Source organism: Nonomuraea sp. NPDC050310, from assembly GCF_040655795.1.
Classification (GTDB): domain Bacteria; phylum Actinomycetota; class Actinomycetes; order Streptosporangiales; family Streptosporangiaceae; genus Nonomuraea.
Genome location: NZ_JBFAKP010000004.1, coordinates 224,177 through 428,344 on the forward strand (window position 1 = coordinate 224,177; position 204,168 = coordinate 428,344).

At 70.8% G+C, this 204,168-nt stretch carries 218 protein-coding genes and 2 tRNA genes (1 of these 220 running past the window's edge); 142 read left to right on the plus strand and 78 right to left on the minus strand.

Annotated features, from left to right (window positions below; translation table 11 throughout):
* From AB0I67_RS14040 to AB0I67_RS14075, 8 genes are all read left to right on the plus strand, one after another.
* Positions 1–1,134, plus strand: the 3' portion of a protein-coding gene (locus AB0I67_RS14040; RefSeq protein WP_357922799.1) for an AAA family ATPase. 114 nt of this gene lie to the left of the window's left edge; 1,134 of the gene's 1,248 nt are visible here — the last part of the coding sequence; its start codon lies off the left edge, out of view; the stop codon is at positions 1,132–1,134.
* On the plus strand, positions 1,131–1,493 hold the full coding sequence (locus AB0I67_RS14045) for a hypothetical protein (protein ID WP_357922802.1): 363 nt from the start codon (positions 1,131–1,133) through the stop codon (positions 1,491–1,493). The genes AB0I67_RS14040 and AB0I67_RS14045 overlap by 4 nt, the downstream gene beginning before the upstream one ends.
* On the plus strand, positions 1,486–1,914 hold the full coding sequence (locus AB0I67_RS14050) for a hypothetical protein (RefSeq protein WP_357922805.1): 429 nt from the start codon (positions 1,486–1,488) through the stop codon (positions 1,912–1,914). The genes AB0I67_RS14045 and AB0I67_RS14050 overlap by 8 nt, the downstream gene beginning before the upstream one ends.
* A 128-nt stretch (positions 1,915–2,042) precedes the next feature.
* Positions 2,043–2,441 carry a hypothetical protein gene (locus tag AB0I67_RS14055; protein WP_357922808.1) on the plus strand — a complete coding sequence of 133 codons (399 nt, stop codon included), beginning with the start codon at positions 2,043–2,045 and terminating at the stop codon, positions 2,439–2,441.
* Complete coding sequence (locus tag AB0I67_RS14060; RefSeq protein WP_357922811.1) at positions 2,434–2,889, plus strand: hypothetical protein; 456 nt, start codon at positions 2,434–2,436, stop codon at positions 2,887–2,889. Before AB0I67_RS14055 ends, AB0I67_RS14060 begins: the two co-directional genes overlap by 8 nt.
* Before the next feature lie 120 nt (positions 2,890–3,009).
* Positions 3,010–3,285, plus strand: coding sequence for a hypothetical protein (locus tag AB0I67_RS14065; protein ID WP_357922813.1), 276 nt, complete (start codon positions 3,010–3,012; stop codon positions 3,283–3,285).
* Between the two features lie 83 nt (positions 3,286–3,368).
* Positions 3,369–4,154: a phosphoadenosine phosphosulfate reductase gene (locus AB0I67_RS14070; protein WP_357922816.1), complete on the plus strand. Its 786-nt coding sequence runs from the start codon at positions 3,369–3,371 to the stop codon at positions 4,152–4,154.
* A gap of 43 nt (positions 4,155–4,197) precedes the next feature.
* Positions 4,198–5,550, plus strand: a complete 1,353-nt coding sequence (locus tag AB0I67_RS14075; protein ID WP_357922819.1) for a DNA methyltransferase — start codon at positions 4,198–4,200, stop codon at positions 5,548–5,550.
* Between the two features lie 28 nt (positions 5,551–5,578).
* Here the strand turns inward: AB0I67_RS14075 and AB0I67_RS14080 are convergent, their stop codons facing one another.
* Positions 5,579–5,812 (minus strand): hypothetical protein, encoded by a 234-nt coding sequence (locus AB0I67_RS14080; protein WP_357922822.1) that lies wholly within the window; start codon positions 5,810–5,812, stop codon positions 5,579–5,581.
* Positions 5,813–5,951: 139 nt separating this feature from the next.
* On the opposite strand from AB0I67_RS14080, the gene AB0I67_RS14085 reads away from it, so the two are divergent.
* The 24 genes from AB0I67_RS14085 (at position 5,952) to AB0I67_RS14200 (ending at position 14,876) form a co-directional block, all read left to right on the plus strand.
* Positions 5,952–6,101, plus strand: a complete 150-nt coding sequence (locus AB0I67_RS14085) for a hypothetical protein (protein WP_357922825.1) — start codon at positions 5,952–5,954, stop codon at positions 6,099–6,101.
* 58 nt (positions 6,102–6,159) lie between these two features.
* Complete coding sequence (locus AB0I67_RS14090) at positions 6,160–6,396, plus strand: hypothetical protein (protein ID WP_357922828.1); 237 nt, start codon at positions 6,160–6,162, stop codon at positions 6,394–6,396.
* A 380-nt stretch (positions 6,397–6,776) separates the two neighbouring features.
* A complete protein-coding gene (locus tag AB0I67_RS14095) occupies positions 6,777–7,076 on the plus strand; it encodes a hypothetical protein (RefSeq protein WP_357922831.1) in 300 nt (99 codons plus the stop codon).
* Positions 7,076–7,375, plus strand: coding sequence for a hypothetical protein (locus AB0I67_RS14100; RefSeq protein WP_357922833.1), 300 nt, complete (start codon positions 7,076–7,078; stop codon positions 7,373–7,375). The genes AB0I67_RS14095 and AB0I67_RS14100 overlap by 1 nt, the downstream gene beginning before the upstream one ends.
* A 43-nt stretch (positions 7,376–7,418) precedes the next feature.
* Complete coding sequence (locus AB0I67_RS14105; protein ID WP_357922836.1) at positions 7,419–7,715, plus strand: hypothetical protein; 297 nt, start codon at positions 7,419–7,421, stop codon at positions 7,713–7,715.
* A gap of 47 nt (positions 7,716–7,762) precedes the next feature.
* The gene (locus tag AB0I67_RS14110; RefSeq protein ID WP_357922839.1) at positions 7,763–8,014 is read left to right on the plus strand and encodes a hypothetical protein; all 252 of its coding nucleotides are present in this window, start codon (positions 7,763–7,765) and stop codon (positions 8,012–8,014) included.
* 34 nt (positions 8,015–8,048) lie between these two features.
* Positions 8,049–8,246, plus strand: coding sequence for a hypothetical protein (locus AB0I67_RS14115; protein ID WP_357922842.1), 198 nt, complete (start codon positions 8,049–8,051; stop codon positions 8,244–8,246).
* Between the two features lie 3 nt (positions 8,247–8,249).
* A complete protein-coding gene (locus AB0I67_RS14120) occupies positions 8,250–8,501 on the plus strand; it encodes a hypothetical protein (RefSeq protein WP_357922845.1) in 252 nt (83 codons plus the stop codon).
* Positions 8,502–8,505: 4 nt separating this feature from the next.
* The gene (locus AB0I67_RS14125) at positions 8,506–8,727 is read left to right on the plus strand and encodes a hypothetical protein (protein ID WP_357922847.1); all 222 of its coding nucleotides are present in this window, start codon (positions 8,506–8,508) and stop codon (positions 8,725–8,727) included.
* A 188-nt stretch (positions 8,728–8,915) separates the two neighbouring features.
* Positions 8,916–9,365, plus strand: a complete 450-nt coding sequence (locus AB0I67_RS14130; protein ID WP_357922850.1) for an SLOG family protein — start codon at positions 8,916–8,918, stop codon at positions 9,363–9,365.
* Positions 9,358–9,567, plus strand: a complete 210-nt coding sequence (locus AB0I67_RS14135; protein ID WP_357922853.1) for a hypothetical protein — start codon at positions 9,358–9,360, stop codon at positions 9,565–9,567. Before AB0I67_RS14130 ends, AB0I67_RS14135 begins: the two co-directional genes overlap by 8 nt.
* A complete protein-coding gene (locus AB0I67_RS14140) occupies positions 9,560–9,949 on the plus strand; it encodes a hypothetical protein (RefSeq protein WP_357922856.1) in 390 nt (129 codons plus the stop codon). The genes AB0I67_RS14135 and AB0I67_RS14140 overlap by 8 nt, the downstream gene beginning before the upstream one ends.
* A 300-nt stretch (positions 9,950–10,249) precedes the next feature.
* On the plus strand, positions 10,250–10,702 hold the full coding sequence (locus tag AB0I67_RS14145) for a hypothetical protein (RefSeq protein WP_357922859.1): 453 nt from the start codon (positions 10,250–10,252) through the stop codon (positions 10,700–10,702).
* Positions 10,695–10,994, plus strand: coding sequence for a hypothetical protein (locus AB0I67_RS14150; protein ID WP_357922862.1), 300 nt, complete (start codon positions 10,695–10,697; stop codon positions 10,992–10,994). Before AB0I67_RS14145 ends, AB0I67_RS14150 begins: the two co-directional genes overlap by 8 nt.
* Positions 10,995–11,074: 80 nt before the next feature.
* On the plus strand, positions 11,075–11,398 hold the full coding sequence (locus AB0I67_RS14155; RefSeq protein ID WP_357922865.1) for a hypothetical protein: 324 nt from the start codon (positions 11,075–11,077) through the stop codon (positions 11,396–11,398).
* A gap of 85 nt (positions 11,399–11,483) precedes the next feature.
* Positions 11,484–12,098 (plus strand): hypothetical protein, encoded by a 615-nt coding sequence (locus AB0I67_RS14160; protein WP_357922868.1) that lies wholly within the window; start codon positions 11,484–11,486, stop codon positions 12,096–12,098.
* Positions 12,095–12,298 (plus strand): hypothetical protein, encoded by a 204-nt coding sequence (locus tag AB0I67_RS14165; RefSeq protein ID WP_357922871.1) that lies wholly within the window; start codon positions 12,095–12,097, stop codon positions 12,296–12,298. Before AB0I67_RS14160 ends, AB0I67_RS14165 begins: the two co-directional genes overlap by 4 nt.
* Complete coding sequence (locus AB0I67_RS14170) at positions 12,295–12,570, plus strand: hypothetical protein (protein ID WP_357922874.1); 276 nt, start codon at positions 12,295–12,297, stop codon at positions 12,568–12,570. Before AB0I67_RS14165 ends, AB0I67_RS14170 begins: the two co-directional genes overlap by 4 nt.
* Positions 12,567–12,830: a hypothetical protein gene (locus AB0I67_RS14175; RefSeq protein ID WP_357922877.1), complete on the plus strand. Its 264-nt coding sequence runs from the start codon at positions 12,567–12,569 to the stop codon at positions 12,828–12,830. Before AB0I67_RS14170 ends, AB0I67_RS14175 begins: the two co-directional genes overlap by 4 nt.
* A 2-nt stretch (positions 12,831–12,832) precedes the next feature.
* Positions 12,833–13,555, plus strand: a complete 723-nt coding sequence (locus AB0I67_RS14180) for a hypothetical protein (RefSeq protein ID WP_357922880.1) — start codon at positions 12,833–12,835, stop codon at positions 13,553–13,555.
* A complete protein-coding gene (locus tag AB0I67_RS14185; RefSeq protein WP_357922883.1) occupies positions 13,552–13,881 on the plus strand; it encodes a hypothetical protein in 330 nt (109 codons plus the stop codon). The genes AB0I67_RS14180 and AB0I67_RS14185 overlap by 4 nt, the downstream gene beginning before the upstream one ends.
* Before the next feature lie 193 nt (positions 13,882–14,074).
* Entirely contained in the window at positions 14,075–14,245 is a 171-nt protein-coding gene (locus tag AB0I67_RS14190) for a hypothetical protein (protein ID WP_357922886.1), read from the plus strand.
* Complete coding sequence (locus AB0I67_RS14195) at positions 14,245–14,637, plus strand: helix-turn-helix transcriptional regulator (RefSeq protein ID WP_357922889.1); 393 nt, start codon at positions 14,245–14,247, stop codon at positions 14,635–14,637. Before AB0I67_RS14190 ends, AB0I67_RS14195 begins: the two co-directional genes overlap by 1 nt.
* Positions 14,634–14,876, plus strand: a complete 243-nt coding sequence (locus tag AB0I67_RS14200; protein WP_357922892.1) for a hypothetical protein — start codon at positions 14,634–14,636, stop codon at positions 14,874–14,876. The genes AB0I67_RS14195 and AB0I67_RS14200 overlap by 4 nt, the downstream gene beginning before the upstream one ends.
* Here the strand turns inward: AB0I67_RS14200 and AB0I67_RS14205 are convergent.
* Positions 14,854–15,456, minus strand: coding sequence for a hypothetical protein (locus tag AB0I67_RS14205; RefSeq protein WP_357922895.1), 603 nt, complete (start codon positions 15,454–15,456; stop codon positions 14,854–14,856). The two genes, AB0I67_RS14200 and AB0I67_RS14205, sit on opposite strands and share 23 nt — an antisense overlap.
* Positions 15,457–15,617: 161 nt before the next feature.
* Here AB0I67_RS14205 and AB0I67_RS14210 point away from each other — a divergent pair, with 161 nt between their 5' ends.
* From AB0I67_RS14210 to AB0I67_RS14340, 27 genes are all read left to right on the plus strand, one after another.
* Positions 15,618–15,857 carry a hypothetical protein gene (locus tag AB0I67_RS14210; RefSeq protein ID WP_357922898.1) on the plus strand — a complete coding sequence of 80 codons (240 nt, stop codon included), beginning with the start codon at positions 15,618–15,620 and terminating at the stop codon, positions 15,855–15,857.
* A gap of 14 nt (positions 15,858–15,871) precedes the next feature.
* A complete protein-coding gene (locus AB0I67_RS14215) occupies positions 15,872–17,035 on the plus strand; it encodes a LamG-like jellyroll fold domain-containing protein (protein ID WP_357922900.1) in 1,164 nt (387 codons plus the stop codon).
* A gap of 10 nt (positions 17,036–17,045) precedes the next feature.
* Positions 17,046–17,327 carry a hypothetical protein gene (locus AB0I67_RS14220; protein ID WP_357922902.1) on the plus strand — a complete coding sequence of 94 codons (282 nt, stop codon included), beginning with the start codon at positions 17,046–17,048 and terminating at the stop codon, positions 17,325–17,327.
* Between the two features lie 9 nt (positions 17,328–17,336).
* Entirely contained in the window at positions 17,337–17,747 is a 411-nt protein-coding gene (locus AB0I67_RS14225; RefSeq protein WP_357922905.1) for a hypothetical protein, read from the plus strand.
* 44 nt (positions 17,748–17,791) lie between these two features.
* Positions 17,792–18,010: a hypothetical protein gene (locus AB0I67_RS14230; protein WP_357922908.1), complete on the plus strand. Its 219-nt coding sequence runs from the start codon at positions 17,792–17,794 to the stop codon at positions 18,008–18,010.
* Positions 18,010–18,519 (plus strand): hypothetical protein, encoded by a 510-nt coding sequence (locus tag AB0I67_RS14235; protein WP_357922911.1) that lies wholly within the window; start codon positions 18,010–18,012, stop codon positions 18,517–18,519. The genes AB0I67_RS14230 and AB0I67_RS14235 overlap by 1 nt, the downstream gene beginning before the upstream one ends.
* An 8-nt stretch (positions 18,520–18,527) precedes the next feature.
* Positions 18,528–20,435, plus strand: a complete 1,908-nt coding sequence (locus AB0I67_RS14240) for a LamG-like jellyroll fold domain-containing protein (protein ID WP_357922915.1) — start codon at positions 18,528–18,530, stop codon at positions 20,433–20,435.
* Entirely contained in the window at positions 20,435–20,722 is a 288-nt protein-coding gene (locus AB0I67_RS14245; protein ID WP_357922918.1) for a hypothetical protein, read from the plus strand. Before AB0I67_RS14240 ends, AB0I67_RS14245 begins: the two co-directional genes overlap by 1 nt.
* Positions 20,719–20,919 carry a hypothetical protein gene (locus tag AB0I67_RS14250; protein WP_357922921.1) on the plus strand — a complete coding sequence of 67 codons (201 nt, stop codon included), beginning with the start codon at positions 20,719–20,721 and terminating at the stop codon, positions 20,917–20,919. Before AB0I67_RS14245 ends, AB0I67_RS14250 begins: the two co-directional genes overlap by 4 nt.
* Positions 20,916–22,460, plus strand: a complete 1,545-nt coding sequence (gene terL, locus AB0I67_RS14255) for a phage terminase large subunit (RefSeq protein WP_357922924.1) — start codon at positions 20,916–20,918, stop codon at positions 22,458–22,460. Before AB0I67_RS14250 ends, terL begins: the two co-directional genes overlap by 4 nt.
* 10 nt (positions 22,461–22,470) lie before the next feature.
* Positions 22,471–24,516, plus strand: a complete 2,046-nt coding sequence (locus tag AB0I67_RS14260; protein ID WP_357922926.1) for a DUF935 family protein — start codon at positions 22,471–22,473, stop codon at positions 24,514–24,516.
* On the plus strand, positions 24,513–25,739 hold the full coding sequence (locus AB0I67_RS14265; protein WP_357922930.1) for a head maturation protease, ClpP-related: 1,227 nt from the start codon (positions 24,513–24,515) through the stop codon (positions 25,737–25,739). The genes AB0I67_RS14260 and AB0I67_RS14265 overlap by 4 nt, the downstream gene beginning before the upstream one ends.
* Before the next feature lies 1 nt (position 25,740).
* The gene (locus AB0I67_RS14270; protein ID WP_357922933.1) at positions 25,741–26,121 is read left to right on the plus strand and encodes a capsid cement protein; all 381 of its coding nucleotides are present in this window, start codon (positions 25,741–25,743) and stop codon (positions 26,119–26,121) included.
* Positions 26,122–26,142: 21 nt separating this feature from the next.
* Positions 26,143–27,069, plus strand: coding sequence for a hypothetical protein (locus tag AB0I67_RS14275; protein ID WP_357922936.1), 927 nt, complete (start codon positions 26,143–26,145; stop codon positions 27,067–27,069).
* A gap of 8 nt (positions 27,070–27,077) precedes the next feature.
* The gene (locus AB0I67_RS14280) at positions 27,078–27,302 is read left to right on the plus strand and encodes a hypothetical protein (RefSeq protein ID WP_357922939.1); all 225 of its coding nucleotides are present in this window, start codon (positions 27,078–27,080) and stop codon (positions 27,300–27,302) included.
* Positions 27,303–27,365: 63 nt separating this feature from the next.
* The gene (locus AB0I67_RS14285) at positions 27,366–27,815 is read left to right on the plus strand and encodes a hypothetical protein (RefSeq protein WP_357922942.1); all 450 of its coding nucleotides are present in this window, start codon (positions 27,366–27,368) and stop codon (positions 27,813–27,815) included.
* 9 nt (positions 27,816–27,824) lie between these two features.
* Positions 27,825–28,283: a hypothetical protein gene (locus AB0I67_RS14290; protein ID WP_357922945.1), complete on the plus strand. Its 459-nt coding sequence runs from the start codon at positions 27,825–27,827 to the stop codon at positions 28,281–28,283.
* 10 nt (positions 28,284–28,293) lie between these two features.
* Complete coding sequence (locus AB0I67_RS14295; RefSeq protein WP_357922948.1) at positions 28,294–28,704, plus strand: hypothetical protein; 411 nt, start codon at positions 28,294–28,296, stop codon at positions 28,702–28,704.
* Between the two features lie 12 nt (positions 28,705–28,716).
* Positions 28,717–29,037 (plus strand): hypothetical protein, encoded by a 321-nt coding sequence (locus AB0I67_RS14300; RefSeq protein WP_357922951.1) that lies wholly within the window; start codon positions 28,717–28,719, stop codon positions 29,035–29,037.
* Positions 29,037–29,300, plus strand: a complete 264-nt coding sequence (locus AB0I67_RS14305) for a hypothetical protein (RefSeq protein ID WP_357922954.1) — start codon at positions 29,037–29,039, stop codon at positions 29,298–29,300. The genes AB0I67_RS14300 and AB0I67_RS14305 overlap by 1 nt, the downstream gene beginning before the upstream one ends.
* Positions 29,300–29,854: a hypothetical protein gene (locus AB0I67_RS14310; protein WP_357922957.1), complete on the plus strand. Its 555-nt coding sequence runs from the start codon at positions 29,300–29,302 to the stop codon at positions 29,852–29,854. The genes AB0I67_RS14305 and AB0I67_RS14310 overlap by 1 nt, the downstream gene beginning before the upstream one ends.
* Positions 29,851–30,297 (plus strand): hypothetical protein, encoded by a 447-nt coding sequence (locus tag AB0I67_RS14315; protein WP_357922959.1) that lies wholly within the window; start codon positions 29,851–29,853, stop codon positions 30,295–30,297. The genes AB0I67_RS14310 and AB0I67_RS14315 overlap by 4 nt, the downstream gene beginning before the upstream one ends.
* A 95-nt stretch (positions 30,298–30,392) precedes the next feature.
* Positions 30,393–30,521, plus strand: coding sequence for a hypothetical protein (locus tag AB0I67_RS14320; protein ID WP_357922962.1), 129 nt, complete (start codon positions 30,393–30,395; stop codon positions 30,519–30,521).
* Between the two features lie 20 nt (positions 30,522–30,541).
* Entirely contained in the window at positions 30,542–33,583 is a 3,042-nt protein-coding gene (locus AB0I67_RS14325) for a hypothetical protein (protein ID WP_357922964.1), read from the plus strand.
* Complete coding sequence (locus AB0I67_RS14330) at positions 33,580–34,755, plus strand: hypothetical protein (RefSeq protein ID WP_357922967.1); 1,176 nt, start codon at positions 33,580–33,582, stop codon at positions 34,753–34,755. Before AB0I67_RS14325 ends, AB0I67_RS14330 begins: the two co-directional genes overlap by 4 nt.
* A gap of 3 nt (positions 34,756–34,758) precedes the next feature.
* Positions 34,759–37,809 (plus strand): fibronectin type III domain-containing protein, encoded by a 3,051-nt coding sequence (locus tag AB0I67_RS14335; RefSeq protein WP_357922970.1) that lies wholly within the window; start codon positions 34,759–34,761, stop codon positions 37,807–37,809.
* Complete coding sequence (locus tag AB0I67_RS14340; RefSeq protein ID WP_357922973.1) at positions 37,802–37,966, plus strand: hypothetical protein; 165 nt, start codon at positions 37,802–37,804, stop codon at positions 37,964–37,966. The genes AB0I67_RS14335 and AB0I67_RS14340 overlap by 8 nt, the downstream gene beginning before the upstream one ends.
* Here the strand turns inward: AB0I67_RS14340 and AB0I67_RS14345 are convergent.
* Complete coding sequence (locus tag AB0I67_RS14345; RefSeq protein WP_357922976.1) at positions 37,963–38,583, minus strand: hypothetical protein; 621 nt, start codon at positions 38,581–38,583, stop codon at positions 37,963–37,965. The two genes, AB0I67_RS14340 and AB0I67_RS14345, sit on opposite strands and share 4 nt — an antisense overlap.
* Before the next feature lie 211 nt (positions 38,584–38,794).
* Between AB0I67_RS14345 and AB0I67_RS14350 the strand changes: the two genes are divergently transcribed.
* From AB0I67_RS14350 to AB0I67_RS14395, 10 genes are all read left to right on the plus strand, one after another.
* Positions 38,795–39,073 (plus strand): hypothetical protein, encoded by a 279-nt coding sequence (locus AB0I67_RS14350; protein ID WP_357922979.1) that lies wholly within the window; start codon positions 38,795–38,797, stop codon positions 39,071–39,073.
* Positions 39,073–39,255, plus strand: a complete 183-nt coding sequence (locus tag AB0I67_RS14355) for a hypothetical protein (RefSeq protein WP_357922982.1) — start codon at positions 39,073–39,075, stop codon at positions 39,253–39,255. The genes AB0I67_RS14350 and AB0I67_RS14355 overlap by 1 nt, the downstream gene beginning before the upstream one ends.
* Positions 39,245–39,583, plus strand: a complete 339-nt coding sequence (locus AB0I67_RS14360) for a hypothetical protein (RefSeq protein WP_357922985.1) — start codon at positions 39,245–39,247, stop codon at positions 39,581–39,583. The genes AB0I67_RS14355 and AB0I67_RS14360 overlap by 11 nt, the downstream gene beginning before the upstream one ends.
* The gene (locus tag AB0I67_RS14365) at positions 39,576–39,716 is read left to right on the plus strand and encodes a hypothetical protein (RefSeq protein ID WP_357922988.1); all 141 of its coding nucleotides are present in this window, start codon (positions 39,576–39,578) and stop codon (positions 39,714–39,716) included. Before AB0I67_RS14360 ends, AB0I67_RS14365 begins: the two co-directional genes overlap by 8 nt.
* Entirely contained in the window at positions 39,713–40,486 is a 774-nt protein-coding gene (locus AB0I67_RS14370; RefSeq protein ID WP_357922991.1) for a CHAP domain-containing protein, read from the plus strand. The genes AB0I67_RS14365 and AB0I67_RS14370 overlap by 4 nt, the downstream gene beginning before the upstream one ends.
* Positions 40,483–41,040 (plus strand): hypothetical protein, encoded by a 558-nt coding sequence (locus AB0I67_RS14375; protein ID WP_357922994.1) that lies wholly within the window; start codon positions 40,483–40,485, stop codon positions 41,038–41,040. Before AB0I67_RS14370 ends, AB0I67_RS14375 begins: the two co-directional genes overlap by 4 nt.
* Positions 41,041–41,141: 101 nt before the next feature.
* Positions 41,142–41,330, plus strand: coding sequence for a hypothetical protein (locus tag AB0I67_RS14380; protein ID WP_357922997.1), 189 nt, complete (start codon positions 41,142–41,144; stop codon positions 41,328–41,330).
* Positions 41,331–41,585: 255 nt separating this feature from the next.
* Entirely contained in the window at positions 41,586–41,795 is a 210-nt protein-coding gene (locus tag AB0I67_RS14385) for a hypothetical protein (protein ID WP_357922999.1), read from the plus strand.
* A gap of 398 nt (positions 41,796–42,193) precedes the next feature.
* On the plus strand, positions 42,194–42,505 hold the full coding sequence (locus AB0I67_RS14390; RefSeq protein WP_357923002.1) for a hypothetical protein: 312 nt from the start codon (positions 42,194–42,196) through the stop codon (positions 42,503–42,505).
* 345 nt (positions 42,506–42,850) lie between these two features.
* Positions 42,851–43,639 (plus strand): phage antirepressor KilAC domain-containing protein, encoded by a 789-nt coding sequence (locus AB0I67_RS14395; RefSeq protein WP_357923004.1) that lies wholly within the window; start codon positions 42,851–42,853, stop codon positions 43,637–43,639.
* A 52-nt stretch (positions 43,640–43,691) separates the two neighbouring features.
* Here the strand turns inward: AB0I67_RS14395 and AB0I67_RS14400 are convergent, their stop codons facing one another.
* Positions 43,692–43,877 (minus strand): hypothetical protein, encoded by a 186-nt coding sequence (locus AB0I67_RS14400; RefSeq protein WP_357923007.1) that lies wholly within the window; start codon positions 43,875–43,877, stop codon positions 43,692–43,694.
* A 111-nt stretch (positions 43,878–43,988) separates the two neighbouring features.
* Between AB0I67_RS14400 and AB0I67_RS14405 the strand changes: the two genes are divergently transcribed.
* Positions 43,989–44,246 carry a hypothetical protein gene (locus tag AB0I67_RS14405; RefSeq protein ID WP_357923010.1) on the plus strand — a complete coding sequence of 86 codons (258 nt, stop codon included), beginning with the start codon at positions 43,989–43,991 and terminating at the stop codon, positions 44,244–44,246.
* A gap of 57 nt (positions 44,247–44,303) precedes the next feature.
* On the opposite strand, the gene AB0I67_RS14410 is transcribed toward AB0I67_RS14405, so the two are convergent.
* The 13 genes from AB0I67_RS14410 to AB0I67_RS14470 all read right to left on the minus strand — a co-directional run bounded on the left by AB0I67_RS14410 (position 44,304) and on the right by AB0I67_RS14470 (position 51,827).
* On the minus strand, positions 44,304–44,486 hold the full coding sequence (locus tag AB0I67_RS14410) for a transposase (RefSeq protein WP_357923014.1): 183 nt from the start codon (positions 44,484–44,486) through the stop codon (positions 44,304–44,306).
* A 576-nt stretch (positions 44,487–45,062) separates the two neighbouring features.
* Positions 45,063–45,212 carry a hypothetical protein gene (locus tag AB0I67_RS14415; protein WP_357923016.1) on the minus strand — a complete coding sequence of 50 codons (150 nt, stop codon included), beginning with the start codon at positions 45,210–45,212 and terminating at the stop codon, positions 45,063–45,065.
* A gap of 80 nt (positions 45,213–45,292) precedes the next feature.
* Positions 45,293–45,502 (minus strand): hypothetical protein, encoded by a 210-nt coding sequence (locus AB0I67_RS14420; protein WP_357923019.1) that lies wholly within the window; start codon positions 45,500–45,502, stop codon positions 45,293–45,295.
* A gap of 99 nt (positions 45,503–45,601) precedes the next feature.
* The gene (locus tag AB0I67_RS14425) at positions 45,602–45,850 is read right to left on the minus strand and encodes a hypothetical protein (protein WP_357923022.1); all 249 of its coding nucleotides are present in this window, start codon (positions 45,848–45,850) and stop codon (positions 45,602–45,604) included.
* Between the two features lie 19 nt (positions 45,851–45,869).
* Positions 45,870–46,046: a hypothetical protein gene (locus AB0I67_RS14430; RefSeq protein WP_357923025.1), complete on the minus strand. Its 177-nt coding sequence runs from the start codon at positions 46,044–46,046 to the stop codon at positions 45,870–45,872.
* A 10-nt stretch (positions 46,047–46,056) separates the two neighbouring features.
* Positions 46,057–46,320, minus strand: coding sequence for a hypothetical protein (locus tag AB0I67_RS14435; RefSeq protein ID WP_357923028.1), 264 nt, complete (start codon positions 46,318–46,320; stop codon positions 46,057–46,059).
* Between the two features lie 216 nt (positions 46,321–46,536).
* Positions 46,537–48,564, minus strand: a complete 2,028-nt coding sequence (locus AB0I67_RS14440; RefSeq protein ID WP_357923030.1) for an FtsK/SpoIIIE domain-containing protein — start codon at positions 48,562–48,564, stop codon at positions 46,537–46,539.
* Positions 48,561–48,869, minus strand: a complete 309-nt coding sequence (locus tag AB0I67_RS14445) for a hypothetical protein (RefSeq protein ID WP_357923034.1) — start codon at positions 48,867–48,869, stop codon at positions 48,561–48,563. The genes AB0I67_RS14440 and AB0I67_RS14445 overlap by 4 nt, the downstream gene beginning before the upstream one ends.
* Positions 48,866–50,218: a hypothetical protein gene (locus AB0I67_RS14450; protein ID WP_357923037.1), complete on the minus strand. Its 1,353-nt coding sequence runs from the start codon at positions 50,216–50,218 to the stop codon at positions 48,866–48,868. The genes AB0I67_RS14445 and AB0I67_RS14450 overlap by 4 nt, the downstream gene beginning before the upstream one ends.
* On the minus strand, positions 50,215–50,526 hold the full coding sequence (locus tag AB0I67_RS14455; RefSeq protein ID WP_357923039.1) for a hypothetical protein: 312 nt from the start codon (positions 50,524–50,526) through the stop codon (positions 50,215–50,217). The genes AB0I67_RS14450 and AB0I67_RS14455 overlap by 4 nt, the downstream gene beginning before the upstream one ends.
* A gap of 326 nt (positions 50,527–50,852) precedes the next feature.
* Positions 50,853–51,068: a hypothetical protein gene (locus AB0I67_RS14460; protein WP_357923042.1), complete on the minus strand. Its 216-nt coding sequence runs from the start codon at positions 51,066–51,068 to the stop codon at positions 50,853–50,855.
* Positions 51,046–51,609, minus strand: a complete 564-nt coding sequence (locus tag AB0I67_RS14465) for a BRO family protein (protein ID WP_357923044.1) — start codon at positions 51,607–51,609, stop codon at positions 51,046–51,048. The genes AB0I67_RS14460 and AB0I67_RS14465 overlap by 23 nt, the downstream gene beginning before the upstream one ends.
* An 8-nt stretch (positions 51,610–51,617) precedes the next feature.
* A complete protein-coding gene (locus AB0I67_RS14470) occupies positions 51,618–51,827 on the minus strand; it encodes a helix-turn-helix domain-containing protein (protein WP_357923045.1) in 210 nt (69 codons plus the stop codon).
* A gap of 188 nt (positions 51,828–52,015) precedes the next feature.
* Between AB0I67_RS14470 and AB0I67_RS14475 the strand changes: the two genes are divergently transcribed.
* From AB0I67_RS14475 to AB0I67_RS14485, 3 genes are all read left to right on the plus strand, one after another.
* Complete coding sequence (locus AB0I67_RS14475) at positions 52,016–52,720, plus strand: GntR family transcriptional regulator (RefSeq protein WP_357923048.1); 705 nt, start codon at positions 52,016–52,018, stop codon at positions 52,718–52,720.
* A gap of 73 nt (positions 52,721–52,793) precedes the next feature.
* On the plus strand, positions 52,794–52,994 hold the full coding sequence (locus AB0I67_RS14480) for a DUF397 domain-containing protein (RefSeq protein ID WP_357923051.1): 201 nt from the start codon (positions 52,794–52,796) through the stop codon (positions 52,992–52,994).
* Between the two features lie 456 nt (positions 52,995–53,450).
* A complete protein-coding gene (locus tag AB0I67_RS14485; RefSeq protein ID WP_357923053.1) occupies positions 53,451–53,861 on the plus strand; it encodes a GntR family transcriptional regulator in 411 nt (136 codons plus the stop codon).
* A gap of 470 nt (positions 53,862–54,331) precedes the next feature.
* On the opposite strand, the gene AB0I67_RS14490 is transcribed toward AB0I67_RS14485, so the two are convergent.
* The 8 genes from AB0I67_RS14490 to AB0I67_RS14525 all read right to left on the minus strand — a co-directional run bounded on the left by AB0I67_RS14490 (position 54,332) and on the right by AB0I67_RS14525 (position 62,490).
* Entirely contained in the window at positions 54,332–54,934 is a 603-nt protein-coding gene (locus AB0I67_RS14490; protein WP_357923056.1) for a ribonuclease E inhibitor RraB, read from the minus strand.
* 430 nt (positions 54,935–55,364) lie between these two features.
* Complete coding sequence (locus AB0I67_RS14495; protein ID WP_357923059.1) at positions 55,365–56,234, minus strand: serine hydrolase; 870 nt, start codon at positions 56,232–56,234, stop codon at positions 55,365–55,367.
* A 70-nt stretch (positions 56,235–56,304) separates the two neighbouring features.
* A complete protein-coding gene (locus AB0I67_RS14500) occupies positions 56,305–57,504 on the minus strand; it encodes a HAMP domain-containing sensor histidine kinase (protein WP_357923062.1) in 1,200 nt (399 codons plus the stop codon).
* The gene (gene cseB / locus AB0I67_RS14505) at positions 57,501–58,190 is read right to left on the minus strand and encodes a two-component system response regulator CseB (RefSeq protein WP_357923065.1); all 690 of its coding nucleotides are present in this window, start codon (positions 58,188–58,190) and stop codon (positions 57,501–57,503) included. Before cseB ends, AB0I67_RS14500 begins: the two co-directional genes overlap by 4 nt.
* Positions 58,191–58,204: 14 nt before the next feature.
* Entirely contained in the window at positions 58,205–59,380 is a 1,176-nt protein-coding gene (locus tag AB0I67_RS14510; protein ID WP_357923067.1) for an ABC transporter permease, read from the minus strand.
* Positions 59,381–59,382: 2 nt separating this feature from the next.
* On the minus strand, positions 59,383–60,057 hold the full coding sequence (locus AB0I67_RS14515) for an ABC transporter ATP-binding protein (RefSeq protein ID WP_357923070.1): 675 nt from the start codon (positions 60,055–60,057) through the stop codon (positions 59,383–59,385).
* Positions 60,050–61,711, minus strand: coding sequence for a peptidoglycan-binding domain-containing protein (locus tag AB0I67_RS14520; protein WP_357923073.1), 1,662 nt, complete (start codon positions 61,709–61,711; stop codon positions 60,050–60,052). The genes AB0I67_RS14515 and AB0I67_RS14520 overlap by 8 nt, the downstream gene beginning before the upstream one ends.
* A complete protein-coding gene (locus AB0I67_RS14525; RefSeq protein ID WP_357923076.1) occupies positions 61,708–62,490 on the minus strand; it encodes a hypothetical protein in 783 nt (260 codons plus the stop codon). The genes AB0I67_RS14520 and AB0I67_RS14525 overlap by 4 nt, the downstream gene beginning before the upstream one ends.
* A 184-nt stretch (positions 62,491–62,674) precedes the next feature.
* Between AB0I67_RS14525 and AB0I67_RS14530 the strand changes: the two genes are divergently transcribed.
* The 4 genes from AB0I67_RS14530 to AB0I67_RS14545 all read left to right on the plus strand — a co-directional run bounded on the left by AB0I67_RS14530 (position 62,675) and on the right by AB0I67_RS14545 (position 65,170).
* On the plus strand, positions 62,675–63,004 hold the full coding sequence (locus tag AB0I67_RS14530) for a hypothetical protein (RefSeq protein WP_357923079.1): 330 nt from the start codon (positions 62,675–62,677) through the stop codon (positions 63,002–63,004).
* Between the two features lie 116 nt (positions 63,005–63,120).
* Positions 63,121–63,885 carry a GyrI-like domain-containing protein gene (locus AB0I67_RS14535; protein ID WP_357923082.1) on the plus strand — a complete coding sequence of 255 codons (765 nt, stop codon included), beginning with the start codon at positions 63,121–63,123 and terminating at the stop codon, positions 63,883–63,885.
* A 112-nt stretch (positions 63,886–63,997) separates the two neighbouring features.
* Positions 63,998–64,636 carry a DUF6461 domain-containing protein gene (locus AB0I67_RS14540; RefSeq protein ID WP_357923084.1) on the plus strand — a complete coding sequence of 213 codons (639 nt, stop codon included), beginning with the start codon at positions 63,998–64,000 and terminating at the stop codon, positions 64,634–64,636.
* A gap of 27 nt (positions 64,637–64,663) precedes the next feature.
* Positions 64,664–65,170 (plus strand): NUDIX hydrolase, encoded by a 507-nt coding sequence (locus tag AB0I67_RS14545; RefSeq protein WP_357923087.1) that lies wholly within the window; start codon positions 64,664–64,666, stop codon positions 65,168–65,170.
* Positions 65,171–65,222: 52 nt separating this feature from the next.
* Here the strand turns inward: AB0I67_RS14545 and AB0I67_RS14550 are convergent, their stop codons facing one another.
* From AB0I67_RS14550 to AB0I67_RS14560, 3 genes are all read right to left on the minus strand, one after another.
* Positions 65,223–65,924 carry a hypothetical protein gene (locus AB0I67_RS14550; RefSeq protein WP_357923088.1) on the minus strand — a complete coding sequence of 234 codons (702 nt, stop codon included), beginning with the start codon at positions 65,922–65,924 and terminating at the stop codon, positions 65,223–65,225.
* A 95-nt stretch (positions 65,925–66,019) separates the two neighbouring features.
* Complete coding sequence (locus AB0I67_RS14555) at positions 66,020–69,124, minus strand: hypothetical protein (RefSeq protein WP_357923091.1); 3,105 nt, start codon at positions 69,122–69,124, stop codon at positions 66,020–66,022.
* Positions 69,125–69,285: 161 nt separating this feature from the next.
* Entirely contained in the window at positions 69,286–72,384 is a 3,099-nt protein-coding gene (locus AB0I67_RS14560) for a BTAD domain-containing putative transcriptional regulator (protein WP_357923093.1), read from the minus strand.
* A gap of 130 nt (positions 72,385–72,514) precedes the next feature.
* On the opposite strand from AB0I67_RS14560, the gene AB0I67_RS14565 reads away from it, so the two are divergent.
* Complete coding sequence (locus tag AB0I67_RS14565; protein ID WP_357923096.1) at positions 72,515–73,660, plus strand: serine hydrolase domain-containing protein; 1,146 nt, start codon at positions 72,515–72,517, stop codon at positions 73,658–73,660.
* 50 nt (positions 73,661–73,710) lie between these two features.
* Here the strand turns inward: AB0I67_RS14565 and AB0I67_RS14570 are convergent, their stop codons facing one another.
* Positions 73,711–74,544 carry an NAD(P)H-binding protein gene (locus AB0I67_RS14570; RefSeq protein ID WP_357923099.1) on the minus strand — a complete coding sequence of 278 codons (834 nt, stop codon included), beginning with the start codon at positions 74,542–74,544 and terminating at the stop codon, positions 73,711–73,713.
* 79 nt (positions 74,545–74,623) lie between these two features.
* Here AB0I67_RS14570 and AB0I67_RS14575 point away from each other — a divergent pair, with 79 nt between their 5' ends.
* Both AB0I67_RS14575 and AB0I67_RS14580 read left to right on the plus strand, forming a co-directional pair.
* Complete coding sequence (locus AB0I67_RS14575; RefSeq protein ID WP_357923101.1) at positions 74,624–75,211, plus strand: TetR/AcrR family transcriptional regulator; 588 nt, start codon at positions 74,624–74,626, stop codon at positions 75,209–75,211.
* A 12-nt stretch (positions 75,212–75,223) separates the two neighbouring features.
* Positions 75,224–75,709 carry an NUDIX domain-containing protein gene (locus tag AB0I67_RS14580; RefSeq protein ID WP_357923104.1) on the plus strand — a complete coding sequence of 162 codons (486 nt, stop codon included), beginning with the start codon at positions 75,224–75,226 and terminating at the stop codon, positions 75,707–75,709.
* A gap of 24 nt (positions 75,710–75,733) precedes the next feature.
* Here AB0I67_RS14580 and AB0I67_RS14585 read toward each other — a convergent pair whose 3' ends face one another.
* Together AB0I67_RS14585 and AB0I67_RS14590 are read right to left on the minus strand one after the other, a co-directional pair.
* Positions 75,734–76,435 (minus strand): DUF6198 family protein, encoded by a 702-nt coding sequence (locus AB0I67_RS14585; protein WP_357923107.1) that lies wholly within the window; start codon positions 76,433–76,435, stop codon positions 75,734–75,736.
* A 40-nt stretch (positions 76,436–76,475) separates the two neighbouring features.
* Positions 76,476–78,206, minus strand: a complete 1,731-nt coding sequence (locus tag AB0I67_RS14590; RefSeq protein WP_357923110.1) for an amidohydrolase family protein — start codon at positions 78,204–78,206, stop codon at positions 76,476–76,478.
* Between the two features lie 173 nt (positions 78,207–78,379).
* Here AB0I67_RS14590 and AB0I67_RS14595 point away from each other — a divergent pair, with 173 nt between their 5' ends.
* The 3 genes from AB0I67_RS14595 (at position 78,380) to AB0I67_RS14605 (ending at position 82,492) form a co-directional block, all read left to right on the plus strand.
* Positions 78,380–79,282 (plus strand): LysR substrate-binding domain-containing protein, encoded by a 903-nt coding sequence (locus tag AB0I67_RS14595; protein ID WP_357923112.1) that lies wholly within the window; start codon positions 78,380–78,382, stop codon positions 79,280–79,282.
* Between the two features lie 326 nt (positions 79,283–79,608).
* Positions 79,609–80,856 (plus strand): MFS transporter, encoded by a 1,248-nt coding sequence (locus AB0I67_RS14600; protein ID WP_357923115.1) that lies wholly within the window; start codon positions 79,609–79,611, stop codon positions 80,854–80,856.
* Positions 80,857–80,917: 61 nt separating this feature from the next.
* Complete coding sequence (locus AB0I67_RS14605; protein WP_357923118.1) at positions 80,918–82,492, plus strand: methyltransferase; 1,575 nt, start codon at positions 80,918–80,920, stop codon at positions 82,490–82,492.
* Here the strand turns inward: AB0I67_RS14605 and AB0I67_RS14610 are convergent.
* From AB0I67_RS14610 to AB0I67_RS14630, 5 genes are read right to left on the minus strand one after another with little or no spacing between them, the layout of a single operon-like run.
* The gene (locus AB0I67_RS14610) at positions 82,465–83,316 is read right to left on the minus strand and encodes a MerR family transcriptional regulator (RefSeq protein ID WP_357923121.1); all 852 of its coding nucleotides are present in this window, start codon (positions 83,314–83,316) and stop codon (positions 82,465–82,467) included. The two genes, AB0I67_RS14605 and AB0I67_RS14610, sit on opposite strands and share 28 nt — an antisense overlap.
* 5 nt (positions 83,317–83,321) lie before the next feature.
* Positions 83,322–83,681, minus strand: coding sequence for a cupin domain-containing protein (locus AB0I67_RS14615; RefSeq protein WP_357923124.1), 360 nt, complete (start codon positions 83,679–83,681; stop codon positions 83,322–83,324).
* A 45-nt stretch (positions 83,682–83,726) separates the two neighbouring features.
* On the minus strand, positions 83,727–84,371 hold the full coding sequence (locus AB0I67_RS14620; RefSeq protein ID WP_357923126.1) for a response regulator transcription factor: 645 nt from the start codon (positions 84,369–84,371) through the stop codon (positions 83,727–83,729).
* Entirely contained in the window at positions 84,362–85,447 is a 1,086-nt protein-coding gene (locus tag AB0I67_RS14625) for a histidine kinase (protein WP_357923128.1), read from the minus strand. Before AB0I67_RS14625 ends, AB0I67_RS14620 begins: the two co-directional genes overlap by 10 nt.
* Positions 85,428–86,039: a DedA family protein gene (locus AB0I67_RS14630; protein ID WP_357923130.1), complete on the minus strand. Its 612-nt coding sequence runs from the start codon at positions 86,037–86,039 to the stop codon at positions 85,428–85,430. The genes AB0I67_RS14625 and AB0I67_RS14630 overlap by 20 nt, the downstream gene beginning before the upstream one ends.
* 114 nt (positions 86,040–86,153) lie before the next feature.
* Between AB0I67_RS14630 and AB0I67_RS14635 the strand changes: the two genes are divergently transcribed.
* A complete protein-coding gene (locus AB0I67_RS14635; RefSeq protein WP_357923132.1) occupies positions 86,154–87,041 on the plus strand; it encodes a hypothetical protein in 888 nt (295 codons plus the stop codon).
* Here the strand turns inward: AB0I67_RS14635 and AB0I67_RS14640 are convergent.
* Both AB0I67_RS14640 and AB0I67_RS14645 read right to left on the minus strand, forming a co-directional pair.
* Positions 87,038–87,958: a hypothetical protein gene (locus AB0I67_RS14640; protein ID WP_357923134.1), complete on the minus strand. Its 921-nt coding sequence runs from the start codon at positions 87,956–87,958 to the stop codon at positions 87,038–87,040. The two genes, AB0I67_RS14635 and AB0I67_RS14640, sit on opposite strands and share 4 nt — an antisense overlap.
* Positions 87,959–88,071: 113 nt before the next feature.
* Positions 88,072–89,658, minus strand: coding sequence for a phospholipid carrier-dependent glycosyltransferase (locus tag AB0I67_RS14645; RefSeq protein WP_357923137.1), 1,587 nt, complete (start codon positions 89,656–89,658; stop codon positions 88,072–88,074).
* A gap of 59 nt (positions 89,659–89,717) precedes the next feature.
* Between AB0I67_RS14645 and rsmI the strand changes: the two genes are divergently transcribed.
* Both rsmI and AB0I67_RS14655 read left to right on the plus strand, forming a co-directional pair.
* On the plus strand, positions 89,718–90,560 hold the full coding sequence (rsmI, locus tag AB0I67_RS14650) for a 16S rRNA (cytidine(1402)-2'-O)-methyltransferase (RefSeq protein ID WP_357923139.1): 843 nt from the start codon (positions 89,718–89,720) through the stop codon (positions 90,558–90,560).
* Between the two features lie 9 nt (positions 90,561–90,569).
* Positions 90,570–92,120: a phospholipid carrier-dependent glycosyltransferase gene (locus AB0I67_RS14655; RefSeq protein ID WP_357923141.1), complete on the plus strand. Its 1,551-nt coding sequence runs from the start codon at positions 90,570–90,572 to the stop codon at positions 92,118–92,120.
* Here AB0I67_RS14655 and AB0I67_RS14660 read toward each other — a convergent pair.
* Entirely contained in the window at positions 92,056–93,567 is a 1,512-nt protein-coding gene (locus AB0I67_RS14660; protein ID WP_357923143.1) for a hypothetical protein, read from the minus strand. The two genes, AB0I67_RS14655 and AB0I67_RS14660, sit on opposite strands and share 65 nt — an antisense overlap.
* 102 nt (positions 93,568–93,669) lie before the next feature.
* On the opposite strand from AB0I67_RS14660, the gene AB0I67_RS14665 reads away from it, so the two are divergent.
* Entirely contained in the window at positions 93,670–94,893 is a 1,224-nt protein-coding gene (locus AB0I67_RS14665; RefSeq protein WP_357923145.1) for a glycosyltransferase, read from the plus strand.
* A gap of 4 nt (positions 94,894–94,897) precedes the next feature.
* Here AB0I67_RS14665 and AB0I67_RS14670 read toward each other — a convergent pair whose 3' ends face one another.
* Positions 94,898–98,476, minus strand: a complete 3,579-nt coding sequence (locus AB0I67_RS14670; RefSeq protein ID WP_357923147.1) for a WD40 repeat domain-containing serine/threonine-protein kinase — start codon at positions 98,474–98,476, stop codon at positions 94,898–94,900.
* A 209-nt stretch (positions 98,477–98,685) separates the two neighbouring features.
* Here AB0I67_RS14670 and AB0I67_RS14675 point away from each other — a divergent pair, with 209 nt between their 5' ends.
* The 4 genes from AB0I67_RS14675 to AB0I67_RS14690 all read left to right on the plus strand — a co-directional run bounded on the left by AB0I67_RS14675 (position 98,686) and on the right by AB0I67_RS14690 (position 103,852).
* Positions 98,686–100,449 (plus strand): hypothetical protein, encoded by a 1,764-nt coding sequence (locus AB0I67_RS14675; RefSeq protein WP_357923149.1) that lies wholly within the window; start codon positions 98,686–98,688, stop codon positions 100,447–100,449.
* A gap of 94 nt (positions 100,450–100,543) precedes the next feature.
* On the plus strand, positions 100,544–102,088 hold the full coding sequence (gene metG, locus AB0I67_RS14680) for a methionine--tRNA ligase (RefSeq protein WP_357923151.1): 1,545 nt from the start codon (positions 100,544–100,546) through the stop codon (positions 102,086–102,088).
* A gap of 2 nt (positions 102,089–102,090) precedes the next feature.
* Positions 102,091–102,903, plus strand: a complete 813-nt coding sequence (locus tag AB0I67_RS14685; RefSeq protein ID WP_357923153.1) for a TatD family hydrolase — start codon at positions 102,091–102,093, stop codon at positions 102,901–102,903.
* Positions 102,904–102,961: 58 nt separating this feature from the next.
* Positions 102,962–103,852, plus strand: coding sequence for a ubiquitin-like domain-containing protein (locus AB0I67_RS14690; protein WP_357923155.1), 891 nt, complete (start codon positions 102,962–102,964; stop codon positions 103,850–103,852).
* A 79-nt stretch (positions 103,853–103,931) separates the two neighbouring features.
* On the opposite strand, the gene AB0I67_RS14695 is transcribed toward AB0I67_RS14690, so the two are convergent.
* Entirely contained in the window at positions 103,932–105,125 is a 1,194-nt protein-coding gene (locus AB0I67_RS14695; RefSeq protein ID WP_357923156.1) for a hypothetical protein, read from the minus strand.
* Positions 105,122–107,149 (minus strand): protein kinase, encoded by a 2,028-nt coding sequence (locus tag AB0I67_RS14700; RefSeq protein WP_357923322.1) that lies wholly within the window; start codon positions 107,147–107,149, stop codon positions 105,122–105,124. The genes AB0I67_RS14695 and AB0I67_RS14700 overlap by 4 nt, the downstream gene beginning before the upstream one ends.
* 90 nt (positions 107,150–107,239) lie before the next feature.
* Between AB0I67_RS14700 and rsmA the strand changes: the two genes are divergently transcribed.
* The 4 genes from rsmA (at position 107,240) to AB0I67_RS14720 (ending at position 114,288) form a co-directional block, all read left to right on the plus strand.
* Positions 107,240–108,082: a 16S rRNA (adenine(1518)-N(6)/adenine(1519)-N(6))-dimethyltransferase RsmA gene (gene rsmA / locus AB0I67_RS14705; RefSeq protein WP_357923157.1), complete on the plus strand. Its 843-nt coding sequence runs from the start codon at positions 107,240–107,242 to the stop codon at positions 108,080–108,082.
* Positions 108,083–109,035: 953 nt separating this feature from the next.
* Positions 109,036–110,565 (plus strand): NlpC/P60 family protein, encoded by a 1,530-nt coding sequence (locus tag AB0I67_RS14710; RefSeq protein WP_357923323.1) that lies wholly within the window; start codon positions 109,036–109,038, stop codon positions 110,563–110,565.
* Positions 110,566–110,989: 424 nt separating this feature from the next.
* The gene (locus AB0I67_RS14715; protein WP_357923159.1) at positions 110,990–111,898 is read left to right on the plus strand and encodes a 4-(cytidine 5'-diphospho)-2-C-methyl-D-erythritol kinase; all 909 of its coding nucleotides are present in this window, start codon (positions 110,990–110,992) and stop codon (positions 111,896–111,898) included.
* A gap of 575 nt (positions 111,899–112,473) precedes the next feature.
* Positions 112,474–114,288: an ABC-F family ATP-binding cassette domain-containing protein gene (locus tag AB0I67_RS14720; protein WP_357923161.1), complete on the plus strand. Its 1,815-nt coding sequence runs from the start codon at positions 112,474–112,476 to the stop codon at positions 114,286–114,288.
* 177 nt (positions 114,289–114,465) lie between these two features.
* Here AB0I67_RS14720 and AB0I67_RS14725 read toward each other — a convergent pair whose 3' ends face one another.
* A complete protein-coding gene (locus AB0I67_RS14725; RefSeq protein WP_357923163.1) occupies positions 114,466–114,957 on the minus strand; it encodes a MarR family transcriptional regulator in 492 nt (163 codons plus the stop codon).
* A 57-nt stretch (positions 114,958–115,014) separates the two neighbouring features.
* Between AB0I67_RS14725 and AB0I67_RS14730 the strand changes: the two genes are divergently transcribed.
* From AB0I67_RS14730 to AB0I67_RS14740, 3 genes are read left to right on the plus strand one after another with little or no spacing between them, the layout of a single operon-like run.
* Positions 115,015–115,782, plus strand: coding sequence for a trans-aconitate 2-methyltransferase (locus AB0I67_RS14730; RefSeq protein ID WP_357923165.1), 768 nt, complete (start codon positions 115,015–115,017; stop codon positions 115,780–115,782).
* Positions 115,779–116,126 (plus strand): VOC family protein, encoded by a 348-nt coding sequence (locus tag AB0I67_RS14735; RefSeq protein WP_357923167.1) that lies wholly within the window; start codon positions 115,779–115,781, stop codon positions 116,124–116,126. Before AB0I67_RS14730 ends, AB0I67_RS14735 begins: the two co-directional genes overlap by 4 nt.
* Positions 116,127–116,178: 52 nt before the next feature.
* A complete protein-coding gene (locus tag AB0I67_RS14740; RefSeq protein WP_357923169.1) occupies positions 116,179–117,633 on the plus strand; it encodes a CYTH and CHAD domain-containing protein in 1,455 nt (484 codons plus the stop codon).
* Between the two features lie 49 nt (positions 117,634–117,682).
* Here AB0I67_RS14740 and AB0I67_RS14745 read toward each other — a convergent pair whose 3' ends face one another.
* From AB0I67_RS14745 to AB0I67_RS14760, 4 genes are read right to left on the minus strand one after another with little or no spacing between them, the layout of a single operon-like run.
* Positions 117,683–118,495 (minus strand): NUDIX hydrolase, encoded by an 813-nt coding sequence (locus AB0I67_RS14745; RefSeq protein ID WP_357923171.1) that lies wholly within the window; start codon positions 118,493–118,495, stop codon positions 117,683–117,685.
* Positions 118,485–120,545, minus strand: a complete 2,061-nt coding sequence (locus AB0I67_RS14750; protein WP_357923173.1) for an RNA degradosome polyphosphate kinase — start codon at positions 120,543–120,545, stop codon at positions 118,485–118,487. The genes AB0I67_RS14745 and AB0I67_RS14750 overlap by 11 nt, the downstream gene beginning before the upstream one ends.
* 54 nt (positions 120,546–120,599) lie before the next feature.
* The gene (locus tag AB0I67_RS14755; protein ID WP_357923175.1) at positions 120,600–121,541 is read right to left on the minus strand and encodes a TetR/AcrR family transcriptional regulator; all 942 of its coding nucleotides are present in this window, start codon (positions 121,539–121,541) and stop codon (positions 120,600–120,602) included.
* Positions 121,542–121,578: 37 nt separating this feature from the next.
* A complete protein-coding gene (locus tag AB0I67_RS14760) occupies positions 121,579–122,517 on the minus strand; it encodes a fatty acid desaturase (RefSeq protein WP_357923177.1) in 939 nt (312 codons plus the stop codon).
* Between the two features lie 258 nt (positions 122,518–122,775).
* Between AB0I67_RS14760 and AB0I67_RS14765 the strand changes: the two genes are divergently transcribed.
* From AB0I67_RS14765 to cysN, 9 genes are all read left to right on the plus strand, one after another.
* A tRNA-Gln gene (locus AB0I67_RS14765) sits at positions 122,776–122,850 on the plus strand.
* Positions 122,851–122,982: 132 nt separating this feature from the next.
* Positions 122,983–124,449, plus strand: coding sequence for a bifunctional UDP-N-acetylglucosamine diphosphorylase/glucosamine-1-phosphate N-acetyltransferase GlmU (gene glmU, locus AB0I67_RS14770; protein WP_357923179.1), 1,467 nt, complete (start codon positions 122,983–122,985; stop codon positions 124,447–124,449).
* Between the two features lie 34 nt (positions 124,450–124,483).
* Positions 124,484–125,461, plus strand: coding sequence for a ribose-phosphate diphosphokinase (locus tag AB0I67_RS14775; protein WP_357923180.1), 978 nt, complete (start codon positions 124,484–124,486; stop codon positions 125,459–125,461).
* Between the two features lie 168 nt (positions 125,462–125,629).
* Positions 125,630–126,265, plus strand: a complete 636-nt coding sequence (locus AB0I67_RS14780) for a 50S ribosomal protein L25/general stress protein Ctc (RefSeq protein ID WP_357923182.1) — start codon at positions 125,630–125,632, stop codon at positions 126,263–126,265.
* A gap of 99 nt (positions 126,266–126,364) precedes the next feature.
* Complete coding sequence (gene pth, locus AB0I67_RS14785) at positions 126,365–126,949, plus strand: aminoacyl-tRNA hydrolase (protein WP_357923184.1); 585 nt, start codon at positions 126,365–126,367, stop codon at positions 126,947–126,949.
* 111 nt (positions 126,950–127,060) lie between these two features.
* Positions 127,061–128,500 (plus strand): sugar transferase, encoded by a 1,440-nt coding sequence (locus tag AB0I67_RS14790; protein WP_357923325.1) that lies wholly within the window; start codon positions 127,061–127,063, stop codon positions 128,498–128,500.
* Positions 128,500–129,264, plus strand: coding sequence for a 3'(2'),5'-bisphosphate nucleotidase CysQ (locus AB0I67_RS14795; protein WP_357923186.1), 765 nt, complete (start codon positions 128,500–128,502; stop codon positions 129,262–129,264). Before AB0I67_RS14790 ends, AB0I67_RS14795 begins: the two co-directional genes overlap by 1 nt.
* 10 nt (positions 129,265–129,274) lie before the next feature.
* Positions 129,275–130,189, plus strand: a complete 915-nt coding sequence (gene cysD / locus AB0I67_RS14800) for a sulfate adenylyltransferase subunit CysD (protein WP_357923188.1) — start codon at positions 129,275–129,277, stop codon at positions 130,187–130,189.
* Between the two features lies 1 nt (position 130,190).
* Positions 130,191–131,456, plus strand: coding sequence for a sulfate adenylyltransferase subunit CysN (gene cysN, locus AB0I67_RS14805; protein WP_357923190.1), 1,266 nt, complete (start codon positions 130,191–130,193; stop codon positions 131,454–131,456).
* Here the strand turns inward: cysN and AB0I67_RS14810 are convergent.
* Entirely contained in the window at positions 131,453–133,018 is a 1,566-nt protein-coding gene (locus AB0I67_RS14810) for a penicillin-binding transpeptidase domain-containing protein (RefSeq protein WP_357923192.1), read from the minus strand. The genes cysN and AB0I67_RS14810 overlap by 4 nt on opposite strands.
* Positions 133,019–133,105: 87 nt before the next feature.
* Here AB0I67_RS14810 and AB0I67_RS14815 point away from each other — a divergent pair, with 87 nt between their 5' ends.
* Complete coding sequence (locus AB0I67_RS14815; protein ID WP_357923194.1) at positions 133,106–134,077, plus strand: LysR family transcriptional regulator; 972 nt, start codon at positions 133,106–133,108, stop codon at positions 134,075–134,077.
* Positions 134,074–134,943, plus strand: coding sequence for a serine hydrolase (locus AB0I67_RS14820; protein WP_357923196.1), 870 nt, complete (start codon positions 134,074–134,076; stop codon positions 134,941–134,943). The genes AB0I67_RS14815 and AB0I67_RS14820 overlap by 4 nt, the downstream gene beginning before the upstream one ends.
* Here the strand turns inward: AB0I67_RS14820 and AB0I67_RS14825 are convergent.
* Positions 134,940–135,734, minus strand: a complete 795-nt coding sequence (locus AB0I67_RS14825; protein WP_357923198.1) for a thioesterase family protein — start codon at positions 135,732–135,734, stop codon at positions 134,940–134,942. The two genes, AB0I67_RS14820 and AB0I67_RS14825, sit on opposite strands and share 4 nt — an antisense overlap.
* Positions 135,735–135,799: 65 nt before the next feature.
* Between AB0I67_RS14825 and AB0I67_RS14830 the strand changes: the two genes are divergently transcribed.
* The 5 genes from AB0I67_RS14830 (at position 135,800) to AB0I67_RS14850 (ending at position 140,433) form a co-directional block, all read left to right on the plus strand.
* Positions 135,800–136,468: a TetR/AcrR family transcriptional regulator gene (locus AB0I67_RS14830; RefSeq protein ID WP_357923200.1), complete on the plus strand. Its 669-nt coding sequence runs from the start codon at positions 135,800–135,802 to the stop codon at positions 136,466–136,468.
* Between the two features lie 101 nt (positions 136,469–136,569).
* Positions 136,570–137,469: a sulfotransferase gene (locus AB0I67_RS14835; protein ID WP_357923202.1), complete on the plus strand. Its 900-nt coding sequence runs from the start codon at positions 136,570–136,572 to the stop codon at positions 137,467–137,469.
* A complete protein-coding gene (locus AB0I67_RS14840) occupies positions 137,466–138,467 on the plus strand; it encodes a glycosyltransferase (protein WP_357923204.1) in 1,002 nt (333 codons plus the stop codon). Before AB0I67_RS14835 ends, AB0I67_RS14840 begins: the two co-directional genes overlap by 4 nt.
* A complete protein-coding gene (locus AB0I67_RS14845) occupies positions 138,464–139,252 on the plus strand; it encodes a WecB/TagA/CpsF family glycosyltransferase (protein ID WP_357923206.1) in 789 nt (262 codons plus the stop codon). Before AB0I67_RS14840 ends, AB0I67_RS14845 begins: the two co-directional genes overlap by 4 nt.
* A 65-nt stretch (positions 139,253–139,317) precedes the next feature.
* Positions 139,318–140,433 carry an aminotransferase class V-fold PLP-dependent enzyme gene (locus tag AB0I67_RS14850; protein ID WP_357923208.1) on the plus strand — a complete coding sequence of 372 codons (1,116 nt, stop codon included), beginning with the start codon at positions 139,318–139,320 and terminating at the stop codon, positions 140,431–140,433.
* Positions 140,434–140,475: 42 nt separating this feature from the next.
* Here the strand turns inward: AB0I67_RS14850 and AB0I67_RS14855 are convergent, their stop codons facing one another.
* Genes AB0I67_RS14855 through AB0I67_RS14880 form a run of 6 tightly spaced genes read right to left on the minus strand, consistent with a single transcriptional unit; the run spans position 140,476 to position 146,859 of the window.
* The gene (locus tag AB0I67_RS14855) at positions 140,476–141,375 is read right to left on the minus strand and encodes a sulfotransferase (protein ID WP_357923210.1); all 900 of its coding nucleotides are present in this window, start codon (positions 141,373–141,375) and stop codon (positions 140,476–140,478) included.
* On the minus strand, positions 141,372–142,610 hold the full coding sequence (locus tag AB0I67_RS14860; RefSeq protein WP_357923212.1) for a lipopolysaccharide biosynthesis protein: 1,239 nt from the start codon (positions 142,608–142,610) through the stop codon (positions 141,372–141,374). Before AB0I67_RS14860 ends, AB0I67_RS14855 begins: the two co-directional genes overlap by 4 nt.
* Positions 142,601–143,443, minus strand: coding sequence for a sulfotransferase domain-containing protein (locus AB0I67_RS14865; protein ID WP_357923327.1), 843 nt, complete (start codon positions 143,441–143,443; stop codon positions 142,601–142,603). The genes AB0I67_RS14860 and AB0I67_RS14865 overlap by 10 nt, the downstream gene beginning before the upstream one ends.
* 43 nt (positions 143,444–143,486) lie before the next feature.
* Entirely contained in the window at positions 143,487–144,386 is a 900-nt protein-coding gene (locus AB0I67_RS14870) for a hypothetical protein (protein ID WP_357923214.1), read from the minus strand.
* A complete protein-coding gene (locus tag AB0I67_RS14875; protein WP_357923216.1) occupies positions 144,380–145,651 on the minus strand; it encodes a hypothetical protein in 1,272 nt (423 codons plus the stop codon). The genes AB0I67_RS14870 and AB0I67_RS14875 overlap by 7 nt, the downstream gene beginning before the upstream one ends.
* Positions 145,648–146,859, minus strand: coding sequence for a Wzz/FepE/Etk N-terminal domain-containing protein (locus tag AB0I67_RS14880; RefSeq protein WP_357923218.1), 1,212 nt, complete (start codon positions 146,857–146,859; stop codon positions 145,648–145,650). The genes AB0I67_RS14875 and AB0I67_RS14880 overlap by 4 nt, the downstream gene beginning before the upstream one ends.
* Before the next feature lie 224 nt (positions 146,860–147,083).
* On the opposite strand from AB0I67_RS14880, the gene AB0I67_RS14885 reads away from it, so the two are divergent.
* The gene (locus AB0I67_RS14885) at positions 147,084–148,097 is read left to right on the plus strand and encodes a hypothetical protein (RefSeq protein WP_357923220.1); all 1,014 of its coding nucleotides are present in this window, start codon (positions 147,084–147,086) and stop codon (positions 148,095–148,097) included.
* Here AB0I67_RS14885 and AB0I67_RS14890 read toward each other — a convergent pair.
* On the minus strand, positions 148,018–148,929 hold the full coding sequence (locus AB0I67_RS14890; RefSeq protein WP_357923222.1) for a sulfite exporter TauE/SafE family protein: 912 nt from the start codon (positions 148,927–148,929) through the stop codon (positions 148,018–148,020). The two genes, AB0I67_RS14885 and AB0I67_RS14890, sit on opposite strands and share 80 nt — an antisense overlap.
* Positions 148,926–150,128, minus strand: a complete 1,203-nt coding sequence (gene cysC, locus AB0I67_RS14895; protein WP_357923224.1) for an adenylyl-sulfate kinase — start codon at positions 150,126–150,128, stop codon at positions 148,926–148,928. Before cysC ends, AB0I67_RS14890 begins: the two co-directional genes overlap by 4 nt.
* A gap of 128 nt (positions 150,129–150,256) precedes the next feature.
* Here cysC and AB0I67_RS14900 point away from each other — a divergent pair, with 128 nt between their 5' ends.
* Positions 150,257–150,766, plus strand: coding sequence for a SigE family RNA polymerase sigma factor (locus tag AB0I67_RS14900; RefSeq protein ID WP_357923226.1), 510 nt, complete (start codon positions 150,257–150,259; stop codon positions 150,764–150,766).
* Positions 150,763–151,968 carry a hypothetical protein gene (locus AB0I67_RS14905; protein ID WP_357923228.1) on the plus strand — a complete coding sequence of 402 codons (1,206 nt, stop codon included), beginning with the start codon at positions 150,763–150,765 and terminating at the stop codon, positions 151,966–151,968. Before AB0I67_RS14900 ends, AB0I67_RS14905 begins: the two co-directional genes overlap by 4 nt.
* Here AB0I67_RS14905 and AB0I67_RS14910 read toward each other — a convergent pair.
* Complete coding sequence (locus AB0I67_RS14910) at positions 151,965–152,672, minus strand: class I SAM-dependent methyltransferase (protein WP_357923230.1); 708 nt, start codon at positions 152,670–152,672, stop codon at positions 151,965–151,967. The genes AB0I67_RS14905 and AB0I67_RS14910 overlap by 4 nt on opposite strands.
* Before the next feature lie 138 nt (positions 152,673–152,810).
* On the opposite strand from AB0I67_RS14910, the gene mfd reads away from it, so the two are divergent.
* The 3 genes from mfd to AB0I67_RS14925 are packed head-to-tail and all read left to right on the plus strand — an operon-like array spanning position 152,811 to position 157,864.
* Positions 152,811–156,299, plus strand: a complete 3,489-nt coding sequence (gene mfd, locus AB0I67_RS14915; protein WP_357923232.1) for a transcription-repair coupling factor — start codon at positions 152,811–152,813, stop codon at positions 156,297–156,299.
* 31 nt (positions 156,300–156,330) lie between these two features.
* Positions 156,331–156,948 carry a SurA N-terminal domain-containing protein gene (locus tag AB0I67_RS14920; protein WP_357923234.1) on the plus strand — a complete coding sequence of 206 codons (618 nt, stop codon included), beginning with the start codon at positions 156,331–156,333 and terminating at the stop codon, positions 156,946–156,948.
* Position 156,949: 1 nt separating this feature from the next.
* Positions 156,950–157,864 carry a MazG family protein gene (locus AB0I67_RS14925; RefSeq protein ID WP_357923236.1) on the plus strand — a complete coding sequence of 305 codons (915 nt, stop codon included), beginning with the start codon at positions 156,950–156,952 and terminating at the stop codon, positions 157,862–157,864.
* A 3-nt stretch (positions 157,865–157,867) separates the two neighbouring features.
* On the opposite strand, the gene AB0I67_RS14930 is transcribed toward AB0I67_RS14925, so the two are convergent.
* Complete coding sequence (locus AB0I67_RS14930) at positions 157,868–158,689, minus strand: alpha/beta hydrolase (RefSeq protein WP_357923238.1); 822 nt, start codon at positions 158,687–158,689, stop codon at positions 157,868–157,870.
* 141 nt (positions 158,690–158,830) lie between these two features.
* Between AB0I67_RS14930 and AB0I67_RS14935 the strand changes: the two genes are divergently transcribed.
* The 12 genes from AB0I67_RS14935 to AB0I67_RS14990 all read left to right on the plus strand — a co-directional run bounded on the left by AB0I67_RS14935 (position 158,831) and on the right by AB0I67_RS14990 (position 171,395).
* Positions 158,831–160,798 carry a serine/threonine-protein kinase gene (locus AB0I67_RS14935; protein WP_357923240.1) on the plus strand — a complete coding sequence of 656 codons (1,968 nt, stop codon included), beginning with the start codon at positions 158,831–158,833 and terminating at the stop codon, positions 160,796–160,798.
* A gap of 68 nt (positions 160,799–160,866) precedes the next feature.
* Positions 160,867–162,144 (plus strand): phosphopyruvate hydratase, encoded by a 1,278-nt coding sequence (eno, locus tag AB0I67_RS14940; protein ID WP_357923241.1) that lies wholly within the window; start codon positions 160,867–160,869, stop codon positions 162,142–162,144.
* Positions 162,145–163,309: 1,165 nt separating this feature from the next.
* Entirely contained in the window at positions 163,310–163,654 is a 345-nt protein-coding gene (locus AB0I67_RS14945; protein ID WP_357923243.1) for a septum formation initiator family protein, read from the plus strand.
* Positions 163,641–164,195: a DUF501 domain-containing protein gene (locus AB0I67_RS14950; RefSeq protein ID WP_357923245.1), complete on the plus strand. Its 555-nt coding sequence runs from the start codon at positions 163,641–163,643 to the stop codon at positions 164,193–164,195. Before AB0I67_RS14945 ends, AB0I67_RS14950 begins: the two co-directional genes overlap by 14 nt.
* On the plus strand, positions 164,192–165,115 hold the full coding sequence (locus tag AB0I67_RS14955) for a Ppx/GppA phosphatase family protein (RefSeq protein WP_357923247.1): 924 nt from the start codon (positions 164,192–164,194) through the stop codon (positions 165,113–165,115). Before AB0I67_RS14950 ends, AB0I67_RS14955 begins: the two co-directional genes overlap by 4 nt.
* A 288-nt stretch (positions 165,116–165,403) precedes the next feature.
* Positions 165,404–166,849, plus strand: coding sequence for a hypothetical protein (locus AB0I67_RS14960; RefSeq protein ID WP_357923249.1), 1,446 nt, complete (start codon positions 165,404–165,406; stop codon positions 166,847–166,849).
* 200 nt (positions 166,850–167,049) lie between these two features.
* Positions 167,050–167,838, plus strand: coding sequence for a uracil-DNA glycosylase (locus tag AB0I67_RS14965; RefSeq protein WP_357923251.1), 789 nt, complete (start codon positions 167,050–167,052; stop codon positions 167,836–167,838).
* A gap of 94 nt (positions 167,839–167,932) precedes the next feature.
* The gene (locus tag AB0I67_RS14970; protein ID WP_357923253.1) at positions 167,933–169,237 is read left to right on the plus strand and encodes an NAD(P)/FAD-dependent oxidoreductase; all 1,305 of its coding nucleotides are present in this window, start codon (positions 167,933–167,935) and stop codon (positions 169,235–169,237) included.
* A 228-nt stretch (positions 169,238–169,465) separates the two neighbouring features.
* Positions 169,466–169,538: transfer RNA gene (locus AB0I67_RS14975), tRNA-Leu, on the plus strand.
* A gap of 172 nt (positions 169,539–169,710) precedes the next feature.
* Positions 169,711–170,508: a Bax inhibitor-1/YccA family protein gene (locus tag AB0I67_RS14980; RefSeq protein ID WP_357923255.1), complete on the plus strand. Its 798-nt coding sequence runs from the start codon at positions 169,711–169,713 to the stop codon at positions 170,506–170,508.
* A 177-nt stretch (positions 170,509–170,685) separates the two neighbouring features.
* On the plus strand, positions 170,686–170,919 hold the full coding sequence (locus AB0I67_RS14985; RefSeq protein ID WP_357923329.1) for a DUF4287 domain-containing protein: 234 nt from the start codon (positions 170,686–170,688) through the stop codon (positions 170,917–170,919).
* 65 nt (positions 170,920–170,984) lie between these two features.
* Complete coding sequence (locus tag AB0I67_RS14990) at positions 170,985–171,395, plus strand: PPOX class F420-dependent oxidoreductase (protein ID WP_357923256.1); 411 nt, start codon at positions 170,985–170,987, stop codon at positions 171,393–171,395.
* 57 nt (positions 171,396–171,452) lie between these two features.
* Here the strand turns inward: AB0I67_RS14990 and AB0I67_RS14995 are convergent, their stop codons facing one another.
* The 3 genes from AB0I67_RS14995 to AB0I67_RS15005 form a co-directional block, all read right to left on the minus strand.
* Positions 171,453–172,670, minus strand: a complete 1,218-nt coding sequence (locus AB0I67_RS14995; protein ID WP_357923258.1) for an acetyl-CoA C-acetyltransferase — start codon at positions 172,668–172,670, stop codon at positions 171,453–171,455.
* A 156-nt stretch (positions 172,671–172,826) separates the two neighbouring features.
* Entirely contained in the window at positions 172,827–174,179 is a 1,353-nt protein-coding gene (locus tag AB0I67_RS15000; protein ID WP_357923259.1) for a PQQ-binding-like beta-propeller repeat protein, read from the minus strand.
* Positions 174,180–174,223: 44 nt separating this feature from the next.
* Positions 174,224–175,186 carry an SGNH/GDSL hydrolase family protein gene (locus tag AB0I67_RS15005; RefSeq protein ID WP_357923261.1) on the minus strand — a complete coding sequence of 321 codons (963 nt, stop codon included), beginning with the start codon at positions 175,184–175,186 and terminating at the stop codon, positions 174,224–174,226.
* A gap of 142 nt (positions 175,187–175,328) precedes the next feature.
* On the opposite strand from AB0I67_RS15005, the gene AB0I67_RS15010 reads away from it, so the two are divergent.
* A complete protein-coding gene (locus AB0I67_RS15010; RefSeq protein ID WP_357923263.1) occupies positions 175,329–176,699 on the plus strand; it encodes a cystathionine beta-synthase in 1,371 nt (456 codons plus the stop codon).
* A 663-nt stretch (positions 176,700–177,362) separates the two neighbouring features.
* Here the strand turns inward: AB0I67_RS15010 and AB0I67_RS15015 are convergent.
* Entirely contained in the window at positions 177,363–178,550 is a 1,188-nt protein-coding gene (locus AB0I67_RS15015) for a histidine kinase (RefSeq protein WP_357923265.1), read from the minus strand.
* A 140-nt stretch (positions 178,551–178,690) separates the two neighbouring features.
* Between AB0I67_RS15015 and AB0I67_RS15020 the strand changes: the two genes are divergently transcribed.
* Together AB0I67_RS15020 and AB0I67_RS15025 are read left to right on the plus strand one after the other, a co-directional pair.
* Positions 178,691–178,894 (plus strand): hypothetical protein, encoded by a 204-nt coding sequence (locus AB0I67_RS15020; RefSeq protein WP_357923267.1) that lies wholly within the window; start codon positions 178,691–178,693, stop codon positions 178,892–178,894.
* 170 nt (positions 178,895–179,064) lie between these two features.
* Positions 179,065–180,204: a cystathionine gamma-synthase gene (locus AB0I67_RS15025; protein ID WP_357923269.1), complete on the plus strand. Its 1,140-nt coding sequence runs from the start codon at positions 179,065–179,067 to the stop codon at positions 180,202–180,204.
* Between the two features lie 25 nt (positions 180,205–180,229).
* Here the strand turns inward: AB0I67_RS15025 and AB0I67_RS15030 are convergent, their stop codons facing one another.
* The gene (locus AB0I67_RS15030) at positions 180,230–180,676 is read right to left on the minus strand and encodes a hypothetical protein (protein WP_357923271.1); all 447 of its coding nucleotides are present in this window, start codon (positions 180,674–180,676) and stop codon (positions 180,230–180,232) included.
* Between the two features lie 302 nt (positions 180,677–180,978).
* Between AB0I67_RS15030 and AB0I67_RS15035 the strand changes: the two genes are divergently transcribed.
* Entirely contained in the window at positions 180,979–181,398 is a 420-nt protein-coding gene (locus AB0I67_RS15035) for a DUF6292 family protein (protein WP_357923273.1), read from the plus strand.
* Positions 181,399–181,414: 16 nt separating this feature from the next.
* Here AB0I67_RS15035 and AB0I67_RS15040 read toward each other — a convergent pair whose 3' ends face one another.
* The 3 genes from AB0I67_RS15040 to AB0I67_RS15050 all read right to left on the minus strand — a co-directional run bounded on the left by AB0I67_RS15040 (position 181,415) and on the right by AB0I67_RS15050 (position 185,655).
* Positions 181,415–183,370, minus strand: a complete 1,956-nt coding sequence (locus AB0I67_RS15040; RefSeq protein ID WP_357923275.1) for a hypothetical protein — start codon at positions 183,368–183,370, stop codon at positions 181,415–181,417.
* Between the two features lie 74 nt (positions 183,371–183,444).
* Positions 183,445–184,167: a hypothetical protein gene (locus tag AB0I67_RS15045; RefSeq protein WP_357923277.1), complete on the minus strand. Its 723-nt coding sequence runs from the start codon at positions 184,165–184,167 to the stop codon at positions 183,445–183,447.
* Positions 184,168–184,233: 66 nt separating this feature from the next.
* Positions 184,234–185,655, minus strand: coding sequence for a sigma 54-interacting transcriptional regulator (locus tag AB0I67_RS15050; RefSeq protein ID WP_357923279.1), 1,422 nt, complete (start codon positions 185,653–185,655; stop codon positions 184,234–184,236).
* 95 nt (positions 185,656–185,750) lie between these two features.
* Between AB0I67_RS15050 and AB0I67_RS15055 the strand changes: the two genes are divergently transcribed.
* Positions 185,751–186,920: an FIST N-terminal domain-containing protein gene (locus tag AB0I67_RS15055; protein WP_357923281.1), complete on the plus strand. Its 1,170-nt coding sequence runs from the start codon at positions 185,751–185,753 to the stop codon at positions 186,918–186,920.
* Complete coding sequence (locus AB0I67_RS15060) at positions 186,917–187,909, plus strand: ROK family protein (protein WP_357923282.1); 993 nt, start codon at positions 186,917–186,919, stop codon at positions 187,907–187,909. The genes AB0I67_RS15055 and AB0I67_RS15060 overlap by 4 nt, the downstream gene beginning before the upstream one ends.
* A gap of 16 nt (positions 187,910–187,925) precedes the next feature.
* Here AB0I67_RS15060 and AB0I67_RS15065 read toward each other — a convergent pair whose 3' ends face one another.
* The 11 genes from AB0I67_RS15065 to hppD form a co-directional block, all read right to left on the minus strand.
* A complete protein-coding gene (locus AB0I67_RS15065) occupies positions 187,926–188,813 on the minus strand; it encodes a hypothetical protein (RefSeq protein ID WP_357923284.1) in 888 nt (295 codons plus the stop codon).
* Between the two features lie 8 nt (positions 188,814–188,821).
* Entirely contained in the window at positions 188,822–190,000 is a 1,179-nt protein-coding gene (locus AB0I67_RS15070) for an ABC transporter permease (protein ID WP_357923286.1), read from the minus strand.
* Between the two features lie 6 nt (positions 190,001–190,006).
* On the minus strand, positions 190,007–190,687 hold the full coding sequence (locus AB0I67_RS15075) for an ABC transporter ATP-binding protein (protein WP_357923288.1): 681 nt from the start codon (positions 190,685–190,687) through the stop codon (positions 190,007–190,009).
* Positions 190,680–192,419, minus strand: a complete 1,740-nt coding sequence (locus AB0I67_RS15080; protein WP_357923290.1) for a peptidoglycan-binding protein — start codon at positions 192,417–192,419, stop codon at positions 190,680–190,682. The genes AB0I67_RS15075 and AB0I67_RS15080 overlap by 8 nt, the downstream gene beginning before the upstream one ends.
* A gap of 1 nt (position 192,420) precedes the next feature.
* Entirely contained in the window at positions 192,421–193,296 is an 876-nt protein-coding gene (locus AB0I67_RS15085; protein WP_357923292.1) for a hypothetical protein, read from the minus strand.
* 82 nt (positions 193,297–193,378) lie between these two features.
* Entirely contained in the window at positions 193,379–193,717 is a 339-nt protein-coding gene (locus AB0I67_RS15090) for a PadR family transcriptional regulator (protein ID WP_357923294.1), read from the minus strand.
* Between the two features lie 45 nt (positions 193,718–193,762).
* Positions 193,763–194,644, minus strand: a complete 882-nt coding sequence (locus AB0I67_RS15095; protein WP_357923296.1) for a hypothetical protein — start codon at positions 194,642–194,644, stop codon at positions 193,763–193,765.
* Entirely contained in the window at positions 194,641–194,964 is a 324-nt protein-coding gene (locus AB0I67_RS15100) for a PadR family transcriptional regulator (protein WP_357923298.1), read from the minus strand. The genes AB0I67_RS15095 and AB0I67_RS15100 overlap by 4 nt, the downstream gene beginning before the upstream one ends.
* A gap of 42 nt (positions 194,965–195,006) precedes the next feature.
* Positions 195,007–196,407 (minus strand): M1 family metallopeptidase, encoded by a 1,401-nt coding sequence (locus AB0I67_RS15105; RefSeq protein WP_357923300.1) that lies wholly within the window; start codon positions 196,405–196,407, stop codon positions 195,007–195,009.
* 34 nt (positions 196,408–196,441) lie between these two features.
* Positions 196,442–196,873 carry an RDD family protein gene (locus tag AB0I67_RS15110; protein WP_357923301.1) on the minus strand — a complete coding sequence of 144 codons (432 nt, stop codon included), beginning with the start codon at positions 196,871–196,873 and terminating at the stop codon, positions 196,442–196,444.
* Positions 196,874–196,918: 45 nt separating this feature from the next.
* Positions 196,919–198,028, minus strand: a complete 1,110-nt coding sequence (hppD, locus tag AB0I67_RS15115; protein ID WP_357923302.1) for a 4-hydroxyphenylpyruvate dioxygenase — start codon at positions 198,026–198,028, stop codon at positions 196,919–196,921.
* A gap of 67 nt (positions 198,029–198,095) precedes the next feature.
* Here hppD and AB0I67_RS15120 point away from each other — a divergent pair, with 67 nt between their 5' ends.
* The 4 genes from AB0I67_RS15120 to AB0I67_RS15135 form a co-directional block, all read left to right on the plus strand.
* Positions 198,096–198,575 (plus strand): Lrp/AsnC family transcriptional regulator, encoded by a 480-nt coding sequence (locus AB0I67_RS15120; protein WP_357923304.1) that lies wholly within the window; start codon positions 198,096–198,098, stop codon positions 198,573–198,575.
* A 103-nt stretch (positions 198,576–198,678) separates the two neighbouring features.
* Entirely contained in the window at positions 198,679–200,781 is a 2,103-nt protein-coding gene (locus AB0I67_RS15125; RefSeq protein ID WP_357923306.1) for a transglycosylase domain-containing protein, read from the plus strand.
* 45 nt (positions 200,782–200,826) lie between these two features.
* On the plus strand, positions 200,827–201,213 hold the full coding sequence (locus AB0I67_RS15130; protein ID WP_357923308.1) for a toll/interleukin-1 receptor domain-containing protein: 387 nt from the start codon (positions 200,827–200,829) through the stop codon (positions 201,211–201,213).
* Between the two features lie 3 nt (positions 201,214–201,216).
* A partial coding sequence (locus AB0I67_RS15135) for an ATP-binding protein (RefSeq protein ID WP_357923310.1) occupies positions 201,217–204,168 on the plus strand: 2,952 nt, incomplete at its 3' end.

Here is a 204,168-nt window from a genome sequence, read left to right on the forward strand (position 1 = left end):
TTCTACCGCCCCGCCCACCAGCTCGTGTACGAGGCGATCCTCGCCGCAGTCCGAGCCAACAAGCCCGCCGACCCAACCGTGGTCCTCGCCGAACTGAGGGAGCTCGACACCCTCGCGAGGGCCGGCGGCGGCGAGTACCTGCACACCCTCATGGCCGCCTGCCTCACCCCGGCGAACGTCGGCCACTACGCCGCCATCGTCCGCGGGCACGGCGTCCGCCGGCGCCTCATCGCCGCCGGCATCCGGATCGCACAGCGCGCCCAGGACCTCGGCGCCGACGCGCACGGCCTCACCGAGCAGGCCGTGCGCGAGCTGGAAGACGTCCGAGACTTCGAGCTCGGCGACGACGTCGACACCCTCACGGTCGGCCAGTTCCTCGCCGTCGAGGACGAGGAGTACGACTGGATCGTGCCCGGCCTGCTGGAACGCGGCGACCGCATGATCCTTACCGGTACGGAAGGGCTCGGAAAGTCGACGATCTTTCGCCAGCTCGCCGTCACCATCGCCGCCGGCCTGCACCCGTTCCAGCACACGCCGATCCAGCCGCGCCGGGTGCTGGTCCTCGACTGCGAGAACACCGCGACCCAGGTCAGGCGCAAGCTTCGGCCCATGGTCGCCCAGGCCCGCCTGCAGGAACGGCCGATCGAGGAGACGAACCTCTGGCTGGAGATCCGCCCCCAGGGCCTCGACCTGGCGTCCGACCGGGACCTGTCGTGGCTGATGCGCCGCATCGCCGTTATCCAGCCGGACGTGGTGTTCCTCGGCCCGCTCTACCGGCTCGCCCCTCGCGCGCTGAACTCCGACGACGAGGTCGCGCCGATCCTGGCCGCGCTCAACATGATCCGGGCGCGCGGCGCGTGCGTCCTGCTGGAGGCTCACGCCGGCCACGCGCTCGGCGCTGGAGGGCGCAGGGACCTGAGGCCGCGCGGCTCCTCGGCGCTGCTGGGCTGGCCGGAGTTCGGCTACGGCATCCGCCGGGCCGACACCCCGGAGGCGAAGCACAAGCGCATCGTCGACATGGAGTCGTGGCGCGGCGACCGCGACGAACGCTCCTGGCCGGAGCGGCTGGAGGCCGGCGGGGTGTGGCCGTGGACCGAAGTGATGATCGGCTACGGGGAGGCGTGGGCGTCATGACTTACCCACCCGAGACGGTCGCCGGCCTGCTCAAGGTTCGCGAGGACTGGCTGCGCGTCATGGCGATCCCGTCAAAACACGGCGGCATCGACGTGGTCCTCGTCATCGACGGCTCCTACAGCCTGGACCGCTACGACCCGTCCGAGCTGGAACGGGAGTGGGACGCCCGCATCCGCGCGGCCTTCGCCACGGATGGCCTGCCTCTGGGCGTACCGCTGAAGGACTGCCCTGGCCGGGCGACCGTGCTGGGCGGCGAGCCCGACCCGACCGAGCCGGAGCGTCCGCTCACGAGCGTGGCGGACGCGGTGAACGAGCTGCTGGCCGACCTCCGGAACCGGCGCGGAGGCGACCATGGCTGAGTCTCGCTACTGGCATGGGGGAGCGCCCGGCCTCCAGGTCGGCGACCTGATCTTGCCCGGCCGCCCCAACTTCGTTGACGGCTGCGCAGTGTGTGACGCCCATCGCGCCGGCCAGAGCCACGCTTTCGACCCGCTCACTCAGCACACCGACCGGGTCTACATCACGACCGACCGCGAATACGCCCGCTTCTACGCCTCCAAGTACCCGAAGGGTGACCTGTACACGGTCGTCCCTGTCGGTGAACTGACGCTGTCGAGCGAGGACCATTTCCCGTCCTGGCACGTTGCCCAGGCCCGCGTGGTGTCGGTCTACGACCGGTACGTGACGCTCACGGCGAAGCAGCGCCGGACGCTCCTGAACCGGTGGAAGCGGGCCGACGACCAGGTCTGGTTGTCCTCGGTGGCCGGGGGTGCGTCGTGATCCACCTCTGGCACTCCTGGGCGGTGGTCGAACGGATCGGTCGCGTGACCACAGAGCGGTGCGTGGTGTGCCGCAAGACGCGGACGAGGGTCCGCTAACCCCCTACAAGATCCACGAGGAGAAGTGAGATGACCTTCCCGACCTACGAAGAAGCCGAACCCCGAGCTGTCGAGGGTTCGCCGTTCTCCAACTGCGCCGACGGCGAGGCGTGGATGGACAACAACTGCCGCCGCTGCGTCCACGACGCCCCCACTCGCCGCGGCGAGTGGGACAAGGGCTGCCCCCTCGTCCTGATCGCCCTCCTCGGGCAGACGCCGGCGGAGTGGCTCCGCAAGGACGGCTACCGGCTGGGCGACCAGTACACGTGCCTGTACTACCGCAACGAGGACGACGGCCCCGGCCCGCAGGAGCCGGCCCCGATCCCGGACCCGCCCGGCCAGCTCACGCTGTGCCCGCGAGAGCCGTTCGAGCGCCCGGCCCGCATGTTCGCCGACACGCTCCCGCAGGAGGTGGCCGTCCATGCCTGACACCACCGCGCTGACCGTGGCGGACGAGCTCCGCACCGCCGCCGTCCTCCTGCGTGAGACCGCCTCGGCCGCCCCTGCCGGCCCTTGGAGCCTGGACGGCCCCCGCTGGTGGCCGGGAGAGCCGCCCGAGTGCACGTCCGTGATCACCACCCACGCCGACCGGCTCTCGGTGGTCGTCGTGGACAAGCCAGGACCGGTCCGCCACCCGAAGGCGGACAAGGCCGGGGACTGGATCGCTCTTATGGACCCGGACGTGGCGAAGCATCTCGCTGCCGGGTTCGAGCAGGTGGCCGACGAGGCGGAGACGCACGAGGCCGCCGGCTGGGGCAACTCGGCTGACGAGATCGCCGAGGGCTGGCTGCTGGATCTGGCTCGCTCTCTGAACCGGCGCGCACGGTCTGGCCCTGGTGCCTCCTGCGCGGCCCCCAGTTCGCCCGTGGCGAGCTAACCCCGCCTCCCAGCCCCTACGCCCATCCGGATCGCTCCTGAGGGCTCTACGGCCCTCAGGAGCGAACTGGTGAGCGTAATCCCAGCAAGATCTCAAACTCATGATCGATTAGGAGTGACAATGAAAGTCTTCGTCAACGACCCCACCACCGGCCAGCCCGTCGAACGCGAACTCCGCGACGACGAGTTCCCCTGCCAGATCGGCGTGTTCTGCGACGGCTGCGGCACCGCCACCGAGCGGGACTATGTCGTCTCCGAGGCCATGACCAAGCCCGAGCGCTTCGAGGTCGCCCGGATCACGCTCCGCCGCGACGGCTGGCAGTGCGACGCCTCAGGCGACTGGTGCACGGCGTGCAAGGTGGGCCGGGAGCAGGGCGGCGAGGTGTTCGCGCGATGAGCGCGGCATGCAGTGAGGTCCCAAAGCGGCGCGGCCTGCGAGTGTTCAGCTTCGGCGCAGGTCGCCAGTCAGTCGCTGCCCTCGTGCTCCAGGCGCAGGGCAAGTTGCCCGACGGCGGCTTCGACCACTGGCTGTTCTCCAACGTGGGTGACGACTCCGAGCACCCGGACACCATCGCCTACTTCCATGACGTGGCGCTTCCGTTCGCCGAGAAGCACGGCATCGACCTACAGATGCTGCGCAAGGTGGGTCGCGACGGCGAGGTAAAGACTCTCTACGGTGACCTCACCCGGCCGGAGTCCCGCTCAATCGGGATCCCGGTCCGCATGGGTGGCAAGGCGGACGCTGCGCCAGGCAACCGATCCTGTACCGGCACCTTCAAGATCGCGGTCATTGCCAAGTGGCTGAAGCAGCACGGCGCCTCCGCCGACCGCCCGGGCACGATCGGCGTCGGCATCTCGCTCGACGAGATGGAGCGGATGAACAGCCGCAAAGCCGCTCCTTACGAGCGGCTCGTGTACCCGCTCATCGACCTCAGGCTGAGAGTGAGCGACTGCGTCAGCATCATTCGCAAGGCCGGCCTGGCTATCCCGCCGAAGTCCAGCTGCTGGTTCTGCCCTCTGCGGAAGACCGACAGCTGGGCCGACATGCGCCGCACCGACCCTGATCTGTTCGAGAAGGCCGCCGACCTGGAGGACCTTCTCAACGAACGCCGCCACAGGCTCGGCAAGGACAACGTCTATCTGACCCGGTACGGCGCAGCCCACGGCCAGGGCTTACGCCGGGTGGTTCCCGAAGGTCGCGACCCGTTGCCGTTCTTCATGGAGGAGCAGGACGCTCCCTGCGACAACGGCTGGTGCATGACGTGAGCGGGTCCTTCCAGTCGACTCTCTCGGGCGGGGAGGACCCCCGATGAGCGCCTCGTCCCTCGCCCAGCCGTACTACGCCGACGACATGGTGACCGTGCACCTCGGGGACTGCCTCGACGTGCTGCGCGGGATGCCGGACGCGAGCGTCGACGCCGTCGTCACGGACCCGCCGGCGGGCATTTCGTTTATGGGCAAGACGTGGGACGCCGACAAGGGCGGGCGGGCCGTCTGGGTGGCGTGGCTGACCGAGGTCATGACCGAAGTTCGGCGGGTGCTCAAGCCGGGCGGTCACGCCCTGGTGTGGGCACTGCCCCGCACCTCGCACTGGACCGCGACCGCCCTCGAAGATGCCGGACTGGAGATCCGCGACTGCATCGTCCACATCTTCGGCAGCGGATTCCCGAAGAGCCTGGACGTGTCGAAGGCCATACATGCACATCAGACAGTCGGAGGGTCCTCGCGAACGCTGAACCGGCGTGCGGCTTTGGGGGACCAGTATGTCGCCTCGCCCACTTGTGGCACGTCTGGCGTGATGGCGAGCACAACAACAGCTACTACGGCAGGCGGTACGGCTGTCTCAGCAGATGAGCCGACCGACGATGCCGCCCGCTGGGAAGGCTGGGGCACGGCCCTTAAGCCCGGCCAGGAGCATTGGTGGCTAATCCGTAAGCCGCTGGCCGGAACCGTCGCTCAGACTGTCCTGGAGTACGGCACAGGCGCGCTCCACATCGCGGCATGTCGTGTCGAGCCGACCGGCGAATCCCGTCCCCGCATGGCTGAGGCGTCCCAGGACCGCCGCTACACCGAGCGCGGAGGTACGGACTTCGCCCCACTGCCGGGGGTGCGTGGTGGGGCTCCTGAGGGGCGCTGGCCGACAAACCTGGTGTTCTCGCACTCGGCGTCCTGCGTGGAGAACGGGCCATGCGATCAGGAGACGTGCCCGGTCGCCGAACTCGACCGGCAGAGCGGCTGGATGCCAAGCAACAACAGCCGCAACAAGGGGCGCGGCATGGGCTACCACGGCGCCGAGGGCGAGCGCGGAGCTTGGGCCGGTGACGCTGGCGGGGGCGCCTCCCGCTTCTTCCCGGTCTTCCGCTACGAGGCCAAGGCCGGCAGCGCCGAACGTCCCAAGCTGGCCGACGGCACCGCGCACGCCACGGTCAAGCCACTCGCGCTGATGCGCTGGCTGGTCAAGCTGGTCACCCCACCCGGAGGCACCGTCCTCGACCCGTTCGCCGGGAGTGGCACGACGGCCGAGGCGTGTGTGCTGGAGGGCTTCCGCTCGGTGCTGATCGAGCAGGATCCGGCGCACTGCGAGCTGATCAAGACGCGCCTGTCGAAGCCGTTACAGCCGTCCCTGGAGGGGCTGTTCGGTCTGGCGGGGGAGGAGCGATGACCGTCCAGGGCGCGCCCGCGGCGGATGGCTACTCGCCGGCGGGCTTCTTGCGACCTGTCTTCTCGGCCCACTCCAGGACGTCGAGCAGCCACCACCAGTCTCGTCCGGAGATCTTGCCGGCTGGGTCGGGGAACTTCTCGACGCTGACCCACTCCTTGGCGGAGCGCCGGCGCCAGGCGATGACGGTGTTCTCGGAGACGCCGAGTTCGGCGGCGATGCCGTCGACGCCGACGGGGATCCAGGGATGGTCAGGGCGGTCCATGGGGCCAGTGTACGGGCGGGGTGTGCGCATGGCCAAGAGATGCAGCGCACATGTCAGCCATGCGCATGGTGTTGACATGCGCATGGCTTGGACATACGGTTGTGTCATCAGCAAGGGACGAGCCGCCAGGGAGAACGAGATGACCGCCAACGTGATCCACCAGCTCGACCAGGCCATCACCGAAGCCCGCGCCGCCGGCGACCACGCCAAGGCCCGCGAGCTGGAGTACGCCTACGACGCCGAGATGGCCCGCATCGAGGCCCTCCTCAACCGGCTCGCCGCCCTGTGACCCCTGGGCCCCCAGGAGGGGCCCACCCCCCGTTGAGAATCGCCCTCTTGGAGATTCCATGAACCTCAACAGCATCGCCCTCACTGCCGAGGACGTCGCTACTGTCCTGCGCCCCCGATATGAGTTCTTTCAGGGCGACGACGCTGGCCAGCAGCTCGTGCTGAAGATCGGCTTCACCTTCGCCGACCAGCTCGCCGAGCGCCACGGCTGGACGCAGGAGGAGCGCAAGACCTTCCTCCACGAGGTCTTCACGCCCGCGGGAGCCAGCGCTCACCTGCCCGTGCGACGACCTTGAGGAGCCGTGATGCCGGACTCCCGCCTCATCGTCCGATGCGCCTGCTGCGGCGCTCAAGGCCGACACGTAGCCCGGGGGCTCATCAAGGCCTGCTATGCACGGCGGCGGCGTGACGGCACGCTCGCGCAGTTCGCCCGCAACACCCAGCACGCCACTCCATGGACGCCAGACGGTCCACACGGCCGCCGCATGGTCGAGAGGTACCTCGCCCTCGCAGCCATCCGGCCGCGACTCACGCCAGCACGGATTGCGTTTGAGCTGGGGGTGAGTGTGCGGATGGTCGAGCGCTATGCCGCAGCGGTACGTGAAGGGGCGACCGCCCACCTTTGACCCCTGGGCCCCGCCACGCGGGGCCACCCCCAACCCGAACGGACACAGCCATGAGCGAACCCGCCGAGCACGCCGCCACCCCAGCCTGGGATGACCACTTCTCACACTCGATCTTGCGGCGTTGCCGCTGGGCCCTCCGCCACAACCAGGGCCGCCCCAGCCCGGCCTGGTCTACCGGAGAGCAGCTGGCAGTCGCTCTCGTCCTCGACGACAAGGTCACGCTGGATGAACTCGACTACACCGCAGAGCAGGCGGCAGGACGTATCCGCTACGACCTGCCCAACCCCTCCCAGGTGGACATGCAGGCGTGGGTCAGCGACCTGCGCGCCCAGATCGCCGAGACCGGCTGATGCACGCCGCGACACGCACCATCAAGACGCTCATCGCCGAGCTGGGTATCCCTCACCGGGCCATCACCGCCCGCAGCGACCTGGGGCTCACGTCGGCAGCGGTTCACGACCGCGCCCATGTCGCTCTCGTAGCGGCGAACGCCGCCGACCTGGTGCGGTCGTGGCTCGGCGTCGTGCTGTGGAAGCTTCCCTGCGGTTGCCCCACTCGTGTGCTGGTGACCACCGACCCTCGCCACGCGGGGCGTGTAGACGAACTGGCGGTTGACGCGAGAACCGAGCACGTGTGCCCCGACGCCTGACCCCTGCCCGGAGACACGCCCCCAACCCGAACGGAGACCACCGATGAGCGCCACCGCCAAGCAACTCCCCACCTGGGAGCAGATGCCCGACCTCGACAAGGGCGCCGCCCTTCTCCACCTGCACAAGATCGGCTGGGAGGGGCGTTCGTACGCCCGCGAGCACTACCCGGCCCGCTACATCGACCACCCCGCGCTGACCTCGCTCGACCACAAGGCTGCCTGCGACCACGCCGAAGGGCTGTTCAAAGGCGGGGTCGAAGAGGCGGACGAAACGCTCGGCTTGGCCGAGTTCGATCGCCTCTACGACCTGGCCCTGGACCACGAGCGCGCGACGCCCTGACCGCTCCTGCCCGGAGACACGCCACCAACCCCGAACGGAGAACCGCGATGAGCGACACCACCGAGACCGTCGCCGAGTACGTCGGAGAAGACGGCCGCACCTACCAGATCGACCACCTCGGCATCGGCTACCCGAGCCAACGCGGCGAGTACGCCGTCTACTGCGACGGCCAGATGGTCGCGGACTTCCTGGCCTTCGGCACGCTACTGAAGCCGGAGTTCCAGCCGCCGCTGCCCGACACCTCCGAGCTCATCGAGATGGCCAAGCGGGCGCTCGCTGACGCTTTCGCTCCCGAGTAGCCCTCGACCCCCGACACCCCCAAGGAGCCACACCATGCCCACGACCGATCCCGACCTGCAGTCGGTGCAGTTGATCGGCCGCCGCTACCCGATGCCGGTCGAACAGGCAGCCGAGCTGTTCGGATGGCCCGTCGAGGAACTCCGCGCACTGCACGGCGACCACGTGACCGTCGTACAGGACCTGTTCAACGTCAGCATCGTCCCGCCCGCCTCCTCTCCAGAGGAGATCTGACCGATGGCGAAGAGCACCCGCCTGTCAGGACACGCGCTGCGCTCCGAAGGTAAGCCGTTCTCCTGGAGCAGCAACGACCAGCAGTACGTCCGCACGAACGCCCTGTACGGCCACGAGACGGGGGAGGGGTACGCGCTCTGCTCGTGCGGCGAGGCGTCCCCCTGGTGCCGCTCCAACGCTGAGCGGAAGCGCTGGCACGCCATCCATAAGCGGCGGATCCAGGAGCGTGCCGCCTCCCAGGAAGAGGAGAGTTAACCCGATGGCTCCGCGAATCATCTACGGCGACGAAGATCTGAGGACCGCCCTGATCGCCGCAATCATCAAGGGCGGTGGAGAGCTGGACGTCTCCTTTGAGGCGCTCGGCGAAGCTGCCCTCACAGCGAAGATCGGCGAAGTCCGGCCTGCGATGGAGCGGGTCGCGAACGGCGTGCGGTGCACCATCGCGGCGAGCAAGGCGGGCGGCCCCGATGCCCGCTCCTGACCCCTCTGGTGTGGCGGTACCGGCCATCTCCGGTACCGCCACGGCTCCGTCAGAGCCAATCGTGCTCGGGCGCGTTCCACTCGTGATCGCGGGTCATGGTGGCCTCCCTCCGTCATCCGGCAGAAGCCCAGGCTCGCCGAAGCCGCTTTGGGCCCGCTTTGGAACCGCTATCGACAAGGAGGCCCGCAATGCCCAAGCCGTACCGCATCCTCGTCACCGGCAGCCGCACCTGGAGCGACGAGAAGACGATCGACCAGGCGCTCCGTGAAGCCATCCCCGAGCCCACGTCGCCCCTCGCCGAGGTGGTCGTGGTCCACGGCGACTGCCCAACGGGCGCGGACGCTCTCGCCAACGAGTGGTGCGTGGAGAACGCGTGGTGGATGGAGCACGTCGGCATGACGCTGATCGTCGAGTCGCACCCCGCGGAGTGGAACCGGTACGGCAAAGCTGCTGGCTTCCGCCGCAACGCTGAGATGGTCGCCCTCGGAGCCGATATCTGCCTGGCGTTCATCTCGCGCTGCAACGGCCGGTTCTGCCAGCGGACGCCCCACGGCTCCCACGGAGCCACCCATACCGCTGACCTCGCAGAGAAGGCCGGCATCCGCGTCATCCGCTACCCGAGGAGGGGCCATGTCTGAGCCGTTGGGCTGGGTCGTCATCGAGCACGTCGCACGGACTGGGAAGGGCGGTGAGCACCGGCTGGTGAAATCCACGCTCTACACCGACAAGGGCGAGGCGGTCGAGGCGCGGGACGACTTCAACCGTGCCGTGCAGCACTACGGCGGCGGCCCGGTCAGGTACAGCGTGGCCGCACTCCACGGGGAGGTGCCTCGTGGCTGAGATCCCCGCTGACACCTTGCGCGCCATGATCTCCGACCTGGACGGCTACATCGAGCGGAGAGCCGCCGAACTCGCAGCCCCGATCGTCGCTAAGGCGCAGGAGGAGGCCGCCGCTGAGGTTCAGGGCGCGCGAGGACTGCAACAGCGCGCCGAGGACCTGAACGTTGAGCTCCGTCGGATGCTCAAAGTCCGCGACCGCCAGGTGGAGCGGGCCCGCGAGCGAGCCGAGCACGCCGAAGCTGCCGTTGCCCGCTTCCGAGCCTTCCTCAACGACGACTTCCGCCAGTGGTGCTCACCGCACGGCGTCGCTGCAACGTACGCCGAGCGCCTGATCGAGGTCTTGGACCGGGAGGTGAAGGCAGGTGGCGGAGATCCCCGCTGAAGCGGTTGAAGCCCTCGCTGAGGTGTTGAAGGCGAACCTGCCCAACACTCCGCTGCCGTCGTGCCGGCGCATCGCCCGAGCAGGACTGGAGGCTGCTGCCCCCGCCTCGGCCGCCCAGGTACGGCGAGAGACCGCCCAGCAGATCGCGGAAGCCATTCAGGCAAGACACTCCAGCGTCGTCCCGTCCGAGCACTCGTTCCGCTTCTGCCACTCGGATGAGCTGTTCGAGTGCCACCACGTGAGGGCGCAAGAGACCGCGTTTGAGGACGCCGCGATTGCCCGCCAGATAGGAGAAGTCCGATGGCCCCCGCTGAGGTGATCGCCAACGTCCTGCACCACGAAGAGGACACCGGCCTGAACGACGAGGACGCGCTGTCCTTCGCGGGCGACATCCTGCACGCGCTGGACCGGGCAGGCATGGTCGTCGTCTCCGCCGAAGACCTCCGGGACACGCTCCGCGAAGCCGACAAGGCGTACGCCATGACTTTCAAGTCCAACTCCGCGATGAGGCCCGCTTGGACCGTCTTCGTTCCGCCCTCCCAGAACTGGGAGCACCGACCACCGAGCAGAGCGCTCGTGACTGAGTGCACGGTCACCTTCGTCCGCCACGGTCGCCCCGACCAGCTCACGTTCTGCTGCCGCGCTGACGCCGAAAGGTTCGCCTGGTGGCTGGACAACTCCAGCGCCGGCATCGACGCGGAGATCGCCGAGATGCCCGCCCCGTCTCCCGGAAGGAACCCCGCCGATGCCTGAGGCCGTTGACGAGAAGCTCCTGCACGGCATCCTTCGGGAGGGCTACCTCCAGGTGATCAAGGCGTGGAAGGAAGCCACCGTGCGCGCCGAGCAGGCCGAGACGCAGGTCGAGAACCTGCACTGGCTCATCGGCGCCGGCGTCCAGGTCACCATCGGTATGGCCGACCACCAAGGGATGGCCCAGATCGGAGTGTCTCTCGACATCACCGACAAGGTCTCCTGGCACGGGGATCTCGACGGCTGCCTCGCTGAGGCTCGGGCGTACTGCGAGTTCGTGGGGGTCACGCCGTGAGCGACCTCCGCCAGCGGTACGCCGAAGCCCTCGCAGCCACATGCAGGCTCCACCAGACCCTGGGCGAGTGCTCCGCCTGCATGAAGCGCCTGGAAGCGGTCCTGGCCGTACGAGACGAGGAACTGGCCACGGTAAGGAAGGCCTACACCATCGTCCTGGGCCAGCTCAAGGCCACCCGCGCCGAGTACGGCACCCGAACCCGGGAGATGGTGGAGGAGCTGCACCGGGCGGACGCGGCAGAAGCCACACTGGCCCGCGTCCGCGACCTCCACCACGTCCACCGCTGCGCCACAGACGGGCACACGCTGGCCCGCACCCCGGTTCCGTGCGTGAACGACGGCATCTGCCGGTGCGGGGCGGCCGACTGCCCCACCCTTGCCGCTCTCGACTCGGAGGGCCCGTGATCCACCGCAGGAGCTGACATCATGAGAGCACCACGCATACTCCGCCCGCCCCGGTATACGCGATCGTCTGATCGGAGGTGACCCCATGCGTTCCGACGACCTGATGCGTCAAGCAGGTGCGGTGTGGTGTGACCGGCATGAACGCTGGGAGTGCTCCAAGGTCTCCAAGCGGTCGAGCCTCCGCTGCCACGCCTTCGCCGTCCGAGGCACGCCGGTCTGCTACAACCACGCCGGCAAGAAGACCGACACGCTGAAAGCGCAGGGCGCCGCGCTGGAGGAGGCGCTGTCCGCGTGGCAGGCAGAGCCGGGCCGGGTGGTCGTATCCCCGGCGGACGCGGTGATGGCGATGCTGCAGATGGCGTGGGCCCGGCTGCACGTGTACGCCGATCTCCTCCGCCGCCAGGTCGAGTCCGCCGGCGACTCCCCCGCGGGCCTGGTGATGGTGCTGGAGTCGGGGGAGACGGTCCGCGGCCTGGCCCGTCTGGATGCCGAGGAGAGGGACCGGGCGGTCCGGTACGCGAAAGCCGCCCACGACATGGGCATCGCCGACCGCGAGATCCGCCTGGCCGAGCGGCAGGGCGCTCTCCTCGCTGAGGCGATCAACCGGATCCTGGACCAACTGGAGCTGACCTCGGCGCAGCGAGCGTTGGTACCCACGGTGGTGCCCACCGTGCTACGCGGCATAGCGGAGGCGTCGTGACCCCCACCTGCCGCCATTGCGGCAAGACGTTCCCGCCCGACCGGCAGCAGCCGGGGGAGACGTGGACGCAGTACATGCGTCGCCGCCTGCCCGCCAAGGTGATCCGCGCGGCTGAGGAGCGCAGGGCTCGCGAGGTGCTGCTGTGGCGCTGGCCACGCGTAGCCGTCATGAAGACCGAGTACCGCAGGAGGCGCAGATGACCTGGCTCGACTGGATAAAGCTCGCCGCTGTCGGCGTCGCTGCTGTCTTCATCGTGTTGACGATCAAAGAACTTCGAAGGGCAGCCCGCCTGTCGAAACAGGCAGCAGCGAATTGGGCCAGAGCCGAAGCCGACTGGGCCAGGGCGGCAGCGAACTGGGAGCGAGCCGCTGAGGTCACCCAACGGGTGGCGGCCAACCTGCGTCGAGCGGAAGCCGAGTGGGCACAAGTGGCCGAACTCCGGGAGCGCCGCAGAAGGGGCTCGCAGTCGTGAAGAGGGTCCTGGCCCGATCCTGGCGGGTCTTCGCCGCTCCGCCGTCCAGCAGGGGAGCGGAAGACCTTCGCCTCGGGATCCTGTTCACCATGGTCGCCGGCCCGCCCTCAGGCCTGATGTGGGGTCGGCTGTCGGCGTTCCTGGGCTGCGTGCAGGTCGCGGTCGTGTTGTACGCCCTGCTCTGGGTCGTCCGGGAACGGGACACCGCCCGCCAAGAACTACGCGCCTTGCGCGCGAGCACCAAGCACGAAGGGGAGTAGCCATGCCCATCAGCCAGTACGCCTGCCACGGACCCTGCAACCGCGTCGCCCGCCAAGCATGGGACGCCTACGACCAGGCACTCGCCTCGTGGCTCGAAGACCCCGGCCGCACGCAGGAGAACAAGCCCGCCCCGCCGGAGACCCCTGTCGCTGTCGGGGACCCGGTATGGGATGGCCGCTGCGCCCGCATGATCCGGGCCGCGTTCACCGAGCTCGACGACCTCGCCTCCCATCTGGCCGCCGGTATCGACGGCTACCGCCCCCTCGCCCCCCTCGGACCCAACGGGCGTGCCGTCACCACCCCCGAGGGAGCCGTGGAGGCCCTTGATGAGCTGTTCGGCAAGCTCACCGAAGTGGAGGACGACTGGCGAGAAGCCCGCCACCTCCCGCCCCGCCCGCACCGCGCGAGAGGAGGGCACGCCCGCCGCCTGTCGATCGCGTTCCTCCTCGACGAGCTGGACGACATCCTCAAGCACCCCGGCTCGATCCAGTTCGGCCTCGCCACCTTGTCGTGGCAGCGCCGACTCAGGACGATGACCAAGTCGGACCCGACGACGAAGGCCAGCCCGATCCGCTGCCCTCGCTGCTCGGAACGGCAGGTCCGGCAGGAGGACGACGGCTACTTCAAATGCCACTCCTGCCAGCGGTTGATGACTCAGGATGAGCACGAGAGCGTGAAGCAGGAGCAGGCGGACGAACACGTCCGAGCGGAGGCGAACGCGTGAGCAAGGACATCCTCGACGAGATCGATGACGTCATCGAGTGGCATGGCAGCAGCGACGCGATGGTGTGGACGGCGGGACGCCGCCTCGCCCCCGCTCTGCCCACGATCAGCGACGCCGACCGTGAGGCCTTCGCCCGTGGGCTCGCGAGTCTCGGAGAGGCGATACAGGAGATGACGGACGCTTTCAGGAGGGCGACTGCGTCGCTCTCGTCCTTCCCCGTCGTCATCTATGTGGAGGACGAGACCACCGCCCCCGAGGTTGACGCCGCGCTGCGCGCGGTGCTCGCCGAAGCGGGAATGGCCGTCGTGGACGAGGAGGGGCTGTGAGTCGCCCACTCGCGACCTGCCGATGCCACCGCTACGGCACCGGCTGCAAGGCGACTGCCAGCCAGGAAGACCTGCTGTGCGACGTGTGCAGGGAGGGCTGCTCCTTGCTCTCCATAGGCCCGGCGGGTGGCTCGCCCGAGGAGTGCGAACCGTACGGTCACATCGCCCCACCCAGGCTCACCTGGAGCCTTACGTGATAACCCGCACGGTGAAGGCCGACGCCTCCGACCCCAAACAGGGCATGACCCTCGACGAGCTCGCCGCCTTCGTCCAAGAAGCCCACCGCGCTGGCGTGCCTGGTGACGCCCGTATCCAGGTGCGGGTCAACTTCTCGGGCGGCATCAAGAAGCTGGAGACGCGGTAATGCGCCAGCACGCCAAGGTCCGCTTCGGGAAGATCGTGAAGCACCGGCGCGAGGAGCTCGGACTCAGCCAAACCCAGGCCAGCAGGGCGGGCGGCCCGTCCGTGGGCGTCCTCAGCCGGATCGAGAACGGCAAGCTCGACACGGTGACGACCCGCATCGCTGCGGCCCTGGACCGCGCTCTCCAATGGGAGCCGGGCAGCGCACAAGGAGTGCTTGCGGCAGGTTGCCTTCCTAAGGCGCGCTCGACCGCCGACCCGGGCCAGGCGCCCGCGCTGGCTGGGCTGGCCTGCTACCGGTGCCTCGTTGCCGGGAAGTCCGTGAACGCTGCGACGCTGGTCGCGGGCACTGCCGTGTGTGCCCACCACGCACAAGAGGAGTTGGTGAAGCTGTGAGCGGGGACTGGAAGACCGACCTCCGCTTTCGTGTCCAAGTGCTCGGCAAGCCTGTCGCGGTCCACTGCAACTACGACGTGGAAGAGCGCGTCCGTGCCGCCGTTGTCGAGGCCGGCATCTCGGATCTCGTCGATATCATCGCTACGTACCTCGTGCCGCCCAAGCTCGCCTTCGTACCTGACGCCTGCGATCTGGACCAAGGGTTCTACGAAGCGCTCACTCTGGAGCGCTGGGTCTGAGCGCCGCCTCGATGGCGTCCAGCGCACGCCCGCAGCGGATGATCCGGTCTCGCTCCTGCCGATAAACCTCATCGACCTCGCGGACCGCATGCGGAGGCAGTTGAGACTTCAGTTGAACCGCTGAAGTCCGGTAGCCCTGCACCGTGGCCGTGTACGCGTGCCGTAGGTGGAGCCGTGCCATCCACACCAGCGCCAGCGGATGCTCGGACAGCACCGCATGAGCGCGGAAGTCAGGAGGCAGCAGGTCGAACAACCACGCCATGACCGCCTTCTCCCAACCCTCCGTCCCCGGAGCGGCCACACCGTCAGGCCAGCCGGCCGGCACATCCCCCGGAGGAGCCACAACCTGCGGCGCGGACACCGGGACGCGCGGCACCCGCGAGTAGTCCTGGCCTTGCATGGGGGCGATCTGGTCGAGCTGGAGGACTCCTTCGCGGGGCTCCATCCCGCCGTGCCACCCCGCGGTGATCTCGTTCCATGAGACACGCGCCGCGATCGGCTGCCCGTCGTCCCCGACGATCAGCTCATGCAGTTCGCCCACGTGATCAGGCAAAACGCGGACGGCGGGCAGGTCAGGCATGAGCCTCATCGTAGCCGTGGCTCGCACGTGCGTTCGATACGAACCGTATGCCGTGTGACGGTATTTGTCCTGGCAGCCGATTTTGTGTCACACTTCCCGCAGGTAGCACACGAATGCCCTCACGCCCCACGCGGAGGGCATTTCGCATGTCGGGGGGTGCCATGGACCCGGAACCCGTCACCGCAGCTCAAGCCGGCAGCCGCCTCGGCCGCACCCCAGCAACCATCCGAAAGTGGCAGGAGCGCTACGCCGCCCGAACCCTCGGCAAAGCTGAGAGGCGCGTCTACTACGACTACGCCGACCTCGCCACCATCGACGCGTGCATCCACCGCGGCGATCACGTCCCCGAAACGCCTGAACTGCGGGACCGGTTGCGGGACTCCTACAGCCGCGCCGCCTGACGGGGAGGTAGCCCGTGGCGGTCCGCTTCGACGCCAGCGGCGAGTCCTTCACCCGGACCCTGTCCCTCGGCTCCCAGACCGCGTTCACCGTCACAATGTGGGCCCGCCTCGCCCTAGACCGCGGCTCACAGACCGTCTTCTGGCAGATCGACAACTCCGGCGTCGCCCCCTACCTCACCGTCCAGGCACTCACCGGGACCAGCCTGAGCCTGGAGTCCGACACCTGGTCGGCCTTCTCCCTCTCCCACACCATGACGGTCGGGACCTGGGCTTTCATCGGTGTCGCTGCCCACACGGATGGTTTCATCAACACCGTCATCGGCGACCACAACGGCTCCCTGGTCGCCGCCACGTGGGGGGCAGGCGCGGGCACGCTCAACGCCAACCGCCTGGTCCTCGGCACCGGCGGTCTCGCCTCGCAGTACCTGAACGGTTCCATCGCCGCCGTCAAGGTGTGGTCGGGCGCCAGGCTGTCGCAGGAAGAGCTTCTGACAGAGGCTCGCTCGTACCTGCCGCGCCGCACCGCTAACCTCCGCGCTTGGTATCCGTTCCTGCGGACCGAGACGGTCGACTACTCCGGCCTGGCCCAGACCCTCTCAGGTGGGGCCGGCACCACGACCGAGGACGGACCTCCCATCGCATGGGGTCCGGGTCGTCGCCGCGTCGCCCGGTTCAACCCCGTCGTGTCGGGCACCCTCGCCGGAACCCTGTCCGCCCTCACCGCCTCCTCGCAGGCAGCGGTAGAGGCGAGCGGCACGCTGGCCGGGACCCTGCCCGCCCTGACCGGCACCGCCACCGGCTCGACCAAGGTCTCGGCGCAGTTCGGCGCCACGCTCCCGCCGCTCACCGCCAGCCTCGCGGGCGACGTCGAAGGCGACATCCTCGCCGCCGTCCTCCCGGCCCTCACCGCCTCCATGGCCGGCAAGGCGACCGCCACCGGCACCGCTTCCGCGCTCCTGCCCGCCCTCGTCGGCGAGTTCGCCGGCGAGGTGGAGATCCCCACCAACGACATCTCCCCGACCGCCGGGGTGGTCGTGAGGGAGTGGGCCGGCAGCCAGCCCGCACCAGCCTGGACTGCCACGGTCAGCCCTGCCGCCTTCTCCGCTGCCACTCCAGCCCGTTCCTGGGCCGCGGCCGACGCGTCGGCCGAGTGGACGGCAGGCCAGCCCACCACCTGACGGGAGGCACATGCTCAAGATCCCTTCCGTCAGCACGGAGTACGTGAAGGTGCCCGTCACCGGGCCCGGCGACTTCACCGCGCTCGACGTCGACATGGCGATCCTCCCCGACGGCGAGGAGCCCAGCTCAGGTAGTTGGGTGAGCGCCGCCTGGATCGGCACCAGCGCCGCCGTGCTGATCGGACCCTCCACTTCCTTCGCGCTCAGCAACGGCCTGTACGGCATCTGGGTGCGCATCACCAGTACGCCAGAGGAGCCGGTCCTGGGGCCGTTCCCGCTGTTCATCACCTAGGAGACCCCTGTGACTCTTCGCATCTCGAACGCGGTGCGGTCCGCCCTGGCCAACCAGGTCACGACCGCGATCGACGCCGGCGCCGGTGCCGGGAAGCTCCGCATCTACACCACGGCCCAGCCGGCCGGGCCGGACACGGCGGTGGGTGCGCAGACGTTGTTGGCTGAGTTCACACTGGCTGACCCGTCCTTCGGCGCGGCGAGCAACGGCGTGATCACCCTCGCTGGTACCCCCCGATCGACGACCGGCCTGGCTGCGGGCACAGCGGCCTGGTTCCGGGTGCTGGACTCCAACAACGTGGCTGTCGCCGACGGTGCGGTCGGCACGTCCGGCGCGGAACTGAATCTCAACACGCTGACGATCTCTGTCGGCGTGAACGTGGAGATCACGTCCGGCACGATCACGATGCCGGGTTCCTGATGCCTCTCGACGCGACAGGCCGCGCGCGAGTCGCAGCCCAGTGGATGCGTGAAAACAAGATCAACGTGGCGGGGTTCTCCAAGAACGACCTCGCAGACGCGGTGGCAGCCGTAGACGACTGGATCGACGCCAACCAGGCATCCTTCAACCAGTCCCTGCCGACACCGTTCCGGACCGGAGCCACGACCGTGCAGAAGGCCGCCTTGTTCGGCTACGTGCTGTGGCGGCGCATCGGACGCCTCTGGGCTGAGGAGGACGGCTGATGGCGACAGTCCGCCAGTACCTCGCCCCCGAAGAAGCCCAGTACCTGGCCAGCGCGTTCCCGCAGTTCGTGAAGACGAACGGCACCAACTTCCCCGTATCGGGGCTCGCCTACGACGCGACGACCGCCGAGAACGCCTTCTGGAAGTGGGAGCCGACCGCGTACGGCAGCGGCAACATCACCTGCGAAGTCGTCTGGTACGCCGACACCTCCACCACCTCCACGCACGGCGTGACCTGGCAGGCCGCAATTGCCGCCATCACCCCTGGCACGGACACCACCAACGTGGAGACCAAGGCGTTCGTAACCGCGCAGCAGGCGTCCACCGACCTCGGCAGCGCCGACGCGCAGAAGCTGCTGAAGACGACGATCACCATCAGCAACCTCGACAGCATCGCCGCAGGTGATGAGGTGTGGCTGCGCATCACCCGCGTCGTTGCCGACGCCAACGACGACCTGACCGGTGACGCCATCCTCACCAGCGTGAGGCTCTCCTACTCCGACACGTAGGAGGCGCCGTGGCGGTCCGGTTCAACGTCGACGGGGAGGACTACACCCGCGTCACCGGACTCGGTACCGTGTCCGCCGTCACCGTCGCAGGCTGGGTGAAGCTCTCCGCCGACCGAGACTCGTACTCGACCTTCTGGTGCCTGGACGACGGCACCGCCAGCGACGGCCTTCTCGTCCAGACCGGCCCCGACGGCACCAGCATGGAGCTGTACGCCATGGTCGGCGGCGGCACCATCACCGCCGGCCCCAACATGACGGTCGGCACCTGGTACTTCCTGGCCGCCGTCTACCAGGGTGGCGGCACCAGCCGGCTCATCTGGCGGGCGGCAGGGGATAGCACCTTTTCCACCTCGTCGTCCACGTCCGGCCCGGCGAGCCTGTCTGCCGCGAACCTGCGCATTGGCGAGTCGGTCTTCACCGGCGAGTGGCTGAACGGCTGCGTCGCAGCGCTCAAGGTCTGGACCGCCGCTCTCACTCCGGCTGAGGTGGAGCAGGAGTACGCCACCTACCGGCCTAGGCGGACTGCGGACCTCCGCGCGTGGTACCCGCTCCTCGTCCCGGAGACGACAGACTACTCCGGCAACGGGCAGACCCTGTCCGGCGGCGCCGGAACCGGGGTCGAGGACGGGCCGCCGATCGCATGGGGCGGCAGGCGCCACGTCGTACGACTGCCGCCCGCCGCCGCCTCGTCCGTCACCGGCACCCTCGCCGGGTCGCTGCCGGCCCTCACCGCTTCAGCTTCAGGACAGGCCCGCGTCGTCGGCACAGCGGCTGGAGTCCTCCCGCCTCTCACGGCCTCCACCGCAGGCGCGGTGGTCGACCGCGGAACCCTCACGGGTGCGCTCCCCGCCCTCTCAGCGGGGATGACCGGGTCGGCGAAGGCGTCAGGGACCGTCGCCGCCCAGCTTCCGCCACTGACCGCCGCCACAGACGCGGACGCGACCACAGCAGCAACGCTCACAGGTTCGCTGCCGCCGCTCACAGGATCCGCTACAGGGCTCGTAGGCGACCCGGCCACGGGAAGCGTCTCGGCCACACTCCCGAGCCTCTCAGCGGCGCTCACAGGCGCGGCGAAGGTCACGGGAACCGCAGCCGCAGGCCTGCCCGCGCTGACCGCCTCCGCTCAAGGGCAGATCACCGCCGCCGGCGCTCTCGCCTCCACGTTGCCTGCTCTCACCGCCACCGCGGACGGCCTCACCAAGGTCACCGGCACGGCTGCAGCTACGCTGCCCGCGCTGACTGCGGGACTTGCCGGAACCGCAGCGGTCGACGGGGACCTGACCGCCTCCCTCCCCGCGCTCACGGCCAGCCTTTCAGGGACCGCTCTCGTCACCGGAACCGCGGACGGGCTGCTGCCGCCGCTCTCCGCCTCCCTGACCGGTGTGTCGGAAGCTGACGACGGCACGCTGGCCGCGGTGCTTCCAGCCCTGACGGCCTCGGTCACCGCGGACGTGGACGTCGCCGGCGCTCTCACGGCAAGCCTCCCAGCTCTGACCGCTTCCCTCGACGGGCAGGCCGAAGGGCAGATAGGCACACTCGCCGCTACCCTCCCGGCCCTCGCCGGTGAACTGCACGCCACCGTCATAGCCGCCGGAACGCTGGCGGGAGAACTTCCCGCACTCGTCGCTGCAGCCGACGCCACCGCCACCGCAGACGGGCTCCTGGCTGGCCTGCTCCCGCCGCTGACCGCAAGCCTGGGCGGGCAGGTCACCGACTCCACCGGGACTCTTACCGCCACGCTCCCCGCCCTCACGGCATCCCTTATCGGGATCAGCGGGTCCGTGGACGAACCGCTCATGGTCGTCGGCCCGCCGGTCCTCGCGGGAACGGCAGGGCCGCCCACGCTGGACTACGCAGTCGGCCCGCCCATCCTCGGCACCTGGCCCGTCGGGACACCACGAGTGGGAGACGACTGATGGCCTACATGCCCGCCTCCTCCAGAGAAGAGCTGCGCGTCCCGTACGAAGACGCGGGCGCCACAGCATTCTCAGTCGAGATCGCCATCCTCCCTGAGGCCGACGGCGAGCCCACAGACGGCGACTACAAGACTGCCGCCTGGGACGGACAACAGGCGGTCCTCACGATCGGCGAAGGGTCCGACGTCGTGCTGACGCCGGGCGTGTATGTGGTGTGGACCCGCATCACCACCCCAGCTCACCGTCCGGTCCGCAGGTCCGGCCTGCTGACGGTCGGCAAGACGTGACGTCGAAGCTGTGGGCCCGCGCCCAACTCGGGTTCGCGCTCATGTGGGCGGTGCTGATCGTCCCCACGCTGTTGTGGTGGCGCGACAGCGTCCTATGGGTCGCGCTGATGAGTGCGTGGGCGAACATCGCCGCGCATCTCGCTGCCTGGCAGGCGGCTCGCGCCGAGAAGAAGATCGACAACGGCGGGTCGTCATGAGCGTCCTGACGGCGTGGGAAGTGGCAGCCAAGCGCTTCGAGACCAAGCCCCGACCGTGGCCCACGCCTGGGGCGATGGCCGCCGCGCTCGACCCGACGCACCGTCAGACGGCGATGCTGGACCTCATCGACCGCGAGCTGGTGGACCTGTTTGACGGCGGCACCCACGACCGGCTGGCGATCTCCTGCCCTCCCCAGGAGGGGAAGAGTCAGAAGGTCAGCCGCCGCACACCAGCGTGGCTGTTGGCGCATGAACCGACGCTGCGGATCGCCATCGTCTCCTACGCCGCGAACAAGGCTGAGCGATGGGGCAAGCAGATCCTCCGCGACATCCTCGCTCACCCTGAGCTCGACATCACGCTTCGCCCGGACTCTCGTGCCGCCCGCCGGTGGGAGACCGAACAGGGCGGGCAGTTGGTATGTGTCGGCATTGCGGGTGGCATCACCGGCGAGCCGGTCGACGTGCTCATCATCGACGACCCGATCGAGGGCCGCGCTGAAGCCGAGTCGATCACCTATCGGGAAGCCGCCTGGGACTGGTGGGAGTCCAACGGCTCTACCCGTCTGAGCTCACGCGGCAAGGCCCTGCTGATGATGACACGCTGGCACGAAGACGACCTGGCCGCCCGCCTGTTCGCCAACGAGCCGGGTGAGTGGCGCGAGCTGAAGATCCCGGCCATCGCCGAAGAGAACGACCCACTCGGTCGTGCTCCTGGCGACGAACTTGTCAGCGTCCAAAGACGTAAGCCCGGCTACTTTCGCGAGTTGAAGGCCAAGCGGTCCGCGTACGTCTTCAACTCGATCTACCAGCAGACTCCGACCGCTGCCGACGGCAACCTGTTCAAGCGGGTCGACTTCCGCTACTGGCAGCAGTTGCCCGCCGACCCTTCGCGGCACGGCGTCATGTCCGGCCAACGGACGGACCTCGGCGGCAGAGTCGTCTACCTGGATGACTGCTGGCGGTTCATCACGGTCGACCTCGCCGCCTCGAAGCGCACCAGCGCCGACTACACCGTCGCCTCCGCCTGGGCGATCAGCCCAGACGGGGACCTCATCCTGCTGGGCAGGAACCGGGGGCGGCTGCAGGAGGCGGAGCACTGGGAGCATGTCCGGCCGCTTCAGCAGCGCTGGAACGCGGACACGGTGTTCATCGAGCAGTCGTTCATCTCGACGACGCTCGCGGTGGACGCGACAGCGGCGGGGATACCGGTCCAGCCGTTGCACGCCGACACCGACAAGATCACCCGCGCGATCCCGGCCACCAACCGGGTCCGCCAGGGGCGCGTCTGGTTCCCGGCGCACGTCGACTGGCTGGACGAGTGGTGCGACGAACTCGCCTCATTCCCGTCTGCAGCCCACGACGACCAGGTCGACACCCTCGCGTACGCGGCCCGCGTGGTGTCGGCGCACTGGCTGCCCCAGGAGTCCGCCGCGCTGGTAGACGCCCGACGCGCCTCCCGCGATGACGGGGCGATCGGCCACGCCTACGCCGCAGCCACAGGCCACACCGCAGACCTCGACCTGATGAACGTCGCCTACTGAAGGAGGACTCGTGATCGGCAGTCCTCCGACCAACGACATCGGGCACCTCGACACCTTGTACGGGCCATGGGTCAGCGACTGGCAGGAACTCATCCCTGACCTGATCTTCCCGACGAGCGTCCAGACGTACGCGCGGATGCGCCACGACCCGCAACTCACGGCGGTCCTGTCGGCGTACACGCTGCCGATCCGCAGGGCGACGTGGGTTATCGACCCGGCGGGCTGCCGTGACGAGGTCGTCCGTCTCGTCTCCGAGGACCTCGGTCTGCCTGTGCTCGGCGCGACGACCGGGCCGACCCCTGCGCGGCGTTCAGGCGTCCGCTGGGACGACCACCTGCGTCTGGCGCTGCTGTCACTGGTCTACGGGTTCATGCCGTTCGAGCAGCGCTACGAGATCCGCAACGGCCAGGCCCGGCTCGTGGCTCTCGGTGAGCGGATGCCGCACACCATCGGCGACATCAAGCTCAAGCAGGGCGGGGTTGTCGAGTCCATCTCGCAAGACCTGATCGGTACCCGCCCGATCCCGGCCAGCAGGCTCGTCTGGTACGTCCACGACCGCGAGGGCGCCAACTGGGCGGGCAGGTCGATGCTGCGTCCGGCGTTCGGGCCGTGGCTGCTCAAGCACGAGATGTGGCGCGTACACGCCACGTCGATCCGCCGGTTCGGCATGGGCATCCCGTCCGTCGAGGCCCCCGCGGGCGGGACCCCGGCTCAGGTCGCGGAAGCTCAGCGGCTCGCCTCCGCGATGCGCGCCGGCGACACCGCGGGCGTCGGGCTCCCCGCAGGCTTCAAGCTCGCCGTCACCGGCATGACCGGCTCGGTCCCGGACGCGATGGCGTTCATCTCCTATCTCGACCAGCAGATGAGCCGCTCTGCCCTCGCTGGCATCCTTGATCTGGGGGAGACCCGCAACGGCAGTCGCGCGCTGGGTCAGACGATGCTGGAGATGTTCCTGCTCAGTTTGCAGGCCATCGCCGACGAGATCGCCGACACCGCCACCTCTGGCCAGCCCGGCATGCCCGGCATCGTCACCAGCCTTGTGGACTTCAACTGGGGCGAGAACGAGCCCGCGCCACGGATCGTGTGCACGGACGTCGGGGACCGGCATGAGGTCACTGCAGAGGCGCTCGACCAGCTCCTCACCTCCGGCGCCATCTCTCCGGACCCGGAGCTGGAGGCGTACGTCAGGACTGCGTGGGGGCTGCCCGCGCGTGCCGCCCGACCGTCCCCACCGGTCGAGCAGCCGCAGGCGAGACGTGTGCGGCATCTCGCCCGAGCACGCCCCCACGCTGCCGCCTCCGAAGGCCAGAGGCGGCCCCTCACCGCCGCCGAGCAGGCTGCGGGGACCGACTTCACCGCCGTCCAGGAAGCCTGGCAGGCCGCCCTGGACGCGCTCCTGGAGGCGTGGGAACAGATCTCGGCCGAATGGCGCGAAACGCTCGGCGACCAGATCGCCGCCGCGATCGAAGCGGGCGACCTGCAAGCCCTCGCCGCGATGAGCCTCGACAGCCAGGACGCCACCGACGTCCTCACCGTGGGCATGCTCGAACTCGCCGAACAGTCCGCGGCGCAGGTGGCAGACGAGGCCGCCGTGCAGGGCGTCGAGGTCGAGCCGCCGCCCGTGGATGAAGGGCTCCTGGGCGCTGTGGCTGCGACCGTGGCCGCGCTGCTGGCCGTGTGGCTGGCAGGGGCAGCCGCACGAGAGGCGCTCAGGCTCGCCGTACCGGGCTCAACCGGGCGACAGGTGGCCGACGGTGTTACCGCCCACCTGGAGGGGCTGTCGGACGCGTTCCTGCGCGAACAGTTCGGCGCCGTCCTGTCCACCGCCCAGGCCAGCGGCCGGTTCGCCGTCCTCGACGCCGCCCCCAAGGCCGAGTACGCCGCCAGCGAGGTCCTCGACCAGGCCACCTGCAAGGCGTGCAAGGACATCGACGGCACCGTCTTCGACGACCTCGACCACGCCAAAGCCACCTACGCCAACGGCGGATACATCGACTGCGAAGGACGCCTGCGCTGCCGCGGCATCGTGATCGCGCTCTGGAATGGAGAAGCATGAGCAGGCTGAGATCTGCGCGTCCGCAGGCCCGCTCGGGAGTCTCGGACTGGTACCGCATCCGCAACCTGGCCGACGACACCGCCGAGGTCGTCATCTACGACGAGATCTCCTGGTGGGGTGTGTCCGCGCAGCAGTTCCTCAAGGAGCTGCGCGACATCAGCGCCAGCCAGATCACCCTCCGACTGAACTCGCCGGGCGGGGACGTATTCGACGGCATCGCCATCTACAACCTGCTGCGCTCGCACCCGGCGCAGGTCACCACCTACGTGGACTCGCTCGCCGCGTCCATCGCCTCGGTGATCGCTCTTGCGGGCGACAAGGTGGTGATGCAGCCCCACAGCCAGTTCATGATCCATGACGCGTGGGGGATGTGCATCGGCAACGCCGCCGACATGACCGAGATGGCCACCCAGCTCGGACGCCACTCCGACAACATCGCCGCCATCTACGCCGACAAGGCGGGCGGCACCGTCGCCGAGTGGCGCGAGCGCATGACCGCGGAGACGTGGTTCACCGCCGACGAGGCTGTCGCAGCAGGTCTCGCCGATGAAGTACGCGAGCACCAGCGGGCCGCCGACGCCGCCCCCGTGCCGCAAGCCTCGTGGGACCTGACCATGTTCCGCTACGCCGGACGCGAGCACGCCCCGGCACCCGCCGCACGAGCGGCACTCCAGACTCCCCCGGCCGAGCCGGCCGCGGGGCCCACCGATCAGGAGGAGGACATCGTGTCCACTCTCAACGAGGGGCTGCGTGAGCGGCTCGGCATCGCCTCAGACGCCGAGCTCGATGACGACGCCCTGCTCGCCGCCCTCAATGAGGCGCTTGCCGAGCGGGCAGAACCGCCCGCGCCCGAGCCCGTCCCTGCCCCGGTGCAGGAGTCAGTCGCTGCCCGCTTGCCCGAGGGGACGGTCCTCATCGAGCAGGCGGTCCTCGACGACCTGCGCGGCAAGGCCGCTCTGGGCGCGCTCGCTCACGAGCGGCAGGTGAACGAGGACCGGGACCGGGCACTCGACGAGGCCATCAAGGCGGGCAAGTTCCCGCCGGCCCGACGCGAGCACTACGCCCGCATGTGGGATGTCGACCCGGAGGGAGCGCGGCAGGTGCTCGCGTCGCTCGCCGAGGGCACTGTCCCGCTCGCCGATCTGGGCGAGCCCGGCGGCGAGCCGGACCAGTCCGGTGACAACGCCTTCTACGACCGCATCTTCACCACTCCGGGGGCCTGACATGGCTGACTACCTGCCCGTGTTCCCGAACGGCATGGAGCCGTTCACCATGACCGCCTCCGCCGCCGTCACTGGTGGCCAGGTCGTATTCGCCTCCGGCGTCGGCACCGTCGCCCCCACCGCAGGCGCGAACGGAGCCTCCATCGGCGTCGCTGCCGGTGACGCCGGGGTCGGCGCCCGGGTTGCGATCTGGCCGCTGTCCGGTGTCGTCCATGAGACGACCACCCCCGCGGGTGTCACCGCCGGGGCTGCGGTCACCTCGTCCACGGCCGGCGGTGTCGACTCCAGCACCCTGGCCACCGTCGCCGCTGCGGGCACGCACCTCGGGACGGCGCTGACCACGGCCACGGCCACCAACAAGGTCCGCTGGATCGGCCGCTAACTCCCGAAAGGAACGAGCACCATGCCCGTGAACCCCCCGCAGGCTCCCACCCTTTCGGGTGACCTGCTGACCATTCATCGTTTGCTCCAGTCACCGACCCAGATTCAGCGGCGGCTGCAGACGATCCAGGATCTGCGGTTCGTCGCCGACAAGATCCTGACCGCCCGCTACCGGTCGTCTGGCGGCGCCGTTTTGTACGACGTCAGCGAGCCGATCTTCAACACGCGCGAGGTTGAGTCCGTCGCCCCGGGCGCCGAGTACCCAAAGGACGTCACCCCCGAGGGCGCCGCTGCGCTCGCTGCAGTCTCCAAGTGGGGCCAGGCGACTCAGCTCACCGACGAGCGGATCAAGCGCAACGCCCGCCCCGGCGACGAGCTGGACCGGGTGCTCCGCAAGGTCGTGAACACGATCATCCGGAAGGTGGACTCGATCACCATCTCGGCCGTCGCGTCCGCCGTCACTGCCACCAGCCCGGCCGTGGACAACTGGGACGTGTCGACCGCGAACATCCTGCGCGACATCGAGACCGCGGAGGCCGCCATCGAGGACCTCGACATGGGCTACAACCCGGACTCGATCCTCATGTCGTCCACCAAGTACGCGTTCATGGCGTCCGACGACAAGATCGCCACGCTGCGCCGCCGGGAGACGACCGACAACCCCATCTACGGCGGGGACATCGAGATGCTCGGCAACCTCAAGGTCATCGTCGCCCCCGCATCGCGGCTCCCGTCCAACGACGTGTGGGTGTTCGACTCCACCCAGCTCGGTGGCATGGCCGACGAAGCCGAGGTCGACCCCGGCTACACCGTCGGCGAGATGGCCGTTCAGATCCAGTCCGAGCGGATCGCCCGCCGTGACGCCTGGGAGGTGTGGGGCCGCCGGATCACCGTGCCGGTCATCCAGGAGCCCGGCGCCGCTGTCAAGATCACCGGCACAAACCCGTAGGAGGAGACATGGCCACCGAATACGAAGTTGTCGGCGAATACATCGTCCACATCCCCGTCTCCACCTCGAACGGGACCATGCTCGTCGACCTTGCCAAGGGCGCCATTCTGCCCGAAGGCGTCCCCCAGGAGCGGATCCAGCACCTGCTCGACTCCAACCTCATTGCAGAGGTTGGCAAGAGCCAGGACGCCAAGGCCACGGCCAAGCCCGCCCCTCGCAAGAGCGAGCAGTAGCCGCCTCAGGCCGGGCGACTCCCCGCGCCCGGCCTGAGCACAACCACATAGCGAGGAGGGGCCGTGGCTCTGCCGTCCTGGGCGCCAACACTGGAGCACGTCGCCGACCACATCCCCACCCGCACAAGAGACAGGAACGCGCCCGGTTCGGACGTGCTGTTGATGACGTTCACCGCGTCCACCACACCCACCGACGAACAGGCATGGCGCTACATCGCCGGCGCCGTGGCGTGGACGTTGGCGGGGATCGGCGGCGTCCTCTCGGCAACCCCGCTCCACCTGGCCGATCTGGCGACGCGCACCGCTGCACTTCGGGCCGCGGCAGACATCGAGCTCGCCTACCCGGACCGCAACGCCGACGTCAGCGTCTACGAGCAGCTCAACCAGCGGGCCAAGGACGCGCTCAAGGTACTGGTCGACGGCTGCAACGACGCCGGCGGCGGCACCGAGGGCAACCTCGTCCCGATCTACTCCTTCCCGGACCCGGCCCTGTACGGCGACTACCCCCTGTAGGAGGCGGCCATGGTGGGTGCGGGTGGGCGCGGGTTCGACTTCCGCTTCAACGAGCGGGAGCTGCAGGAGCTGCTGCACGGCCAGGACGGGCCCGTCGCCCGACACCTGGCCCGCTGCGGCGAGGTGGTCACCCAGGGCGCGAAGCGGCGTGCGCCGGTCTCGCCCCGCGGGTCAGGCGGACGCGGGTCCGGCTACCTCCGGTCGAAGATCGGCTGGCAGCTCGGCCGGGACGAGATCGGCTTGTACGTCGACATCGCCTCCGCCGCCCGAACGCCGCAAGGCGAGCCGTACGGCCTGTTCGTCGAGGTCGGCACACGACCTCACGTGATCCGCCCCCGGACGCCGGGCGGCTGGCTGAGGTGGGTCGGGAGCGACGGCAAGGTCCACTTCGCCCGCCAGGTCCACCACCCCGGCACCGCGGCCCAGCCGCACCTTCGCCCTGCGCTCGACGACCTGCGGGGGGCGTGACATGCCTCGCGTGGCCGCAGTCACGGCTGTGCGGGAGTGGGTCAACGCCCAGCGCGGCACCCTGACCGGGCCGGGCACGCCGATCCCCCAGGGGGCGTTCAGGCAGCAGGTCCGCTCCACCGCCGACGGCGCGTACGTGGTGCTGTCTCGCGTTGGCGGAACCGGGGACCTGTTCGCCGAGCGCCCCGCAGACCGCGCCCGGATCAGCGCCTCCATCTACGCCGGAACCGACGGCGCCGCCGAGCTCGCCGCGGTGGCTTACGCGAACGCGGTCGAAGCGCTCTCCGGCACACGAACACCGATGGGGGACGCGACGTGCCTGGTCGCGGACAACGTCACCGGCCCGCTGCTGGTGGACAACCACGACACCGACCGCGAGCAGTTCCACTACGTGGTCGACGCCGACTTCTATCTGATCTAGCTGGAGGAACCCATGGCGGCTCTCGCCTTGCAGGTGCTGGTGCCGGGCGGCTCAGCATCGACCCTGACCGCCGCCGCGGGCGGCGGCGACACCGCGCCGTGTGGGGACGGCAACTTCCTGGAGGTGCTGAATGGCGATGCGTCCTCAAAGACGGTCACGCTCGCCACTCCGGCCACCTTCCACGGTCTGGCCATCTCCGACCGTCAGGTGACGATCCCCGCGGGAGAGCGGTGGAAGATCCCCCTCCCGGTCAGCGTGTACGGGCAGGACGTCGCCATCACCTACTCCGCGGTCACGAGCGTGACCGTCGGCGTCTTCAAGATTTCCTCCTGATGGCCGGCAGGAACACGCCGAAGCGGGAACAGCAGAGCCCGCCCGCCTACTACGTCGCCACGGAGCCGCTGTTCATCGGCGGTCAGTTCGGGCGCGCGTTCAACGTGGGCGACCGGGTGCCCGTCGAGCACGTCGACCGGTACGGCTGGGCCGACAAGGTCCGCCGATCCGACGAAGCCCCCAGCGAGCAGGACCAGCCTCCAGCCGCCCCCCAGAACGAGCCTGAAACCGATCAGGCCACCAGCAAGGAAGGTGAAGCCTGATGGCTCGTGGAAACCCGGACGCTGTCGCGCTCGGCCCCGGCATTCTGTACGTCGCCGTGCTCGGCACCACCGAGCCCACCGACCTGACCACGCCATGGGCGTCGGTCAGCGCGAACTGGATCCCGCTCGGCTATACCGACGAGGGCTCTACCTTCACGTACTCGGTCGAGTCGGAGAACGTGGAGGTCGCCGAAGAGCTCGACCCGATCGCCATCGCGCTGACGTCCCGCGAAGGGATGATCGCGTTCGCGCTCGCTGAGATCACCGCGAGCAACCTGAAGCGGGCCTTGAACGGCGGCACTATCACCGCAGGGACCGGTATCGTCACCTTCGAGCCCCCCGACTTGGGCGAAGAGGTCCGCACCATGCTCGGCTGGGAGTCCGAGGACGGCACCGAACGGTGGGTGTTCCGCAAGGCGCTCCAGCAGGGCAACATGGAGATCAACCGCCGCAAGGGAGCCGAGAAGGCCACCATCGCGTGCGAGTTCAAGCTGGAGAAGCCCGCCGGGGCCAAGCTGTTCAAGGCCATCCTCGCCGCCCCGACGAGGGCATGATGACCAGACGCTCCTACACCTCGACCGGCCACAAACGGACCGAGGAGCCGCTCGGCTTCGAGCTGGACGGCGTCGCCTGGGAGTGCGAGGCCCAGATGAGCCTGCTCGACTTCTCCGAGTTCGCCCGTCTCGCCGTCCAGGGCGTCGACTCCGAAAGCGCGGAGGGGCTGGCGATCCTCGCTGAGCTCTACCAAGGGCTCCTGGGGTCGAGCTACCAGCGGTTCCGCGCACACTGCCGTAAGCACGGCACCAGCGGTGAGCAGCTCATGCTCATCGTGCAGGACCTCGCGGGGGATGCCGCTGCCCGCCCTACCGAGAGGCCCTCGGACTCTACCGATGGGCCGCTGCCCGAGGCGGGTACTGCGAGGGTCGTTTCCTTCTCGCGGGGCACCGTCGAGGAGAAGCCGCAGGAGGAGACGCCTCAGGTGGTCTCCTACGGCTGAGTGACCTGCCGCTGGCCGACTGGTGCGACGTCGTCCACGCCCTGTGGATCGAGTGGCGGCAAACCACCACGCAGACGGTGGCGCTACTCGCCGCGGTGAACGCACTCAAGGAGATTGAGCCAGACCCGCACGAGGTGTTCCTCGACGTCTTCACCCCCGCAGCGCCGGTCAAGCAGGACCCGGAAGAGCGCCGCTTGCTGATCGCCCGACTGGCCGCCATGTAGACCCGCGCGAGGGGGTGCCCATGGCCGCCCTCGCCGAGGCGTTCGTCCGCGTCCGAGCCGACACCCGGGGCGTCAGGGAAGACGTCCGAGACGACTTTCGGGACGCCGGCCGCGGCGCCGGAGACGAGTTCGGCAAAGGCTTCACCCGCGATGCCCAGGGCCGGCTGCGGGACGAGCGCGGCAAGTTCGTGTCCGAAGGCCGCAAGCTCGGCGAAGGCGCCGGGCAGGGGTTCAACGACGGGTTCGGCGGCTCCCTCAAGAGCAACCTGGGGCGCGTCGCCGGCAGCGTCTTCGACCTTCTCACCCCGCGCCTGGCCGGCTTGGCAGGCGGGTTCGGGAGTGCCGCGGGGGCTGCTGGTGGGCTGACCGCCAGCATCGGCAAGCTCGCTCTCACCGCAGGCGCGTTGTCGACGCTGGCCGCAGGGGCGGCTTCGGCCGCCTCCAGCATGGTCGCGCTCGGCGCTGCTCTCGCGCCCGCCGCAGGCGCTATCACGGCGCTGCCGGGCGCGATGCTTCTTGGCGCCGCGGCGATGAGCACGCTGCGGGTGGCGCTCGTCGGCGTGTCCGACGCGTTCAGCACGGCGCTGACCGGGTCGGCAGCCGACTTCGAGAAGAGCCTGGAGAAGCTGTCGCCCGCTGCGCAGGGCGTCGCTCGGGAGTTGCGGGCGCTCAAGCCTGCGTTCGAGGGCCTGCAGAAGGCCGTCCAGGGGGAGTTCTTCGCTCCGCTCGTCGGTCAGCTCACCAGCCTTGCTTCTGCACTGCTCGGCCCTGTCAAGCAGGGCATGAGCGGGGTAGCAGCCGAACTCGGCACCGCCGCCCGCCGGATCGCCGAGTTCGGCCGCTCCGCCGACACCGTGGCTGCGGTCCGTGCGGTGTTCGGCGACATGCGGCGCATCATCTCCGGCCTGTCGCCGTCCCTGCAGCCGCTCCTGTCCGGCTTCCGGGATCTGGGCGTGGTGGGGTCTAAGTTCCTGGCGGGGCTCGCCCCGGAGGTGGCCTCACTCGCCACGCGGTTCGGCGAGTTTCTGTCGAAGGCGGCGGAATCTGGCCGGGCGCTGCAGTGGATGGAGTCCGCTCTCACCGTCATCAAGGCGCTCGGGTCGATAGCCGCCGACGTCGGAGGGATCCTCAAGGGCGTCTTCGGCGCCGCGCGGGAGTCCGGGTCCGGTCTGCTCGGGGTCGTCGGCCAGCTTGCCGACAGCTTCAACAAGTGGACGAACTCGGCGCAGGGGCAGCGGGTTCTCGTCACGATCTTTCGTTCGCTGAATGACATCGGCAAGGCGATCGCCCCGGTCATCACGGCGATCGTCGGCGCGATCGCCAAGATCGCCCCGGAGGCGGCGAAGGTCGCGACGGTTTTTTCCGGCGTGCTCGTCACCGCGATCCGTGCCTTGGGTCCGGCGGTCGCGGCTGTCGGGCCGGGCCTGGTGGAACTGATTCGCGGGATCGGGGCGGGCGTCACCGCGCTTGCGCCCGCCCTGGCCCCGCTGGGCCGGACGATAGGAACGGCGTTCGCGCAGCTCAGCCCCTTGTTTGCGGCGATCGGGCAGGGGATTGCAGCGCTGTTGCCCGGGGTGCAGATGTTCATCCAGGCGTTCGCCGAGGGGCTCGCGGCGCTCGCGCCGGCGATGGCGCCGCTCGGCGCGGCCATCGGTGGGATCTTTACCGCGCTCTCTCCTCTGCTGCCGGTGTTCGGCCAGCTCGCCGTGGTGATAGCTACGTCCTTGGCCGAGGGCATTCAGACGCTGCTGCCTGGCCTGACGCTGCTCGTGCAGGGTTTCGCGGCGGCCGTTCCGATCATCGCGCCGCTCATCCCCAAGGTCATCGCCCTGGCGGCGGTGCTGCTCAACGACCTGATGACCGCAGTCGGCCCGCTGCTGCCGGTGCTTGCGCAGATCGCCTCGGTGCTGGGCCAGTTCCTGGTGGAGGCCCTCGCCCTGCTGATCGCGGCGATCCGGCCGCTGCTTCCGGCCTTGTCGCAGATGTGGCAGACGATCGGCCCGCAGCTCGCCACGGCACTCCAGGAGCTGCTGCCGGAGATTCTGCTGGTGGTGCAGGCGTGGCTGTCGCTGCTGCCCGCGCTGCTGCCGTTGATCCCGCCGCTGACGGAGCTCGCGGTGCAGGCGCTGCCGATCATCCTGGAGCTGATCAAGGAGCTGGCTCCGTGGGTGCAGGAGTGGTCGCGCGCCTACACGGAGCTGATCAAGCAGGTCATTCCGCTGGTCCCGAAACTGCTGGAGCTGGCGGTGGCGATGGCGCCGATGGTGGCGCAGGGCCTGCGAATCGTCATCATGATCAACGACAAGCTGCTACCCGCCTTCACCAAGATCATCGACACGGTGATCCCCGTCGTGAAGAAGGTCGTCGAATGGTTCACCTGGCTCTTCGACAAGCTCGTCGGCAACTCGATCATCCCCGACATGGTCAACAAGATCGGCGACTGGATCGCCAAACTTCCCGAGATGTTCAGCCGCTGGATCGGCCAGGCGAAGGACTGGGCCATCAGCAAGTTCAACGAGCTCGTCTCCTGGGTCTCAGGCCTGCCCGGACGCATCCTCTCCGCGCTCGGCAACATGGGCTCACTGCTCTACAACACAGGCCGTGACCTCGTCCTGGGCTTCTGGAACGGCATCGTCAGCCTGTGGAACTGGCTGGTCTCCGAAGTCCAAAACCTCTTCGGCGGACTCGCCGGCTGGGCCAAGAGCATCCTCGGCATCGCCTCTCCGTCGAAGGTGTTCGCCGCCATCGGCAAGGAGCTGCCGCGCGGCATGGTCGTCGGCATCAAGGCGGAAGAGCCGCTCGTGAAGGCCGCAGCCCAGCACATGGCGGGTGTCGCCACTGACGTGGCCATCCCGGCTCAGGCCGGTGCGGTCGACCGCGGCGTGTTCGCGAGCGCAGCCATTCAGGCCGGCGCAGGCGGGGAGGGCAGGGTGTTCCACATCGACAACCTGACCATCCCCGTGCAGGGGATCATCGACCCGAACGACCCTCTGTCGTGGCGTCGGTTCGCCGTGCAGTTGAAGGAGACGCTGATCGGGCTGGAGAAGGAGGCGTACGCGTGAGCGATGTGCGCCTCGGCCGGCTGCTGCTGCGGGAGACGTTCGGCCTGTCGGAGCAGCCGGGCCAGTTGGAGCTGTCCGGCAAGGAGGTCGTCCCGCTGATCACGCGGGATGACCTGCTGGACCGGCACGACCACGTCATCGGCTCGCCTGGTGGTCTCGTCGCCGCGGTCTGGGATGAGAAGTCGGAGCGGAACGGCTACTACACGATCCGGTCGGCGAGCTCGGACTACCTGGACCGTAAGGCGCAGGGCATCGCCTGGATCAACTGGAAGCTGTCCCTGGTCCGGCATGGGTCCGACACGGACGTCGACCTGGAGAGCAGGCTGTCCGGCGCCGTGCGCGCCAACGACTTCGCCCTGGCGGGGGAGCGCTGGTCGGCCCCGCCGATCGGGCACTACGCCTACTACACCGGATCGACCTCGCCGACGATCCTCACCCGGGCCTCCGCCGATGGGACGATCACCGTGTACCGGGGTGTCCCGTCCGGGGTGTCCCCACGCTGGGGATGCGCTGTGGACGACTGGCTGCGAGGGCGCGTCCGCATCCTCACCCTCGGCACCGAGCGGGTCGGCGTGTCTCACAACCTGGCCACGGACCACTGGGAGTTGTCGAACGCGCTCGTCCGGGTCCGTCCGCTTTCATCTGGCGGAAGCTTGGAGATCGCGTCGTTCACGAGCGGATTGTGGCGCCCGAAGGCATGGTGGGTGGACATCGGCGGCGTGCAGGTCACCTCGTGGGAGTCCGCGAGCATCCTCCGCAACGACCTGGAGCAGGGCATCGTCCGGCTCACAGCTTCACGCTCGCCGGTCGGCAGGGTTGTCCTGGACCTCACCCTCCGGCGCGGCTCTCGCTTCGTCGAGGGGCACCTGCAACGCGGCGACTCCGGCGCCCTCAGCTTCTACCTGGCCAACGCCGAGACCATGACCGATGCCACCTCGTACGTGGTGAAGACGACGAACGACGCCGACGGCAACCGCGCCATCGCAGGCTCGCCCCGGAACTTCGACCCCCACGCGTCCGGCGGGCTCACCCGCACCGCGTCCACGTCGCTGACCTTCTTCGCCGGCGTCGTCGCCGGTGGGGGATCAGCAGTCGCAGGCGACCAAGCCACCCACCTCCGGGACCAGTTCATCGGCGCCCTCCCCGAGATCACCGCAGCCGTCAGGAGGTAGCCCGTGCCGGTCACTGAGGTGCTGATGGGGCTCGGCTCGTGGGGCGTCTCCCTGACGGAAGAGACGCCGCGCGAGGTCCTCGACCGCTTGCAGTACTTCGGCCACGTCGCGTTCATTGCTGGGCGACTCTCGCCTGCCGAGTACGGCGACAACCTGCTGTCCACAGCCCGCTACGTGGGTGTGGTGACGAAACGGGAGACGGAGCAGGCCGCCAAGGTCGGCGGTCAGGGCATGGCCGTCTGGCTGGGCGACGCCGACGACAAGGGCGAGGTCCTAGAATCCGCTGTCGTCATCACGGGGCAGACGTTCGCGAACGCGGTCAGGCAGATCTTGGGGGCGTCCACGGCGGTCGTCGAGGGCACCTTCCACTCCGGTGTGGCCGGCACGTACACGGGCCGCCATCAGTGGCAGTCCAAGAGGAAAGCGATCGACCGCATCGCCCAGTTGATGGGCGGGGAGTGGCGGGTAAACGGTAACGCGACCTTGGACGTCGGTCCGGCTTCGGCGCTGTTCTCGGCTACACCGTCTTGCGTGATTCTGCGGCAGGGCGCGGTCGGGCGGGACCTGGATCTGACGGGCCTGCCCGGCGACATGGCTCTTACTCGGGACGTCGAGGACTGGACCACGCGCGTGGTTGTCCTGGCCGAGGGGGAAGGGGAGTCGACGGCTACGGGGAGCGCGAATATCGCGTCGAATCCGTATCTGGATCTGCGTGGCCAGCCGGTGTTGAGGACTCGGCTGGTGTCCGAGTCGACCACGAGCGCGGGGAACGCCGACGCGAGCGCGCAACTGCAGCTCAACCGCTTCTCAGGGACCCGCAACGCGCTCCGTTTGTCGACGACGGACTACGAGCTGCGGTCGGTGTCCGATGACGTGCGGGGGTCGGTGGAGCCGGGCGACTGGGTGTGGGTGTGGGACCCCGACTCCGGACTGTTCGACATCAGCGCCGAGGTGACGTTCCGGGGCGAGCGGCTGAACCCGATCAAGCTGCGGGTGGTGGAGACAAGCTGGCCTGTCGGTGAGGGGATGACGGTCGCCTACCGCCACCAGGACGGCACGTGGGTGGACCTGACGCCGTACGTGCGGTGGGAGTCTGGGGCGACCACGGTCACGGTGGGGGAGCTGTCTCGGAGTCTCACGAACGCGGGCACGGAGCCGGTGGGGCCGCGCCCCATCCCGGATTCGACGATCCCCGGGGTTGTGAGCTGGGATCTGCCGTTCACGACCGGTGTCTACCTGGACGTGGCGGGGAACTCGCGCGCCCGGATGATCGTCGCCTGGGATCTGCCGCTCAACTCTGACGGGTCCACGATCCTCGACGGCGACCACTACGAGGTGCAGTACGGGCTGAGCCCGGCCACCAACTGGCAGACGACGTACGCGCCGTGGGGGACGCTCCAGGCTGAGGTTCTCGATCTGTCGCCGGGCGTGGATTACGACTTCCGGATCCGCGCGGTGGACACCTCGGGCAACCAGGGTGCGTGGTCTGCGGTGGAGACGGCGACGGCGAACCCGGACACGATCCCGCCTTCGACGCCTGCTCCGCCTACGGTGGCGGGGTCGCGGCTGGCGATCCAGATCACGCACACGCTCGGCAAGGCGTCCGGCGGGACGTTCAACCTGGAGCTGGATCTGGACCATCTGGAGGTCCACGTCGGCGCTTCGTCCGGGTTCACGCCGGACTCGACCACCCTGAAGGGGAAGGTCGCCGCCAACTCCGGCATGATCAACGGGTTGATTCCGGCGGTGGGCACGGTCGAGGTGGAGGAGACCACCGTTCGACACGTGAAGGTCATCGCGGTGGACCTTGCGGGCAACCGCTCCGCTGCCTCAGCTTCGGCGACGGCGACTGCGCTGCTGATCGACTCGGCGCACATCTCCGACCTGATCGCCTCGAAAATCACGGCAGGCACGCTCAGCGCCAACATCATCCTCGGCGCGGCCATCCACACCGCCGCCTCTGGCCAGCGGGTGGAGCTGAACCAGACCGGACTGCATGGCTTCAACGGCTCTGGATCCGAGCTGGTGTCGCTGCTGAATACGGGTGCTTTCAGCCTCCGAAGCGCCATCTCGGGAGCGCGGGTCGAGCTTGACGGCACGAACGGGTTCAGGGCGTTCAACAGCGGCGGCACCCAGACGGTTGCCCTCTCGACGACCGGAGCGTTCACCCTGCAGACGGGAACCTCGGGAGCGCGGCTCCAGCTCGACGCCAACGGGTTGCGCGCCTACAACTCCAGCAACCAGCAGACGGTGGACATCGCGAGCGCGAGCGGGAACGTCACGCTCGTCGGTCAGCTTTCGACAGGCTTCTCGGGCAAGCGGATCGTGTTCAACCCGGCAGGGTCGGCGAGCCCGGAGATCCGGTTCTACGCAACGAGCGGCAGCGAGGTCGCCACGATCACCTCGACCAGCAACACCACCGACTACGTCGGCATCTTTCAGCGGACCAGCACCTACTCAGACATGTTCAGCGTGTTCGAACTCTATCCGGATGTGATTCGCCTGAATCACACCGGAGATGTCGGCGGCTTCGCTGGCGCCCTGATCGAGATGAGTCCCGTTGAGGTGCTGCTGCAGTGCATGAACAGCGGCGGTACCGCCACCCAGTTCCGGGTCACGCCGACGGGCGTCACCATCAACGGAGTCAGTCATAAAAGCTTCATCATCCCTCACACCGACGACCCGGACCGCTACCTGATCCACGGCTGTACCGAGTCACCCCACAACGGGGTCGAGTACTGGGGCGAAGCCGACCTCGACGGCCAGGGCGCGGCGGTGGTGGAGCTGCCGGGCTACTTCGAGCCCCTCACCACCATCGAGGGACGCTCGGTGCTCGTCACCCCGGTTGGGACGGCAGCCCGAGCCGTGTCCGCCACCACGCCCCGAAGCGGGCGGTTCACCATCCACGGCACGCCGGGGCAGCGCGTCTCCTGGCTCGTCAAGGCCATCCGCCGCGACGTACCCCCGTTGCTGGTCGAGCCCCGCCGTGACCAGGTCAACGTGTACGGGGATGGCCCGTACCGCTACTACACCCTCAAGGAGCCCCGTGGCTGACACCAGCATGAGCGTCCCCCTGGAAGGCGTCATCGACGCCGTCGCCGCCCAGCGCAACGCAGCGCTGGATGAGGTCGCCCAACTCCGCGCCGTCCTGCGAGGGGTTGTGGAGGAGCGGGACAAGTACGCCGCAGAATTGCAGGCGCTGAAGGACTAGCGGGTCGGGGTCGGGACCATGAACGAGGGCGTGCTTCCCGCACACGTGCCCTTCGCCTTCCTGGCCTCGACGACCTGCTCCACAGTGCCGGACTGGTACTCCTGCTGCTGATCCGCCGCAGGCACGTACCGCCACCGTCCGCCCTCGTACACGAAGTCGAACGTGAACGCGCCGATCAACCGGTTCGCCTGCACCTTCGCCGAAACTCCGGTGATGGCGACGCTCTGGATCGTGAACCTGATGTTCTCCGCGATCGGCTTGCACAGCTCAAACAGCCGCACGTAGCCGTCCCGCGAGATCGACGCCTGAGCCTGGGACGACCACACATCCCAGAACTGCCCGTACTGGCCGGACGAGTACAGGTCGAACGCCGCCTGTGCCACCTGCTTCACGGTCGCCTCATCCCGGCCCTGCTCCTCCTGCGGAGGTTCCTGCGCTTCGGGCTGCTCGGGCGAGTCAAGCTGCTCAGCGACCGCAGCGGTCCCGCCGCCGGTGTTGCGTGACTGATCGAGCACCACGAGCGTCGCCATGACCGCCAACCCCATCAAGACGATGGTGCCGGCGAGGATCCAGACCGGCGTGTAGTCGCGCCTGTGCGGCTGCTGGGGGTGGCCCATGGGTGGTCTCCTCGTCGCGGGTGGGACTCCTGAGACGCCTGTCGCGAGCGCCCGGTTTACCTGAGAACCATGTCCGATCCCGGACACCTGATCGTGCCGTCCGCGACACAGGGGTGTGCGCGGGACTCGCGGGCGGCACCCAAACCACACCACAAGGGGGCAATGCGTGGAATGGGCACAGCTCCCTATCGTCCAGCTAGGAGCGCTCGGCGTGCTCCTCGGAGTCGTCTGGATGATTTTCAGCGGGCGGCTCGTACCCCGCTCCCACCTGGAGGACGTGCGCGCCGACCGGGACGCCCGCATAGCCGAGGCACAGAAGGACGCCGAAGAGTGGCACGCCCTGTACGTCAGCGAGTGCGAGTCCCACGGGGTCACCAGACGCGCCTACGCCGAGGAGCAGCGGGCCGCTCTGCTCGCGAGCACTGAAGGCGCTCAGATCGCCGGCGCGCTCCTTACCGAGATCCGCAATCGGCAGATCGAGGCGAGCTGATGGACGACCTGAACGAGGCCAGGCGGGACGCCGAGGAGTCCGCCGAGCGTGCACGCAAAGAAGCGCGCGAGGCCCTAGCCAGGGCGCGCAAGGCTCGCTCGCTGGCGCAGTGGCTGCGCCGGCTGCGTGAAGAGAACGGCTTCGACCGGCTGTTCGAGGAGGCGTACGGGCGTGGACGTTGAGCTTGTGCGCCACCTCGGCACGGTGGAGATCGTGGTGACGATGGCGATGGCCTGGCTGGTCGTGATCACCCACCACCTGCTGTCCAGGTGGAGCAGCACGCCGGGCGGCCGGCACGCCTTCACCTTTGAACTGGTGCTCGCCGCCTGCCTCTCCTTGTGGGCCGTCCGGCTGATTGTCCCTGACGGTGACTGGTTCCTGGTGGTGCGGCTGGTCGTGTTCGGCGGCGTTCCACTGGTGCTGTTCTGGCGCTGGCTGATCATCGTGCGCGTGTGGCGGACCGCCCGCCGGCAGCGCACCAAGACCCACGAGGAGGACCCCCATGAGTGACGAAGAGGCGGCACTGACCCGGCAGTTCGTCGACCGGCACGAGTGGGGGCCGAGCGAGGCAGACGAGGAAGAAGTGCTGCAGCGCCTCTACGGGGACCCTGACGAGCACGGCATCTACCGGGGGCAGCCGTGAGCGGAGACAAGGAGATGCTCGCCGCGGCGGTCGCTGACCTCGGCATGGCGGGCCGGCCGAACCCGGTCACGCGCGAGTACGCGGCCCGGCACGGCAACGAGTACCTGGAAGCGCCGTGGTGCCAGATGGGCGTTACCCGCTGGGCGCACAAGTCGGGGAACGCCGCCGCGGTCCTGCCTGCCGGGGACCGCGCATACACGGTGTGGCACGCAGAGGACGGTGCCCGGCTCGGGCTGTGGCATCCCGGCACCGCGGAGGCGCTGCGCGAGCATGCCCGCCCTGGCGCGGTCATCTACTTCGACTGGGCCGGCACCGACCGGCGGGCCGCTATCGACCACGTGGGGATCGTCGAACGCAACCTCGGCGATGGCCGCGTGCAGACGATCGAGGCGAACACGGGCGACGCGTGCAAGCGCAGGGTGCGCGGCCCGTCGGTGATTGCCGGCTTCTGGAATCCGCCGTACGAGAAGGAGGACGACGTGGGCGCCAAGGAGATGTGGCAGCACGAACTGAAGGTGCCGTTCGGCTCGGCGGAGAACCCGTCCTGGCAGGCGGGGAACCTGCTGGTGAACGCGGTCAAGCTTGTCCTGGAGCAGCGTAAGACGCTCGCCGAGCTGGGCGCGAAGGTGGACGCCCAGACGGCGGCGATCCAGGCGATGGCCGAGGCCATGGCCCGCCAGGACAGCGAGATCGACGTGGAAGCGCTGGTGGCCCGGATCCAGCAGGAGATCGGCCGCATCCAGGTGCGCCTCGATGTGAGCGACGCGTGAGGCCGCTCATCCGGGCCTGGCCTGACGTCCCGTCTCTGCGCGCCGCGGCGTTGGCGGCGGCGGTGGAGATGCACGTCGCGCTCGGCACTCACCATCTGCAGCTCGGCGTCGACCGCGAAGAGACCACCACCGAAGCGGAGAACGCGATCCGGGTCACGGCCAGCAAGTTCGCCGCCTGGCTGGCCGGCACCGCGCGCATGCACCTCATCCCTGGCCCCGTCGTAGACGAGGCCACAGGCGAAACCATCCATGAAGGAGTAGATCCCATGCAGATGAACACTGGTCAGAAGTTCACCGTCGAGTGCGACACCGAGGACGCTGCCGGCTTCGACACCGTCGAGTCCATCGAGTGGTCCATCGACAACGCGGACGTGGCCACGCTGCAGGTGTCGGAGGACACCCGCTCGTGCACGGTCGTGTCGGGCGCGCCCGGGTCCGCGGTGCTGACCGCGTCCATCGCGGCCCTGGGCCTGTCCGCGACCCTGGCTGTGGACGTCGTCCCCGCTGGTACCGCGACGATCGAGCTCGTCGCCGGTGACGTCGTCGACGAGTGATTGACGGCGCGCTCCTGCAGTACGTGCTGCGGGTCTCCGCCCAACACGGGCGTTCCTCTCATCCCGCTCCCGAAGGGGAGCCACCCCCTGAGGAGGGGATCATGAAGGTAGGCAAGTACGCGAAGACGGTGATAGCCGCTCTCTTCGCCGCTGTTGTGGTGGCCAAGTCCGCCGTCACCGACCAGGTGATTACGCCGCAGGAGTGGATCGATATCGTCCTGGCGGTGCTCACAACGCTGGGTGTGTGGGCGGTCCCGAACGCGACGCGGTCGGACAGCCTGGCTCCATAGCCCGTCATTCTGTCGGTGCCGGCCGCTACCGTGCGGTCAGGGTTCCGTCCGGTCAGTCGGAACTTGGGGCGCGGGTTCCACGGACCACCCGCGCCCCAACCATCAAGCCGGACTTGATCGTTCGTCCTGCGGCCAGGGCAGTTCAACAGAGTCGGGCCAGGTCAGAGCCTCGCGCAAGATCGTAATTGATCGTATTTGTCGAAAATACACACCCCAGCGTTCGAAACCGAACCACCATGGAGGAGGTTCGAACTCGTGCCCTCCGACTTCTTCGACGACCTCCGTCGCTCCCTGGACGAGCCTCCCCAGAAGAACCAGGCGCTCGCGGACCTTGCGGCCCTGAACCGCAAGGTGAAGGACGAGGTCTGGACGTACCAGCCGCCAGTGATCTCTCGAAACGTTGCCGAGCTCCTTGGCATCCCTCTCAGCGACCCGGACGTAGAACAGGAAGTGCGGGATGAGTAGAGGCTCCGGAGCCCATCGCTTGTGGCTGTGGTGGGGAGAGGCGCACCTGACGCTGGCAGGCCGCGACCTCGTTCTCCCCGGCTGGCCCTGGCGCGTCTACTGCGCAGCGCGCGGGCACTCGGTGACCGATGACCAGTGCAGGGAACCCGGCCACCGCTACTGCTGGGTGTGCAACACGTCCACCCCGTACGCGGCGGTGAGCTGATGGACGACCTCAGGGACCGCTACAGCCGGGCGATCGCCCGCCACCGAGCCCTCCGCGACTCGCTCGCGCCACGGGAAGAGCCGGTGCGCACACCGGAGGAGCAGGCGGCGCTACAAGCCGAACTGATGGCCGAGTACGAGCACTGGAAACCCTTTCGGCAGAGGGCGAACGCTGGAGGACTGGGGGGTCCGTGATGGCCCGCATGCTCGGCCGGAAGGTCTGGGACCGGGTCGCCTGTACGTGCTGCAACGGCCCGAGAACCGCGAAGGTGGAACGGGCCCGCGAAAAGCGCGAGCTCGCCCGCGAACTGCGCCCTGAAAGGCTGCTGCCAACGGCAGAGCCGGGCGGCGGCCACTGCCTGCACGGCTGCTACGGCGAATGCCTCGACTCCCTCTGGGGCGACGACCGGTGCTCGTTCTCCTGCCACCCTGACGGGCCGGTGAACGAGGAGCAGTACCGCGCGCTGCGAGCTGCTAATTCGGCTGTAATTAGCAGCTCGCGTTGATAAGCCCGTGCGACACCTAAAGGATCTAATCAACATCCCCTCGTCCGCTTCGGGTGGGCGAGTGCCACCCTCCCCGGGTGATGCGAAGCCCCGCTCGTCCTTCGGGACGGGCGGGGCTTTTTCGTGCCTACATTCCCCAGCGAGCGAGAAGGTTAAAGGGGGATATGTGGTCCACGAGCCTGGGTTTTGTTCCCGGGAGGCGTGTGACTCTTGTCCCAGTCGAAACGTCCCGGATGTGCGCTTTGGCTCACTGTGAGCCCTGGGAGAATCGTTCCAACATCGGTTGAAGCCCGGCACCTGCGCGAACAGGCCCGGGAATGGCCAACCCTTCCAAGGAGAGTTGACGTGTCCGAAAATACCAGCGTCCTGTCGGCGTCCGTAGACCGGGGGTCCCAGGTTGGCGACTCGCCGTTTGACCGGATCCGGCGCGAGGATGAGCAGGGCGAGTACTGGATGGCCCGCGAGCTCCAGGAGGTCATGGGCTATGACCAGTGGCGCCGCTTCGAGGACTCGATCGAACGCGCCGTCCGATCGGCGGAGAACACCGCCACCTATTCTGACCAGGCTTTTTGCCGGGTCCGGCAAGAAGGTACGGGCGGAGCTCCTCGTAGCGACTACCGGCTGAACCGGTACGCCGCCTACCTGGTCGCGATGAACGGCGACCCGAACAAGCCGCAGGTCGCCGCCGCCCAGTCGTACTTCGCCGTCCGCACGCGCGAAGCGGAGATCGCCACCAACCGGCCGATGAGCGAACTCGAGATGGCGCGCAAGTACGTCGCGGTCCTCGAGCGAGAACAGCAGCTTGCCAAGGAGCTCGAGGTCGCCAAGCCCAAGGCCGGCAAGTGGGACGCCTACTGCAACTCCGAGGGGCTCATCGGGATGACGGAGGTGGCCGACATCTTCGGCACCAACGTCAAGACTCTGACCAACTGGCTGGTGGAGATCAACCTGTTCAGGCGTCAGGTGTCCAAGGCGGGCGGTTCCAGGAACCTGCCGAGGACGACGAGCCAGAACTCGGGTCACTTCGTCGTGAAGACCGAGACGAACAACGGGGTCATTTTCCCGGTCGCGTACGCCACTCCTCAGGGCGTGGACCTCATGGCGGACCTGTGGGGTCGCCAGACCAAGGAGTAACCACTGAAGGCCCCGTCCTGCCGAGGGAGGACGGGGCCTGTTGTCGTTTCGGCTACCGGTAGGGGTGCCGCCTGGAAGCCTCGCTCGCCGGCCCACTCAGCCCGGGCGGCGGGGTCTCCTCGTCCAGCGCCTCCTGCACCCGCAGCATCAACCTCAGCCGCTGCTCGGCGGACAGCGCGGCCCACTCCTCGTCGCTGAGGCCGCCCCGGGTAACCGCCTCTTCTGTGTCGTCGTCCACGTCTCCACCATGCCCGCGAGCGACGGTGGCCCGCAGGCGTGTCCCGGAGATCCCCCCTGTCCGCGTCTGCGTAGACTCGCGGCCAGCACCACGCACCACCAGGGGGAACACATGGCCGACGGATACCCGACGCACGAGCAGACCGAGCGCTTCAAAGCAGCCAACGCCCGCGTCCAGGAGATCATCGCGAAGATGCCGTCCGCCCTCGACATCATCGAGGGGCGGGCCGAGCGCGATGAGGCCCTCATCGCCGAGCTCGCCGCAGCTCGGGCTGAGCGCCTGGAAGCGATGCGGGAGATGCACAACCTGCGGGGCGGCTCGTGGGGCGATATGGAGCGCCCAGCGAAAGCGCCGGATCCTGGTCGGTAGGTCCTCGTACAGCAAAACGCCCCTGTCCCGTGGTGGGCAGGGGCGTTTCTCGTTGCGTTACGCCGGCTCTTCCACGAGGGCGCCGAGGTCTACGCCCAGCCCCGCCAGTTCGGCGACGTCCCGGCAGTAGCCGCGCACCACCCTGCGGTCGCCGTAGATGCGGGACACCCGAAGGACCTGGCGACCGTCCAGGATGATCGCCTCTACCTCGTAGCCGTCAGGGGAGCGCCAGATGCCCATGACGCACAAGGTAGACGCTGTGGGGCGATGCACAAGCCGCACACAAAGCGAAGCGCCCCTGCCCTGGTACGACAGGGCAGGGGCGCTCTTGCGCCTCCTACTGGACGCAGGCGTCGCAGGTAACCATCAACATCGTCCCCGTGGACCTGTCCACGCTGGACACCTTCTTGGCCCCGAGACAGCGGCTACAGACGCCTGCTGCCGCCCACACGGTGGAGCCCCATCTGCGGTCCTCCCACACCGGCGGGGGGCCGTCGGGGGGAGTGGGCTCCTGTGCGGGTTCGTGCTCCCCGCCGACCCAGCCCCGGCCCTGGCAGAAGCGGCACGCCAGGAACAAGGGGCCGAGCTGGTCGCCCTTGTCGCCGTGGCATTCGGGGCAGGTGATCGGGTCTGTCATTTGCGTCCTGATCCGTTGCAGGTAGTGCACTTCACCCAGACTGACTGCTTCTTGCTGTCGCCGTTGCGGTCCATCCACTCGCCGCCTGCGCCGTTGCATCCGCCGCAGATGGGCGGGGGAGGGGGTTTCTCCTCGTCCTTCTTTCCCACGTTACGCCTCCGTCTCGTCTAGGTGGAGCGTTACCCGAGACGCCTGAGCGCGTCCAGGGCGTCGGCCTCGCGGCTGAGCGGGTCGACCTTGTTCAGGTCCTTGTCGAGCGGGCCGTCATAGCCCGAGTCCCGGATTTCCTTCAACCGTTGATGCTTGGGGTCTTTGTCGAACAGCCCCATCTCTCCTCCTCTCGTTGGAGCGCTCTGCTCCGGACGTCCCTCCCAGCCCCAGGTGAGAGGGACATCCGCAACCTCAGCGCTCAGGCGCAATCACGGCACACGTCGTCGCCCTGACGATTCGTGGTGGTGGCCTCGTAGTCGCCGCAGTTGTCGCACCACTTCTTGCCGCTCCGCTCGCCCGTCAGGGCGTACTGGGCCCGGTCGTGGTCGCCTGGCGTCCGGGAGGCGGGGGACTTCGTGAGTGCCCTCTCGCCGGCCATCCGGGAGAGGTCGTTCCTGTCGCTGCTCATGGGTGTTCTCCTCGTAGCGGTGCTGCTTGATTGGGGAGCGCTCTGCTCCGGGCACCCGCCCGGCCGGGGAAGCGCCGGGCGGGCACCCGCAACGGACGCTCAGCCGCCGTTCAGTAGCCGGCGCCGGAGCCCGGCCTTGCCGCCGGCTCGGGCCAGCGCCTCGTCCAAGAGCTGCTGCGCGCGGTCCTCGCCGACCTCCCGGACGAGCTGGGCCTGCGCCTGGCGGCGCTCGGCCGACTTGCCGGTGGTCGCCTGGTCGGCGAGAGCGCGGTGACGGGCGTCCTTCGCTGCCGCGGCCTGCAAGATGACGGCCTGCGTCTGGGTCAGGCGACCCTTGAAAAGTGCCATCGTGATCTCCTCGGTGTGTTCAGCCTTTCCGCAGTTCAGCCGCGCCGGCCCGCCGGCTGGCGGCGCCCTGGATGAGCTGGCGGGCGACCCGCTTGTCAGGCTCTTTCTCCGCGACGGCCTCCAGCAGCCGCGCCTCCTGCTCCAGGCGCTTGGCGGCTGCCTCTCCGGCGCGCTGGGCGGCTCGGTTCCATCTCATGGCGGCCTCCTCAGCGGTCCCGCAGCAGGCCACGGAGCCGCTCCGAGGCCTTGGCTCGGGCGCCGGCGGTTCGTAGCGCCTTCTCCATCTCCTGCTTGGCGCCGCGCTTTCCGAGATCTGCCTCAAGCGCTTCCCGGGCTCTGCGCTGGTCGGCGCGGGTACCGTTACCGCCGACCGCGGTCCTCGCCAGATTCCGGCGCTCCTGGTCTGCCTTGTAGCCGCCGTGAAGTTGGGCGAGCTTGTCCTCGTCCAGTCGGCTTCTGAAAAAGCTCATCGTTGATCTCCTCGGATCCCTCGGGGAGCGGGTGCTCCGGGCGGCCCCAGACGCGTACTGGGGACGCCCGCAACACCGGCCGCGAGGGGTCTAGCCGGGGTCTAGCGCTAGACCAGGAAGGTCTAGGACCTAGACCTGTGGCCTAGGGATCTAGAGCCTTCTGACCACCGGAAACGCCGTCCTAGACCCACTAGAGCCTCCAGCGGGAGGCCCCGATCAGCGGCGCATAAGCCGGTTCAGCGCATCCTCGAAATCGGAGCGCCGATAGCCGTTGCGGTTGACGCCGTCGATGTCCTGTCCGCGGGGCGCGACACCGTACGGCTTGAGCAGTCGGGCCAACTCGCGGGCGGCGTCAGCGGCCTCGTCGAACATGGCGGCAGGACGCTCCCACGCCGCCTGCCCGGCCAGCCCGGCGAGCAGATCCGCGGTCCAGATCTTGTCCCGTTCACCGCACACCCGCAGGCACGCCTCCAGCAGCAGACGACCCGGGTGAGTCTCCGTCGCCGGCAGAGTCCCCGCGGCCTCACGCAGCCGGTAGGCGGTGCGGCTGATCGCCTTGATGTCGTTGTCGGACAGGAAGCACGAGCGCAGCCACGTCGGGACGCTCCCTTCGGCCAGGAGCAGGCCGGCGCCGCGCTGAGTGACGTCGATCCGGGCGGCATTGAAACCCTGGGAGGCCCAGCCCTGGCCGAGGATGGTGTCGCTGGCCTGCGGGGTTGTGCAGCGCAGCGCCCACCGGATGGACAGGATGTCGCGCAGCTTCGACGGGACCACCTCTGCGGCGGGCCGCTGGGTCGCCGCAGAGGTGATGAAGCCGGCGGCCCGGCCGCGGGAGACGATGTCCCACAGCGCGTCCACGATCAGGTCGCCGACCTTCGCTTTCCCGCCTTCGTCGTCGCCTGGGACGCCGGTCTTGCCGCGGGCGGCGGCGAAGAACTGGATCTCGTCGATGTGCAGCAGAGTCAGCCGCATGCCGGTCTCGACGGCGATCTCGCGGGTCAGCTTGCGCTCACCCAGGCTCTTGAGCGTCCGGTAGCGGTCGCTCATCTCGTCCTGGATCTGCGTGCACAGGTCGAGCATCGCCAGCGGGTCAGGCTCAGCGAGGAACTGGGTGCTCAGCGGCTCGTAGTCGATGAGGTCGGCGCCGCCTTTGCCGTCGACCATCCGCAGGTCAACGAAGGGGTCGAGCGCGGCGAAGCACAGCACGTTGTTGCAGGAGACGCTCTTGCCGCCGCCGGGTTCGCCGCCGGTCAGCAGGGACCGCTCCGGCAGCGCGAACGACACCCACCGGCCGCGCCGATCCTTGCCGACGGACGCCTTCTCCGTCCAGGCGTCAACCGGGGTGGCGCGGCCCTTGAGCGGGCTGACGATCGTGTCGCCGGTGAGCGGGTCGAAGTCGGCCACCCAGAACTTGACCCGCCCGTTGTGGCCCTTCACGGGGTCGACATCGAGCTGGGTCATGTCCACCCCGAACGCGGAGGCCAGCTCCTGCTGCCGCTTGACGGCCTTGGCCGCGGGGATGCCGGGCTTGAGGTCGGCTATCGCGGTCCAGGCGGGGACGGAAGACTGGTCGTCACGGATCACGCCGGGCGGCAGGACGCGCACTTCGTCGGCCTTGCCGAGGCCGCCGGCGTTGGCGATGGCGTGCCGGACGGCCTTGCTGCCCGGGTGGGTGCCGAGCGTCCGCACCTCCTGGCCCTCCTGCGTGTTCTGCACGGCCAGACGCCGGCGCACCGCCTCGACAACGCCGCCGACGGTGGCGACCGCGGCGAGGCCGAGGCTGGGCGCGGTCCACCACGTCCAGTCCGCGAACAGGACGAGAGCGCCGTCACCTGCGGCGAGCGTGCCGAGCCCCCACAGGGACACCTTGCGGCGGCGGGCGCGGACCTGCTCCACGAACTGCGGCTGGGTGGCCAGCACGGCGTCATGCTCGGCGGCGGTCACCCACCGGTAGTAGGAGGCGACGGTGCGGGCCACGCCGAGCCCGCCGTAGCCGATGCCGCGGCCACTGACGCGCAGGCTGGCCAGCGCGAGTGAGCCGTGCTGCTGGCGGACGTGCTCGACCCGCTGGCCGACGACGGTGCCGACGGCGTCGATGATGCGCCGGGACGGGACCGGTAGCCGGTCTTCGGTGTTGGGGTCGTCGATGATGACGGCCTCGATGATGGTGTCTTCCTCGGTGCTGGTCACGGGCGGCTCATCGGCTGGGGGGACCGGGTAGAGGTGCCGCTGCGGCGTGCTCATACCGGCTCCACGGAGGCGAGCGGGAGGGGCTTGGGCTGGTGGCCGATCGCGCAGACGGCGACGCCGATGACGGTGACGACGCCGGCGAGTTCGGCCAGGAGGAACGCGCCGATGCGGACGAGGTCGCCCAGGCACAGGACGGTCGTGGCGAGCAGCACCCAGACGGTGGCCGTGGTGGCGCGCAGGACACCGGCGGACTGGGCGTGGTTGCGCATCTGGCGCCACGTTCGGTCGTCAGGGCTGGCGGGCCGGACGGAGAAGACGGCGATGAGGCCGACCAACGCGAGGATTGCGGGGATGTTCATGACGCCTTCTCCCGTCTGGGCCCCGCGGCGAGACCGCGGCGGACTCGGCCGTCCACCTGGGCCTCCCATTCGGCCCGCTTCTTCCGCCCGTATGTCTCGGAACACGCGCCGATGCGGGCGAGTTCGGCGCCACTCGGGATTCGCTTCTCGACCTGCACGATCTTCAGGAAGTACTCGTACATGGCGGCGGTTGCGCTCGGGGTTGCGTCTCCGGTTGCGGTGCTGGTTGCGTCCGCGGCGGTGTCGTCGTCCGGCTCGATCTCCGCGTGCAGTCGTACGGGAGCCTCGCCCAGGGGGTGGCCCGTAACCTCAGACGCAACCAGGTCCGCAATGTGGTTCGTTGTTGCGGGGGAGGTTGCGCCGGGCCGGCCGGTCAGCCACGGCTCGCGCGCCAGGATGCTGGTGGCGGTCAGGTCGAGCGCTCGCTGCACGGCGCCGTTCGCCTCCCATGCACGCCCGGCCTCCATCGCCAGCCGAGCCTCTTCCGGAACGGCACCGGCGCCCGCAGGGGGCGGGGACGACACCCATCCGGCGGTGGCCTTGCGGTCGGCGAGGACTTCCGCGCTCTGCATGGCGTCGATCTGGGCGAGCAGCATCTGCTGCCGCTCCTCGTTGACGGCGAGCTGGGAGTGTTCGACTGCGGCGGCGAGAGCTCGCCGGAACTTCCGCATGCCGGCCCGCTGCCGACGGGGGGAGGCGTTCACGGCGCGCAGGTCGTCGAGCTTGGCCTTCGCCATCGAGGCGCGGTTGATGCGGCGCTGCGCGTCAACCTCACCCGCGGTGCGCTCGGACGGCTCGGCCAGGCGCAGCCGGACCAGGATGCGCTCCGGGGTGAGTCGCCAGTTGATGGTGGAGGTGCCGCGCAGGCGGCGACGTTCGATGGCCATGCCGCGCTCCCACAGCCACGCGGCCACGAGGGGGGCGACCAGCCGGAACACGCCTTCACCGAAGGACTTGGCGTCCAGGGTGGACAGGACGGCGGTGAGAGCGGCCAGGACCCAGACGGCGATGCCGTCGATGCCGGCGGAGTAGTTGTCCCGCATGTTGCGGCGGGCGCGGATGGCGGAGACGACGATCGCGAGTTCGATGAACGCGAACAGCATGACGCGGAGGGGGCCGTCGAGTTCGAGGACGTCGCCGGAGAAGCGCCACATGCCTTCGGCGGAGACGGCGGTGGCGATGCCGGCTACGACGCGGGTGAGGCGGTCTTCGGTGCTGGTGGCGGGTTTGTCGGTGGCGGGTCGGCGGCGTGCCCATCGCACGGCGGTGAGGACGGCGGCGAGTACGAGGATGCCGGCGGCGGCCCATGCTGCCCACGGGGGCGGCATGTAGGGGGTGAGGTCGGTCATGACGTCACCTCCAGATACGCGCAGCTCGTGCACGGCTCCTCCGGCGAGGAGATCCCGGCGAAGATGCAAAGTTCGCGCAGGTAGTAGAGGGGCCACCTGGTGGCTGCGGCGAAGCGCCACAGAGCCATGCGCCAGCCGGTCAGGCGGGGGGTGGCGGCGATGGTGGTGGCGAGGTCGGCCGTGCACTGGTGGCAGATCTTGCGCCGGTCGGCGTTGACGCGGGCGAGGTGTTGGTGGTGGTCGTGGACGGCCTGGATGGCGGTCTGCACGATAAAGGCGAAGGGGATGGAGTAGGCGATCCAGATCATGACGGTCGCCTCGCTGCCGAACTGGTGTTCTCTGGCGCGCTGTGGTGCGCGTGGTGTACCTGTGTCATCAGCTCGATCTCCTGTTTCAGCAGGTGATTCGGGTCAGGCCCCCGGCCGGCGGTGAGGTCGCTCGGCCGGGGGCCGGCTCAAGGGGTTAGGTGTCGGCCCGGTCAGGGCTGGTCTCAGCGTGGGAACGGGCCTGGCCGATGCCTCCAGCTCTGCTCCGCATGGCTTCTCCTCTGGGTTGTGGGTCCCGCCCGCCCTGGAGAGGTGGACGGGACCGTCCTGGCGTTCACCGCGCCGTGTCACGCCAGGAGTGCGGGGGATCATGAGTAGCTCCGGCGGATCTTCTGCTGCTTGTCGAGAAGGTCGTCGAGCTCGTCGAGACTGTCGGCGCCGACTTGGGCCAGTGCGCCGGCCTGCTGCTGCGTGAGACTCGGACGGTCGCTCGTGGACGCCCAGTAGCGTCCGATCCCGGACCGGTAGATGCTCCACTCCGGGTACCGCTCGCGGACGCGGTTAAGGATGGCGTCGGCGTCCACGACGCGCTCCGGAGAGATGGGGACGGTGTTGGGTCCCATGGGCGGCGATCAACTCCGAGAGAGACACCCACGCGGTCCACGCGAAGTACTGGAGCTCGTGCAGGGCGGCGACCGGTATGAGTGCAGCCCCTGAGGTGTCGTGCTCGGCGCCCCAGCCGAGTTCGGCTTCACGAGTTCGGAGGGCGAAGTATGCCTGCGCCCGAGCCACCTCCGGCTTGCGAGGGTCGCCGTTCATCGCAACGAGGTAGGCGGCAAACCGGGCCAGGCGAAAGTCTTCACGGGGACGCCCGGCAGTCTTTTCAGGGGTGACCCTGAAAAGGTCGTCGGTGCTGGCGGCGTGGGCTGTGGCGGAAGCCATCGCGCGGTCCAAGACAGGGCGGTAGTCGCTCCAACGGCTGTAGCCCATCGGCTCCATGAGGTCGCGTGCCGACCAGTACTCGCCCTCCTTGTCGAATCGACGGATGGTGTCGAAAGGGGAGCCGTTAACGATCGCTAGTGGAGCAGTCACGAGCTGCCTCCTGGGGCGCTGTCTGTTGTTCACGTCGGACCTCAGTCGCAGGCGAGGTCTGGGGAGCTGAGTAGCTCTTCGAGATCACTGGCGCGGAAGCGGTACTCGTGACCGCCGGGGTTCTTACGCGCCTGGATCTTTCCTGTTCGAGCCCACACCCTGACCGTCTCGGGATCGACCTTGAACAGCTCGGCGACCTCTTCGGTCTTCAGCAGGGGTTCGAACTGGCGGCTCGCAGCATCAGCACTCACTTGACACCTCCAATTCGGACACGCGACCCCTAGATCCATGCGTGGGCCTCGTTGTGCTGGACTACACTCGACCGTACTGCCTCATGCGTGAGCTAGCAAGCTTTTTGTGGCACGAATGAGATCGCAGCTTTGCTGCCTAACGGATAAGGTGATCAGGGCATGACGCAATGAAAGGTGTAGTGAGTCGCGTGAGACCAGATAACAGGCACCCATCGCACAAGCTCGCCGCTGAACTGCGGGCGAAGATCATGGCAGGTCTTCTGGAGCCCGGCGCGAAGCTGCCCTCAACGGCGGAACTCGGCGAGCGATACGGGGTTGTGGGCGCGACAGTCCAGAACGCTGTGAGGATGTTGAAGGCCGAGGGCTTCGTGACCAGCCGGGCAGGCTCGGGCGTGTTTGTGCGTACTGGCCACGCCTTTGAGGTCCGAGCGGCTGCCTACTTTGAGCCGGCGTCCCGTGGCATCAACTACCGAATCTTGGATGCGTCTGAAGTCGATCCCCCCGACGACGTGGCTCAAGTGCTCGGCGACGGCCGGGCCATTTGTCGGACGCGCCTGATGTTGCGCGACGAGACGCCTGTAGAGCTCTCACGCTCGTACTATCCCTCGAGCCTTGCCGCTGGAACGCCGCTTGCGGGCCGCGGTCGCATTAGAGGTGGTGCACCTGCGGTCCTGGCCGAGTTGGGTCATCCAGAACGGGAGTGGATCGACCGGATCTCGACGCGTCCGCCTACGACCGAGGAGGCGGAGATGCTTGAGATCCCCGAGGGGATTCCCGTGTTCCGGCAGTTCCGCATCGTGTATTCCGATCATGAGCAGCCAGTCGAGGTCTCTGTGCTCATCAAGCCTGGACACCTCTATGAACTGAGCTACCGGCAGCCGGTGGCTGATTAGCGACGAAGTGATTGAACGTCGCTGCGTCTGGGCGGACACTGAGTGCGGCTGTCCCGCTCACAGGAGGAGACGCATGGACGCGACGGTAGGCGAGCTTGTGTGGCGGAAGAGCACCTTCTCTGGCCAGCATGACAACTGCGTGGAGGTTGCTGCATTGCCGGACGGCGGCGTAGCAGTCCGCGACAGCAAGGACCTCGACGGCCCGATGCTGACGTTCACTCCAGGCGAGTGGGACGCCTTTCGGGCCGGCATGAAGGCTGGCGAGTTCGACTGATGGAGGGCCGCGATCCGGCCAGGTGGCTTGATGCTGCCGAACTTGCTCAGCTCCTGGGTCTTTTCGATGAGGACGGGAGCCCCCGCGCGAAGGGTGTGTCCAGAAAGGCGTACTCGGGAGAGTGGCCTTGCCATAAGCCGCTGGGACGGATTCGGTTCAGCCCCGAAGATGTCGCCGCCATCCAGGAGTTGGTGGCCCGGCCAGCAATCAAGGCGAGAGCCGAGGCGCGGCAGGAGAAAGTGCTCCCCGACCGGTCGACGGCCACCTCTCATCGGGTGTTACCGGGGGCCAGCAAGAAGGACTCGCCGGTTCGCGATCTGACCCCGCTTCCGATCAGGCACCGCCGCCAACGGCATACCGATCCCGAGGGTTACGGCACCTCGGAATAGGGCTCATGCTCATGATGCGTACGTAGGCACGTTCGGATGGTGCGTACGTGCTCACTACCGTTGATTCATGATCGACTCGGAGAGTGGCGTACCGGTGTATCGGCAGCTTGCCGACATCGTCCGCCGCCAGATCGAGTGCGGGGAGCTCGCGCCTGGTCAGAGGTTGCGGACCGAGCCCGAATACGAGTTCGAGTACGGGATCAGCCGCGCCTCGGTGCGGCGGGCGATCGCGATCCTTCGCCAGGAAGGTCTGATCACGACCAGCCGCAGCGGTTCACGAGTGCGTACCGTGCGAGCCATGGCAGAGGTACCGATAGGGGACGAGACTCGGGTCACCACTCGCATGCCGACGGAGATGGAGCGGCGCCAGCTTGGCGTACCGGAGGGCGTTCCGGTCTTCGTCGTGGAGCAGGACGGAGATCAGCAGATTCTGGCCGGAGATCGGACAGCGCTGATCGTAAAAGCGGGGCGGGACTGAGTGGGGAGAGCTGACTTGATCCCGGCCTGGACGGGTGACCCCGGGCACTAACACTGTCCGGGGCCACCCGTCTTATGGACCGCACCGCCGGGGCTTCGCCTCGCCGTGGGGGGAGGAGTCGACAGTGCGGGGACTGGGCCCTCGCCTGAGGCCTGACGCCCCTCTCGGATCGTATGCGATTAGCTGCGGGCTGTCACGGCGTGGTTGCAGATGGAGGGTGGGAGAAAAGTGGGAGAAGAGATCTTGATCGAGGCTGGTCGCCGGTCATCGAAATTCGCCGAGATTCACTGACCATAAGCGTTCTACCTGCGTACTCGCGGATACGGCTGATCGCACCGTTGGGCTGACAGCGTTCGCATCGAAGGGGTCAGGGGTTCAAATCCCCTCATCTCCACCCAAGCCAGAGGCCGCTTCCGAGAGATCGGAAGCGGCCTTCTGCGTTGCTGGGTGACCAACCGAGTGACTACGCCTCACGGGGTGGCAGCGGCTCCCCAGCCGTCGTACTCGGCGTGATACCGAGCCGCCAGGTCATCGAACAGGTTGCCCGTCTCCCGCACGAAGTCGGGCGAGATCACCGCGGTCGTTTCACAGGTCACCGGCCAGCTGTCCGGATGCTCCGGGGAGGGCTTCCCGATCTCGGGACGCAAGCCATAGCCGGCGCCGTGGGCCTCCTTCGCGATGCTCTGAGCGGCATCGAGGGTCGGAGCGTGCAAATAGAAGTCCACATGACGAGGCTGCTCAAGATCAGCTCCTGCTTTGGTGAGCTGATGCATCACCATCAGGTCCTTGTACTTGATTCCAAGCTCTGGTGACCGCTCTTCCGGATCGACTTGCTCACGCTTCTTTCTCCGGAACGGCCACATGCGACATCCTTCGTATTTTTGTTCGGATTGGCGATCATAATCAGTCCGGAAAAGCTGGTCCAGAGCCTCAGCTCCTTCCAAGAGCATCGGGCGGAGCTGCTTCCGGCAGACGGTCTCGGCAACCGAGGTGCTGCGGTGGCCGGCCAGGCGGGAGATGCTCTCCAGCGGGACGCCGAAATTCGACAGCAGCGAGACGAAGCTGTGCCGCATCTCCTGGGGCGTCCACTCCATGGCGTTCTGTCAGGCTTAGGCCGGTTCCCCGCACCGCTTCGGCATGGCCAGCGTGCGCCGGGACTTACGGGTCTTGGTCACGGCCTTCCCGGACCGAGCGCCAGCGGCTTCTGCCTGGGCGAGAGTGAGCGACTTGGACGGGGCGCCCCTTCTTCCCCTAGGGAGATCTCGCAGAGCAGCGCCATGTTCCGCATCACCTTCGTCACGAGCCTGGGCGCGGGAGACGGCCCGGCCGACGGGTCCCGAGTCTGCCCGGGAAGCCGATCTGGTCGGCCAAACGGGTCAGGCGAGCGGTGTCAGGAGCGGCACCCGGACCGCCTGCCGTTGTCGCCGCATCATCCCCGGAGCCTCCCGATCACGTCCGCTGGACGCTGCCGTCGGGCGGCATGCCGTGGCTGACCGCACGTCTCTACGGGAGGGGTGCGGCGGAGACGGTGAGCCACCGTTCCACGGCGGCGCTCATCTTCGCGCCCGCCTCCAGCGCCGCGGCCTTGGCGGCGGTCGGGTTGGTGTTCGCGACCTGTCCGAGGATCACCCCGAGCACCAGGTGGCCGCGTACGCGGGAGGCCCACATGAGGTTGCCGCCCGCGGCGGTGCCCGAGCCGGTCTTGATGCCGATGACGCCGTGCTTGTGCAGCAGGGTGTTGGTGTTGGGCAGCCGTCGCCCGGAGCCGGGCACGGCCGTGTCGGCCTGGGACACGACCTCGCGGAAGACCGGGTCGCGCATGGCCTCCTTGGCCAGCTTGAGCTGATCGGCCGCGGTGCTGACGGTGCTGTCCTCGTTGCCGCTGGCACCGGTGTACGTGGTGGCGGCCATGCCCAGGCGGCGGGCGGCGGCGTTCATCCGCTCGACGAAGCGCTCCTCCGAACCGGAGTCCCAGCGGGCCAGGAGGCGGGCCACGTTGTTGCCCGAGGGCACCATCATCAGCTCAAGCAGCCGGCGAAGCCGTACGCGCTCCCCTGCTCTGACCGGGGCGGTGGACTCCTGCGGCACGTAGGACTCGTCCTCGGCCGTACGGTCCACGGTGATGAGCGGGCCGCCGTCGCCGGGCCGGAGCGGATGGCGGCGCAGGATCACGTAGGCGGTCATGACCTTGGTCACGCTGGCGATGGGCAGCGGGTCGTTGCCGCCACTGGCGCCCAGGCTGCCCACACCTTCCACTTCGACGGCGGCCTGGCCCTCGGCCGGCCACGGCAAGGGGACGGCGCCGGAGACGGGCGGCACGGTTCCACAGCTCGTCAGCAGCAGGAGCAGAAGGGACACGAAGGAACGTCGCATGCCGACCACGGTGGGCCACCCGCGTGTCCGTACGGCCGTGGGCGGATCTCCGCAGGGGCTTGGCCGTGTATCAGTCGGGCATCAGGCTGACGGTGACGCGCGCGCCGCCGTCGGCGGGGTTGTCGAACCGCAGGTTCGCCCCGATGACGCGGGCGTGGCCGAGCACGATGGTCAGGCCGAGCCCGTGCCCGCGGCCCCGCTCGCTGCGTCCGGTGTGGAAGCGCTGCGCCTGCCCCTTGTTCAGGGTGGTGAGCAGGTCGGGCGGGAAACCCGGGCCGTGATCGCGGATGACGATCTGGCGGGATCGCACGGCGACCGTCACCGGGGCCGCGCCGTGTGCGCGAGCGTTGAGGAGCAGGTTGGCGACGATGCGCTCCAGGCGGCGCGGGTCGGTGACGGCTGTGGTGTCGCGCTGGTCGCCGACGAGGTCCAGGTCAGCGGGTACGTCGACCCGGCGCAGCGACTCGCGCACCAGGTCGGCCAGCGGCACCGGCTGCCGGTCCGGTTGTTCGCCGGTGGCGTCCAGGCGGGAGATCTCGAGCAGATCGTCGACCAGGCCGCGCAGCACGCCGATCCGCTCGCGGACCATGTCGGTGGCCTGCCCGTCGGGCAGCAGCTGGCCGGCGGTCAGCAGCCCCATCAGCGGAGTGCGCAGATCGTGCGCGACGTCGGCCGTGAAGCGCTGCTCGGCCAGCAGCCGCTGCTGGAGGCTGGCGGCCATGGAGTTGAGCCCGGCGCCGATCTCGGCGATCTCGTCCCTGCCGCCCGCGTCGGTGCGCGCGGACAGGTCGCCGTCGGCGATCTCCCGGGCGGTACGGGCCATGCGCCGGAGCCGCCGGTTGGGGAGCTCGGCCGCCAGCACCGACAGCGGGATCACTCCCGCCAGGGCGAGCAGGCCGGCTTTGACCATGTTGCGGTCGAGTGCGTACAGGCCGCGCAGCTCCCCTCCCATCGAGATCTGGGCGATCACCGCCTGGCGTCCGTCGCTCCCGTACGGCTGAGCCGCCCACATCCACGGCTCGTCCCGGTAGTCGACCCCGTACCAGGTCACCGGACGGCCGGGATGCAGCCGGGCAGCCAGTTCGTCGGGAAGCTGCTCGACGGCGACCGGGTCAGCGAGAGTCAGCGCCTCCAGAGCCCGGGCTTCGCCGATGCCCAGCTCACGCTCCCAGGTCGCCCGGTGGACCAGGAGCCCCACCACGGCCGCGACGACGGTGGCGGCGAGCGTGACGAGGGCGGCGATCTTCCAGCGTAGAGAGGCCGGATTCATGTGGTGTTCAGCCGGTAGCCGAAGCCGCGGACCGTCTCGATGCGCTCGGCTCCGACCTTCTTGCGCAGTCGCTGCACGCACAGGTCGACCACGCGGCTGTCGCCGTCCCATCCGTAGTCCCACACCGTGCGCAGCAGCGTCGCCCGTTCCAGGACGATGCCCGGGTGGGCGGCGAACTCCAGCAGCAGCCGCAACTCGGTCGGGCTCAGGTCAAGGCGCTGCCCGGCTCGGCGTACCTCCAGCGAACCGGTGTCGACGCTCAGCTCGCCGAAGGTGAGCGTGGCGTCGGCCTGCCCGGTCGCGGGCGAAGGTTGCGGCTGGGCGATGGTGGCCCGGCGCAGCAGCGAGCGGATCCTGGCCACCAGCACCGGTAGGTCGACCGGTTTGACCACGTAGTCGTCGGCGCCGCCCTCCAGCCCGGCGACGATGTCCAGGCCGTCGCCTCGGGCGGACATCATGAGGATCGGCACCTGGCTGGTTTCCCTGATCTTGCGGCACAGGCTGATGCCGTCCAGGCTGGGCAGCATCACATCCAGCAGCAGGAGGTCGTGGCCGCCTGCCTGGGCGGCTTCCAGGCCGCTCAGCCCGTCGTCGGCGGTGGTCACGCGGTAGCCGTAGCGCTCCAGGGCCATGCTGACCGACGTGCGGATCACCGCGTCGTCCTCGACGAGCAGGAGTGATGTCATGAAATGCACGATATCTACCTCAATGCCGTGACTGGTTCCATACGAGCGGCACGCAGGGCCGGGTACAGCCCCGCGAGCAGCCCGACGAGGGCGCCGGCGACAGGGGCCATGGCGGCCAGCTGTACGTCCAGGACCGGAGTCCACTGCTTGGCGGCGCACACCGCGACGATCACGAGGATGCCTCCTGAAGCCCCGATGACGCCGCCGGTCATTCCGGTGAGGGTGGACTCCAGCAGGAACTGCGCCGCGATATGACGGCGGGCCGCGCCGAGGGCGCGGCGCAGGCCGATCTCGGCGATACGCTCCATGACGGTCACCAGCGTGACGTTGGCGATGCCCACCGCGCCGACGACCAGGGAGACCAGCCCGAGAATGAGGAAGAGCGCGTTGACGTCGCCTTCCACCGCGTCACGTGCCCGCGTGGGGCTGGGCGGCGAGATGACCTGGAGCAGGGCCTCGTTGCCCGGGCTGAGCGCGACCGGCGCCTGCTCGGCGATCAGTCCCGCGGCGCCGAGGCCGGTGTTGACCAGAACCCGGGTCACGGTGCTCAGGCCGTAGCGCTTGCCGACGGCCGGCGGCAGCAGCACCGCGCCCGCGAGGCTCTTCTCACGTTTCAGGTCGCCGAGCACCCCGATGACGGTGTACGCCTGGGTGCCGATGAAGACGGCCGGGGCCCGGTCCAGCCGGGTGATGCCCAGCAGCCTGGCCGCGTGCTGGCCCAGCACGACGACCTTGTCCCCTCGGGCGACGTGCCCGGCGTCGAAGTAGCGACCCTCGATCATCCGGCCTTTGACCGCGGCGGGCAGGCCGGGGTCGCTGGCCAGTACGGTCAGCGTCTGGTCGACGACCCTGGTCGGGTCCACGATGTCGTTGGAGCGGACGCTGAGATTGGCGCTCTGTTCCGCCTCGGCGAGCGCGGCGGCGGAGGCCACCCCGCGCAGCCGGGTCACCCTGCCGACGTCGGCCCAGTCGACCAGAGGGAATGCGTGCTTCGGGACTTCGATCGTGACGGAGGTGGCAACCAGTTCGTCGAAGCGGCCGACGATCTGGTTGCCCGCCGTCGCGGCGACGCCGAGCGTGACCACGAGCGTGGTGATGCCCAGCACGGTGCCCAGAGTGGTCAACGCCGAGCGCACCGGGCGGGCGAGCAGGCCCGCCACGGCCTCGTTCAGCAGATCGCGAGGGTGCACCTCTACTCCTCCGTCAGGACGCCGTCGGTGATGCGCACCCGGCGCATGGCCCGGTCGCTCACCTCGTTCTCGTGAGTGATGACCACGATGGTCATCCCCTGGGCACGCAGCTCGTCGAACAGGTCGAGCACGGCGTCGGTGTTCTTGCTGTCGAGGTTGCCGGTGGGCTCGTCGCACAGCAGCAGGGACGGCTCGCCCATGAGGGCGCGGGCGATGGCGGCGCGTTGCCGCTCACCGCCCGACAGCCGGCCGGGCAGGAAGTCCACCCGATGCGACAGCCGTACCCGCTCCAGAGCACGCATCGCGCGCTCCCGCCGCCCCCCGCGCCGGGCCGCGCCGTAGACCTCGGCGAGCATGACGTTCTCCAGGACGCTGCGGTGCGGCAGCAGATGGAAGGACTGGAAGACGAAGCCGATACGGCTGCCGCGGATCGTGGTCCGCGCGTTGTCCTTCATGGAGACGGTCTCGAGGCCGTCGAGCCGGTAGCTGCCGCTGGTCGGCCGGTCGAGCAGGCCGAGGGTGTTGAGCAGGGTGGATTTCCCGGATCCGGAAGGACCGACGATGGCCATGTAGTCGGCTTTCTCCACGCGCAGGTTGACCGCCGAGAGCGCCTGAACGGGAGGATCGGCGGGAAACTCCTTGGTCAGGTCGTGGAGCAGGATGACCGGCTCAGACACTGTTGATCACCACCTTGTCGCCCGGCTCGAGGTCGCCGGTCACCTCCACGGCTCCGTCGGCGGACAGACCGGTGCGGATCTCGACCTCCCTGGTCTGATCGGGCGCGATCTCCACCAGCACCCTGGCCTTGCCGTCCGCGGCGGTGACGACCGCCGCGGCGGGAACCACGAGCACCTCCTGGCCGGTGGCTCCGATGGTGACCCGGACCGTGACCGGCGCGCCGGCGAGCTTCTTGAGGCCCTTCATCGAAGCAGGAGTGATCATCACCGGCGTGGCGCCCTGCTTGTCGCGTCCGCCGAAGGAGGTCACCGTGCCGGGGATGGTCGTGCCCGCCTCCGTCTCGATGCTCGCCTTCAGGCCGGTCTTCAGCCGCTCGGCCTCGGCCACGTCCACCGAACCGGCGACCACGAAGGTGGAGGCGGTCACCGTGGCGACCGACCGGTCCACCACTTCGCCCGCCTTGACGGTCGGCTTGTGCAGGCGGGCGGGCAACTTGGGCAGGAAGACGATCTCTCCCGCCGGGACGGTGGTGCCATAGGTCCTGGAGAACTCGGCCAGCAGCGCTCGGGCCGCGGCCAGATCACTCTGGGCGTTGGCCACCTTCAGCTTGGCAGGAGAAAGCTGCAGCGCCTGCTTGAGCGCCTGCTCGGCGGTGACGACGGCCTCGCGTGCCACCCGTACGTTCTTGGACAGCTCGGCCAGCCGCGTGGCCCGCGCGGTCGCCGCTTCCTCCCGCACGCGCTCCAGCGCCGACCTGGCGGCGGCCAGATCCGCTTCCGCGTTGGCGACCCGGAGTTCGAGCAGGCGGGTGTCGGGAGACGGGCCGGCGGACGGACTAGCGCTGGGAGTCGGCGTGGCGATGGCCTTGTCGAGGTCTTGCTGGGCCGACAGCAGCTTCTCCTCGGCTGCCCGGATGGCGGCTTCCGCCGCCTCGACCTTGGCTTCCTCGTCGATGGTGTGCGCGTTGCTCAGCGCTCGCTCGGCCTCCCGCAGATCCTGCCTGGCGTTGGCGAGCCTGACCTTCAGCGGGAGCACGTCCCGGCCATGCTCCAGGAGCTTGCTCTCGGTCGCGAGCACTTCCTGCGCGGTCCGAACGGCCCGGCGCAGGTCATCACGCTTCTGCCGCAGTTCCAGGGTGGGCTGCTGCGCCTCGTAGCCCCGCTTGGCGTAGAAGCGCGACACCGCCGCGATGGTCGCCTGGTCGAACACGCCGGTGGCGGGCGCGCGCAGCGCCTTCTGCAACTGCTTGACATCGTCCCCCTTGACGCCGGGGACCAGACTGCGGTGCATCGGCACCGTGCCGGAGAAGACGAACACCGGACGCCCGTTCACCTCCATCAGCAAGGAGCCCTCCGTGAGGGTGCCCTGCCGGGGAGCGCGCGTGGCGCGCTGAGCAGTCTCGCTGCCGCCGACCACGCCGGCCAGCGACACCGGGTACGGCGAGCCGTACTCCAGAGCGCCGCTGACCACCACGGTGGCCACCAGCTTGCGCCGCTCGACCGCGGCGGTGACCAGCGACGGCTTGGGCGGCTTGCGGGCGGCCGCCTCGTCGGCGGGGGAACGCAGCATCGTGCCCACTCCCCAGCCGGTCCCCGCGATCACCAGGACCGCGGCCAGGACGAGCAGCAGCTTGCCGCGAGGGGTGCGGATCACTGTGCTTCGAACCCGTACTTCACCCTGGCCGCGTTGTTGAGCCGCTTCGCCAGGGGAACGAAGGCGGCGTAGAAGTCCTTGCCGCACTCCAGGTCGACCAGCGCCGACTTGATCTCCTTGACGAGGTACGGCCTGGCCGCCTCCGCCGTGACCTCGCCCGCCTCCCGTAGCTTCTCGAGCTGCTTGCTCCACACCTCCACGCCGCGACCGCCCAGCGCCAGCGGCCTCGCGGACGCCACCCGCTCGCCCTTGGACTTCAGGCACTCGGCGAAGGGCGCGGCGAGCTCCAGGAGCTTGGGATCGCCGTCGAGCGCCTTGTCGATGTTCTCGATCTCCTTGCTCATCTGGTCCTGGTAGTCGGCCAGCGAGGTGACCTTCAGGCCGTTCACCTGACGGAGGGCGTCGACCCTGCACTCGTTCATGGTCTTGAGATAGGCGTCCCGCTTGGCGCCCTGGAGAGCGTCGATCGTCGCCTTGTTCGGGTCCTGCGCCCCCTTCTCCGGCGGCTTGGGATAGACGATGGCGGAGAAGACGCCGAAGCCCTCCTTGCCGCGGATGGCCTTCATTGCCTCGTAGTCAGCGGGGTCGGCATCGGACTGCTTGGGGCGGCTGACCGAGGGGGTGTAGAGGAAGCCCTTCTGCTTCATGCAGGTGGCGATGACGGCCTCCCGCTCGCGTACCTTGTCCACCGTGGCGTCGCCGTCCGCCGTGGGGGCCGGCGATGCCCCGCAGCCGGTCAGCACCGCCAGGCCGAGCAGACCGCACGTCAACACACGCATGAAGGATTCCTTTCCGTGGGGATCACGCCGTGGCTACTTTGGAGCCCCATTCCGTCCGGCCCACGTCGAGCGGGTATCCGCGCGTGCTCGGCCGTGCATCCGCCGTGCATCAACGCCTCGCTCAGGGCTGGCGCTCGCCATCGCCTGGTCCTGGATGTCGGGTCGGCGGGGGTGGGCGCCGTGGATGTTCGTCCCGCTCGTCCTGGTGCTGGGCATCCTGCTGCTCGTCAAGGCCGATGCGCCCCTTCGCGTGCTCTTCGCCCTGTCGGAGCCGAGCCTGGAACGCCACGCCCGGTCGGTGCGCGATGACTATGACGCGAGCAATGGTGGGGTCTGCCCTTCGTGGACGAGGTGGAGAAGATTTCGGGCGGAGCAAGGGTTCGTGGTCACGGACGTCACGGTGGAGTGGAAGAGCTACGGCTTCGCCTATCTGCCGGATCGGGCACCCGACCCGGCAGAGGAAAGGTATGAGCACTTCACGGGCCCCTGGTACATCTGGTGTGACGGCCCCTGAACCTCACGGCACCTGACGGTGCCGAGCAATCAGTTGAGGAAGCGATCCCCAGCAGGCGGGATACGCCTTGCGCCCCTGGACTCCCCCCCACGGGAGCAGGGTCCATCCTTGGATTCGTGCACCACAACGACCTGCTGACGATCGGCGCGTTCGCCCGGCTCTCGCGCCTGAGTGTCAAGCAACTGCGCCATTACGCCGACCTGGGGCTGCTGGAGCCCGCCCATGTCGATGCCGGCACCGGCTATCGCTACTACCTCCCCGGACAGGCCCGGGACGCGCTCACCATCGGGTTGCTGCGTTCGCTGGATGTGCCGTTGGCGGCCATTGGGCGGGTGCTGGCCGGTGCGGAGGGTGTGTTGGACGAGGTGGAGCGGGAACTGCAGGCCGAGCTTGAACGGCGGAGCCGTACTCTGGCGACCTTGCGCCGGGTGATGGCGGATGGGCTTCCGTATACGCAGGTTCGGTTGGTGCGGGAGAAGCCGTTGCGCGTACGGCTGGCGCGTGAGGTGGCCGCCGGGCCGGACGACATCGGGCGGGCCACCAGCCTCGCCATCGCGCGGTTGATGCCGGTAGGGCCGGCGGCGCAGTTGATCGGACTGTTTCCGCTGGATCTGTCGGAAGCCTTCGAGGTCACTGCGGCCGTCGTCATCGATGGCGGGGCCGGTGACGAGGTGTTGCCTGGGGGGACTTTGGCTGCCGCCACGCATGTCGGGCCCTATGACCAGATCAATCTGACCGCCCACACGCTGCTGACCTGGTGTGCCGACCATGGGCACCAGCCTGCGGGGCCGATCCGCGAGGTGTATGTGTCCGATCCGGCCACCACCGCGCCCGACCAGCTTGTCACTCACCTGATGATCCTTCTGGAGGAGGGATCGTGACCGTCACCGCAGCCCTCCGCAGCGTCGCGGGCACCATGGCGTGCGTGCAGGACGATCCTGCGTCAGCCGGTACAGCCGGCAGCAGGTGACGTGTGAAAGGAGGGAGTGCGCGGTGAGCACAGGGCAGCCATCGACCGCCGACCTGCGCGAGCACTACCGCGGACTCATCAACACCCGCGGGCTGAACGTGGCGATGTGCTGGACCGTGATCGTCCCCGAGGCCGGAACGGAACTCAGCCTCGACCAGGTCGCAGCCCGCCTAAGCGGTGGCACCGCTCATCGCGTCCACAACGCCATGCGTTTCGGTGAGCTGTGGGATCTGCTGTACGCGGGGGAGTACCCCGTGCTGATCGACTGGTTCGATTCGGCCGCGGTCGTCATCGAGTACGACTACCTCGGCTCCAGTTCCGCTGTCCTAAAGCGTCTCAGCCACCGGGCTCGCGTCTACAGCGCCTGGTGGAACGTCAACCGCCACAACCGGCTGAGCTTCGCCGTCGACGGGGAGTGCCTCCTGATGATCGACGCCCTGTTTCCCGGCCGTCCGCAGCACTACCCGGGCATCGGTCAATGGCCGGAGCTCGAGACGATGACCGACTTCTTCGTCGAGTTCGAGGAACGCGGCGACGACTATGACTGGAGAGCCGCCTGGCTCGCGCTCATCGAGCAGACCACGGGAGTCCGGTTGAGCGCCGAGTGGCTCGACCAGGCGCACCCGTGCGTGACAGTGAACCCGACCGACGCCACCCGCTGACCCGGCACCCCACAACGGGACACCCACATGACATCCATCGCCCCCGCCCGTGACGGAGAGCGGATGGTGACGCATTCCAACGGTCAGGACTGGGTGGTGTCCTGGCATCCCGTCGATGACCCGCCCGAAGGGGAACCGCATGGAGCCGCGGGCGTCTGCGTGACAGCCGGCGGGGAGATGGTGCTGATCAGTCATGACGGCGAGCACTGGGGGTTCCCGGCCGGACGGCCTGAAGGGGCGGAGAGCGTCGAGGAGACCCTGCGGCGGGAGATGCTGGAAGAAGCGTGCGTCACCGTCGTCGGGAGCCGACTGCTGGGGTATTCGCGCAGCGAGTGCGTGCGCGGGCATGAGCTGGGTCTGGTGCTCGTCCGGTCGTACTGGCGGGCGGAGGTCCGGGTGCTGGAGTGGAGGCCGGAGTTCGAGGTCCAGCACAGGCGGCTGGTTCCGGAGGGCGAGGCGGAGGAACACGTCCGCGATCCTGACCAGGCCGCGACGCGGGTCTCTTTTCGTGCTCTGGAAGAAGCGGCGGCGTGAGGGGGATGGCCACGGTCAGAGGCCGGGAGGACGGCCTCTGACCGTGGTGGGGCTAGGCGACCTTGGGGTCGGGGGCCTTCCAGGTGTTGCAGGAGCCCGGCTTCCCGCTCCTGTACCCCTGCTCAAGCCAGTAAAGGCGGTTGGTGCTCGTGCCGCTGTACTTGTTCTTCAGGAAGCTCTCCCAGAACAGCTTGCCCTTGGCGGTGGGCCGCCAGTCCTTCACCACCCGGCGCAGCGCCTTCGCCGAGACGCCCATGAAGCAGTCGAGCTGCAGGTAGTAGCGCCGGTTCTGCTGGTTCATCTCGGCTTCGTCAGCGCTGTTCTGCAGCGCCCACCAGGCCTGGCCGATGCCGGTCTGGCCGGCCACGACGCCGCTCCAGGTCCTGGTGATGGAGGTGAACACCGCCACGTCGCTCTTCGCCTTGATCCAGTCGCCGGCCAGGCGGACGTGGAGCTCGGTCTGGCAGATCTCGGAGAAGGAGGCGTCGATGTCGAGGCCGGTGGAGCAGGACTGCTTGTCGTCGGCCTCCTTGAAGGTCACCTGGACCTGCCTGAAGTCCTTGATCGCGGGCTTCCAGGCCTTGTTCAGGCAGCCGACCAGGTCGGTGATGTACTTCTTGGTCGAGGAGGCGCTCGTGCCCTTGGTCAGCGCGCAGCGGACGCTGGCCGGTTTGGCCTTGTAGAGGTCGTTGTGGGTGAGTTCGGGGGCGCCGGTGATCGGCTCGGCGTGGGCGGCTCCGGGAAAAAGCATCATTCCGGAACAAAGCGCCATTTCGGTCAGAGCGCCAGCTAGGGGGCGAAGAATCACCTTGTGGATCATAGGGGGTTGCCGTCCATCGCCAACAGCCGTCACGACGCGCCCCCGGTGAGCTGGGCGTGCAGCCGCCGGCACTCGTGGGCGAAGCGGGTGGTACGGCGGCTGCCCGCGTGCTGCGCGATCACCGGGAGCTCCCCGCGCGCATCGGTCCACAGCGCGACGTCGGCCGCGAGGGCGACGAGCTCGCTGTGGGTGACGGTGGCGCGCTGCCCGGGGCCGGGCAGAAGGGCGGGCAGCAGGGTGCCCAGGATGCGCCACACCGCGTGATGCCCGCCCGCCTCGGCGAGCTGGGTCAGGGCGGTGATGGCGGGACGAACCTCCAGCCAGGTACGGCGGAGCATCAGCGCGATCTGGCGCCCCATCGCCTCGGCGGGCAGGTCGTCCGCGGCGGCCAGGGTCAGGATCAGCGGGATGGCGCCCGGCAGGCCGGCGACGAGCTGGAAGGCGAGGATGGCCGCCGTCGCCTCGCCCAACGGCCCCCGCGTGAGCGGCAGGGAGGCGATCTCGGCCGGCCCCACCGAATGGCCCCAGCCGCCCCGCAGCAGGTACGGCAGGCAGTTGACGGACAGGACCTCGCGATGCGAGGGCAGCGTGCCGGACCACCTGCTGAACGAGTCCCCGTAGTCGTCGACCGGCCAGTCGTACGGCTCGCGCAGCAGTACCTCGTCGATCAGCGGGTGCCCGGTCGGCGTCGTCACCCGCAGGACCGGCTTCAGCCGTACCGAGGTGAAGTGCTCCGGCTCCCCGTCACCGAACTCGACCATGGTCGCGCCTTCCATGTGCCGCCAGACGAGGCCGCACTCGGGGTCGGCCAGGCCGTCCCCGGCGAGCCAGCGGGCGGCCGAGCGGGCCCCCGCCGAGTCGATCTTGGCGGCGCGGTCCGCGGCGGCCGGGTGGCTGCCTCGGGGCAGCCGCAGCAGGGCCTGCGCCAGGTCGGCGGGCAGCGGTTCGACGCCGGCGGCGGCGCAGGTCTCCAGCCGGTCGACCAGCACGTCGGGTTCGAGATGGCCGCTCAGCCAGCTCGGCGTGGCCAGCAGGACGGGCGGCAGGGCGTCGTTCCTGAGCGCGTCGAGGAGTTCGGCATAGCGGTGCAACTGGAAGTCGTGCAGCGGGGTGACGCTGTTGGGACGGGGGAGCTGGTTGCGCCGCCGCCACTCCTCGTGCTCGGGCAGCGGCTCGTGCATGAAGGATCGCAGCCGGGCCGGGACGAAGATGACGGTCACCTCCACCAGCGGCTCGTCGGGCTCCGGCGGCGGGAGCGGCTTCCCGGCGCGCATCGCGGCGATCCGGAGGGGATCCACGCCGAGCTCGGCCATGCGGTCGAAGGCCCGGTCGAGGATGAAGTCCGGCATGGCCTCGTCGGAGTCGTCGTACAAGGCGTCGGGCGGCATGCCCTGCGGGCCGTACAGGTGGATCCTGCCGTCGGCGAACGGGATCTGCCGGTCGCCTTCGGTCGCCACCGCCGCGCCGGGGCCGTCGTCGCTGGTCCAGGTGAGGAAAATGGCGCGCATCGGGGCGTCGTCGTCGAGGTAGCGGCCGGGCCGGTAGGAGCTGCTGATCATGAACCTCATCCCCGTTTCCGGGTCCGGCTCCTGACCACGGGTGAGCCTCCTGACCCGCAGGGTGTGGTTGGGGCGGTCCCAGAACTTCTCCGGCTCGAACGGCGGGAGTTCGCGGACGCTCCCGGGAGTCACCAGCTCGGCGGCGAGCGCCGCGCGCCACTGGGCGGGCTCGGTGCGTGCTTGGTTCGACGCCCAGTGTGCCGGTCCGCCCTCGATCTGCGGGGAGAAGGCGGCCCGGCCGGCGGCGCCTCCGGCGACGAAGGCGGCCAGCCAGCCCTCTTCCCTGACCCACGTCGTCTCGTGGTTGGCGGCCAGCGACGGTTCCGGGAAGGGCCGCAGCTCCGGCAGGGCGGGGAGCGGCGGCAGCTCCTTGCGTGCCGGCAGGTCCTCGACGGGAACCTCGCCGCCGAACCGGGCGGCCAGCTTGGCGGCGAGGTCGGCGGGCAGGTGGCCGGCGCCGTCGAGGATGGTGCTGGCGTGCCCGGCGAACAAGCCGGCGTGCTTCGAGGTCAGCTCGACCGCGCGGGTGCGCACGTCGAAGGACTTGTGGGTGTACGCGGTGACCAGGGCGGTCACGAAGTCGCCGGCGGTCTCGGGCGTGGCGCGGAGCGCCTGGCCGAGCCAGCGCAGGCCGAGCGCGGCGAGCTTTGCCTCCTCGCGGAAGGTCAGCGCGTCCACCGCCTCGACCAGGTCGGCGTGGTCGAGCGGAAGCGCCTTGCGCACCTGCTCGGCGGCCAGCTCGGCGACCGTGCCGGGGGCGGACGGCAGCAGCCGCAGGTAGTCGCGCAGGCGGGGAGCCGACTCGGCGGGGGACGGGTCGAGGAGGGTGTGGAGCCGGACGAAGAACCGGAGGTCCTGGGCGTCGCCGCCACGCAGGAAGCGGCTCACGCAGCCGTCGAGCGCCTGCTGCCTGGGCAGGTCGCGGGCCGCGGTGGCGAGCCAGCGGCTGGGCAGCGGGTCGAGCCGCTCCTCACGCAGGGCGCGGCCGGCGCCCTCGGCCTCGAAGACGCGCGGCAGCAGGACAGGAGCCAGCGGGTCCTTGACCACGATCGGCTCGCTGAGCCAGGCGGCCACCAGCGGGTCGTGCTCGGGCGGCGTCGCGCCGGAGGTCCGCAGCAACGCGAGGGCGATCGGCGCGATGCGGTCGGCGGGACGCCGGATCCGCTGGGCCAGCCGTACCGCGACATCGTGCCGCCAGGCCGCAGGCCGGGCGGCGGCCACCCGGCAGACGCGGGCGAGGTTGGGGGTGTCGGCCCAGCGGCGGTTGACGTCGCGGCTGGTCATCCAGGCCACCGCGGCCGCAGGCCCGGTGATGAGGCCGACCCCGGCCAGCAGCAGCGCGGGGGCCAGCTTGTCGAGCATCTCGCCGACCTCCCACGAGGCCAGGAACTCGGCCTCGTCGGGATCTTCGGCGCGAACCTGCTCGGCGCGGAGCCGGCGTAAGTCCTTGACCAGGCCGGGCAGCAGGCCACTCAGGTCGGCGCGCTCCTCCTCGGTGAGGGCGACCAGCAGGGTGGTCAGGCGGGCGGTCTCACCGGCGGCGATCAGCTCGCAGATCTCGGTCCAGCGGGTCATCGGGAGCCCTCCACGGCGGGCCGGGCCGCGAGCGGGAGGGCTGCCTGGGTCGCCGGGCCGAGAGGGCCGGCGACGTGGGGGGAAGGCGCGTGGGACCGGTGCGCCTGCGTCGCTGAAGTCATGGCCCGGGACACTAGATCACCGCACCGACAAACCGAGGGCTACGGCAGGCGCAGCTCGGCCAGGTGCTCGGCGGCCGCCTGCGGGCTCAGGGCGGCGCCGCGCCGGTAGGCGGTGTCGTAGCCGGGACGGCCGAGCCGGTCGGCGAGCGTCGCCGCGAGGGCGCGCAGCTCGGTGTCGCCGTGGTCGAAGGAGCCGCGGAGGGCCTGGCTGAGGCCGAGCGCGGTGGCCGCGCCGGCCGCATCGCCTTCGAGGAACAGCAGCCTGGCCAGCAGTTGCGCGGCCAAGGGGGCGTCCATGATCGATTGGGCGGCCTGGACGACGCGGGGCAGGAGGGCGCGGGCGCGCGCGGCGTCCCCGGCGGTGAGCAGGTTGGCCACCCGCGCGGCCGGCAGCCGGGGGTCGAGGGCCTCAGCGGACGGGGTCAGCTTGCGCAGGAGCGCCTCCATCCGGTCGAGCTCGTGGTCGGCGCGTGCGACCTCCCCGGAGCGGCGGTGCAGTTCGGCCAGGACGCCGAGCACCTCGATCTCCAGCGCAGGCTGGCCGCGCCGCCAGGCCGCGCGCTCGGCGGTGTCGAGGTCGCGTCCGGCGCCGGTCAGGTCGCCGGCGCGCATGCGCTCGACCGCGAGCCCGAGCCGGGTGGAGACCTCGTCCTGCGAGCCGAGGCCGGTGGCGAGGGCGAGGCTCCGCTCGTAGGCGGTGATCGCCTCGGCGTGGTCACCGGCGACGGCGTGCCGCTGGGCCAGGCCGTACAGCGCCTTGGCGGTCCACCACCGATCGCCGACCTCCTCGAACAGGCGCAGCGCCGTGGTCATCGCGCCTTCCCGCTCGCGGTACCGCATGGCCTCGATCATGTGGGTGCAGGCGATCGCCCAGCGGTCCGAGCCGCCGCGGACGCGGGCGATCTCCTGGTCGAGCACATCGTCGAGCCCGATCATCGCGGCCATCACCACGACGGTCGTCAGCAGCATCGGATAGCGGCGCAGCGCACCGGTGCGAACGCAGTCGTCGACGACCGCGCGCAGCCGTCCGGGATCGGTGAGCGGCCGGCCCTCGGCGCCCAGCAGGTGCAGGGCGGTGAACGCGGCCCGGGCCTCCGGGGGCAGCGCGTCGCCGAACGCGGCGACCTTGGCCAGGTAGTCCTCGGCGCGGGCGTCGTAACGGAGCATGACCCAGTACCAGTACAGCGGGCCCAGGAGCCGGGCGGAGGTGGCGGCGTCGCCGCTGTCGACGGCCGTCTGCAGGGCGAACATCAGGTTGTCGTACTCGGCCTGGAACAGCCGCAGCGACTCCGCCTGCCGGTCCGAGCGCAGCAGCGGCTCGTGCTCCTCGGCCAGGTCGGCGAAGTAACGCATGAGCTCGCGCCGGACCGCGTCGGTCTCGCCCGCGAGCCGGAGCTTGTCGGCCGCGTGCGCGCGAATGCTCTCCAGCATCCGGTAGGCGTCGCCCGTCCGCTCCACGATGGACTTGTCGACCAGGGAGTCCAGGAGGTAGATGTCGCCGCAGACGGCCTCGATCGCGTCGAGACCGGTCTGCGCGGGAAAGACCGACATCCGAGCGGCCAGCGTGCGCTCCTGGTCGGTGAGCAGGTCCCAGCTCCATTCGATCACCGCGTGGAGGGTCTGCTGGCGGGGCTGGGCGGTCCTGTTGCCGGTGCTGAGCAGCCGGAAGCGGTCGTCCAGCCGCCGGGCGATCCGCTCGGCGCTCATGGTCCGCAGCCGGGCCGCGGCCAGCTCCAGGGCCAGCGGCAGGCCGTCCAGCCGGCGCACGATGTCCACGACCGGGGTCACGGTCGTCGCGTCCAGGACGAAACCGGGCTGTACGGCTGCCGCCCGATCGAGGAACAGCCGCACCGCCGAGGCCCGATCCGCCTCCGCGGGCGTCGCGGGCAGGTCGAGGGGGCCCAGGCGGCACAACGTCTCGCCCATGACCTCGAGCGGCTCGCGGCTGGTGGCGAGGATCTTCAGGTACGGCAGGCGTTCCAGCAACCGGCCGGCGAGCTCCGCGACCGCGCCCGAGATCTGCTCGCAGTTGTCCAGCACCAGCACGCCCTCGCCCCCGGCGAGCAGGGCGACCATCCGCTCCAGCGGCGGTCCGGCCGGCTGGGCGTCGGTCATGCTGAGCGTGCCCAGCACCGCCGCCACCAGCTCGTCCGCGGTGTGCGCGGCGGCCAGGGAGACGAGCCAGACGCGGCCCCGCTGGTGGGCCCGGTGCCGGCTCGCCGCCTGCACCGCCAGGCGGGTCTTGCCCACCCCGCCGGGGCCCACGACGGTGAGCAGCCGGGAGCTCTCCAGCGCTCCGGCGAGCAGCCGCAGCTCGTCCTGCCGGCCGACGAAGCTGGTCAGCGGGGCCGGCAGCCGCCCTTGGGCCGCCTCCGGCCGGGCCTGCTCGGGTTCGGGGGCGTCCAGTTCGCCCCGGAGCACGGCGAGGTGCGTCTTGCGCAGGTCCTCGGAGGGGTCGACGCCCAGCTCCTCGGCGAGCGTCGCGCGGACCTGCTCGAACACGGCCAGCGCGTCCGACTGTCGCCCGGCCGCGTGCAGGGCCCGCATGCGCAGCCCGGCCAGCCGTTCCCGCAGCGGGTGGTCGGAGGCCGCCGCCTCCACGTCGGCGAGGATCTCGCCGTGGCGGCCCAGCCGGAGCTCGGCCTCGAAGCGGTCTTCGAGGGCGCCGAGGCGGAGCTCGTCCAGGCGGGCGCCTGCCGTACCGGCGAAGGGCAGGTCGCGGACGTCGGCCAGCGCCTCGCCCTTCCAGAGCGCTAGCGCCTCCTCCAGCACGGCGGCGGCGCGCGGCAGCTCGCCCGCGCCCAGCTCGTGCCGGCCCCGCTTCGCCAGCTCCTCGAAGCGGAGCGCGTTGACCTGCTCGGCGCGGACGTCGAGGCGGTAGCCGCCGGGCATCCGCTCCACCACGCCCGCCTCGCTCAGGGCCTTGCGCAGCCGGTGCACCAGCGCGTGCAACGCGTTGACGCTGTCGCCGGACGCGCGCTCGCCCCACAGGGCCTCCATCAGCGCGTCGACGGACACCCCTTCGCCACCGGCCAGCGCGAGCCTGGCCAGCAGCGCGCGAACCCTGGCGCCGCCGAGCTCGATCGGCGCGCCGTCGTCGGCATGCGCCCGCACCGGTCCCAGCAGCTCGATCCGCATGCCTGCCAGGCTACCGATCAAGCCCTCGCTTACAGCCGGACGGTGTCCCGGGAAGCGGGATATAAGCCGCCTGTCAGAGCTGCCGGACATCGTTGAGGACATCAGCAGAAACGCCCAGAAAGGCAGCGAGATGGCAGCGAACGAGAACGTGCAGCAGGTGCTCGACCAGACCGTGGCGCAGCTCGGCATCCCGGGCATCGTCGCCGAGGTCCGGGACGGCGACCGCACCTGGTTCGGCACCGCCGGCGTGGCCGACCTCGAGACCCGGGCGCCGCGCCGGCCGGGCGAGTACTTCCACGCCGGCAGCAGCGGCAAGGCCTTCACCGCCGCCGTGATGTTGTCCCTGGAGGCCGAGGGCCTGGTGAGCCTCGACGACACGGTGAACGCCCACCTGCCCGGCGTGCTGGACGTCAACGGCTACGCCGGCGACAAGATCAATATCAGGCACCTGCTCAGCAACACCAGCGGCCTGTTCGCCACCGGCATCGCGCCGGAGGTCAGCCACCGCTACGCCACCCGCGCCGGGTTCGCCGAGCACCGCTTCGACCGATTCACCCTGGACGAGCTGCTGCGGGTGGCGGTGTCCCAGCCGCCGGTCGGCGCGCCCGGCGAACGGTTCGAGTACTCCAACGGCGGCTTCTACATCGCCGGGGCGATCATCGAGAAGGTCACCGGCAACAGCTACGCCGAGGAGGTCGACCGCCGGGTCGTCCGGCCGCTCGGCCTCACGCACACCCGCGTGCGCCCCGACGAGGAGACCGGCCTGCCCGAGCCGCACGCCCGCGGCTACTCCACGCTGTTCTTCAAGGACGGGGCCGACCCCTCGACGATCACCCCGGCGAACTGGGAGTCGCTGATGGAGGAGCCCGGTCTGCCGCCGCTGGACGTCACCGAGTACAACTCCTCCCTGGGCTACTCGGCCGGCAACGTCGTCTCCACCACCGGCGACATGATCCGCTTCTTCCAGGCCATGACCACCGGCAGCCTGCTGCCGCCCGCGCAGCACCGGGAGCTGTGGACCACCGTCTCGACCGAGGGCGGCTACTGGATGCCGCACTCCCGCTACGGCCTGGGGATGTTCGAGCTCGACCAGCGGGCGACCGGCGGCGTGACGCTGCGCGGCGTCGGCGGCAGCGTCTGGGGCTCCTACTGCTTCGTGGTCGGCACCCCGGACGGCCGGCACGCCGTGGCGGTCCACACCAACACCGAATGGAAGTCCTGGGACCCGATGTTCCAGATCATCGAAGCGGAGTTCGGCGTCACCGTCAGCGGGTGATGACCGCTCCAGCGCCCGGCCGCACCCGCGCGGCCGGGCGAGCCGCCCGTTCAGGCGAAGACGGCGGCGTTGCGCCGGGCCCACGCGGCGAAGGGGGCGGGGGCGCGGCCGAGGATGCGCTCGACGTCGGGGCTGACGGTCTGCTCGCGCAGGGTCGGGGTGCCCAGGATGTCGAGGGTCGTGTCGGCGACGGGGGCCGGCATGAAGGCGAGCATCTGGGCGCGGGCCTCCTCGCGGGTCTGGCCGGTGAAGGTGATCGGCGCGCCGATGGCGTCCGCGATGGCTTCGGCCCGCTGGCGCGGGGTGATCGGGGCGGGGCCGGTCAGCTCGTAGACGGCCTTGCTGTGGCCGTCCCGGGTGAGGACGGCGGCCGCCACGGCCGCGATGTCGTCGGGGTCGATCACCGGCAAGCTGACCTCGCCGAAGGGCGCGGCCACGGTACGGCCCGCCTTGATCGAGGCCACCCAGGCGTAGGCGTTGGAGGCGAAGCCGCCCGGGCGCAGCACGGTCCAGTCGGCTCCGGAGTCCATGACGGCCTGCTCGTAGGCGGCGAAGGCCCGGCCGTGCGAGAGCGAGTCGGGCCGGGTGGCCACGCCCTGCGAGGACAGCAGGACGATCTTGCCGTAGCCCGCGAACGGGGCGATGACCTCGGCGGGGTCGCCGGCCATCATCAGGTCGCCGCCGACCAGCAGGAAGACCGCGTCCGCGGTGGCAGGCAGGTCGGCGGACGGCTGGGCGAGGTCGGCGGCGACGGCGCGGACGCCGGGCGGGACGTCGGCCTGGGAGATGCGGCGCGACACGGCCGTCACCTCGTGGCCCTGCTCGGCCAGCAGGCGGACCAGCGTGCGGCCGACGTTTCCGGTGGCACCGGTGACAACGATCATGGAAAGCTCCTGCCAGTTGTTAGTTAGTTGGCTGACTGAGAAGAACCGTAGCACGGATCCGAGCCGTATAGTTAGTCAGGTGACTGACTTGAAGAAGCCGGGCCGCGGAGGAGCGGCCGGGGCGAAGCGCAGGCGGCTCATGGAAGCCGCGGCCGACGTCGTCCACCGGCAGGGCGTCGAGCGCACCACCATCGCCGACATCGCGCGCGCGGCCGAGGTCCCGGTGGGCAACGTGTACTACTACTTCAAGACCAAGGACGAGCTCGTCGCCGCCGCGCTGGCCGAGCACGAGCGGCAACTGGACCTGCTCGTCGAGCGGCTGGACCAGCTCGCCGATCCCCGGGAGCGGCTGAGGAGGCTGATCGAGGGCTGGGTGGGCCAGGCCGGCCTCGCCGCCCGGTACGGGTGCCCCACCGGCACCCTCGCCGTCGAGCTGGACAAGCGGGACGAGGGCGGCTTGGACCAGGAGGCCGGACGGGTCATCCGGCGCCTGCTCACCTGGGTGGAGACGCAGTTCCGTGAGCTCGGCCAGGCTGATCCCGAAGGGCTGGCGCTGACCCTGGTGGGCGCCTACCAGGGCATGTCCCTGCTGGCCAGCGCCCTGCGCGACCCGGCGGTCATGGAACGGGAGGGCGCGCGGCTGCTCGCCTGGATCGACGGTCTCTGAAGGAGCATCGGGATGCGCATCAGGCGGGGAGCGCGGGCGGTCGTCCTGGATCCCGAGGGCCGGCTGCTCATGCTGCGGGTCCGGAACGACGGCGTGATCGAGGTCCCCGGCGCGCCCACGCCGGCGGCGTTCTGGATCCTGCCCGGCGGCGGGGTCGAGGCCGGGGAGAGCTTCATCGAGGCGGCGCGCCGGGAGGTGCTGGAGGAGACCGGGCTGACCGGGCTCGACTGGGGATCGTGCCTGTGGGTCCGGGAACTGGAGGCGCGCTGGGCCGGGGAGGTCTACCGGGCGCAGGAGCGGTTCTTCCTCGCCAGGACGGGCGCCGGGAGGGGGCCCTTGCGGCTGGAAGCGGAGGCGAGCGGATATCGGTGGTGGTCGGTGGCTGAGCTGGGGGCGGCGGAGGGGGTGGAGACCTTCTATCCGCCGGGGCTGGCCGGCCTGCTGGGTGAGGTGGTGGACGGGCGACTGCCGCGCGAACCTGTGGTGTTGACCAGGTAGGTCGCGCGGCAGAAGCCGGGGGAGCTAGGTGAGGCTGGGGCCGAGGTCGTCGGCGGGCTTGCGGGAGCCGTACTTCTTGAACAGGAAGAAGTAGAGCTTGACGTACTGGCCGACGAGGATGCCGTTGATGATGGTCCCCTCGCGGATGAAGTGCGGGGCGCCGAGGAACAGCAGCCCGATCGCCGCCGAGATCACCAGCAGGGTGCAGTCGAAGCCGGTCTTGATGTTCCCCCACTTCCACCCGGTCCGCTTGAAGATCGTGTTGACGAACATGTCCACCGGCATGAGGACCAGGTTCGCGCGGATCATCAGGAACAGGCCGAACGCCAGGGTCGCGTCCGCGAAGACCAGGAGCGCGAACTTCGCCGCGTAGGCGTCGAGCGCGATCCAGCTCGTCAGCATCAGGTTCAGGTCGAGGAAGGCGGCCAGGGCGAAGGCGGGCACCAGGGACAGGAAGTTCCTGAGCTTGAAGTCCTTCGGCATGGCCAGGTAGGTCAGCGCCAGCATGATCAGTTCGAGGATGAAGTTGAACGTCCCCTGGCTGATCCCCGGCAGCACCAGGGTCATGGTCCGGGTGAGGCTGCTCTGCGGGGAGATGCCGATGCCGGCGCTGATGGCCAGGCTGACGCCGAGCGTCAGCACGTAGATGCCGGCGACGTAGGTGATCCAGCGCCGGACCAGACTTCCGGTGTCGACGACGCCGGCGTCCTGTTCATGCTTGAGCACGGTGATTCCCTTGCGGTGTGGGGGTGGGGGGTGAACCGGCTCAGCGCATGAAGCCGAAGCGGTCCAGGGAGATGAACAGCGTCAGGAGCTTGTTGACGACGGGTTCTCCCTCGTTGTGGTGGCCCAGCTCGGCGAGCGCGGCGTCGATCGTCCGGGTGGCGTCGACCAGCTCGGACAGTGGCATGTCAGCCATGACACCGTAGATGTCCAGCGGGAGTTCCGCCTTCACCTGCCGGTCCTCGGTGACGATGCAGCCGCCGACGAAGGTGTCGAGCTGCTTGAGGTTGCCGCACATCTCGGCGCTGTCGGCGCCGACGACCACGAAGTACGCCGAAGGAGCCGGCCAGAACGTGGAGACCGCGCCGCGCTCGATCGACACGCCCTTGAACAGGCCGTTGACGACGTGCCGCTCGGCCGAGCCGTCCCGGTAGCGCTGCACGACCGAGATGCGGTTCAGGGTGACCCCGTCCAGGACGGGGACGACCACGCCGTTCTCGAACGGTACCCAGACCTCCTGGGCGAACTTCAGGTGACCGCGCCCGTAGACGTCGAACAGCAGGACCTTCGCCCGGCTGCCGTCGGCCGAGACCTCCAGCGGGGTCAGGTCGAGCTCGCCCGGGGTGAGGTCGGCGAGGCCGGGCCGGGGCTCCTTGACCATGCCGGAGTAGTCGAGGTCGACCGGCTTGAGCAGCGTGCGGTCCTTGGCGACCAGCTCGCCGCCCTTGAAGACGTAACGCGGGTTGATCTTCGACAGGCTGTCGGTCAGCACGATGTCGGCGTAGCGGCCCGGGGCCAGCGAGCCGAAGTCGTGGTCCATGCCGAAGGAGCGGGCGGCGTAGAGCGTGCCCATCTTGATGGCCTGGATCGGGTTGAGCCCCATCTCGACGGCCAGCGAGATGACCCAGTCGATGTGCCCCCGCTTCAGGACCCGGTCGACGGAGATGTTGTCCGCGCAGAGCTGGAAGTTCTCCGCCGGCCAGCGGCGCTTCACCAGGGCGCGCAGCATGGTCTTGATCACCTCGGGGCTGCCCACCCCGAACTTGATCTGCGTGTGGAAGCCGTGCCGCAGGCTCTTCTCGATGTCCGCCTCGTTCCAGACATCGTGGTTGTTGTGCGCGCCGATGGCCGGCATGTAGTTCAGGAGCATGTCGGGCAGCGCCGTCACGCCCCAGTGGCTGTTGACGTAGCCGCCGTTGGCGCGGCCCAGGGCCGACTTGCGGAAGTCGTCGTCGTTGCCGGTCATGTAGGACAGGTGGGCCAGCTCGCCGAGGCCGATCACCGGCTCCATCTGCAGCATGGCCTCGGTGACCTCGACCGAGGTCTTCTTGCCGGGGGCGAAGGCGTAGACGCGGTAGGGCAGCTTGTCGTAGTCCTTGAACAAGGCCTTGGCCGCCTCGACGGCCTCGTCTCCGGCCGCGCTGGCGAAGTCGAGGGTCTCGGCGAAGATGGTGGTCGTCCCGCTCGGCACGATCGCCTCGCCGAAGGCCGCCGGGTGGGCGAGCTGGGCGTCGAAGTGCAGGTGGGCGTCGATCAGGCCGGGGATGGCGTACAGGCCCTCGCCGTCGAAGACCTCGCGCACCCGCACCACCGACTCGTCCGGGTCCAGGGCGATGATGCGCTCGTCGTAGACGAGGATCGAGCCTTGGAAGACCGTCTCGCTGTGCACGTCCAAGATGCTGAGATTCCGGAGCAGCAGATCGGCCTCGCGCTCGCCCTGGAGAATGTCGAAGACCGTCCGGACATGCTGGTAATGACCCGAAAAATCAGCCATGGGAATTCCTCACTGCTCTTTGGCATAAAAAATCGTGACGCCGAACGAGATGATCTAGAAGTCGGCCCTCGTTCACTCTGGTGATATGAAATGGCATGCCACCGTTGCTGACAAGCAGCGGTTTTCGCACGGACTGTACTCTTTTTGTGCACACGTCCGGACAGGGAGGCCCCATGCTCCACTCACGCCTGCTGCACTACCTCGACGAGGTGGCACGCTCGGGGTCCATCCGGGCGGCGGGGGCGAGGCTGCACGTCGCGCCGTCGGCGATCAACCGGCAGATCCTGCTGCTGGAGGAGGAACTGGGCGAGGCCCTGTTCGAGCGGCTGCCGCGCGGGATGCGGCCCACGCCGGCCGGTGAGGTGCTGCTCGCGCACGTGCGCCGGACCATGCAGGAGTACCGCGAGGCCGTGGCCGACATCCGCGACCTGCAGTCGCTGCCCAGCGGCGAGGTGGTGATCGCCACGATGACCGGCCTGGCCAGCGGCGTCGTCTCCGCCGCGACGGCGAACTTCCACGCCAGGCATCCGGAGGTGCGCATCTCCATCCGGGTGATGTCCACGCACGACATCCTGCGGGCGGTGGCCGACAGCGAGGCCGACGTCGGGCTCGGCTTCAACATCCCGGCCTCGCCGCAACTGGAGGTCTGCTGGCGGCTGGACACCCGGCTCGGCGCGGTCATCTCGCCGAAGCACCCGCTGGCCCGGATGGAATCCATTCCGCTCGCGCACTGCGCGGATTATCCGCTGATTTTCGCCGACCGCTCGATGGTCATTCATGGCATAATCGCCGACACCTTCGCCGAGGCCGGTATCGCGGTCGAACCCGCCTTCCACACCAATTCCATCGAGACGATGAAACGGCTCGCCGCCGCGGGGGAGGCCATCGCCTTTCTCAGCCGGTTCGACATCGCCGAGGAGCACCACCACGGCAGCCTCGCCTTCCGCCCGGTGCGCGACCGAGGCTTCAGCCGGAACGTGCTCTCCCTGGTGCGCCGGGAGAAGCACGGGCACGGCCTGGCCGGGCTGCTGTTCGCCGAGGAGATCGTGGCGACCCTGGAGACGGTGGCGGCCTGACCGGCCCTCCGGCCAGCCCGACATCGACGTCCCCGACGGCCTCACCAGCCGAAAGGCGGGAATCCGAGCCCTTCGACGGGGTCCCTAGACTTTCGTCCCATGCTTTCTGTCACACCCGTCTGGCAGGCTGACAGAGTCCGGTCGGCGTTCTGACCGGTCGCCGGCCGGTCGCCGGCGTCCGGTGCCAGGTCCGCTGCTTCCGGACGGCGAGGTCTCCCTCGTCCGCGCCGCCCTTCCGAGCTCGTCCACCGGCGGCCGCAGGACCTCCGCGAAGGCCCGGGATCCGCTCGACCGCGTGCTGAAAGACGTGCAGAAAGATGGGAATGATGACCGAGACGACCGCCTGGCGGCGCAATGTCGCCCTGTTCCTGACCGGCCAGACCGTGTCCCTGTTCGGCTCCATGATCGTGCAGTACGCGGTCATGTGGTGGATCACCTTGGAGACCAAGTCCGGCGTGGCGGTGGCGCTCTACGCGGTCGCCGCGTTCCTCCCGCAGGGGCTGGTGTCGCTGTTCGGCGGGGTGCTGGCCGACCGGATGAACCGGCGCGTGCTGGTGATGATCGCCGACGGCGGTATCGCCGCCGCCACGCTGGTGCTCGCGGTGCTGATGGCCAACGGGATCACCGATCTGTGGATCATCCTGCTCGCGGTGGCGGTGCGGTCGGTCGGCGCCGGGGTGCAGACGCCTGCCGTACAGGCGATGATCCCGCAGATCGTGCCCGGCGACCAGTTGATGCGGGTGAACGGGATCTTCCAGACGATCCAGTCGGCCATGGCGTTGCTCGCGCCCGCGGCGGCCGGGGCGATCTTCGCCGCCTTCGGCATCGTGCCGGTGTTCTTCCTCGACGTGGTGACCGCGGTCCTCGGGATCGGGCTGCTGGCGCTGGTGGCCGTGCCGACGCTGGAGAGCATCGCGCAGTCCACCGCGACCTACCGGGAGGACCTGGTCGAGGGCATGCGCTACATCCGCAGCCACGCGGTCGTGCGCTGGCTGCTGGTGGTGTACGCGGTGATCTTCCTGCTCACCGTGGCGCCCTCGTTCGTCACGCCGCTGATGATCACGCGGACCTTCGGCTCGGACAAGTGGATGCTGGCGGTCCTGGAGATCGCCTTCAGCCTGGGCATGATGCTCGGCGGGTTCCTGATGTCCACGCTGCTGGCCAAGCGGGGCAAGGTCGGGCTGATCCTGTTCTCCGTCTACGGGTTCGGGGTGGTGACCGTCGCGCTCGGGCTGAGCGGGAACCTGTGGGTCTTCTACGGGTTCATGTTCGTGCTCGGCCTGCTGGTGCCGCCGTTCGCGACGCCGTTCATGACGCTGATCCAGGAGACCGTCGAGCCCGGGATGCAGGGCCGCGTGTTCAGCTACGTCGGCATCGTGATGGCTCTGGCCACCCCGGTCGGCATGATGGTCTTCGGGCCGCTGGCCGACGTGGTCAGCGTGCAGACCCTGCTGATCGCGGCGGGGCTGGCGGCCATCGCGGTGATCGCGATCGCCACCCGGCTGCCGTCCGGCCGCGCCACGCTGGAGGTCGCCCGCACCCCCGCCCCGGACCCCGAGGCGTCGGTGCACTGAGGGCGCGGATAGCCACTTAGCGGATTCAATCAACTACGCCGAGTGCTGTTAGCCTGACCGCGTGGATCAGGGGAATGTGCTGTCGGCGGAGATCAAGGTCGGCGCGCTGGGGGAGTCCGACACGCTGCGGGTCAGCAGGATGGCGCGGATCGCCCGCGAAGGCCGCCAAGGACCGTACGGCCTGCGGTTCGACCACGCGGGCCTGCTCGTCTTCCCGGACTCGGTCGAGGCGGCGCTCGACGACCTGCCGGTGCTCAGAACGGTGCCCAGCGTCGTCGTCAGGGAGCGGCTGACCACGCGCTACGGGCTCGACGGCCTCGACGTGACGATCGCGCACGTCGAGGTCGGGCACGGGCGCACGCTGGAGCTGTTCCTCGCCGCCGGCTGCTCCGAGCGGATCGCCGACGACGAGCGCTTCCACGAGCGCGAGACGCACCTGGCCTTCGAGACGCCGCCCGCGACGCTCGGCGTCCTGGAGGCCCTGCGCGCCGACGGTCACCGGCCCGACGGCGGCGGCTACAACCCGGCCGAGGGCCGCAGCGTCTTCTACTTCCGCCCCGAGCCGGGGGCCGACCGGCTGGAGATCGTGACCGCCGGTCACGCCGGCGCCCACCTGGCCCGCCACCTCACCGGCGAGCAGCACGACGAGCGGCGGCGGATGCTCGACCTGCTCACCGGGGCCTGGGCCACCCAGGCCCTGCGCACCGCCGCCGAGCTCGGCCTCGCCGACGAACTGCTCGGCCGCCGCCGCACCACCGGCGAGCTCGCCGCCGCCCTCGGCTGCCCCGCCGACCGGCTGGCCAGGCTGCTGCGCTACCTCGAACAGCTCGGCGTCGTCACCCGGACCGGCGAACTGGTCTCGCTCACCCCGCTCGGCGCGACGCTGGCCCGCGACTCCGACTCCTCGCTGCACGGGGTCGCGCTGCTGTACGGCGGGCTGTTCTACTGGAGCTTCGGCGAGCTGCCCGACACGGTCAGGACCGCCAGGAGCGGGTTCGAGCTGGCCTACGGCAACGCGCCTTTCGCCCACCTGGAGCACAACGCCTCCGACGCCGCCGTCTTCCAGCGCGCGATGGCCGACCAGTGCCGCGACGTCTTCGACGCGCTCGCCGAGCGCCTCGACCTGGCCGGCGTCGAGACGGTCACCGACCTCGGCGGCGGCTCGGGCGCGCTCCTCGGCCGCCTGCTCGACGCCGCCCCGCACACCACCGGCGTGCTGTTCGACACCCCCGCCACCGTCGCCGCCGCGCGCGAGGAGCTCACCAGCCGGTACGGCAAGCGGATCACCACCGTCGGCGGCGACCTGTTCACCCACGTCCCCGGCGGCGACCTGCTCGTCCTGTCCCGCATCCTGCACGACTGGGACGACGCCGCGTGCGCCACCGTCCTGGCACGCTGCCGCGAGGCCGTCCGGCCGGGCGCCCGGCTCGCGGTCGTCGAGCGCCTCCTGCCCGACCACCCCGCCCAGCCGTCGCTCGCCCCGGCCTGGGACGTGCACATGATGGTCAACAACCTCGGCGGCCGGGAGCGCACCCTGGCCGAGTACCGCGACCTGCTCGGCTCGGCCGGTTTCACCCTGACGGCGACCACCGGCCTGCCGCTGGACGTCTACCTGCTGGAAGCCGTCGCCGAGTAGCGGGCGAGCGCCCAGGCCAACGCCGGGGCCAGGGGCTCGGGGGCCGGCCAGCCGTTGATGATCGCCAGCAGTTCGAGGTAGCGGTCCCGGTCCGGATCGAGCACGGTCTCCAGCCGGTCGAGGTCGACCTCCGGCAACGGCACGGCGGCCGCCTCGGGAGATCTCGGGTCGAGCCCCGCCGCGAGCGCCGGAGCGACGGCCCGGCGCACGAGCGCGGCCGGGTCGGGCCGCGGCGGCGAGGTCGGCGGGACCGCGTAGGGCGCGACGGCCGACCGGAGCCGGTCGCGGAAGCCGGGGTCGGTGGCGAGCAGGGCCAGTTCGATCCACGCCTCCACCTGCTCGGGCGACGGGTCGTCCGGCAGCACCGGGGTCATCGTGGTCCGGACGCCTTCCGGCACGCCGTCGAGGGCGTGGTCGAGGAAGGCGGCGATCAGGGCCCGGCGTTCGTCGCCGGCCATGGTGGCGAGCCGATGGGTCATGTCCATCTCCTCCGGAGCGGTTCCGTGCCGGGCCACGCGGGTCAGGATCGCCTGCCGTACGCGGAGGGCCTGGATCTGGACGGCCAGCGCTTCGGCGTGGAGCGCGGCGACCTCGGTGAGGGAGACCTGGCGGGTGACGATCCGGTGGATCGTCGCCAGGTCGAGTCCGAGGTCGCGCAGCGTGCGGACCAGTTCCAGGCGGTCGAGGGCGACGGCGTCGTAGAGCCGGTGGCCGGCGGCGGTGCGGGTGGTGGGCGGGACCAGGCCGCGGTCGGCGTAGAACCGGACGGTCTTGACGCTGAGCCCGGCGCGCCGGGCCAGCTCGCCGATCGGCAGGAGGTCCATGCCGGTCAGCCTGGCAGCTCCCCCTGCTGGAGCTGCAAGTCGGCGGGGATGCCGCTGTAGGCGGGGCCGAAGAAGACCAGCACGACCAGGTCCTCGGTGACGTCGTGGAAGCGGTGGGCCTCGCGGGCCGGGACGAACAGGGCGGTGCCCGGCTCGACCGCGACGGTCTGGTCGCCGGAGGTGAACGAGCCGCGGCCACGGGTGACGATGTAGATCTCGTCCTCGTTGTGCGGCGACTGCGGGTCGGCGGCCCCGGCCGGGATCGAGTAGGTGCCGAAGCTGAGCGCGGGCACCTGGAGGTGCTCCACGAAGTTGGCGGACCCGTCCGCCGCCGGCTCGAAACGGCCGCTGTCGATGATCTCCATGAGCGGTGATTGTCGCAGGTGGCCGGGGACGAGGATGAGCCGGGCTCAGGAGCCGAGGTAGCGGAGCACCGCCAGCACGCGCCGGCTGTAGCCCGAGGTGTGCGAGAGCTCCAGCTTGTCGAAGAGCGCGTTGACGTGCTTCTCCACCGCGCTCTGCGAGACGTGCAGCGACTGCGCGATGGAGGCGTTGGTCAGCCCCTGCGCCATCCGCTCCAGCACCTCCCGCTCGCGGGCGGTGAGCAGGGCGAGCGGGTCGGCGTGGCTGGTGCGGGCCAGGAGCTGGCGGACCACCTCGGGGTCGAAGGCCGCGCCGCCGGCGCCCACGCGCTCCAGGGCGTCGAGGAAGTCGCCGACCTGGGCCACCCGGTCCTTGAGCAGATAGCCGACGCCTTCGACGTCGGAGCTCATCAGCTCGGTGGCGTACTTCTTCTCCACGTACTGCGAGAGCACCAGGACCTTCACCCGGGGCCAGCGCTTCCTGATCTCCAGCGCCGCGCGCAGGCCCTCGTCGGTGTGCGTGGGCGGCATCCGCACGTCCACCACCACCACGTCGGGCTGTTCGCCGGCGACCGCCTCCAGCAACGCGTCGCCGTCGCCCACGGCGGCGAGCACGTCGTGACCCTCCTCGGCGAGCAGCCGCACGAGACCTTCCCGGAGCAGCGTCGAGTCCTCGGCCAGCATCACGCGCACGGGAGCTCCGCCAGGATCGTCGTCGGCCCGCCGGGCGGGCTGGTCACGGTGAAGCGGCCGTCCAGGGCCGCGACGCGGCGGGCGAGGCCGGACAGGCCGCCGCTGGTGGCGTCGGCGCCGCCGATGCCGTCGTCCTCGATGCGCACGACGACCATTGTGGCGTCCTGGTGGATCTCGACGGTCACCTGGGAGGCCCGCGAGTGCTTGTCGGCGTTGGTGACCGCCTCGCTGACCACGAAGTAGGCCACGGTCTCGACCGCCGCGGGCGGACGGGCGGGCAGCTCGCAGCGCACCTTGACCGGCAGGCCGGCCCGCTCGGCCACCCCGGCCAGCGCGTCGGCCAGGCCGAGGGAGTCGAGCCCGGACGGGTAGACCCGCCAGGCCACCTCGCGCAGCTCGACGAGGGCCTGCTGGGCCTGCTCGTGGACCTGCTCCAGCAGCTCGGTGCGCCCGCGCCGGGCCCGGCCGGCCAGCATCGACAGGGCGACCAGCCGCTGCTGGAGGCCGTCGTGCAGGTCGCGCTCGATGCGGCGGCGTTCGGAGTCGACGGCGGCCAGGACGCCGGCCCGGCTCTCGGTCAGCTCGGTGATCCGCCGCCGCAACGCCGCCACCGGGTCGGGGGCCAGCAGGTGCGCGGCCAGCCGCCGGTCCAGCACGTCCACGCCGACCAGACCGGACAAAGCGAGGAAGAGCAGCACCAGCCCGAACACCGCGAGGTAGAGCACCAGGGGCACGCTCGGCAGCATCCCGTCTACCGCCTGGCCCCGGGGCCAGGACCAGGCGAAGACCGCGGCGGCTCCCGTGCCGTAGGCCAGCAGGAAGAGCACCACCCCGCCCAGCAGCCCGACGGGGATGCGGGCGGCCAGGTAGCGCAGCTCGTTGCCGTCGATCGGGTCGAGGGCCAGGCCCAGCCGGCGCAGCTCCAGCAGGGTCAGCCGCCGGGCCGCCGCGCGTACGGCCGGCCGCCCGGCGAAGGGCAGGGCGGCCGGCACGAAGAGCAGCCCGGCCAGCGCGCTGCCCGCACCGAGCAACACCGTGCCGGGCAGCCGCAGCGCCCTACGCCGCGTGCCGGCCACGTCGCCGCTCGCTCAGCCGGACGCCGAGGAAGACCAGCACGGCCAGGGCCACGACGGCGATCACCACGTTCGTTCCGAATCCGACATAGGTCTCCACGATGGCCCAATTCTCCCCCAGCAGGTATCCGGCCATGACGAAGAGGGTGTTCCAGATCAGGCTCCCGGCCGTGGTCAGCAGCGTGAAACTGGCCAGCGGCATCCGCTCGACACCGGCCGGCACGGAGATCAGGCTGCGGAAGATCGGGATCATCCGCCCGAAGAACACCGTCTTGCGGCCGTGCCGGCCGAACCACGCCTCGGTCCGCTCGATGTCGGAGAGCTTGAGCAAGGGCAGCCGGGCGGCGAGGGCCAGGGTGCGCTCGCGACCCAGCAACGCGCCCACCCAGTAGAGCGCCAGCGCGCCGATGACCGAGCCCGCCGTGGTCCACGCCAGCACGCTCGGCAGGTCCATCTCACCGCGGGCGGCGGTGAAGCCGGCCAGGGGGAGGATGACCTCGCTCGGCAGCGGGGGAAAGAGGTTCTCCAGCGCGATCGCGAGCCCGGCTCCCGGGGCGCCGAGGGATTCCATCAGGGAGATCAGCCATTCCGTCATGACCGCAAACCTAGGAAAAAGCGGGTTGCGTCCACCATGAGGCAGGCGGCCGTCTTCAGGGTGTGGAAAACCACAGGGTGCGAACCGGCCGGGCGCCGCCCACGTCTACGAGGTATGCGGAGATTACCGGTCGTCCTGCTCCTGCTGGTGGCCGCGTGCGGCACGTCCCCCGCGCCGACGACCGCCGACGACTTCCACGCCCGTGCCCGGGAGATCGCCGAACGCTGGCAGGCCGCACCGGAACGCGAGGCCTGGACGGACGGCTTCGTGCCCCTGGCGAAACTGACCATCGACCCGCCCTCGCGCGGGATGCCGAAGTGGACCGGGGTCAGCGAGCTGAACGCCGTCTGGGAGCTGGCCACCGAGCTGCCCGCCGCGCGGCCGGAACCGGGAGTCCTGACCTGGCCGGACGGCTCGGAGCTGAGCCTGCCGCTGGTCACGGCCGAGACCGCCTACCGGGCGATGAGCCGCCCGCGCGACTTCGCCGACGAGGAGTGCCCGGCCAAGGGCTGCCGGCCGTTGCGGGTCACCGCCGCGAGCCTGGGGTGGGCGCCCTTCCCGACCAGCCGGGGCGAGGCCCGGGTGCCGGTCTGGGAGTTCACCGTGGCGGGCCTGCCGCAGCCGTTCCGGCGCGTCGCCGTGGACCCGGCCGCGATGGGCGGCCCGCCCCAGCAACGCAAGGGCGAGTGGCAGGAGGTCTTCACCTACCGGGCGGACGGCACCAGCCTGAGGCTGACCTTCGGGTACGGCTCCTGTGACACCACGCACGGCGGCCGGGCCTACGAGACGCCGCAGGTGGTGGTCGTGGACGCCGACGTGCGGCCCAAGCCCGACGTGCGGGTCTGCAACGCGATGCTGCACCACGCCGAGACCGACGTCCGCCTGCGCGAGCCGCTGGGCACGCGGGTGGTGCTCGACGCCGCCAGCGGCCTGCCGCTCCTGCCGGAGGCGGAGATGCACCTCGCCACCGGCTTCAAGCACTGGGACCCGCGCGGGAGCTAGCCGGGCGTGACGTACTTGCGGGGCCGCAGCGCGTGCGTCCGCAGGGCGGCGAGCGCGACGAGCTGCCCGGTCGGCGTCAGCCGTACGCCGTCGTGCTCGGTGGCGGCCAGCGCCAGCGAGAGCAGCCGGTCGGGCACGTCGGAGCCGGTCCCGCTGATCAGGACGACCCGCTCGTGCAGGGCGGCGGCCGGCCAGGCCGAGCCGTCGGCCAGCAGCAGCAGCGCGATCTCGTCCGCCTCGCTGGTGATCAGCCGCCGGGCCACCGGCTCCAGCGACGGGTCGAGCGGCACCGGCGCGTGCAGCCGCACCTCGAAGGGCTGGGCCAGCTCGCGGCGCGCTTCGCCGCGGCCCAGCACCCAGCGGTTGAGCCGCTCGCCGTGCACCCGGTTGAGCCAGCTGTCGCCGCCCAGGTCGGCGCGCGGCCGGGTGAGCCACTCGCGGGTCAGCTCGACGCGATCCACCCGCGAGCCGGACTGCAGCGCCAGCTCCAGGGCCGCAGAGCAGGCCACGTGCGCGCCCATCTCCTCGGGCCCCATGATCGTGCTCCAGCGCAGCTCCGGCACGTCCGGCGGCAGCACCCCGGTCGCCTCCAGGGCCTCCTGGTAGGCGGCGGTGCCGGCGTCCTCCCCGTCGCGGGCGTAGACGCGCAGCACCCGCTGGGTGACCGACGAGGCGCACAGCTCCGCGTAGCGCTCCATGCCGCCGAGCTCCAGCAGCCGGCCGAGGGCACGGGCCAGCCGGGCCCGGTCGCCGTCGACCTTGAGCGGCAGCGTGAACCAGAGGAACTCGCAGACGTCGAGCTGGGTCACCGACTCCAGAGGCTCACCGCCGGTGAGCCACTCCACGGCGGTCCTGGCCTCGTCGGCCATGGCGGGATCCATCCGCATGAGGAGCGCGGCCACGTCCGGTGCAGGCATGCCTCGAAGTCTGCCGTATCGACCCCGGCTCTGACGATGACCGAAACCGGTGCGTATCTGCTCTTGCACAGCGACTACCCTACGAAATCACGAATTAGCGACCGGTAACGGGGTCAGATCCACCGCTTCTCGAAGAGCATCCGGGACTTCCACTCGACGTACGGCAGGACCTCGGCGGACAGGATCGGGTAGAGCCACCAGAAGTTGATCAGTGCCAGCAGCGCGAACGACCCCACTGCCGCAGCTCCCACTGTACGGCGTGTCTGCGTCGCCCACGAGGGACCGATCAGCAGACCCGCGCACAACGTGATCGCCAGCACCATGAAGGGCACCATCGGGATCGCGTAGAACAGGAACATCGTCCTGTTGTCCTTGAAGGCGAAGTAGAACCACGGCAGCCACGCCACCGCGTAGCCGAGCAGCACCGCGCCCGCCCGCCAGTCGCGCGAGGAGACGTACCAGGCGATCAGCGCCACGAGGGCGGCCAGCGCGCCGTACCAGATGACCGGGGTGCCGACCCCGAGCACCGCCTCCGAGCAGTCCTTGACCCCGCAGGCGTTCTGCTTGCCCTCGTAGTAGAAGGCCACCGGCCGCAGCAGCAGCGGCCACGACCACGGCTCCGACTGGTAGGGGTGGCTGCTGGTGAGCTGCGCGTGGAAGCCGAGGACCTCGAAGTGGTACTTGACCAGCGAGCGGAAGGAGTCGAAGACGAAGAAGAGCGGCCCGGACGAGGTGGCCTGCTCCCAGTTGCGGCCCCAGCCACGGGGCGAGGCGAACCAGCCGGTCCAGCTCGCCAGGTAGACCAGCGAGGGCGCGACCACCCCGGCCAGCAGCCCGGTCGGCAGGTCCAGCCGGAAGGCCCCGGCGTAGGGCCGGCGCAACCCGATCGCCCGGCGGGCGCCCGCGTCCCACATCCACGACATCAGGAACAGGACGAAGAAGAAGATGCCCGACCACTTCACCGCGCACGCCGCGCCCAGGCAGAGCCCCGCGGCCAGCCGCCATGGACGCAGGCCGAGGTAGGGGCCCTCGTCGCTGAGCGGCGAGGACTCGTACCAGTCGACCAGCCGCTCGCGCGCCTTGTCCCGGTCGACCACCAGGCAGGCGAACCCGGCCAGCACGAAGAGCATCAGGAAGATGTCCAGCAGCGCGGTGCGGGAGAGCACGAAGTGCAGGCCGTCCAGGGCGAGCAGGAGGCCGGCGAAGCAGCCCAGCAGCGTCGAGCGGGTCATCCGGCGGGCCAGCCGCGCGATGATCAGGATCGACAGCGTGCCGACGACCGCGGCCGAGACGCGCCAGCCGAAGGTGTTCATGCCGAACAGCCACTCGCCCAGGCCGATCATCCACTTGCCGAGCGGCGGGTGCACCACGTACGAGGCGCACTTGTCGATCGCCTCGCACTTCTCGAAGATGTCGGTGTTGCCGGCCAGCAGGGCCTTGTCGGCGTCCTTGATGAAGGTCCGCTCGACCAGCCAGGTGACCAGCGAGAAGGCGTCCTTGGCGTAGTAGGTCTCGTCGAAGACGACGGTCTTGGGGTGCGCCAGGTTCACGAAGCGCAGCACGCCGCCGAAGATCATGACGAGGATCGGGCCCAGCCAGCCCCAGAGCCGGTCGCCTGGCATGGCGGGGACCAGGCGCTCGCGCACCGACCTGGTGCGGGCGCCGGGTTCTTTAAGCGCTGGGAAATCGGTCACCGCCATTCGGCCATCGTAAGGGCTCAAGCGGGTGCTTCCTTAAGAAACACGGCCACAATGGTCAAGTGACTGAACACGGCAGGCTGGTGCTGGCGGGGGCTCCGATCGGGCAGGCGGGCGACGCCTCGCCCCGGTTGAGGGAGGTCCTGGCCGGCGCGGACGTGGTGGCGGCGGAGGACACCAGGCGGTTGCGCCGCCTGGCCGCCGACCTGGAGGTGGAGATCTCCGGGCGGGTCGTCTCCTACTACGACCAGAACGAGGCCGCCCGGGCCGTCGAACTGCTCGACGCGCTCAAGAACGGCCGGACCGTGGTGATCATCACCGACGCCGGCATGCCCGGCGTGTCGGACCCCGGCTACCGCCTGACCAGCCTCGCCGTCGAGGCGGGCATCCCGGTCACCGCGCTGCCCGGCCCCTCCGCGGTCACGACCGCCCTGGCGATCTCGGGCCTGCCCTCCGACCGCTTCTGCTTCGAGGGCTTCCCGCCGCGCAAGAGCGGCGAGCGCGCCCGCCGGCTGGCCGAGCTGGCCACCGAACAGCGCACCATGGTCTTCTTCGAGGCCCCGCACCGGCTGGCCGACGCGCTGGAGGCCATGGCCGAGGCCTTCGGCCCCGACCGCCGCGCCGCCGTCTGCCGCGAGCTGACCAAGACCTACGAGGAGGTACGGCGCGGCGGCCTCGCCGAGCTGGCCGCGTGGGCGGCCGAGGGCGTCAAGGGCGAGATCACCGTCGTCGTCGCCGGTCACGTGAAGGTCCAGGGCTCGATCGAGGAGGCCGTCGCCGAGGTGGACCGGCGCGTGGCCGCCGGCGAGCAGAGCAAGCACGCCGTGGCCGAGGTCGCCAAGGAAGCGGGACTTCCCAAACGCGAGCTGTACGACGCGGTTCACAGGAGACTTCGCGCCACGTAGGGTCCCCTCATGTCCACGTATCACCGGTTAGTGCCCCGGATGCAGGAGAGCGGGCTGTGGGGGTGGCTGGGACCGGCGTTCGTGGCACTGCTGGGCGGGGTGCTGCGCTTCCTCAACCTCGGGCACCCCCGGGCGGTGGTCTTCGACGAGACCTACTACGCCAAGGACGCCTACGCGCTGCTGCGGTTCGGCGCGGAGCGGGAGACGCTGGGCGATGACAAGAACCCGATCGCCGACCGGATGCTGATCGCCGGCGACCTAAACATCTGGGAGCGCTGCCCGCCCGCTCCCGACTGCGCCTCCTACGTCGCCCACCCGCCGCTCGGCAAGTGGATGATCGCCGTGGGCGAGTGGATCTTCGGCATGAACCCCTACGGCTGGCGCGTCGCCGCGGCGCTCGCCGGCACGCTCATGATCTTCATCCTGGCGCGGCTGGCCCGCCGGATGACCCGCTCGACGCTGCTGGGCTGCTTCGCCGGCCTCCTGCTCGCCCTCGACGGGCTGCACTTCGTCATGTCGCGGATCGCGCTGCTCGACATCTTCCTGGCCTTCTGGGTGCTGGCCGGGTTCGCCTGCCTGGTGGTCGACCGGGACAAGGCGCGGGGCCGGCTGGCGGAGTGGCACGAACGTTCGGCGGCCACCCTGGAGGGGCCGTGGCTGGGCCTGCGGCCCTGGCGGCTGGCGGCCGGGGCGTGCCTGGGCGCGGCGTGCGCGGTGAAGTGGTCGGGGATCTTCTTCCTGCTGGCCTTCGCGCTGCTGTCGTTCCTGTGGGACATGGGCGCCCGGCGGGCGGTCGGGCTGCGCAAGCCGTACGTCGGGGCGATCAACCGGGACCTGCCCACCGCCCTGGGGGCGATGGCGCTCGCGCCGGCGCTGGTCTTCATGGCCACCTGGACCGGCTGGTTCGTGACCGACAAGGGCTGGGGACGCAACTGGGACCAGGCCACCTCCTCCGGGCCGCTCTTCTTCGTGTTCGACTCCTTCCGCTCCTGGCTCGGCTACCAGACGCAGTTGCTGAGCTGGCACTCCACCCTCGCCCAGCCGCACACCTACATGTCGGAGCCGTGGCAGTGGCCGCTGCTGCAGCGGCCCATCTCCTTCTACTGGCAGGGCAAGCTCGACTGCGGCGGCCAGGAGTGCGTGCAGCACGTGCTGGCGGTCGGAACCCCGGCGCTGTGGTTCGCCGCCGCGCTGGCCATGCTCGGGATGGTGGCCTGGTATGTCGCCGGGCGCGACTGGCGGGCCGGCTCGGTGGTGCTGGCCTACGCGGCCGGGTGGGCGCCGTGGGTGTACTACGCGCTGGCCCACAACCGGACGATGTACTTCTTCTACATGGTGCCGCTGGTGCCGTTCATGATCCTGGCCCTCACCCTGGTCGCCGGGCTCGTGCTGGGCCGGGCCGACGCCTCACCGCTGCGCCGGGCGGTGGGCGCGGCGTCGGTGGGCGCCTACGCCCTCGTCGTGCTGATCAACTTCTGGTGGCTGTCGCCCGTGCTCAGCGGCCAGACGGTGCTGCATTCGGACTGGTGGGCGCGGATGCTGCTGCGGACCTGGGCCTGAGTGTGATCGCCGCCGCGATGCAGGCCAGCGGTACGGCAGGCAGCACGTAGCGGTAGTCGAACTCGGCGGTCGCCGCGGGCGCGAGCAGCAGCCCGACCGCGCCCAGCCACGGCAGCAGCACCGGCCCGCCGAGCCGCCGCCAGCGCGCGACCAGCCCGTAGAGCCCGACCAGCAGGATCGCGCCCAGCAGCGTGCCACGCAGGTAGAAGACGTCCTGGTAGCCGGCCATGATGTTGGCCCACGGCTGGCGCACGTTCGTCTCGGGCGGCCCCTGCTCGTAGCGGAAGGCGTCGGCCCCCGCGTTGCCGCCGCCGTAGGTCGACCAGGTGGGCAGCCGCTCGTAGCCGTCCGGCCGGAACTCGTACTGCGAGTACGTCTTGGGCTCGGGGAACTCGGTGCGCTGCCAGGCGAACGAGCGCATGAAGTCGGTGAACACCACGCTCAGGTAGTCGCCCGGCTGCGCGAGGATGGCCCGCTTGGCGAAGCGCCCGGCCGCGTCGTTGCGCTCCCGGTCGAACTTCTTGCTGCCCTGCCGGTGCAGCACCTCGCCGGAGACGCCGACCTTGTTCTCGCCGCGTCCCATGCCCCACAGGTACCACTGGGCGTGGCCCTTGCGGCCCGGCGCGTCGAGGCAGAGCAGCGCCATGTCGAGCTCTTGCGGGATCTTGAGGTCCATCTGGCGGCAGTCGGCGAAGGAGGCCGTGCGCATGTAGAGGATGAGCCCGTCGCTGTAGGTCATCGCGAACGTGCCGTTGGCCGCGGCGAACCAGCTCATGTAGCCGCCGACCGGCAGCGCGCAGGCGATCACCATCGCCACGATCGGCTTCCAGCCCACCCGCTTGATCAGCATGTAGACCACGACCAGCCCGAGCACAGCCAGGCCGATGGACCGGGTGAGTGCCGCCAGCGCCAGCAACGCCCCGACCACCGCGCCGACCCGCCAGGTCAGCTCGCGCTTCCACAGCACCAGCGCCACGACTCCGGTCACCACCAGGGTGAACATGGAGTCGGACATGACGAGCTGCTCCATCTGGATCTGATAGGCGTCCAGCAGGACCGGGGCCGCCGCCAGCGTGGCCGCCCAGCCGGGCACCCCGAAGCGGCGCTTCAGCAGCGCGTAGACGATGACCGCGGTGGCCAGGCCCATCAGGTGCTGGAGGAAGACCACGAGGGTGAAGCTGCTGAACGGCTTCAGCAACGCCAGCCACAGCCCGTACATGCTCGGCCGGATGACGTCGGGCCGGGGGTGCATCGCCACCGAGACGTACTGGTAGGTGTCGTTGAACCACATCGCCGGGCCGTACCCGAGCATGGTGACGGCCCGCAGCACCGCGCCGACGGCGAAGACTGCGGCGAAGATCCGATTCCGGCCCAGCACCCGGCGCGCTCTCGCGCCGAGGCCGGAGGCGGAGGAGTCCGAGGTGGAAAGCTCCGCGACACTCACCATGCCCTCAAGGATGCCAGGCGTTTTCCGGACTTGACCCGAGCATTGGTGGGCAGAGGGCATGATGGTTCACTGGCCTGTGTCGTGACTGAAGGGTTCTCTGTCGTGGAATTGACCGTGGTCATGCCCTGCCTCAATGAGGCGGAGACCATCGAAGTCTGTATTCGCAAGGCTTTGGCCTGCATGGAAGAGCACGGCATCGAGGGCGAGGTGCTGATCGCCGACAACGGCAGCACCGACGGCTCGCAGCAGCTCGCCCGTGACGCCGGGGCCCGGGTGGTCCACGTCGAGGAGAAGGGGTACGGCAACGCCCTGATGGGCGGCATCCGTGCGGCCCGCGGCAAGTACGTCATCATGGGCGACGCCGACGACTCCTACGACTTCACCGCCCTGCTGCCCTTCGTGGAGCAGTTGCGCGAGGGCGCCGACCTGGTGATGGGCAACCGCTTCAAGGGCGGCATCGCCCCGGGCGCGATGCCTCCGCTCCACCGCTACCTCGGCAACCCGGTGCTGTCCTTCATCGGCCGGCTGTTCTTCCCCAGCGCCATCGGCGACTTCCACTGCGGCCTGCGGGGCTTCCGCCGCGACTCCATCCTCAAGCTGGGTCTGCAGACCGGCGGCATGGAGTTCGCCTCCGAGATGGTGGTCAAGTCCACGCTGCAGGGCCTCGACGTGCGAGAGGTGCCCACGACCCTCTCGCCCGACGGCCGCTCCCGCCCGCCGCACCTGCGCTCGTGGCGTGACGGCTGGCGGCACCTGCGCTTCCTCATGCTGTACAGCCCCAAGTGGCTGTTCTTCATCCCCGGCGTGGTGCTGATGGTGATCGGCCTGGTCGCCGGCACCGCGCTGACCTTCGGCCCGGTGCGCATCGGCGAGCTCGCCTTCGACGTCGACACCCTGGTCGGGGCCTCGGCGATGGTGGTCATCGGCTTCCAGGCGGCGCTGTTCGGCGTCTTCACCAAGGTCTACGCGGCCGAGGAGGGCTTCCTGCCCGAGTCGCCGCGCATCCGCAAGCTGGTCAGCATCGTCACGCTGGAGAAGGGCCTGGTCATCGGCGGCCTGCTGGCCCTGGCCGGCCTCGTCGGCCTGGTGATGTCGCTGGTGCACTGGCAGGTGCGCAGCTTCGGCCAGCTCGACCCGCGCGAGTCGCTCCGCATCGTCGTGCCGGCGGCCACCGCGCTGATCATGAGCTTCCAGACCATCTTCGCCGCGCTCTTCGTCAGCATCCTCGGCATCCGCCGGACCCGCGAGTCGTCGCTGGACGTGGCGGCCAAGGCCGCCGAGGAGGCCGCCGAGGCGGTCACCCGCGGCGACCAGGTCACCCGGTAGAGCTTCAGCAGGTCCTTCGGTAGGCCACGTCGGGGATCAGCTCCGACCATTCGGCGGCGGTGAGTCCGCGTCCGGCCCGGGCGCAGACCACCGCCTCCGCTGTGTCCGGGACCAGGTTGGTGCTCACCACGCCGCCGTCGGCCGAGACGGTGTGCAGCAGGGTGTCGTCGGCGCTGAAGGCGACCGCGCGCACCTCGTGGCCGTGGTCGAGGACGGGCAGGCCCACCGGCCGGTGGGTGCGCGCGTCCCAGAGCCGGACCTGTCCGTCGGCGCCGGCGGTGGCGATCAGCTTGCCGTCGTGGGAGTAGGTGGCGGCCAGCACCGCGTTGGTGTGGCCGACCAGGGGCGGATAGAGCGGCCGGGTGGTGACCGCGTCCCACACCCAGGCGCGGGCGTCGATCTCCGGGCCGATCTGGCTGGCGCACGAGCAGTCGTTCTCGCCGCGCTGGACTAGCTGCTTGCCGTCCGGGCTCCAGGCCAGGGCCTCGCTGCTGTGCTCCTTGGCGAACGGCTCGGCGGGCGGCCGGCCGCCGCCGGGCTGCCACAGCCAGGTGAGCGAGGAGTGGCTGAGCGCCAGCGTGCGCCCGTCGGGGCTCCAGGCCAGTGCGGTGATGAGGCTCTCGCCGGGCGAGGCGACCGCGCCGGTGCGCACCAGCCGGCGCACGTCCCACACCGCCACCTCCCGGTCCTCGGAGGCGATGGTCAAGGACCGGCCGTCGGGCGTGAAGGCGAGCGCGTAGACGTTCTGCGGGTGGTCCACGTCGTTCGCGCGCAGCGTGATGGTGCCGATCGTGCGGCCCGAGGGCACCTCCAGGAGCACGACGGAGTTGAGCGTGCGGGGCAGGGCGAGGGTCTTGCCGTCGGGGGAGAAGGCCATCGCCGGGACGACCACGGCGGTGCTCTGCATGGTCTCCCACCACAGCGGCCACGGCCCGGCCGCGCTGCCCAGCAAGGCGCGGCTCTCGCGGTCCCAGAAGCGCAGGGTCTGCTTGTGCAGCGTCGCGACGACCTTCGTGTCCGGGCTGAGCGACACGCCCGCCGCGGGCCGCCGGTCGTCGCCGAGGAAGCGCGGCGCGGTGTGCGCGCCGACGTCCACGACCCGGACCGAGCCGTCCAGGCCGTGGATGCTCAGCACGCCCTCCCGGCTGAGGCCCAGGCCGTTCACCCCGAAGCCGGGCGTGGTGAAGCGGGCCACCTCGGTCATGGTGGCCGTCGCCCACACCTGGACCATCCACCCGTTCGCCGACACCAGCAGCCGGCCGTCCGGGCTGAAGACGGCGTACTGGGTCAGGTCGCCCTCGCCGGAGCCCCTGGCCACCTCGCCGTAGCGCGGCTTCGCGCCGGGGTCGTCGAGGGACTGCAGGGCGACGCGCTGGTAGACGCCGTAGGTCAGCAGGCGGCCGTCGGGGCTGACGGCCACCGCGCCGGGGGACTCGGGGCCGCCGCGCTTGCCGTACGGCACGCGCATGCGCAGCGTGGCCGAGGCGCCGAGGTCGTAGACGTCGAAGCCCTTGCCGGTGTCGACGACCGCGAGCCGTCCCGCCGGGTCCACGGCGATGCCGCCCGAGGAGGCGACCGGCAGGCCGGGCACCGGGGCCAGATCGGGCAGCCGCAGGAGCCGGCGCGAGTCGGTGGGCCGGTCGAGGGCGACGACCAGGTCGGGGGCCGGGGTGACCTCGTGGTCGGCGGTGAGGCCGGCACGCAGCTTCCTGCCCGAGGCGGCCTCCCAGAGCGCCTCGGCGGCGATCACGTAGTGGCCGTCGGCGGTGAAGACCGGGTCGTAGCGCTCGTCCACCGCCTGGCGCAGGGTGCTGACCAGCTCGCCGCCGGGCAGGCGCCGCGTTTCGAGGTCGCGGCCCTGGGCGACCAGGGCGAGCTTGGCCGGGGGGTCGTAGCGCACCGCGCCGTCCAGGGCGAGCACGTCGAGTTCGCGCTGCTGCTGCGAGCCCAGCAGGGCCGATCGGGTCTCGTCGGTCCGGGCGATGCGGTGGGCGGCGACGCTGAGGCGCAGCGCGGTGCGCGGGTCGGACTGGCGGAGCTCGGCGACCCGGGCGGTGAGGCTGTTGGCGACGGCGATGTCGCGCCGGTGGTCGGCGTTGGCCCGCTCGGCTCTGGCGGTGGCCAGCGAGCGCTCCGACTGGCGGCGCAGGAGCTCGGCCAGGCCGCCGAGGGTCACCGAGAGCACCAGCAGCATGGTCAGGCCGATGACGGCCAGGCGGCGGAAGCGGACCCGGCGGCGGGCGTGGGCGATGCTGGCGTTGAGGAAGGACCGTTCGCGGGCGGTGAGCTCGACGTGCTTGCGGCCAGTGGCGGCCCACTCGGTCGCGCGTTCCAGGGAGCTGCCGCCCAGCAGGTCGCCGTCGCGCCGGCCGCCCGTCTCCCACGCGTGCGCCGCCGTACGGATCTGCTGGAGGCTCTCCAGGCCCGGGCGGTCGTCGGCGAGCCACTGGCGCAGCCGCGGCCAGGCGTGCGGGAGGGCGGCGTTGGCGAGGGTGAGCCGGTCCTGGAGCCGCAGGAGCAGGCCCGCCTCGACGAAGCGGGCGGCGATGGTGGGGGAGGCGTCGATCTCGCCGGGTTCGACGGCGTGCAGGTCGTCGCCGCTCGCGCCGATCATCCGCAGCAGCAGGCGGGGCACGGCGGCCTGGTCGGCCGGGTCGAGCTGGTTGTAGGTGGCCTCGGCCAGCTCGCCGAGCTCGGCTCTGGGAGCGGCCAGGCGGTGCGGGGCGTGCACCGCGGCGGCGGCGTGGCTGCCGTGGGCGAGCAACGAGCCGTTGACCCGGGACGGGCCGGTCGCGGCTCCCGCGCCGAGCAGGCCGAGCAGCAGGTCGCGGGCGCTCGGGCGGGCCGCCGGGTCCTTGGCCAGGGCGGCGGCCACCAGGTCGCGCAGCGGCTCGGGCAGGGGCCGCAGGTCGGGCTCGGCGTTGAGCACCTGGTGCGCGATGGCCGCCGCGTTGGCGCCGCCGAAGGCCGGCCGCCCGGTCGCGGCGAAGACGACGACCGCGCCCCAGGAGAAGACGTCGGCGGCCGGGCCGGCCTTGGTGCCGTGGAAGAGCTCAGGGGCCATGTAGGCGGGCGTGCCGATCAGGCCGCTCTCGGCGGTGAGCGAGCCCTCGACGATGCGGGCGATGCCGAAGTCGATCACTCGGGGCCCGTCCGGGCCGAGCAGCACGTTCTCCGGCTTGAGGTCGCGGTGCACGACGCCCGCCTCGTGGATGGCGGCCACCGCGGTGGCCACGCCGGTGGCCAGCCGGTGCAGGTCGTCGGCCCGGTACGGCCCGGCCGCCTCGACGGCAGCCTTGAGGCTCGGACCGTCGACGAACTCGCTGGCAATGTACGGGCGCTCGCTGGCCACGTCGAAGGCGAGGATGCGCGCGGTGCAGAACGAGGAGACGCGTTGCGCCGCGGTCACCTCCTTGCCCAGCGGGCGGGCGATGCCGTCGGCGCGCAGGACCTTCAGGGCGACGCGCCCGCCCTGCGGGTCGTAGGCCTCGTAGACGACGCCCTGGCCGCCGGAGCCGAGCCGGCCGGCGAGTGCGTAGGAGCCGATGCGGAGGGGGTCGCCGGGGGCGAGCGCACCAGTCATGCCCAGTGAGATGCGGGAAAGGGCGCGAAAGTTCCGGCGGCCACGGGGATGCCGCTGACCTGCGGTAATGATCGAATGGGCGATTTATCCATAAAGAGAAGTTAATGATTAGATGTCCGCATTGGCTCCCCTTTGCGCGCTCTTTGCGGAGGGATGCGGCCGCCTCCCCCTTTCTCTTCCTTCCCTTCTTCCTTCCTCCGGAGGACCTCGTGCGCAAGCGCGCCCTCGTTTCCCTGCTCGCCGCGGCTGCTGCCACCACCGGCGTCATCACCGCCCCGGCCGCCGCCGTCGCCCCCGTCTTCGCCGAGGTCCAGGGCCCCAGCATCGACGACCTGCGCGCCGAGCTGCGTGCCGCCACCAAGGCCGCCGACGCGGCCGAGACGGCCTACCTGGCCGTCGCGGCCAAGGCCAACGACGCCGAACTGGCCGCCATCCGCGCCGAGGACGCCGTCGCCGCGGCCAAGGCCAAGCTGGACGCGCTGGCCGGCGCGGCCTCCAGCGTCGAGTACGAGAAGGCGGTCGCCGCCGTCGCCGCCGCCAAGGTCGAGGCCACCAAGGCCGCAGAGGAGGCCGAGCGGCTCGCCAAGGCCGCCGCCGGCTCCGCCGAGGCCGCCGAGCGCGCCACCGGCGCGGTGGCCGACGCCGAGAAGGCGCTGGCCGAGGCCAAGGAGGCCCTGCCCGGCCTCGCCGCGGCCGCCGCCGAGGCCCGCGACGCGATCGCCCCGCTCAAGTCCGCCTACGAGCAGAAGCAGGCCGGCTTCCAGGCCGCCGAGCGCGAGCACGTCCAGGCGTTCGCCCGCCTGGAGAGCGCACGGCAGGCGCTGGCCGCGCTCGGCCCGGACGCCACCGAGGCCGAGCGCGCGGCGGCCGAGGAGGAGGTGCGGCTCGCCGGAGCCGAGGCCGACCGTCTCGCCGCCGTGCGGGCAGAGGCGCTCGCCGCCCGCAACGAGGCCAAGGCCGCCTACGAGTCCGCCGTCACCAAGGCCGAGCGGGCCGAGGCCGACCTGCGCGAGGCCGAGCGCCGCCGCGACGAGGCCGCCGACCGGCTCCCTGGCCTGCGCGCCGAGGCCGAGCGGCTGACCGCCGCCGCCGGGCAGGACGAGAGCGCCGCCCGGGCCGCCGCCACCGCCAAGACCGCCGCCGACGCCGCGCTCGCCACGGCCCAGCAGGCCCTCGACGCGCTGGAGAGCGCCGAGTCCACCCGGGAGTACCGCGAGGCCAAGGCCGAGCACGTCCGGCTGACCGAGGCGGCCAAGGACGCCCGCGCGCAGGCCGACCAGCTCGCCGGCGAGGCCGCCCGCCTCAAGGAGATCTGGGACAACGCCGAGAAGCGCGTGAAGGCCGCCCAGGCCGCGCTCGACGCCGCGCTCTTCCCGGTCGCGATCTCCGGCATCACCGTCTCCACGAGCGGCGTCCGTTACCCGGGCCGCCAGGTCCCCGTGTTCGTCACCGTCTACACCAAGAGCGACGCCGACCAGGCGGTCGTGAGCTGCCCCGGCTTCACCGTGGCCCTCGAAGAGACCGTCAGCGGCGTCTTCGACTCCGGCTTCCACCTGGAGCCGGGCGACCCCAGCCGGGCGACCTGCAGCGTCAAGGTGTCCAACACCCACGGCATCAGCGCCACCGGCACCTTCTCCTACGCCGCGCGCAGCCACACCAAGTTCGGCTCGCTCAACGCCTCGCCCGAGCCGGTGCGCAAGGGCCGCAAGCTCACCGTGACCGGCAGCCTGCTGGCCACCAACGCGGCCGGCACCGGGTACGGCCACCTGAACGGCGCCCGGGTGAACATCCTGTTCAAGCCGGTCGGCAAGACCACCTGGACCACCATGGCCACCGTCACCACCTCCGGCAAGGGCGTCTTCGCCCGCTCCTTCACCGCCTCGAAGGACGGCAACTGGAAGGCCGTCTACGCCGGTGCGACCGGGTACGTCGCCGCCGGCAGCGCCGCCGACTACGTCGACGTGCGCCGCTAGCCGGCCTCCGGCCCGCCGTACCCGAAGCCGATCGGGTACGGCGGGCCGTACCGTAGCGGGCGTGCGGCTGAGGAGGCACCGATAGGATTTCCCCATGGCCGCCTACTACGTCACGACGCCGATCTACTACGTCAACGACGCCCCGCACCTGGGCCACGCGTACACGACCGTGGCGGGTGACGTGCTGACCCGCTGGCACCGCCAGCGCGGCGAGGACGTGTGGTTCCTGACCGGCACCGACGAGCACGGCCAGAAGATCATGCGCACCGCCGACGCGAACGGCGTCACCCCGCAGGAGTGGGCCGACAAGCTGGTGGCCGAGGCCTGGCGCCCCCTGTGGGAGCACCTGGAGATCGCCAACGACGACTTCATCCGCACCACCGAGCCGCGGCACACCCAGCGCGTGCAGGAGTTCGTCCAGGACCTCTACGACAAGGGCGAGATCTACAAGGGCAGCTACACCGGCCCCTACTGCGTGGGCTGCGAGGAGTTCAAGTCGCCCGGCGAACTGCTCGAAGGCGACCTGTGCCCGATCCACAAGCGCCCGGTGGAGTGGCTGGAGGAGGACAACTACTTCTTCAAGCTCTCCGAGTACGGCCCGCGCCTGCTGGAGTTCTACGAGAACAACCCGACCTTCATCCAGCCGGCCTCCGCCCGCAACGAGGTCGTGCAGTTCGTGAAGTCGGGCCTCCAGGACCTGTCGATCTCCCGCTCCAGCTTCGACTGGGGCATCCCGATCCCGTGGGACGGCAAGCACGTCATCTACGTGTGGGTCGACGCGCTGCTCAACTACGCCACCGCCGTCGGCTACGGCTCCGACCAGGAGAAGTTCGACCGCGTCTGGCCGGCCGACGTGCACCTGGTGGGCAAGGACATCCTGCGCTTCCACGCGGTGATCTGGCCCGCGATGCTCATGGCCCAGGGCCTGCCGCTGCCCGGCCGCGTCTTCGCCAACGGCTGGCTGATGGTCGGCGGCGAGAAGATGAGCAAGTCCAACCTGACCGGTATCTCGCCGCGCCAGCTCACCGAGCACTTCGGCGTCGACGCCTACCGCTACTACTTCCTGCGCGCGATCCCGTTCGGCCAGGACGGCTCGTTCTCGTGGGAGGACTTCTCCGCCCGCTACACCTCCGAGCTGGCCAACGACTTCGGCAACCTGGCCTCCCGGGTGGCGGCGATGGTGGGCAAGTACTTCGACGGCAAGCTGCCCGCCCCGGCCGCCGAGACGCCGGAGATCTCCGGCGCGCTGGCCACCGCGGTCACCAACGCCGACCGGGCGATCGGCGACGACCTCGACTTCGCCGGCGGCCTGGCGCACATCTTCGACTTCGTCCGCAAGGTCAACCTCTACCTCTCCGAGCAGGAGCCGTGGAAGGTGGCCAAGGACGACTCGCCCGAGGGGCGGGCCAAGCTGGCGACCATCCTCTACACCGCCGCCGAGGCGCTGCGCGGCGTCGCCGTGCTGCTCAACCCGGTGATGCCGGCGACGGCCGAGAAGTTGTGGGTCTCGCTGGGCGCCGAGGAGCACCTCGGGCCGCTCGCCAAGCAGCGGATCGCCGAGGCGGGCACGTGGGGCCGGCTGCCCGAGGGCGCGACCGTGACGAAGGGGGAGATCCTCTTCCCGCGCCTGGAGAGCTGAGCATGTTCGACTCCCACTGCCATCTCGACATCATGGTCGGCAACCGGCAGGCCTCCTCGGGCGACCCGGTCGCCCAGGCCGCGCAGGCCGCCGCCGCGACGGTGGAGAGCATCGTGGCCGACGCCCAGGCGGCGGGGGTGGCCCGGCTGGTCACGATCGGCTACGACCTGCCGTCCTCGCGATGGAACGCCGACGTGGCCGAGGTGCACCGCGACGTCTACGCCGGGGTGGCCATCCACCCCAACGAGGCGTTCGCCGCGACGCCCGCGGTGCTGACCGAGATCGAGGAGCTGGCGCGGCTGCCCAAGGTCAGGGCGGTGGGGGAGACCGGGCTCGACTACTACCGCGACTGGGCGTCCAAGGACGACCAGCACGCGAGCTTCCGGGCGCACATCGAGATCGCCAAACGGACGGGCAAGGCGCTGGTCATCCACGACCGGGACGCGCATGACGACGTACTGGCGGTGTTGAAGGCGGAACAGCCCCCCGAGGTCGTCATTTTTCATAGTTACTCGGGCGATGCGGACATGGCACGGCAGTGCGCCGAGGCCGGATATTTCATGTCTTTCTCCGGGCCGGTGACCTACAAGAACGCCGGATCACTCCGGGAGGCCGCCGCGGTGGCGCCCCTGGAGCTGATCCTCGTCGAGACCGACTCGCCGTACCTCCCGCCCGTCCCGTATCGGGGCAAACCCAACACCCCCGCCTACCTCCCGTTGATCGCGAGCTGCTTGGCCGAGGTCAAGGGCATCTCAGTCGAGGTGCTCGGCGAGGCGGTCAACACCAACGGGATCACCGCCTTCGGTAGCTGGTAGGCATCTTTCGGTGAACCGGTTGTGACGCTGGGTGAGCGAGCCCTAGCGTTCTCGCCCTATGAGCGGAACGAGACGCAAGCCGCGCGCCCGTAGCCCCTGGCTGGGGCCCTGGGCTCTGCTGTCGTACGGCGCGGCGGCCCTGCTGGTCACCGCCGGGACGACCGCCCTCAGCATGGGCAAGGAGATCCAGCTCGTCGTCGACGAGCGGGTCACCGCCATGCGCACCTCCGCCGGGACGGTCTTCGAACTGCTCGACGAGGCCGACATCTCGGTGGGGCCGCACGACTACGTCAGCGCCGCGCGGCAGGGCGAGCTCGAGGACGGGGCCCGCATCGAGATCCGGCGTGCCCGGCGAGTCGAGGTGGTGGTGGACGGCGAACCGGTCACCGGGCACGTCACCGCCGACGACGTGGGCGGCGCGCTGGAGCAACTGGACATCGGGCCCGGCCGGGTGTCGGCGCCCCGGACCAGCACGCTGCCGGTCTCCGGGCTGACCGTGTTCACCGAGCGCAAGGTGGAGCTGGTCAAGGGGGAGAACCGGAGCGTCATGTACACGACCGGGGCCTCGGTGCGGGAGGTGCTGAAGGAGAAGGGGGTCCGGCTCGGGCCCGGCGACCGGGTCACGCCCGCGCTGGACAGCTTCCCGAAGCAGGGGACGGTCATCCGGGTGATGCCCGTCGCGCCGGTGCCGCCGTCGGTGGCCCGGCTGAACTGGGCGGCGCTGGCGGAGTGCGAGTCGAAGGGGAACCCGCAGGCGGTCAACAGCGCGGGCGGGTACTACGGGCTTTACCAGTTCAGCCTGCCGATGTGGCGGGCCGTGGGCGGGACGCGGACGCCCATCGCCTGGCCGGAGGCCGAGCAGACCTACCGGGCGCAACTGCTGTACCAGCGGGTGGCCGGGCGGTGGCAGGGGCAGTGGCCCAACTGCGGCGGCCGGCTGTTCAGCTGAGCTCGCTGCGGTGTGTCGCCCGGCCCGGTGATGAGGTCGGCTTCGGTTGGGGGCAGGTGAAGTCGGCTTTTGGTCAGGGTCAGCCGAGGGCGGCGCCGAAGTCGGCTCCGGTGTCCGGCTGGATCGTCTCCCGCACGTCCGAGTTGCGCCCGAGCACCGCGACCGCCCCGTACGGCCCGCGATCCGGCATCCCGACCACCAGCCGGTTCCCGCTGAAGGAGACCGCGGCGCCCATCCGCCCCTCCGGCTCGGCCGGGCTGAGCGTCCGGTCGTTCTTGCCCGGCCCCACCACGCGGACCTCGCCCGTCCCCGGCACCCCGATCGCCAGCCGCCCGTCCGGTGACGCGGCCAGCGAGACCGCCCTGGGCTGGCGCAACTGGCTGGTCTGCTTCAGGTCGGCCCCGTAGAAGCGGATCACCCCCTCCTCGGGCGCGCTCACCGCCAGCCCGGCCTCGTCCGAGTACGCCAGCGCATAGCCGAACCGCGCGCCCGGGGGCAGGTCGGGCGCCTCCCACTTGGTGGCCGTGATCCGCTCGGCCAGCACGTCGTGGATCACCGACACCGAGCCGGTGTCGGCCTGGCCCTCGTCCACCTGCCGGCCCGCGCCGTCGTTGTTCTCGTACGGCACGCCGATCACCAGGCTGTTGTCCTTGGCGAAGGTCAGGGCCCAGCCGTACTGGTCGCCTGTCTCGCCGTTGCCGGGCACCTCGGGGGGCTCCTGGCTCAGCCTTCGCAGGGCGTCGACCTTGCCGGTGTACACCGCGCCCTGGTCCTTGGCGCTCGCCTCGTCCTCGTACGGCGCGCCGATGGCCACCAAGTCGCCCTTGGCGGCCAGGGACCAGCCGAAGTGCGCGTCGGGCTGGGGGGAGGTGGCCACCAGGCGGCTCGGGGGGTCGGTGGCTCCGCCGTACAGGACGTAGACCGCGCCCGCGTCCCGTACGCCGTCGACGTCCGCGTACGGGGCGCCGACCAGGACGTCGGCGCAGCCGTCACCGTTGAGGCTGGCCAGCCGTACCGTCCAGCCGTAGCCGTCGCCCTCGGCCAGCTCGGGGGCGGGCAGGGCGACCGCCTTGCCGGCCGACAGCAGGTAGGCCGCGCCCGGGCCGGCGAACGGGTCACCGACCACCGCATCCTCGACCCCGTCCCCGTCGTGGTCGTCTACGGTGGTGGTGTCACACGCGGCACCCCGCTGGGCCGCCTGGGCGGACGCGGGGTGGAACGGGGGCAGCGCGAGCAGCAGCATGGCCGCGACGATCACGGTGGAGCGGGTCACAGGCGCACCTCGATCTGCCGGCTGCCGTCCGGCGTGGTCGCGGACAGTCTGGCGGCCTTACGGTACGGCGCGAGGTCGAAAACGAACACCCCGTCCAGCCGGCCTCCCGGAACGATCGTCGCCGGCAACTCCACCGAAACCGGCTCATGTCCCGCTTCTTGGTCATCGATCAGGCTGACCGTGGGTTTGCCCAGCGGCCTGGCCGTCCCACTCGGATTGATCAACGTCCACCTGACCACGCAGAGCTGGCCGTTGCTGGACGTGACCTCCTCATAGCTGGTCAGCCCACACTCCGCCCGCCCGGTGACGATGAGCTGCAACGCATCGACCTCATCGCCGAGCGCGTAACGCCGCCCGACATCACTGCTCGGAACAACCTGCCCGGGCGTCGACACACCGGTCGAGGCCCTGGGCGTCGTCGTGGTGGTCGGCTTCGTCGCCGTGATCAGGATCGCCCCCGTGACCGCCAGCGCCGCCAACGCGGCCCCCGCCGCGATCAACCACCGCGCACTCAGCGACTTCGCGGCCGGCTCGGCGGGACTGGTGTGATCCTCCTCGGACGGCACCCTGGTGCCCTCCACCCCCGCCCCCACCTGCCACGGCACCACCTGCGGCACCCACTCCCCAGGCTGCGACCCCGGCTCCACCTGCGGCGCCCAGCCGCCGGGCTGCGACCCGCGCTCCGCCTGCGGCGCCCAGCCCCCCGGCTGGGACCCTTGCCCCGGCTCCACCTGCGGCGCCCAACCCCCCGGCTGGGACCCTTGCCTCGGCTCCACCTGCTGAGGCCCGCTTCCCTGGTGTCGGGTTCCGGGCGCCTGCCCCCCTTCTTCCTGGTAGACCCCCCGCCCAGCCGCAGAGTCCCGCTCGGCCGGCCGCTCCCCGGGCCGCGACCCCTCCTTGGACCCGCCTGGGACTCCCTCATCCAGCCCGGCGTCCACAGCCCCCGCACCACCCGCCAGCGGCCCGGCCACCTCCTGGAACTCCTGCTCCAACGCCGCCCGCTCGGCCCGCTCCCGCTCCCGCCGCTCCTGCCGCCGCCGAAGCACCCCACCCTTACGCTGTGGCTCCCCCTCCCCGGCCGCCCCGGAGGCAGCCGAATCGGGCCCTTCCACCACGTTCTGCGGCGGCTGCCACGACTGATGCAACATCTCCGTCGCGATCACCGTAGGCGGATCGGCAGCCACCTCCCGCCGCACCGGCCCCCCGCCCCCGACCAGCGCAAGCACCAACTCCTGCGCCGTAGGCCGCTCGCCAGGCTCCTGCCCGGTCGCCTGCCGTACGAGCTCATTGAGCGGAGCCGGAAGCGCCCCCAGATCAGGCTCGGTGTTCAGCACCCGAGTGGCCAGGGTGATCACATCCCCCCGCCCATACGGATGCCGCCCGTTCCCGGCATAAGCCACCACACACCCCCAAGCGAACACATCCGCCGCAGGCGTGATCGGTAACCCCCGTACCTGCTCAGGAGCCCACCAACCCGGACTCCCCAGCAACTCCCCGGACAAGGTGAACCCGGTCTCCCGATCCAACGCCCGGGCGATCCCGAAGTCGATCACCCGAGGCCCGGAGAGCGAAAGGATGACATTCGCCGGTTTGAGATCCCGATGCACCAGCCCGGCGTTGTGGATCGCCGCCAGCGCCGCCGCCACCCCCAGCGCCACCCCGTGCAGCGTCCCCGCGTCCAGTTGCCCGAACCGGGCGATCTGCTCCGACAGCGGGGTGCCCGCGATGTACTCCGTGACCATGTACGGCCGGCCGTCGTCGGCGTTGCCGTTGTCCAGCACCTCGGCCGTGCAGAACGACGCCACCCGGCGTGCGTTCTCCACCTCCGCGTGGAAGCGCGCGGCGAAACCCTGCTGGTTCGCGTACTCCGCTTTGACCACCTTCACCGCGACAAGTCGCCCCACGGGAGCCCTTGCCAGGTACACCGTGCCCATGCCGCCTTCGCCCAGCCGGCCGAGCAGGCGATACGGCCCGATCTCCCGCCGATCCGTCGGCCGGAGCGGCGCGGCACCCGTTGGATCCATCGGGGAAGTCCCTTCGTCGTCCACAACCACCCTCCCCTCGGCCATCGCAGGTAGTTCGGTGCGGGAGACTGGATGGATGAGGGGAACAGTATGAGTCTGCTCGGTCCCGTGGAAATACGTAATTTGGCGCAGAGGCTGGATCTTCGTCCCACGAAGCGGCTGGGTCAAAACTTCGTGATCGACGGCGGCACGGTGCGCAAGATCGTCCGTACCGCCGAGCTCGCGGAGTCCGACGTCGTGCTCGAGGTCGGACCGGGCCTCGGCTCGCTCACGCTAGCGCTGCTCGACGAGGTCTCGCGAGTCGTCGCCGTCGAGATCGACCCGGTGCTCGCGCGGCAGCTCCCGATCACCGTCGCCGACCGTGGCCTGAGCGACCGGCTCACCGTCGTCGAGGCCGACGCCATGCGCGTCCACGCCGACGACCTCGCCGGCCACCAGCCCACCGCGCTCGTGGCCAACCTGCCGTACAACGTCGCCGTGCCCGTCGTCCTCCACCTTCTCGCGGAGCTCCCCTCCCTCCGCAAGGGCCTGGTCATGGTTCAGGCCGAGGTCGCCGACCGCCTCGCCGCCCGTCCCGGCTCCAAGGTGTACGGCGTGCCGTCCGTCAAGGCCGCCTGGTACGCCGACGTCCGCCGCGCCGGCCCCGTCGGCCGTACCGTCTTCTGGCCTGTCCCCAACGTCGACTCCGGCCTGGTCTCCATGGTCCGCCGTGACCCGCCCACCACCACGGCCACCCGTGCGGAGGTCTTCGCCGCCATCGACGCCGCCTTTGCCCAGCGCCGCAAGACCCTCCGTGCCGCCCTCTCCACCTGGGCCGGCACCGCCGCCCGCGCCGAACAGGCCCTCCGCGCCGCCGGCGTCGACCCTTCCCTGCGCGGCGAACAACTCGAGGTCACCGACTTCGCCCGCATCGCCGAACACAAACCCACCTAACCCCGGCCACCCCACCCCCTCCCAGTCCCGTCCCGGGAGACTCCCCGGCCCCTTCCCGGGCCCGCCTCCACCCCCGGGTCCGCCTCCACCCCCGGGTCCGCCTCCACCCCCGGGTCCGCCTCCACCCCCGGGTCCGCCTCCACCCCCGGGTCCGCCTCCACCCCCCCGGGACCGCCTCACCCTCCGGGGACGGGGGCGTCAACGCCCGATCTCCCAGGCTGTCCCCCACCCATCGCGGGCCCCCTCCGCAGTGCTCACCCTCGCCCCCTCCCCATCCGCAATCCCGCCGTCCACCGGCCGCCGCCACCCACGATCCGCCCGCCACCCGATGCCCAGCCCGGTCACCACCCGCCACCCGATGGCAGCCGCCGCCCGCCGCCCGCCGCCCGGCGCCGTAGCCCAGCCCGGTCACCATCCGTCACCCGGGGGCAGCCGCTGCCGCCGCCCGCCGCCCTAGCCCAGCACTGGCCACTGGCAACCGAAGCCCCAAACCGTGTCGCCCCCGGTCACCCAGAGCTCGGTGTCGCCGCCACCCACCCAGTCCGCCCAATGTGGCGCCACGGATGGCGGCCGGATGCCCGTCCTAAGCCCGCTCGGTTGTCCATGCCCCAGGCACACTCCCACGCCCGAACCCGGGCTTCCTCGCTGCTCGTAGCGACAGCCCCACCCCAGCCACACCCCCGCCTCCCGAGCGCCAGAGCTGCCTCCTGAGCGCCAACGCCGCCTCCCCAATGCGGCCACCCATCGCAAAGCTCGGCGAGCTGTCTCCCGGACCGAGCGCGGTCACGAGCGATATCCACAGCCCTCGCCCCACCGCCACCCTCATCCACAGAACGCCGTTCACCGCTGCGGCCCCGCTCGCCCCCCATCACATCCTGGCCTCCTCAATTCGCTCTCACTTTCGAGGAGACCCAATGCCCGCCTTCCCAGCCCTCCTGACCATCAGCGGAGGCATGCTCGCCACCCTCACCGCCCTCCCCATCCCACCAGCGACCGCAGCCCCCTCCCAGCCAACGCCATGCCAGGGCACAGTCACCCTCCCCAGCGCCTACGCCCCCCTCTTCGACAGCCCCACCCCCACCCCCGTCACCCACGTGAAGATCCCCCTCACCCTCCCTCCCGCCGCCTGCCACCCCGCCTACGCCGCAGCCCTATCCAAAGCCGGCATAACCCTCACCTCCACCCCACCCAAACCGACACCCCCGCACTCCGCCCCGCCCTTCGACCCCACCCAATCGCCGTCGACCCACACAAGCCCCTCCTCACCCCTAGCCGACCTCGCCTCGGCCCCGACTGGTTCCCTCTCGGCCTCAAGGGATGACTTGTCGACCCCAACAAGCCCCTCCACCGCCTCTGCGGAACCACCCTCCACCGCCCTCGGGGAACCGCCCTCAGCCCCTAAGAACCCACCCACCACCCGCAGCCAGCCACCCGCCAATCACGCCGCCCACCCCAACAACAGAGCCGAACCGCTCACAACCCACCCGTCTACCCCCTCAACCCCATCCCGCCGAGCCGTCCAGTGGACCCACACCCGAGCCCACCCCCCGACCTGGCCCGCCTTGCTAGCCCGCTGGACCACCAACCACGCCTGGCCCACCCCGCCCCTTCCCTCCAGCCCCCGAGGTTCCGACCGGTGGGTCACCAACTGGCCGGGCGCGGATCGCCCGGGCTTCCACCGGCCGGACGTCGATTGGCCCGGCTCGGACCGCCCAGGCTTCGACCGATGGGATGTCGACTGGCCTGTCCTGGATCGACCCAGCGCGGGTCTGCCGGACCTGGACCGATCCGGACCGAAGCGCCCGAATCCCAAGCGCCCGACCCCAGGCCGCCCGACCCCCGGCCACCCGAACCCGGAGCGCCCGACCCCAGGCCGCCCGACCCCCGGCCACCCGAACCCGGAGCGCCCGACCCCAGGCCGCTCGACCCCCGAGCGCCCGAACCCCGACCACCCGAACCCCGAGCGCCCGAACCCGGGCCGCCCCAGCTCCGACCACCCGAACCCCGACCGCCCAGCCCCCAAACGCCCCACCCCTCACCGCCCCGCCAAGCCCCCCGCACCCCCAAGCCTCTCCAAGGGCGACCGAGCAGCCTCCGCCGCTCTCACCAAGCTCGGCATCCCCTTTTCCTGGGGCGGTGGCTCCTCCACCGGTGCCACCCGCGGCATAGGCCGAGGCGCCAGAACGGTCGGCTTCGACTGCAGCGGCCTCACCCTCTACGCCTGGTCCAAGGCCGGCGTGAAGCTGGGCCACTACACCGGCACCCAATTCCGCCAAGGCCGCCGTGTCTCCATCCGCGACCTCCGCAAGGGCGACCTCGTCTTCTTCGGCGGCGGCCAGGGCGACCCCACCCACGTCGGCCTCTACCTGGGCGGCGGCGTCATGGTCCACGCCCCCAGGACCGGCGACTACGTGAAGAAGACCCAGTTCCTCAAGTCCAGGTACTTCCGCCCCATCTACCGCGGCGCCGTCCGCCCCGGCTAACCACCGCTTCCGATAGCCCTCGTCCGCTGTCTGGTGGTGGTCGGTCTGCCTGGCAATCCACCGGCCTGGCCGTCCGCCTGCCAGTCGTCCACCGACCTGGTCACCCGCCCGATCAGGCGATGGAGGGCGCCCCGTACCGGCGAGAGCAGTCCGTTCCGACCCACGCCGACACCCGGCTCTTGACGTTCGGCTCCCGTAGCCCGGGCCCCGAAGTCCAAGTCCAGCCCTAGGGTCCGGCCCCTCGGCGTCGGAACTGCATGGCACCGGGAGGGGCCGGGGAAAGGTAAAGAAGGCTTCGCATTTAGCTCTCACGCAGGCAATCGCCGCAGTTCGGATGGGGTTTGTTGCGGGGAATGCCTGCCGTGGGAACGGTCCCCGATACGATCAGAAGCCTTCGAATCGCTGGGATGAGAGTAGAAGAACGATGAGCTCGGTGACCGTACGGGTGCCCGCCAAGGTCAACGTCCAACTGGCCGTGGGACCGCTACGGGATGACGGCTACCACGACCTGGTGAACGTCTTCCACGCTGTCTCGCTCTTCGACGAGGTGGTCGCCAAGGAGTCCGAGGCGGTCACGGTGCGAGTCGAAGGGGCAAACGTCGAGCAGGTGCCGCTGGACGACAGCAACCTGGCGATTCAGGCGGCGCGGGCCCTGGCCAAGCATGCGGGGCGGACGTACGGGGTCGAGCTGATCATTCGGAAGGCGATTCCCGTGGCGGGCGGAATGGCTGGCGGCAGTGCGGATGCGGCCGGGGCGTTGGTGGCGTGCAACGAGCTGTGGGGGTTGGGGCTGCCGCGCGAGGATCTGATGGAGATCGCGGCTGATCTGGGGAGCGATGTGCCGTTCTCGCTGCTCGGGGGGACTGCGGTGGGGACGGGGCGGGGGGAGCAGTTGACTCCTGTGCCGGCTCGGGGGCGGTTTCACTGGGTGTTCGCGGTGGCTGACGGGGGGTTGTCCACCGCGACGGTGTATGGGGAGTGCGATCGGCTGCGGGAGGCTACCGGGGAGAAGGTGGCCTGGCCGCAGGTTAGTGAGCCGCTGCTGGCTGCGCTGCGGGAGGGGGATGCTGCGGGGCTGGGGGCGCTTCTGGCCAATGATCTGCAGCCGGCGGCGGTGATGTTGCGGCGGTCGCTCGCTCGGACGTTGGAGGTCGGGCAGGAGCTCGGGGCGCTTGGGGCCATCGTGTCCGGGTCTGGGCCGACCTGTGCGTTCCTGGCTGCTGGGGAGGAGCAGGCTGAGGAGTTGGCTGTGGCCTTGATGGGGGCTGGGGTTTGTCGTACGGCGGTTACGGCCTATGGAGAGGTGCCTGGGGCTCAGATCGTGGCCGCCTAGGTGGGTGAGAGCGCGTGGTCTGGTCAACCCGTTGATGGTGGGCGCCCGCGCACCGGGGTCCGGTCTGAGTGGTCTGGTGGCGGACCTCGCTGGCTAGCTGGCTAGCTAGCCGGCTCGTTGGCTTGAAGGATGGGCTGGACTGGCCATGGGGGCAGGAGGGCTCAGGCCGGGGCGGTGGTGCGGCTCGATGGTGGTTCCGGGGGCTGTGCGGTGGTGGGGCGCTTGGGGGCCAGCCGTGGGCGCGCAGGCAGGGGCTCAGCGGTGGGTGGTGCAGGCTAACTGAGCTCAGCGGTGTGTAGTGCCGGCTGGCTGGGATGAGCGGTGTGCGGTGCTAGCGGGCTGGAATAAGCGGTGGTGGTGCTGGAGGGCTGGGATAAGCGGTGTGTGGTGCTGGAGGGCTGGGGTCCAGGGATGGTGGTGCTGGCGGGCTGGGCTGAGCGGTGGTGACGTGGTGGGCTGGGGTTCAGTGGTGAGGCGTGCAAGCGGGGTGGGGCCTGGCGAGGGTGGTGTCGGCTCGGGCGGGGTGGGGCTGGGGGAGATGGGCGGTGTCGGGAGGCCGATACCCTTGGAGAGCCATGAATCTGGTCAATCTCGAGTCTGTTTCGCAAGCGTTCGGTCCCAAGCCGCTTCTCAGCGACGTCTCCCTCGGTATCGAGGCGGGCGAGCGCATTGGAGTGGTGGGCAGGAACGGCGGCGGCAAGTCCACGCTCATCGCGGTTCTAGCGGGCACCCTCAAGCCCGACAGCGGGCGGGTGACGCACACGAGGGGGACACGGATCGGGCTGCTGGCCCAGCGGGACGACTTCGATCCGGCGCAAGCCGTACGGGAGATCATCCTGGGGGATCGGCCTGAGCATGAGTGGGCCGGTGACCAGGGGATCCGGGAGATTCTGGCGAACCTGGTAGGGGACCTGGATCTTGACGCGAAGGCTGCCGAGCTGTCGGGTGGGGAGCGGCGGCGGGCGGCGCTGGCGAAGCTGCTGATCGACGAGCACGACCTGATCATGCTGGACGAGCCGACGAACCACCTCGACATCGAGGCGATCGCGTGGCTGGCCGGACATCTGGTGGCGCGGAAGTCGGCGCTTCTGGTGGTGACACACGACCGGTGGTTCCTGGACGCGGTGTCCACGCGGACGTGGGAGGTCGTGGACGGGCGGGTCGAGCGGTACGAGGGCGGGTACGCCGCGTACGTGCTGGCCAAGGCGGAGCGGGCCCGGATCGCGCAGGCGGCCGAGGAACGGCGCCAGAACCTGATGCGCAAGGAGATCGCGTGGCTGCGGCGGGGGCCGCCCGCGCGGACGTCCAAGCCGAAGTTCCGGATCGAGGCGGCACAGGCCCTGATCGCGGATGAGCCTCCGGTGCGGGACACGGTCGAGCTGCTGAAGTTCGCGAGCGCGCGGCTGGGCAGGACGGTGTACGACCTGGAGGATGTGACGCTGCACGCGGGCGGGCCGGGGAGCGGGCCGCTGGTGCTGGATCGGACGACGTGGCAGTTCGGGCCGGGTGACCGGATCGGGCTGATCGGGGTCAACGGGTCGGGCAAGTCGAGCGTGCTGCGGTTGCTCGCCGACCAGGTGCAGCCCGACTCGGGGCGCGTGGTCCGGGGGCGGACGGTACGGCTGGCGTACCTGTCGCAGGAGCTGGCCGAGCTGGACCCGACGCGGCGCGTGCTGGAGACCGTGGAGGAGGTGCGGAAGTACATCCAGGTCGGCAAGAAGGAGTGGAGTGCTTCGCAGCTCCTGGAGCGGCTCGGGTTCAAGGGCGACGCGCAGTGGAAGGTCGTCGGGGATCTGTCCGGCGGGGAGCGGCGGCGGCTGCAACTGCTGCGGTTGATCATGGATGAGCCGAACGTGCTGCTCCTGGACGAGCCGACGAACGACCTCGACATCGAGACGTTGAACGAGCTGGAGGACCTGCTGGACGGATGGCCCGGGACGCTGATCCTGGTGTCGCACGACCGGTACTTCCTGGAGCGGGTGACCGATCGGTCCGTGGCGCTGCTGGGGGATGGGCGGTTGTCCATGTTGCCCGGTGGGGTGGACGAGTACCTGGAGCGGCGGGCCGGGGGGAACGCGGTCACCGCTCGGGTGGCGGGGAAGGCCGCTGCCGGGGGTGGGGCTGTCTCTGAGGTGGTGGAGGCGCCTGGCCTGGATGCGGCGGGGTTGTCGGCCAAGGAGGAGCGGGAGCTTCGGAAGGAGCTCAACCGGTTGGAGCGGCAGCTCGACAAGCTTGGCGGGCAGGAGGCCAAGCTGCACGCGGCCATGGCGGATGCGGCCAGCGACTATGTGCGGGTGGGGGAGCTCGACGCGCAGTTGCGGGATGTGCTGGCGCAGAAGGATGCCGTTGAGGGCGAGTGGCTTGAGCTTGCGGAGCGGCTCGGGGAGTGAACAGCGGCTGCTCTGGCAGTGAGCCGTAGGACCTGAGGCCGGGCTCCTCTGGGTGGGGTGCGGGGGCCCCACCGGGGAGGCTGTGCGGGCGGCCAGGCCAGGTGGCCCAGAAGGTGGCTGCGGTAGGGGCCGGGGGCTCGTGAGGGTGGCCTGGGCTCGTGGGGGGCCCGGGGGCTGTCAGGTGTCGAAGGGGGCCAGGAGGGTGCGGAGGAGGTCGGCCAGGGAGCGCTGGTCGGCGGCGCCCAGGCCGGCCAGCAGTTCGCGCTCGCGGCGGAGCAGGTCGGAGAAGGCGGCGTCCACCCGCTCCAGCCCCTCGGGGGTGAGGGAGACGAGGACGCCACGGCGGTCCTCGGGGTCGGGGCGGCGGCGGACCAGTCCGGCCTGGGCCAGGCGGTCGATGCGGTTGGTCATCGTCCCGGAAGTGACCAGGGTGGCCCGCAACAGGGCCCCCGGCGAGAGCTCATAAGGCTTGCCCGCCCGGCGCAGGGCGGTGAGGACGTCGAACTCCCAAGGCTCGAGGTCGTGCTCGGCGAAGGCGGCACGACGGGCACGGTCGAGGTGCTTGGCCAGACGCGAGACCCGGCTGAGCACCTGGAGCGGCTCGACGTCCAGGTCGGGACGCTCCTGCCGCCAGGCGGAGACCAGCCGGTCGACCTCATCGGTGTTCATAGCGACAGAGTTTACTGTCTTGACGTCGAGATATCTCTCTTGATATCAATTATCTTCATGTCGAGAGATATCTGGGATCCGCAGGTCTACGCAACTTACGCCGACGAGCGCTCCCGGCCGTTCTTCGATCTTGTCAAAAGGATCGCCGCCGTGGAGCCGGAATACGTGGTCGACGCGGGCTGCGGTTCGGGCGAGCTGACCAGGACGCTGAAGGACCGCTGGCCCGACGCCGCGGTCCACGGGTTCGACTCCTCGCCGAAGATGATCGACAAGACGCCCGTGGACGTGGGTCTGACGTTCGAGGTGGCCGACGCGACGACCTGGCGCCCCGACCGCCCGGTGGACGTGCTGGTCTCGAACGCGCTGCTCCAGTGGGTGCCGACCCATCGCGAGCTGCTGGCCACCTGGGTGGGCCTGCTGGCGCCGAACGGCCGGCTGGCGTTCCAGGTGCCGGGCAACTTCGACGCCGACAGCCACCGGCTGATCAGGGAGATGTGCCAGGCCGGCCGGTGGCGGTCCAAGCTCGGCGACCTGCCGCGGGAGCGCCCGGTGGACGACCCGGTGGACTACCTCGACCGGCTGACCGGCCTCGGCTGCCGGGTGGACGCGTGGGAGACGACCTACGTCCACCTGCTGCAGGGCGAGGACGCGGTGCTCAAGTGGATCTCCGGCACCGCGCTGCGCCCGGTGTTCGACCGCCTGACCGAGGCGGAAGCGCAGGAATTCACCCAGGAGTTGGGCGAACAGCTCAACGCCGTCTATCCGCGCAAGCCGTACGGCACGGCCTTTCCCTTCCGGCGAATCTTCGTGGTGGCCGAGAAATGATCGTCGCATTCCATCATGTGCTCCTGGCCGCACCGGCCGGCAGCGAGCCGCGGCTCAGGGAGTTCTACGCGGGAATTCTCGGCCTGACCGAGGTGCCGAAGCCGCCTGAGCTCGCCAAGCGGGGCGGCGTCTGGTTCCGCGGTCCGGGGGTCGAGCTGCACCTCGGCATCGAGGAGGGCTTCGAGCCGCCCCAGAAGGCGCATTTCGCCTTTCTCGTCGATAATCTCGACGAACTCGCCCAGCTCATCCCCGGCGCCATTCCGGATGACCTTTTTCCGGGCTACCGGCGGATTTACGTCAAAGACCCGGTGGGGAATCGAATCGAGCTGCTCCAGCCCGTGTGATGTTCACCTTCGGGTGGCATGATTGTCCGAAATCAGCCGTCTAGGGGGTCTAGTGGGCATCGAGATCGAGGACAAGTTCGACGTACCGCCCGACTACCAGGTGCCGGATCTGAGCGGCCTGGCCGACCCGGTGCGGACGACGACCTACCAGCTCGTCGCCCTGTACTACGACACTCCCGACCTGCGGCTGGCCCGCCGGGGCATCACCCTGCGGCGGCGGCGCGGCGGCGCCGATCCCGGCTGGCATTTGAAGCTTCCCGCCGCCCGCGGCCGCCTGGAGATCGCCCGTCCGCTCACGCGGAGCGTGAAGGTCGTCCCGGAGGACCTGGCCGACCTGGTCGCGGGGTACACCCGCGGCGCGGACCTGCAGGTCGTCGCCGAGCTCGACACCAAGCGCACCGCCATCCGGCTCGGCAACCTGGTCGAGGTGGCCGACGACCGCGTCAAGGGCACGGCGCTCGGCCGCGAGCCGGTGCGCTGGCGCGAGGTCGAGGCCGAGGTGCTGGACGGCGACGAGAAGCTGCTGGCCAAGGTGGGCAAGCGGCTGCGCAAGGCCGGAGCCACGCCCGCGGCCGGAGCCAGCAAGCTCGCCCGGCTGCTGGAGCCCCAGCCTCTCGACCGGGTCGTCACCAAGTCCGGCAGCGCCGGCGAGGTCGTCATGGACTACCTGGGCACGCAGGTCGCCGCGGTGCTGTCCCAGGATCCCCGGGTACGGCAGGCGGAGAAGGACGCCGTCCACCAGATGCGGGTGGCGTCCAGGCGACTGCGGAGCGCGCTGAAAGCCTTCAAGGCGGTCATCACCGGCACCGACCACCTTCAGGACGAACTGCGCTGGCTCGGCCAGGTGCTGGGCGAGGCCCGCGACCTGGAGGTCATGCGCGCCCGTTTCGCCGGTCACCTGCGCGGGCTCGCGCCCGAGCTGCTCGCCGGGCCGGTCCAGGCCCGGCTTGGCGACGATCTGCACGGGCGTGAGCAGCAGGCCCATGGCCGGATCCGTGAGGCGATGCGCGGTGAGCGGTACTTCGCGTTGCTCGACGGGCTCGATCGGCTGCTGGCGGAGCCGGAGTTGAGCAAGCGGGCCGCCGCGCCGGCCACCGGCACGCTCAGGCGGGCCGCGGCCAAGGGGTGGGAGCGGGTGACGGAGGCCTACGACGAGGCTCAGGCGATCGAGGAGCCCGAGCGTCTGGAGCTGGCCATGCATGAGGTGCGTAAGGCGGCCAAGCGGGCTCGTTACACGGCTGAGGCGCTGAGTCCGGTGCTTGGCAAGCGGATGGCGGGGCTGGCGTCCGGGGCCAAGGCGATCCAGGAGGTGCTCGGGCGGCACCAGGATGGGGTGGTGGCGCAGGAGACCTTGCTCAAGGAGGCCGAGGTGGCTCGGCGGGCTGGGGAGGACACGTTCACGTACGGCCTGCTCATCGGGATCGAGCGGGCGCGGGCGGAGCAGGCGCACGCCGACTTTGCGGGGGTGTGGAAGAAGGCGGGCAAGAAGGTGGCCAAGTCGCTCTGAGCGCCGCACAAGAAGGCCGCCGCACCAGAAAGGACAGGAGGGGGCACAGTCAGGCGGTGTGGTGGCGCTCTTCGGCGATCACCCGGCCGTCGGCGCGGTGCCGTACGGCGAGCTCGCCCTTCTCCAGCCGCAGCCCCAGCAGCTCGCTCAGCACCTTCCCGTGCGTGGACAGCACGGCCGCCCCGGTGAGCGCGGCGACCAGGGCCGGGGTCTTGGCCGGGTCCATGCCCTCCTCGCTGAGCAGCGGCTCCAGGACCATGTCCGTGCTGTACGGCTCCAGCGTCTGCACGCACCGCAGGCTGGGCGAGCTCATCAGCAGTCCGGGGCCGTAGGCCGGCAGGATGCCCGCGAGCGTGCGCGCCTGGACGTGCCCCTGGGCGTCGAGCGGCCGCAGGTGGTCGGGCCCGTGCCAGGCCTCACGCGAGCCCGCGGTGCCGTGCCGTACGAAGATGAGCGGTTCGGAGGCGAGCGGCGCGGTGAGCAGCTCGCCGAGCAGGGCCCGGTCGCGGTCGTAGCTGAGCCGGTGGTGCGCCTGGTGCAGCGGCACCCACTTCAGGTCGTCGGCCTCGGGTCCGGGAGCGAAGTCGCCCGAGACGACGCGGGCCGACCAGTACCGCACCCGCTTGGGCCGGTCGAGGTGGAGGTAGTGGCTGGTGGGCAGGGGCCGGCCGAGCACGACGGTGAACCCGGTCTCCTCCTGCACCTCGCGCAGCGCGCAGGCCAGGTCGTGCTCGCCGGCCTTGGCCTTGCCCTTGGGGAAGGTCCAGTCGTCGTAGCGCGGCCGGTGGATGAGCGCGACCTCGGGAGCGTGCTCGTCGCCTCGCCAGACGACGGCGCCGGCCGCGCGGATCTCAGTTGTCAACGGTCCTCCACCGCCGGGTGCCGATCAGGTGGCTCTGCAGGTCGTCGCCGGGCTGGCGGGTCCAGGTGCCGTCGGAGTTGAGCCACCACGAGCTGGTGGTGTCGGCCATCGCGAGGTCCATGAGCTCGATCAGGTAGGCGCGGTGCTGCTGACCGGTGACCTTGACCAGGGCTTCGACCCGCCGGTCGAGGTTGCGGCGCATGAGGTCCGCGCTGCCGATCCACACCTCTGGACGCCTGCCCAGTCCGAACTCATAAATCCGGGAGTGCTCCAAAAACCGCCCCAAGATTGACCGAACGCGGATGTTCTCCGACAGGTCGGGGATGCCGGGTCGGAGCGTGCAGATGCCGCGCACCCAGAGGTCGACCGGCACGCCGGCCCGCGACGCCCGGTAGAGCGCGTCGATCATCTCCTCGTCGACCAGCGAGTTGGTCTTGATCCTGATCCTGGCCGGGCGCCCGGCCGACTGGTGGGCGATCTCCCGCTCGATCCGCGCGAGCAGCCCGCCGCGCAGCGAGTGCGGCGCGACCAGCAGCCGCCGGTAGGCCGAGTGGTTGCTGTAGCCGGTGAGGTGGATGAACAGGTCGGTGACGTCCTCGCCGACCAGCGGGTCGGAGGTGAGCAGCCCGAAGTCCTCGTAGAGGCGCGCGGTCTTGGGGTTGTAGTTGCCCGTCCCGATGTGGCAGTAGCGCCGCAGCTCGCCGTCGGCCTCCTGGCGCACGACCAGGGCCAGCTTGCAGTGCGTCTTGAGCCCGACCACGCCGTAGACGACGTGGCAGCCGGCCTTCTCCAGCTTGCGCGCCCATTCGATGTTGGCGTGCTCATCGAAGCGGGCCTTGATCTCGACCACCACCACGACCTGCTTGCCCGCCTCGGCCGCGTCGATCAGCGCGTCCACGATGGGGGAGTCGCCACTGGTCCGGTAGAGCGTCTGCTTGATCGCCAGCACGTCGGGGTCGGCGGCGGCGGCCTCGATGAAGCGCTGCACGCTGGTGGCGAAGGAGTCGTAGGGGTGCTGGACGAGCAGGTCGCGCTCGCGCAGCACGGCGAAGACGTCGTCCTCGGCGTGCACGGCCTCGGCGGGCACGAAGGGCCGGTAGCTGAGCTCGGAGCGGTCGAGGTCGGCGATGGCGTGCAGCCCACTGAGGTCGAGCGGGCCCTGGACCCGGTAGATCTCGTGCGGCGCCACGTCGAGTTCCTGGACCAGCAGGCGCAGCACCTCGGGGCTGATCGTCTCCTCGACCTCCAGGCGGACCGGCGGGCCGAAGCGGCGCTTGAGCAGTTCGCGCTCCAGGGCCTGCATGAGGTTCTCGGTCACGTCCTCGTCGACGTCGAGGTCCTCGTTGCGGGTGACGCGGAAGACGTGGTGCTGGACGATCTCCATGCCCTTGAAGAGCTGTCCGAGGTGGGCGGCGATGACGTCCTCCAGCGGGACGAAGCGCTCCTTGGAGGCGGCGACGAAGCGCGGGAGCTGGGAGGGCACCTTCACCCGGGCGAAGACGGTGTGGTCGTTGGCCGGGTTGCGCACCACGACGGCCAGATTCAGCGACAGTCCTGAAATATACGGAAAAGGGTGTGCGGGGTCGACGGCCAGCGGCGTGAGCACCGGCCGGATCCGCTCGCGGAACAGTTTGCGCAGCTCCGTGCGCTCCTCGCGAGCCAGGTCCTCCCACCGCACGATCTCGATGCCCTCGGCGGCGAGCTGCGGGCAGATGCGCTCGTGGAAGACGTCGGCGTGCCGCTTGGCCAGGCCGTCGGCGATGGTGCCGATGCGCGCCAGCTCCTCGCGCGGCTTGAGCCCGCTCTTGGTCCGCAACAACAACCCGGTGGCCATGCGGCGTTTGAGACCTGCCACCCGCACCCGGAAGAACTCGTCCAGGTTGCTGGAGAAGATGGCCAGGAAGCGCACTCGCTCTAGAAGGGGAAGCGAGGGATCTTCGGCCAGCTCCAGCACCCGTTCGTTGAACTGCAGCCAGCTCTCTTCCCGGTTGAGGAAGCGCTCCTGGGGCAGGGGCAGGTCATCTCCAGGGTGCAGCAGTTCCGCGGACATATTGGCTATATTGCCCAACTTCGTTGAACGGCACGTTAACTCCCGCTCAACGGATTACTCTGTCTGCCCCTCGACGACCGGTTCGATCAGTTGTTCCAGGGCCGGCTGCTCCGTGAGGATGCGCTCGACGGTGATCTGCTCGGCGCGTTCCTTGCCCGCGAGCCGGGCGGCGCGCTCGGCCAGCCGGGCCTCTCGCTGGCGCAGCTTCTCGGCGCGTTCCGCGGCCTTCTCCGCCTCGCGCAGTTGCCGCTCGCGCTCCTTCAGCGTGCGCTCGCGGGCCTTCTCCGCCTCGCGCTGCTCCTTGAGGCGGGCCTTCTCGGCCTCGCGGCGCTGGCGTTCGGCCTCGCGCGGGTCGAGCTCGGCGGCCGGCCGGGGCGGCAGCGTCCTGGGGATGTGGTTGCGGGTCGCGGCGGTGATCGCCGGGCTCGGGTTGAGTCCGGTCAGGCCGTTCCAGGCCAGGTTGACCAGGTGGGCCGCGACCTCCTCGCGGCTCGGCTTGCGCACGTCGAGCCACCATTGCCCGGTGAGGGCGACCATGCCGACCAGCATCTGCGCGTACATCGGCGCGAGCTTGGGGTCGTAGCCGCGGCTGACGAACTCGTCGGCCAGCACGTCTTCCACCTGGCTGGCGATCTCGCTGATCAGGCTGGCGAAGGTGCCGGTGCCGGAGGCGGCGTGCGAGTCGCGGACGAGGATCTGGAAGCCCTCGCTGCTCTCCTCGATGTACCGCAACAAGGCAAGGGCCGCGCGCTCCAGCTTGATGAGCGAGTGCGACGCGGCCAGCGCTTCGGTGATCATGCCCAGCAACTTCTGCATCTCGCGGTCGACGACGACCGCGTAGAGTCCTTCCTTACCGCCGAAATGCTCGTAGACCACCGGTTTGGAAACCTGTGCCGTCGCCGCCACCTCCTCTATGGAGGTGGCGTCGAATCCCTTTTCTGCGAAGAGCGAGCGGGAGATGCGGATCAACTGCTCCCGGCGCTCCCGACCGGTCATGCGTTTACGGGAGGTCACAGGTTCCATCATGCCGGTACTAGGAGATGCGCTTGGCGGCAAGGCGCTCCGCGGTGGGCCAGCGCACGTTGTAGGCCCAGCCCAGCTTCTCGAACATGCGGATCAGCTCGGCGGAGATGTCGAACTGGCCCTTGAGGGCGCCGTGGCGGGCGGAGGTGGGCTCGGCGTGGTGCAGGTTGTGCCAGGACTCGCCGAAGGACGGGATCGCGAGGATCCACACCTGGCGGGACTTGTCACGGGACTCGAACTGCTCGTCGCCGAAGACGTGGCAGATGGAGTTGATCGACCAGGTCACGTGGTGCAGCAGGCCGATGCGGACGAAGGAGGCCCAGAACAGCGCGGTGAAGGCGCCCCACCAGGACATGGTGACCAGGCCGCCGATGATCGCCGGGCCGAGGATGGAGAAGAGCGCGATCGGCAGGAAGGCCCGGTGCATCTTCATGATGTCGGGGTCCTTCATCAGGTCCGGGGCGTACTTCTCGCGGTTGGCGCGCTCGGCCTCGAACAGCCAGCCCATGTGGGCGTAGAGCAGGCCCTTGGTGAGGGCGCCGAAGCTGGTGCCGAAGCGCCACGGGGAGTGCGGGTCGCCGTCCTTGTCGGAGAACTTGTGGTGCTTGCGGTGGACGGCCACCCAGTCGAGGACGGACATCTCCAGGGAGAGGCTGCCCATGATGCCCAGGGCGATCTTCAACGGGCGCTTGGCCTTGAAGGAGCCGTGGGTGAAGTACCGGTGGAACCCGACGGTGACGCCGAGGCCGGAGAAGATGTAGAAGACGAACGCGATGATGACATCGGTCCAGGTCAGGCCCCATCCCCAGGCGAAGGGGACGGCCGCCGCGAGCGCGATCAGCGGGATCCCGACGACGAGACCGAAGACGACGAGTTCTGCCTTGGAGCGGCGGGACGGATCATGCTCGGGTTTCGGGGTCGGGGCCGGGCGTTCGACGGCGATGGTCATGGGCTACCTCTCACGACACAGATGGTGAAGTATGTCCGGGCTACGCAACCGTAACTTACGCCACCGTAGCTAAGGAACGGCTAAGAAGCGAATGTAGGGAAGGTGACGTTCTGTCCTGCCCCCTGATGTGCGTTCCATGCCTTGCCCAATTTCGGCTGGGCTGTTATAAGCCTGTCCAAGCGGCGAAGATCTCGGTCGGCTTGGGCGGTCGAAGGTCGGTAAGCTAGTTCCGGCACGCCGCGCGCGGCGTCCGATTGATCCCGGATCGTCTAATTGGCAGGACAAGTGGTTTTGGTCCACTTTGTAGGGGTTCGAGTCCTCTTCCGGGAGCCAACACGTTGCACGGGAGGCGGCGGGACGGCGCTGTGAGCGGGAAGGTATCCTCAGCGTGTCGGGAGGGTAGCCGTGCGGTAGCCGTACCGCACCAGATGCCCTGAACCGCCCAGTCACAGGGAGCCTCAGTCCGTGAGTGTGCCGCGCCCTAACCCGGTAAGCCCGGCCGCAGTGATCGTCCTCGCCGCAGGCGAGGGCACCCGGATGAAGAGCCAGACCCCCAAGGTCCTTCACGAGGTCTGCGGGCGCACGCTCGTGGATCACATGCTGGCCGCCGCCCGCGAACTCGACCCCGCCCAGCTCGTCGTCGTGATCGGTCACGCCCGCGAGCTCGTCGGCGGCCATCTGGCCGAGACCAGTCCCGACGCGCGGGCCGTCGTCCAGCGCGAGCAGCGCGGCACCGGCCACGCCGTACGCACCGTCCTGGAAGAGGTCGGCACGATCGCCGGCACCGTCCTGGTGACCTACGGCGACACGCCGCTGCTGCGCGGCGAGACCCTGGCCGGCCTGCTCGTACGGCACGCCGAGGACGGCAACGCGGTCACCGTGCTGACCGCCGAGGTCCCCGCGCCGACCGGCTACGGCCGGATCATCCGCGACGAGGCGGGCGCCGTGCTGGAGATCGTCGAGGAGAAGGACGCCACGCCCGCCCAGCGCGCCCTGCGCGAGATCAACTCCGGCGTCTACGCCTTCGACGGCCTGCTCCTGGCCGACGCGGTCAAGCGCGTCTCGACCGACAACGCCCAGGGCGAGGAGTACCTCACCGACGTGCTGTCCATCCTGCGCGAGGAGGGGCACCGGGTCGGCGCGCACGTGGCCGCCGACTACGTCGAGGTCGAGGGCGTCAACGACCGCGTCCAGCTCGCCTTCGCCCGCAAGGTGCTCAACCGGCGGTTGCTGGAGGCGCACATGCGCGCCGGTGTCACCGTGGTCGACCCCGAGAGCGTGTGGGTGGACGTCCAGGTCACGCTGGAGCCCGACGTCACCGTCTTCCAGAACACGCAGCTCCGCGGTGCTACGCACGCCGAGACCGGCGCCGAGATCGGCCCCGGCGCCACGCTGACCGACACGCGGGTCGGCCCGGGCGCCAAGGTGCGCAACGCGGTGTGCGAGAGCGCGGTCATCGGCCCCGAGGCGCAGGTGGGCCCGTACGCCTACCTCAGGCCCGGCGCGGAGCTCGGCGTGCGGGCCAAGGCCGGCACCTTCGTCGAGATCAAGAACAGCACGGTCGGCGACCGCTCCAAGGTCCCGCACCTCACCTACGTCGGCGACGCCACGCTGGGGGTCGACGTCAACGTCGGCGCCTCCACGGTGTTCGTCAACTACGACGGCGTCGACAAGCACCGCACCACGGTGCGCGACGGCGCGTTCATCGGCTGCGACACCTCCCTCGTCGCGCCGGTGACCGTGGGCGACGGCGCCTACACGGCAGCCGGCTCCGTCATCAACGAGGACGTCCCCCCGGGAGCGATCGGGGTGGCCAGGGCGCGTCAGCGCACCATCGAGAAATGGGTCTTGCGCAGGCGCGCGGGCACGAAGTCGGCCGCGGCGGCCCAAAAGGCGCTGGCCGAGCAAGAACAGCAGGAGAGTGGCACATGAGCAGGCTTGGAAGCGGGCACGGGAGCGTGGCCAGGTGACGAGCATCAAGCAGCCCGGTGAGAAAGAGCTGATGTTCTTCTCCGGCCGGGCCTACCCCGAGCTGGCCGAAGAGATCGCCGAGCACCTCGGCATCTCGCTCACCCCCACCAAGCTGGTCGACTTCGCCAACGGCGAGATCTACGCCCGCTACCTGGAGTCGGTGCGCGGCAGTGACGCCTTCGTCATCCAGTCGCACACCCAGCCCATCAACAAGTGGATCATGGAACAGCTCATCATGGTCGACGCGCTCAAGCGGGCCTCCGCCAAGCGCATCACCGTGGTCATGCCGTTCTTCGGTTACGCGCGTCAGGACAAGAAGGGCCGAGGCCGCGAGCCGATCACCGCCCGCCTGATCGCCGACCTGTTCAAGACCGCGGGCGCCGACCGGCTCATGTCGATCGACCTGCACACCTCGCAGATCCAGGGCTTCTTCGACGGCCCGGTGGACCACCTGTTCGCCATGCCGGTCCTGGAGACCTACCTCAAGGACCGGCTCGACCTGGAGAACACCACGGTCGTCTCGCCCGACACCGGCCGCGTGCGGCTGTCGGAGCGCTGGGCAGACAACCTCGGCACCCCGATGGCCTTCATCCACAAGCGGCGCGACCTCGACGTCGCCAACTCGGTGAAGGTCAACGAGGTCGTCGGCAAGGTGCGCGGGCGCACCTGCGTGATCATCGACGACATGATCGACACCGCGGGCACGATCTGCAAGGCCGCCGACGCCCTTTACGACCAGGGCGCGACCAACGTCATCGTCGCCGCCACCCACCCGGTCTTCTCCGACCCGGCGGTCGACCGGCTGAAGAACTCCCGCATCTCCGAGGTCATCGTCACCAACACGCTGCCGCTGCCCGAGGAGAAGAAGTTCGACAAGCTGACCGTGCTGTCGATCGCCCCGCTGATCGCCCGCGCGATCACCGAGGTGTTCAACGACGGCTCGGTCACCAGCATGTTCGAGGGCGCCGTCTAACCGGCCCTCCCGCCGTCCGGCGGCCGGCCTGAGCGGGCCGCCGGACGGCGCTGAGGTCGCCGTGGTCCGGGAGGGCGGGTAGCCTATACGGGTTGCGCTCGTAACGCCTTCCGCTAGGGCGGGTGAGGGGGAGCGCAGTCACCTTCCTTCGCATCCCTAGGAGATGTCGTGTCCGAAGTCAAGATCGCCGCTGAGACCCGCACCACGTTCGGCAAGGGCGCCGCTCGCAAGATCCGCCGCGCCGACAAGGTGCCCGCCGTCCTCTACGGCCACGGCATCGACCCCAAGCACCTCACCCTGCCGGGCCACGAGATCCTGCTCGCCCTGCGCACGCCCAACGTCCTGATCCGCCTCGAGGGTGACGGCATCGACGAGATGGCCCTGCCGAAGGGCGTCCAGCGCGACCCGATCAAGGGCTTCGTCGAGCACGTCGACCTGCTCCTGGTCAAGCGCGGCGAGAAGGTCACCGTCGACATCCCGGTGACCACCGTCGGCGACGTCAACTCCGAGGGCATCCTCGACCAGCAGCTCATGTCGATCTCGGTCGAGGCCGAGGCCACGCACATCCCCACCGGCATCGAGGTGGACGTCGACGGCCTCGAGGTCGGCACCCAGATCACCGCGGGCGACCTCAAGCTGCCCAAGGGCACCACGCTCGTGGCCGAGCCCGACACCCTCGTCCTGCACGTGACCGCCAAGCCGACCGCCGAGGAGGTCGACGAGGAGACCGGTGGCGAGACCGCCGAGGCCGCCGAGGAGGCCGCCGAGGGTGGCGAGACCCAGGAAGAGGCCGCGGCGGAGTAACTCTCCCAGCGCCTGGAATCCGGGGCGGTCCGGCAGCGATCGAGCTGCGGGGCTGCCCCGTTTTCGCACGACCGCACGACACGAGACGGGAATGGGCGGATGGATCGCTGGCTGATCGCCGGGTTGGGCAACCCCGGCGCGGAGTACGCGGGCAACCGGCACAACGCCGGCTTCATGACCCTCGACGAGCTGGCCGCGCGGGCCGGCGGCCGGTTCAAGGCGCACAAGAGCCGGGCCGAGGTGCTGGAGACCCAGCGCGCGGTGCTGGCCAAGCCGCTGACCTTCATGAACCTGTCCGGCGGGCCGACCAAGTTCCTCGCGGACTTCTACAAGATCCCGGTCGAGCGGATCATCGTCGTGCACGACGAGCTCGACGTGCCCTACGGCGCGCTCCGCGCCAAGCTGGGCGGCGGCGACAACGGGCACAACGGGCTGAAGTCCATCACCAAGGCGCTCGGCAGCCGCGACTACCTGCGGGTGCGGTTCGGCATCGGCCGTCCGCCCGGCCGGATGGACCCGGCCGCCTACGTCCTGCGCGACTTCGCCACCGCCGAGCGCAAGGACCTGCCCTTCCTGGTGGACCGCGCGGCCGACCTGACCGAGTCGCTGATGGAGCGGGGTCTGGAGCCCACCCAGAACTCCTTCCACGCCATGGACCTGAACATTTCCGGCCCTCCTCGCTGATCCCCGCATAGGACCGTTCGCCCAGCCGCGCGGTTCACCCGCCGCTACGCTCTGGTCACCATCTGTTGACCGGCGGTCGTGGAGGCGTGCGTGAGCAAGGGCGAGGGGCTGATGACCGTCGTCCGGAGTGAGCCCGTCCTCAGCCGGCGGGCGGGCGCCGGCGGGCCCGGCTGGATCCGGCCCTACGTCTGGCTCGCCTTCCTGGCCGACCTCGGGTGTGCGGGCTTCGCCGCCGGGGTGGCCTTCCTGGTGCGGTTCGGCGAGGTGTCCACGTATGCCACGCCGTACGTCGTGCTGAGCCTGGCCCTGCCTCTGGTGTGGGTCTGCTCGATCGCGCTCAACCGGGCCTACGAGCCGCGCATGCTCGGCGTCGGCTCGGAGGAGTTCCGCCGGATCACGCGGTGCGGGCTGGTGCTGATCACCGGCCTGGCGGTCTGCGCCTACCTGACCAAGACCGACGTCGCGCGCGGCTACGTGGTGATCGCGTTGCCGCTCACCGTGCTGCTCACCCTGGTCTTCCGGTACGGCTTGCGCCGCGCCCTGCACCGGCGGCGCGCCCGCGGCCGGTGCCTGCGGCGGGTGGTCGCCGCCGGGCACCCCGAGGCGGTCGCCGAGCTGGTCGGATTGTTCCGCAAGGAGCGCTACCACGGCATGGAGGTGGTGGCCGTCTGCCTGCCGCGTGACGCGCCCGACGAGCGGGTCGCCGGGGTGCCGGTCGCGGGCGCCTTCGCCGACATCGCGCTGGCGGTGGGGCTGTACGACGCCGACACCGTCGCGGTGCTGGCCTGCCCCGAGATGGACGGCCTGGCGCTGCGCCGGCTGGCCTGGCGGCTGGAGCGCTCGCACACCGAACTGGTCGTCGCGCCCGCCCTGATGGAGGTCGCGGGGCCGCGCACCACGATCCGGCCGGTCGCCGGGCTGCCGCTGCTGCACGTGGAGCACCCCGAGCTGGCCGGAGCCCGTCAGTTGCTGAAGAACCTGGTCGACCGCGCCGTCGCCCTGGCCCTGCTGGTCGCGCTGAGCCCGCTGCTGGTCGCGCTGGCGGTGGCCGTACGGCTCAGCAGCCCCGGCCCGGTGCTGTTCCGGCAGACCCGGATCGGCCGCGACGGGCGCCCCTTCACCATCCTGAAGTTCCGCACCATGTGGCGGGACGCCGAGAACCGCAAGATCACACTGACCAGCGACCGCGGCGGCGTGTTGTTCAAGATCCGCCACGACCCCCGGATCACCCCGCTCGGCACGCGCATGCGCCGGCACTCGCTCGACGAGCTGCCGCAGTTGCTCAACGTGCTGCGCGGCCACATGTCCCTGGTCGGCCCGAGGCCGCCGCTGCCGGAGGAGGTCGCCCGCTACGGCGACGACGTCCGGCGGCGGCTGCTGGTGCGCCCGGGGCTGACCGGGTTGTGGCAGGTGAGCGGCCGGTCGGATCTGTCGTGGGAGGAGTCGGTCCGGCTCGACCTCCGGTATGTCGAGAACTGGTCCCTCATGCTCGACCTGCAGATCCTGTGGAAGACTTGGTCAGCCGTAGCTCGCGGACAGGGAGCGTACTGATGACGATTCGTGACGACCACGCGCTCGCCGCCGACCTGGCGGAGGAGGCCGGCCGGTCCCTGCTCCAGTTGCGCGAGCGCCTGGGGTTCGAGCATCCGCCCGCCCTGCGGGCCGAGGGCGACCGCAGCGCGCACCTGCTGCTGATGGAGTCGCTGGCGCGGCTGCGCCCGTCGGACTCGGTGCTGTCGGAGGAGGCCACGCGCGAGGAGCGCGGCGACCCCAGGCGGCAGCAGGCCCAGCGGGTCTGGATCGTCGACCCGCTGGACGGCACCCGCGAGTTCGCCGAGGAGGGTCGCGCCGACTGGGCGGTGCACGTGGCGCTGTGGGAGCGTGGCGAACTGGTCGCCGGCGCGGTGGCGTTGCCCGCGCAGGGCCGCACGCTGAGCACGGGCGAGCCGCCCAAGCTGCCGCCGTTCGACGGGGGCCGCTTCCGGATCGCGGTCAGCCGCACCCGGCCGCCGGAGTTCGTCCAGAAGCTCGCCTACCTGCTCGGCGCCGATCTGGTGCCGATCGGCTCGGCCGGGGCGAAGATCGCCGCGGTGCTGACCGGTGAGGTGGAGGCCTACGTCCACGCCGGGGGTCAGTACGAGTGGGACTCGGCCGCGCCGGTGGCCGTCGCGCAGGCGGCGGGGGCGCACACGAGCCGGATCGACGGCTCGGCGCTGACCTACAACCAGGTCGATCCCACACTTCCGGATATCCTTGTTTCCCTACCGGAACTAGGGCCAAGCCTTTTGGCCGGGATCCGCGATCTGCACCGCTAGAGGAGAACGAATGCTTCAGCGTGACTACACCACGTCGCAGCTCGATGTGCTAGAGGCCGAAGCCATCCACATCATGCGCGAAGTCGCGGCGGAGTTCGAGCGCCCGTGTCTGCTCTTCTCCGGCGGCAAGGACTCCATCGTCATGCTGCGCATCGCGGAGAAGGCCTTCTGGCCCGCCCCGATCCCCTTCCCGCTGATGCACGTCGACACCGGGCACAACTTCCCCGAGGTGATCGAGTTCCGCGACCGCAGGGCCGCCGAGCTCAACGCCCGCCTCGTGGTCGCCAGCGTCCAGGACTCCATCGACGCCGGCCGCGTGGCCGAGGAGACCGGCCGGCGCGCCTCGCGCAACCGGCTCCAGACCACCACGCTGCTCGACGCGATCGAGGAGCACGAGTTCGACGCGGTCTTCGGCGGCGCCCGGCGCGACGAGGAGAAGGCCCGCGCCAAGGAGCGCGTCTTCTCCTTCCGCGACGAGTTCGGCCAGTGGGACCCGAAGAACCAGCGGCCCGAGCTGTGGAACCTCTACAACGCCCGCATCCGCAAGGGCGAGCACATCCGGGTCTTCCCGCTGTCGAACTGGACCGAGCTCGACATCTGGGACTACATCCGGCGCGAGGGCATCGAGATCCCGTCGATCTACTACTCGCACACCCGCAAGGTCTTCGAGCGCGACGGCATGCTCCTGGCCGACAGCGAGTTCGTGACCCGCGGCGAGGACGAGCCGGTCTTCGAGGCCGTCGTCCGCTACCGCACCGTCGGCGATCTGACCATCACCGGAGCCGTGCAGTCCACGGCGGCGACGGTCGAGGAGATCATCGAGGAGATCGCGGCCACCAGGATCACCGAGCGCGGCGCCACCCGCGCCGACGACCGCTTCACCGAGGCCGCCATGGAAGACCGCAAGCGTGAGGGCTACTTCTAAGATGGACATTCTTCGTTTCGCCACCGCCGGTTCCGTTGACGACGGAAAGTCCACCCTGATCGGGCGCCTGCTCTTCGACTCCAAGGCGATCTTCGAGGACCAGCTCGAAGCGGTCGAGCGCACCTCGCGCGACCGCGGCACCGAGTACACCGACCTGTCGCTGCTCACCGACGGCCTGCGCGCCGAGCGCGAACAGGGCATCACCATCGACGTGGCCTACCGCTACTTCGCCACGCCGCGGCGCAAGTTCATCATCGCCGACACCCCCGGGCACATCCAGTACACCCGGAACATGGTCACCGGCGCCTCGACCGCCGACCTGGCGATCATCCTGATCGACGCGCGCAAGGGCGTGCTGGAGCAGTCGCGCCGGCACGCCTTCCTGACCAGCCTGCTGCGGGTGCCGCACCTGGTGCTCGCGGTCAACAAGATGGACCTGGTCGACTACTCCGAGGAGCGCTTCGAGGAGATCCGCGAGGAGTTCACCTCCTTCGCCTCCAAGCTCAACGTGCCCGACCTGACCTTCATCCCGATCTCCGCGCTGCACGGCGACAACGTGGTCTCCCGCTCGGAGAACATGCCGTGGTACCACGGCTCCTCGCTGCTGCACCACCTGGAGAACGTGCACATCGCCTCCGACCGCAACCTGGTCGACGTGCGTTTCCCGGTGCAGTACGTGATCCGGCCGCAGAAGGCGACCGACCCGGCCTTCCACGACTACCGCGGCTACGCCGGCCAGGTGGCCGGCGGGGTGCTCAAGCCGGGCGACGAGGTGCTGCACCTGCCCTCCGGCCTGACCACGCGGATCGCCTCCATCGACACCTTCGACGGGCCGGTCGAGGAGGCCTTCCCGCCCATGTCGGTGACGCTCCGCTTCGAGGACGACATCGACATCTCCCGCGGCGACCTGATCTGCCGGCCGAACAACCAGCCGCAGGCCGCCCAGGAGCTGGAGGCCATGGTCTGCTGGATGACCGACGCGGTGAAGCTCGCGCCCCGCTCGAAGCTGACCATCAAGCACACCACCCGCGCCGCGCGGGCGCTGGTGCGGGACGTGCACTACCGGCTCGACGTCAACACGCTGCACCGCGACGAGAGCGCGGCCTCGCTCGGGCTCAACGAGATCGGCCGCGTCTCGCTGCGGGTGACGCAGCCGCTGTTCGTGGACGAGTACTCCCGCAACCGGCTCACCGGCGGGTTCATCCTCGTGGACGAGAGCAGCAACACCACCGTGGGCGCCGGGATGATCGTCGAGGCGCGCGGCTAGGACTCGCGGGCGGGCGCCAGGGCGGACAGGAAGCGGGCCGAGATCGGCGCCGCGACCGCCGACCCGGCGCCGCCGCCCTCGACGACCACGGCGAAGGCCACGTCGTCCCGGTAGCCGATGAACCACGAGTGCGACGGGGGCTCCTTGCCCTCGCCGTACTCGGCGGTGCCGGTCTTGCCTGCCGTACCGGCGGGGAAGGGGACGGCGTGCGCCGTGCCCTCGTTGACCACGGCGGGCATGAGCTTGCGCAGCGCGGCGACCACGCCGCCCTCCAGCCGCCGGGGCTGGCCGCGCTCGGGCAACCAGCCGGCCGGCACCAGCCGGGGCGGCTGCCACACGCCGCTGGAGATCGCGGCGGCCACCGAGGCCATGTTCAGCGGGCTGGCCAGCACCCGGCCCTGGCCGATCGAGGCCGAGGCCAGGTCGGTGGCGTCCTTGGGAGCCGGGAACTCCGCCCGTACGGCAGGCACCCCCGGATCGATCGGCACGCCGAACCCGAAGTCCCCCGCGACCTTGGCCAGCCGGCTGCCACCCAGCGAGTCGACGGTCATCGCGCCGAAGGTCGTGTTGCACGAGTGCGCGAAGGCGTCGCGAAAGGGCAGGCTGCCGAAGTCGCGGAAGCCCGCGTTGTGGAAGGCGAAGCCGCCGATGTTCTGCTCGGCCGGGCAGCGCACGGTCTGCTCGGCCGACAGGCCGCCGGCCACCAGCGCGGAGGCGGTCACCACCTTGAACGTCGAGCCGGGCGGGTACTTGCCGAGCAGCGCCCGGTCGAACCCGCCGCGGTTGTTGACCACGGCCAGGACCTCGCCGGTGGAGGCCTTGAGCGCGACCAGCGCGGCCGGCTTGCGGGTGCCCTCCAGCGCGGCGGCGCCGGCCCGGTGCACGGCCAGGTCGAGGGTGGTCCGGAGCGGCGAGCGCTTGGCGGCCTCGCGTTCGGCCAGCGTCTTGACCGCCCGGCCGTCCTCGATGAGCTGGATGCGGGCGGTGCGCGGCGGGGCGAGCCGGTCGGCGTAGCGCTCGCGCAGGCCGGCGACGAGCTGCTGGACCGAGCCCGGCACCTCGGCGCCGCCGATCGGGGCGCCGTCGGCGGCCAGGATCGGCACCGGCTGGGCCGCGTCGGTCACCAGGCGCAGCGTACGGCCGGGCTTGAGGTCGGGGTGCAGGGCGGCCGGGGTCCAGGCGACCTTCCAGGCGCGGTCCTGCTCGACCAGGCTCAGCCGGTTGGTGAAGGCCAGGTCCGGGCCCTTGCCGGTGAGCTTGGCCGTGAACTCCACCCGGCCATCCTCGGCGTCCTCGACCTCGAAGGCGAGCTGGTCGAGCTTGAGGTCGGTGCGCAGGCGGCGGTGCAGCCGCTCGAAGTCGGCCGGCGGGTCGGCGACCAGCTTGCGCATGGCCGGATAGTCCTGTCGCTGCCAGGCCGCGAGGTAGGCGCGCGCGGTCTCCTCCGGAGCCCCCTGCGTGCGCACCATCCAGATCACCCCGCCGGCGACCAGCGCGGGCACCAGGGCGCCCGCGGTGATCCACGGCCAGCGGCGGCGACGACGTCCCCCAAAGTCAGTCATGCCGACGAGGACACCAGAGACCTCACATTCATGTCCAATACGGATATCAACCTCAGATCAATATATTTCTGGATATAGTGGCTGGTCATGGACCTCGTCCGGCACCTGCGCTACTTCGTGGCGGTGGCCGAAGAACTGCACTTCGGCAACGCCGCGATCCGGCTCGGCATGGCGCAACCACCCCTCAGCCAGCGCATCAAGCGCCTGGAGGAGGAACTCGGCGTCCGGCTCTTCGACCGCTCCGCCCGGCAGGTCCGGCTGACCGAACCGGGACGGCTGCTGCTCGGCGAGGCCCGCGAGATCGTGGCCCGCGTGGACAGGATGCGCGAGCTGGTGAAGGCGGGCGAGGGCGCGGTGCTCAAGGTGGGCGCGCCGCCCGACCTGGCCGCGGGCGTGGTGGCCGCGATGGTCGCGGGCTTTCGCGAGCTGCGCCCGGGCGTCCGGCTCGCACCGGCCGAGATGTGGACGGTGGACCAGGTCAACGCGCTGGCCTCCGGGGCGCTCGACGTCGGGCTGGTGCGGCACCCGGTGACCGCGCCGGGACTGCGGTTCGGGCCCGAGCTCAGCCGGCCGCTCGGCGTGCTGCTGGCCGAGGGGGACGCGCTGGCGCGGCAGGCCGAGGTGCACCCGGCCGATCTGGCGGGGCGGGACCTGCTGATGCCGCCCGAGGAGGGCGAGCCGGGGTTCTGGGCCGAGACGCTGGCCGAATGCCGGCGGCGGGGCTATGTTCCTGCGGAGATCCACCAGGGGTCGGGGCTCGGCCTGGTCCTCGCCGGGGCGGCGGTGACGTTCTGGCCGGCGCCGGAGGAGCCGGGCCCGACCGGCCACGACCGTGCCGCCGGGCCGGCCGGTTCGGGCCGTCCGGACGGGCTGGTGTGGCGGCCGCTGCTCGGCGGGGCGTTGACCTGGCGGCTCTCGACCGCCTGGCGTAGCCCTTCGCCGGCGGTGCTGGACTTCGCGGCGGTAGCCGTACGGACACTCAAGGAGCGCGGCGGAATGGCAGAACGAGGCCCGGCGCCGATCCGGCGGGTCAGCCGCCGGCCGGGGACCCTGGCATGAGCGGGGAACTGGACCTGGGCCCGGTGTTCGCCGCGGCCGGGGTGGAGGGCTGGCTGCACGCGACCGACCTGGAGAGCGGGCGGGAGGTCGGCCACCGGCCGGACAGCGCGCTGCCGATCGCCTCGATCTTCAAGCTGCCGCTGCTGGTCGAGCTGAGCCGCCAGGCCGACGCGGGCGGGCTCGACCTGACCGAGCGCATCACCGTGGGACCCCGGCAGCGGACCTTCGGCCCCACGGGCCTGTCGGTGATGCTCGACGAGGTCACCATCTCGCTGCGTGACCTGGCCTACCTGATGATCGCGGTGAGCGACAACACCGCGGCCGACGTGCTCTCGGCACGGGTGGGGCTGGAGGCGGTCAACGCCATGCTGCGGAGCTTCGGCCTCACGCGCACCCAGGTCGTCATGAACACCACCAGCCTGTACGCCAGCATGGCCGAGGACACCGGCCACGACTGGCCCTACCAGGAGCCGGAGGACCTGGCCCGGATGCGCGTCCTGGACCCGGCCAGGGCCAACAGCAGCACGCCCCGCGAGATGACCCGGCTCCTCGGCCTGATCTGGACCGACCGCGCGGCCTCCCCGGAGCTGTGCGCGTGGATGCGCGGCCTGCTCGGGCTCCAGGTCTGGCCGCACCGGCTGGCCTCGGGCTTCCCGTACGACGACGTCGAGGTCAGCGGCAAGACCGGGAGCCTGCCGACGATCCGCAACGAGGTCGGCGTCGTGGAGTACCCCGACGGGGGCCGTTACGCCGTCGCGGTCTTCACCCGCGCTTTCAGCCCGGCCGCCAACCTGCCCCGCGCCGACGCGGTCATCGGCACCACGGCCCACCTGGCCGTCGACCACCTGCGCGCCGGGCGGGCCTAGCCCGGCAGGCGGACCGCGGCGTACTGCGTGGCCTGCGCGACCAGGCGTCCCTTGGCGTCCCAGACGTGCGCGGTCTCGTCCATGCGCTCGCCGACCACGTCGTCGGCCCGCAGCCGCACCCGCACCGCGCCGGGCGCGGGCAGCCGCCGCAGGTAGGCGGTGAGCTGGATGGTCGGCACCCAGCCGGGGATGCCGAGGTCGTAGGAGACCGGCGGCACCGGGTCGAGCGCGACCAGCAGCGAGAGCGGGTCCCAGTCGGAGCCGTCGGCCAGCCGCTGCCAGCCGGCGATGGACCCGGTACGGCCCGGCTGCCCCACGGCGAAGCCGAGGTTGCCGGGGTGCAGCCGCTGCTCGACGACGTCGAAGAGCGGGATGGTGAAGCCGCCCCCCGCGTCGGCGGGGCTGCGGAAGCAGGCCGCCTCCTCGGGCAGCTCGACCGGCTCCTCGCGGGCCCACCAGGAGTCCGCCTCGTCCAGCACGCCGAGGGTGAGTTGCGCGTCCAGGCAGATCCGGCCGCCCTGGACGAGCTGGGCGCGCAGGTTGGCGGTGGTGCGCCCGCTGCGCAGCGTCTCGACCCTGATCTCGGCCGGGCCGGGGCCGGGGGAGACGAGGAAGGTGCCGCTGATCGTGGTGAGGTGCGGGTGCTCCTGCCCGATGAGCGCGGCGCGGCCCAGGACGGCGAGCAGGTAGCCGCCGTGCAGCTTGGTGCCGACCGCCCACTGCGGGTCGAGGTCGGCGTGGAAGGTGCCGTCCTGCCCGGTGACCGCGGTGGCCTGTGTGAAGGTGCCCATCGTTTTGCCCCAATCTCTCCGGGATCAGGTTGACATCGTCAACCTGACGGTGTCAACGTGCCTGCATGCGACGGGTGAGAGCCAATCCGGGAGAAGGCGCGCTCCTGCGCGGGGAGATCCTGCGGGTGGCCGAGGAACTGCTGGCCGAGACCGGCACCGAGCAGGCGCTCACGCTGCGCGCGGTCGCCGCCCGCGCCGGGGTCTCCACGCCTTCGGTCTACCTGCACTTCAGCGGCAAGGAGGCGCTCATCGAGGCGGTGTGCCTGCGCGCGTGGGACGAACTGGCCGAGAGCATGCGCCTGGCCCGGGCCGACGACCCCTTCGCCCGGCTGGCCCGGCGCGGGCAGGCCTACGCGCGCTTCGCCCTGGCCCACCCCACCCAGTACCGCGTGCTGCTGATGCGCCCCGCCGACCACCGGGCCGCGCAGGCCTGCTTCGACCTCATGCTGGAGACCGTGCGCGACTGCGTCGAGGCGGGCGTGCTGACCGGCGAGCCGGAGAAGCTCGCGACCCGGATGTGGGCGGCCATCCACGGCTGCGTCTCGCTGCTGATCGCCCAGCCCGGCTTCCCGTGGCCGGAGGAGATCGACGACTTCGTCACCAACGTGGTGCGGATGGCCGGCTTCGGCACCGCGGTCGCCGAACGGCTGCCGCGGCGCGGGGTGCTGCCGACCCCCCGGCTCGGGCCGGCGCTGGACGCCGCCTGCCGGACCTTGACCGATCACGATCGGTGAGCGGCCGTAGGTAGATCGTTTGGGGATTCCACGGTGCAATGATTACTCTCTGCGCTACCGTCTGCACGGTTCGTATTCGCTCTCCGTGAGGTCCGTGCTTCGTGTCTGTTCCGCAGGTGATCTTCCTGGGTGGCCTCGGCCGTAGCGGCACCACGCTGCTCGAACGGCTGCTGGGCCAGCTCCCGGGCGTCGCGCCCCTGGGCGAGGTGGTGCACCTGTGGGCCCGCGGCGTGCTGGCGGGCGAGCCCTGCGGCTGCGGGTCGGCCTTCGCCGCCTGCCGGTTCTGGCACGAGGTCGGCGAGCGGGCCTTCGAGGGCTGGACGGAGCCGCTGGCCCGGCAGATGCTCACACTGCGTCACCGGGTCGACCGCACGCGCCGCATCCCGTACGTCGACCACCGCGACCTCGGCCAGTACGTCGAGGGCTACCGCCGGGTCTACTCCGCCGCCGCCGAGATCACCGGCGCAGGAGCGGTCATCGACTCCAGCAAGCACGCCTCGCTCGCCTTCTGCCTGCTCGCCGGCGGGGTGGACGTGCGCGTGGTGCACGTCGTGCGCGACCCGCGGGCCGTGGCGCACTCCTGGCGCCGCCGGGTGGAACGCCCCGAGGACGGCCGGCCGATGACCCGCTGGGGCGCGGTCCGCACCGCGATGCACTGGACCGCCCAGAACCTCGCGCTCGACCTGTTCACCCGGCAGGGCGGCCAGGTCACCCGGGTGCGCTACGAGGACCTGCTCGCCGAGCCGCAGCTCACCCTGACCCGCCTGGCCGGCACGCTCGGCCTGCCGTCGGCGCAGCCGCCGTTCCTGTCCGGCAGCACCGCCTACCTGCGTCCGGCGCACACCGTCTCCGGCAACCCGATGCGCTTCGCCGTCGGAGCCGTCGAGCTCTCCCGCGACGACGCCTGGCACGACGGCCTGCCGCGCCCGCAGCAGACCCTGGTGACCGGCCTCACCTGGCCGCTCCTGTCCCGGTACGGCTACCGCGGAGCCGCCGCATGAAGCCCTCGATCGGTGTGGTCGTCCCCACCACCGGCGACCGGCCCGACCAGCTCAGGGCCGCCGTCGAGGCGGTGCTCGCCCAGGCGTACGACGGCGAGCTCGACGTGGTCGTCGTGGTCGACGGCGCCGACGAGCGCAAGGTGGCGCACGACCTGGCCGACGTACTCGCCCCTGACGACGTGAGCGCCGACGCGGCCATGGGCGAGGTCTTCTCCGCCGGCCGCCGCGTCGCCACCGGCGTCCTGGTGCCCGCGCCCGTCCAGACCAGCCGCCCGCGCGTCCGCGTGCTGCCCAACCGGCTCAGCCCCGGCCTGCCCGGCTCGCGCAACACCGGCATCTCGGCCTGCGCGACCGAGTTCATCGCCTTCTGCGACGACGACGACCTCTGGCTGCCCGGCAAGCTCGCCGCGCAGGTCAAGCAGCTCGTGCTCAGCGGCGCCGAGTTCGCGAGCTGCGCCATCGAGGTCGCGTACGGCAAGCGCCGGGTCAGCCGCCTGGCCGGCACCGACACCGTGACGCAGGACGACCTGTCCCGCTCGCGCATGGTGATGGTGCACTCCTCGACCTTCCTGTTCCGGCGCGGCACCCTGTGGGCCGACGAGAGCGCCCCCGGCGGCCAGAACGAGGACTGGGACCTCGCCCTGCGCGCCGCCAAGCGCCAGCCCATCGTGCACGTCGACCGTCCGCTGGTCCGGGTCACCTGGGGGGCGTCGCACTACGCCACCCGGTGGGCCGACCGCATCGCCGGGCTGGAGTGGATGCTCGCCCGGCACCCCGAACTGGCCGTAGATCCGCGCGGCGCGGCGCGGATCTACGGTCAACTGGCCTTCCACCATGCGGCACTCGGCCAGCGCAGGGAGGCCGCGCGCTGGGCCAGGCGCACCCTGACCACCCGGCCCGGCGAACCCCGAGGGCCGCTGGCCCTGGCGGTCGCCGCCGGGCTGGTGCCCGCGCGCACCGTCCTGTCCCTGCTGCACGGCCGGGGGCGCGGAATATGACCGGCTGCTCCGCCGGGCCGGTCACGGGTTCCGGTGAGCGGGTGGTCGTCGCGGGGGTGGCGATCGACCCGCTCACCGAGAACCAGGTGGTCCAGCACGTCGTCCGGGCGCTGGCGGCCGGGCGGGGCGGCCACATCGTCACGCCGAACGTCGACATCTGCCGCCAGGTGGCCGGCAGCGCGCGGCTGGCGCGGCTGCTGGCGGAGGCCGAGCTGGTGCTGGCCGACGGCATGCCGCTGGTCTGGGCGGCCAGGATCCAGCGGCGGCCGTTGCCCGAGCGGGTGACCGGGGCCGACCTGATCTGGTCGCTGAGCAAGGCCGCCGCCCGGCACGGGCATCCGATCTACCTGCTGGGCGGCCCGCCCGGGATCGCCGAACAGGCCGCCGGGCAGCTCACCGCGCTGCATCCGCGGCTGAAGGTGGCGGGGGTGGACGCGCCGCCGTACGGGTTCGAGCGGAGCGAGGAGGGTCTCGCGCGGGTGCGGGAGGCGCTGGTCGCGGTCAAGCCGGAGCTCGTCTTCGTCGGGCTCGGCTTCCCCAAGCAGGAACAGGTGATCGCGAACCTGCGCGGCGACCTGCCGGGCGCGTGGTTCCTGGGCTGCGGCTCGGCCATCGCCTTCGCCGCCGGCGCGACCGCCCGGGCGCCGGAGTGGATGCAGGAGACCGGGCTGGAGTGGTTGTTCCGGCTGGTCGGCGAGCCGGGGCGGCTGGCTCGCCGCTACCTGCTGGACGACCTGCCGTTCGCCGCCCGGATGCTGGTGCGCGCCGCGCTCGCCCGCCGGTAGCGGCGACGCCCCCTCGCCGGCCCCGTGACAGGATGTCCGGGTCGAGGTCGAGGAAGGTGCTCGCGGTGATCGTCCCCCTGCCCGGCGCGCGGGAGCTGTTCTCCCTCGATCCGGAGATCGTCCAGCTCAACCACGGCTCCTTCGGCGCCGTCCCGATCGAGGTGCAGCAGGCGCAGCGGCGCTGGCGGGACGAGCTGGAGCGGGCGCCCGACCGCTTCTTCGCCCGGTTGCCCGGCCGGCTCGCCGAGGCGCGCGGGCGGATCGCCGCCTTCCTGGGCACCGGCGGCGGGGCGCTGGTCGCCAACGCCACCGAGGGGGTGGCCGTCGCGCTCGGCTCGATCCCGGTCAGGCCGGGCGACGAGATCATTCACACCGACCACGGGTACGCCGCCGTCGAGCTCGCGTTGCGCCGGCACGCCGCCGAGACCGGCGCGGTGCTGGTCCGGGCCGAGCTGGGCGCCGATCCGGTGGCGGCGATCACCGGCGCGGTCACCGAGCGCACCCGGATCGCGGTCTTCGACCACGTGAGCTCGTCGGCCGCCCGGCTGCTGCCGGTGGCGCGGCTGGTCAAGGAGCTGGCCGCCCGCGAGGTGGTGACCGTCGTGGACGGGGCGCACGCGCCCGGCATGTTGCCGCTCGACCTTGACGCGCTGGGCGCCGACTTCTGGGTGGGCAACCTGCACAAATGGGCCTTCGCGCCGCGCCCGGCGGCCATGCTCGCCGTCGCGCCGCACTGGCGGGAGCGGGTGCGGCCGCTCGTGGTGTCCTATGGAGAGGGCTACCCGGCGGCCGTCGAGTGGCGCGGGACCGGCGACTACAGCTCGTGGCTGGCCGCGCCGGAGGGGCTGGCGGTGCTGGAACGGCTGGGGATCGAGCGCGTGCGGGCGCACAACCAGGCCCTGGCCGCCTATGGTCAGCGGGTGCTGGCCGAGGCGCTGGCGGGCGAGGCGGTCCCGGGGTGGCCGGGCGTGCCGATGCGCGTCGTACGGCTCGGCCCCGGGCTGGGCACGACCAGGGCCGAGGCGGATGCGCTGGGTGAGCTGGTGCTCGACCGGCTCGGCTACCAGATCAAGATCGAGCCGGGCGGGCTGCTCAGGTTGTCGGCGCAGATCTACAACACGACCGCCGACTACGACCGTCTCGCCGAGCGGCTGCCCGCCCTCCTGACCGGCCGGCGCTAGGGGCGGGGGACCTGGCGGAGGGGGACAGGGCCGCGGCGGGCGCTAGGTGTGGACGGGGCCGGCCAGGTCGCGGATGCGGGCCACCTCGTCCGGGGTGAGCCCGCGGGCGCCGGAACGCAGGGCCTGGCGCGAGTCCATCGGCCGGAACCCGGTGCGCGACAGGCCCGACCAGGCGAACCCGGGACCGGCCCCGGCCGGGGTGGTGCAGGCGCGGGTGATCCGGCGCCGCGCCCGAGGGCTCCAGGTCAGCCCCGCGTAGTGGTAGAGCTCCATGAACCCGGCGATCGGCGAGGCCGCCAGCGCCTCGTAGCCGACCACCCGGATGCCGGGCGTCGCCCCCAGCACCTGCCGGGCGAAGCGCCACAACGCCACCGCCTTGGCGATGCGGTCCCCGGAGCCGGCCAGCGCGCGCAGCTCCAGCACGCTCGGGTGGTCGCGCACCAGGAGCGGCTGGTCGAGCAGCTCGTGGAAGTGGACCGTCCAGCCCAGCCGCTGCCAGCTCGCCACGAACGAGACCGGGTCGCGGACCAGGGCGATCACCTTGCAGCCCAGTTCGGTGGCGAACCAGCCGGCCGACAGGACCGCGAACGGGTCGTCCAGCAGGGCCCGCCGGCCGGTCAGCCTGCCGTACAGGAAGGCTCCGCCGTACCGGGCCAGCCGCCCGAGGTCGTACGGCGAGCGGTTGGCCCGCAGCTCGGCCAGGAAGCCGTACCGCAGGGCCACGGTGTCACGGAAGGCGGGCAGGAAGGCCGCGCTGTTCCCGTCGCAGATGTACTGGAACCGATGCGTGACCGAGGCCCGCAACACGCCGGGGCAGCGGCCCGGCGGATGTTGCGGGTTGAGCGGCTCGTTGACGTAGATCAGCTCGCCGCCCGCGGCCAGCATGCGCCCGGTCCAGCTCGTGCCGCTCCGCGGCAGGCCGGTGACCAGCACGGGCGTCATGTGAGGGCCCATTCGCGCACCCGCAGCGTGTGCCGCCCGAAGGGCCGCAGGCCGTAGCGCTGGTGGAGCTGCCACAGCGGCAGCAGGTTCTTGACCAGCACGCCGCCCGACCAGCCGACGGCCGCGCCGAACGCGCCGTGGGCGGGGATGAGCGCCACGTCGAGCGCGACCGTCACCGCCAGGGCGCACAGCAGGTTGCGCAGGCTCGCGGCGGTGTGCCCGGCGGCGGTCAGCACCACGTCGACCATGCCGCAGGCGGTGGAGATCATCATGGTGGCCGAGAGCACCAGCGCGATCGGGATCGCCGCGTCGTAGCCCGCGCCGAAGATCCGCATCAGCCACGGCGCGACCGCGGCGTACCCCAGCCAGACCGGCCAGGTGAGCAGCACCAGCCACATCGTGGTGGTCTGGTAGAGCTCACGCGCCCGCGGCAGGTCGCCCGCGGCCATCGCCCGGACCAGCCGCGGCTGGGCCGCCTGCGCCAGCCCCTGGTTGGCGAGCTGCCCCACGACCCGGAACCTGGTCGCCGCCGCGTAGACCGCGGCCTGCGCCGGCCCGCCAAGCACGGCCACGATCACCAGGTCGAGCCGCTGGAAGACGGCCTGGATCGCCCCGGCCACGGCCCGCGGCCCGGTGTGCCGCCACAGGTCGCGCCCGGTGCCGGGCAGGTAGGGCGTGTGCGGCATCCGCCCGCGCAGGGCGGCCATGGCCAGCACGAGCACCACGCCGTACGGCACCGCCCACGCCACCGGCATCAGCGAGACCGCGCCCCACGCCGCGGCGCTGACCAGCACGAGCTGTGCGAAGGGCAGCAGCAGCCCGTCGCAGAGCACGGTCGGCCGCATGCTGCCGAAGCCCCGCGTCGCGGCGAGCAGGATGTCGGCGGCCACCATGACCGGCACGGCGTAGGCGAGCGGCCCCAGCACCGGCTCGAACAGCACCCCGGCGAGCACCGCCAGCACCACCGAGGGCACCAGCGCCGCCCGCAGGTAACCCGAGATGCCGCGGTACCCGTAGGTCTCGGCCCGGGAGATGAAGAAGATCAGCCCGTTGCCCGCGTCCAGCCGGCAGATCCCGGCGGTCATGAGCGCCAGCGCCACCGCGGCGAGGAACGACCCGGCCTCCTCCAGGCTGGTGGTGCGGGTGACCACGACGACGAGCACGAACTGCGCGAGCGCGCCGGCCGCCGCGCCGGCCAGCCCGGCCAGCCCGGCGCGCGCGAGGCTCACCGCCACGACGGCTCACCGCCCAGCCAGCGCACGAGCTGGGTGTCGTAGACCTCGAAGTGGTCGAGCAACGCCTGCCGGGTCGAGGCGGGCAGCGGGCTCGGCCGCGGGCGGCTGTTGTGCCGCTCGAAGACCGGGTCGCCCATCCGGGGCACGCCCAGGAACTCCAGCACCCGCTCGTAGCTGCGCTCGGGTTGGGCGAAGAAGCGGTGGCTGTCCAGCACCAGGATGCGCTCGCGGCCGAAGAGCGGCTCCAGCCGGTCGAGCTGCTCGGCGTAGCGGCCACGCGCCAGGTAGGCGTGGTGGCGGTGCGAGTGGTGGACGGCGTGCGGCTCCTCGCGCAGCAGCCGCTCGGCCCCGGCCAGCCGCTTGGCCTCCAGCTCGACGGCGTACTCGAAGCTCGACTCGGTCTCGTAGCCGCGGGCCAGCTCGTGGGCGTGCGCGGAGTAGGCCCGCTCGACCGGGTCGCGCACGAGCACGATCAGCTTGACGCCGGGCAGGTCGTGCGCGATGCGGCGGCCGGCCAATGGGTGGAACAGGTAGTACGGGGACGACTCGAAGGGCAGGGGGCGCCTGCCGTACCGGCGGCGGATCAGCGCCGCGCCGACGGTCAGCGGGAAGTGGCCGCGGTACCAGTCGAGGCCGCGCTCGTAGCCGGTGTCGAAGTAGTGCACGCCCTTGTGCAGCACCGGCTTGAGCAGCAGCGGGTGCTGGGCCAGCGCGCGGTAGAGCGAGGTGGTGCCGCACCGCTGCGCGCCCACGATGAGGAAGCCGGGCAGGACGCGGCCGGCGGCGGTGAGCCGCCCCGCCGCGCGCGACACCGACAGGACCGACCGCTTCATCGCGTTCACGGCGACGCCTCCGAAGTCGACCGCTTCATCGCGTTCACAGCAGTGCCTCCTGGTGGTCGACGAGCGGGTTGAGCCAGCGGTCCGGCGGGCCGAGAGGCTCGTGGCCGTCGGCGGCGTGCCGTCCGGCGAGTGTGATCAGGTAGGCGAGCGCGGTCCGGCGGGCCTCGGCGGCGCTGAGGCCGAACGGCTCCAGCGTGCGCAGCGCCCCGGCCAGGCAGGCACGTGCCGCGGTGGCCGGGTCCATCCGGCGCAGGCAGCGCTGGAAGTGGTGATGGAGCGCGTCGAAGCCGAGCGGCACGCCCAGCTCGTACCGTTCCCAGTCCCAGACCAGCAGCCGCCCGTCGGCCGAGGGCGCGACGTTCCACGGCGACAGGTCGCCGTGCCAGGCCCCAGGGCCGGTCGAGGCGATCTCGGCGACCGCCTCGGCGAGCAGCCCGGGAGGCACCCGGCCCGGCCGGACGGGCAGCGGCGCGAGCGCCAGGACCGCCTGCCCGCGCCAGGTGCCGTGGTGCAGCACGGCCGGCGGCACCACGGTCTTGAGCGGCAGGTCGGCCAGCCGCGCCAGCGTGGCGGCCTCGGCGTCGACCAGCGCCCGCGTCTGCGGCGTGTCGCCGATCTTGACGTAGGCGACCAGTCCGGAGGCGTCGTGCGCCTCCAGGATCGGCTTGCGGTTGGCCCGCCGGGCAGGGCGGACCAGCAGGACCGCGCGCACCGGCGTGCCGAGCACCTCGCTCAGGTGGCTCTCGATCGACCACTCGACGGGCAGGTCGACCCGCGGCCCGAGCGCCGCGTGCCACCACCGGCGCGGGGCCAGCCGGCGGGGGAGCACGGCGTGCGGCAGCACACTGTACGGCCGGCAAGCCCCCGGCCCGGGATAGAGCAGGCTGATCGTCTGGCGCAGGTAGCGCAGGCGGAGTCGGGCATCTGTCAGCATGGCGCCTGGTTCCTCCAGAGGAGGGCGAAGGAGATGAGGTACAGGCTGAGCGGGGTGACCAGGCCGTCGTAGACGAACATGTAGAGCAGCACCAGGAGCATGACGAGCACGCCCGCCAGGCCGATGGGACTGCGGTCCGTCCAGTGGCGGCGCACGGCGCCCAGGAAGAAGGCGACGTAGAGCGCGGCTCCGGTGAAGCCCTGCGTGATGAGCAGGTGCCAGAGCTGCCCGTCGCTGCCGAGCGGCGGGTGGGAGCACTGCGGGCACCACGGGGTCTTGCCCGTGGTGACCGAGCGGTGGTTGCCCAGGGCGTTGCGGGTGTTGCCGTAGCCGATCACCGGCGAGTGGGCGGCCGCCTGGATCGTCGCCGAGACGGTGAAGCCCCGGATGTCGTTGCTGTGCGGGTTGTCCAGCCGCTGGGCGACCAGCGGGGCCAGCGGGCTGAGCAGGAACACCGCCGCGCCCGCCCCGGCGGTCAGGCACAACGTCAGGCGGGTGCGGGGGACGCGCACGATCAGGTAGCAGACGGCCAGGCCGAGGCCGATCCACAGGCCCCGGTTGAGCGAGTACACGACCGGGATCGTGGCCAGCGCGAGCATGACCGCCGTGAAGGTTCTGCGGCGCGGCCCGCCGTACACCCACCAGCCGACCACGAACCAGATCAGCAGCACCGACAGGTTGCTGCCCCAGGCGTTGGCCCACTCGAAGGGGGCCTCCGGGCGGGGTGAGGCGTAGCCCAGGACCTTCTGGGTCTGGGCGGCGGTGGGGTGGATGAGGTTCTGCACGAAGGAGTTGCCGGCGAGCCAGTCCGGGAGCAGCCGTTCGACCGGCGAGGTGAAGGCGAAGCCCGGCAGCAGCACGCCGAGCAGGCCGCCGGCGACGGTGGTGCAGAACAGCACGCCGAGCATCCGGACCAGCCGGAGCTGCGGGAGCTCGCGTTCGGTGAGGTTGCCCAGGTACAGGACCATGACCAGCATGGCCAGGTAGAGCGACAGCCGCATCAGGTAGCCGACGACGCGGCCGGTGCCGAGCTCGCCGTAGGTGCCGGGCGGCAGCTCGCCCAGCATGAGCGCGCTGATCAGGTAGCCGGCCAGCAGCAGCGCCCACAGGCCGAAGCCTTTCGGCAGCCGGATCGGGCGTCGCCGCCACAGGATGACGGCCATGGGGACGGCCAGGACGACCACCGACAGCCCGCCGAAGCCGAGCGCCCACCAGAGCGGATAGCCGACCAGCAGGGCCGTGATCGGCCAGGCGGGCCCTTTCATGCCTGGTCCGTGACCACGGGGATCGGGGCGGTCTCGCCGGGGTGGCCCGACGGCCGCGGGGCGGCGGGCGTCTTCGCCGCGGAGCGGGTGATCACGCCGACGACGGGGACCTCGTGGCGGCGCAGGTGGCGGGCGGCGGCTGCGACGTCGGTGGCGGTGGCCCGCCGGAGCGTGACCAGCAGCACCGCGGCGTCGGCCAGCCCGAGGTCGTGCACGCTCGAACCGTCGAGCAGGGCGAACGGCAACGCGAAGGGCAGCACCGGCTGCTCGACCGGCTCGCGGGGTACGGCGCGGACCAGCAGCCGTTCGCCCCGGCAGGAGGCGATCAGCGAGGAGGCCGGCTCGTGCGGGTCCGGTGCGGGTGCCGACAGGTCGGCCAGTACGGCCAGCCCGGTGAGGCGCTCGACGTCGGCGGCGGTGCGTAGCCGGGTGTCGAGCCGGTCGCGCAGGTGCGCCAGCCCGGTCCCGGCCAGCAGCCCGGCCATGAGCCCGGTGCCCAGGTAGAGCGGGGGACTGGGCCGGCTCGGCGCGGCGGGCGGCTCGGCCGGGCTGATGACCGTGCCCGGCGTCACCGCGACCGTCTTCAGCGCGTCGTACCTGGTGGTCAGGACGGTGGCCTGCCGGCTGAGCACGGTCTGCCGGTGCAGGGCGAGGGTGCGCTCGGCGCTGCCTCTGGTGAGCTTGGCGAGCCCGGCGACCACCTCGGTCAGCGAGGCGTTGACCTGCTTGATCTTGGTGTAGAGCGCCTTGAGCTGCGCGTCGAGCGCGTCCTGGGCGTTCTCCTTGCGGTGGGCGAGGTAGGCCTTGGCGTAGGCCCGCGCGTGCGCGGCGGCGAGCGCCGGGTCGGGCCCGGTGACCGCGATCGACAGGATCGCGGAGTTGGGCGGCACGGTGACCTCGGGGCGGGCGAGCGTCGTGGTCCCGGCCAGCTCGGCGGCCTTGGCCGCGACGACCGCCGACTGCGCGATCTGTGCCTCGGTGTCCAGGTTGAGCGCCTCCCGCTGCCGGGCGGTGACCTGGTTGTTCTGCTCCTGGATCCCGCTCGGGCTGACCAGCACCTGCGTGGTCGCGGTGTAGGCCGGCGGCACGAGCTGCAGGGCCAGCGCCGAACCCAGCCCGCCCAGCAGCACGCAGGCGAGGAAGAGCAGCCTGCGCCTGCGGAACAGGGCGAGGTGCTCGGCCAGGTCCGTGCCGTGCGACGGGATCATGTAGGACTATTCCTTGTACAGTGCGTTGTCGAGTGACGACTCTGGGTCACTATAGGGTGGACCGACATTTCCCTGACTCAATACAGAAGATTTTCTCCGGTACGGCGAAGCGCCCTGGAGTACGTTGTCCCGATTTCCAGAATTTCGAGAATTCCGAGAAAGAGGTCCGGTTATTCATGCGGACAAAGGCTTATTTCCGGACAATAGCCTGCATTCTTGCGGCGGTGATTCCGGCCACCGCCTGCTCGGGCGCCCGTGGTGCGGCTCCGACCGCCACCGCCGCCCGCCCTACCGTGACCCCTCAGTCATGCGTCGCGACCGCCAAGCTGATCCCCTCCTGCGGCGCCTGGTGGGGTGTGGCGCCGGAGGTCTTCACCGGCCTGCGCCCGCGCCGCGCCCTCGAACGCGCCGAGCGGCGGATGGGCCGCAGCGCCGACATCCTGCACGTCTACCACCGGGGCAGCGAGCTCTTCCCCACCGCTCAGGAGATCGAGCTGGCCCGTGACCCGGAGACGCCGAGGCTGCTCCTGATCAACTGGAAGCCGTCCTTCGACCACACCTGGGCCGAGATCGCCGAGGGCGCGCTCGACAGCCGGATCGACCGGCTGGCCGCCCACCTGCGCACCCGCTTCCCCGAACGGTTCTTCCTCACCGTCCACCACGAGCCGGAGGACGACGTCTCGCCGGCCGAGGGCTCGGGCATGACCGCCGACGACTACGCCGCGATGTTCCGGCACGTCGTGCTCCGGCTGCGCGAGCGCGGCGTGCGCAACGCGGTGACGGTGATGACCTACATGGGCGCGCCCAACTGGGCCTCGCAGTCGTGGTTCGAGCGGCTCTACCCCGGTGACGACGTGGTCGACTGGGTGGCGATGGACCCCTACGCCGACGCGCGGGTCGCCGACTTCAGCGGCCTGGTGAACAAGACGCGCCGGGAGTACGCCCAGTGGCCGGGCTTCTACCGGTGGATGCAGCGCCGCTTCCCGGGCAAGCCGATCATGGTCGCCGAGTGGGGCGTCTTCGAGCGGCCGGGGCAGCCCGACTTCAAGCCGGCCTTCTTCGACTCCGTGCGGGCTCAGCTCGGCGGCTACCCGCAGATCAAGGCGCTGGTCTACTTCGACTCGCCGCGCGCGCCGCGGGGCGACACGCGCTTCGACGTCACTCCGCGGGCGGCTGAGGCGTTCGCGAGGCTGGCACGAGATCGGCGTTTCCACGCGACGCCGGTGCCCCGCCCTTGAGACGCCAGACCAGCACGCCGACCGGCACCGCCGCGGCCAGGATCCACAGGGTGGCGGTGTTGCCGACGCCGAGCAGTTTCAGCGCCGAGGCCAGCAGCACGTAGGCCAGCAGCGCGCGGATCACCCCGGCGGGGGCCCAGGCCGACAGCCGGGCGCCCAGGTAGACGCCGGGGATCGAGCCGATCAGCAACGACACGGTGAGATCCAGCCGGAAGTCGCCGAAGAACAGGTGGCCCAGGGCGGCCGAGGTGACCAGCGGGACGGCCTGCACCAGGTCGGTGCCGACCAGCTCGTTGGCCCTGAGCACGGGGTAGAGCGCCAGCAGCGCCACGATGATCAGCGAGCCGGACCCGACGGAGGAGACCCCGACCACCAGCCCGCCGACCAGGCCGACCAGGACGGTAGGGACAGGGCGCACGGAGATCTCCCGGGCGCCGACCGAGCCGCCCCGGTCGCCGAACAGCGTCTTGAGCACCAGCCCGGCCACGGCCAGCAGCAGCGCCACGCCGAGCGCCGACTTGACCGCCCCCTGCACCGCCGCGCCCTCGCCGAAGGCGCGGATGAGGAAGACCCCACAGAAGGCGGCCGGCACCGACCCGACGCACAGCCAGGCCACCAGGCGCAGGTTGACCGTCCCGCGGCGCAGGTGGACCATCCCGCCCACCGGCTTCATCACGGCCGAGGTCACCAGGTCGCTGGAGACCGCGGCCAGCGGCGGCACGTTGAAGAAGAGCATCATCATGGGCGTCATCAACGCGCCTCCGCCCATCCCGGTCAGCCCCACGACGATGGCGACCAGGAAGGAACCGGCGACGAGCGGGAAATCGATCAACGTATCCAGCCTCCGCTGCGCAGGGCGCCGAGCACGCGGGCGACCGCGCTCTCGACCGGGACGTGCGTGGTGTCGATGACCAGGTCGGCGTCGTCCGGCTCCTCGTAGGGGTCGGACACGCCGGTGAACTCGGGGATCAGGCCGGCGCGGGCCTTGGCGTACAGGCCCTTGCGGTCGCGGCGCTCGCACTCCTCCAGCGGGGTCGAGACGTGCACCAGCAGGAAGTCGGCGCCGACCGCCTCGACCTGCTCGCGCACCTCCTCGCGGGTCGCGGCGTAGGGCGCGATCGGCGCGCAGATGGCCAGCCCGCCGTGCCGCGCCACCTCGGCGGCGACGAAGCCGATGCGCCGGATGTTGGCGTCGCGGTCCTCGCGGGAGAAGGTCAGGCCCTTCGACAGGAGCTGCCGCACCACGTCGCCGTCGAGGTAGGTCAGCTTGCGCGAGCCCTCCTCCAGCAGGGCGTCGCGCAGGCCGCGGGCGATGGTGGACTTGCCCGAGCCGGACAGGCCGGTGAAGAAGACCACCAGGCCGCGGCGGTGCGGCGGGCCGGGCAGGACGATCGGCTCGGGGCCGGGCAGGTGCTCGGTGGCGCCGTAGTTCTCCGCGACGTACTCGCGCAGCTCCAGGTCGATCTCCGGGTCCTCGCGGGGGGCCAGCGGCACCGCGACCACGGTGGCGTCGAGCTCCTTGGCCGACTTCAGCGCCGCCCGGACGATCGCGGGGCCGGCTTCGCCGTACACCAGGGGGAGCAGCAGGATCGCGGCGTCGAGCTCCTGCGCGGTGGCCCGGATCTCCGTCAGCGAGTCCAGGGGGCCGCGCATGGTGACCGCCAGCGCGGGCCGGCCGCCGAGCTCCTTGACGACCTCCGCGGGCGTACGGCGCAGCCGCGCGAACGGCCCGTGCTCGATCGGCCCCAGCGCCCTGACCTGCCCGGTGGCCACGGTGAGGACGGCCAGCGGCACGCCCTCGGGATCGAGCAGGGTGACCTCCTCGGTCCCGGACCCGGCGGCGAGGTGGTCGGGCAGGTGGATGGTGACCGGGGCGGGCCAGGGCGTGCCGTCGGGCAGAGCGCCGGTCTCGGCGACCGCGTGCGCCTCGTCGTGGCCCATGAACCCGGTCAACGGCTGGAAGGCGCCGGAGAGCAGCAGCTCCAGGTCGGCGAGCTCGTGCGCGTCGGGGGTCCACTCCGCGTGTGTCATCCAACTATTCCGATCGACTTGGTAGGAAACAACTGTAACCGCTGAGACAAGTCTTACGGAAGGCACGCATAGTCCGGCCGCACTTGGCGCGTCTGGGAGGGTGACAACAATCCCCGATGGAGGTGATCGTGGACGCCGCACAGGAGCGAGGCTTCCGCGAGTTCGTCTCGACGCGGTCCCCCGCGTTGATGCGCCTGGGCTACCTGCTGGCGGGCGGTGACCAGCACGCGGCGGAAGACCTGCTCCAGGCCGCGCTGGCCAAGCTCGCCGCCAAGTGGGCGCGGGTGGACAGCCCGGAGGCCTACGTCCGGCAGATCATGTACCGCCAGCAGGTGAGCTGGTGGCGGACGGCCGGCCGGCGCGGCGAGGTCGTCCAGGCCGAACCGCCCGAGCGCGCCCAGGAGGGCCCCGCGCACCGCAGCGAGCTGCGCATGGTGTTGCGCGCCGCGCTCTCCAAGCTCACCCCGCGCCAGCGGACCGTGCTGGTGCTGCGTTACTTCGAGGACCTCACCGACCAGCAGGTCGCCCGCGAGCTGGGCGTCTCCGTCGGCACCGTCCGCAGCACCGCGCACCGGTCGCTGGCCCGGCTGCGCGAGATCGCCCCAGAACTGGCCAAGGAACTGGAGACCGTGGCATGACCGACCTGCTTCGCGAGGGACTGGCCGAGTGGGCCGACGAGGCCAGGACGCCGCACGACCTGGCCGACCGGGCGCTGCGCGGGCGCCGGAGGAAGCCCGGGCGGTGGCTGGCCGTGGGGGCGGCGGTGGCGACCGCGGCGGCGCTGGTGGCCGTCTTCGTGCCGGAACGCGAGCCCGCCACCCCGGACCCGGCCGCCTCGGTCACCGTCGAGGTGACCTACCCGCCGAGACCGGCGGCCGAGACCGACGTCAGGACCGACACCGAGAACAACCCGCCGAAGAAGCTGATCGCGGCCGGGCAGTACGCCGTCTCGGCCTACTTCACCTACCAGGCCGGGGAGTCCAACGGCGACCCGGTCAAGCGCCGCTGGTCGCTGTACGACCCGCGCAGCGGCGGCTACGAGGACACCGGCTGGGCCTGGGTGGACGTCGCCCCGGGACTCCACTTGGCCGCCGTGCTGGAGGGCGACGGCCTCGGCCGCCGGGTCGGCCTCATGGACCTGACGACCAGGGAGGTCCTCCGGTGGATCGACCTGGAGCAGCCGGCCGGCTCGCTGGTGTGGTCGCCGGACGGCTCCCGGCTGCTGGCGACGACCTACTCGGAGTACCCCGACATGGTGCAGAAGGACGGTGAGCAGCACCCCGACGTGCACAAGCCGGTCAGGACCGGCTACTACCTGATCGACCCGGCGACCGGGAACGCCGAGCACCACGCGCTGCCGTCCATGGAGGACAGCAAGTTCGGCGACCCCGAGGGCAAGCCCTTCAACATGAACCGCCGCCAGGACCTCGGCTGGAGCCACGATGGCGCCCTGCTGTGGATGCCGACCGCCACCCAGCCCGCCAAGGTCTACCTCACCCTCGACGGCGCGCCCGCCGAGGCGCCGGACAAGGCCACCGCCGACTCCTACCGCAGCGAGCCGCGCTGGTCGCCGGACGGCACCAAGCTGCTGACCGGCGACGGCCTGCCCACCAAGGTCGTCGGCAGGGACGGCGCCGTCCTCGGCGAGCAGCGGCTCCTGCAGCAGTGGGCCTGGGCCGACGACGAGAACGTCATCGGCCTGGGCTGCTACCGGAAGTGCTCGAACGAGTTCCACAGCAGCCTGGTCATGACCAGCGTCGACGGCAAGAAGGTGACCGAGCTGTCGACCTACCAGAAGGGCGACGAAGGCCGCTGGTACCCCGTGCTGACGCGCCGCTAGATCAGCCGGGCGAAGTGGTTCTGCGGCTTGCGGATGACCATGGACAGCTCGTCGTGGGCCGAGGTGTAGCGGCCTCGGCTCATCCGGTCCACCAGGCCCACCGCCGCGGAACCCAGCCGGCCCATCGCCGGGCCGCCGGTGGTCCGCTCCTCGTCGGTGACCATGAGCCCGCGCGTCAGGCAGAAGGCGTGGATGCCGTCGCGTGAGGTCACCGGCTCGTAGCAGGCCGGCAGCGGGCCGGGCGTGCCGTCCATCACCACGTACGGCCAGGCCAGCCGCCGCGCCCAGCCGGGCACGACGCGGTCGCAGAAGCCGTAGGCCGAGCCGCGGTCGCGCATGCGCAGCAGCACCAGCCCGCCCGGGCGCAGCCCGTTGAGCATGCGGTCGAGCACGAGCTCGGTGTGCTGGATCCGCTCCAGCAGGAACGAGATGAGCACGACGTCGAAGGAGCGTGGCGGGATCGGCACCGACCGCAGGTCGCCGAGACTCCAGGCGTCGACGTCGTCGCTCCGTTCGAGCTGCTCGCGGACCGGCGCGAGGTCCTCGTCCACGGCGGTGACGCGCGCGTCGATCCGTTCGAGGTCGAGGCCGTGGCCGTACGCGCACCCGGCGTGGAGCACGTCGAGCCGCCGGCCCAGTTGCTCGGTCCACTGCTCGCGGATCCGCTGGCCGAAAAGATCCCCTGTCAGGCGCACCTCAGACATGTCACCCACAGTAGTCATTCGCTGTCGTTTCGTGCGGGATTTCTCGCTCCTGGGCGGCCACCGGATAGTCTGGGACACCAGAACCCCCGTGTCCGTCCTGGCCGGGGGTGGTCGTGTTGCCATCGTGGGGCTGTGGGCATGAGTCTTTCCGGTCTTCTTGATCTCGTCTCCGCCGACCAGAAACTGGCCGACGCGCTCGACGCGGGCGGGGACGCCGCGCTGATCGCGCCTGCCGCGCTGCGCCCGTTCGCGGTCGCGGCGCTCGCCGGGCGCGAGCGGCGCACGGTGCTGGCGGTCACCGCCACCGGACGCGAGGCGGAAGACCTCGCCTCCGCGCTGACCTCGCTGATCGATCCCGAGACCGTCGCGGTCTTCCCGGCCTGGGAGACCCTGCCGCACGAGCGGCTCTCCCCGCGCAGCGACACCGTCGGCCAGCGGCTGGCCGTGCTGCGGCGGCTGGCGCACCCGGTCGAGGGCGACCTGGCGGCCGGGCCGCTGACCGTGATCGTCGCGCCGGTGCGCGCGTTGCTGCAGCCGATCGTGAAGGGTCTGGGGGACCTCGAACCGATCCGGCTGCGCGCGGGCGACGACGCCGACCTCGACGACGTGGTCCAGCGGCTGGTGGAGAACGGCTACCACCGGGTGGACATGGTGGAGAAGCGCGGCGAGGTGGCCGTGCGCGGCGGGCTGCTCGACGTCTTCCCGCCGACCGAGGAGCACCCGCTGCGGCTGGAGTTCTGGGGCGACACCGTCGAGGAGATCCGCTGGTTCAAGGTGGCCGACCAGCGTTCGCTGGAGGTGGCGGTGGACGGGCTGTTCGCGCCGCCGTGCCGCGAGCTGCTGCTGACGCCTGCCGTACGGGAGCGGGCCCGTGAGCTGTCGCGCGAGCACCCGGCGCTGGCCGAGGTGCTCGACCAGCTCGCCGAGGGCTCGCCGGTGGAGGGCATGGAGGCCTTCGCGCCGGTGCTGGCGGGGGAGATGGACCTGCTGGTCGACCACCTGCCCAAGGAGTCGGCGGTGTTCGTCTGCGACCCCGAGCGCATCCGCGGGCGCGCCGAGGAGCTGGTCCGCACCTCGCAGGAGTTCCTGGAGGCGTCGTGGATCAACGCGGCGGCCGGCGGCGAGGCGCCCATCGACCTCGACGCGGCCGCGTTCCGTTCGCTGGAGGAGGTGCGCGAGCACGCCGACGCGCTGGGCCTGCCCTGGTGGTCGATCGCGCCCTTCGGCACCGGCGTCGAACTGGAGGCGCATGACAGCGAGGCCTACCGCGGCGACACGCGCAAGGCGCTGGAGGACATCAAGGGCTGGCTGGCCGAGCGCAAGGCGGTCGTCCTGCTCAGCGAGGGCCACGGGCCCGCCGAGCGCATGGTCGAGCTGCTGCGCGGCGTGGACGTGCCGGCGCGGCTGGAGGAGTCGATCGACCGCGCGCCCGAGGCGGGGATCGTGCACGTCGGCACCGGCCTGCTGGAGCACGGCTTCATCACGCCCGGCCTGGCGGTGCTGACCCACCTCGACCTGGTCGGCCAGAAGGCCTCGACCAAGGACATGCGCCGGCTGCCCTCGCGCCGCCGCAACATGGTGGACCCGCTGCAGCTCAAGGTGGGCGACTTCGTCGTGCACGAGCAGCACGGCGTGGGCCGCTACGTCGAGATGGTGCAGCGCACCGTGCAGGGCGCCACCCGCGAGTACCTGGTGATCGAGTACGCCAAGGGCGACCGGCTCTACGTGCCGACCGACCAGCTCGACGAGGTCACGCGCTACGTCGGCGGCGAGGCGCCCACGCTCAACCGCATGGGCGGCGCCGACTGGGCCAAGGCCAAGTCGCGGGCGAAGAAGGCGGTCAAGGAGATCGCGGGGGAGCTGATCCGGCTCTACAGCGCCCGGATGGCCTCGCCCGGTCACGCCTTCGCGCCCGACTCGCCCTGGCAGCGCGAGATGGAGGACGCCTTCCCCTACGCCGAGACCGGCGACCAGCTCGAGGCGATCGACGAGGTCAAGCGCGACATGGAGCGCCCGATCCCGATGGACCGGCTGATCTGCGGCGACGTGGGCTACGGCAAGACCGAGATCGCGGTGCGCGCGGCCTTCAAGGCGGTCCAGGACGGCAAGCAGGTCGCCGTGCTGGTGCCGACCACGCTGCTGGTGCAGCAGCACCTGTCCACCTTCAACGAGCGTTTCTCCAACTTCCCGGTGACCGTCAAGCCGGTCTCCCGCTTCCAGACCGACGCCGAGGTCAAGAACACGCTGGAGGAGCTGCGCGAGGGCAAGACCGACGTGGTGATCGGCACGCACCGGCTGCTCAACCCGGAGGTGCGCTTCAAGAACCTCGGGCTGATCATCATCGACGAGGAGCAGCGCTTCGGCGTCGAGCACAAGGAGGCGATGAAGCACCTGCGCACCCAGGTGGACGTGCTGGCGATGTCGGCCACGCCGATTCCGCGGACCCTGGAGATGGGCCTCACCGGAATTCGTGAAATGTCCACCATTCTCACGCCGCCGGAGGAGCGGCACCCGATTCTGACCTTTGTCGGGCCTTATGACGAAAAGCAGATCGCCGCAGCCATTCGCCGGGAATTGATGCGCGACGGGCAGATCTTTTTCGTGCACAACCGGGTCGCCTCGATCAACAAGGTGGCCTCCCGGCTGAAGGAACTCGTCCCCGAGGCGCGCATCGCCGTCGCGCACGGCCAGATGAACGAGCACCAGCTCGAACAGATCATGGTCGGCTTCTGGGAGCGCGAGTACGACCTGCTGGTCTCGACGACCATCGTCGAGTCGGGCCTCGACGTGCCCAACGCCAACACCCTCATCGTCGACCGGGCCGACAACTACGGCCTGTCCCAGCTCCACCAGCTCCGCGGCCGGGTCGGCCGGGGCCGCGAGCGCGGCTACGCCTACTTCCTCTACCCGCCCGAGCGCCCGCTGACCGAGACCGCGCACGAGCGCCTGGCCACCATCGCCCAGCACACCGAGATGGGCGCGGGCATGTACGTCGCGATGAAGGACCTGGAGATCCGCGGCGCCGGCAACGTGCTCGGCGCCGAGCAGTCCGGCTTCATCGCCGGCGTCGGCTTCGACCTCTACGTCCGGCTGATGGCTGAGGCGGTCCAGGAGCAGAAGGCCAAGCTCTCCGGCGAGAGCGAGCCGGAGGAGCGCCCCGACGTGCGGGTCGAGCTCCCGATCAACGCGCACATCCCGCACGACTACGTCACCTCGGAGCGGCTGCGCCTGGAGGCCTACAAGCGCATCGCGGCCATCGCCTCCGAGGAGGACATCGCCGCCGTGCGCGAGGAACTCACCGACCGGTACGGCAAGCCGCCCGTCCAGGTGGAGAACCTGCTGGCCGTGGCCAGGTTCCGGATCAACGCCCGCAGGGCCGGCCTGACCGACGTGGTGCTCCAGGGCGCCAACATCAAGTTCAGCCCGGTCGTGCTGAAGGAGTCGCAGCAGGTGCGCCTCCAGCGGCTGTACAAGAGCGCGATCCACAAGCAGGCCGCCGAGACCCTGCTCGTGCCGGTGCCCAAGACGAAACCGGTGGGCGGGCAGCCGCTGCGCGACCTGGATCTGCTCAAATGGTGCGGCGACCTGGTCGAGGCGATGTTCCTCGAGCCCGCACGGGTAAGCTAGCCGCGGTTTGTTCGGAAAGGGAACTCTTACCGTGAAGTCGATTCGTATGGCCGCTGCCGCGCTGACGGCCGGTATCGCGCTGACCGCCTGCTCCACGCCCGTCGAGGCCGGGGCCGCGGCCGTCGTCGGCAAGGAGCGCATCGCCGCCCAGGACCTCAACGCCAGGGTCCAGGAGCTGCAGACCGCGATGCAGACGGCCAAGATCAATCCCGCTGAGATCGGGATCCCCCTCAACCAGGCGGTGCTCTACCGCATGGTCGACAGCAGCCGCTCGCTCCAGGTCGCCGCCGCCAGCGGCGTCCAGGTCACCGAGGCGGAGATCGACCAGTTCGTGGCCGCGGCCGAGCAGCAGGCCCAGGGCATGTCGGTCAACGAGCAGCTCATGCGCAGCGCCGTGCCGCCGAGCATCGGCCGCACCTACCTGCGCAGCATCATCTCGGTGCAGAAGCTGATCCAGAAGTTCGGCGGCGGCACCGACCAGGCGGCGCAGGAGCGCGCCACCGAGCCGCTGGGCAAGGAGTTCCAGAAGTTCAAGGTGACCTACAACCCCCGCTATGGCGCCTTCGACGCCCAGCAGCAGGGCTTCGTGGACACCGGCCGCTTCGGCAAGCTCACCGCCACGACCCAGCCGCAGACCCCGCAGGGCTGACATGCCGCTCGTCGTCGTCGTCACCTCGCCCCGGGTCGCCCCCGGCCTGCTCAGCCACCGGGCCTGGCAGCTCCTGACCTCGGGGCCGGTGCTGACCGCGGTCGACGACCATCCGGCCCTGCCGTACCTGCGGGAGGCGGGGGTGGACCTCCAGGTCGTGACCCCCGACCCGGCGGCGACCGCGCGGCGGGCCGCCGGCGAGACCGTCGTCTGGCTCGACGCCGCCGAGGAGCTCATGCGCGCCTTCGGGCACGCCGCGCTGGCGCTCGACGAGCCGCCCGAGATCGAGGTCGTGCCCGGCTCCTACGACCTGCCCGGGGCGCGCGTGCTCGACCTGGTGTCGGTCATGGACCGGCTGCGCGCCGAGTGCCCGTGGGATCGCAAGCAGACCCACGCCTCGCTCGTGCCGTACCTCATCGAGGAGGCCTACGAGGTCCAGCACTCGGTGGAGATGGACGACCTCGACGGGCTGCGCGAGGAGCTCGGCGACGTGCTGCTGCAGGTGGCCTTCCACTCCCGGGTGGCCGAGCACTTCGACATCGACGACGTGGCCGCCGGGATCGTCGACAAGCTGGTCCGGCGGCACCCGCACGTCTTCGCCGACGTCCGGGCCGACACGGCCGACGACGTGAACGCCAACTGGGAGGCGATCAAGGCGGCCGAGCGGGCGGACAAGGACGTCTTCGACGGCGTGCCCACCGGCCAGCCCGCGCTCTCGCTCACCGCCCAGCTCATCAAGCGGGCCGAACGCTCCGGCGTGCCCGACTCGCTGGCCCACGCGGTCGGCCAGGGCGTGGCACGCGAGCTGTTCGACCTGGTCAGGCGCTGCCTGGAGGCCGGGCTCGACCCCGAGGCCGAGCTGCGGGCCGCGGCACTGACCTACCGCGACCGCGTGCTCAACTGGGAGTCGCGCTAGCCCTCAGCCGGCCAGCACCTTGCGCAGCGTCTGCGCGAAGTCGCCGGGGTGGGTGACGAAGCCGACGTGCTCGCCGGGGAAGACCGCCGGCTCGACGCCGAGCTGTTCGGCGAGCACGGTCGAGGTGCGGTGGGTCACCAGCGGGCCCGACTCCTCGCCGATCCCGACGACCACCCTGGCCGCGCCCGCGGCCACCGCCCGCAGGTCGGGCCGGTGGCTGACCGTGCCGCGCAGCTCGTGGTTGTAGAAACGGGCGGCCTCGGCCTCCTCCCTGGCCTGATCCTCCGGCGACTTCTCCTCGGGGTCGCCCATCACCATCTCCATCTGGTCGAGGTCGTAGCCGGCGTTGGCCATGAACGCGGCCATGGCCGCCCCGGCGCCCTCGCGGTGGAAGGTGTCGATGATGTGCTCGGTCGCCGCCCGCTGCTCGGCGGCGTCGGGGAGCAGCTCCAGCAGCGGCGGCTCGTGCGCGACCAGCACGCGGAGCCGGCCCGGGTGCCGCTCGGCCAGCGCGAGCCCGGTGACCGCGCCGCCGCTGCTGCCGAGGAAGTCGGCGGTGTCGGCGCCCAGCGCGTCGAGGATCGCCACGACGTCGTCGGCGCGCAGCTCGGGCGTGGTGTCCTGTTCCGGGTCGGTGACCGTGCTGCGGGAGACGCCGCGCGGGTCGAGGGTCACCACGGTGTGCTCGTCGGCCATCAGCTCGGCCAGCGCGGCGAAGGACGGGGCGTCCATCGGCGAGCCGGCCAGCACGAGGACCGGGCCGTTGCCGCGCACCTCGTAGCAGATCCGGGCGCCGGGGACGTCGAGATAGTTGACCGCTTCCATGTTGATCAATCCTCTTCCTGCAGAAGTTCGTCTGAAGGGGAGACCGCGGGGACACGCGGAACTCATCGGTGAGGTCGCGGAAATTTAGGAGGAATGTCAGGATCGTGCGCTGACTGATGCGGGACGAGGCGGGGGAGGCCCATGACGCGGGCGCGAGCGCTGGGGCGTGGCGAGCTGCGGGAGATCGCCGGCTACCGCCTCACCTCGGTGCTGGGCGACGGCGGCCAGGGCACCGTCTACCTGGGCCTGGCCCCAGACGGCGGCAAGGTCGCGGTGAAGGTCCTGCACGCCCGCCTGCTCGGCGACCGGCGGGCCGTGCGCCGCTTCCTCGCCGAGGCCGCCACCGCGGCCAGGATCGCCGGCTTCTGTACGGCCCGCGTCCTGGAGTCCGGGCTCGACGAGGAACGGCCCTACCTGGTCAGCGAGTACGTGGACGGGCCCTCGCTGGCCGAGCTGGTCACCGCCCGCGGGCCCCTGCGCGGCGGCGAGCTCGACCGGCTGGCCGTGGGCACCGCCACCGCCCTGGCCGCCATCCACGGCGCGGGGATCGTGCACCGCGACTTCAAGCCGGGCAACGTGCTGCTCGGGCCGGACGGGCCGCGGGTGATCGACTTCGGCATCGCCAGGACCGCCGACGCCGCCACCACCGGGACCAGCTCGATCATCGGGACGCCCGGGTACATGGCGCCCGAGCAGATCGCCGGGGAGCCGGCGAGCGCGGCCTCCGACCTGTTCGCCTGGGCGGCGACCATCGGGTACGCGGCCTCCGGGCGGTCGTTGTTCCACGGGGAGTCGATCCCCGCGGTCATGCACCGCATCCTCAACGCCTCGCCCGACCTGGCCGCGGTGCACGAGCCGTTGCGGTCGGTGCTGGAGGCCTGCCTGGACAAGGACCCGGCTCGGCGGCCCGACGCTCAGGAGGTCCTGGACCTGCTGCTGCGCCGTACCGGGGCTGGGCAGCACGCGGCGCCCCGCCCGCCGGCCGGGAAGCAACCGCCGGCCGGGAAACATTCGCCGGCCGGGAAGCATTCGTCGGCTGGGAAGCCGTCGGCGGGCGGGAAGCGGCGGGCGGGCGGGAAGCAGCCGACGGACGTGCGGCGGCCGGCGGGACGGCTGACCCGGCGCGGCTGGACCGTGCTCGCCGCCTCGCTGGCCGCCGCCATGCTCGCCGGGACGTTCCTGTGGCGCGAGCAGACGCTGACCACGTCCCCGGTGGTACGGCCCGGCGCCCAGACCCCGATCACGCAGCCCTCTGCCTCCCAGCCCCAGACGAGCACCGGGCGGGTGTTCGGCTCCTCCGGCCTGACCGCGCACGCGCTCGGCGTGGCGGAGGTGGACGGCAAGCCGCTCGTGGTCGTCCCCGACGAGACCAAGGAAGTCGTCGAGCTGTGGGACCCGGACGCCGGATCCCTGTGGGAGGACCTGCCGCTCAGCCCCGCCCGGCAGGTCGTGACCGTCGCCGCGGGCCCGGTGACGACCGAGGCGGGCGACGACACCGTCACCGCCTGGACGGACGAGACCGGCACCCTGCGCACCTACTTCAGCCGAGCCGACCGCAGCGGGCCGTTCTACCACTGCGGCGGCGGGCCCGCCCGGCTCGCCCTCGCCGGATCCTCGGTCTACGCCGGCTGCGCCGACGGCAGGATCATCGAGACCGACCTGCTCGGCCGGCGCGCGCCGAAGGTGCGGCACACGGTGAAGGGCCGCATCCTCACCCTCGGGTGGGACGGCGAGCAGATCGTGGCCGGCACCGACCTCGGCGAGGTGCGACGGGGCCCGGAAACCACCGTGCTGCCGGAACCGGTGCACGCGGTGACCGTGCTGGAGGGCGGGCGGCTCTCGGTGACCACCGAGACGCGCACCCAGACCTACTCGGCCGACTTCCTGGCCGTGGGCGAACCGGTCGAAGCCGGCGGGCCCCTGGTCGTGACCGCCGGGGACGGGACGGTCGTGGACGGCAGGCGCGGGCTGGTCGTGCACTCGCCCGACGGCCGCACCCGGCGGCTCCTCGCCGCCGGGCACAAGATCACCGCAGTGGCCGCCGGGCTGGACCTCGTCGCCGTGGCGGTCGACGGAGGCCGCGTCAGGACCTGGACGCTGGGGCGGTAGCCGTACCAGCAAGTAGACCTCGATAGGCTGCTGACGCAACAGCCCTTCGACTCTTAGGAGCGCCTGACGTGGCTACCATCGAGGTCGTCTACGCCCGCGAGATCCTCGACTCCCGTGGTAACCCGACCGTCGAGGTCGAGGTCGTCCTCGACGACGGGAGCACCGGCCGCGCGGCCGTGCCCAGCGGTGCGTCCACCGGCGCCTTCGAGGCCGTCGAGCTGCGTGACGGCGACGACCGCTACGGCGGCAAGGGCGTGGAGAAGGCCGTCCTCGCCGTCACCGACGAGATCTTCGACGAGATCCACGGCGTCGAGGCCGAGGACCAGCGCATCGTCGACCAGATCATGATCGACCTGGACGGCACCCCCAACAAGGGCAAGCTGGGCGCCAACGCCATCCTCGGCGTCTCCCTGGCCGTGGCCAAGGCCGCCGCCGAGAGCGCCGAGCTTCCGCTGTTCCGCTACCTCGGCGGCCCCAACGCGCACGTCCTGCCGGTGCCGATGATGAACATCCTCAACGGCGGCGCCCACGCCGACACCAACGTGGACGTCCAGGAGTTCATGATCGCGCCGATCGGCGCGGAGAGCTTCCGCGAGGCCCTGCGCATGGGCACCGAGGTCTACCAAGCGCTCAAGTCCGTGCTGAAGGAGAAGGGCTACGCCACCGGCCTCGGCGACGAGGGCGGCTTCGCCCCCAACCTGCCCAGCAACCGCGACGCGCTCGACCTCATCCTCGTCGCCATCGAGAAGGCCGGCTACACCCCGGGCCAGGACATCGGCCTCGCCCTCGACGTGGCCGCGTCCGAGTTCCACAAGGACGGCGTCTACACCATCGACGGCAAGGGCCTGTCCGCCGACGAGCTCATCGCCTTCTACACCGAGCTGGTCGACTCCTACCCGCTGGTCTCCATCGAGGACCCGCTGGACGAGAGCGACTGGGACGGCTGGAACAAGATCACCCAGGCGCTCGGCTCCCGCGTGCAGCTCGTCGGCGACGACCTGTTCGTCACCAACCCCGAGCGGCTGGCCCGCGGCATCGAGGAGGGCACCGCCAACGCCCTCCTGGTCAAGGTCAACCAGATCGGCACGCTCACCGAGACCTTCGACGCCGTCGACCTGGCCCACCGCAGCGGCTACCGGTGCATGATGTCGCACCGCTCCGGCGAGACCGAGGACACCACCATCGCCGACCTCGCCGTCGCTACCAACTGCGGCCAGATCAAGACCGGCGCGCCCGCCCGCTCCGACCGGGTCGCCAAGTACAACCAGCTGCTGCGCATCGAGGAACTCCTCGACGACGCCGCCCGCTACGCGGGTCGCGCGGCTTTCCCTCGGTTCCGGCGCTAGGTTTTTGTACGGCTCGCGCCGCATGTCTGGCGCGAGCCGTGCCCCCGGACCCGGACACTGGAGCTAGCGCATGAGTGACGAGGCGAGGCCCGGCGACCGTCGAGACCACCTGGCGCCCCGACCCACCCCACCCGACCCCCACACCCCCTCAGGCCGCCCACGGTCTTCCGGGGGTGGGCGGTCTTCGGGTGGCGGGCGGTCTTCCGGTGGCGGGCGGTCTTCCGGTGGCGGGCGAGGCTCGGGGCCGGACCTCCCCGACCTCCCCGACCTGTCCGCCGACTCCGCTCGTGAGGATGGCGGCCGGTCAGATGGTGGTTCCGCCCGTGTGGGTGGTGGCCGGTCGTCCGGTGGTTCCGCTCGTGAGGGTGGTGGCCGGTCGTCCGGTGGTTCCGGTCGTGAGGGCGGTGGCCGGTCGGGTGGTGGGGCCGGTCGTGACGGCGGGTCGCGGAGTTCTGGATCCCGGGCCGGTGGCTCGGGGCGGGACAGCCGGTTGCGGGCGGTCAGCGGCTCCGGCCGTGGGACCGACCCGCACTCCCAGGACGACACGGACCGGCCCGCCTCCACGAGCGGCCGCCCCAGGCGCCCCGCCCGAGACGCCGAACCGCCGCCCGCCAAGCGCCCCCTCCGAGACGGCGACCCCGCCACTCCCGGACGCCCGCCCCGCGACGGCGGCCCTGCTGCGGCCGGCCGGCCCTCCCGAGAGACGGTTCCCTCAGCCGAGGGCCGCCCTCCACGAGAGACGGGCCCCGCTGCGGCGGGCCGACCGGGCCGCGACGGGAGCCGGAGTGGCTCGGGCCCCGACGGCCGACCGGGCCGGGACGGGAGCCGGAGCGGCTCGGGCCCCGACGGCCGACCGGGCCGGGACGGAGTCCGGGCGGCTGCGGCGTCCGAAGGGCGGCCGGCCGGGGACGGCGGGCCGGGCTCTGAGGACGAGCTGCTGCCTCTGGCCGAGACCCCCGACCCAACCCCCCGCCCACCCCGGGGCCCCGGCAGCCCACCGAGGCCAGGCGGCCCCGGCAACGGGGGGCCCAGGCCAGGCGGCCCCGGCAACGGGGGCCCCAGGCCCGGGAACGGTGCCGGAAAGGGCAACCCTCCCGGAAGGCCGCGGCGACCGCAGCTCACCGGCCGGGCGGCGATCCTGGCCGTGGTGGTGTGCGCGATCGCGATGAGCCTCGCCTACCCCGTCCGGGAGTACATCTCCACCCGCCGGGACGTGGCCAGGCTGGAGGCGGAGCGCGACCGGGTGGAGGCCGAGCGGCTGCGCGTGGAGGAGGAGCAACGCCGGGTCCTCGACCCGAACTGGACGAAACGCGCCGCCCGGGAACGCCTGCACCTGTGCGATCCGGGCGCGAAGTGCTACCTGGTCCCCAAGGCGAAGCAGAACGAGGGACCGGTGGCGGCCAAGCAGGACACCGCGGCACCGCCGTGGTACGAGACGTTGTGGGAATCCGTGGTGGCCGTGGACACGGCTAGGCAACCGGATTCGGGGGGACCAAGTGGAAGCCAGTGACATTCAGGCGGTAGAGCTCCAGCTCGGCCGCGTGCCGAGGGGACTGCGCGGCGTCGCGCACCGATGCCCGTGCGGGCGGCCGGACGTGGTGGAGACCGCGCCCAGGCTGCCGGACGGCACGCCGTTCCCGACGTTGTACTACCTGACCTGCCCGAAGGCCGCCTCGGAGATCGGCAAGCTGGAGAGCGCCGGGGTGATGAAGGAGATGCAGGCCAGGCTGGCCGACGACCCCGAGCTGGCGGCGGCCTACCAGGCGGCGCACGACGACTACCTGGTCCGCCGGGACAAGGCGGCGCAGGAGGAGGGCGTGGAGCCGCTCCCGCCGGGCACGCAGAGCACGGGCGGGATGCCGCTGCGGGTGAAGTGCCTGCACGCCCTGGTGGCGCACGAGCTGGCGGTGCCGGGGAGCAACCCGTTCGGGCGGGAGGCGCTCGACCTGCTGCCGGAGTGGTGGGCCGACGGGTCGTGCGTGTGCGTGCAGTCGGACGAGAGCGGCAGCTTCACCACCATGGTCTCGGTGCGGCTGGAGGACGAGGCGTGACCCGCGTCGCGGCCATCGACTGCGGGACGAACTCGGTCAGGCTCCTGATCGCCGATCTGGCGGACGGCACGCTGACCGATGTCGAGCGGCGGATGGAGATCGTCCGCCTGGGCCAGGGCGTCGACCGGACCGGCCGCCTGGCGCCTGAGGCGCTCGACCGGACCTTCGCCGCCATGCGCGGCTACCGCAAGCTGATCGACCAGCACGGCGCGGTGGCCACCCGCGTGGTCGCCACCAGCGCGACCCGGGACGCCGCCAACCGGGACGAGTTCGTGGCCGGGGTGCGGGAGATCTTCGGCGTCGAGCCCGAGGTGGTCACCGGGGGCGAGGAGGCGCAGCTCTCCTTCACCGGGGCCACGCGTGAGCTGGGTGAGGGCGCGGGCGGGGGACCGTACCTCGTGGTGGACATCGGCGGCGGCTCGACCGAGTTCGTGGTGGGGGAGCGGTCCGCCGAGGGGGCGATCTCGGTGGACATCGGTTGTGTCCGGCTCACCGAGCGTCACCTGAAGGACGCCGGTGACCCGCCGGGCGCGGGTGCGCTGGAGGCGGTGGTGGCCGACATCGAGGCGGCGCTTGACCGGGTGGCTGACACGATCCCGGTCGGGCAGGCGACGACGCTGGTCGGGCTGGCCGGTTCGGTGACGACGGTCGCGGGGATCGCGCTCGGCCTGGCGGAGTACGACCCGGAGCGGATCCACCACTCCAAGATCGCGGCGCTGCAGGTCCACGAGGTGACGCGGAGCCTGCTGGCGATGACGCACGACGAGCGGGCGGCACTCGGGGTGATGCATCCGGGGCGGGTGGACGTGATCGGCGCCGGGGCGTTGATTCTTGACCGGATCGTCAGGAGGTTCGGGTTCGGCGAGGTGGTGGTGAGCGAGCACGACATCCTGGACGGCATCGCCTGGTCGCTGGCTTGAGCGTGGGGCGAAGTTCGTGGTAGGAGATTTTCCCGGCCCCGGACCGTGGGGCATCCGCCGTACAACGGAGTATTTCCGCAGGTAGCGCACTCGAGGCCGAAAATTACTCCGGACTCCGTCCCGAAATAGCGACATTTGGGGGCGGTAGTCCGTATTGAGCGTGCAATCTGTTTTGTGCTTTAGTAAAGAGGCTTTGCGGGGGCTTTGCCATCTGGCCGTGCACAGAAAGTGACGGCGTGGCGACCGTTCCCGAGCGTGTCTTTCCTCCTAGGAATGGAGCACTCTCACATGAAGTCTCTCGGTTTGGCCCGTCGAGTGGCGGCGCTGGGCGCCACCACCGCGGTGCTGGCCACCATGGTCACGGGGTTGATGGCCGGCTCCGCGCAGGCGGCCACCTCGGTGACGGCTGGGAAGGCCACCCAGTCCGCCGCCGCCCCCAAGCCCAAGGTCTCGGTCTCCACGCCCACGGCGAAGGAGCGGAACTACGAGGGCAGTTGTCCCACCCGGGTGGACTTCTCCGCCCAGGTCAAGCTCAAGCTGACCGGCGGGAAGACCGTCCTGGCCTACCGCTGGCTGCACGGGGACGGTTCGGCGAGCAAGGTCAAGACGCTGAAGCTGAGCGGTAAGGGCACCAAGTCCGTCACCGTCCGGCAGTCGCTGACCTTCAACGGCGACGTCAAGGGCGCCGAGGTCCTGCAGGTCCTCAGCCCGCGCAAGGTGACCTCCAAGAAGGGCTACTTCTCGGTCGACTGCGCCGACGAGCGTGTTGCCGCCCCGCGCGCCAACAACGCCTACGCCCGCGCCTGGGTCAACCCTGACGTGTACGTCGGCACCTGCACCCCCGGTGACAAGATCTACTTCACCGGTCTGATCAAGGTCGACGACCCGCGCTGGGTGAAGTACCGCTGGATCCTGAACGGCCGCGCGGTCGACGGCGGTGCGGTCAAGGTCTGGAACACCCGCAAGGTCGGCTTCGGCTTCTCGCCGCGCGAGAGCCACCACGGCTGGGCCGTGCTGGAGCTGCTGGGCCGCGACGCCCACGACTCCAACCGCGTCCACTACAAGGTCGTCTGCAAGGACGAGGCCCCGGCCACCAAGGTGTCCGTCTCGGGTCTGACCACCGCGGCCGACCACGGTAGCTGCCCGACCGGCAAGGTGAGCGCCCACGCGACGGTCTCCTCGACCGGCGCCGGCAAGGTCACCTACACCTTCGCGATCGACGGCAAGAGCCACAGCGGTTCGGTGGAGTTCGCCGCCGCCGGTTCGAAGACCGTCGAGATGCCCGCGGTCGTGCTGAGCGACCCGACCAAGGCCGGCCGCATGACGGTCAGCGTGGTCGGTCCGCACAACTCGGACAGCATCGCGCAGGACTACGCCGCGCCGTGCAAGACGAACGACCCGATCGCCCTCTCGGTGGACCTGACGGTCTCCCAGAACGAGTGCAAGACCGGCCAGAACCCCTCGGGCAAGGCCGTCGGCACCGTCACCCTCAAGGGCAAGGTCGAGAAGGCCGTCGTCGTGAACGTCTCGCTCGGTGGCACCACCACCGCGCTGACCTTCACCGCCGAGGGCACCCAGTCGATCCCGGCGCAGGACATCAGCGCGGCCTCCGGCTCGCTGACCCTCACCGCTTCGGCCGGTGCGGTCTCCGCCTCCGACAAGGAGGACTGGAGCTTCACCTGCAAGCCGACTGAGGTTCCGAAGCCGGACGACACCAAGACCCAGGACAGCTAAGCCCTGAGGTTTTCGACCGGACGGCACTCCGTGAGGAGCGCCGTCCGGTTTCTTTTGCCCGCAGAAGCGCCCAGAACGCACGTAGCGGCCCGTTCCCGGGCGCGGACGAGCAGGGCCACCCTCCCGCGCTCACCGCGGCCTGAGGCCGAACGTCGCGCCGCGCTCCGGAACCGGCGGGCGGGTGCGGCACCATCGGGGGCATGAGTTTCGTACCGCCCGGCAGCGGCTGGCCCGACGACCCGGCCACTCCCGAGACCCCTGTCGCGCACGACCCGGCGGAGGTCGCCGAGCTGGCGGGCGCCTGCCGTACGCTCGGGGAGCTCACAGCCCGGCAGTCGGTGTGCCGGGCGTGCCCGCGGCTGGTGGCCTGGCGCGAGGAGGTGGCCACGGTCAAGCGGCGGGCCTTCGCGGAGGAGACGTACTGGGGGCGGCCGATCGCCGGGTGGGGGTCGGAGGAGCCGCGACTGCTGATCGTCGGCCTGGCCCCGGCGGCGCACGGCGGGAACAGAACGGGGCGCATCTTCACCGGTGACCGCAGCGGCGACTGGCTGTTCGCCTCGTTGCACCGCACCGGCTGGGCGGCCCAGGAGACCAGCACCTACGCCGGGGACGGCCAGGAACTGCTCGGCGCCCGCATGCTCGCCTCGGTGCGCTGCGCGCCACCGGCCAACAAGCCGCTGCCGGAGGAGCGCGCGGCCTGCTTCCCGTGGCTGGTGCGCGAGGTGGAGCTGGTGGCCGGCTCGACGCGGGTGATCGTCGCGCTGGGCGGCTTCGCCTGGCAGGCGCTCTGGCCCGCGTTGCGCGAGGCGGGCTACGCCCTGCCCAAGGCCCGCCCGCCCTTCGGGCACGGCGAGGAGGTCGACCTGCGGTACGGCGAGGCAGCCGTGAAGCTGATCGGCTGCTACCACCCCAGCCAGCAGAACACCTTCACCGGCCGGGTCACCGCCCCGATGCTGGACCAGATCTTCCGCCGCGCCGCAGAGGTGTGACGAGGCACACGTAGGCAGGGGAATGCACGAAACACCCTTCGTGGTTTACGCTTGTGAATGCTTTCACAAGCTTCCACTTAAGGAGTGGGTCAGGGTGAAGGACATCTTGATCGTCGGTGGCGGGTACGTCGGCCTCTACACGGCGCTGGGTCTGCAGCGCAAGCTCGGCAAGGAGCTGAAGAGCGGCAGCGTCCGACTCACGGTCATCGACCCGCAGTCCTACATGACCTACCAGCCGTTCCTGCCGGAGGCGGCGGCGGGCAACGTCTCGCCGCGGCACATGGTCGCGCCCCTGCGCCGCCTGCTGCCGAAGGTCCGCATCCTCAACGGCCTGGTCACCAAGGTGAACCACGCCGGCAAGACGGCCACCTTCCAGCCCGCCGAGGGCGAGTCGATCGAGCTCGGCTACGACGTCATCGTCATGGCCGCGGGCTCGATCTCGCGGACCCTGCCCATCCCGGGCCTGACCGACGTCGGCATCGGCTTCAAGTCGGTCGCCGAGGCGATCGCCCTGCGCAACCGCGTCCTGCACCTGCTGGACGTGGCCGAGTCGACCGAGGACGCGGAGCTGCGCCGCCGGGCGCTCACCTTCGTCGTGGTCGGCGCCGGCTTCGCCGGGGTCGAGGCCCTGGCCGAGCTGGAGGACATGGCCAAGGACGCGACGCGGTACTACCGCAACATCAGCGCGAAGGACATCCACTGGGTGCTGGTCGAGGCCAGCAACCGCATCCTCCCCGAGGTCGGCCCCGAGATGGGCCGCTGGACCCTGGAGCAGTTGCGCGAGCGCGGCATCGACGTGCGGATGGAGACCCGGCTGCTGTCGGCGGTGGGCGGCCGCATCGAGCTGTCGGACGGCACCGCCTTCGACGCCGAGACCCTCGTCTGGACCGCCGGCGTCAAGCCCAGCCAGGTCGTCAACGCCACCGACCTGCCGGTGGACGAGCGCGGCCGCATCCGCACCACCACCCGCCTCAACGTCGAGGACACCCCGGACGCCTTCGCCGCCGGCGACATCGCCGGCGTGCCCGACGTCACCGCCCCCGGCGAGTACTGCGCGCCCAACGCCCAGCACGCCGTACGGCAGGCGAAGGTCCTGGCCGACAACATCGTGCGGCACCTGCGCGGCCAGGCGCTGAAGGAGTACCGCCACAAGTACGTCGGCTCGGTCGCCGGCCTCGGCCTGCACAAGGGCGTGGCCAACGTCTACGGCGTCAAGCTCCGCGGCTTCCCGGCGTGGTTCATGCACCGGACCTACCACCTGTCGCGGGTGCCCACCCTCAACCGCAAGGTCCGCGTGGTCGTGGACTGGACCCTCGCGCTGCTGTTCAAGCGCGAGACCATCTCGCTCGGCGAGATCGAGCACCCCCGCGACGGTTTCCGCGCGGCGGTGAACAGCTAGGTTCCGGCCCGGCTCGCGCCCCGGTGTGCTACGGCACACCGGGGCGCGGTCGTTTGCCGCAAAGGCGGTTGCCATGGTCACGGAAGCGCGTCAGGATCGATGCTGATGCCATTCAAAACCTTCGGCTTTCACCCCGAACCCGGACCACTCACCGCACATCTGACATCTGTGACGGCTGATGCCAAGTTGTGCTCCTCGGAAGCATGGTCCGAATCGTATGATTGCCGCGCCCCCGTAGCCCAATGGCAGAGGCAAACCCCTTAAAAGGGTTGACGTGCGGGTTCGACTCCCGCCGGGGGCACTGGCATGCCCTCGTAATTGGACAATCATTACTTTTGTCCGCATTTAGGGTGGGAACTCAGCGGCGGAGCCGCTCGTTGAACAGTCTCGATTGAACTCGGATCCAAACGTGAGTGACCCCTGCGGGGCCCGTCCCTTAAGGTGATCGCACAGGTCGCAGCGTGGAGGCAGCGATGGAAAGCAAGAACCCGGTCTTCAGCCGGTCCCAGTACACCCACCCGCAGGGCGGATGGGCCGGACCGCCCCCCACCCCTGACCAGTTGCACGGCATGTACGACCAGCCTGCCTACCAGGCCCCGGCGCCGCCCGCGTACCGGACGATGACCCTCGACGACGTCGTGGTCAAGAGCTTCCTCACGCTGGGCACGCTGGTCGTCGCCGCCGCCGCGTCATGGGTGCTCAAGGTGCCGGTCGGCGTCGCCGCCGTCGCGGCGCTCGTCGGCGTGGTCCTCGGCCTGATCGCCTCGTTCAAGCAGAGCACCAACCCGGCGCTGATCCTCGGCTACGCGCTGTTCTACGGCGTCTTCGTCGGTGCGATCAGCCGTAGCTTCGAGGACACCTTCTACGGCGTGGTCCTGCAGGCGGTGATCGGCACGGTGCTCGCCTTCGCGGGCACGCTGACCGTCTACGCCCTGAGGATCGTCCGTGTCACGCCGAAGTTCGTCCGCTTCGTGATCGCGGCGTCCATCGGCGCCCTCGGCCTGATGCTGATCAACCTGGTGGCCGGGATCTTCATCCCCGGCGGCCTGGGGCTTCGCGAGTTCGGCTTCCTCGGCGTGGCCTTCAGCCTCGCGATGATCCTGCTCGGCTGCTTCTTCCTGCTGCTCGACTTCAACGACATCGAGCGTGCGGTGCAGGGCGGGGCGCCGGCCAAGTTCGCCTGGCAGTGCGCCTTCGGGCTCACGCTGAGCCTGGTCTGGATCTACCTCGAGATTCTTCGCCTGGTGAGCTTCTTCTCCAGCAGCGACTGACCCAGCAGCACCACAGCCCCCGTCGACCTGCGGCGGGGGCTGTTTTGTTCCCCCGGATCTCGCTGCGCGTTTCGCTCACCGCAACGCCCCGGCAACCAAACGCTGCCGCCTGGGGGGTTGCCTTTCTGGTGCGGGTATTGCAGTGTCGAGCAAAGAAGCCAATCCGTGGAGGTGCCCATGTCCTTGAACCACTCACCGGAGACGCAGACGAAGCTGATCGCAAGGGTCCCGACCATCACGGGACGCGAACTCCCAGAGTGGTTTCAAGCCATCGACAACGGCCCATCGTTCCTCCGCTGTGACGAGCGGGCCAACTGGCTGGCCGACGAGCACGGTCTGACCCACGGCTACGCCGCGGCGATCGTCCTCGAGCACGAGCGCCACCGCCGTACCCGGATGGGATTCATCTAGAACCTCATCGTCGTCCCTCCGCGCCCGTGCCGGCCTCGCCGGTCCGGGCGCGCGATCATGTAGGGATGGAACTGGCTACCGCGCGCGACTTCCTGCGCGACCACCACCGCGCCGTCCTGCTCACCACCAGGGCCGACGGCGGGCCCCAGATGTCTCCCGTGCTCGTCGGCCTCGACGCCGAGGGCTACGCGGTGATCAGCACGCGCGAGACCGCGGCCAAGTGCCGCAACGTCCTGCGCACCCCCGAGGTCGCGCTCTGCGTGCTCAGCGACGGCTTCTTCGGGACCTGGGCGCAGATCGAGGGCACCGCCGAGGTGATCAGGCTGCCCGAGGCGATGGAGCACCTGGAGAACTACTACCGGGGCATCTCCGGCGAGCACGAGGACTGGGACGACTACCGCGCGGCCATGGAACGCGAGCGCCGGGTCGTCATCCGGGTGAAGCTGACCAAGGCCGGCCCCGACCGGCACGGCTGATCCGGACAACAGGCCCGGCCGCCTGGGGCGACCGGGCCTGCCGTACTCCGGAGCAGGTCAGCTCAGGCGCTCCAGGAGCATGGCCATGCCCTGGCCGCCGCCGACGCACATGGTCTCCAGACCGATCGACTTGTCGTGGTGCTGGAGGCTGTTGATCAGCGTGGAGGTGATCCGGGCGCCGGTCATGCCGAACGGGTGGCCGACGGCGATGGCGCCGCCGTTGACGTTGAGCCGGTCGAGCTCGATGCCGAGGTCCTGGTAGCTGGGGATGACCTGGGCGGCGAAGGCCTCGTTGATCTCGACGAGGTCCACGTCGTCGATGGCCATGCCGGCGCGGGCGAGCGCCTGCCGGGAGGCCTCGACCGGGCCGAGGCCCATGATCTCGGGGGACAGGCCGGTGACGCCGGTGGAGACGATGCGGGCCAGCGGCGTGATGCCGAGCTCGGCGGCCTTGGTGTCGCTCATCACGATGACCGCGGCGGCGCCGTCGTTGAGCGGGCAGCAGTTGCCCGCGGTCACCGTGCCGTCGGGGCGGAAGACCGGCTTGAGCTGGGAGACCGCCTCATAGGTGGTGCCGGCGCGGGGGCCGTCGTCCTTGCTGACCACGGTGCCGTCGGGGAGCGTGACGGGGGTGATGTCCTTCTGCCAGAAGCCGTCGGCGAGCGCCTTCTCGGCGAGGTTCTGGGAGCGCACCCCGAACTCGTCCTGCTCCTGGCGGGAGACGCCCTTGAGCTGGGCGAGGTTCTCGGCGGTCTGACCCATGGCGACGTAGATGTCGGGGACCGTGCCGTCCTCGCGCGGGTCGTGCCAGGTCTGGCCGCCTCCGGCGAAGGTCTTGGTCCGCTCGCGGGCCTGGTCGAACAGCGGGTTCATGGTGTCGGGCAGCGAGTCGGAGTTGCCCTTGGCGAACCGGGAGACGGTCTCGACGCCGGCGGAGATGAACACGTCGCCCTCGCCGGCCTTGATGGCGTGGAAGGCCATCCGGGTGGTCTGCAGCGAGGAGGAGCAGTACCGGGTGATCGTGGTGCCGGGGACGGTGTCCAGGCCGAGCATCACCGAGACGACGCGGGCCATGTTGAAGCCCTGCTCGCCGCCGGGCAGGCCGCAGCCGAGCATCAGGTCGTCGATCGTCGTGGGGTCGAGCTGGGGAACCTTGGCCAGCGCTGCCTGGATCATCTGGACGGTCAGGTCGTCGGGGCGGATGCTCGCCAACGACCCCTTGAACGCACGGCCGATAGGCGAACGTGCGGTTGCGACGATTACTGCCTCGGGCATGGGGTTCTCCTCTTTCTGGGCTCCATTCGCGAGGTTACCGTCTGGTAGCCCGGTCGCTGGGACCCGGGGGTGGGTAGAACAGAATTTTGTACTGTTAGCGGAAAAAGCGAAAGGCCGGACGGGTGACAACCGTCCGGCCTTCGCGGTGGGGCGGGCTCAGCCGTACATGCCGGGAGTGGTGGGCGTGCCGTCGTTGAGCCCGTGGACGGCGCCCTTCTCGTCGCGCCACAGCCGCCAGCCGTTCTGGCTGCCGGTGAACCACGACGGCGGCGCGGCGTCGGCCGCGCCGGCGCGCTTGCCGGTGGACAGGTCGTACTGGCAGACCGAGGCGACCGAGTAGAAGCCGGGCATCTGCTGGCGCAGCGGCAGCGGCTTGGGGTCGGTGACGCAGAAGGACCAGCCGCGCTGCTCCTCGACCGGCAGCTCCTTGCCCGTGGCCAGGTCGAAGTTGGTGCCCTTGGTGTTGTGCTTGAGGAAGCCGAGCCGGTCCATGGTGTCGGGGAACGCCAGCCACCAGCCGGAACCGGGCACCTGCCCGGCGGTGATCTGCCCGGCCACCCGGCCGCTGTCGGCCTCCAGCCGGGCGAAGCCGCCGTACTGCCCCTGCTGGTCGACCGGCCGCACGATGGGCGCGTAGCCCGGGTTGCCGCTCGGGTAGACGCGGACCACCGAGGGCCGCATCCAGTTGATCGACCCGTCGGCGATCTTCAGCGAGAACAGGCCGAAGGTGGAGGTCTTGCGGGTGCGCGGGTTGGTGTACGGGGCCACGTAGCCGACCAGGTTGTCGCCGGTCGCGCCGAAGGCCCAGCCGCCGGACATGTCGATCCCCGGGCCGAGGGCCTGCGCGATCGGCTGCTGCCACTGGATCTTGCCGGTCTTGAGGTCGTAGGACTCGATCATCGGGTTGGCGGCCAGCCGCAGCAGCAGCACGCGCGCCTGGTCGGACCACTCGACCTCGGCGATGCCGGGCAGCGACCACATCGTCTTGCCGGTGTTCGGGTCGAGCACGACCACCCGGGCGGTCTTGAGCGCGGTGTGCTCCGACAGGCAGAGGTACGGCCCGCAGCGCTGCGGCCCGAAGGTGGAGTGCACCGGCCGGGTCCACTTCTGCTTGCCGGTGCGCGCGTCGCGGGCGGTCAGCGCCGCGTTCCAGCGCCCCTTCTTGATCGGGTCGAGCGAGGCGATCACCGCCTGGTCCTGGCCGGTCTCGACGACGGCCGGCGCGGAGACGCCCATGCCCGGCAGCCGACCGGCCATCGTGGTCGGCGCCGCCCACAACTTCTTGCCGTTGACCTGGTCGAGCGTGACGGTCTCCAGGGCGCCGTCGGGCTTCATCGAGGTCGTGGCCACGACGCCGCCGCCGGTGGCCATCCGGCTCACCGCGTTGACCTGGGTGTTGTGCCAGACGGGGAACTCCGCGGTGGCGGCGTCGCTGCCGGAGCAGGCGGCCAGGGCTAGCATTCCGGCGAGTGCAATGCTGAGGTTGGCGGCCGGTGTCGCACGGAACACGGTCAATCCACTCCTAGGGGGGTTGACGGCTCCGGCGCGGAGAATCAGGGACGACGGCGCAGCATCGTCACCCACCTGCCGTAGGGACCCGTCGCACGGCCTTCGACGCGGGTCGCGCTGACTTCGGTGCCCGGCTTCTCCGCGGCGGTCGCCGCCGCAAGGTAAATCGGTTGCAGTCCTTCGCCACGGGCGGGTCGAGGCTCGGGCCACAACTCCAACGCAGCGCATACAGACGGTAGCACCGCGTAAGCGGCCTGCGCGTAGCCTCGGTCACTTGGGTGGAAACGGTCGGGTCCGAACATTTCGTGGGGGTTCGTCAGGAATTCCGGGCCGAGCAGGTCGGCGAAGGCCACCGTCCGGCCGCCCGCCTCGACCACCGCGACCGTCTGCGCGGCGGCCAGTTGCCGGCTCCAGCGCCGCGTCACCCAGCGCAGCGGCTGCGCGATCGGGCGGATGCTGCCCAGGTCGGGACAGGTTCCGACGACGACCTCCGCGCCGGCCTCCCGCAGCCGCCGCACCGCCTTGGCCAGATGGCGTACGGCTGTCGCCGGCGGCGTCTGCGTGGTGACGTCGTTCGCCCCCACGAAGATCACCGCGATGTCGTGCTCCTCCTTCAGCGCCCGGTCCACCTGGCCGCGCAGGTCCACCGAGGCGGCTCCCGACTTGCCGACCACGCGCAGCCGTACCGGACGTTCGGCGACCGCGGCCAGCCCGTTGGCCAGCAGGACGCCCGGCGTCCGTGCCGGGTCGGTCATGCCGAGACCGACCGAGGTGGAATCGCCCAACATCACCAGCTTGATCGGTTCGCCGGGAAAGTCGCCGTAGAGTCCGTCGGCAGGCGGGCCCTCCATGCCGTGCGGCCGGCCGATCACCCGCCGGGCGACCATGCCCTCGGCCAGCAGCAGCCCGTACGCGGTCACCCCCAGCGCGGTCAGGCCGCCCCCGCCCACAGCGGCCGCCGCCGCGATCCTGCGCGCCGTGCGCGCCACGCCTGGAGTCCAGATCATTCGTCGTCCGTCCCCCCCAAGACCTCGTGGGTCTTCGCCCCCTGCTGCTCCGCGACGGTAGCGTTTGAAAGGAAACTAACCGAGCTCCGGCCACCCAATCGGACTCGGACCGAGCAAGCGGCAAAAGAAGGTGAACACCTCGGTGCGCGTTTACGATTCCCTGGTCGAGCTCATGGGCAACACCCCGCTCGTCCGGTTGCACAAGGTCTCCGCGGGACTGCCCGCTCAGGTGCTCGCCAAGGTCGAATACTTCAACCCCGGCGGGTCGGTGAAGGACCGCATCGCGGTCCGGATGATCGAGGCGGCCGAACAGTCCGGCGCCCTGCGCCCCGGCGGCGTCATCGTCGAGCCCACCTCGGGCAACACCGGCGTCGGCCTGGCCATCGTGGCCCAGCAGAAGGGCTACCGGTGCGTCTTCGTGGTGCCCGACAAGGTCGCCCAGGACAAGGTGGCGGTGCTCCGCGCCTACGGCGCCGAGGTCGTGGTCTGCCCCACGGCCGTCTCGCCCGACCACCCCGACTCCTACTACTCCGTCTCCGACCGGCTGGCGCAGGAGATCCCGAACGCCTGGAAGCCCGACCAGTACTCCAACCAGCAGAACCCCGAGTCGCACTACCACTCGACCGGGCCGGAGATCTGGGAGCAGACCGAGGGCCGCATCACCCACTTCGTCGCGGGCGTCGGCACCGGCGGCACCATCAGCGGCACCGGGCGCTACCTCAAGGAGGTCAGCGACGGGCGCGTGAAGATCATCGGTGCTGACCCGGTCGGGTCGGTCTACTCCGGCGGCACCGGCCGTCCCTACCTGGTCGAAGGCGTCGGCGAGGACATCTGGCCGGCCACCTACGACACCGAGATCTGCGACGAGATCATCGCGGTGTCCGACAAGGACTCCTTCAACATGACCCGCAGGCTGGCCCGTGAGGAGGCGCTGCTCGTCGGCGGCTCCTGCGGCATGGCCACCGTCGCCGCCCTCCAGGTCGCCGCCCGCTCCGGGCCCGACGACGTGGTGGTCGTGCTCCTGCCGGACGGCGGGCGCGGGTACCTGTCGAAGATCTTCAACGACGACTGGATGGCCGACTACGGCTTCCTCACCACCTCCTCCGACGAGGGGCTCGTGGGGGACGTCCTGGCGCGCAAGGGGTCGGGGCTGCCCGAGTTCGTGCACGTCCACCCGCACGAGACCGTGGGGTACGCCATCTCGATCATGCGCGAGTACTCGGTGTCGCAGTTGCCGGTCATGAAGGAGGAGCCGCCCGTCATGGCCGCCGAGGTCGTCGGGGCCGTCGTCGAGCGTGACCTGCTCGACGCCCTCTACCGGGGGCGGCTCGTGGCCGACGCCCTCATCGCCGACCACATGTCCCAGCCGCTGCCCACCATCGGCGCGGGGGAGCCTGTGGCTCGTGCGGTGGAGGCTTTGGAGAAGGCTGACGCTGCCGTCGTCCTGGACGATGGCAAGCCGAGTGGGGTCATCACCCGGCAGGACCTCCTGGCCTTCCTCGCGAGTCGCTGACCCTTTGCGTGGCTTAGTCGCTCTTCTTTCCGGGCCACTCAACTTTCCTCCCGTCTTTCGGGGGTGGGTGAGTGGCCCCCGGCCTTTTGGACAGCCGCCCCGTCCGTTCCACCGCACTTCTCCCGAGGACCGCCCCGGCCGCCCCGCCGTACAGGATCACCTCCCGCCGCCTTGTCCTCCCGCCGCATAGATGCGCGGGGGTTAGGCGGGTGGGCGGGCGCCCCGCAGGTAGGTGGGGTCCGCAGGTGGGCGGGCAGCCAGGCGAACGGGCAGTCCGGTGGACGGCCAGGCAACAGGGCTGGGAAAAGGGCTGTTGGGTGGGAGCCTGCGCGTGGTGGGAGGGCGGGTGTACGGCGGGGCGTCCGTTACGGCGGCCCGCCCCTCCCTCCACCGATGCGGCGGGAAGGCCCGCGGTGGGTGGTGATCCTGGGCGGTGGTCAGCCGTCTGACTACCCCACCGATGCGGCGGGAAGGCCCGCGGTGGGTGGTGATCCTGGGCGGTGGTCCGCTGTCTGACTACCCCACCGATGCGGCGGGAAGGCCCGCGGTGGGTGGTGATCCTGGGCGGTGGTCAGCCGTCTGACCACCCCGCCGATGCGGCGAGGAGGCCCGCGGTCCTGGGCGGTGGGCGGGAGGGTACGGCGAGGCGAACAGGGCCCAGCCTCACCCCCGGAGGGGGAACTCCGCGACAACCTCCCAAGCCCCCTCAGCCGTTGGCCCCGCCCACAACCGCCCGTCCAGAGCCTCGACCCGCTCAGCCATCCCGACCAGCCCGAACCCACCCCCCAACCGCTTGATCCGAGGGTCGGCCGAGGAGCTGTAGTTCCGCACCCGCAACCGAACCCCCGGCCCAGGCGGAAGAAGCACCGCCACAGCCTCGGCCCCGCCGACAAGCCGAAGGTCGGCCTCGATCCACCCGGTCCCGGGAGCATGTTTGCGGATGTTGGTGAGCGCCTCCTGCAACACCCGGTACACCGTGTTCATCACCTCAGGCGGCAAGGACCCGTTGGACAACCCCTGCCCGATCTCCAAAGCCACCTGCGGCCCGTTGGCGGCGAAGTTGTCGGCCAGAACCCGCAGGTCGGCGAGGGAGGTGCCGGGCCGGCGGGCGGCCTCGTCGTCGGCACGCAACACCCCGACCAGCCGCCGCATGGAGGTGAGCGCGTCCGCTCCGGCGTTGGCGATGGCGTCGAGCGCGGGCACCACAGCCTCGGGCTTGAGCTCGGCGACGGTACGGGCGGCCTGGGCCTGGACGACGATGCCGGTGATGTGGTGCGCGACCAGGTCGTGGAGTTCCCGGGCCAGCTCCAGCCGTTCGGCTCGCCGTACGGTGGAGAGGGCCTCGGTCCGGCGGTCCTGCTGGATGCGGATGTACAGGCCCACGCCTTCGGCCATCGACCAGCCGACGAACAGCACGAACGAGAAGGCCAGTCCCGAGGAGTTGGCGTTGGAGTCGCGGCCGACGCCTTCGGCCATGAGCACGATGAGGGCGACGAAGGAGAGCAGGACGGCGTGGCGCATGGGCGTGACGTGCCGCAGGATGCCGATCGTCAGCAGGAGCAGCGCGCCGCTCTCGGCGGTGCCGGGCACGCCCGGGGTGTTGGTCAGCGCGATGAGGGCCGAGGTGCCCAGCGACATGGCCAGCAGGGCGCAGTAGCCCTGGATGCGGTAGCGGCGGCGCAGGATGAGCGCGACCAGGCCGGTCACGCCGCAGATCGGCACCAGCCACTGCACGCCTTCCACGCCCACGGCGACCGCCAGGTCGACCAGGAGCATCAGGCTGAGCCAGCCGATCATGGCGATCTCGCTGAGCCGTTGCGCCCAGTAGACGAAGCGTTTGGAATCCCCCACGTCACCAGAGCCTAAGCCGGAAGTCTGACTGCCCATATCAACCGTTCGGCCGACCCGCCAGGGTCAGGACCGGTCCTTCAGCGGAGGCCGGGGCGGGGGTGGCCGGGCGATGCTGAAGAGGTCGGAAAGGGGATGAGGACATGGTGGTCATCGGGTTCGCGATGCTGGGCCTCGGAATGGTGGTCGCGGTGCTGTTGGCGCTGGCCGACCCGGTGCTGCTCTCGCGGATCAACGGGGAGCCTGCCGAGGGGTCGAGCGGCCGGCACATCAACGCGCCCAAGATCGGTGGCGAGGTGGTTCCGCTGCCGCAGCGTCCTGCGGGGCGGGGGACGAAGGCGGCCTGAGGGATCAGGCAGGTGGCGAGCCCGTGCGGGCCGGGTCGGGGGACCCGGAGGCACGGGCTCGTGCCATGCGGGGCGACACCCGAAGGCATGCCGGGCGACACGCGAAGCGCGGGCTCGTGCCGTGGGGCGGGGCGGGGAGGCCAGGGGCGGATCCGGGATAGCGTGAGGGCATGAGCAACGGTTTCGAGACGCTGGCTATCCACGCCGGGCAGGAGCCCGACCCGCTGACCGGCGCGGTCGTGCCGCCCATCTACGCGACGTCCACCTACAAGCAGGACGGCGTGGGCGGCCTGCGGTCCGGATACGAGTACAGCAGGTCGGCCAACCCGACCCGCACCGCGCTGGAGGAGGCGCTGGCCGCGGTCGAGGGCGGCGTGAAGGGCATGGCCTTCGCCTCCGGCCTGGCCGCCGAGGACACCGTCCTGCGCGCGCTGTGCCGCCCGCAGGACCACGTCGTGATCCCGAACGACGCCTACGGCGGCACCTACCGGCTGTTCGCGAAGGTGAACGAGCCGTGGGGCCTGCACTACGACCCGGTCCCGCTGGGCGACCTGGACGCGGTGGCCGCCGCGATGACGCCGAAGACCAAGCTGATCTGGGTCGAGACGCCGACCAACCCGCTGCTCGGCATCTCCGACATCGCCGCGCTGGCCGAGCTGGCGCACGAGGCCGGGGCGCTGCTCGTGGTGGACAACACCTTCGCCTCGCCGTACCTGCAGCGGCCGCTGGACCTGGGCGCGGACGTCGTCGTGCACTCGACGACCAAGTACATCGGCGGCCACTCCGACGTCGTCGGCGGCGCGCTGGTCACCAACTCGGCCGAGCTCGGCGAGAAGCTGGCCTACCACCAGAACGCGATGGGCGGCGTCGCCGGCCCGTTCGACTCGTTCCTGACGCTGCGCGGCCTCAAGACGCTCGGCGTGCGGATGGACCGGCACAGCGACAACGCCGAGCGCGTGGTCGACCTGCTGCTGGCGCACCCGAAGGTGAGCCAGGTGCTCTATCCGGGCCTGCCCGAGCACCCGGGGCACGAGGTCGCCGCCAAGCAGATGAAGCGCTTCGGCGGCATGGTGTCCTTCCGGGTGACCGGCGGGGAGGCCGAGGCGGTCGAGATCTGCAACCGCACCAAGCTGTTCACGCTGGGCGAGTCGCTCGGCGGCGTCGAGTCGCTGATCGAGCACCCCGGCCGGATGACGCACGCCTCGGCGGCGGGCTCGCCGCTGGAGGTGCCGAACGACCTGGTCCGCCTGTCGGTCGGCATCGAGACGATCGACGACCTGCTGGCCGACCTCAGCGAGGCGCTCGGCTGATCTGCGGACCCGCCCCGGGCCGGCCTCAGCCCGGGGTGGGGACGATCATGAGGATCAGGATGACGATCCAGATCAGCGAGATCACGCCGCTCAGCGCGGCGATGCGCCCGTTCTGGACCTTGGCGTCGTCCTCGATGGTCTCGCTGGACAGCACCCGTACGGCGCCGCGCAGGTCGCGGTCGATGATGAACAGCAGCACCAGCGCCACGATGAACAACGTCATCGACGCGCTCATGTACCACTGCCCGAGGAGCCGCTCCACGCCGCCGAGCCAGGCGCCGAAGAGGAAGACGCCCAGCGTGCCGAGGCCGTAGATCCGGGTCGTGCGCGCGAGGTTCTCCAGGACGGGCACGTTGCCCTTACGGATGGCCCGTGGCGCCGCCATGGTCACGGCGGTCAGCGGCCCGATGGTGAAGATGGCGAAGGCGATGTGCAACCACAGCAGGGCTGTGGACATCCCGTGGAACGACATGCCGACGAGAGTAGTCGCCCAGGATCTTCCCGGGCGACATTCACTCGGCGGGAGTCGCCTCCACTGGCTGCTCCTCCGGCAGGACGGAGGGGCAGCGCATGCAGGCCTCCCAGGCGACGATGGCGACGATCATGAGCGTCACCAGAAGAATCATGGCGATCATAAGGCCGTCCCCCTTCCCCCGAAGGCTGCGGAATATCATCCGTAATGACTAGGACGCACCGGCTCAGGAATAAGTTCAGCGCCGGTAGGGTTGAGAACTGTTCATTTCCCTCACCGCTTAGGCACAAAGGGGTGCCGTCGTGGCCATCAGGCACGTGGATCCGTACACCGGCGAATGGCTGGGCCAGCCGGTTTCCTATGTCCGGCAAGTTGTGACCGAGCTCGGCGGCGCCGAGTGGTGGGCCGGGCCTTGCGATCCGCGTCAGGCGACGGTGTTGCTCGGCGACGGTTCGGCTCTGGTCTGGGACGAGGAGTGCGGGTGGCGTCTCGGCGCGTTCGTCTCCGGCGGGCCCGACCGGCACACCGAGCTGGCCGGGGTGCGTTACCTCGGCGGCGGGCTGCTGCCGCGGCCCGAGCGGGTGCCCGAGTCGCTGGCCGACGCCCGCGCCGGGGTGGGCGCGAGCTCGGCCTGGCGGCCCTGTTACCGCTCGCACCGCAACTGCCGCGACGGCTTCGACGTGGCGCTCGACTACTACAAGCGCCTCAGCCTCACCGCCTGACCCCCGATCCAGCGCCTCAGCGTCTGACGCGGCGCTGGCGCAGGAAGTCGCTGACCACGTACTCGCCCAGCCGGTCGGCGCTGGGCGACAGCACCCGGCCGCCGTTGCGCCGGGCCACCTCGCCGACGAACTCCTTGAGCCGCTCGTCGGCCGCCAGCATGAACACGTTGATCGTCGCCCGCCGCCGGGTCATCTTGTCCACCTCGGCCAGCGTCAGCTCCAGCGTCTCGCGCGAGGGTGGCCACTCGAAGGCCGACTGTCCGTCGCGCAGCAGGTGCGCGGTGGGCTCGCCGTCGGTCACCACCAGCACGACCGGCTCGAAGTCGGGGTGCCGGTCGAGGTGGCGGCCGGCGATCAGCAGCGCGTGGTGCAGGTTGGTGCCCTGGACCATGTCCCAGTCGAGCCCCGCCAGCTCGTCGGGCTGCAGCACTCGCGCGTAGTTGGAGAAGCCGACGATCTGCACGGCGTCCTGCGGGAACTTCGAGGCGACCAGCGTCTGCAGCGCCAGCGCCGTCTCCTTGGCCGCCGCCCACGTGCCGCGCAGCGCCATCGAGTACGACAGGTCCACCAGCAGGCAGACCGCCGCCGCGCTGCGCCGCTCGGTCTCGGCGACCTCGAAGTCGTCGACGGTCAGCCGCACCCCGGTGGTGGTACGGCTGCCGCGGCTGCGGATGCCGTTGACCAGGGTGCGCACCACGTCGATCGGCTGCTCGTCGCCGAACCGCCACGGTCGGGTGGCGCCGGTGAGCTCGCCGGCCGCGCCCGCGTCGTGCTGGTCGTGGTCGCCGCGCCGGCCGGCCTCCAGCGAGGTGAACACGCGGCGCAGGGCCGTCTCGCCCAGCCGCCGGACCGCCTTGGGGGTGAGTTCGAGCTTGCCGCGGCGGCGCTTGAGGTAGCCCTGCTCCTCCAGTTCGCGCTCGATGCGCTTGAGCGCGGCCAGGTCGTCCACGGCCGAGCGGCCCAGGGCGCGGCGGATGGCCTCCTCGTCGATGTCCTCCAGCCGGGCGCCGGGGGAGTCCTGGCGCAGGGCGGCTTCCAGCTGGTTGAGGTCGGCCAGTTCCTCCAGGGCGGTGACCGCGTCGGCCATGCCCATCGGCTCCTCGCCGGTCAGCCGTTCGGGGCTGTTCCAGGCCAGGTCGGGGCGGCGGGTCATGAGCTGGTCGCCGAGCCGGCGCATCTGCTCGGCCAGCCCGGCCTGCTCCAGCGTCTGGGCCATCAGGTTGGCCAGCTCCTCGCGCTGGCCTGGGGTGAGCGAGGCCAGCATCCGCTGGGTGGCGGCGGCGCGGCGGGCGAGCAGGTCGACGAGCTGCTCCAGCGTGCGGGGACGCTCGGGGAACAGGTCGCCGTACTCGCCCATGAAGCGGTCGAAGTCCTCCTGCGTGTGCTCGCCGCGCGAGTCGCGCTCCAGCATCTCGTTGAGGTCGGTCATCATCCGGCGGACCCGTTCCATGGCCGCCGGGTCGGGGTCGGCCAGCACCTGCCGGATGCCCCTGAACTGGCTGTCGAGCACTTCCTGGCGCAGCAGCGCGCGCAGCTCCTCGAAGGTCTGCCGGGCGGCGGCCGAGCGCCACTGGTAGGTGCTGAGCTGCTGGATGGCGCTGGCGGTGTCGTCGGGCAGGCCGTCCAGCTCGGACTCGCGCAGCCGGGCCTCGTCGGAGGGGTCGGGGAACAGCTCGGCGCGCTCCTGGCCGATCGCCTTGTCCAGCAGCGCCCTGGCGCGCTCCAGCGTGCCGTCCAGGCGGCCGCTGTCGCGCAGCTCGCGGCGGCGGCGCCGTACCTCGCGGAGCATGTCGTCCAGGCCCCTGCTGTCGGTACGGCCAGGCAGGCCGCGGCGGAGCAGGTCGCGCAGGGCGTGCACCGGCGTCGAGCCGGACAGGATGGCGTCGCCCATCTCGTCGAGGGCGGCCCGCACGTCGTACGGCGGAGCCAGCGGGTCGGGGCCGTCGTGGTACTCGCCATAGCGATAGGCCATGAGGCCACGCTACGGCACCCGCAGCGTGGCCGCTAATGTCCGGGCATGTCCGCCCTCGTCGGGCGACCGGCGCGTCAGGCGTCGCCGAAGACCTCCCGCACCACGAGGGCCATGCCGAGGACGTCGTAGTACTCGACCTGGGCCAGCCAGGTGTACTTGTGCCCCTTGAGCGCCCGGTTGAGATCGGCCGCCGAGCAGGCCTTCTTGCCGAGCCCGTTGCGGTCGGCGTTGACCGGCTCGCCGGTGAGCCAGCCGGCGTTGCACTTGGCGGTCACCCGGTAGAAGGTCAGGTGGCCGTTGTAGCCGAGCTTGCGGCCGTTGAACAGCAGCGTGTTGTCGTCGAGCCGCTTGAGCTGGCCGCGCTGGGTCTTGGAGGCGAAGTCGAAGTTGAGGAACTCCCGCACCCGGATCGCCTTGCCGCCGCGGTACTCGATCCGCACGGTCTCAGGGCCGAGGGCCAGCGCCCAGCCGATGTCCTTGGCCGGGCAGCGGGTCTTGCCGAAGCCCTGCTTGTCCAGGTTGAACTGGCCCTCGGACTCCTTGAGGTGGCACTCGACGTACACGCGGGAGAAGGCGGCCCCGGTGTAGTCGAGGCGGATCTCCTTGGCGCCCTTCTTGTGCTTGAGGGCGTAGCGGGCGGGCTGGCCCTTGGGCTTGCCGTAGGTGGCGGTCATGGGCGTGATCCGCAGGTGCCCGGCGCCGTCCGCCCAGGCCACGCCGTACAGGGTCTGGGTGGGGGCGGCGGCGGGCGCGGACAGCAGCCCGAGGACGAGTGAGGACGCGGCGAGCACGTGCATGGTGGCGGTTCCCCCGGAGGTGGCCGGACATCGACACCCTTAGGACGCGCGAGACCGCCGCGATGTTCACGTCCGGTAGGTGATCACTCCGTCACTGTCGTCCTTGGACAGCCGGCGCATCAGGTAGAGGCCTTCCAGGGTGAATTCCAGGGCCGCGGCGGCGTGGCCGGGCGACTCCTCCTCCAGCCCGAGCCGCGACATGATCTTGGCCAGGCCCTCGACCGGGCCGATCTGCCGCAGCAGCTCGCCGGCGGGCACGAGCTCGCCGGACTCCACCTGGTTGCCCTCGGTGAAGCGGTCGGTGAGCGCGGTGAGGTCCATGCCGCCCAGTCGGCCGCGGAAGGTCTCGGCGGTGGCCCGGCGCAGCAGGTGCGAGAGCACCTCCAGCTCGCGGCCCTCCTCGCTGACCTCGAACTCCACCTTGCCGCGCAGGCTGTGCACGACGACGGGCAGGTCGCAGACGCGGGCGACGGCCTGTGCCTCGCCGGTCAGCGCGGCCCGCCGCACCGCGGAGGCGGCGGCGGTCTCGGCGGCGGCGATGGAGAAGCGGGCCGAGACGCCCGAGCGGGTGTCCACGGCGGTGGACTCGCGCACCAGCCGGGTGAAGCGGGCCAGCACCTCGATGAGGTGGCCGGGGACCTGCGCGCCGATGTCGGCCCGCGACTCCTGGCGGATCAGCTCCAGCTCGTGCTCGATGGTGAGCGGGTAGTGGGTGCGGATCTCGGCGCCGAAGCGGTCCTTCAGCGGGGTGATGATCCGCCCGCGGTTGGTGTAGTCCTCGGGGTTGGCGCTGGCGATGAGCAGCAGGTCGAGCGGCAGGCGCAGGTTGTAGCCGCGCACCTGGACGTCTCGCTCCTCCAGCACGTTGAGCAGCGAGACCTGGATGCGCTCGGCGAGGTCGGGCAGCTCGTTGACGGAGAAGACGCCGCGGTTGGTGCGAGGGACCAGGCCGTAGTGGACGGTCTCGGGGTCGCCCAGCGTGCGCCCCTCGGCGATCTTGATCGGGTCGATGTCGCCGATCAGGTCGCCCACCGAGGTGTCGGGGGTGGCGAGCTTCTCCCCGTAGCGCTCCTCGCGGTGTTTCCACGCCACCGGCAGCTCGTCGCCCAGCTCGGCGGCCAGGCGGCGGCAGCGGGCGCAGACGGGCGCGTAGGGGTGGTCGTTGATCTCGCAGCCCTCGACGACCGGCGTCCACTCGTCGAGCAGGCCGGTCACCGTGCGGATCAACCGGGTCTTGCCCTGGCCCCGCTCGCCCAGCAGGACGAGGTCGTGCCCGGCCAGCAGGGCGCGTTCGAGGTGGGGCAGGACGGTGTCGTCGAAGCCGACGATCCCGGGGAAGCGCGGTTCGCCTGCGCGGAGCCTGGCCAGCAGGTTGTGGCGTATTTCGGCTTTCACGGTGCGATGAACGTGGCCGCTCTCTCGCAACTCGCGGAGAATCCGTGGCTGTTGCACGGGAACGAGACTACGTGTCCCGGCGCGAGTTCGCATCGTGGCGAGTTGGGAGAAATCGCTGATCTCGCCATCGGCGGGGCTCTTGACCAATTCGTACGCGTGCATCCCATCGTTCTGGGGAGGATGCAGGTGTGGCAGTGTTGACGAGCCGTTTCGCCGACGGATTGGCCGTCGGAGCGGACCTGGTGGCCGCGGCCGAGTCCGCCGTGACCCAGGCGCTGTCGCGGCTGAGCGGGCCCGCCGATCTGGTCTGCTTCTTCGTCTGCGGCGAGGATCCCGACGAGGTCACCCGGGCCGGCCTGCGCGCGATGGCGGTCGCGGGCGGGGCCAAGGTGATCGGCTGCAGCGCCACGGGCGTGATCGGCGAGGGGCGCGGCGTCGAGCTGGTGCCCGCGGTGAGCGCGTGGGCGGCCTCGCTGGAGGGCGCCGAGCTGACCACCTTCACCCTGGAGACGCTGACCGCCGAGGACCGCTTCGTCGTGGTCGGCCTGCCCGAGCGCGGCCCGGAGGACCGGGTGGCGATCCTGCTGGCCGATCCCTACAGCTTCCCGACCGACGCCTTCGTCGAACGCTCCGGCGAGGCGCTGGGCGACCTGCCGCTCATCGGCGGCCTGGCCAACGGGCTGGCCGGGCGCGAGTCCGTGCGGTTGTTCGCCGACGGCGAGGTCTACACCGAGGGCGCGATCGGCGTGCTCATCGGCGGCCAGGTCAAGGTCAGCACCGTGGTGAGCCAGGGCTGCCGGCCGATCGGCCCGACCATGGCCGTCACCCGCGCCGAGGACAACCTGCTGCTGGAGCTGGCCGGGCAGCCCGCGCTGGCCCGCCTGGAGGACATCGTCAGCGAGCTGGACGAGGAGGACCGCGAGCTGGTCGCCTCGGGGCTGCAGATCGGCCTGGCCATGAACGAGTACGCCGAGCGGCACGAGCGCGGCGACTTCCTGATCCGCGGCGTGCTCGGCATCGACCCCGAACGTGAGGCGGTCGCCATCGGCGACGTCGTCGAGCTCGGCCGGACCGTGCGCTTCCAGGTGCGCGACGCCGAGACCGCCGACGAGGACCTGCACTCGCTGCTCGACGCCCACCGCGAGCGGCTGGGCCAGGTGGACGGGGCCCTGCTGTTCTCCTGCAACGGGCGCGGCTCGGCCATGTTCGGCAGCGCCGACCACGACGCCGTGGCCGTGCGCGACACCCTCGGGCCGGTCGGCGTGGCCGGGTTCTTCGCCGCCGGCGAGGTCGGGCCGGTCGCCGGCCACAACCACGTGCACGGATTCACCGCATCGGTCCTAGTGTTCTCCTCGTGATTCTCGCGATCGACATCGGCGGCACCAAGATGGCCGCCGGTCTGGTCTCCGCCGACGGCACGGTCGTGGACTCGCGCCGCACCGCCACCCCGCAGGGCGCCGGCGCCGAGGCGTTGTGGGCCACCCTGGAAACCCTCATCGAACCGTACGGCGAGGCCGACGGCGTCGGCGTGGGCTGCGGCGGTCCGATGACCTGGCCGGAGGGGGCGGTCTCGCCGCTCAACATGCCCGGCTGGCGCGGTTTCCCGTTGCGCGCCCGGCTGGCCGAGCGCTTCGGCGAGGTGCGCATCCACAACGACGCCATCTGCGTGGCCGCCGCCGAGCACTGGCGTGGCGCGGGGCGGGGGAGCGCGAACATGCTCGGCATGGTCGTGTCCACCGGGGTGGGCGGCGGGCTGATCCTCGGCAACCGGCTCATCGACGGCGGCAGCGGCAACGCCGGGCACATCGGGCACGTCGTGGTCGAGCCGGTGGGCGGGCCGGTCTGCGGATGCGGCGGCTCGGGCTGCCTGGAGGCCATCGCCCGCGGCCCCGCCCTGGTCGAGTGGGCCCTGGCCCACGGCTGGACCCCTGGCACCCGCTCCACCGACGGCGACGAGGCCCGCCAGGCCGGCGCGGCTCATCGAGAGGACCGCCCGGCCGGCGCGGCCTATCGCGAGGATCGCCCGGTCACCGGGCGGGACCTGGCCGCCGACGCCGAGGCGGGGGACGAGGTGGCCCTGGCCGCGCTGGCCCGCGGCGGCTGGGCGCTGGGCGTGGCCATCGCCTCGGCGACCGCGCTGGGCGACCTGGACGTGGTGACGATCGGCGGCGGCGTCTCCCAAGCCGGGCCGCTCATCTTCGGCCCGCTGGAGGCCGCCCTGCGCGAGCACGCCCGGCTCGACTTCACCCGCCGCGTGCGGGTGCTCCCCGCGGCCCTGGGCCAGGACGCCGGCCTGGTGGGCGCCGCGGCCCTGCTCCTGGCCGAGAGCCGCTACTGGAACCCCTGAACGCCGCCGGCCCGGCTCAGATGCCCCGCCCCCACTCCCGGTCCATGATCTCCCCGACCTCCTTCTGCTTGGGCCGGGCGGCCTCGTCGAACTCCCGGCCGCAGTCCAGGTCGGCGAGCGCCGTCCTGACCTCCTTCGCGAAGTACGGCTTCGCCTCCTCGGGCGTCATCCGGGGCATGTAGTTCATGGTGGCCTTGGGGTACTGCTTCTTCCCGAGCGCCCAGAGCTCGTCGAAGATCAGGTCGGAGGCGGCCCGGCCGATCTTGCTGGGCTTGGCCGAGGTGACCTTGATCCCCTGGCCCTTGAGGCAGTCGGCGTAGGCGACGGCCAGGTCGGCGAGCCGGGCGTCGCCGTCGAGCAATCGGGCGGTCACCGCCTCCCAGGCCTTCGAGTACTGCTCGCTGTGATCCACGTAGCCCTTGACGGTCTTGCCGGTCTCCGCCTTGACGCGTTCGACGAAGCACTTCTCGCTGGCCTTGAAGTAGGAGGCCGCCTGGCTCTCGGACAGCTTGCTGGTGATCTTGTCGTTGGGGTTGTCGTCGTACATGGAGGCCGGGTTGGCCTGAGGGTCCTTGGGCATGACCAAGGCGGCGAAGGCGTGGAAGCCGTACTTGGCCCGGTACCGCTTCGTGGCCTCGTAGTCGCCGTTGTCGAGCTTCGCGGCGTCGGCGGTCTTGGGGCGTTTCGGCACGAAGGGCACGTAGCGGAAGCCCTTGCGTTTCATGCAGGCCGCCTTCCACTCCTCGGCCGCCCGCTCCTGCTCCTCCAGGCTCTTGGCGGTGGCGGTGGCGGAGGGGCTGGCCGGGGCGGGGCCGCCTGCCGTACCGGCTGGGGCCCCCGCCGCACAGCCGGTCACGACAAGCAGCAGGAGCGGTAAGACGGGGCCGGATCGGGTGAGGCCCATGGGTTCTCCTATCTGAGGGCGTCGACGGGTTCCATCCGTGCCGCCCGGAGGGCGGGGTACAGCCCGGCCAGGAGGCCGACGAGCGCCCCGGCCAGCGGCGCGGCCACGGCGAGCCGCGCGTCGAGCACCGGGGTCCACTGCTTGGCGGCCGAGACCGCGACGATCGCCGCCACGCCGAGCGAGGCGCCGATCACCCCGCCGGTCAGGCCGGTGAGCGTGGACTCCAGCAGGAACTGGGCGGCGATGTGCCGCCGGGCGGCGCCCAGCGAGCGGCGCAGGCCGATCTCGCTGACCCGCTCCATGACCGTCACGAGGGTGACGTTGGCGATGCCGACCGCCCCGACGACCAGCGACACCAGGCCGAGGATGAGGAAGAGCGCGTTGACGTCGTCCTGCACGCCGTCGCGGGCCCGGGTGGGGCTCGGCGGCGACAGGACCTGCAGCATGCCCTCGTTGCCCGGGCTGAGCGCGAGCGGCGCCTGCCGGGCGATGAGGTCGGCGGCCCCGAGGCTGGTGTTGATCAGCACCCGGGTGACGGTGGTCAGCCCGAAGCGTTTGCCGATGGTCGGCGGGACGAGCACCGCGCCGGCGAGGTTCTTCTCGCGCCGCAGGTCGCCGAGGATGCCGATGACGGTGTAGGCGTGGTTGCCGATGAAGACGGCGGGCGCGCGGTCCAGGCGGGTGACGCCGAGCATCTTGGCGGCCTGCTGGCCGAGCACGACGACGGGGTCCTTGCGGGCCAGGTGCCCGGCGTCGTAGAAGCGGCCCTGGAGCAGCCGGCCCTTGACCGCGGCGGGCAGGGCGGGCCCGGCGGCGACCACGCTCAACGTCTGGTCGGTGACCCGGGTCGGGTCGAGCAGGTTGTTGGAGCGGACGCTCAGGTTGGCGCTCTTCTTGCTCTCGCCCAGCGCCTCCGCCGAGGTCACCCCGCGCAGCCGGGTCACCTGCGCGACGGCGTCCCAGCCGACCAGCGGCTTGGCCGCGTCCTCGGGCACCTCGACGGTCACCGAGGTGGCGACCAGTTCGTCGAAGCGGCCGACGATCTGGTTGCCGGCGGTCGCCGCGACGCCCAGCGTGATCACCAGGGTGGTGATGCCCAGGACGGTGCCGAGGGTGGTCAGCGCCGAGCGCACCGGGCGGGCCAGCATGCCGGCCATCGCCTCGTCGAGCAGGTCACGGGGATGCATGGCGGCTCACACCTCCGCCAGCACGCCGTCGGTGATCCGCACCCGGCGCTCGGCGCGGTCGCTGACCTCGGTCTCGTGGGTGATGACCACGATGGTCAGGCCCTGCGCGCGCAGCTCGTCGAACAGGTCGAGGACCGCGGCGGTGTTGCGGCTGTCCAGGTTGCCGGTGGGCTCGTCGCACAGCAGCAGCGACGGGCGGCCCAGCAGGGCGCGGGCGATGGCCGCCCGCTGCCGCTCGCCGCCGGACAGCCGGTCGGGCAGGAAGTCCACCCGGTGCGACAGGCCCACCTGCTCCAGCGCGCGCAGGGCCCGCTCGCGCCGGCCGCGGCGGGGGTGCCTGCCGTACACCTCGGCGAGCATGACGTTCTCCACGACGCTGCGGTGGGGGAGCAGGTGGAAGGACTGGAAGACGAAGCCGATCCGGCTGCCGCGCAGCTTGGTGCGGGCGCCGTCGCGCATGGTGGTGGTCTCGATGCCGTCCAGCCGGTAGCTGCCCCGGGTCGGCCGGTCGAGCAGGCCGAGCACGTTGAGCAGGGTGGACTTGCCCGAGCCCGAGGGTCCGACGATGGCCAGGTAGTCCGACCGGCGCACGCTGAGCCGTACCTCCGACAGGGCCCGCACCGGGGGTTCGGTGGGGAACTCCTTGGTCAGCTCGTCGAGTTCGATGACCGGGGGATCGTCAGGCACTGTTCACCACCACCCGGTCGCCTTCCTCCAGGTCGCCGGTGACCTCGACCTTGCCGTCGGCGGTCAGCCCGGTGCGGACCTCGACCTCCTTGGTCTGGTCGGGCGCGACCTCGACCTGCACGCGCGGCCGGCCGTCGGCTGCGGTGATCACCGCGGCGACCGGCACGACCAGCACCGGCTTGTCGGTGGCGCCGACGGTGATCCGGACGGTGACCGTCGCGCCGGACAGGCCCTTGAGGCCCTTCATCGAGTCGGGCGTGATCAGCACCGGCTCGGAGCTGAGCGGGCCGTCCTCCTCCTGCTGCTGCGGCTTGTCCTCGGCGGCCAGCTCGGCCTTGTCGCCGACGGCGGTCACCGTGCCGGGCAGCTTGCGTCCGGACTCGGTCTCGATCTCCGCCGTCAGGCCCTCCTTGAGCAGGTCGGACTCGGTCACGTCCACCGAGCCGCTGACCACGAAGGAGGAGCTGGTCACCGTGGCGAAGGCCTTGTCCACGAGCTCGCCGGCCTTCACCCCGGCCTTGTGCAGCCGCGCGGGCAGCTTCGGCAGGAAGACCACCTCGCCGGGCGGGATCGTGGTGCCGTGCGTGCGCGAGAACTCGGCCAGGAGGGCCCGCGCGGCCGACAGGTCCCGCTTGGCGTTGGCCACCTTGAGCCTCACCGGCGACAGCTCCCGCGCCTGCCGCAACGCCTGCTCGGCACTGGCATGGGCCTCCTCGGCGACCCGGACGGCCTTGCGCAGCTCGGTCAGCCGCTTGGCGCGCGCCAGCCGGGCCTCCTCCCGCGCCCGGCTCAGCGCCGCCCGCGCGGAGGCCAGATCGGCACGGGCGTTGGCCAGCTTGAGGTCCAGCAGGCTGGTGTCCACCGGCGTCGGCTGCGGCGCGGGCGTCGTCGTGGCCGCCGGCGTCGGCTGGGTCAGGGCCGCCGCCAGCTCCTGCTCCGCCGCCAGCACCTTCTCCTCAGCCGCCCGTACGGCTGCCGCCGCCGCCTCCAGCTTGGCCTCGTCCTCCGGGGTGTACTCCTGCTTCTCGGCGGTCGCCAGCGCCTTCTCCGCCTCGCGCAGGTCCTGCTTGGCGTTGTCCAGCTTGAGCTTGAGCGGCACCACGTCGTGCCCCCGGTCGAGCTCCTTGCGCTGGGTCAGCAACGTCTCCTCGGCGGCCTGGACCGCCTTGCGCAGCGTGTCGAGCTGCTGGCGCTGCTCCAGGGTGGGCTGCTGGGCCTCGTAGCCGCGCCTGGCGTAGAACTTCCGCACCGCCGCGACCGTGGCCTGGTCGAACACCCCGGTCCTGGGCGCGCCGAAGCCCAGCTTGCGCAGCGCGCGCTGCAGTTGCCTGACGTCGGAGCCCTTGGCGCCCGGGGCCAGGGTGCGGTGCATCGGCACCTTGCCGGTGAAGGCGAAGACCGGGCGGCCGTTCACCTCCATGAGCACGCCGCCCTCCTTGACCCGGCCGGGCTGGGGAGCCCGGGTGGCGCGCTGGGCGGTGTCGCTGCCGCCGACCACCCCGGCGAGCGTCACCGGGAGCGGCGAGCCGTACTCCATGGTTCCGGCGACGACGACGGTGCTGACCAGCTTGCGGCGCTCGACCGGGGCGGTGACCAGCGACGGCTTGGGCGGGGTGCGCAGCGCGGCCTCGTCGGCGGGCGAGCGCAGGCGGGTGCTGACCACCCAGCCGCCGGCCGCGACCAGTAAGACGGCGGCCAGGACGAGCAGCAGCTTGACGCGTCGCGATCGCATCTCAGACGCGCACCAGCCCGTACTTGTCGAGGATCACGGCGTAGAGCCCGTTGTAGACCGGGTTGAAGGCGGCGAAGAAGTCCTTGCCGCACTCCAGGTCGTCCATGGCGACCTTGATCTCCTTGTCCAGCAGCGGCCGGGCCACGGCCGGCGGCACCTGGGGGAACTTCGAGGGGTCCTTGGGGTCGCCGTACTCGGCGATGAGCGCGTCGTACTCGGGGCTGAAGTGCTCCCAGACCCACGAGGTCAGCTCGCTGGGCTTGGTGCGCCGGATCGGGTACCCCTTGCCTTTGAGACACTCGGCGTAGGCCGCCGCCAGCTCGACGAACCTGGCGTCGCCGTCGACCTGGGCGTTGATACGCTGCGTCTCCTTGTCCATGAGCTCGTAGTAGGCGAGCTGCGACTTGACGCTGATGCCGAAGACCTCCCGGACCGCGGTCACGAAGCACGCCTCCTTGGCCTGGTCGTAGGACTCGGCCTGGGCCGCGGAGAGCGAGTCGCGGATGGCCACGTTGGGGTTGGCCTCGGCGGGCATCACCTTCTGGCCGCCGGGCAGCTCGTTCGGGTAGACCCAGACGGAGAAGATCTGCAGGCCGAGCTTGGCGCGGATCTCCTTCATCGCCTCGTAGTCGCCGTTGTCGGCGCGCTTGCTGACCTCGGCCTGCACCCGCGGGGTCGAGATCGCCACGTACTTGAAGCCCTTCCGCTTCATGCAGTCGGCGATCACGGCTTCACGCTCGCGGCGCTTGTCGTTGACCGTGGTCGCGGTGATGCTCGGCGCGGGGGCTGCGCTCCCTCCGGTCCCGCTGGGGGCGGCGGCGCAGCCGGCGAGCAGCGCCAGGCCCAGCGCGCCGCTGACGATCAGTCGGGTGGACACAGGGGGTGCTCCGGTTCAGAGGGGGTGCGGGAGTTTTCCGGCAGGCCGGACAGAGCTCGCGCCGGCGGAGGCGGATCTCAGGTCAGAATGCGCAGATGGCCCCCAGCGTGCGGCTGGTGACCAGGGCGGCGGCCTGCTGCATGCGCCGGGCCTCGGCCGCCACCAGGCCGCTGCCCTCGGGGGTGATGCGGAAGTAGCGTCGCCGGCGGCCGTTGACCACCTCTTCGCGTTCGACCACGATCACGCCGTGGGCGGCCAGCCGGTCGAGCGCGCCGTACAGCGTGCCGACGGCGAGCACGACCCGGTCGTGGGTGAGCGCGGCGACCCGTTTGAGGATGGCGTGCCCGTGGAGCGGGCCGTCCAGGAGTGCGGCGAGCACGTAGTACGTCTGCTCGCTCATGGCGGCGGCGTCCCTGGGCATGGCGGCACGATATTCCGTTTCGCGGAGTATCGTCAAGGGCCGGGCTCAGTCGAGCGCGTGCCTCCGCTGCCGGTACGGCACCGCCGCCGCGGCGAAGGTCATGAACCCGAGCAGCCCCCAGTACCCGAGGTGCTGCCCGGTCAGGTCGCTGAGGTGCTGGGCCATCTCGGTGGAGACGGCGACGAGGTAGAGCGCCCCGCCGAGCGCCCAGCGCGGGTCGCGGGCGAGGTAGCCGGCCCACACGCCGGCCCCCAGCAGGGCCGCCTCCAGGATCAGCCGGCTGAGGCTGAGCGGGTAGCCGAGGTCGCGGTCCATCCACTCCGGCCCCATCCAGGCCAGCGCCGGCACCAGCGCCAGCCACCAGCCGGAGCGCACGTGCCCGGCCCGCCGGGAGGCGAGCGCGATCAGGCCCACCGCCACCAGCACGTAGGTCGCGCTCACCGCGAACGGCGTGGTCGACCTGAACAGCGGCTGGTCGGTGAGCAGGTCGGGATAGACCGGCAGCAGGGTGAGCTCGAAGAACTGCTGCCCGTCGGAGATCGTGAAGGCTTTGACGCCGGTCAGCGCCACCAGGGGCAACGCGATCAGGTGATGGCCGCGCAGCACGGCCAGGAGCGCGGCCAGCGAGAGGGCCGTCCAGATCGGGACCGACCCGGTGTAGGGCAGGAACGCCGCCGCCTGCGCCACCATGATCGCGGTGAGGCCCAGGTGCAGCCCGTCCCACCACGGGTTGGTGCGCGTGTTCGCCCGCACCCTGGCCTGCACCCCGCCGGCGACCAGGCCTGCGCACTCGCGGGCCGCGGGCAGCGTGCGGCCGGGTTCCGCGGTCTCCAGCAGGACGTCGAGTAACTCGTCGCCGTGCGCGTCCCGGTAGCCGGCGGGATAGAACCGCAACATCGCGCGGTAACGCCGCTCCAGGCGCGTCATGCGAATTTTCGGTTCATGACCAGGGAGGCGGCTTCCATCATTCGCCGCGCCTCCGCCTCCAGCAGGGCCCGGCCGGTGTCACTGATCCGGAAGTAGCGTCGCCCGCGCCCGTTGACGACCTCCTCGCGGTCGACCACGATCACGCCGCGGTCGCTGAGCCGTTCGAGGATGCCGTATAGCGTGCCGACCGACGGCTTCACCCGGCCGCCGGACAGCCCGGTGACCACCTTCATGATCGCGTGACCGTGCAGCGGTCCGTCCAGGAGCGCGGTCAGCACGAAGTACATGGGCTCGCTGACTTCGTCGGTACCCCTCGGCATGTCGCTGAACATAACACGCGTCCCGCGGGGGCGCAGGAGCGCTCAGGCGGGCCGCCGGGGCTGGAAGAGCCAGGCGTCGAAGAGGCTGTCGAGCTGCTTGCCGGACCGCTTCTCGGCCAGCGCCACGAACTGCTCGGTGCTGACGTGCCGGTGCCGGTTGGTGGTCGCCCACTCCTTGACCAGCTTGAAGAAGACCTGGTCGCCGACGGCCTTGCGGAGCGCGTGCAGGGTCATGCCCCCGCGGGTGTAGACCGACTCGTTGAACAGGTCGCCGGGCCGGGCCTTGCCGGGCGGGTAGGCCCACATCGGGTCGGAGGCCGGCCGGGCGCGGAAGCCGGCGAAGATGGTCTCGGCGGTGCTCCGGCCGCTGTGCTCCGACCAGAGCCACTCGGCGTAGGTGGCGAAGCCCTCGTTGAGCCACAGGTCGCGCCAGCGCTTGATGGTCAGCGAGTTGCCGAACCACTGGTGGGCCAGCTCGTGCGCGACGATCGACTCGTCGGGGTCGAAGCCGCCGTACATCGGCTTGGTCTGGTTCTCCAGCGCGTACCCGGCCGGGAAGTCGTCCACCACGCCGCCGGTGGAGGAGAACGGGTAGGGGCCGAAGACGGTGGCCCAGTAGTCGGTGATCTTCCCGGTGTTGGTGTGGAGCCGGTCGAGCGCGGAGCGGAAGCGCGGGTCGGCCGCGGTCAGGTTGGGGATGCCGGACGGGGTCCTGCCCTGGCGCAGCTCGAACTTGCCGAGCGTCATCGTGGCCAGGTAGGTCGCCATCGGGTGCCGCTCGCGCCAGTGGTAGGTGGTCTTGCCGCCGGAGGTCGTCGCGGGCCGGCTCATCTCGCCGTTGGCCAGCGCCACCAGCCCCTTGGGCACGGTGATCTCGAAGTCGAAGCGCGCCTTGTCGGCCGGGTGGTCGTTGGCCGGGAACCAGGTCTTGGCGCCGTTGGGCTCGCAGGTGACGAAGGCGCCGTCCTGGGTGGGGATGAAGCCGTAGGTGCCGAGGTTGCTGGAGTCCTTCACCGGCTGGGGGCGCCCGGAGTAGGTGATCACGGTGGTGAAGCGGGCGCCGTCGGCGATCGGGGCGGCGGGCACGATGGTCAGCTCGTCGCCCTTGCGGTCGAATGTGGCCTTGGCTCCGTCCACGCTCACCTGGTCGACGGTCAGCCCGGCCAGGTCGAGGTTGAAGCGGCTCAGCGCCTGCTTGGCGCTCGCCTGGACGGTCGCGGTGCCGGTGAGGAAGCGTCGGCCCGGGTCGTAGCCGAGCTTGAGCCCGTAGTGCGCGACGTCGTAGCCGCCGTTGCCGTCGAGGGGGAAGTCGCGGTCGCCGATGCCCGGCGCGCCGGCGTCCTGCACCGGGGGGCGGGCGGCGGGGGTGGGCGCGGCGCTCCCGCCTGAGGGAGAGCAGGCGAGCGCGCTCAGCAAGACGGTGACCACCGCGAGTGACCTCATGGAACAGGAAGCCTACGACAGGCGGGCCACTCGCTCAGGCATCTACGACGAGCGTCTTCGCCGCCTTGTCGTGCAGCGCCTGCTTGCGCTCGTCGAACAGGATCCAGCCGAGGTTGACCAGGCTGCCGATGCAGCACAGCCAACCCAGGACGACTTCCACGAACTGCCGCAAAGCGGCTTGACCGACGCCGACCGGCACCCCGGTGACGTTCACCACCCGGATGCCGAAGGCCTTCTTGCCGACCGTCTGGCCGTTCCAGAACGAGTGCAGCAGCCAGTAGTAGAGGAAGGAGATCACCCCGGCGGCGAAGACGTGCTCGACCGGGACCCGCTCCCAGATCCCCAGGCTCTCGTTCCAGACGTCCCGGTAACTGGTCCAGCTGAACGGCGAGGAGACGATCCCCACGATGATCATGTCGAGGATGCCTGCGAAGAGCCGCCGCCAGCGACCCGCGAGTGGTGCCATGTCGCCAAGATCACCATTCGCGGGTCAAGGGAAACCCGGCGATTCCTACAGGTTGCCGCGACGCTCCTGCTCGCGCTCGATCGCCTCGAACAGGGCCTTGAAGTTGCCCTTGCCGAAGCCGAGCGAGCCGTGCCGCTCGATCAGCTCGAAGAAGACGGTCGGCCGGTCCTGCACCGGCTTGGTGAAGATCTGCAGCAGGTAGCCGTCCTCGTCGCGGTCCACCAGGATCTTGCGCTTCTTGAGCTCCTCGATCGGCGCCCGCACCTCGCCGATCCGGGCGCGCAGCTCCGGGTCGTCGTAGTAGGAGTCGGGGGTGTCCAGGAACTGCACGCCCGCCGCCCGCATGTGGTCGACGGTGGTGAGGATGTCGTTGGTGGCCAGCGCGATGTGCTGCACGCCCGGGCCGCCGTAGAAGTCGAGGTATTCGTCGATCTGCGACTTCTTCTTGCTGATCGCCGGCTCGTTGAGCGGGAACTTGACCTTGCGGGTGCCGTCCGCGACCACCTTCGACATCAGCGCCGAGTACTCGGTCGCGATGTCGTCGCCGACGAACTCCGCCATGTTGGTGAAGCCCATGACGTGCCGGTAGAACTCCACCCACTCGTCCATCTTGCCGAGCTCCACGTTGCCGACGCAGTGGTCGACCGCCTGGAACAGCCGCCCGTTCTTGACGTCGGGCGCCGCCACGAGCGGCTTCGCCGGGACGTAGCCGGGCAGGTAGGCGCCGGAGTAGTTCGACCGGTCGACCAGCGTGTGCCGCGTCTCGCCGTAGGTGGCGATGGCCGCGAGCACGACCTTCCCGTTGTCGTCCTCGATCGTGTACGGCTCCGCCAGCCCGCGGGCGCCCTGCGCGACCGCGTGCGCGTAGGCGGCCTCCACGTCGGGCACCTCGATCGCCAGGTCGATGACGCCGTCGCCGTGCTCGGCCACGTGCCGCGCCAGCCAGGTGCCGGGCCGGATCGAGGAGCGGAACTCGAACCGGGCGCTGCCGGAGGTCAGCACGTAGGCCGCCTCCTCCCGGCTGCCGTTCTCCGGGCCTCGGTAGGCCACCAGCTTCATGCCGAAGGCGGTCGAGTAGTAGTGGGCGGCCTGCTTGGCGTTGCCCACCGCGAAGACCACCGCGTCCATGCCGTTCACCGGAAAGTTGTCGCTCATAGGGCCAACGATTCATTTTGATGGGCGGGTTGTGCAACAGTTGCTTAAATGAGTGGACAATGTGCCCATGACGATCGACGAGCTTGACGCCAAACTGCTCAATCTGCTCGCCGCCGAGCCGAGGCTCGGCGTGCTGGAGTCCTCGCGGCGGCTCGGCGTCGCGCGTGGAACGGTGCAGGCCCGGCTCGACCGGCTGGCCGCCCGCGGGGTGATCACCGGCTACGGGCCGGACGTCTCGACGCAGGCGCTCGGCTACGACGTCACCGCCTTCGTCACCATGGAGATCCGGCAGCTCGCCGGGCACGACCCGGTCGCCGACCGGCTCGCGCTCATCCCCGAGGTGCTGGAGGTGCACACCATCACCGGCGGCGCCGACCTGCTGTGCCGGGTGGTCGCCCGGTCCAACGCCGATCTGCAGCGGGTCATCGACCAGATCGTGGAGATCCCGGGGGTGCTCAGGACCTCCTCCACCATCGTGCTCGACACGCCCGTGCCGTACCGGATCCAGCCTCTGGTCAGCGACGTTCCGCGCCGCCGTACGAGCTGAGCACCGTTACCCCTCGTTTATCCTTTCGCCACACAGTAGTGATCGGGGGGGTTTGCGCGTGCGGTTGCCGAAACGCCGGGTGGTTCGCTGGATACTCATCGTCATGGGGGCCGGCCTGGTGACGGGGCTCGGGCTGTTCGCCGTGGCGTGGGCGATGACCCCGATCCCCGACAGCACGCAGAAGCAGGCCACCGCGCAGGGCTCGGTGATCTACTACCGCGACGGCAAGACCGTGCTGGCCCAGCAGGGTGTCAACCGCAAGAACGTGCCGCTGGCCAAGGTGCCGCAGCACGTGCGCGACGCGGTGATCGCCGCCGAGAACCGCTCGTTCTACGACGACAGCGGCGTCTCGGTGAAGGGCACCGCCCGCGCCCTGTGGTCCACGGTCACCGGGCAGCAGCTCCAGGGCGGCTCGACCATCACCCAGCAGATGGTCCGCAACTACTACAGCGGCCTGAGCCAGGAACGTTCCGTGGTGCGGAAGTTCAAGGAGATCCTCATCTCCCTCAAGGTCGACCAGTCCAAGTCCAAAGACTGGGTGCTGGAGCAGTACCTCAACACGATCTACTTCGGCCGCGGCGCCAACGGCGTCCAGGCCGCCGCGCAGGCCTACTTCGGCAAGAACGTCGAGCAGCTCAGCACCGCCGAGGGCGCCTACCTCGCCGCGGTCATCCAGCAGCCCAGCCGCTTCGCCGACCCCAAGGGCGACGAGCTGGCCGCCGCCAAGGCCCGCTGGCAGTCGGTGATCGACGCCATGACGCAGACCAGGGCGCTCACCCGCGAGCAGGCCGCCGCCGAGACCTTCCCCACGCTCAAGGCGCCCAAGAAGCCCTTCGAGCTCAAGGGCCAGGGCCAGTACATGCTCGACCAGGTGCGCGCCGAGCTCAACCGGCGCGGCTACACCGACGAGGACATCAACGGCGGCGGGCTCCGGGTCGTCACCACCTTCGACAAGAGCCTCATGGCCGCCGCCGAGCGCGCGGTCAAGAGCGTGCTGCCGGCCGGCACGCCCAAACAGGTCCGCACCGGCCTGGCCGCCGTCGATCCCGCCACCGGCGAGGTCGTCGCCTTCTACGGTGGGCGCGACACCGACAACCAGTACGACAACGCCTTCTCGGCCAAGGTGCAGGCCGGCTCGACCTTCAAGGCCTACACGCTGGCCGCCGCGCTCGACAACGGCTTCACCCTCCAGTCGCGGGTGGACGGCAACTCGCCCATGCGGGTCGCCGGGGCGCGCATCCCCAACTCCGGCGGCGCCTCCTACGGCCAGGTCACCCTGGTCAGAGCCACGCAGAGCTCGGTCAACACCGCCTTCGTCGACCTCGGCCAGCAGGTCGGCCTGGACAAGGTGGTCAAGGTCGCCCAGGCGGCCGGGCTGCCCGCCGAGCAGCTCCGCCCGCACGCCTCGGCCGCCACCCTGCCGCTCGGCGTCGCCTCGGTCAGCGCCGTCCAGAACGCCTCCGGCTTCGGCGCATTCGCCAACAACGGCGTCCACGTCGAGGCGCACGTCGTGCGCTCGGTCACCGACTCCAAGGGCCGCAAGGCGACCATCACGCCCACCCGCGCCACCGTCGTCACCAAGCAGGCCGCCGCCGACACCACCTACGCGCTGGAGCAGGTCGTCACCTCCGGCACCGGCACCTCGGCCCGCCTGTACGACCGGCCGGTGGCCGGCAAGACCGGCACCACCGACGCCTCGGCCGCCGCCTGGTTCACCGGCTACACCCCGCAGCTCTCCACCGCCGTCAACCTCTTCCGTGACGACAACAAGACCGTCGTCGTCGGCGGCAGCGCGCAGTACGGCGGGCAGATCCCCGCCCAGATCTGGCGGGCCTTCATGAGCGAGGCGATGGACGGCAAGCCGGTCGTCCCCTTCCCCGAGCCCTCCACCCCGGTCTACTCCTACGACCAGGGCGACGACACGGGCCGCCAGGAGGAGACCCCGTCCCAGGACCCGTGGGAGGACGAGGACTTCTGGGAGGACGAGAACGGCGGCGCCCCCCAGGACCAGGACACCACCGAGATCACCCCCATCGTCCCCGACGCCCAGGGCGACGGCCCCAGCGACCAGGCCCCGTCCGACCAGAACGACCAGAGCCCCGGCCAGAACGGCCAGAACCAGGGCGGCGACGACGGCCGCCAGGACTTCGGCCCACCCAGCCAGGACGACACCCCGTCCACGAGCCAGACCACACCCACCGGCTGACCCGGCCTCCGGCCGCTATCGTGGCAAGCCACGGGTTGGAGGGGCATGGCTAGTGTTTTCCTCAGCCACCGCGTCCCGGACGAGGACGCCGCGGTACGGCTGGCCACCGACTTACGCGGGCGTGGCCACGACGTCTGGCTGGACACCTGGGAGATCGGCCTGGGCGACTCCATCGTGGGCCGGATGAACGAAGGGCTGACCGGTTCGGCCTACGTCGTCCTGTGTTACTCCGATCACGGCGTCGCCACCCCGTGGATGAGCCGGGAGTGGATGTCGGCCCTGGCCCGCCAGCTCGACGGCGCGGGCGTCCGGGTCCTGCCGGTCCGGCTGACCGGCGGCTCGCCACCGGCGATCCTCGCCGACGTGAAGTACGCCGACCTCACCACGGACTGGGCGGGCGGCGTCGACGCCCTGCACCGGGCGCTCAGGTGAGCCGTGCGCGGACAACCTCTCTACATCGTGTGCGCCCAGGGCGAGGAACCGCTCGCCGAGCGGCTGGCCGAACCGCTGCGCGAGGCCGGCTACGAGGTGACGCACAGCGGCACCGTCGAGGTGGGGGAGTCGCAGGTCGGCACGGCGGCGCGAGCACTGAGCTCCGGAGCGCCGATCGTGTTGTGCGCGACCACCCGCGCGGTCGGCAGCGCTTGGGCGCACCAGATCGTGAACGCCGGCCACTCCGACGGCGACAGCCGGGTCTTCGTCGTCCAGATGGAGAAGCAGGCCTACGTCGAGCAACTGGCCGTCCGCGCCAAGGTGGCCCGCTACCACGAGGACCCGGCCGCCGGCCTGCGTGACCTGCTCCAGGCCCTGGCCAAGCGCTTCCCGCCGGTCCCGGCCGCGCCGGACCCCGCCCCCGCCCGGCCGTCCGGCGGCAACGGCCAGTACCTCGACGAGCCCAGCCCGGCGGCGACCCCCGACCACCGCGCGATCGAGCGCTTCCGCGGGCAGCTTCGCGAGGAGGCCGTCGTCCGGTTGCCGGCCGCGCTGAGCCCGGCGGAGTTCCTCGCCCGCGCCGAGGTCTGGTCCGACGGGCGGCTGACCCGCGCCGGCGCCCTGCTGTTCGGCGTCAGCCCCACCGCCGCCTGCTCGTCGGCGATGGTGAAATGCGTGCGCTACTACGGTCTCGACCGGTCCGCGCGCCGCGACATCGAGGACTGCCTCGGTCCCCTGCCCGACCAGATCGTCGCCGCCCGCGCCTTCGTCGCCCGGCACGTACGGCGCGGCGAACGGCCCAGCGCCGAGCAGGCCGAGGCCGCCCCGGTCTACGACTACCCGATGATCGCGGTGCGCGAGGTGATCGCCAACGCGGTGGTCCACCGCGACTACTCCAGGGCCGAGGCCTGCGTGCACGTCCGGGTCTTCGACGACCGCCTGGAGATCAGCAGCCCAGGCGACTGGCTGGGCAAGGACCTGCCCGAGGGCGAGCCCCAGGAGCTGACCGGCTTCGACGGCCAGTCGCTCAAGCGCAACTACCGCCTGGCGCACCTGCTGTCGCTGGTGCGGCTGGTCGAGGGCGAGGGCAGCGGCATCCCGTCGGCGCTGCGCGACTGCCGCAGCGAGCGCAGCCCGACACCGGCCGTGGCGAAGGAGGGCGGCTTCATCACGGTCACCCTGTGGCCCTGCCCGCCCGAGGAGCCGCCCCCGGCCAAGTCCGCCGTCCTGCCCCTGCCCGCCGACCTGCCGCCGGGCACGCCGCACTTCGTCGGCCGCCAGGCCGAGCTGGACGCCCTGCTGGCCATGGACACGTCCGGTGCCGCGCCCCTCGTCACCGTGATCTCGGGGATGGGCGGGTCGGGCAAGACCGCCCTGGCCCTGCACTTCGCCCGGATCGCCCGCGAGCGCTTCCCTGACGGGCAGCTCTACGCCGACCTGGGCGGAGGCGACCGGTCGGACGTCTCCACGATCCTGCGGCGCTTCCTCCTGGCCCTCGGGGCGGACCCGGACACGCTGCCCGAGGACGTCCAGGAACGCGCGGCGCTCTTCCGCGGCCAGGTGGCCGGTCGCCGGATGCTGGTGCTCCTGGACAACGCCGGATCGGAGCAGCAGGTCCAGCCCCTGCTGCCGGGCACGCCGGGGCCCACGGTGCTCGTCACCAGCCGCCGGGGGCTGCCCGGGCTGGCCGCGAGCGTCGGCGCGCGACAGGTGAGCGTCGCCGACCTGCCCGCCGCGGAGGCCGTCGAGCTGCTGGCCCGGCGGCTGGAACCCGGCCGGGCCGAGGCCGAGCCGGAGGCGCTCGCCGAGCTGGCCCGGCTCTGCGGTCACCTGCCGCTGGCCCTGGCCATCGTGGCCGCCCGGGCGAGCGCCCAGCCGCTCCTCCCGCTGGCCGCGCTGGCCGACGACCTTCGCGACACCCGGGGGCGGCTGAACGAGCTGCAGGCCGGCGACCTGAACGTGCGGGCGGTGTTCTCGCTGGCCTACGGCACGCTCACCCCGGCAGCCGCGCGCATGTTCCGCCTGCTCGGCCTGCATCCGGGGCCGGAGTTCAGCGCCGCCGCCGCTGCGGCCCTCGCCGGGCTCGACCTGGCCGAAGGGCGGGCCGCGCTCCACGAGCTCCGTGCCGCCTCGCTCCTGGGCCAGGTCTCCGCCGACCGGTACCGCCTGCACGAGCTGCTCCGCAGCTACGCCCGGGAGGAGTCGCTGGCCGCCGACCACCCCGAGGAGCGACGCTCAGCCCTGCTCGGCATGCTCGACCACTACATCGAGCGCGTCTCGGCGGCCGAGCCGGAGTGGCTGCACCGGGAAAACCACATCGTGGTGTCCCTGGTGGCCATCGCCGCGGCGGAGGCCCTGGACGACCGGGTGGGCCTGCTGGCCCAGGGGATCACGCCCTACCTCGACCAGCAGGGCCGCTGGCGCGAGCTCCGTAACAGCCACGAGATCGCCCTGGCCGCCGCCGAACGCCTGGGCGACCACGCCGCCGTCGCCGACGCCCGGTCCGGCCTGGGGCTGGCCTACGCGCAGCTCGGCCGGTTCCAGCAGGCCGTCCAGTGCTTCACGCAGGCGCTCACGGGCTACGAGCGGCTGGGCGACCGTGGCGGGGCCGGACGCACCCGGCTCGTGCTGAGCGAGCTGCTGGAGCGCCACGCCGGGCGGGCCGAGGCCGCCTCCCATGCCGAACTGGCCCTGACCGCCTTCCGGGCCATCGGCGATCGGCACGGCGAGGCCCGGGCGCTCACCCAGACGGCCACGCTTCTGGCCGAGCAGGAACGCTACTCCGAGGCCCTCGCCCTGCTCGGCGCCGCGCTGGAGCTCTACCTCGACCTGAACGACGTCGCCGGTGAGGCGCGGGTGCTGGAGGGTGGCCAGATCCTGCGCCAACCTCTCGTCGACGATCGGAAGGTCAACAACGGGTGGCGCAGCCATCTAATCCCCCAATTTCACCGAATG

Coding starts and splice junctions, on each gene's coding strand:
- AB0I67_RS14045 (WP_357922802.1), top strand. CDS start 1,131: ATGACTTACCCACCCGAGACGGTCGCCGGCCTGCTCAAGGTTCGCGAG.
- AB0I67_RS14050 (WP_357922805.1), top strand. CDS start 1,486: ATGGCTGAGTCTCGCTACTGGCATGGGGGAGCGCCCGGCCTCCAGGTC.
- AB0I67_RS14055 (WP_357922808.1), top strand. CDS start 2,043: ATGACCTTCCCGACCTACGAAGAAGCCGAACCCCGAGCTGTCGAGGGT.
- AB0I67_RS14060 (WP_357922811.1), top strand. CDS start 2,434: ATGCCTGACACCACCGCGCTGACCGTGGCGGACGAGCTCCGCACCGCC.
- AB0I67_RS14065 (WP_357922813.1), top strand. CDS start 3,010: ATGAAAGTCTTCGTCAACGACCCCACCACCGGCCAGCCCGTCGAACGC.
- AB0I67_RS14075 (WP_357922819.1), top strand. CDS start 4,198: ATGAGCGCCTCGTCCCTCGCCCAGCCGTACTACGCCGACGACATGGTG.
- AB0I67_RS14080 (WP_357922822.1), bottom strand. CDS start 5,812: ATGGACCGCCCTGACCATCCCTGGATCCCCGTCGGCGTCGACGGCATC.
- AB0I67_RS14085 (WP_357922825.1), top strand. CDS start 5,952: ATGACCGCCAACGTGATCCACCAGCTCGACCAGGCCATCACCGAAGCC.
- AB0I67_RS14090 (WP_357922828.1), top strand. CDS start 6,160: ATGAACCTCAACAGCATCGCCCTCACTGCCGAGGACGTCGCTACTGTC.
- AB0I67_RS14095 (WP_357922831.1), top strand. CDS start 6,777: ATGAGCGAACCCGCCGAGCACGCCGCCACCCCAGCCTGGGATGACCAC.
- AB0I67_RS14100 (WP_357922833.1), top strand. CDS start 7,076: ATGCACGCCGCGACACGCACCATCAAGACGCTCATCGCCGAGCTGGGT.
- AB0I67_RS14105 (WP_357922836.1), top strand. CDS start 7,419: ATGAGCGCCACCGCCAAGCAACTCCCCACCTGGGAGCAGATGCCCGAC.
- AB0I67_RS14110 (WP_357922839.1), top strand. CDS start 7,763: ATGAGCGACACCACCGAGACCGTCGCCGAGTACGTCGGAGAAGACGGC.
- AB0I67_RS14115 (WP_357922842.1), top strand. CDS start 8,049: ATGCCCACGACCGATCCCGACCTGCAGTCGGTGCAGTTGATCGGCCGC.
- AB0I67_RS14120 (WP_357922845.1), top strand. CDS start 8,250: ATGGCGAAGAGCACCCGCCTGTCAGGACACGCGCTGCGCTCCGAAGGT.
- AB0I67_RS14125 (WP_357922847.1), top strand. CDS start 8,506: ATGGCTCCGCGAATCATCTACGGCGACGAAGATCTGAGGACCGCCCTG.
- AB0I67_RS14130 (WP_357922850.1), top strand. CDS start 8,916: ATGCCCAAGCCGTACCGCATCCTCGTCACCGGCAGCCGCACCTGGAGC.
- AB0I67_RS14135 (WP_357922853.1), top strand. CDS start 9,358: ATGTCTGAGCCGTTGGGCTGGGTCGTCATCGAGCACGTCGCACGGACT.
- AB0I67_RS14145 (WP_357922859.1), top strand. CDS start 10,250: ATGGCCCCCGCTGAGGTGATCGCCAACGTCCTGCACCACGAAGAGGAC.
- AB0I67_RS14150 (WP_357922862.1), top strand. CDS start 10,695: ATGCCTGAGGCCGTTGACGAGAAGCTCCTGCACGGCATCCTTCGGGAG.
- AB0I67_RS14155 (WP_357922865.1), top strand. CDS start 11,075: ATGAAGCGCCTGGAAGCGGTCCTGGCCGTACGAGACGAGGAACTGGCC.
- AB0I67_RS14160 (WP_357922868.1), top strand. CDS start 11,484: ATGCGTTCCGACGACCTGATGCGTCAAGCAGGTGCGGTGTGGTGTGAC.
- AB0I67_RS14170 (WP_357922874.1), top strand. CDS start 12,295: ATGACCTGGCTCGACTGGATAAAGCTCGCCGCTGTCGGCGTCGCTGCT.
- AB0I67_RS14180 (WP_357922880.1), top strand. CDS start 12,833: ATGCCCATCAGCCAGTACGCCTGCCACGGACCCTGCAACCGCGTCGCC.
- AB0I67_RS14195 (WP_357922889.1), top strand. CDS start 14,245: ATGCGCCAGCACGCCAAGGTCCGCTTCGGGAAGATCGTGAAGCACCGG.
- AB0I67_RS14205 (WP_357922895.1), bottom strand. CDS start 15,456: ATGCCTGACCTGCCCGCCGTCCGCGTTTTGCCTGATCACGTGGGCGAA.
- AB0I67_RS14210 (WP_357922898.1), top strand. CDS start 15,618: ATGGACCCGGAACCCGTCACCGCAGCTCAAGCCGGCAGCCGCCTCGGC.
- AB0I67_RS14220 (WP_357922902.1), top strand. CDS start 17,046: ATGCTCAAGATCCCTTCCGTCAGCACGGAGTACGTGAAGGTGCCCGTC.
- AB0I67_RS14230 (WP_357922908.1), top strand. CDS start 17,792: ATGCGTGAAAACAAGATCAACGTGGCGGGGTTCTCCAAGAACGACCTC.
- AB0I67_RS14235 (WP_357922911.1), top strand. CDS start 18,010: ATGGCGACAGTCCGCCAGTACCTCGCCCCCGAAGAAGCCCAGTACCTG.
- AB0I67_RS14245 (WP_357922918.1), top strand. CDS start 20,435: ATGGCCTACATGCCCGCCTCCTCCAGAGAAGAGCTGCGCGTCCCGTAC.
- terL (WP_357922924.1), top strand. CDS start 20,916: ATGAGCGTCCTGACGGCGTGGGAAGTGGCAGCCAAGCGCTTCGAGACC.
- AB0I67_RS14265 (WP_357922930.1), top strand. CDS start 24,513: ATGAGCAGGCTGAGATCTGCGCGTCCGCAGGCCCGCTCGGGAGTCTCG.
- AB0I67_RS14270 (WP_357922933.1), top strand. CDS start 25,741: ATGGCTGACTACCTGCCCGTGTTCCCGAACGGCATGGAGCCGTTCACC.
- AB0I67_RS14275 (WP_357922936.1), top strand. CDS start 26,143: ATGCCCGTGAACCCCCCGCAGGCTCCCACCCTTTCGGGTGACCTGCTG.
- AB0I67_RS14280 (WP_357922939.1), top strand. CDS start 27,078: ATGGCCACCGAATACGAAGTTGTCGGCGAATACATCGTCCACATCCCC.
- AB0I67_RS14290 (WP_357922945.1), top strand. CDS start 27,825: ATGGTGGGTGCGGGTGGGCGCGGGTTCGACTTCCGCTTCAACGAGCGG.
- AB0I67_RS14300 (WP_357922951.1), top strand. CDS start 28,717: ATGGCGGCTCTCGCCTTGCAGGTGCTGGTGCCGGGCGGCTCAGCATCG.
- AB0I67_RS14305 (WP_357922954.1), top strand. CDS start 29,037: ATGGCCGGCAGGAACACGCCGAAGCGGGAACAGCAGAGCCCGCCCGCC.
- AB0I67_RS14310 (WP_357922957.1), top strand. CDS start 29,300: ATGGCTCGTGGAAACCCGGACGCTGTCGCGCTCGGCCCCGGCATTCTG.
- AB0I67_RS14315 (WP_357922959.1), top strand. CDS start 29,851: ATGATGACCAGACGCTCCTACACCTCGACCGGCCACAAACGGACCGAG.
- AB0I67_RS14325 (WP_357922964.1), top strand. CDS start 30,542: ATGGCCGCCCTCGCCGAGGCGTTCGTCCGCGTCCGAGCCGACACCCGG.
- AB0I67_RS14345 (WP_357922976.1), bottom strand. CDS start 38,583: ATGGGCCACCCCCAGCAGCCGCACAGGCGCGACTACACGCCGGTCTGG.
- AB0I67_RS14355 (WP_357922982.1), top strand. CDS start 39,073: ATGGACGACCTGAACGAGGCCAGGCGGGACGCCGAGGAGTCCGCCGAG.
- AB0I67_RS14365 (WP_357922988.1), top strand. CDS start 39,576: ATGAGTGACGAAGAGGCGGCACTGACCCGGCAGTTCGTCGACCGGCAC.
- AB0I67_RS14380 (WP_357922997.1), top strand. CDS start 41,142: ATGAAGGTAGGCAAGTACGCGAAGACGGTGATAGCCGCTCTCTTCGCC.
- AB0I67_RS14390 (WP_357923002.1), top strand. CDS start 42,194: ATGGCCCGCATGCTCGGCCGGAAGGTCTGGGACCGGGTCGCCTGTACG.
- AB0I67_RS14405 (WP_357923010.1), top strand. CDS start 43,989: ATGGCCGACGGATACCCGACGCACGAGCAGACCGAGCGCTTCAAAGCA.
- AB0I67_RS14410 (WP_357923014.1), bottom strand. CDS start 44,486: ATGGGCATCTGGCGCTCCCCTGACGGCTACGAGGTAGAGGCGATCATC.
- AB0I67_RS14415 (WP_357923016.1), bottom strand. CDS start 45,212: ATGGGGCTGTTCGACAAAGACCCCAAGCATCAACGGTTGAAGGAAATC.
- AB0I67_RS14420 (WP_357923019.1), bottom strand. CDS start 45,502: ATGAGCAGCGACAGGAACGACCTCTCCCGGATGGCCGGCGAGAGGGCA.
- AB0I67_RS14425 (WP_357923022.1), bottom strand. CDS start 45,850: ATGGCACTTTTCAAGGGTCGCCTGACCCAGACGCAGGCCGTCATCTTG.
- AB0I67_RS14430 (WP_357923025.1), bottom strand. CDS start 46,046: ATGAGATGGAACCGAGCCGCCCAGCGCGCCGGAGAGGCAGCCGCCAAG.
- AB0I67_RS14435 (WP_357923028.1), bottom strand. CDS start 46,320: ATGAGCTTTTTCAGAAGCCGACTGGACGAGGACAAGCTCGCCCAACTT.
- AB0I67_RS14440 (WP_357923030.1), bottom strand. CDS start 48,564: ATGAGCACGCCGCAGCGGCACCTCTACCCGGTCCCCCCAGCCGATGAG.
- AB0I67_RS14445 (WP_357923034.1), bottom strand. CDS start 48,869: ATGAACATCCCCGCAATCCTCGCGTTGGTCGGCCTCATCGCCGTCTTC.
- AB0I67_RS14450 (WP_357923037.1), bottom strand. CDS start 50,218: ATGACCGACCTCACCCCCTACATGCCGCCCCCGTGGGCAGCATGGGCC.
- AB0I67_RS14455 (WP_357923039.1), bottom strand. CDS start 50,526: ATGATCTGGATCGCCTACTCCATCCCCTTCGCCTTTATCGTGCAGACC.
- AB0I67_RS14480 (WP_357923051.1), top strand. CDS start 52,794: ATGGACGCGACGGTAGGCGAGCTTGTGTGGCGGAAGAGCACCTTCTCT.
- AB0I67_RS14485 (WP_357923053.1), top strand. CDS start 53,451: ATGATCGACTCGGAGAGTGGCGTACCGGTGTATCGGCAGCTTGCCGAC.
- AB0I67_RS14490 (WP_357923056.1), bottom strand. CDS start 54,934: ATGCGGCACAGCTTCGTCTCGCTGCTGTCGAATTTCGGCGTCCCGCTG.
- AB0I67_RS14495 (WP_357923059.1), bottom strand. CDS start 56,234: ATGCGACGTTCCTTCGTGTCCCTTCTGCTCCTGCTGCTGACGAGCTGT.
- AB0I67_RS14500 (WP_357923062.1), bottom strand. CDS start 57,504: ATGAATCCGGCCTCTCTACGCTGGAAGATCGCCGCCCTCGTCACGCTC.
- cseB (WP_357923065.1), bottom strand. CDS start 58,190: ATGACATCACTCCTGCTCGTCGAGGACGACGCGGTGATCCGCACGTCG.
- AB0I67_RS14525 (WP_357923076.1), bottom strand. CDS start 62,490: ATGCGTGTGTTGACGTGCGGTCTGCTCGGCCTGGCGGTGCTGACCGGC.
- AB0I67_RS14530 (WP_357923079.1), top strand. CDS start 62,675: ATGTTCGTCCCGCTCGTCCTGGTGCTGGGCATCCTGCTGCTCGTCAAG.
- AB0I67_RS14545 (WP_357923087.1), top strand. CDS start 64,664: ATGACATCCATCGCCCCCGCCCGTGACGGAGAGCGGATGGTGACGCAT.
- AB0I67_RS14550 (WP_357923088.1), bottom strand. CDS start 65,924: ATGATGCTTTTTCCCGGAGCCGCCCACGCCGAGCCGATCACCGGCGCC.
- AB0I67_RS14555 (WP_357923091.1), bottom strand. CDS start 69,124: ATGACCCGCTGGACCGAGATCTGCGAGCTGATCGCCGCCGGTGAGACC.
- AB0I67_RS14560 (WP_357923093.1), bottom strand. CDS start 72,384: ATGCGGATCGAGCTGCTGGGACCGGTGCGGGCGCATGCCGACGACGGC.
- AB0I67_RS14565 (WP_357923096.1), top strand. CDS start 72,515: ATGGCAGCGAACGAGAACGTGCAGCAGGTGCTCGACCAGACCGTGGCG.
- AB0I67_RS14570 (WP_357923099.1), bottom strand. CDS start 74,544: ATGATCGTTGTCACCGGTGCCACCGGAAACGTCGGCCGCACGCTGGTC.
- AB0I67_RS14580 (WP_357923104.1), top strand. CDS start 75,224: ATGCGCATCAGGCGGGGAGCGCGGGCGGTCGTCCTGGATCCCGAGGGC.
- AB0I67_RS14590 (WP_357923110.1), bottom strand. CDS start 78,206: ATGGCTGATTTTTCGGGTCATTACCAGCATGTCCGGACGGTCTTCGAC.
- AB0I67_RS14595 (WP_357923112.1), top strand. CDS start 78,380: ATGCTCCACTCACGCCTGCTGCACTACCTCGACGAGGTGGCACGCTCG.
- AB0I67_RS14600 (WP_357923115.1), top strand. CDS start 79,609: ATGACCGAGACGACCGCCTGGCGGCGCAATGTCGCCCTGTTCCTGACC.
- AB0I67_RS14610 (WP_357923121.1), bottom strand. CDS start 83,316: ATGGACCTCCTGCCGATCGGCGAGCTGGCCCGGCGCGCCGGGCTCAGC.
- AB0I67_RS14615 (WP_357923124.1), bottom strand. CDS start 83,681: ATGGAGATCATCGACAGCGGCCGTTTCGAGCCGGCGGCGGACGGGTCC.
- AB0I67_RS14630 (WP_357923130.1), bottom strand. CDS start 86,039: ATGACGGAATGGCTGATCTCCCTGATGGAATCCCTCGGCGCCCCGGGA.
- AB0I67_RS14635 (WP_357923132.1), top strand. CDS start 86,154: ATGCGGAGATTACCGGTCGTCCTGCTCCTGCTGGTGGCCGCGTGCGGC.
- AB0I67_RS14640 (WP_357923134.1), bottom strand. CDS start 87,958: ATGCCTGCACCGGACGTGGCCGCGCTCCTCATGCGGATGGATCCCGCC.
- AB0I67_RS14645 (WP_357923137.1), bottom strand. CDS start 89,658: ATGGCGGTGACCGATTTCCCAGCGCTTAAAGAACCCGGCGCCCGCACC.
- AB0I67_RS14655 (WP_357923141.1), top strand. CDS start 90,570: ATGTCCACGTATCACCGGTTAGTGCCCCGGATGCAGGAGAGCGGGCTG.
- AB0I67_RS14660 (WP_357923143.1), bottom strand. CDS start 93,567: ATGGTGAGTGTCGCGGAGCTTTCCACCTCGGACTCCTCCGCCTCCGGC.
- AB0I67_RS14670 (WP_357923147.1), bottom strand. CDS start 98,476: ATGACTGGTGCGCTCGCCCCCGGCGACCCCCTCCGCATCGGCTCCTAC.
- metG (WP_357923151.1), top strand. CDS start 100,544: ATGGCCGCCTACTACGTCACGACGCCGATCTACTACGTCAACGACGCC.
- AB0I67_RS14685 (WP_357923153.1), top strand. CDS start 102,091: ATGTTCGACTCCCACTGCCATCTCGACATCATGGTCGGCAACCGGCAG.
- AB0I67_RS14690 (WP_357923155.1), top strand. CDS start 102,962: ATGAGCGGAACGAGACGCAAGCCGCGCGCCCGTAGCCCCTGGCTGGGG.
- AB0I67_RS14700 (WP_357923322.1), bottom strand. CDS start 107,149: ATGGATCCAACGGGTGCCGCGCCGCTCCGGCCGACGGATCGGCGGGAG.
- rsmA (WP_357923157.1), top strand. CDS start 107,240: ATGAGTCTGCTCGGTCCCGTGGAAATACGTAATTTGGCGCAGAGGCTG.
- AB0I67_RS14710 (WP_357923323.1), top strand. CDS start 109,036: ATGCTCGCCACCCTCACCGCCCTCCCCATCCCACCAGCGACCGCAGCC.
- AB0I67_RS14715 (WP_357923159.1), top strand. CDS start 110,990: ATGAGCTCGGTGACCGTACGGGTGCCCGCCAAGGTCAACGTCCAACTG.
- AB0I67_RS14720 (WP_357923161.1), top strand. CDS start 112,474: ATGAATCTGGTCAATCTCGAGTCTGTTTCGCAAGCGTTCGGTCCCAAG.
- AB0I67_RS14725 (WP_357923163.1), bottom strand. CDS start 114,957: ATGAACACCGATGAGGTCGACCGGCTGGTCTCCGCCTGGCGGCAGGAG.
- AB0I67_RS14730 (WP_357923165.1), top strand. CDS start 115,015: ATGTCGAGAGATATCTGGGATCCGCAGGTCTACGCAACTTACGCCGAC.
- AB0I67_RS14735 (WP_357923167.1), top strand. CDS start 115,779: ATGATCGTCGCATTCCATCATGTGCTCCTGGCCGCACCGGCCGGCAGC.
- AB0I67_RS14750 (WP_357923173.1), bottom strand. CDS start 120,545: ATGTCCGCGGAACTGCTGCACCCTGGAGATGACCTGCCCCTGCCCCAG.
- AB0I67_RS14755 (WP_357923175.1), bottom strand. CDS start 121,541: ATGACCGGTCGGGAGCGCCGGGAGCAGTTGATCCGCATCTCCCGCTCG.
- AB0I67_RS14760 (WP_357923177.1), bottom strand. CDS start 122,517: ATGACCATCGCCGTCGAACGCCCGGCCCCGACCCCGAAACCCGAGCAT.
- pth (WP_357923184.1), top strand. CDS start 126,365: ATGGATCGCTGGCTGATCGCCGGGTTGGGCAACCCCGGCGCGGAGTAC.
- AB0I67_RS14790 (WP_357923325.1), top strand. CDS start 127,061: ATGACCGTCGTCCGGAGTGAGCCCGTCCTCAGCCGGCGGGCGGGCGCC.
- AB0I67_RS14795 (WP_357923186.1), top strand. CDS start 128,500: ATGACGATTCGTGACGACCACGCGCTCGCCGCCGACCTGGCGGAGGAG.
- cysD (WP_357923188.1), top strand. CDS start 129,275: ATGCTTCAGCGTGACTACACCACGTCGCAGCTCGATGTGCTAGAGGCC.
- cysN (WP_357923190.1), top strand. CDS start 130,191: ATGGACATTCTTCGTTTCGCCACCGCCGGTTCCGTTGACGACGGAAAG.
- AB0I67_RS14810 (WP_357923192.1), bottom strand. CDS start 133,018: ATGACTGACTTTGGGGGACGTCGTCGCCGCCGCTGGCCGTGGATCACC.
- AB0I67_RS14815 (WP_357923194.1), top strand. CDS start 133,106: ATGGACCTCGTCCGGCACCTGCGCTACTTCGTGGCGGTGGCCGAAGAA.
- AB0I67_RS14820 (WP_357923196.1), top strand. CDS start 134,074: ATGAGCGGGGAACTGGACCTGGGCCCGGTGTTCGCCGCGGCCGGGGTG.
- AB0I67_RS14825 (WP_357923198.1), bottom strand. CDS start 135,734: ATGGGCACCTTCACACAGGCCACCGCGGTCACCGGGCAGGACGGCACC.
- AB0I67_RS14830 (WP_357923200.1), top strand. CDS start 135,800: ATGCGACGGGTGAGAGCCAATCCGGGAGAAGGCGCGCTCCTGCGCGGG.
- AB0I67_RS14840 (WP_357923204.1), top strand. CDS start 137,466: ATGAAGCCCTCGATCGGTGTGGTCGTCCCCACCACCGGCGACCGGCCC.
- AB0I67_RS14845 (WP_357923206.1), top strand. CDS start 138,464: ATGACCGGCTGCTCCGCCGGGCCGGTCACGGGTTCCGGTGAGCGGGTG.
- AB0I67_RS14855 (WP_357923210.1), bottom strand. CDS start 141,375: ATGACGCCCGTGCTGGTCACCGGCCTGCCGCGGAGCGGCACGAGCTGG.
- AB0I67_RS14865 (WP_357923327.1), bottom strand. CDS start 143,443: ATGAAGCGGTCGGTCCTGTCGGTGTCGCGCGCGGCGGGGCGGCTCACC.
- AB0I67_RS14870 (WP_357923214.1), bottom strand. CDS start 144,386: ATGCTGACAGATGCCCGACTCCGCCTGCGCTACCTGCGCCAGACGATC.
- AB0I67_RS14875 (WP_357923216.1), bottom strand. CDS start 145,651: ATGAAAGGGCCCGCCTGGCCGATCACGGCCCTGCTGGTCGGCTATCCG.
- AB0I67_RS14880 (WP_357923218.1), bottom strand. CDS start 146,859: ATGATCCCGTCGCACGGCACGGACCTGGCCGAGCACCTCGCCCTGTTC.
- cysC (WP_357923224.1), bottom strand. CDS start 150,128: ATGACACACGCGGAGTGGACCCCCGACGCGCACGAGCTCGCCGACCTG.
- AB0I67_RS14905 (WP_357923228.1), top strand. CDS start 150,763: ATGACCGACCTGCTTCGCGAGGGACTGGCCGAGTGGGCCGACGAGGCC.
- AB0I67_RS14910 (WP_357923230.1), bottom strand. CDS start 152,672: ATGTCTGAGGTGCGCCTGACAGGGGATCTTTTCGGCCAGCGGATCCGC.
- mfd (WP_357923232.1), top strand. CDS start 152,811: ATGAGTCTTTCCGGTCTTCTTGATCTCGTCTCCGCCGACCAGAAACTG.
- AB0I67_RS14925 (WP_357923236.1), top strand. CDS start 156,950: ATGCCGCTCGTCGTCGTCGTCACCTCGCCCCGGGTCGCCCCCGGCCTG.
- AB0I67_RS14930 (WP_357923238.1), bottom strand. CDS start 158,689: ATGGAAGCGGTCAACTATCTCGACGTCCCCGGCGCCCGGATCTGCTAC.
- AB0I67_RS14935 (WP_357923240.1), top strand. CDS start 158,831: ATGACGCGGGCGCGAGCGCTGGGGCGTGGCGAGCTGCGGGAGATCGCC.
- AB0I67_RS14945 (WP_357923243.1), top strand. CDS start 163,310: ATGAGCCTCGCCTACCCCGTCCGGGAGTACATCTCCACCCGCCGGGAC.
- AB0I67_RS14960 (WP_357923249.1), top strand. CDS start 165,404: ATGAAGTCTCTCGGTTTGGCCCGTCGAGTGGCGGCGCTGGGCGCCACC.
- AB0I67_RS14965 (WP_357923251.1), top strand. CDS start 167,050: ATGAGTTTCGTACCGCCCGGCAGCGGCTGGCCCGACGACCCGGCCACT.
- AB0I67_RS14980 (WP_357923255.1), top strand. CDS start 169,711: ATGGAAAGCAAGAACCCGGTCTTCAGCCGGTCCCAGTACACCCACCCG.
- AB0I67_RS14985 (WP_357923329.1), top strand. CDS start 170,686: ATGTCCTTGAACCACTCACCGGAGACGCAGACGAAGCTGATCGCAAGG.
- AB0I67_RS14990 (WP_357923256.1), top strand. CDS start 170,985: ATGGAACTGGCTACCGCGCGCGACTTCCTGCGCGACCACCACCGCGCC.
- AB0I67_RS14995 (WP_357923258.1), bottom strand. CDS start 172,670: ATGCCCGAGGCAGTAATCGTCGCAACCGCACGTTCGCCTATCGGCCGT.
- AB0I67_RS15005 (WP_357923261.1), bottom strand. CDS start 175,186: ATGATCTGGACTCCAGGCGTGGCGCGCACGGCGCGCAGGATCGCGGCG.
- AB0I67_RS15020 (WP_357923267.1), top strand. CDS start 178,691: ATGGTGGTCATCGGGTTCGCGATGCTGGGCCTCGGAATGGTGGTCGCG.
- AB0I67_RS15025 (WP_357923269.1), top strand. CDS start 179,065: ATGAGCAACGGTTTCGAGACGCTGGCTATCCACGCCGGGCAGGAGCCC.
- AB0I67_RS15030 (WP_357923271.1), bottom strand. CDS start 180,676: ATGTCGTTCCACGGGATGTCCACAGCCCTGCTGTGGTTGCACATCGCC.
- AB0I67_RS15040 (WP_357923275.1), bottom strand. CDS start 183,370: ATGGCCTATCGCTATGGCGAGTACCACGACGGCCCCGACCCGCTGGCT.
- AB0I67_RS15045 (WP_357923277.1), bottom strand. CDS start 184,167: ATGCACGTGCTCGCCGCGTCCTCACTCGTCCTCGGGCTGCTGTCCGCG.
- AB0I67_RS15050 (WP_357923279.1), bottom strand. CDS start 185,655: ATGCGAACTCGCGCCGGGACACGTAGTCTCGTTCCCGTGCAACAGCCA.
- AB0I67_RS15065 (WP_357923284.1), bottom strand. CDS start 188,813: ATGGGCCTCACCCGATCCGGCCCCGTCTTACCGCTCCTGCTGCTTGTC.
- AB0I67_RS15070 (WP_357923286.1), bottom strand. CDS start 190,000: ATGCATCCCCGTGACCTGCTCGACGAGGCGATGGCCGGCATGCTGGCC.
- AB0I67_RS15080 (WP_357923290.1), bottom strand. CDS start 192,419: ATGCGATCGCGACGCGTCAAGCTGCTGCTCGTCCTGGCCGCCGTCTTA.
- AB0I67_RS15090 (WP_357923294.1), bottom strand. CDS start 193,717: ATGCCCAGGGACGCCGCCGCCATGAGCGAGCAGACGTACTACGTGCTC.
- AB0I67_RS15095 (WP_357923296.1), bottom strand. CDS start 194,644: ATGACGCGCCTGGAGCGGCGTTACCGCGCGATGTTGCGGTTCTATCCC.
- AB0I67_RS15100 (WP_357923298.1), bottom strand. CDS start 194,964: ATGCCGAGGGGTACCGACGAAGTCAGCGAGCCCATGTACTTCGTGCTG.
- AB0I67_RS15105 (WP_357923300.1), bottom strand. CDS start 196,407: ATGAGGTCACTCGCGGTGGTCACCGTCTTGCTGAGCGCGCTCGCCTGC.
- AB0I67_RS15110 (WP_357923301.1), bottom strand. CDS start 196,873: ATGGCACCACTCGCGGGTCGCTGGCGGCGGCTCTTCGCAGGCATCCTC.
- hppD (WP_357923302.1), bottom strand. CDS start 198,028: ATGAGCGACAACTTTCCGGTGAACGGCATGGACGCGGTGGTCTTCGCG.
- AB0I67_RS15120 (WP_357923304.1), top strand. CDS start 198,096: ATGACGATCGACGAGCTTGACGCCAAACTGCTCAATCTGCTCGCCGCC.
- AB0I67_RS15125 (WP_357923306.1), top strand. CDS start 198,679: ATGGGGGCCGGCCTGGTGACGGGGCTCGGGCTGTTCGCCGTGGCGTGG.
- AB0I67_RS15130 (WP_357923308.1), top strand. CDS start 200,827: ATGGCTAGTGTTTTCCTCAGCCACCGCGTCCCGGACGAGGACGCCGCG.